This window comes from Motiliproteus sp. MSK22-1 (assembly GCF_001968815.1).
Lineage (GTDB): Bacteria > Pseudomonadota > Gammaproteobacteria > Pseudomonadales > Balneatricaceae > Motiliproteus.
The window spans coordinates 1-230,686 of sequence record NZ_MIEQ01000096.1; the positions used below are offsets into that span (position 1 = coordinate 1).

Genomic DNA, 230,686 nt, shown 5'->3' on the forward strand with positions numbered 1-230,686 from the left:
TACCCTTTCGGGGGGCCAGCAACAGATGCTGGCGATTGGCCGGGCGATGATGGGACAGCCGAAATTACTGTTACTGGATGAACCCTCGATGGGACTGTCACCGTTGCTGGTGGGGGAGATCTTTCGGGTGATTCAGGATCTGAACAGTCAGGGCGTGACGATTTTATTGGTGGAGCAAAATGCCCGGGCGGCGCTACAGATCGCGGATCGGGGCTATGTGCTGGAATCCGGGCGGGTGGCGATCTCGGCGCCGGCCAGAGAGCTGCTGGAAGATGAGTCGGTGCGTAAAGCCTATCTGGGTCATTAAAAGAGAGCCGTTAAAAGAGGGTCAGTAAGAGCAGGGACCTGGAAGCACAGTGTATCTATTGGGCATTTATTCCAGCTGATGCCGTCAATAGCTTCCTGTCGGCTGGCCGATGGCAGCTTCAATACAGCAAAAGAATAAAAGACCAGAGGAACCAAGCAATGTATGTAGAAACCATAATGACCTCTGAAGTACTGATGGTCGAAGAAGACACCAAGATGAGTCATTTGGCCGGATTGATGCAGGCCAAACGGATACGGCATATGCCGGTGGTGAACGGAGCCGGGGAGCTGCAAGGCATCCTGTCTCACCGGGATGTGCAAAAAGCCTCACCCTCAGATATCACCACCCTGTCGGCAGGGGAGGTGAACTACCTGCTGGCGAAACTGACGGCCAAGGACATCATGCATCGCAAAGTGATCAGTTGCGCGCCGGATACGCTGGTGGAAGATGCGGCCTGCCTGATGCGGGAGAAAACCATCGGTTGCTTGCCGGTGGTAAAAGACGGCAAGCTTGAGGGGATCATCACCAGTATCGATCTGCTGAATTTTTTTCTGGATATCACCGGTTGTCGTGAAGTCGGAGCGGCCCGGGTGGTGGTGCGACTGGAGGATCAAAAAGGGGTGCTGTCAAAGCTGCTGGCCTGTTTGGATGATCTGGGAGGCTATGTGGTGAGTGTGATGACACCGCAGCATCAGGAGCGTGATGATGCCGGTATACGTAACGCCATTATTCGTTATAAGGCCGACAATCCTCAGCAGATTAATGAGCAGTTAAAGGAGCGAGGCTATCAGTTGCTGAGCGAAGTGTTGCCTGATTTATAGAAGCCAGTCGTCATTTAATTATTGCCGAATGAGGAGCTTTCAGATTCTGATTTCACCTCCTTGGCAGACGGGCGGTATCGATAATTTCCGCCCGTACCTGAGATGTCTGTAAAGAAGGTCTTATGATCAGGCTTCAATAAGTTTTTTGCCGGGTCTTCTTCCGAGTCGTAAACCGCTCGCCAATGCCACTCCCAGCATGATGACAAGAACACCAATGAGTGTGCTGGTGGTCATCTGTTCTCCTAAAACGGGTATCGCTGCCATTGCTGCCAGTGCCGGCGTGAACGATCCAAGGGCCGCTGTTTTTTCAGCACCAAGTCTTCGAATTGCAATACCGTAGGTAATCCCCCCAATAATCCCTGCACCTACGCCTTGTATGAGTAAAAAAGGCCAGATTTCCTGCCAGGATACTGATGCAAGATTGGATTGTACGATGTCACCGGAAATCAACAACCCCAATCCTGATACTGACCCTGTGCAAAGCAGGGCTGTTGCTTCAAGTGCACCAATCCCCGAGATTCGAAGGGCTAATGTGTAAAAAGCCCATAACAGGCTTGCCGCTAAAAAGGCCAGATGACCACGCCAGTAGTTCTGCTCAAGATTCAGCAGCGCAGTTCCCAGTAATACGGTAACACCCAGCAGGATAACAGTGAGCCCCGCTAAACGACTCTGTGGCAGTGGTTCTTTATAGACTAAGACTGCTAAGCCGGTGACAAACAAGGGAGCGGTGCCCGGGACTAATGCTCCCGCATGCGCTGCGGGAGCATAACCGGTACCCAAAGAGATTAGATAAAAAAATGGCAATCCTCCCAGCATAATCATCAGACTATATCCGACGCCAATTTTTGTAAGCTTGTGTCGGCTTTTTATCAGTACTGGCAGAAACAATAATGCTGGTAGCCCGAAACGCATCACTGCAAGATCGGTAGGGGTCAGCAGCGACTGATTTTCTGCACGTAGGGATAATAGAAATCCGACCCAGATTAACAGGGTCGCGAGCATGGCTAGTGAGCCTGTTACATTGAAGGTGGGTTCACCGCGGTACTGATCCAAAGAACATCTCCAAAAATCATTTAAGCAATTTAGCAGGGAGAGCATTGTCTACCATGTTGCTGAGCTAATGCTTGCTGATATGGCTTTGAATTTATATAAAAATAGAGAATTATTGCTGGTTTCTTATAAATAGAGAAGTTTTGCGTCTTTTCTGGCTGAGTGGTTCTATCCGTTTCAGAAGCTGAGCTTTTGCTTACCAGTGTCGGTATCCACAGGTATCAATATGAAATCGGGTTCCAGAGTAAAGTCCAAGCCCCATATTATAGAGTTGGCCTTTTTCCCGGTATATTTTTAGCAGCATCTGATGGAGATGTTCTGGCTCAATCGGGGATGATGGAACCAGGTCCAAAGCGCAGAATATCAGGTGTTTACTTTTTTCAGCACCACCTGCCAGACGGTTGTATTCCTGGCTGCGTTCTCCCGACACGGGAATGAGATCCCCTACTACTGGAATAATTTCTGTCTCAAGCAGTTGCAGTGTTCGCCGCATGTTGCTCCAGTGTTTTCGGTCAGGCAGTGTGAATAAAGGGTACTGGTGGGACTGCCAGTCGGTACCCTGCAACAGAACCAGGTACAGCGGTAAACGTCCCTGAACGGAGCCTGCTAAAAAGTACCGATGAATTTCAACAACCTTGGCAGTGACTTTTTTTGCCAGCATCCAGTTTCGAAAGGCTTCTTTTGTTGGAATTGGGTATCCACCGATCTCAACAATCTGACGGCTGGAAGGGGTAGACTGATGGGAGCTTTCCCCATAACCGAGGTCGTTGAAAAGCAGCCCGAAAATTAGAATGAAATATCGCATAAGCTGTCTTCCAGTATAGTTGACGGAATGAGTCTGCCCGGTTCCCTATCTGATGAGTAAAATTTTGGTGTTTCGTCAGTTGCGAATCAGCCGGGAAAAAATGATGATTAAGGCTACTAATTTAGTGATAAGTTGTATTTAATAAATCGGTTATAAAAACAAGGGAAGAGAATAACCAATGAAATCATTAAAACTGATCGTCGGTGGTGTCATCGCTGCTACTGCTGCACTTAGTACTGTCGCGATGGCTGGTGATACTGTTGATTCAATCAAGAAAAAAGGTTATGTGCAATGTGGTGTTAACACTGCACTCACCGGATTTTCCGCACCCACTTCGGAGGGTAAATGGGAAGGTCTGGATGTCGAGCTTTGTCAGGCAATTGCGGCTGCGATCCTGGGCGATAAGACCAAAACCAAATACACCCCTTTAACGGCAGCACAGCGGTTTACTGCGTTACAGTCTAAAGAAGTTGATGTACTTACACGTAACACAACCTGGACACTATCAAGGGACACGAAAGTAGGTCTTAACTTTGTTGGGGTAAACTTTTACGACGGTCAGGGTTTTATGGTTGCCAAAGAGTCGGGTATCGACAGTGCTGAAGGCTTGGATGGAGCGACAGTTTGTATTGAACCTGGCACGACGACCGAATTAAACCTGGCCGATTACTTCCGTTCCAAAGGTATGTCTTTCGAGCCGGTTGTGATTGAAAGTGCTACCGAAGCTGTACAAACATTTTTCTCAGGACGTTGTGATGTATACACAACCGACGCTTCGGGGTTGGCATCCTATCGCCAGACCGCGTCTAATCCCGATGATTTTGTCGTTCTTCCGGATATCATTTCTAAAGAACCACTAGGGCCAGCCGTGCGTCATGGTGATGAGCAGTTTGCTGATATTGTTCGCTGGACTCATATCGCCATGTTGGAAGCAGAGGAGAAGGGGATTACATCTGCTAATGTTGACGCCGTCAGGAAAGACAGCAAGGACCCTTCCATTCAACGTATGCTGGGTACAACTGAAGGTATGGGTGAGGCGCTGGGGCTCAGTGAAGACTGGGCTTATAATATCATTAAGCAAGTTGGTAATTACGGTGAAAGTTATGACCGTAATGTGAAGGCTAAACTGGGTCTGGAGCGCGGTCTTAACGCGCTATGGACTAATGGTGGTCTGATGTACCCGGCCCCCATTCGTTAATATTGTATGATCGGAGCCCCGTTTATCGGGGCTTCCTTTTATCAGGGGACGGTTGAAATAGCGTCTGGAGATGGTTATTTTACTGCGCTGTCTTTTGTAAAGCTGATTGCTCCAGGGGCTTGCTCATAGGTTCCTTAGAACCCCTTTTTTATGTTCAGGTTTTTAAGTCAGAGATGTCCGTAACCTGATCAGTGATTCCTTCAACGAATACGCTCAGATAATAATTAGAGAGGTCGTTTAATGTCTGACCCATCAAATAACCGTAATAGGCTATCGGGGTTAATTTATAGTGAGAAAGTAAGGGGTATGGTTGCCCAGATACTCGTTACAGGAGGTATTGTTTTCCTCGCCTGGTATCTTATTTCCAATACATTTGAAAATCTGGATAACCAGGGGATTGCGACAGGTTATAGTTTTTTGTCGCTTGAATCTTCATTCGGAATCAGTGAGCACCTGATCTCCTTCAGCCCTTCTGATTCCTATGGTCGTGCCTTGATGGTAGGGTTACTGAATACAGTTAAGGTTTCCCTGTTAGGTATTATTTTCGCGACGATTATCGGTTTCTTTATTGGCATTTCACGAATGTCAAAAAACTGGATTCTGAGCCGTATTGCTGCAATTTACATAAATTTGTTTCGTAATATTCCGGTGCTACTGCAACTGATTTTCTGGTACGCCGTTATTAATAATGGCCTTCCCAATCCGAAGCGAGCCCTGGAAGTCTTACCGGATGTTTTTTTTAGTAACCGTGGTGTGTTGTTTCCAGTACCCGCTGATCATCCGGCGTACTTCTGGATGGGTGCTGCATTTGTTGCTGGGATTCTTGGCGCCTGGTTACTTCGACGCTGGGCGTTGAATCGTCAGGACAGAACAGGTCAGTTATTTCCCTACGTGCGGTCCGGGTTGGCGTTGGTGCTTGGTCTGGTTGTCATTACCTATTTTGTTTGTGGAGCCCCCACTGAATTGGATACGCCGGTACTGAAAGGCTTTAATTTCAAAGGCGGCGCCAAACTCTCTCCAGAGTTTTTGTCATTGCTGATCGGATTATCACTGTATACATCCACTTACATCGCCGACATTGTGCGTAGCGGTCTGCAATCGGTAGCTAAAGGACAACAGGAGGCATCTACAGATCTGGGTTTAAAACCGAGCCAGACTCTGATGCATGTGGTGTTGCCTCAAGCGTCCCGGGTCATGATTCCCCCATTGACCAGTCAGTATCTTAACCTGACCAAAAACAGTTCTTTAGCCGTAGCGGTCGGTTATCCGGATCTTGTGTCTTTGTCGAATACTACGATGAACCAGACCGGGCAGGCGATTGAGGCTATCTCTATATTCATGGCTGTCTATCTCGGGCTCAGTTTGACAATATCGCTTTTCATGAATTGGTATAACAAGAAAATGGCACTGGTGGAGCGATAGATATGAATAACGTAACTATGAAACCGCCTGGTCAGAGTGGTGCGCTCTACTGGATCAGGGAGAATCTGTTCAGCAGTAAACTGAATACGGTGATTTCTGCAATCTGCATTTATCTGTTGGTAAAATTTACCATAGCTGTAGTGGACTGGGGCATTCTAAATGCAGTGTTCGCAGCAGATTCTACTGCCTGCAAAGCGGCGAGTGGTGCCTGTTGGGGGATTATTTCCGAGAAGTATCAATTGATTGTTTTTGGTACTTATCCAAGGGATGAGCAATGGCGTCCGCTGGTCGCAATGGTGTGGTTCGTGGGCCTGATTGGCTGTAGCTTGCACCGCTCTTTCTGGAAGCTTTGGCTGATTCCATTATGGACTGGAAGTTTGATTGGTCTCGGCGTCCTGATGTGGGGGGGAGTGCTTGGTTTAAGCTACGTCGAAAACACCCAGTGGGGTGGTCTGCCACTGACATTATTGCTCGCTGTAGTGGGGACGGTTGCCGCTTTCCCGTTAGGTATTTTATTAGCTTTAGGGCGTCAATCAGAATTACCGTTGATTCGTATCTGGTGCGTTGCCTTTATCGAGCTGGTGCGAGGTGTTCCGCTGATTAGTGTGCTGTTTATGGCCTCGGTGATGTTCCCGCTATTCTTACCGGAGGGTGTGACCATTGATAAGTTGCTCAGGGCACAGGTGGGTATTATCTTATTTACGGCTGCTTATCTGGCAGAAGTATTCCGAGGTGGTTTGCAGGCTTTACCTAAGGGGCAGTACGAAGCTGCTTCGGCTATGGGGCTTACCTACTGGCAAACCATGCGGGTGGTTATTATGCCTCAGGCTCTGCGAATCGTTATTCCCCCCACGGTCAACAGTTTTATTTCGACCTTTAAAGACACCTCTCTGGTGTTGATAATCGGTCTGTTTGACCTTCTGGCTACCGCCAAAGTGGCGATTACCGACCCATCGTGGCGGGCCTTTTATGTGGAGGCATATATTTTTGTAGCGGCAATTTATTTTGTCTTTTGTTATTCGATGGCTTCTTATGCGAATAATCTGGAAACCGATCTACGTAAAGGCGAACAGCACTAAGGAACTTATTCAAAGGTTCCCCGAGGGATCTGTGATTCCCGGAGAACGTTGTTTGCAGGTTCCCAAACAGAACTGAATATAGGTGTAATTATGAGTTTAAACACTCAGGCATCAGCTGAAGATATACTTATTCATATAAACAATGTGAATAAATGGTACGGTGATTTTCACGTTTTAAAAGATATCAACCTGGACGTGAAGAAAGGTGAAAAAATTATTATCTGTGGACCCTCAGGCTCAGGTAAGTCGACGGCTATTCGTTGTATGAACCGCTTGGAAAAATACCAAAGTGGTGAAATTTTAATTGATGGCATCCTGTTGGATGACAATGTAAAGAACCTGGAAGCGGTGCGTAAAGAAGTTGCGATGGTCTTCCAGCATTTTAATCTGTTCCCCCACATGACGATTCTGGATAATCTGACCCTGGCGCCGCGTTTGGTGAATAAAATGCCGAGGAAAGACGCTGAGCAAATGGCAATGAGTTATCTGGAACGGGTCAAAATTCCACAGCAGGCGCATAAGTATCCGGGCCAACTGTCCGGAGGGCAACAGCAGCGCGTAGCGATTGCGAGGGCGCTTTGTTCCAATCCCCGGGTGATGTTATTTGATGAGCCGACCTCGGCACTGGACCCTGAGATGATCAAGGAAGTGCTGGACGTTATGGTTGAACTGGCAAATGAAGGGACCACGATGATTTGTGTCACTCACGAAATGGGTTTTGCGAAACAAGTCGCTGATCGGGTTATCTTTATGGATGATGGCCGTATTGTTGAAGAGAATACCCCCAATGAGTTTTTTGATAATCCGCAGAATGAACGTACTCAGCTGTTTCTCAGTCAGATTCTGGGGCATTAGTGCCCGATGATAAACAACTTCAGCCTGTTTGGCCCGGCTGAATTCTCTCGCAGGAAAGTCGTTAATTAACTGCTTTCCTGATCAATAATTTGCATAGTTTGCTTTTGTAAACGAAGAAAGCAAGCACTCGCAGAGTGCTGAAGGAGTGCGGCATTTATGAAGGACTTTAATACGTTTCCTCGCCGGGTTATCAGCCATGGACCTACACCGCTGGAATCAATGCCCCGGTTGTCTCAGGAGTTAGGTTGTAATCTTTTTGTTAAAAGAGATGATTGCACCGGCCTGGGAGGTGGCGGTAACAAAACCCGCAAGTTGGAATATTTGCTGGCAGCGGCCAGTGACGCTGGAGCCGATACGTTGGTGACCATTGGAGGGTTGCAATCAAATCATGCTCGCCAGACGGCAGCCGCAGCAGCGAAATTCGGCTTTGCCTGTGAGCTGGTGCTTGAAGACGTCGAAGGTACTCCTAAACAGGATTACTACAATAACGGTAATATCTTGCTGGATAAGCTGTTTGGCGCCAACATCCACTATCTGGAAGATCAGCAGGACTGCCTGGAATTTGCCGATCAATTAATGATTAGCCTGGCCGAAGCCGGAAAAAAGCCCTACCTTATTCCCGTGGGAGGTTCTAATGAGATAGGCAGTCTTGGCTATGTTCGTTGTGCCAATGAGGTGCTGGAACAGATTAGAGGGCAGGATATCAGGCTGGATCAGATCGTACTCGCTTCTGGTAGTGCTGGTACTCAGGCCGGTTTGCTGGCAGGGCTCATTGCAGCAGGCGCAGATATTCCGGTACTGGGTATTGCTGTAAGCCGTGATACGCAGGCGCAGCAAACGCTGGTTCAGTCATTACTGGAAAAGACTCTTGAGCATATGGAATTAGATCCAGAATTGGCTAAGGGACGAGTGGTTGCTGATGGCAGTTATTATGGTCAGGGTTATGGCATAACCACTCCGGAGACAATTGAAGCTGTTACCCTCTGTGCCCAATCCGAAGGTATTCTGTTGGATCCTGTTTATACCGGTAAAGGCATGGCAGGCCTGATTGATAAGTGTCGGAAGGGTATCTTTTCAGCAGGAAAGAATATTCTGTTTCTGCATACTGGAGGGAGTCAGGGACTCTTCGCCTATCGTGAAGTGTTTTAGGCCTGAAGTACTCTGGCTCTGAAGTACTCTAATTCTGAAGTACTCTAATTCTAAAGTACTCTAACTATAAAGTACTCTAACTCTAAAGTACTCCGGGTCTACTGAAGTGCTGTTTGTGAACCAACGCGCAAAAGTGAGAACTAACATGTATCTGGATAAGATTGCAACAGCACTGGTTAAGGCTGGACGTTCGAGGAAGTTTGGCCAGGGCTCTGTAAACCCGGTTATTCAGCGAGCATCGTCACTGGTATTTGATACGGTCAAAGACAAAAAGTTTGCTACTGTCAATCGCGCCAGGAACGAACTGTTTTATGGTCGTCGTGGTACCTTGACTCATTTTTCCCTGCAGGAGGCAATGGTTGAGCTGGAGGGTGGGGCGGGTTGTGCGCTTTATCCCTGCGGTGCAGCAGCCGTCTCCAATGCTATTCTTTCTTTTGTGGTTGCTGGTGATCATGTACTGATGTCAGGTGCTGCCTATGAACCGACCCAGGATTTCTGCAACATCATACTTAAGGATATGAATGTCAGTACCAGCTATTACGAACCGACGATTGGGGCCGGTATTGGCAAACTTGTCCAGGAAAACACAAAAGTGCTGTTTCTTGAGGCCCCCAGTTCCATAACGATGGAAGTGCCGGATATTCCGGCGATGGTCAAAGCCGTTCGTGCCATAAACCCAAATATTATCATCATGATCGACAATACCTGGGGGGCCGGTGTTTTGTTTAAAGCACTGGAACATGATATTGATATTTCAATTCAGGCAGGTACCAAATATATCGTCGGCCACTCTGATGCGATGTTGGGAACAGCCGTCTCCAATGAGCGTTGTTGGGATCGCTTGCAGGAACGATCCTACCTGATGGGGCAGATGGTTGATGCTGATACGGCATATGTAGCTGCTCGAGGTCTCAGAACCATGGGGATTCGACTTAAACAACATGAGGCAAGCAGTATCGCTATCGCTACATGGTTGAGTAAGCGTCCTGAAGTTGAACGGGTTAATCACCCGGCGTTACCCAGCTGTAAGGGGCATGAATTCTATCGTCGAGATTTCCATGGTTGTAATGGGCTGTTTGCTTTTATTTTGAAAAAGCGTCTGACCAATGATCAACTGGAGGAATATCTGAATAATTTTCAGCACTTCAGTATGGCTTATTCCTGGGGCGGCTATGAGTCCTTAATCCTGGCTAACCAACCTGAGCAGATTAACGCTATTCGCCCCTCTGGTGATGTGGATTTTGAAGGCACGCTGATTCGGGTCCATATTGGTCTTGAAAGCGTTGAAGACCTCATTGAGGATCTGGAAGCCGGCTTCGAACGAATTGCAGAATAATTACCCGAGAGTTTTTGCGGATAAACTGTCTCTTCAGCCCGGTTCCTTAGTTTTTATCCCCTTGAACCGGGTGGTAGTTTCATCAGACCAGTTGCATCCTGTCACTGGTTTTTTGTTCAGGAGTATGGCCCGAATTATGGCCTTTGTATCCTACGATAACCCTCTGAACTGCTGAATTGGTTGGTTTCGGTAAGTTGACTTGAAAAAATATGCACTGATTGAAAAAAATTGGAACTTACAGCTCTCCACTTCCACTCAGTATTGAGTCGGTGAAATGTCAGACTGCCTTATCAGTGCTGACCTGTTAACAATAATTTATATTCCTTGCAGTTTCCGTGTTGTCCCTTTCCCTGCTTACAGCGAATTACGATACTCGAGAGCGTTGATTTTATCGTATGAAAAGCGTTGGAACGAAACGAAGAATAAGGCCTTCTGTCATCTGCAGTTAGTACCCATTGAGTGGACACCCATTGAGTGGAAGCCACGGGGCTCGCTGCAGACTGAGATTTTTTTGGTCTCAGGTTTTAATAAGAATGACTGTAGGCAGCATAAAAAATCAGAATTAAGTTCTTGAATTTACAGAGGTTACAGTAATGATGTCGCATAATATGGGATTGGCTGACAGATTATTGCGAACAGCTTTAGGTACAGTGTTAGTTGTGGTCAGTTGGATGTTTTTAGATGTAGTGCCTGGCCCGTTACTGAGTAACTTCTGTTTATATTTTGGTTTGCTGAACATTCTGTCCAGCCTGATCTGTTGGTGTTTTATGTACAGTTTGGTTGGGATCTCCAGTCGAAAAGAACAATCAAATGAAGAGTAGACGACCGGGTTCCAGTAAAATCCAGTCAATACTCAACATTGAATCGGAAAAGTCTTTAAGACTGCGAATTTTTATCGGTTTCTCCACCGTTACAATGATGATTGGTTCATTGTTCATATATGAAGGCTATAACGCTTCAGTGGAGTTTGGCCGGCACATGGAGTTTACAAAAATACATGCTAACTCGGTGCATACGGTAGAGTATTTGAAAGGCATTCTGCCTGAGTTTCAAGGGCCCGCTAATGATTTCGATGTTGATGAATTAGAGCGATATTTACCGGATAACGCTTTAGCCGGGCAATTGCGTACGTCAGATCCGGCAATGGTAGTGCTGAACATAGGAAAATACCAATCCATATCCCTCAATAATATTTCCCCCGATCGGGCCTTGATATTGGCCAGACTGGTGAATGATCAAGTGCGGACTAGCCCGGACCCATTGCTGGGAACAGAACTGCCTGCCAGTCTACACGCTCAAAAAATACAGAGTCATCTGCTTTATCATGAAGGCAATGAATATCTATGGATGGTGATGGCTGCGGCTTCCGGAACGGTAACAACAGTACAAAAGCTCAGAGCTTCGGATATCGCCAGGGATACCGTGCTTATGCGGTTGTTTAGCCTGTCTGTAGTTGTTCTTTGGATCGGGTTCTGGGCATCGTTTGGCGTTGCCATCTTCGTTTCCAAGCATGTATCAAAAGCAAAAGCGGTACTGCATCACTCGGCTACCTACGATTATTTGATTGGTGTTCCCAACCAGAACTTCCTAAACGATATTCTTAGCTCATTAGAGACATTTGTCTCCTCTGACGAACCCAACTACAGTCTGATTGTTGTATCAGTTAATAATATTTATATGTTCGAACAGACCTATGGCTACGGGGTCAAGTGGGATCTGTTCCGGAAATTTTCGGCAAGACTGGAGCAGCATAAATCTGCAAACACATTTATTGGTCGTTACGATTCGAATATGTTTTATATTCTGGTTGTCAATCACTCTGATCAATGGGTTCAGTCGCTGGCAACTGCTATAACGAAACAGTTTCATGACCCTATCGTTAACGGGCCCGTGAGCTTCCTGCCGTCGCTGAGCCTCGGAATCTCTCACCTGTCAGTAGCAACTGTGTCCAAAAATGAGATTATTACACAGGCGGTCCATGCGGTTAAGTTTGCTAAAAATAACCGGCAGCTGATTACGACTTATACTGACGATCTGCACACGTTGTCTTTCCTTAAAATCAGACGCAGTGCCGAGCTGATGAAAGCACTTAAGGATGGGCAGTTTATATTGTTATATCAGCCCAAAATCTGCCTTGCCTCCGGGGTGGTTACCGGGGTGGAAGCCCTGGTCCGCTGGGATCACCCAATAGAGGGTCGGTTAAGTCCTCATGAATTTCTCGATTTAATTGAGACCAGCTGCATTGCTCATCTGTTTACTCAGTGCATTTTGAACACCGTGATTAAACAAATAGAAGCATGGACCGAAGCAGGCATTAAGATCCCCATCGCGGTTAACATCTCTCCCTATGATTTACAAAATTATGAAATTACCAATTTTCTAAAATCAAAGATTGCAGCCGGGTTACTGTCCACTGACTTGCTCGAGTTGGAGCTCACTGAGTCCGCAACAACTATCAATGCCTGCCACACTGCTGAAATGTTTAACGAGTTTGAATCCATGGGGATAAAAAGGTCAATTGATGATTTTGGAACGGGGATGAGCTCGCTTTCATACTTGAAGGAGATTCCCTTTAACACGGTCAAAATTGATAAAACGTTTGTTGAAAACCTGACCGATGATCCGATCAGTGAAGCGATTATTGAATCAGTTTTAATCATGGCTAAAAAGATCGGCTGGACGGTCGTTGCAGAAGGGATAGAAACTAAGGAAATTGCTGAACGGTTGAAAGTTATGGGTTGTCATATTGCTCAGGGATACTATTTTGCAGAACCGATGACTGCAGATAATATATCGAGCTTTATTGATAAAACCAGGCAAGTTGCCAATACAACCCCCTCCGTTATCGAGTCTACAGAAAACACATTGGACTTATTTACAGGTTCTTATGATTGACCCAATATGATTGTTTGCCTCATCGGACATTACGAGTGATTTTTAACCAGCTGGGATTCAGCAAATGGTGCGTAATAGCTCCCCTGATAGAAGTCGCATCCGTTCTCTCTAAGCCATTCTGCCTGTTCTTCGGTTTCTACACCTTCGGCAATTGTCGTCATTTCTAGTTGATGACAGACTGATATGATACTGGCGACGATGACGTTAAACTTCGGTTTGTCAGGTAATGATGCAATAAGAGTTCTGTCAATTTTAACACTGACCAAGGGAATCCGAATGAGGTCATTCAGAGATGAATGATCTGCGCCGAAGTCATCAATCGCCAAAGCAAAACCGGCCCGGTTAAGTTGTTCAATCCGGATCAGGTTTTCCTGTGTATGCCAGATTTGGCTATCACCGGTCAGTCTCAGTTTGATAACGACATTTTTCAGTCGGCCCTGCTCCAGGAGAGCTATAGCCTGATCGCAGAAGTTTGGTATTCTCAGTAGTAACGGCGAAAGTTTCAGTGATACATAGCCCTTATAGCCGTTGATATCCCATTGGGCAGCCTGTTTACACGCCTCTTTTAATACCCATTCACCGATCCATTGAATAGATTCTGATTGTTCTGCAATAGGGATAAATTCTGATGGGTAAAGTAAACCGCGCTCCGGGTGATTCCAACGTATCTGAGCTTCCATTTCAACGATCCTGTTGGTTTGGATATCGACGACTGGCTCGTAGTGGATAACAAACTGATCATCGCCACTGTTGATGGCTTTGCGTAGGCTTTCTTTGGCAAAAAAACTCAGTTGTTGCTGCAGGTCCCAGCTCTTGGAATAGAATTTGTACTGGTTTTTTCCTTTTTGCTTTGCATGATACATGGCCACATCGGCTTTTTTGACCAGCTCATCAATTGCGCCAGCGTCATCAGGATAGTTGGTGATCCCGATGCTGATACCGACCCGAAGATCTTTACCCATTATGTTTGCAGGTTTGGTTAATTGATCAATAATTGATTGGGCTCTGGAAGCAATCTGGTCTGGATGTTCTGCATTCTGCATGATAACGGTAAATTCGTCACCGCCCAGGCGGCAGACCAGATCCTCACCCCGAAAAATGGTCTCCAGACGTCGTGCAACTTCTATCAGCACACCGTCTCCGTGATCATGGCCGAGTGAGTCATTGATATTTTTGAAATCATCAAGATCCAGGAACATGACCACAAACCCGGTCCCTGTTCTGTCTGCCCTATGTTTGGCTTTTTGTAGCCCCCGATAAAACATAGGACGGTTGGCCAAGCCGGTTAGCTTGTCAAAATAGGCCAGATTGTTCAGTTTTCTTTCCAGCGCCTTTCTAGCACTGATGTCAGAAATAACTGCAAAGTACCAATCTTCTTTATAGGCCTGACAGACAAAATGATTAAACCGCAGGCTTATGTGTGTGTCAGGGCCGCGTGGAGCTGCCGCTTCCAAGGTGATATCTCTGTTCCAGGGATAGATAGGTATTGAGGACGTGTGCTGGTTAAAGGAATTTCTGTCTTCACCGGGTATGCCGATCATGCTGCATATCTGATCGAATGATTGATTGATGATCCTATCCGGGTCTATCCGCGTGATTGTCAGGAAGGCGTGGTTGGTATAGGTGGCCCGTAGCTCGGCATTGAAGAGAATTAATGCATCACCGGTCTCTTCGGTGACTTTTGCCAGTAACTGCACCTCCCTTGTTGCCTGTTCCAGATGGTCAGCCATATCGTTTACCGCAGTGGATATGTCGTGAATTTCTCCAATGGATTTGTCAGTATTGTTGCGAGCGCTTAACTCTCCCGCCTTAAGTCGGCCCAGTACTTGTTTTAGTGCTTGGATCTGCAAGCGTGGCTTTCGCATCGCAAATAGCATGGCAGCGAAGGTTATCAGGGTAAGAACTAAGCTGGTCAGGGCTGCATTGGCGTAGTAGTCGGTGATGAGTTGTTGATAATGTCGATCTGACAGTCCGATTGACAAACTCCCCCAGCGAAGTTCGCCCAGAACAATCTGATGGGTGTAGGTAAAAAGCTTCTTTTCGGTATTCCTTTCTGAGCTGTAGATGAGCTCATCAGTTGATTTAGCTGGCTGGTTTAAAGGTACAATGTCCTCCATTGCCCAAGTATTGGATTCTATGACCAGACGCCAGTTCTTTTCATAGGGGGTAATGATAACAAACTTGATATCTTCAGTTTTTCTCAGAATATTGATTGTACTGTCGACGATCGTCCCAAAATCTTCCCGGTACAAAGATTCCGAATTGGCGGCAATGGTGGTATCCACAAAATTGCGTCCCTGAAGCTCCACCATTCGTCTCAATTTGCTATCGTAGACCGGCAAGATCACCGTCAACGAAATAATGTTGAAGAATATCAGAACAGCAACAATACGAGTCCCTAAATAAGTACTGAGGCTTTTGGAATTAATCATCTAATTGACGCTCTTTGTTAAGCGCTTGTATTTGGCTACCAGTTTTCTGACATTTTCCATGTCGTGCCATGTTACTTGATTGACTCTTTCTGCTTTAAATAGCCTCAGTAATGTCATTCCATTGGGCAGTTCGTGGAATCTCAGACTGGCATCCTTCAGGTTTTCTTTTCTCCCGGCCGGGAAGTCCTTCAGGAAAGCATTAACTGTCAGTAGATAGGGGATAGATCTCATAAAGACATTAAGCCGTTTACCGATCTGGGGGTTCAACTCTTGCGCTACCTCGAGGGCACTTTCGGTCACCAGTGCCGCATCCGCTTTGCCGAAGAAAACGTCAACGATAGCCGGATGTGGAGATTCCTTGGGGGTAGTACTACGGAAAAACCCGGTTGATTGTCCAAACCCTGCCTCTAATAGAGCGACGTTAAGAACAATGTTTCCCAAGGTCACATTGCGGCTTGTGGTAAGGCGCTTGCCTTGCAGTGCTTTCCAGTCTCCTGGGGAAATATCTTTGCGGGTGACCAACAGCCAGCGTTGCTTAAGTCGGCCTCGTGTGACAATACTGGATATGGCATCGGGATCAATCAGCCCCTCTATCAACAGCACATCTGGCGCATTGGCAACAATGGCGTCTACCTGACCATTTTCAATGGCTTTTTTCATCATTGAAAAGCTGTCATATATCTTTACGTGGGCCTTTTCGTTGTAGCCACTAAGAATGTTGTCGTACAGGACTTTGAAAGTAATTTCCACATCGACCAGGGGAACATCGAAAGTATTTTCAAGAGCGGCAATTCTGACAATATTAGGCTTATTATCATTATTAGGCTTATTATCATTATTAGGCTGATTATCATTTCCATTGGCAGATGAGCAGAATATTAGCGTCAGGCCCAGCAGGATTCTCCAGCCAACAGATTTTTTTAGCGGGAGAATCATCGAGGATATACTCCGTTGTTCAGTAACTGTCCACCCAATACAAAGTCCAGGTTTGCCGTATACAGCAGTTGGTCGTGTTGTGCTCGGAAAAGATTACTCTTCATGATCGCTTCTTGAAGATGCGCTTCAATCATATCGTCGACAGGGACAGTATTTTGCTGATAGGCCATGACGGACAGCCGTCGATTATCGGCAGCGAAGTCCGCCCCTTTTGCGCCAATATCAGATAGTTTATTGGCTCGGTCTATCTCCAGAAGCAAGCTTTTGACCTGAGCGGCCAAACCTTGTTCCAACAACAACTTTTGTTCCTGTGATCGTGTATGTTTTGCTCGGGCTGCTGATTCTTTATGCCGACTGGAGAAACCATCAAATAAAGGCATATTCAGAGCGATGCCCAGGGTCCAGGAGTTACGGTTGGTACCATTAGTTACACCGCCATCGAATGAGCTTTCAAGGTAGTTGATGCTGGAGGTTAAGGCGATTTTAGGGGAAAAGCTGCTTCTGGCCTCTTCAATACCGGCTTCATTTACCTTTACCGCCAGGTGTAAAATTTCGTTGTCTGGATTGAATCTCATCGCATCGTTAATAGCCTGTTCCAGTGTTGTACTTTTGGCAGCGTGCTGCGGAAACTGCTTGGAGGCCAGAGTGAGTTCTGTATCCCAGTGGATTCCCATACTCTGGGACAGGGCCGCAAGTGTTGCTTTATGGCGGGCTGAAAATTCGGTATGAAAAGACTCGGCAACGGAGACCGCAATCTCTGTGCGAAGATAGTCAATTTTATTTGCTTTTAAAGAGCCCCCTTGATACAGGGCATAGGTCAAATCCCGTGTGACTTTCAACGAATTGAGATGTTCCCAAGCCAGGTCCCGGAGTTTTGCTGTCAAGATCCCTGCGTAGTAGTAGCGTCGGGTATCGTAAATGACTTGAAGGTCCGCTCGCCTGGCGCCGGCTTTAGCAATGTCTACGCCAAACCTTGCTTGCTTACGCAGGCTGTTGCGTTGCCCACCGGTGTATATTGGGTAGGTCAGGTTCAGCGATGCCGTGCCCAGGTCACGGCCAGCCAGTATCATTTGAGATTCGGGCACCCTGGTTGTCAAATTTCCTGCCGGTGTAGGAATCGCTGCCTGCAGACCCGGAAAAGAATAAGTAGTGTCTTCATCCTTTCGTTGCAGCTGAGCTTGGAGGCTGAGACTCGGCCAATAGGCGGAAAGTGCTTGTTGGTATTGTTCTTCAGCGATTGCGATCTCGTAGTGTGAGACCATGCGGATTCTGTTATTACGCAGGGCTGTGGTAATCGCTTGGTCTAAAGTCAGTCTTTTAAAATATTCAGCTGCGGCCTGGCTTGGCAGGGAGAATAGTAAACACAACAATGCAGCAAGTATCTGTGTTTTGGTCTTTCTCATTGTTAATCCCTGAACCCCTAAGTTTATTCGTCCTGAGAGCAAGCACCGTTAGATTCCTTTGAAATTTTGGCGGTGATGAGCCGGTATCCCTGTCTATAAATACGCTTTCATATACTCATTTGGATTCAATTTTTTGAATATACTGTAAAAAACTCAAGTAGTTCACCGCGGAACCTGAATCCAGTCATCGCTTGGGTAGTCTGTTCAGCGGAGCATCAGAGGAGTTTGCGTTGACCATTTCAGAGTAATCCTATGGTGAAATAACCTCCTGAAGGTCGCTGGAGCAAAGCTGTTTGAGTAGAACCCCTGACCACCGGATCGGATAGTGAAGCTTAATGCATATGAGATATTGTCTGTTCTGATACACTCCAGCCGCTGACAATATAAATGAGAGGAAGTGCTTCGTATAAGCCTTCACTGTCTATGTACATGGGTGGCCCTGGTTGCTTATAACGGTTTAGAATTTATCCGGGCGGAGAGTTACCTGAATTAGCGTTTCACGATTCAGTGGCCAGTGCTGGTAATATGTCTGGCTTTCCGCCGGCCTTTTATTGAGTGGGAGGGATGAAACCTTAGTTCCATCATTTTTTTAAAATAAAGATAAAAAGAGGGATAAGTATACTTTAGGGGGAGTAAATATTATTTTTTTCAGTCAGTTAGGTTGATTTAAACAGATAGTTTTTTTCAAAAAACCTGACAGTAATGAGGGCGGATTGAGCAACCAGGTATCAGCGTTAACGATTTTCGACAGACAACCAGAATGCCTGTCATCGTTGCCCTGATCTCTAATTGCTCTGAATGCCAGAGGCAGAGGGCCTGTTTATCGCTTTCCCTAAAACAGAGCCTGCTGGACTCAGGTTCCCAGCGCCAGCAGGCTTTGTTTGACTATTCTTCCCGTCTTTCTACCAGAGTGAGGATATTGTAGATAGCGACCGGGGTATGCTCCTGATTGATTACTTCCACGTCCCAGACTACGACCCCGTTGGGTTTTTCTTCTTCAGTTCGTCGATCTTTTTTGATTTTTTGTTTACAGGTCAGACGTACCTGAATGGTGTCGCCGATAGCAACGGGTTCTACAAAACGCAGATTTTCCATACCATAGTTTGCCAGGACCGGACCGGGAGAAGGTTCGACAAACATTCCAGCGGCAGCAGATATGACGAAATAACCATGGGCGACACGCTTACCAAAGAGGGAATCTTTTGCTGCCAGTTCATCAAAGTGGGCGTAGAAATGATCTCCTGAGACACAACCGAAATTGACGATATCAGCTTCTGTGACGGTTCTGCGGTGGGTGATAAGGGTCTCGCCGATCTGAAGATCTTCGAAGTGTTTTTTAAAGGGATGGACGGGATCTTTGATTTGCCGGGAGCCAGGATTGTACTCGTTAGTGATCGCCGTCAGTGTAGTCGGGTGGCCTTGTATGGCGGTCCGTTGCATGTAGTGTTTGATTGCACGAATTCCTCCCAGCTCTTCTCCACCTCCGGCCCGACCTGGTCCACCGTGTACTAATGTTGGTAAGGGGGAGCCATGGCCGGTAGATTCTTTAGCACAGTCGCTGTTAAGTACCAGCAGTCTGCCATGGTATGCAGCAGAACCCAGTACGATTTGTTTTGCTTCCTGATTGTCACTGGTAACCAGTGATCCAACCAGGCTGCCTCTGCCTAATTTGGCGATGCTGATCGCTTCGTCAGTATCCGTATACCCCATCAGTGTTGAAACGGGGCCGAAGGCCTCGATCGAATGAGGGGCATCAGTACTGAGTGGTTTATCACAATAGAGTAGAGTACTGGGGAAGTAGGCCCCTTTTTCTCTGTCGCCACCCACAATACTGAAGTCCGTTGTTCCCCCATGTACTAGCTCGCAGCAGCCTTTAAGTTGTTCCAAGGTTTGCCACACATCCTTCATCTGAGAACGACCTACCAGTGGGCCCATCCGGACGCCTTCCTGAGCCGGATCTCCTAATGTCATTTTTGACAATCTTGCTTTTAGTGCTTCTGAAACGGCTTCGATACGATTGTTTGGAACGATGGCACGGCGGATAGCGGTACATTTCTGACCCGCTTTAACCGACATTTCTTTAGCCACTTCTTTGATATAGAGGTCGAATTCCGGGGATCCCGGCTCCACCTGTCGGCCGAGGATGCTGCAATTCAGTGAGTCAGCTTCCATGGTAAAGGGAATTGAATGGGTAACAATATTGGGATGACTTCTGAGTTTTTGGCCAGTCGATGCAGAGCCTGTAAAGGTCACCACATCCTGTTCATTCAGGTGATCTAAAAGGTCACCGACACTGCCTGAAATTAACTGGATAGAGCCTTCCGGAAATAATCCGCTGGCAATGATCTCCCTGACAACAGCTTCAGTCAGGTAACTGGATACAGTGGCTGGTTTTACGATGACCGGCATCCCCGCCGCGAGGCTAGGTGCGATCTTTTCTAACATCCCCCAGCAAGGGAAGTTAAAAGCATTGATATGTACAGCGACTCCTTCTTTCGGGACCAGTATATGGCGGCCGATAAAACTGCCTTCAGCAGACAGTCGCTCGGCTTCTCCCTCGACCAGAAACGTTTCGTTGGGAAGTTCCCGCCGAACCAAACTAGAGTAGGTAAACAGCGTACTGATGCCGCCTTCAATATCAATCCAACTATCGATCCGGGTTGCTCCCGTCCATGAGGATATGCGGTAAAACTCTTCCTTTTTTGCCAGTAGATGCTGTGCCAGAGCTTTCAGTCGATTAGCCCTGTCATGAAAGGATAGCTTTCGCAATGCCGGGCCACCCTGTGAGCGGGCATGGGCCAGCGGTTGTGTAAAATCTATGCCACTGCTGGAAACCCAACCCACAGAATCGCCATTGACTGCATTAAATACTTCAACGCCCTGGTCCTGGCCATCAGTCCATTGGCCAGCAATATAGCTTTGTATTTTCATGGTGGGAAAGCCTCATCAGTGCTCTTGTTATTAAGTAGCTGTTATCAACCAGCTGTTATCCAGTACTGCTTTTAAGTCCGTATCTCGGCTGGTTTGCGTCAAGAAATAAAGGCTGTACAGAAAGCCACTTTACTTGCCTTTAAAGAATGCTGGTTGCTTACAAAGAGATACATAAAATTATATTTTTATTAAATTAATGTATCGCATGATATATGTCAATCTATAGAGGCTTAAACGATCCGGGTCTTAAACGAATAGAAGCTTGGGAACCTTCGAATAAGCTCGTCTGGGCTCAGAAAGCCCACGGAGCATACAATGAACTTATCCGCTGTCTCCTTAGAGGGCGTTTTACGATTTTTTGGTTTAACCCGACTGTCTGAAAAGACATACATGTCTTGTGATGTCGACCCTATTTAGTGACTGAACAAATCTTCGTGGTTGGTATGAAAAAGTCATTTCTACAACCTGCCCAGCTATTGCAGGCGCTTCCAGGCCAACTCGGATCGATAACGAACCCTGTTTGAGAGTATTTTGTTATGTCAGTAATCTGGGGTGCTAAAGGCTAATGCCAGGTTGTCTGGATATATGTCATCCTGCTCAGGTTTCTTAGCCACAGAACTTGAAGGTTAAATAATAATTCTGTTGATAAACTTGAGTAAGATATGGATTCCGAAAAAGGTTAATTTACCGCTATGCTTAATCATCTTTTTCATCTTTCGCCTGACAGCGAATCATCTTTACAACAACAGGTTAGAGAACAAATTTCGGCTGCAATACTGGATGGGCATATCCCGGTTGATACTCCATTGCCCTCAACTCGAAAGCTGGCTGAAATCTTGAGTGTTTCTCGAAATACAGTGATTTTGGCTTACCAACAACTGATGGATGATGGTTATCTGGTTTCCAGAGAACGAGCCGGTTTCTATGTCAATGAGGACATACTCAAAGGCAATATCCGTGATGACGTGAAAGTCTGCGCGCAGCCCAACGCTGCGCCTGATTGGAGCCAGCACCTTAAGTCGCGGCCAACCTTAAGGAAGTTAAATAAGGTACAGAACTGGCATGCCTATCCATATCCCTTCATCTACGGCCAGTTGGACCCGGGCATGTTTCCAACTAACCATTGGCGCGAATGCAGTCGCGATGCTGGTAGCGTGCAGGCTATCCGCGATTGGGCTTGTGATTCCTACGATGATGATGACCCGCTGCTTATCGAGCAGATACATTCTCGCATATTGCCGCGTCGGGGCGTCTGGGCAGATCCAGAAGAAATCCTGGTTACTGTCGGAGCCCAGCATGCACTGTATATGGTTTTGCGGTTGCTACTGAATCCCACTACGACCATGGGCCTGGAAGACCCAGGCTACCCTGATGTGAAGAGAATTGCTGATTGTACCGGGACTGCCACCAAAGCGTTGCGAGTGGATCAGGAGGGGTTGGTGGTGGATGTTCAACTGGATGATTGTGATGTGGTTTTTGCCACTCCAAGTCATCACTTTCCCACCACAGTCACGATGCCACTGGATCGTCGGGTTGCTCTTTTAGACAAGGCTGCGGAGAAAGACTTTCTTATTATTGAAGATGACTACGAATGCGAGACCAGCTTTGCAGAAAAGCCAACCCCGGCTCTTAAAAGCCTTGATCGTAGTGATCGAGTGATTTATCTGGCGAGTTTATCCAAGACGCTCGCTCCAGGACTCCGGCTCGGATACTTAGTTGCTCCTCGTGAACTGATTCAGGAAGTGCGAGAGTTTCGACGTATGATGATGAGACATCCGCCAATGAATAATCAGCGGGTCATCGGGTTATTTCTGTCCAGAGGTTACCATGACTCTCAGATTCGCAGTTTGGTACAACTTTATGAAGAACGCTGGAAAGTACTGGGAGATGCTCTTCAGGATTGTCTTCCAGAATCATCAAAACCACCTGTTTTTGGCGGTTCTTCCTATTGGGTGAAAGGGCCGGAAGGCCTGGATGCCCGGCAATTAAAAATTCGCGCATTGGAGCGGGGGGTCGTAATTGAGTCTGCCGACATCTATTTTCACAGCGAAACCCCGCCGCTTAATTATTTCAGATTAGGCTATTCCTCCATTGCCACCGAGCGTATACGACCCGGTATTGACCGACTTGCGCAGATCATTTCGGAGCTGACCTGATCAGCGTCGCAATTATCGTCTTTTTGACATATAGCAATGCTGATGACCTATGCTAATTAACGACCATATTCAAGACTTTTAATGTGCTGAGACCTCGGTATAATGCGCGCCCTGTATCCTTCATTGTCTCTGAAGGTGCGTCAAATATGCAGTATCCAATCCATGGGCTTGATCTAGGTGAATAGTTTTTTATTATCAGTCTGTTACGCTATTCGTTAAGCCTTGCGTCGCGAGCTTCCAAGCAAAAATTTTGAATTACATATAGGTTATTTGTGGTCGTTTTTAAGATCCTGAACAAGGTTACGGGAAAAAATTATGTTGGTTCCTGTCGCGGTGATATTTTTGAGCGCTGGGAACTGTATGCCAGAGCAGCAGATGCCGGGCTGGATTTTCCTCTTTATAAAGACATCAGAGAGCATGGAGAAAGCCAGTTTTCCATCACTGAGTTGGACTTTGTTGAAGACAGAGAAGAGCTAAAAGAGATTGAGCTCTTCCATACGATTGAGTTGTCGGCCCGTTCATTGCGTTCTTATAAGTTTGGTCTTAAAGATTCAGTGGTAAAACGCTGTACTAAGACACAGCTCGATAAAGCCTGGCAGAAAGAAATGTCGGAACAGGCTCGAGCAGAAGCTGAAAAAGCCGCTGAGGTCCGTTCTCAGTCAAGCAAATCAGCAAATGAGGTGTCGCCATTTTCATCATCACTGGCAAAACCGCTTGAGACAAAACCTGTCTCAGCTGATGCGAAAGAACACAACGCTCATGGAAACAATCGTACTAATATTGACGATTTGATGACCAGCAGAGCTTCTTCGTCGGTTTCAGCATCAGTACTGGCAGTGGCTCAAAAGCGCCATCAGAGCGCCGAAAAAGTTAAGTCGACATTCAGTCAAAAATTAGCATCAGGCAGTTTATCTGAGACAAAGGCCGAGACCGCATCCTCAGGAATTAAGACAAGCGCGAGCCATCCGTTATCGGCAGATTTGGCTAAAATGGTTTCTTTAGCGGACAGTCAAACAGCAAACTCTCGACCATTGGATAGCCGCTCCAAGTCTGTCGCTGGTTCTCAAGATGATGTTGCTGGTTCGCAAGGTGATACCACTGGTTCTCAAGATAATGTCACTGGGGCTCAAAACAGGGGCTTTGGTAATCAAAAAGCAGTTGTCAGTCAGCGAAGTCATGGTGGTGATCAGGCGTCGATTGACAATGATCAGCAAGAAAGAGAAAAGTCTGTTTTGGCTGATGGCATTAGTTTGCTGGTCCGTACTTTGGGAAGTGCGGAGCAGTTAAGTGGGTTACAGCAACAAACACAGCAACATGTGAATACGGTTGCTGAGGCTTTGACAGAATCCGCAAGGACGCTCAATCAGCTACAGATTCGGCAACAACATGCCGCTCTCAAAGCTCAGGAGGCCGCTCAAGCTGTTGAAGCTTCCCTGGCGGCTAATGAGGCTTTGACCGTTGCCCATCAACAAGCTCTGGATTGTTCAGATGCGGTACTATCTGTATTAAAGGAGAGTAGTAGCGCAGGGGAGAATCTGACCCTGCTGCAAAACGAACTCAAGGAACTGCTCGGGCGGTTGAAGGAGGATTCTCGCGCAACAACGGTGCCAGCGATTGCTTCTCGCAGGAATGCTGAAGAGAAAAAGAAAGTTGCTGGACAGTATGCTTCTTTTGGCGACAAGGCCAAGATGGGTTTTGGCAAAAGGGCTCCGGCAGAGCTTGCTCCAAGGGGGAAAGCGACAAAGCGAGCAGCTGGCGTTACTCCATCGGAGTCGAGCGGAGCGGTCCCAAATTATCCCCGTGTTGCTGAAAATACCGGGCATGACGAATCTGTTCTATCACAAAGAGAAGATTTGACTGCACGGAAAGATATTGAAAATGCTGAGCTGAGCTCCCGTGAGAAGATTATTGAGATTGAGTCTTCCAAGTTAGTTAACAGGCTGAAACAACTCGATACACTTATCCAAAAAGCGGAACCTGTTGCAGCGGATGTAAAGGCCAAACCTTTGCTGGTGAGAGCCAGTAGCGAGCAGATGACACCAGTCGTAGAGACGGACTTGACTGAGGACGTTCGGTCAACGCTATCCGGCAATAGGGTAGCTGATCGGCCGGTTGCAGATGATAAAGTCGAAGCTGTCGTGTCTTCAGTGGATCAGGAGGTTGTTGCTATGCCTCCTGCCCGGGCCTGGGTGGCACCAGAGGATAAGGGACAGCCCGAAGCCTGCTTGGTGAAAAAAGAAATGGGTGATGCCACGGTTATTCGCCGTCGCTCAAAACGGATAAAGCTCGCTTCAGCTCAATCCAACGCTGGAAGAGATTATCAGGAACGGCGCTATCCGAGTGTCAGTTCAATGAATATTTCCCCATCAAAAACTCAACGTCAGATACCGAGTCGCAAAAAACTCAGTATAAGAGGGCGTTAGAGCAGCTAGCTCGCCTGGGTCATTCATAGAATAACCCAGGCGGGGGCTTTCTATACTTTGAACTTTCCTACCTGACCGTGCATGTCTGCCGAAAGCCCATGCAACAAGCGTGACCGCTCCATTTCTTCCTCGGCATCATGCGCCATTTTGTCAGCAATGTCTTTGATGCGGCTGGTATTTTCTGCGACACCAGCGCTGACGGAACTCTGTTGTTCAGTCGCTACTGCTATCTGTGCAGCCATATCTCGAATATTATCAACCGAAGAGGTTATTTGAACTAAAGAGTTATACGCTTCGCTGGATTCGGTGACAGAGCTGTCGGCTATCTGCTGGCTTCCTTTCATGATATCCACGGCTCGCTTAGCTGACTCCTGCAGAGAAGTAATCATTTGCTGAATTTCTTCCGTGGACCTATGGGTTTTTTTGGACAGCCCCCTGACTTCATCAGCCACGACCGCAAACCCTCGTCCCTGATCTCCTGCTCGGGCCGCCTCGATAGCAGCATTTAATGCCAGCAGGTTGGTTTGCTCAGAAATGCTCTGAATTGTTGTTAAGATTGAATTGACCTGTTGCGCGTTACCGTTGAGCTGATCAATCACTTCGGCGGCAGAACTGACTTCAGTGGCAAGGTTACCGATAGTATCCCTGACCCGCATGACAACCCCTTTACCCTGCTCACTGAACTCGGTACTTTCACTGGCAGCCTGTGCAGCCTGCTGAGCATTGGAAGCAATTTCGTTAGTGGCAGATGACATCTGCTCGATACAGGTGGCAACTTGGGTTATCTGTTCGAGCTGTTCCCGGACTTCGCCTAAAGATATCTGTGCTCTTTCGGATGTCTCAATTGAAACTTCATTGAGCTTTCCCGACATTCCGACAACGTCGCCGATAATGGCTTGCAGCTTGATTACAAAGCAATTAAATGAAGAGGCCAACAGACCGACTTCATCCTTGGATTCCACATCCAGTCGTGCAGTTAAGTCTCCTTGCCCGTCAGAAATACTTTTTAGCATCTGGACCACTTTCTGAATGGGTCGGGTAATCAGATTTGCGAAAATTCCTCCGAAAAAGGTAATTGCTATCATTAACGCTGCAGAAATGATTACCGCTAATAAAGCCTGCTGATTGGCTGCTCCATAAACTTCACTCGTTGGGACTAAAGCAACAAATCGCCAGCCAAGGGATTCCGACTTGAAAACAACAGCAAAATAGGTACTACCTTCACGTTCTATGGTAAACAGGCCCTGTGTACCATTTTCGAGAGACTGGTACAGCGGAGAGTCTATATCGGCAACCTTTTTAAAATTATTGGCAGGTTTAAAAGGATCTACCAGAACGGTGTCATTGTCTTCAATCAGTAACACATAGCCCTGCTCACCAATCTTAATTTTCTGTACGATATCTGTCAGTTGTTTCACCGAGACATCCATCGACTGGACCCCGATAATTTTTCCTTTGGTGTTGGTCACTGTTCTTGCCGTACCTACATAGGTTGCGTCATCACCTTTCCAGTAATAAGCATCGGTGCGCACGGCTTTGCCCGGGTTGTTCATTGCTTTTTGGTACCAGGGACGAGTTCGAGGATCATAGGCGTCACTAAAACCCGTATCTGGCCATTGCACATAACCGCCGTCTTCACGGCCGCTATAAACATAAGCAAGACCAGGGTGAGATTTTCCGAACTGATCAAAAACCTGATACAGTTCGGCTTCTTTTCCACCTTTATCCTTGTGGCTGCTGAAGTTGCCGGGGCCGGCTACGAAATTACTTAAGGTAAAACTATCGTCATTGACCAGCGGATTATTGGAAAGATAAGTTACGTTATCGGCAATCGCTTTGAAGAATATGTTGAAGGCATTGTCTATTTGGGCAATTTCTCGTTGGCTGCTGAGTTCGAAGCTTTCTAATGCCAGCTGTCTGGCATTGATAACCGAATAACTGGAAATCACCAGAATAGGAATGGCGGCAGATATAGTGATAACCAAAAGTAGTTTTGTTCTTATATTCATTGATGGCCCCAATAGAACTCGTTGATTTAGGGATATTAAGTTCCATGGGGATACTGCAGACTGTAGAGTGGATATAAGGAAGACAGCACAGCTAACGACTGGTCCTTTTCAACTGGTCTGATCTTTCTTATTCGAAAGAGACAGCCGATGGCCATTCTAGAGCCCACTCCCTGGAGCTTGTTCAGAGCTTCCTTAGCAGAAAGTGTAGTGTATCTTTTCTAATATCTATTTGTATGTCCCGTCACAAAGAATCCTTATCATATTAGTACAGATGTCGTTAACAGGCCTGAATTCAGAGAAATTGAAAAACCAGGCCTGACTGATGACTGCGCAGAGAAGCGAAGTGCTCAGGCCCTGTGCAGTTATTCCACCGCAACCTTAATAGTAGGTTTGTGATTAATGGGGAAGTTCATGGAACGAGCTATAAAGCACATTTTATTGGCTTCATGGTGCAGTTCATAAGCTTTCTGACTATCCGATTGAGTGCTAACGGTAACCTGAGGATTCAGGGTTGCTGAGGAAAACTGTCCACTGCCGTCGGCATTCATCGTCATGGTTGCAACGGCAGGATCCTCGTAGGTTGTCACTACAATCTTGTTTACCGAACACAGATGCAGATACCAGAGCATGTGACAGGATGAAATAGATGCCAGTAGCATGTCCTCAGGGTTGTGCCTTGTGCTATCCCCTCTAAATGCCGGATCAGAGGATCCTGACAATGTTGGTTTACCTTCTATCCTAATATCGTAACTACGATCATAGCGTTTATAGTTTTGGGTTCCTGAGCCCTTATTTCCGGTCCAGGTTAGTAGGGATTTATAGTGATGCTTGGCCGCCACAGGGTATCTCCACAGGATAAATTCGATGCAGTCAGCCCATAATACGAAAAATACCTAAATAAAAGAATATATTAGAGTCTATGGGTTAGCTGGAATGGTAATAACTGGGGGGCTCCGATAGAGTTGTTTGCGGGCTCCCTAATTTTCTTCCCCAAACCAGGCTGCCATTTTTGCAGTTTCTGCATTGGCAAATTGAGAAATAAGCTGGCGCATCCAGATGTTGCCCGGGTCTCTGTCCTGACGGGAATGCCATAGCAGAGATATGGGGACCGGTTCAATTTCAAAGGACAGGGGCACAAGGACCAGTTCTTTAGCGCGGATTGCCCTGGCAACAACGGATTGGGGGGTGACACAGACCAGATTACTGTCTTTTAGAATCGGCGGGATCAGTGAGAAATAGTTGATGGTCATGGCTATGCGTCTTTTCAGCCCTTGTTGTGCCAGGATGTTGTCAACGATTCCCTGAGCTTCCCCGGATAAAGAAACCATCAGATGATCAGCCTGCAGGTATTGATCCAGAGGAAGGATCCCGTTTGAATCAAGAGAGTGTAATAAGGGGTGGTCAGTTCGAACGACACAAACCAGCCTGTTGCTAAACAGCCAGGAAGACCGTATCTGCTTATGGTGACCTTCATAGTAGTGAACTGCCAGATCTATTGAGGCATCCAGCAGCAGCTCTTCTGTATTGCGGTGAGTAGGGACAGAATGGATAGAAATATTAGGTGCCTGGGTTTCCATTACCCGCCGTAGGGGGAGCCATATCATATCGACCGGGTGTTCAGGAACTCCAACCCGAAAGACCCGCTCGGAGCTTGCTGGATCAAAACTGCTTTCAGAGGTTACCTGACGTATTTCAAGCAATGGGTTGCGTATATGCTGCCATAGATTTTCTGCATAAGGGGTTGGACGAATACCGCGTCCCTGTTTAACAAACAGCGGATCTTTCCATACCAGGCGCATACGTGCGACAGCATTGGAGACAGCGGGCTGGGTCATACCAATTCTGTTGGCCGCATTGGTGATCGATTGCTCGGTCATAATTGCATCAAAAACCACCAGAAGATTTAGATCTACATTTGACATGGATATGCCCAACTCATTCAGAATCAGTATGAATCTTATATAAACAATAAATTATACATATGATAAGAGTTTTCTTATCGTTGTTTCAACGAGGTTTCCAGAACGTTTCTGAAACCTGTTTTGACAATGGAGAAGATAATGAAAGCCTGGAAAGTAATTCCAAACGAAACCAAATTGGATCTTCAATCACAGGACGTTAGCTTAAGAGATCCTGCGGAAGGTGAGGTTCGTGTTCGCATTCACGCAACGTCTTTGAATAAGCGTGATCTGATGGTTGCCAACGGCACCTACCCAGGAGTAAAGGAAGGTGGTCTGGTGCCATTGTCTGATGGTGCAGGAGAAGTTGTTGCGTTGGGAGAAGGTGTTGATAGCCTTGAGCTGGGAGATCGCGTGGCAAACCTGTTCTGGCGTGATTGGATCGAAGGCCATTTGGCCGCTGACAGCATCGCCATGGGGGCCAGTGTTGATGGAGTTCTTTCAGAAGAAATTGTTTTGCCAGCCCACGCGTTGATCAAGATTCCGGATTTTCTGAGTTTTGAAGAGGCAGCGACTTTACCCTGTGCGGCTCTGACTGCCTGGAATGCCCTGATGGAGACCGGAAATCTTAAACCGGGCCAGACAGTTCTGACACTGGGAACCGGTGGTGTTTCTCTCTTTGCGCTGCAGTTTGCCAAAGCGGCGGGTGCTACTGTAATCATTACCTCCAGTCGTGATGAGAAACTGGCCCGTGCGAAGGCAATGGGCGCAGACATGGTGATCAACTACCGAATCACACCTGACTGGGCAGCAGAAGTTCAACGCCTGACCGATGGCAAGGGGGCTGACGTGGTTATTGAAACGGGAGGGCCAGGAACCCTAAACCAGTCCCTGGAAGCAGCAGCCTTCGGCGGTCAAGTGACCATGATCGGAGTTCAGGCCGGTGTTAGTGAAAACATCTCGCCTCTACCCATTTTATTTAAAAAGCTACGTTTGCAAGGAATTATGGTTGGCAATAAGAAAATGTTTGAGAATATGCTGGCTCAGATTATCAGACATAAGATCAGACCCATTGTTGATCAGGTATTTAGCTTTGAAGATACAGCCAAAGCGTTTAAGACAATGGAGGCTGCAAACCATTTTGGAAAGATTGCAATCCTGAGCTAGATTACATAATTATTGACAGGGGCCATGGAGCACTAAATAGTGATGGTTGGATTATCATTTACTGTGGCCCACCTCTTTTCTCGATTGTTTCTCACTTCAATCGTGACGTATTGTGACGCCGCTGGAAAGAGGTGGACCATCCCATTATGTTAAACTAAAAAAATTTACCATTGTGCAACTTTTCTTCGGATGTCACCTTTCAAAATAGCTGGCATCAGATTTTCTTCAATATTGTCTTCAGCCTTAATTTTCTTTATAAATTCAGCATAATCCTCACGCACTTTAGGAGATTGAACATAACGCCTTAACCCTTCACCTGGGTTATACAGCACTGAATGCATATCAGGTCTGCCATCTTCTCTTGGTTTACGGGGGAGCAGACTGTCAATATGTTTTTTGGCTTCGATACCATCATGTTCTTTACCCTTTGCATAAATACCTTCCATTTTAGAAAGAGAAAATTGTGCACTTTTATTTCCCTTCAAAAACGTTTCAACAGGTAATAATTTCTTATGTTTCTGTTCCTCATAGACAATATACTTTCCCATGCCAAGCATTTCTGACATTGATTGATCACCTGTGGTCAATACAGTATCTTCAGAGAAGTACGCATGTTTTTGAAAACTCTTTGCATCCAGGTTTCCAGTTTTTATCACTATATTAGGACCGTCACTCTTATCGTTTATAGAAGTGCTACCCAACTTTTTTCCGCTCATATCTTCAATGGTTAGATTATTACAACCAGTGGTTTCTAAAAACGTTTTCCATTCTGGGTTTTTTGCGTATTCATCAAAAAACCGTGAAATTTTTCCAGGAAATACAAATGTAAAGTCCGAATTGTCTTGTGGAGGTTTTAAATTATGAGCTTGAATTACATCTCTCATAAAGTTCATTTGTGCATTCGGACTTTGTGAATAACCAAAGAAATAGCTACCGGAAATAGGTCTTTCAGACTTGTCGAAATTATTATCAGATAAAAACATACCTACATTATTTCGACCTGCTCCTGAGCGTAAAATTTCTGTATTACTATCGATGACTTTGGCTTCTGAATTCATCCTTGAATACTCAGTGACACCCAAGAACGGTGTTTTTTCATCCAGCCCAAAAAATTTTCTTATGTGTCCCGGGTCAAACATAGAAGCATCTTCTGCTTTGTATTGGCTTCTGGCTGGAACCATAAGAATTAGATCAGGATTAAACGAATTAGCGTCTTCTTTTTTTATGATGCTAATATCCTTATACTGTTTTGATATTATACTCAAATCCAGTGAATCTTCAGAACCGTACTTTCTTATAACGACTGATACATTATCATTTCCAAGTTTCTTTGCTAGGGAAGCTGCCGTTTTCATACCCAAAGAAATATCGCCTCCACCACTAATGTTACCGATATTCACTAATACTTTTCTATTTTCTACAAAAGGTTTTTCTGGGAACCTGTTATCAAACTTTGGATCAATCTCGTTGATACTATCGGAGAAACCTACGACGCCAAGTAATATGTTTTCCTTTATGATTTTTTCATCTTTACTTAGCTTCCGGCCGTTTGGTACATCTTGATCGACCATGGATATCAATTTATTTATTAGCGAAAATTTATCTTTCTCCGGAATGTCACTTGAGTGTATTCTTGACAAAATATTTTCAGAAACAAGAAGTTTGGATACTGCTACCTTTTCCTCAAGGCCATGTATAGCTGGATAGTAGTTAAGGAAAGAAGCTATTTTTATATTAATATCCGGATGAGTACTGTTATCTGTAATAATTCGAAGCGAGTTTATGAAGTTTTCACGGTTAAATGTACTGTTTGATTTTGGATTCATATATTGAAATTGACCGGGCTTCTGTCCCGTTGAATCAAGACTAATATCAGGGGTAATTGATTTTTCTCTCAACGCTTTGTGTGAAGCTGTGACAGCATCGTATTGTGCTTTATCTTCGGCACGCACGACGCTTTCGGGAGGGGAGCCATTTCCACTGGGATTGTGACCGGAATTACGTTCGGCACGTCGTAAAACGGAAGTTTCATAATCTACATCGACCTGAACGTATACATGCTCATTTGAATCTATTAGGTGGGGAGTGGAAATACCTTCAATGATATATGTTTGACTGGCCGGTACCTTAACTTCTTTGTAAGGCCCTTCCGTATTCCTCATGCCTCGAGGATAGGGATCGCTATCAAGCTTTGCGTCTTCCCGATAGGTTGAAGGTATTGAGTACACATATTCTTCACCTTTCTTTACGGCATCCATCAGTTTTCCTAATTCTTCCTTGTTATAAGCATCGGGATGGCCATGAACAACCGGCCAGTCACTCACAGGTTTGCCTTTGTTTTCAGGGTGATTACTGAGTTCGGGAAATGATTTTAAAAAGTGATCGGTTTTAACTGTTGGTATTTCTTTGTCTGTTAATGCTTTAAGGGCAGTTGATAAGGTTGATTTTCCTGATGCAGATGGACCAGATAAAAAGACTATGCTTGGCTTACCTTCTTGTTTTTTCGCGTTTACAGTATCTTGCAAAATTTCCTTTAATTCTCCAATGCCAATAACTGTTTTTTCTTGCTCAGTTGATGTCTTAACTTGAGATTTTCCATCGATTTTTGGAGTGGACATTGTCGCCATGGCTTTAGTCGCACTTTTGGCTTGTTCAGGGGTATCACCATTGACGAAGCCTGCAGGAAATTTGAAATGTGAATACATCGCTTTCCAAAAATTATCATTGACAGGATTTTTTTTATCCCAAATTCTATTCATCAAGGAATCAACATCTTGGCGAGGTTCACCTAGAGTTTTTGATATATGACCCCTTAGGGCATTCGGACCAGTCGTCTCAAGCGTACTTTTATTTGGACGGTCAAAATAGCGGCTACCTCTAAACGTATTGCCTTTCATCTCGCTGTAGTTATCGCCAATTTCTTGAATGAGAGTGTTAAGCATTTTGCTATTAGGATGACTAGCGAGCAGTGCATTACCAATATAGGGAGTGCTGTTATCTTTTTCATCTGCTTTAGCTTCACCAATATCGACGAGCAAGAGATCAGGATGACATAGCAACTTTTTCTTATCTAGCGGCTTAATACATTCGAAATCCAGATCGACATAAACTCCAGCATATTCAGAGTCATTGAGTATTTCATAACGAGCAAGATCTGAAGCAGCGGGATAGGCACCACCACGACCTATCATTTCATGAGAGTAAGCCGCATAATTGACAAGTCTTATATTGCTGGTACTACTTAGATCTCGCACTTTTATATTCTTGAACTCACTTAATTTTTCAGACAAATCATCTAGAGTTTTAACATCACGTACCTTTGAATCTTTAGTATCCCATTGCCTTACCGTGTGATCTAAAATGGCCCTGTCTGCTAAACGAAATTTTTCATCATTGGGGCCTGTTACAGTCTCAAATGATTGAAGTGCCTTTTTTGCATTAATGCGATTTACCTTAGGTGCATCACCCAGTACTTTACTTTTCCAATCACTATAATCATCACCGTCTAATGCTTTATTAAGTTCTTTTATTGCTATTGCCTGATGGGATTCATCAGGCAAATGATTCATGCTTGTCTTTAACTGATTAAATAGTCCTCGAAGAACCATTTCTTGATTACTTGATTTTACATCCGATAATAGTTCATTAACCTCATTTTTTACTTCTTTATGACCAGCGTGTGTAGTAAGGTTTTTTGAATCAACCCAAAAATTGAGATTGAAATCCGGATTCTTCTTTGCCCAATCTTTTACATATTTTAACTGCTCCTCTTGTGGCTCAGAAGCCACCCAAATCATATTAATATTGTTAGGTATCTCTCGAAAGTCACTTTTCTTGTACTCTGTCTCAAAGCAATTCTGTGTTTTTACAGCTGGCGCTAAGTTCTGCATTCTTGCATGATTAATGGGGGTTGATTCTGACGATATATGCATAATGTCCTCTCTAGGAAACCTGTTGTTGAGTCTTGAAATCCCGGTGCTTCTCTTGTCTTGCGCCAATTACAGCCGAATTTGGCCAATATTTGATCGTTTTCTTCCGCTGTATGCCGTTTACCGGTCATGCCGGCGCACTCATTCTATCTATGCCGCACGTAGCATTTGGTCTTTTCCCTGTTTTATCTACTGATATTTAAAATAGTAATTATGCTAATTAAGTCGTTTATTTCTTTTTCTAGTTCCAATAGATTAGTCATTAAGATGAATTATTTTTGGATTAAGTCAGGATTGTTAACAACGATTCATGAACAGTTCAAAGTTCAACTGTCATTTGACATATAAAAGTAGGGTTGGACCAGGGATGGGCAGTCTTTTCGGATGATAATCTGTCAGTTCGGATTTACCAAAGCCCTTTAACTGGGCCAAATGAAGTACGGCGGTAATATGACCAATATTATTGGAATGAATCAGTTGTAGCGAGAATAAGACTGCTTTTTCAGCTTACTGTGGAATATATTTTGAGGTTGATGCATTTGGCCAGCATCCAAAGTTATTAGAGAAGATATAGCCAGATTACCTGAATGGGAGGCATTTAAAGAGAAAGAATTAGCTTAATCTAGCATCTCCGAATAATTTTAATCAAAAGCGCATATCGGTATCGATTTTTAAGTTAATGATATTAATCAGAGGGGCTTAAAAAGGTCAGAAAGTATAAAAATAAGGAAATATAAAGGTTTTGATAATTGGATTGAATGTTAGATTTCTTAGTGAAAGGGCGTGGTGTTAATCCAGCGCCCTTGAAAAATATCACTTATACAGCCAGCCTACTTAGGTTCCTTAGCTTGCTAAAGCCTGTTTGATATAAAGCTGGCGCAAGCGTTGTGTCAATGGACCCGGTTTACCGCTACCTATCGACGTACCGTCAAGGGAAATAACGGGCAGGACAAAGGTGGTCGCTGAAGTAATAAATGCTTCAGCAGCCGCTTTTGCTTCTGCAAGGGTAAAGGGGCGTTCTTCTACTTTTATGTCTGCTTCCTGTGCCAGTTGCAGGACTGAGCGTCGGGTAATTCCATGGAGAATTTCATTACCCAGATTACGAGTTACCAAAGTGCCATCTTTAGTGATGATATGGGCATTGTTGGAACTGCCTTCGGTGACAAAGCCATCTTCGTATAGCCAGGCTTCATCGGCTCCAGCAGCTATAGCAGCTTGCTTGGCCAGGGTCGGTGCCAGTAGACCAACGGTCTTGATATCACGTCGCTGCCAACGAATATCTTCTACTGAAATGACAGCTAGCCCCCGTTCTGCTGCCGGGTTATTAATCAGATTTTTTGCCTGTGTAAACATTACCAATGATGGTATGGCCTTATCCGGGAAGGCGAAGTCACGATCAGCCGCGCCTCGAGTCACCTGTAAGTAGAGGGCTCCCTCGATCAAACCGTTGCGCTTAATCAACTCTTCCTGAATGGCGACAATCTCTTTCGCAGAAGCAGGACTGGTCATCTCCAGCTCGTTCATTGAGCGCTGCAAGCGAGCCAGGTGTGCTTCGTTTTCAATCAACCGGCCCTCAAGGACGGTGGAGACTTCATAGACTCCGTCGGCAAAAAGAAAGCCTCGATCAAATACGGAAATCCTGGCATCTTCTTCGGGAAGAAAAGATCCGTTCACGTAAACTGTTCTGCTCATATTTCCCAATCCTTATCCCCAAAGTTCTTTTTGAGGTGCGGCAATTTCAACACCTTTGAACACCAGTCCGGGTTCACAGTCTCTGGCTAACAACAAAGGAGCGTCCAGATCGACCACCTTGCAGCCCTGAGCGACGACCATCGCAGGTGCCATGGCGAGTGATGACCCGAGCATACAGCCTGCCATAATATCAAAACCGAGATCTTCTGCTTCCTTTTTCATTGCCAGGGCTTCGGTCAACCCGCCTGTTTTATCCAGTTTTATATTGATCATGTCGTATTTTCCCACCAGCTTAGCAAGGGAATTACGGTCATGGCAGGATTCATCAGCGCAAATTGCGATGGGGCGCTCCAGCTCAGTAAGTATTTCATCGTTGTCGGCCGGGAAGGGCTGTTCGATCATCTCCACTCCCAGTTTAACCAGTACCGGTATCAGGGTTTGATAGATATCTTTACTCCAGGCCTCATTCGCATCGACGACAATACGGGCATCTGGTGAGCCTCTGCGAACGGCGGCTACCCGTTCAAGATCTCCTTTGCCGCCGAGTTTGAGTTTAAGAATCGGTTTATCGCTATGCTCTCGGGTATTGCTTTCCATGGCCTCTGGAGTGTCAAGAGAGATGGTGTAGACCGTGGTCGCAGGGCTCATTGTTACGCCAGCCAGCTCCCAGGCCCGCTTCCCTGATTTTTTTGCCTCCAGATCCCACAACGCCGCATCGACTGCATTACGGGCAGCTCCTGGAGCCATGGCTGTCTGTAGTTCTGTTCGGTTCATCCCGGATTCAAGTGCTGATTGAATTGATTGAATCTGTTCGGTAACAGAATCTACGGTTTCACCATAGCGAAGGTAAGGAACACATTCGCCTTGGGCATGGATACCATTCTCCTCTATCCGAACATTAAGTACGATCGCTTCGGTCCGTGATCCTCGAGAAATAGTAAAGGCACCTCTTATCGGCCAGGCTGCGGATGAGATAGATATCTTGCGGCTCATAATAGATTATCCACAATACGCGCAACACCAGTACGCACCGGATCCACCGTCGGCAGATCGAATTCCTGTTCTATTTTGCTGAGATATGCCATAGCCTCATCGTCACTGAGGTTGGAAGTATTAATGGCAATGCCGACGAATCTGGCGTCCTTATTGGTCAAGCTTGCGGCCCGGAGGTTTGCTTCCATACATTCTTTTATTGATGGTAAAGGAAAATCGGGCAGTCCTCGCATATGAGTCCGTGTTGGCTCATGGCAAAGAACAAGCGCATCTGCTTGCGAACCATGCAGCAGACCCAGAGATACACCGGCGAAAGACGCATGGTAGAGGGACCCTTGCCCTTCGATGATATCCCAGTGATCTTCTGTGTTTTCTGGTGCATGAAACTCAACCGAACCGGAGATAAAGTCTGCTGCAACAGCATCAATCGAGACCCCGTCACCGGTGATCAGAATACCTGTCTGGCCAGTTGCTCGAAAATCAGCATTGACTCCCCGCTGACGCAATTCCTTTTCGATTGCAAGGGTTGTGTACATTTTTCCGCAGGAGCAATCTGTTCCAACTGCCAGTAACCGTTTACCACAGCGAGCTGTGCCACTGGCAACAGGATAGCTTCTGGTTGGGTGGCGTACATCATGTATCTGACGGCCCAAGCGCTTAGCAGCTTCTGCCAGTTCAGGGATATCGGCAAGTTTATTATGCAGACCTGCAGCTAAATCCAGGCCTGATTCCATTGCTTCAATCAGGGCTTCCACCCAGCTGGAATCAATAACCCCACCACGATTGGCGACCCCGACAACCAGACTTTTTGCGCCTTGGGCTGCTGCTTCGTTCGGTGTCATGTCTGTTAACCCCAAGTCAGCATTACAACCCTCTAATCGCAATTGACCAACGCAGTTCTCCGGACGCCAGTCACGGATACCCTGTGCAACCTTTGCTGCCAGCGGGTCTGCGGCGTTCCCGAGAAAAAGAAGATAGGGCGTTTTGATACTCATAGGGTGACTCCTGAATGTTAGCCTTTCCGGGATATCTTTTATGTCTGTTCAGCTGCTGATTGAGGCAGGACATCAGATACCGAGCAATTTTGACAAATATCTTTTCGAAATAGTTACGAAATATAGACTCTAACAAGAATCAAAATAGGATATATTATGAATAAATTAGATTATTTAAGGAAAATATTCGATGGATAGGATTGATAGGAAAATTCTTACCGAATTACAGCAAGATTGTCGAATATCGATATCTGCCTTGTCTGATAAGGTGGGTTTGTCATCATCAGCATGCCACCGACGGGTGAAACTGCTGGAGACTGGCGGTCAAATTTCAGGGTATGTAGCGCGACTGGACCCTAAGGCTTTGGGTTATACGATTGAGATATTCGTTGAGATTACGCTTAATTCTCAGAGTGAAGATGCTCTGGAAATGTTTGAAGCGGCGGTAATGCAGACATCCGAAATATCAGAATGTCATCTTATGGCGGGGCAGGCCGATTATTTACTTCGTGTTATGGCGAAGAATGTGGCTGATTACGAACAGATACACCGGGCTGCGTTGTCCCGGCTACCGGGTGTCGCGCATATGCAATCAACCTTTACCCTTCGAACTGTCAGACCCTGGAAAGGTTATCCCGTATCTTGATCGTCGACGATCTGAAGTCCATTTATTTCAAATCCTTTTAGTCTTCTGAGTTGGTACCAGGCTGGCTCGTTGCCCCGTCAATGTTGGTTGACTTATGCATAAAAGCCCGTAAACAAGGGACTTTAAGCTGGAACCATAAATTGGGTTGGCGTTGGGTCTATGGTCTTTTCAGGGCGCTGGCCTATAGTCGATTCCAGAGAAAATAATAAAAAGGTAATCGAAATGCTCCCTGTATTCGTTATCCCATCCCCGGTACTTCTTAACTGTGGTTTTGTGATCGTCAATCATTTATCGAACCCGGCAATCTGAACAGTTGAGTCAATGGTGTTAATAGCGCCCGTTGGTATTGAATCAGTGCTCATGGCTGTTGGTCAGTGTTTATAGCTATCGCCATGTTCTTGTGAGTTGAATTCTCGCTTTTCCAGGTTCAGTAAAATCTTCATCAAATAATTCGCGCAATTTGTTTTGTGGAGATAGTGCTACGCCTGAAGAAAGGTCTTGATCAAATAATAGAAGTTGATACGGAAAGAGGTTACTCCGTGATGAGCGCAGAAAATAACAATCAATATGTTCGTTTCATCAATGTTAAAAAAAGTTATGACCAGAAAAACCTGGTGGTTAAGAACTTTAATCTGGATATCAAAAAAGGGGAGTTTGTAACTCTGCTTGGGCCATCGGGGTCTGGCAAAACAACCTGCCTGATGATGCTCGCGGGTTTCGAGGATGTTACCAGTGGCAGCATTCTTGTTAATGATCAGCCTGTCACTGATGTGGCTCCTTATCATCGGAATATCGGTATGGTGTTCCAGCATTATGCTCTCTTTCCTCATATGACTATTGGCGAGAACCTGGCGTATCCGTTAAGGGTCAGAAAGATGCCCGCCGCAGAGGTCGATCGAAAAGTGAAAGAGTCCCTGGCATTAGTCGAGTTGGCTGATTTTAGAAATCGTTATCCGGGACAACTATCCGGAGGCCAAAAGCAGCGGGTTGCCCTGGCTCGGTCACTGATCTTTGAACCCAGTATTGTTTTAATGGATGAGCCTCTGGGGGCACTGGATAAAAATCTTCGAGAGCAAATGCAGTTTGAAATCAAGCGTCTTCATGAGGATTTACAGTTTACCGCCATTTATGTGACTCATGATCAGACAGAAGCGTTAACAATGTCTGACCGGATTGCGGTTTTTAACAACGGCATAGTGCAGCAGTGTGCGGCTCCTGATGTTCTTTATGAACAACCGGCAAACTCCTTCGTAGCTGACTTCATTGGTGAAAATAACCATATCAAGGGCAGGGTAAAGTCTGTTGAGCAAGGCGTCGCGCAGATCCAGTTGACTGACGGTGTTGTGGCTAGCTCGGTTGATATGAATTGTCCACCGGTCGGTGACGAATGTGTTTTGGCGATCCGGCCAGAGAAGCTGTTTATAGCCAGTCATAAAAACCAACTCGATAACTGCATTGATGCCTTTTTTGTTACCCGGCTCTATGTCGGAGATTCTATCCGTTATTTCTTCAAGCTCAGTTGTGGTTCTGAACTGATGGTCAAGGCTCTTAATGACCATGAAGCACCTGAAATCCTTCCTGGAGCGCGGACGCAATTAACCTGGGGTACCCAGGTTGGCCTGGCGCTGGACTGCCCTGGCTAGTGGTTTGTTGTTGGTATTGCCAATAAGAGCCTTAAATAAGCATTTTAAATAAACACTTCAAATAAAAAAATAGTATTCAGTGTGATAAGAGCACTGATTTTTAATAAAAATCAATCTAATAAAAACCAATTTAATAAAAACGAAGCTAATAAAAAATAAATAAACACCAGATGGTTCTCAGTAACCATTAAATGTAGACCTAATGAGGAAAATAACAATGAAAAAACTCAAGAAAATGGGCGTGGCTATCGCATTATCAACGCTCATGGCACCCGCTTTAGCTGACCAAATGACCGTGGTGTCGTTCGGCGGCGCCTATGGGGCTGCTCAACAGAAGCATATGCTGGATCCTTTTATGAAGGAAACCGGTCACAAAATTCTGTTTGAAAACTATTCTGGTGGAATTGCTGAGATCAAAGCGCAGGTCGAAAGTGGCAATATTCTATGGGATGTTGTCGATGTGGAAGTGATTGACCTGGAAAGGGCCTGTTCTGAAGGTCTACTGGAGGTTTTCCCGCAGGACACTTTACCTGCCGGTGATAACGGGACTGCAGCTAAAGACGACTTTGGAGCTGAAGCCCTGGCCAACGAATGTGGTGTTGGCAATATTATCTGGACAATTCTGTTCTCCTATAACAACGAAACTATTCAGGGTGGCAAGCCCAGTCGGGTTGCTGATTTTTTTGATACTAAAACCTTTCCCGGTAAGCGGGCCTTACGCAAACGTCCTCAGGTGAATATGGAATGGGCACTGATTGCTGATGGGGTACCGGTTGATCAGGTTTATGACAAGCTGGCAACTGAAGAGGGACAGAAGCGTGCGTTTGCTAAGCTGGATACGATCAAGAAGGATCTGGTTTGGTTTGATAGCTGGTCTCAGGCGCCACAGTTGTTGAACGATGGTGGTGCCGTGATGGTGCAGTCAGCGAATGGACGAATTTTTGATGCGATTCAAAAAGATAATAAGCCTTTTGAAATGGTTTGGGATGCTCATGTCTATGATCTGGATGTCTGGGCTATCGTCAAAGGATCGAAGAAGAAAGCGCTGGCAGAAGAGTTTATTCGATTTGCCACCAGCTCAAAGCCTGAGGCCGGCATGCAGGATGTTGCTTACGGTCCTACACGTCAATCTTCCTATGCTTATGTTGATAAAAATGTGATTCCCAAGCTGCCATCTGCTCATCTGGATAAAGGTCTTAAAGCATCCGGCGAGTTCTGGGCAGATTACGGTGAATCCCTGGGTGAAAAGTTCAATGAGTGGCTTCTGCAATAGGACACTGTTGTCAGAGCCTGTCTGGTAAGTATCAACACGGGCATCTGCCGTTCTTGTCGAGCGGCAGAGCCTTTGGGCAGCCACTCTGTGAAAGCTTTGATCCAGGATTAAGTGGAATTCTCAGTCCTGGAAACCGATTATCAAACCTGAGGGACAGAAGCCATGTCTCAAATTGAACTTACCGCTGATCAGATGGTAAATACGGCCGGTGCTGGACAAGTAGCACCGGCTCAGAGTTCCGATCAAACGATACTGACAGCAGCAGAAGCCGCTCAAGCAAGAAAGAATGAACGTCGTCGCAAAACCGTTGCCTGTTTATTTGTTACGCCACTTCTGTTGTTTGTTCTCATCGCCTTTATTGCGCCAATTGGTACTATGTTGTATCGGAGTGTCTATCACCCGACAGTCTCGCAGCTTATACCCGATACGTTGCAAAGTCTGTCAGGATGGGATGACAGTACCGGTATTCGGCCTGAAGATGCAGTGCTGAATATATTCTCACTGGAATTACAGAGACTGGCCAAGGAGCGAAAAGCAGGAAAGCTGGCAGAGGAAATTAACCGCGCGCGTCCAGGAAGTTCGAGCCTGATTAAATCCACTGCTCGTAAGTTGAAAAAAATTGATCGCAACGAATTGGCGACCGGGGGGGCTGATCAATTATTAGCATTGAAACCGCAATGGCAGGAGGTTGAGCTTTGGAGGGTAATCAAACGTTCCGGGGCGCCTTTTACTGATAAATTCTATCTCACGGCTCTGGATCTGAGTCGGGATAAAGCCGGAGATATCGTTCCTCGTGATACTCGAATCTACCTGCAGCTATATTGGAAAAGTTTAAAAATAGCGCTGCTGATTACTGTACTGACTGCGATTATTGGCTTTCCTCTGTCCTATTATTTGGCCAATGCTCCGGCTAAAACTGCAAATACGCTGATGGTCTTTGTACTACTGCCATTCTGGACTTCTTTGTTGGTTAGAACGACTTCCTGGATAGCTCTGTTGCAGACTAACGGTGTGGTCAATTCATTCCTGCAGTGGACTCATATTATTACCGAGCCGATTGAAATGCTTTATACACAGTTTTCAACGGTGATCGCCATGACGCATATCTTGTTGCCTTTTATGATTCTGCCGCTCTATAGCGTCATGAAAGGGATAGATCCCAGCTACTTTCGGGCTGCTCTGTCATTGGGTGCAAAACCGATACCGGCCTTTATTCGTATCTATATGCCGATGACCCTTCCGGGGATCAGTGCCGGTGCGCTTCTGGTCTTTATCATATCCATTGGTTATTACATTACGCCTGCGTTGGTAGGGGGGACCGATGGCCAGATGATCAGCAACATTATTGCTTTTCATATGCAATCTTCCAACAACTGGGAGCTGGCTGCCGCTTTAGGATCTCTGCTCCTGGGGCTGATTATGCTGCTCTATTGGGTGTACGACCGAACGGTTGGTGTTAGCAATATCAAACTGGGGTAAGCCGATGAATTTTCCTAAATATTTTACAATCTGGCAAAAACTGGGAATGCATAGCCTGAGGCTGACTGCTTGGTTGGTGCTGGTTTTTCTGATGCTTCCTATTCTTGTAATTATACCGTTATCTTTTAATGCTGAACCCTACTTTACCTTTACTCAGGGTATGTTGGCGCTGGACCCGGATGCCTATTCTTTAAAATGGTACGAGGAGATCATCAATGACGATAAGTGGATTCTGGCAATTAAGAACAGCTTTTATATTGGTCTTTGCGCTACCGTTCTTGCCACCGTGTTAGGGACTCTGGCAGCGATAGGGCTCAGTAATCCGGTGATGCCGCTGCAGCGAATGATTATGGCGATGTTGTTATCGCCAATGATTGTACCGCTTATCATTACTGCAGCGGGGATGTATTTCTTTTACACCCAGCTAGGTCTTGCGGGAACCTATTTGGGCGTAATTATTGCTCATGCGGCATTGGGTACTCCCTTTGTCATAATAACGGTCAATGCTGCACTGTCCGGTTTCGACTACTCGCTTATGAGAGCCTCGCTGGGGCTGGGGGCGACTCCGATACAGACCTTCTTTAAGGTCATTATGCCGCTGATCAGACCTGGAGTGATCTCCGGTGCACTATTTGCCTTTGTGACCTCTTTTGATGAAGTGGTCGTCATCCTTTTTATGGCGGGGCCAGAGCAGCGGACGATTCCAAGACAGATGTTCTCAGGGCTGCGAGAACAGATTAATCCTACGATTCTGGCGGTTGCCGTGCTACTGGTGGTGATTTCGGCGCTGATGCTGATGACTATTGAGTATTTGCGAGCACGTGGTGAGCGTATTCGATCGGGTGAGATATAAAGACAGAACAAACCGTCGTCACATTTTTAAACTTTTAATTCATTACCTTATTAATCAATCGAGGGCCTTGTTGCCAGGAACTCCTGTGTCCCGGTTGCAGGCATCCAGACTGCAGATACAAATCGCTTGTCGGAGTTGTTCGAGCCTGCGGTTGATCATTTTAAATAGTTGCGAGTCATTAACAGTTCGATTTAACGGGAGTTTTAGAACATGGCCTATGAGTCAGTGAGAATCAAAAATCATATTAACGGTGAGTGGCTGGACGAGAGCAATGGTCAGTATGCACCATTGCGTAATCCTTCGACGGGACAGGTCATCGGAGAAGTCCCTCTGTCATCTCAACAGACCTCTTCAGCCGCTGTTGCCGCAGCGGCTGAGGCGTACCCGGGCTGGAGTGCGCTGCCGTTGCCAAAGAGAATGGATTACCTCTTTAAAATGTATCAGGCGATGAAGGATAACCAGGAAGATTTGGCGATATCCATTGCTGTCGATCAGGCTAAACATATTGCTGAGGCTCGAGGGGAGGTCGGGCGGGTAATCGAAATATTACAGATGGCCTGTACTATTCCGGCACTTATTCAGGGAGAAACGGTACAGGGGATTGCTAATAATATTAATGGTCGTCTGATCAAAGCCCCTCTTGGCGTATTCTGTGGTGTTGCTCCGTTTAATTTCCCGGCACTGGTGTTTGGCTGGTTTATTCCCTTCGCTATCGGTACCGGGAATACTTTCGTGTATAAGCCTTCTACTGAATCACCGCTGTTTATGCAGAAAATGATGCAGCTGTTAGTCGATATTGGTCTGCCTCAGGGGGTGGTTAACATTGTGCACGGCGATCGGCAGGTAGTAGAAGCCTGGTATGAGGATGAAAATGTTGCCGGAGTGTGCCTTGTCGGCTCCACTCCCACGGCTAAAGCCATCGCTGAAGGCTGTGGTAGGAGTGGCAAGAAAACAATGCTGTTGGGCGGTGCTAAAAACTTCCTGGTCGCCATGGAAGATGCCCCCATGGATCTGATGATTGAAAACATTCTGATGTCTGGGTACGGTTCGGCCGGACAGCGTTGCCTGGCGGTATCCAATATTGCGGTGGTAGCGGAAATTTATGACGAGTTTGTTGAGCGGTTGTTGGAAGCATCGAAGAACCTGACTCTGGGGGATGCCATGGACCCTGACGTATTTATGGGGCCGTTGATTTCCTCTCATGCCAAAGAAAAAGTAATGGAGTATATTCGTATTGGAGAAGAGTCCGGTGCTACTCTCGCGCTGGACGGGCGTAATCCAACCTTACCGGCAGCCAATCAAGAGGGCTATTTTGTCGGTCCAACCGTATTCACCGACGTGACACCCTGTATGCAGATAGCCCGGGAAGAGATCTTTGGTCCGGTTCTCAGTGTCATGAAAGTTGGTTGTATTGATGGTGCTCTTCGTATGATCCGTAATCATGAGATGGGAAATGGTGCCGTGATCTTTACTCAAAACAGCTATTATACAGAGAAGTTTATCAACGAAGCAGATGTAGGCATGATCGGGGTCAATGTAGGAATCTGCGCTCCACATCCCTATCTGCCCTTTGGCGGTATCAAAGGATCTTTGGTGGGTAATAATAAGGTTCAGGGTAAAGATGCCATTGATTTTTTCACGCAGAACAAGGTCGCAACAGTCCGTGTAGTGAATCCGAAAGGAAGCAATACGCAGGCTAAGCCAGCCGATAGCAATGTGCGAAGCTGTGTAGCCAGTTAGATCTTATCTGCATTCATATCAGGGACCCGTTTCGGGTCCTTATTTGCCTGGTCTGGTGAACGGTATGGTTTATCCAGGCCCTTGAATTCAAGTTTGTTTGTCAGTGCCAATGGGATTCGTTATCACGGCGCACGAACATCACCTTTTCTCCGTCCGCCATTAGCTGCCGGATCCGCCAGGGTTTTCCCAGCTCATCGATCTCTACCAGTCCGATACCGGCGCCATTAAGCAAGCGTCTTCCTGGAGGGCTGCCCTCAGGCTTTCGGGGAACAATGCGCATACGACGTCGTTTCGTCAGCCAGTTCAGGGGTGAAGCGGGGGCATAAAGCCAGCGGTTTAGATTATCCAGTATATTAAGCAGTCGATCAGGGAAGCTGTTTCTTAAGCCGCTGCTGCATATCTGCCATATGCAGGGGGAACGGTCTTTTCCTCTTAATTCAACGTCATAGACAAACGAGTAATGTACATCTCCTGAAAGTACGATGAAATTATGTGGCGTTTTGGGGTGTCGGAATACATTCAGTATTCCGTTTGCCGCTCCCGGATGGGCCATCCAGTTTTCGGCATCAACCATTAAGGACTTACCGAACCAGGTAAATATGCGTTGAATGGCTTCTATCAGCTTTACCCCAAAGATTGGTGCAGCTGATACCAGCAACACAGAAGGTTGTCCTCTGAGTTGGGTCTGTAAATCAGTAATCGCTTCCCAATCCAGCAATCCTGAGGGTTTATAAGCCGCAGATTCAGACCGCCATCGACGGGTGCGGGTGTCAAGTACAATCAGAGGAGGGCTGGTGGACCATTGATATCCCCATTCATCAAATCGCAGCAGTTGCTCAATCAGCCTGTCGTGGCTTTCACTTCCCGGTTCTTTCAGTGCATTATGAGTTTTTTCCTGTAACAGCTCGTCAAAAACCTCAGGTGCATTGCCCCAGCCTTGATTAATGAAATAGGCGAGTAAGCCATTACCTATTATTCGTTCGGAGAAAGGATGACCGTAAACAGTCTTTTCCCACTCAAGGTTGAGGTTCCAGTCATCTGAAAGGTCGTGATCATCAAAAATCATGGCTACGGGAATATGGGCGAAAAGTCGTCTTATGACGGAAAGTTGCCCTGCAAAATTATCGATAACCTCCTGCTCGGCCTGATAGTGGCGATGTTCTTCAGGAGAGAGGTTTTCAGGAGAATCCTTTGTGACCATCAGCCAGCTGGAAGGCGACCAGACCATCAAGTACATTACCAGATACTCTGCCAGGGAAATCAGGTGGTTATGGGCATTGTCGGCCGTAAAAGCGGGTTTTCTCACTCCACCAAACAAAACATTGAGCAAAGGACGATTATAGGGGGCATCTGGTAGTAGCTGCTCGCGTTGGTAGTAGCTGTTAGGATGCTGATATAAGGCCGCTGAGTCTGGAATCTCCTCAACTGACAGCTCTGAAAAGCTTTCGTTCGGTATACCTAACTGATCAATGACCTGATGAATCGCGCGCAACATCGGCCCAGCTACGTCATCTGCATAGATCTGATCTCCCGACATGATCAGCATTGATGGCCAGAGGGGGGGACTGGATTCTACAGATTGATCTTCAACAGATTCTTCATCGTTATTTGTTGTATCGGTATTGCTGCCGCCGACAAAATCACCGTCGATAAAAAAGTCAGCCAGTAACCGTTCTGCTTCAATCAGTCCATCACCTGAACTATGATGTGGTTTGCGACATGAGCCGTGTAGAACGCTCCCGACCCGGCTGGGTAAGCAGAACCCCGGAGAAGATCGACCTGAAAAGCAAAGATCAGAGGCCCAAAGATTCGAATCCTGCCAGCCCTTCTCCTGCTGGTCATGAAAATGAAGTTCCAGCTGATAATCTATCCAGCAATCTGTAGGCAAAGCCTCGGATAAGCGGACGTCGACAAGTAGGTAATGGAGGTTTCGGCCAGCCGATAAGCAGGTTACTTCCGGGCAGGGGGGGGCTAATTCGAAAGCTCTTGAAATGCCATCATTGGCGTCAAATGTCAGGCGAATATTCGCTGGTGCCCGGGTAGCCAGCCACAGGGTCACACGAGTGGGGGATAAACGGCGAAGAAGGGGACCGGCTAACACTGAAGGTACTGAATGAGTCTTCGGTTGCATAGAAATTAAGTTATACCCTCGTTAGTTATTGCCGAATGCCAGTGAATGATCAGAAAATGAGCTTGCTTTGTCTATATTCCGTGATGAAAAGTTCAGTGAACCGCTGATCTTAATTACCTTTCAACGATCCCTTCGGCTCGTGGTTGTGGTGTTGGCCAGGCGCTTGTAGAGCATCATCTGAGAATTTCGATTGAAGAGGGGTATCACCAGAGTAAGTATCGGCATTATTGCCGGGTTTGATGAGTTAAAGCAAAACCTCCGGGATCGGCTAAGTAGATTTATGGAGGTTGTTTCCCCCCGCAAGATGTTGATAAGCCAGTGATTTTATCCCATCAAAATTTTTTTAAATTTTTCCTCTTGAAAAAAACTGGAGTGAGCTTATTTAGCAAAATGCACCGGCAGGATGCTGATTTCAGATCCTGATTTGAGTGCGTCAATATCTTTATCTCATGTTGCTCATAGGAGAATATGTCATGAACAGTATTGATTTTTCACCACTTTATAGAAGTTCTGTTGGTTTTGACCGGCTTGCTTCCCTATTGGATCAGTCGCTCCAGCATAACCAGGCAAGTAGCGGTTATCCGCCCTATAACATTGAGTTGGTCGACGAGAATCGCTATACCATTACGTTGGCTGTGGCGGGGTTTGAAGAGAGAGATCTCGACCTTAATGTTGAGAAAGGCACCTTGACTGTAAAGGGTACAAAGCAGCCTGATGAGAAAGAGCATCAGTTTCTTTATCAGGGTATAGCCACTCGTGGGTTTGAGCGCAAATTTAATTTGGCTGACTACGTGGAGGTTAAGGGCGCCAGTCTGACCAACGGTATGTTGACTATCGATCTGGTTAAAGAAATTCCCGAGGCGATGAAACCTCGTCGAATTGATATAAAAACAGAAACTGCGGCCATTGAGCATAAAGCGCCCAACAAGGGGGCCAGCAAAGTTGCTTAATGATAGAGGAGGGCGGCTGATAATCAGCCGCCCCTGCATTGGCCAGATAAATAAAGTGGAGGATAAGTTATGGACCTTCAAAAACTGATTCCCTGGAACTGGTTTAAACACGAGCAACCTGGTGCTGAGGCATCAATTCCGGTAAAGCGCGATGATTACAGCTCAGAGTTCGGAAAAGATCCGTTTGAGGATATTCACCGGGAGTTTGACCGGTTGTATCAACGTCTGACTCAAGGTTGGCACTCGTCTTTGGCTGAGCATTGGCCACAGCCTCGGCGAGAGCTGCTCGGCGGTATCCATTCTACCTACCGACCGAAGCTGAATATTGAATCTCTGGAGGATCGTTATCAGGTTACTATTGATATGCCGGGGCTGGATGCTGACCACACTGATGTGGAGGTCACGGGTAATCTGCTGGTAGTCAAAGGACACAACAATGTTGAGCATGAAGACAAGCAATCGCATTTTTATCGGATAGAACGGGCGAGTGGTAGTTTTCAACGTGCTTTGACTCTTCCGGAAGACGCTGACTGTAATGGTATCAGTGCGCAGATAAAGAATGGTTTGATGACCGTCACCATTCCAAGAGTTGCCACAGCGGAATCTACATCGCGAAGAATACCTATCAGTCATTAGGCTCGTAACAGCGGACGGGCTGTCTGCCTGTCCGCATCCTTATCAGACTAAGTTTTTTGCTCGTGAGGACTCTTGAAAAAGTTAATAAGAGGGAATTAACCTGGATTAATCGATAAGAGATTTAGTGGTTTAAGCCCGAGTTACCGGCAGGGACCCGTTGCGCGGGTTAAGCATGTAGATCAAGTTCCTTTGAGTTTGGAGGACCCTGGATATGTGTGCTATTGACGATGCTGTTTATTTATTACAGGAAAAACTGTTGAGACAGCTTGATCCTGAAACTTTGCGAACACAGACAAGAGCAATGCAATGGCTGAATAAGTTATCGCCACAACCTGATGGCATTGAAAAACTGGCACTTTGCGGATTTTATTTGCAGCAAGCTTGCGGTTCGAAGGCTGTTGATCTGGTTGTTGAGGTGCTGCAGTCACAAGGAGTTTCAAGCGTAAACACGGGACGGGTTCTGGGGCTTATAACACAGCTAAATGAAGGCTATGGCTGTATCTCAGCGCGGTTAGAGGAAGCGATAGGACTGGCTGAACTGGAAGCTCTGGATCAGAAGGGAAATCTAAGCTCCATTCGTCAATTTTTGGAACAAAGCCGAATTTATCTGACACTTAGTCCAGCTTCATTGCGATGGTTTCAACAGGCGAAGTCAGCTGCGGGGTCAATATCATCTTTCATTCAGGGTCTGCCTGATGCCGCTTTACTTGGCATGGCGGGGGCCGGTATCAACAACGACGGTATAAACAATGCTGGTATGAACAGTGCAACCAGGCACTGACGAGCAAAGTTAATTCACTGGATATAAGCCGCTTTTTGCTGGGCTTCAATACTGCTTTACAGATACAGGAGGTCTTAATATGAATAATTTAATGTCTTATAAGTATATTACGGCACTGATTATGGCGTGGTTTCTGGTGTTAGCAGGAGGAGCTCAGGCGAAGGCACCACCGCCTGATGGCAGTCTGGCATCAATGGTGGATGAAGTGCTACCCGCTATTGTTAACATTTCCACCAGATCGACCGTATCAAGTCAGGCAAATCCGTTACTGAATGATCCGTTTTTTCGTCATTTCTTCAATGATCTGTTTAATGATCGGCGAGGTATACCCCAGCGCAAGAGTCAGTCGCTGGGTTCGGGGGTGATAATCAATGCCGATGAAGGCTGGGTGGTGACTAATCATCACGTAATCGACAATGCTGATGAAATTACCGTGACATTGCGAGATAAACGCAGGTTTGAAGCAGAATTGATAGGTTCTGACCCTGAAACGGATATCGCTGTTTTGCGGATTGATGCGGACGATCTCAAGGCTGTCGAAATTGGCGACTCGGAGCATCTTCGAGTGGGTGATTTCGTTGTCGCTATGGGTAACCCGTTCGGTCTTGGCCAAACAGTAACTTACGGTATTGTCAGTGCTTTGGGTCGCAGTGGACTGGGGATTGAAGGATTTGAAAACTTTATTCAGACCGATGCTTCAATTAATCCAGGTAACTCTGGAGGTGCATTGGTAACGACCGAAGGTGAGCTGATAGGGATCAACACCGCCATTATCGGCCCCAGTGGTGGAAACGTGGGTATTGGTTTTGCGGTTCCCACCAGCATGATGTCGGCAGTGGTGGATCAGATCGTCGACCATGGTGAAGTCAAGCGTGGGCAATTAGGAGTGCTGATACAAGATCTGACCCCTGATCTGGCTCAGGCTTTTAACCTGGAAGATCAGGGCGGTGTCCTGGTTGCTCAGGTGATGAAAGACTCTGCTGCGGAACGATCCGGCATCCAGGCTGGGGATGTAATCATTAAGGTGGGTGAGCGCTCAGTATCGAGTAGTTCTGAGTTACGGAACCTGATCGGCATGATGCGTATCGGAACAAAGGTGCGTATTGAGCTGCTGCGTGATGACCAACGAAAGACGCTCAGTGTCAAGCTGGGTAAGCGAGATAGTTCCACACTGACCGATGTGAAGAGCGACAGCGTGCGAGGTATGACTCTTGGAGAAATACCTGATGGTCACCCCCTTAAAGGGCAGGTTTCCGGTGTCGCTATCCTTCAAATGGACCCCGGCAGTCGAGCGTGGCAGTTAGGGCTCAGGGCGGGAGATATTATCCGTTCTATTGACCAGGAGGCGGTGGCCTCAGTGAAAGAGGTGACTAAACGCTTGAAAGCATCCGATCGGGTATTACTGCATATTGTCCGCAATAATGGTGCGTTGTATGTTGTACTGGATAAATAATTGCCATGTTGTGTTGATAAACAGCTGTTGCTTATAGAGTGTGATAAGACACGAGATTGAGGATACGCAAAAAAACCGGCCTGTTAGTCAGGCCGGTTTTTTTGGTGGATTAAATAGAAAAAAATCAGGCAACCAGTGTGTTGCTCATCAAACGTCCCAGTTTTTCAATTGCTGCTTTTTCTATTTGACGAATACGTTCGATGGAAACACCGTAGCGCTTGGATAGATCACTCAGGGTGGCCTTATTCTCACTTAGCCAGCGAGATTGAATAATGTCCAATTGTCGTTCGTTAAGTTGCGCCAGGGCAGCGCTCAGATTCTTGCTTGATTGTTCTGCATCATGATGATGTTCCAACAACAGGGCGGGGTTGCCTTCAGGATCATGAAGGTAGGTAGACGGAGTCGATGGATGACCTTCTTCCGTTTCCTGTGAATTATCATTGGTTTCAAAAGGTATATCGGGAATGTAAAGTCGCTGCTCCATTGTCTCAACATCTGATACAGCGACGCCAAGATTCCCGGCCAGATTTTCAGTTTCTTGCCTGGATAACCAATTCAGCGATTTTTTGGCCTGGCGCAAACTAAAAAACAATTTTCTCTGTGCCTTGGTTGTGGCTACTTTAACAATGCGCCAGTTGCGTAGCACGTATCCATAGATTTCAGCGCGAATCCAGTGCGTCGCGAAACTGGCCAGGCGCACACCCTTTTCCGGGTCAAATCGGCGTACTGCTTTCATCAATCCTATACTGCCTTCCTGAGCTACATCATTCATGGGTAGACCATACCCTATGTATGAACGGGCAATTTTAATCACCAGTCTCAGGTGCGAAAGTACAAGTTGATGAGCCGCAGTCAAGTCTTGCTGATCACGCAGGCGGCGTGCCATATCACGCTCTTCTTCTTCACTGACCATAGGGCAGGCATTGGCGAAGGACACAAGTGCATCAAAGTCTCCCAGAGTGTTGGGTAACCTGGAATCAAATAATGTCAGTGCCGAGTTCATTGTGGTGTCTCCTATCATCGCAATAAACAAATATGTCACAGTGAGTAGATACAGAACGGGCCTGGGAACCGAGAAATCTGGGAAATGCTGACAAGGGGAAGGGCGTCGCTTCATCAACACAGGAGTCAATGCATTCAAGCGATGCTTGGAAATTACGGCACGTGCCACTTACCCTCTGAAAAGCAATATGCATTACGTACTCGGTTGGGATACTTATCAGTAAGTCCCTTAGGCCTGCATTCAGCACCTGTTGGTTAGATGGTGTTTATTGGCATAGGTTCAAGAGGAATATTATTTTTTTTCGCAATTGTAGCTGTCTGGCAGTGTCCTGCGGGTTACAAACTGATACACCAAAGCACATGATTTTTGGTAGAATTCCCCGTTTTTCTACTCCGACAATTTTCTATGATCAGTCAATACCTTAAAAACCTGCAGCTGCGGGCTCGTTGGGCTCTTTGGTTTAGTGTTGCCAATGCTCTGCTGGCGACTTTAATTGGATTGCGTTACCTGAGTGTTGCCAATGTTACTTTAGAGCCTGAGGTATTAGCTTTTCTTTCTACATACTGGCTAGGGCATTTCAGCCTTCTGGCATTTGTTGCCTGGTTTCTGGTGATAATTCCGTTGGCGTTTATTATTACCGCTGCGGGTGTTTTTAAACTGTTGGCTGTCGTTATTGCCTCGCTGGCGACCACCGCTCTGGTGGTCGATACATTTGTATATATACAGTACCGTTTCCATATTAATAGTTTTATCTTTGATTTATTAATGAATGACCGTGATGGTCACGTATTCTCATTTTCTGTTGCCAGTTGGTTGATGGGAATTGCTATCGTAGCGGTTATCATCATGGTTCAACTGCTGTTTACCAAGCAGCTTTGGAAAATGGTCAACAGCTGTAGCAAAACACCGCTGCGTTGGATGTTTGCCAGTGTGTTTGTGTTTTCTTTTTTCGGTAGTCACTTCACCCATATCTGGGCCGACGCCAATGGTGTTCAGTCGATCACACGCTATGGTTTTGTTCCCCCGGTTGCGTTTCCAGCCACAGCCTATGGCTTTATGGAAAAGCAAGGATGGGTAAATCCAGAGGCTCGTCAACAAAAAGCTCTGTTTCTTCAGGATAAGGAAAAGCAGTCACTGCGTTATCCGATAGCGTCGCTATCATGCCAGCTGCCAGCTAAGCCGATGAATCTGCTACTTATCACCATTGATACCTGGCGAATGGATGCTATGAACCCGAAGGCAACGCCTAATCTGTTCCGTTTTTCAGAAAGAAGTACTGAATTCAAAAATCATTTCAGTGGGTCAAACGGCACTCGCACTGGTATTTTCAGTCTGTTTTATGGGCTTCCCGGACATTATTGGGAAACGATGAAAGGGAGCCGAATATCCCCTGTCCTTATGGATCAGCTGATGGCTGAGGGATACGATATGGGGATCTTTTCCAGCGCCCGACTGGATAACCCTCGTTTTCACGAAACTGTGTTTAATAACCTACAGGATCTGAGGTTGAGTTCTGAAGGTAGTAGCCCTCATGAGCGGGATGCTAACCTGACTGATGATTGGTTAAAGTGGGTCGATAACAGAGATCCAGAGACACCGTTTTTTGGTTTCCTGTTTTATGATGCTCCCCATGGAGTCTCCCATCCTCAGGACTATCCGAAGGTGTTTGATCCTGAATGGGAGACCGTTAATCAGATGCTGCTGAATGACGATTTTGATCCGATCCCTTATCTCAATCGCTACCTTAATTCGGTTCATTACACCGATAGTCAAATCGGTCGAGTACTGGAGCAATTGAGTGAAAAAGGAATGCTTGCTAATACTGTCGTAGCCATAACCGGAGATCATGGGGAAGAATTTAATGATAATGGTAAAGGTTACTGGGGACATAATGGCAACTTTAGCCGATATCAGACTCAGGTCCCTATGATCCTGTATTGGCCGGAGCTGTCTGCAAATAAAGTGACTCATATCACCAGTCATTATGATCTGGCCCCAACATTTTTATCAAGAATCCTGGGATGCAATTCACCAGCCTCAGATTACAGTATCGGCCAGGATCTACTGGTATCTGAAAACAGAAAGCCATGGTTATTGATGGGAAGTCACAACAAATATGCCATTGTGGAACCCAACCAGATTACTGAAATTGATCCTATCGGTAATTATCAGGTCTTTACCCCTGATTATGAGATGAAAGGGAACACTGAGCTGGACGCAGGTGTTATGTTTGAAGCCATGTCCGAGACCACCCGCTTTTTTAAGCGTTAGGACGTTTTCATGGCCTGTTGGCCCCGGAGCCTGGTGATGGATGGATTGCGACGGGTCAGAGATTAAGCTGCTGTCGATAGAAAGTGCATAACTCCGGTCATAATTATTTCAGCCGCCATTGCGGCCAATATTAATCCTGTGATCTTGCTAAGGATATTCAGGCCGTTTGTTCCCAGTAATTTTTCCAGTTTAGTTGCCAGATGGAGGAGGGTTAACAGAGCCAGCAGCGCCAAAATCATCCCTAGAATTCCGTAACCCAGATCCATTCCTTTCAATTCTGCGCCAAAGACTAAAATTGTACCGATTGTTGCTGGCCCGACTATGGTTGGAATAGCCAGGGGGACCACGGAAACATCATCACGAGCTTCGTTGGGAACATCGGCATGTGTGCGGACGCCATCTTTTACAAGACTGATTGCGGATAGAAAAAGCAACGTTCCTGCACCGATACGAAAGGAGTCCAGAGTTATTCCCAACAGGCCAAATAGTGGCATACCGAAGAAGAACAGAACCAGACTGATTAACGCCGCGGACAATACGGCTCGATTGGCGATGCTTCGCTTTGTCTTGACTGATTCGCCCTGCGTCAAGGATAAAAACATCGACACCACAAAGAATGGGGCAAACAGGAAAAAGAATTTTATCCAGGTTGAAAATAATAAGCTCATGATCATTTTACTTGACGGAAAAAGAGGGCGATCATATCACAGCTTATTAATCACGCAACGAAGGAATTCGCTGAAATGCGATGTCATGATTTGAGCCTGGCTCACCGGTAATTGTGATTTTGTTGCTCAGGTCCTGTCGTCAATATCAGAGCATGGCTGTTGTCATCGTTTTAATCTCTCTCCCCTGCTGCATTACGATCAACAAGCTGGGCCTGATCTCCGGTAACCCACCGAATAACGGCACCATCGGGATTGTCTTTTTGTACTCTGTCGCAGGCGCTCAGGCATTGACTGCACTGGGTGCAGGTGAATTTTGCTCTTTTAATGCTCCGGGTGTGCAATCGCATTGGACAGGCTTTATCACATTCTCGATCACAACCCTTGCACAGTGAGGCCCGGGATTTGTCGAAGCTGACAACCAGAGCTTTTTTATTACCCATCCACAGCAAACTCTGGAACACTCCAAGAGCACAGCCAAATTTGCAGAAGAGATGGCGAGCAAACATGAAGTCAATAGTGAACACCAGAGTTGCCAGGGTTAAAAATATTGATGACTTTAACCCCATTTGAAAATGGATCAGGTCATGAAACAGTAGCTTTGGCGGCAGCAGATATGTCAGTAAACTAAATGCCCAGACAAATGCCATGCTGATACTGAATACTGCGACAATCAGCCAGGGTAGCAGGCCATTGGTTTTTTTCGACGCTCGCTCCCAAAGAGTCACTCGGTTGAGATGCTTTAACATTAATTGATTAATCATCTCGACAACGGAAAAGTGGGGGCAGAGCCAGCCGCAGTAAACTCTCCCTAACCGCCAGACGATCAGAGCTGCGATGAGTATAAATAGTGTTACCGGAAGAAACGTGCGTAATAGCAGATTTGAAGCTATTTCTGTTGATTCACCTCCAAACCTTTGGAATGCTTCCATTCCCAGCGTCCAGTGCTGACCAAAGATGATAAAATTGCCAATAGTCAGATCGAGACGAAATATATCTAATGTTGGTGCCAATAAAAACAGCAGGAAGAAGCTGGTTCTGGTGATTAAGCGAGCATGGCTTCGAGCGAGCATCTGCGATGAATCCTGTTACTTCTATTCGGTACGGGTTTAGGACTTACGGGTACGGGTTTAGAATTATTGTATAGGCAATTACTCCAGTGGTAATTGTCTTGGGTTAATAGGATCTCAGGCTTAGCGGATTCTCAGGTAAATTTTCAATAGTGTTCTGCCTGGAGTCTACCAGAACAGCTACCTAAGTCCTTAATCCAGGTCAGATGCGGTAAAGTCAACGCAGAATTCACCACAGACTACCAGGCAATAGTGCAATGGTAGTCTGAAGTTTAACGGTACCTCGTTAATCGTTAAATTCGTTTATGGTTAAACGGTGATTGCGCTGTTGGTATGGTGCTTAATCTCCCTGGACGATTCCCTCTCGTCGTGAGTCCGCCCCGCCTTGTAACCCATCTCGCGTGGTTACAATACCGTGAAGACCGCTATTCAGTTCTCGAACATTGACCTTGTGCCCCTTACTTTCAAGCAGAGCTTTCAGTTCGGCTGCTGTGGTATCCTGCTCCAGGTCGGTACTTCCATTTCGATTGGTAAAGTTAGGTAAATCAATCGCTTGTTGGATATCCAGGTTCCAGTCCAGTACTCCTATAAGGGTTTTCGCTACATAATTGATTATCCGGCTTCCTCCGGGAGAACCAACCACCATTTTCAGTTTATTATCCTTGTCAAAGACCATGACGGGAGACATGGAGCTACGAGGTCGTTTGCCTCCCTCGACCCGGTTGGCGACAGGTTTGTCATCCCTTTCTTTATGAAATGAGAAGTCAGTCAGCTGATTATTAAGTAAAAAACCACGAACCATCAGCGTTGACCCAAAGGCCATTTCAATACTGGTGGTCATTGATACCGCATTGCCATCTGCATCTATGACTGAAATATGGGAAGTGGAGGGCTGTGAGAGAGTGGTACCTTCAATATATGCAGATGCTCGTGGTACATCTCCAGCAATAGCCTGGCCCATATCAGAGTCTTTTTTGATCAGGCTGGCCCGTTGCTTAAGATAAGCCCGATCCAGTAACCCGTTGACAGGCACCTTTACATAGTCGGAATCTGCCATGAATCGTCCTCTGTCAGCATACGCAAGCTTAGCCGCCTGAGTGAACAGGTGGACAGCTTCGTCGTCCAGCGGTTGGTAGCGGCTAAGTTCAAAGGGTTCTAACAGAGTCAGCATTTGTAACAGGGTTAACCCACCAGAGGTTGGCGGCCCCATTCCGCAAACTTTATACTGATGATAGGGTGCGCAGACCGGCGGGCGTTCCTTGGCTTCATAAGCACTCAGATCCGCTTCGGTTAACAGGCCTGAGTTATCGCGAGCGTTCCGTACGGCACTGACAATATCCTTGGCGATATCGCCCTTGTAGAATGCTTTGGGACCGAGGGCGGCAATTCTTTTAAAGGTATCAGCCAGTTCAGGATTAAGGCGCAAGTCGTCGGGCTGGAGAGGTTGGCCGTTTGGATAGAAGTAATTCCAGGCAGTATCGTAACGACCAAGGGCCGGGTTGGTCCTTTTTGAAATTAATTGATGTAATCGTTCGGAAACGTGAAATCCATTCTCAGAAAGCCTGATTGCTTCAGTAAACAGATCAGCCCAGGGGAGTTTTCCGTGTTTTTCATGGGCTTTGGCTAAGGCTGCCAGTACCCCGGGTACGCCAACCGAACGTCCTCCTGCCAATGCTTCCCACCAACTCACTGGTTTACCATCAGGACCAATAAACAGATCTCCGGTAGCTGCTGCTGGTGCTGTTTCTCGACCATCCCAGCTCGTCAGCTGATTTTTTGCCTTATTCCAGTGCAGAATAAAAGCTCCACCTCCAATACCGGATGACTGGGGCTCCACGAGTGTCAGCACCATCTGTACAGCGATAGTCGCGTCGATGGCACTTCCGCCTTGCTTAAGCACTCGATATCCTGCGGCAACAGCGTGTGGATTAGCAGCTGAAACCATATACTTTTTTGATGTCACGGCGGCTTTTAGATTAACTCCTGTTGCCGCTTCAGGGTCTCTTACCTCGCCAGTTGATTGTTGTGCGAAGCTGAATGTCGTTGAAAGGCCAAGCAGTACCAAGCCCATCAGTTGTTGCTTTATCTTCATCTGATTTCCTTTTCTTTGATCTGTAAAGGGTCAAGTGTTCAGTCTAGACCCTTAATCATATTTTCAGCTTTCCAGGTGAAAACATATTTCATTCTAAAAAGTCAAAAGTTTTTCTTTGTTATAAATCATGCCAATAAACGTCTTTAATAGGTTTTTATTATGGTAAAAAGAACTTCTTTGAGTAAAATATAAGAGAAATAGACTAAGCCATGATTAGTATGCTATAAGCCTGAATTTGATATTGATTAGCCACTTTGGATTTAGGTCAATATCGGTGAAGCGTCTGATAATAGGCTTAACCTGAACTAGGAAGCATGATGAAAAGAAGAAACATTCTAAAGGCCGCCGCGGCAGGTCTCGTAACAGCCCCTTTGGCAATGAGTGGGGCTAATGCCACTGCTGGATCGACTGTTCGTCTACGTATGCAAACATACTGGGGTACAGAGTCTGACGACATCCACAAGGCCTTTGTTGATGATGTAAAGACCGCATCAAACAAGACTCTTCGCGTTAAGCGCTTCCGTGGTAGTGAACTGGTTCCAAATGCTGACATGCTACAAGCTGTCAGTAAGGGTACTCTGGATATGTGTCAGGGGTATTCCGGGTACTGGCCGGGTCAGTTGGATATCGCGTCGATTGAGGCAGGGCTTCCGGGTGCCTGGACTAATTATGATGAAGCTCAGTACATTATGGAAACTCGTGGATTGGGTGATCTCGTCCGCGAAGCCTACGCAGAAAAGGGTGTACATTACCTTGGGCCTATTATGGGCGGTCCGTTTGACTTGTTGACAACCAAGCCTGTGAATAGTCTGGACGATCTTAAAAAAATGAAAATCCGTGCCACACCTAGTGTTGCCAAGGTGCTGGAGAAATTTGATATACCTACCGTTTATTTACCTGGTGGCGAACTGTATCTTGGACTCTCGACTGGCACGATTGACGGTGTTATCTATGCGGGAACAAACGAGTACAAGGCAATGAAGTTGTATGAATCTGCCAAATACTACACATTCCTGAATATGGTTAATCCTGGTTATGCCGATGATATGCTGATCAACAAAGCCAAATGGGAGTCTCTAACTCCTGAGCATCAGCGTATAATTGAGATGGCCTACGCCAAACATGCGCGTAAGATGCACACTTGGATGGTTAGCGGTTCAATCGATGCAGGCACCGAAGGTTTGTTTGAATTCAATACCCTGAACGCTGATGATTCTCAGCGGTTGCGTAATGCTGCGCGTGTGATCTGGGATGAAGAGGCTGCGAAATCTGAGCGCAACGCCAAAGCTATCAAAATCCTGGCTGATGCAGCGAAAGCGACAGGGAGAGGGTGATGAAAGGGATATCTCGCTTTCTTGCTCTACAAGACGGGATATCCGAATTCATAGGCAAGGCCGTCTCCTGGATGTGCCTTGCTATGATGGGTGTTCTTACCTTTGAGATCACCGCCCGATATCTATTTAACAGTCCAACCTCCTGGGCTCATGAAACGACCACTATGCTGTATGGTACATTCTGCATTCTGGCAGGGGTCTATACGCACCGGCATCATGGTCATGTCCGAAGCGAAGCTGTTTATCATCTGTTCTCTGTCCGAGGCAGAGCCGTACTGGATGTGATTACCGGATCCTTAGGTTTAGTCATCTTCGCTGTCTTTTTTGTGGTTGCCTTTGAATTTGCCGCAGATTCATGGCGAACCGGTGAGCTATCGTCAAAAAGTACCTGGGCACCCCCTATATATCCCTTCAAATCCGTTCTGCCTCTCGCAGTTGGCCTGATGTGGTTGCAAAGTCTGGCTCACTTGATTCGAGATGTACTGACCGTTTGCGGAAAAAATGTGCCTCAAGAGTCTTCCTGATCAGGTAGATGAGTGCTTGTTTCATAAGAAAATAAGCTTTAAGAAATCACAATATAAAGGGAGCTAACAGTGTTAGATCTTGATCCGTTGGTCGTAACAGCGGGCATGTTTGGCTGCATGCTGTTGCTACTAATTATTGGAGCCCCTTTGACTTGGGCTCTGCTCTCGGTAGGTGTGGGCGCTGCATACTTTTTGTGGGGACCTGCAGGACTGGAGCTGCTGGCTATCAGTACTTTTTCCTCCATGGATAATTTTTTGCTGGTAGCGCTCCCGATGTTTATCTTTATGGGGCTGATGTTAGAGCGTTCCGGAATTACCGATGCCTTGTTTGATATGATCAACAAGTTGATGGGGGGGGCACCCGGTGGGCTTGGAATGGGCACGGTGATTGTTTGTGCTCTGATCGCGGCCATGGCGGGTGTCTCTGGGGCAGCGACGGTGAGCCTGGGAATAATCGCCTTACCTGCGATGCTCAAACGCGGATATGACAAGAAGCTGGCTACTGGAACTATTATGGCTGGTGGTGCGCTGGGCTTTCTGATCCCGCCCAGTGTTCTGATGATTATCTATGCGTTTCTGGCCAGAGAATCGGTCGGTAAGTTGTTTGCTGCCGGTTTGATGCCAGGGTTGATGTTGGCCGGTATTTACATTCTTTATATTTATATTCGTGCAAAACTGAACCCTTCACTGGCTCCGCCCATTGCCGAGGAAGATCGTGTTGACTGGCGTGGAAAAGTGCTCTCTCTTAAGGCGCTTATTCTTCCGGGAACCCTTATCGCGACCGTGTTGTCGTTTATTATATTTGGTGTGACCTCACCCTCAGAGGCGTCGGCAGTTGGGGCTGTAGGCTCAATTATCTGTGCAGCTATCTTCCGTACACTCAATTGGAAAGTCCTGAAAGAGGTCTTAACAAGTACCACCAAGCTAATGGGAATGTTGCTTTGGATTACCCTTGCCGCAGTGTTCTTCAGTAAGGTTTACATTGGGTTAGGGGCTGGAATGGTTATCGAGGAATTTATCGAAGACACCGCTCTGTCGCCGTACTGGGTTATCGTGGCGATGCTGGCCTGCTACTTCCTGCTGGGTATGTTTCTTGATGATTTTGCTATCGTATTTATTACGGTACCGCTATTTGTTCCCATCGTTGATTCCCTGGGTTTTGATACTATTTGGTTCGCTGTGCTGTTTATTATCAGTATGCAGTCGGCTTATCTCACGCCACCCTTTGGCTACAATCTGTTTTATATGCGATCAGTAGCTCCTCCCAGTATCACCATTTATGATCTGTACAAAGCCGCAGTTCCTTTTGTCTTGTTGCAGATAGTGGGATTAGCTCTGGTTGTGATGTTTCCGCAGATTGCTCTCTGGTTACCAGAACTGATTTTTGGTAACTGATCCATTGCTCTAAACCTGTGATGCTCCTGCATTGATGAAATAACATTAAAACCTCTCACTCGAGAGGTTTTTTTTGCTTGTTCAATCAGCCATTGATTGATGCAGTGGATACCCTGAATAAATTGAGCGGATCAGGGTTGTTGATATTAGAAGAAGTTAACGTTAACGTCATTCGGAGTATTTCCGGGAGCTGAAAACGAATTTCAGAATATCAAGTGAGGATCAATAATGGGTGCAGATGTCTCTCAGTCCGAATACCAACCAGACTATGTTGCTGATTACATCATTATTGGTGCCGGTTCAGCAGGCTGCGTGTTAGCGAACCGATTGTCTGCAGACCCCGGTAAGCAGGTGTTATTGCTGGAAGCTGGCGGTAAGGATGATTATTTCTGGATACATATACCGGTAGGTTATCTCTATACCATTAATAATAAGCGTACTGATTGGTGTTATAGCACTGAACCGGATGAGGGGCTTAACGGGCGCAGTTTAGGCTACCCACGAGGTAAGGTTCTTGGAGGTTGCTCATCCATTAATGGCATGATTTATATGCGAGGGCAGTCCGCTGACTATGATCATTGGCAATCTCTGGGGAACGAAGGCTGGGGTTGGAACGACGTACTGCCTTATTTTAAAAAGTCAGAAGATCACGCTAATGGACCATCTGAGATGCATGGGGCCGGAGGAGAGTGGAGAGTGGAAAATCAACGACTCTCCTGGGAGATCCTGGATGCGTTTAAAGATGCGGCAGCTGAGACCGGGATACCCAATACTGATGATTTTAATACCGGTGATAATCTGGGGATGGGGTACTTTCAGGTTAACCAAAAAAAAGGAGTTCGTTGGTCCACTGCGCGTGGTTTTTTGCGGCCAATACTGGATCGCCCGAACCTCAAAGTTATTACGAGGGCTCATGCCAAAAAACTGCATATTGAAGGGAAGTCTGTGAAGGGAATTTATTTCCAGCATGAGGGTAAGGAATGCTATGGACGGGCAATAGGAGAGGTTCTTCTCAGTGCAGGAGCCGTCAGTTCACCGGTGCTTATGCAGCGCTCTGGTATAGGCAGCGAAGAGCTGCTGAAACAGCACGGCGTTGATCCAGTCCATGAATTGCCCGGTGTTGGAGAAAACCTGCAGGATCACCTTCAGGTTCGAGCCGCTTTTAAAGTGAAGAATACCAAAACGCTTAATGAACGCTCTAAAAGCCTATGGGGACGTCTGACCATGGGGCTTGAGTACTTCCTTCTTAAACGGGGGCCGCTCACTATGTCACCGAGTCAGTTGGGTGGTTTTGCAAAGAGTGATCCTGAGCGCGACAGTGCTAATCTGGAGTATCATATCCAGCCACTGAGCTGTGAAAAGCTTGGAGATGAACTCCATTCATTCCCTGCCTTTACGGCATCTGTCTGTAACTTAAGACCAAAGAGTCGCGGTTATGTGCACCTTCGGTCGGCTGATCCTTTTGATCCTCCGGTGATCAAACCAAACTACCTGTCAGACCCCGATGACCGTCAAGTAGCGGCGGATGCACTGAAGTTGACCCGTAAGATCTGTAAGGCGAATGCACTTGCTCCTTACCAACCCGAGGAGTTTAAACCGGGTGTTGAGATTGACTCCGATGAAGATCTGGCAAAAGCCGCTGGGGATATTGCGACAACTATCTTTCATCCGGTTGGGACCTGCAAAATGGGTAATGATCCAATGGCTGTTGTGGACGCTCGTCTCCGGGTGCATGGTTTGGAAGGAATTCGGGTAGTGGATGCGTCAATTATGCCAACGATCACCTCCGGCAACACTAATTCTCCGGTTATTATGATTGCGGAGAAAGCTGCCGACATGATTCTTGAAGACGCTAACTGATCTCTGCTGCAGAAAGTCTTGCCAGATCAGCAAGGCTTTCTGAGAACATAATGGACTTATTCGAAGATTCCCTAACGTAACCGTTGCGGCTTGCCCTGAAGGTAACCCTGTACCCCATCTATTTTCAGTGCGCGAAGACGTTTGAGCTGTGGCTCACGCTCAACCCGTTCGGCATAGGCCTTTATTTCCAGGCTATGTGCTACCGTTATCAGGCTGCTAACAAAGAATCGATCTTCTGGATTGGTATCGACTTCTTGAATCAATGAGCCGTCAATCTTTACATAGTCTGGTTGCAGGTTGTAAAGGTAGCTGAAACCTCGGGGATGAATGCCAAAGTTGTCGACCCCAAATCCCACCCCGGTGTTTTTTAGATGCTCTCTGAATTCCGTAACAATATCCAGATTATTCAAAACCGATGCTTCATTTAGTTCTAAGTTCAGGTTTTTAACCGGAGACACGACATCAAGTAACCAGGAACGAAACTCTTTGTTTCTCACTGATGCTGCACTCAAATTGACCGTCAGTGGCTGGCAGTTAGGTGTTTGTTGAAGGTATGAGAGAGTTTGATTAATCACTGCTCGATCCAGGTCAATAATCAAACCCAATTCTTTGACGATGCCGATAAACTCACCCGCTGCACAGGGCACCCCTGACTTGTCTAAAATCCGTGCCAGAATTTCTCTTTGCAACTCCAGGGTTCCTTCCTCGGAAACAAGTAGTTGATATTGCAGTAAAATCTCTTCATCACTGATAGCATCGGCAATTCGTTGATGCCAGTTTTCACTGGTTCGGGTATGCTCTTCTGAGAGTTTAAGCTTGCTGTAAACCTCTCCATTACGCTCGGCTTCCTGCAGTGCCAGTTGCGCGCGAGAGATTAACTGGCTGGAAGAGGATAGATCTGAACCCTGAGCAACTCCTATGCATATAGGTCCACGCTCATCTTCAGATTGAGATATCTGCTGATAGATCTGGCGGGTTTCTTCAACCAGATCATCCAGTTCCCTGCGTAACTTGTCTGTGTCTGTTCGATCAATCAACAGCATGAATTCGGCTCCCGTCATACGGCCGAGAATACTCTGTTCTGACTTTCTACTCATTTTTTCCAACATCGAAGCGACCTGCTTGATCAAACCGCTGGCCTTCTCTAATCCGAGTTCCTGATTAAGCTTGGCAAGGTTTCTTATGCGAACATAAAGCAGGGTGCAGGGACCAAAACTCTTACGGTGATCTAGTTGCTCGGAAAGTTGTGAGAGCAATGCACGTTGATTGGCAAGGCCGGTCAGGTTGTCCTGATAAGCGCTACGCTGCAGTTCTTCGATATTGACGCTTTGGCTATTGAACATGCGCTGAACCTGACGGACCATCAAATTCATTGCCTGGACAACACTGCCTAACTCACGGGTGGTCGGAATCTCGTCCTGCTCAACATACTTTTTCTGGGAAAGAGCCAGAGCCTGCTCCTCTACGCCTTTTAACGGACTCAGAAGGTGACGCATCAAAATGCTGATAGCTACAACGCAACCCAGTGATAGCATTACAAACCAAATCAGTGTGTCCTGAACTCCAAGCCATAGTTGCTGATATGCATAACCGGCACGGCTTTGGACAAAAACGGTTCCTACTTTTTGCCATTGATGAGTCACTTCACGGGTCATCTCCGGAGGAGAAAACTCCACCAGGCTTACAAACCAATCCGGTACATTTACGCCCGCCCGAGCCGGTATGTTTTTGCTGAATAGCGTTTGTCCCTCGTTATCAACAACATCAATGCGCTGATAAAAACCGCTGTCGAATATCGCATTGACAGTGGTTTCAATAGAGGCAGTATCCTTGTCAGCCATAAATTCAGACATATAGAGACCCAAATGCGTGGCCGTATCCTGCCCATGGGACTCCAGTTGGTTGAGCAACATATCTTCAGCACTGTCAGACATAATGTAGATTGTGCCGGACACCAGGCCAATCAGTACTGCAAATATTGCCGCGATCAGTTGGTTTACCAGTGACATTGATGACTCCTTGGATGTCTATTTGGCATTGACTTGCTGGTCTTTAATTCGAGATTGCAGTTTGACCCACAGTTTTAGTCGGTCTGATGTCCCCACCAGTTTTGTACGGGGCCCTTTTCTGGAAACCCAGATATTATCGCCATTAAAGCTATATACGTACTTTAAATCGCGTCTGTTGGGAGCCGGTTCTATTTCGCCAATCAGGTTGTCCAGCACAACAGGAACTGAATTTGGCGTTTTGTAATAAGTTAACACCATATGGGCCTGATTCAGGCTCAAGGATTTAACATACGCAATACTCATTTTTTTGATTGGAACGCCAAGCTCTTTCAAGGTGTAGTATTTTGCGATTGAGTAATCTTCACAATCGGCCCCGTTGGTAATCAGTAGTTCGACAGGGGTCGCCCAGTAGTCATTCTTCCCCCAATGATCAATATCATTAACAAATCGAGCTTGATTGAAAAACTTGTTGACTTCATACAGTTTGACATCTTCAGGCTCATTGGCGAGTCTGTCCAGCAGATTCTGCCAGGCTATCAAACGTTTTCTGGCATCCTCGCCGTATTTTTTCCCTAACTCATCAATATATGCCGCCGAAAGTCGAACACTATCGCGATTGTCCGCTACAAGTCTGTAGCTGAATAAGGCCGTGCTCAAAATCAGCAGGCACAGTGCCACTTTCCCCGCGCTGACCAGAAAAGGTTGGATGGATGGATGGCTAAACAGCGGTCGCAAGTAGTTTTTCCATTATTCAAAAGTACCTTTGAAACAGATCCTTCATCGTAATTCCATGGAACCCTCAGCACAATAATGGATAGTGCCATAGATCAACGTTAGGGTCTAAAAACATGAAAAAATTCAATTTATTGGAGAAGGCCGGCTGACTTTTACTCATCGGATGGGGGTTGAGCCAGAAAGCAGAATGGACTTGTTCACAGGTTCGCTAATGATTGTTCAAAATTACGGGATTCAGTATTCAGATTATCCTCATTTATCCAGCGGGAGGTTTTTTTTAAATTAAAACCTCACAAATATCCAAATCAAGAGAACTAACATGCAAAACAAGATCAAGACGTCTCTTCTTACCCTGATTACGGCTGCTTCACTTTCCGCACATTCTTATGGGATGGATAAACAGAGTGACTTTGTGATGATTCATTCGGCCTGGACCGGTGGCTGGCAGTGGCAACAGGTTAATTCAGCATTGTCGAAAAAGGGGCATACCTACAGTTCTCCGGATCTGCCTGGGCATGGTGCTGATAATACCCCAGCTGGCGCAATTGACCTGGATAGCTATGTTTCTTCTATGGTTAGCGTACTCGATGCTCGTCAATCAGCAAGCATTCTTGTGGGTCATAGCTTTGGTGGTGTCGTTGCTAGCCAAGTCGCAGAAGCTCGGCCTGAAAAGGTAAAAGCGATCGTTTATTTGTGTGCTTTTATGCTTCCTGATGGTTACTCGTTCATGGATGCAACGGCAGGCGTCAAGAACTCGGAAGTACTCAATAATCTAGTGTTTTCAGAAGATAAAACATCTGTATCGATTGCGGATGAAGCGCTTCACAGTGCCGTTGCTCATGAAGTACCTGTAGAGCTGTTTAATCAGGTAAAGCCGAATCTTGTAGCAGAGCCAACGGCTCCTCTTAGTGCAAAGTTGCAGTTAACCGCTGGCAATTATGGCAGCATACCTCGCTATTTCGTGCAGTGTGAGAATGATAATGCTCTCCCTGTAGAGCAACAGCAGTTCATGATTGAACAATCACCGGTAGAGTGGAGCTATAAGCTTGAATCAAGCCATATGCCTGTCTTCACGATGCCTGAGCGGGTGGCTGAAATCCTTGATGATGTTGCAAATCGGGAAGAAGTCAGAAAAGCAACTCTTACAGCTAATAATAACTGGATAAAAGCATTTAACACCAAGAACATTATTGCCGTCACCAATACTTACACTGAGAATGCAGTCTTAAATGCACGACCATTCGGTACTTATAGCGGCCGTGAGGAAATATCCCGTTTTTGGGAAAAAATGCTGGCAGATGGTGCCTCTGATTTTCGCTTAACTGAAAGCAGAGTATTTGTTCTTGATGATAAGCGAGCCACTTCCTATGGTTTATGGGAAATGAATAAAGGACAGGGAATTATTTATAAGTCGATCTGGAATCTTGATGCTGATGGTAAAGCAAAACTCAGTGAGGGTGATTTTGAGATGCTACGTTAGCTTGGTCTTTACCCTTCTTTAGAATGATGATCCGTTGAGATTTCCAAATAGTTTACCAACTAAATGGAAATCTCACTGGGAAAAGTGATACGAAAAAAATAATAGTTTATAATTTTCCGTTACCCTTCTATAAAAACCGGGATGAATTCTTTGTAATTATTAAGATTTAATCATTATATCCTGCCTTTTATAAACAATATTATGTTATTAGAACGATCCATAAGTTGGCATCTAAAGCCATTTTTTGGTGTTTTATGTCATATTATTTAGTCAAAACTATGTCTATTATTTCAGGGAAATTTATATACTTTTACATGATTATAATACTTACGCTAGTTGTTAACTCGTTATTTATAAAAATATACTTGTGTTTAAATACATAAATTATTTAACAGGGTGTTTTATTAAAAAAATTGTTCTTATAGTCTTGAGTGTTTTTAATAAATACCATGTTTTTGTAAAAGTTTTTTACCAAATAGTCAGAGGGAGTTCGCTTGAATAAATATTGCGTAGTATCGCTTACATCAATCATTTTATTAGCTTCATGTGTAGCTAACGCGGGAGGAAGAAAACACTCTTCGGATCTTATGTCCAGACATTTGTCTACGAAGAATATTGCCTTCGATGGAGCGTTGCTATCAGAGCAATGCCAAGGGGAAACGATAGATAATACTGGTTCCTCGGACGGGCCATCACTTGTTTTTAACGAATCAGCTTTACTGAGCAACGATTTTTCTTTAAGAAAAACGCTCCAGGCAATCATAGACTCAAACGACGCTGGTTCTGGTGGTGATACACCGGAAAAACTTGTGTCTACAATGCTTACTACTTTTGGTTTGTCACAACAAACCAACCCCCTTTCGGAGTTAACAGTACCGGTTGAGCGCAGAGATGGGGAGTTTGGTATAGATCCCGACAGTATGGTCTCTGCCATGACGCCCGTGGGAATCTTTAATCGATTCGATCTTGCTTCCAGTGATGGAGCATCATGTGGTGAGTATCGGGTTGTATACGCAAAGCCGCAACTATCGCAGAACCTCCCAGGTGGTCCATTTTTTATGATTTTTGAAGCAGGCTATCCAAACCCCTCTCCGGAAAAAGGACTTTTAGGTTGCCTGCCAATTGCTCAGTTTTGGGCTTCGTTGGAAGATTCTGCTCTTACCCAGCAAGAGCGTGTCAGTCGGCTGGAAGCCTTGTTTTATGATGGAATATCACAGGGTGGAGTTCGTTTGCCAGCCATTATTGATTTTGATCATTACAAAGCACCGTTTGGGCAAATTCGAATCAATACATTTATTAACTTTCACGATTGGCAACTGAGAGACTTCCGGACAGACAGGGTGTCGGGAAGAACCGTTTTAGTTGCGGACCCGGTGGATAATTCACCGTTGACAGAGTTCTTTGGTGGTCAGTTTTCCGGTATTGATGCCCAGGAGCAAACTCGGTTTGATAGGTTGAGCAATGAATTTCGTCAGGATTTTATAAATAATCAAGTCGTGAATCTCTCGCAGCCAGAAGTGAACGGGCTTACCGATGATACTGATATAGTTAATGCCATTGGTGCAAACATTGATAATCGTTTTGTTGAGTTTCAATCAACAGCATCCGGGCAATTTGTTGACAGCCCGCCAAATCAGACTGATGCTGACTTTCGTGCACTTATAGAGAGTCAAAGTAATTCAGCCCCGTTTACTGAGATACTTCTTAATCGAATGGAATCCCAAACATGTCAAGGGTGTCATCAAGGAGCGGTTTCTAAACAAGTAGCATCTAATGTAGTATGGCCAAGATCACTGGGTTTTACTCATATTGGCGAGTCTGGAAGACTTTCTCCTGCGTTGCGAAACTTTTTCTTGCCTGCTCGTAAGAGAGTGTTGAACGATTTTCTTTGCAATCCACCGACCGAACCAGAGTTTGCTTCTGAACTGGTCATTGAAGCAGAATCTGCTTCTACACAGAATACATTTTCCCCGTTTGAAGTACGGAATGAAGAAAGCGCTTCAGGTGGGCAGTATATCGTTTGGCCTGATATTAGTCCGGTACCAAGAAAGAACGAAGATTTGGAAACTAATAGAGGGAATGTTAAATATAAATTTACGCTATCACAGTCTTCAAACCTGAAATTTTCAATTCAAATGAGGTCAAGAAGCGAGCATTCAATACAACGTCCGGAAAATAATGATTCGTTCTTTTTCAGAGTCGACGGAGAACCCTGGCTGATTCAGAACAATGAAGCGCATCTGGATGACTGGGGGACAACCTTTGTCACGGTGCTTTCCAGTTTGCCTGCGGGATCTCACACGCTTTCTATTCTGTTAAGAGAGGATGGCACCGAGCTCGATTCGATCCGCTTAGTACCTGATGATGGTCTGATTAAGGCTGGAGAAACGGATCTTCCCGATACTGAATTTAAATCATCAATTATGATCGAAACGGAAGCTGCTGAGCTGCAACATTCATTTACACCATTTGAAGTAATATCGGATGAAGATGCTTCAGGAGGTAAATATATAGTTTGGCCTGATAGCGGTCAAAGAAGAAAGAATGATGATACGAATGAACTTGGCGGTAAACTTGACTATAAGTTCTCCTTATTGGAGCCTTCATCAGTTGATTTCTCAATTCAGATGAGAACAAAGAGCAATCAGTCATTTGATGGAAATGCGAATAATGATTCTTTTTTCTATAGACTTGATGGCGGTCCCTGGCAGATTCAGAATAATAATGGGCACAGTGATATATGGGCTTCAATCTTTGTCACTCGTTTCTTGGGTTTAACAGAAGGTGAGCACACCTTAAATATTTTAAGAAGAGAAGATGGAACTGAATTAGATGCACTAATTCTGACACCAGTAAAAGGTATGATTAAGATCGAATCGAACCTATAGAAGCAAGTACCTGTTGTCCTGGCTCGGCAAAGAAATGTCCGAGCTAAGGGCAATAATATATTCTTCAAAATAAAATTTTAGTATTAGGTGTTGATTATTCAGCTTTCATTATTTATCTGAGAAATGTGACGGGAACAAATAATCTGGCCAAGGCATGGAACTAAGGCTGAAGAAGAGTCACTAAATACTTACTTGGAATCAACAATTTTTATTATAGATGATTATTTTATAATCTTCGTTATTACATCCTCTAATAGAAGTTTTGACGCGAAATGTCGCTTTCATGCGTGATGGGTAATATATTAATGATTTACTAGCGACTATGATTTTCTTTAGGTGATAGATAGAGTTTTTAATACGCATGTTGTTTGTGTGTATTTAATAATTTGTCTTTATTTGGAAAATATTAGCTGCAAATATATAACTCCTAAGTTATTTTTGTGGCTTGAATGGAAGTAATTATATATGAAAAATCGCTTTCTTATTGTAAGCATGGCTTTATATGGCCAGGCAGCCTTAGCTGATATACCTGCAGCTTCTTTTAATTTAATTGGTAAGGATAGTGAGCTGTGTTTTCAGGCAACAGAAACAAAAAAACTGATTCAGAAAGCCTGCTCTGCAGAATCACTATTCTGGAGGGTTACAAAAAATCCTGATGAGAGCTATATTTTTCGGACGAATGTCAACGAGCAGGAGTATTGTTTAACAGCTTCAGGATTACATGGGGAGCCCGTGAGGTTGGGGGACTGTCAACTAGCCGCAAATTGGTTGATATCACCGCTACGTGACGGCTTCAAAATGGTGGAGCGGGATTCCGGGTTTTGTAACAACATTGCGGGTAACAGATTACTCCCAGATGCAACGTTAACACAATATGGATGTACCACTGGCGATAATGAAAAGCTGGACTTTAAGCTTGCCGGTCCTGCTGTGCTGGGGCAATGGGGCGAGAAAATAGACCTGGGCCTGATTCCGATTTCAGCAGCGGTATTGCCTACAGGAAAAGTGCTTTATTGGTCCGGCTCAAATCGAAATGGTTTTCATGGCAAGCCGATTACCTATACCGGTCTGTTTGATCCGGAGAATGAAGCACATACGGAAGAAACGGTGATGGATTCAAATCTATATGAGATGTTTTGTCCGGCTACCGTTATGGATAAAGACGGATCTGTGATCATTATTGGCGGTGGTGCACAGATCGTACAAGGCTCTGTTGGTATTGGCAGAAGGGAGTATGTAGCCAGTTACAATTTTCGGGATGAGGCTGTTGGAGCCTGGAAAAGAGAAAAAGACCTCAATGTACCACGCTGGTATAACAGTGCGATAATGCTGGGTGATGGCTCCATCTTTACTATTGGTGGTGCTGGGGACGGTCAGCCAATACATTCGAATATGGAAAAGAAGGGAGAAATCTGGGATCCGGAAACCCGTAGCTTTCGGTATCTGTCTCAGACCAGGGATGTCGGCTATCACAAAGACAAAAATGGCACCTATGGTAAAGCTCGGGGGGAGTATTATCGGAAACTGACTCTTACTCATGATGGCAGTATTTTGGAGTATGCGCCTTACAAGGACTTTATTCGTCATACGGTAGAAGGAGAGGGTAGTTCGACCCTGACTGGTAATGGGCGTGATGGGGGTCCAAGATTTATTCAGGGTGCGGCTAGTGCTCAGTACAGTTCTGATAAGCTTTTAATGATTGGTGGTAGCGCTGAGTTTGGCGAAGAAGATCAAAAGAAGGAGGATCAAAAGGTTAAAATTCCTGCCCTTGATTCGGTCTATGAGATAGATCTGGCGACAGGCGTTTCAGAGACTAAGGCCAGTATGCATCACAAAAGATATTACCCTAATTCAGTGGTGTTGCCTGATGGAAAAGTGCTGACAATAGGAGGATCACGGGATAATCATCTGTTTAATACGGTGAATGCGGTTCTTACTCCAGAAATGTATGACCCACAAACAGACCGATGGACTGAAATGGCTGATATGTCCATTCCTCGGAACTATCATTCCACTGCTGTTTTGCTTCCAGATGGTCGTGTTTGGGCTGGAGGAGGCGGTGCCTGCGGCAATTGTGAATTTAACTATCCTGATGCGCAAATTTTTAGCCCGCCTTATTTGTTTAAGGGAGAAAGGCCTGAAATAAATTTGACGCTGATAGAGAACAGGATTGGATATCAGCAGGATTTTAACCTGTTTTCTAATCAGGAGTTGAACTCAATGGTTTTGGTGCGCTTATCGTCGATAACTCATAGCTCAAATACGGATCAGCGTCGTATCGAACTGGATTATGAAGTGACGGCTAATAACGGCTACAAACTAACTACACCATCCAGCATACATATTGCGCCTCCAGGCTACTATATGTTATTTGGCCTTAATCAAAATGGGGTTCCATCCCATGCCAGGATAGTTCAGCTTGGTAGTGATTTGTAATTATCAAGATTCCAGATATTGATAATGAACCTCACTTTTTAGTGAGGTTCTATTCGATAAGGATTTAAGGGTAGAAAATAATCAGTGTTACTTAACCTGCTTGTTTGTCCATCGATCTTTTGCATTGGGGCATGATCATGGCTGTTACTCAGTCTTATACTCTGAAAATTGCTCAAGACGGCTTTTAATCAGGTCGATGCAGCGTCGGACCTTCAGCGGTACGTCTCCTCGGTAAGAATGGACACTGTTGATCAACCTTGCCGGGGTTCTGATCTGCGGTAGTATTCGGACGAGTTGGCCTGCTGCCAGTAGTTCGACTAAGTAGAGGTTGGGAAGAAGTGCAAACCCTTTGCCAGCCGTTGCCAGTTGAGCTGCTGTGACTGCGGTATTGACTCGGAATTTTGGTTTTAAGGCGATGTCGTAGACTTTTTTGTCATCCAGTAGCCTTTGTTGCCGACCTTGTTGCCAACTGGTTGCTATAAAAGGGTGTTCAGATAATTCCGACAGGTTTTTCGGTGAGGGATTGTTAGCCAGATAGCTGGGTGAGGCTACCAATATATTATGCTGTTCGCCCAATAAACGAGCCCTTAGGGTACTGTCTTCCAGGTCGCCAACCCGGATTGCGAGGTCGATGCCTTGATCCACGATGTTACTGGGGCGGTCATCTATCAAAATGCGAGGTTCCAGCCCCGGGAATTCATCGACCAGGTTGCCTATGGCCGGAATGATAATTGATGGAGCAAGAGCATGAGGGGCGGTGATGGAAAGGGGGCCCTTAGGTCGGCCTTCTCGTTCTTCTATCTCATCGACCGTCAAATCCAAAAGATTTTCCAATTGGCGACAGCGCTCAACAAACATCAGACCTGCCTGGGTGAGTACCAATCGCCGAGTTGTTCGAGTAAGCAGTTGTACTCCCAGTTCAGCTTCCAGCTGACTAACGTACTGACTAACACCTGATTTAGTGAGCCCTAGTACATCGGCTGCCTCTGTAAAGCTGCCTCGTCTTGAAACTTCAGAGAACACCAGCATTCGTTGTGGTAGTTTTTTTTGTTTATTTATCATGAACAATCATTTCATATTCTGGCTGTTTATAGCTCCATTGTATCTCAATAAACTTGTTTATATACCAACCGAGTAGCCAAAAGAAAAAAAGATAAAAGGCAGCTGGGAACAATTTTGCTGCTGAGGATGGCTGCCTATCTAGGCTGTGGATATTTTTACCCTAAAAACTGTAGTGAGAGGCAATAGTAATGACAACTGTGAGTTCAATGAGCAACGATAAGCCTGTTTTTTTATGTATTCATTCTGCCTGGATGGGTGGATGGTCATGGCAATATGTCACTGAGGCCCTCAGGGCCAAAGGATACGACAGTTTAACACCTGACTTGCCTGGCCACGGTGTCGATAAAACAAGAGCGGAAGTGCTTAGGCTATCGGACTACGTCCAGTGCATAACATCCATAATTGATAAGACTGAACGGCCTGTCATTCTTGTTGGTCACAGCTTTGGTGGAATCGTTGCCAGTCAAGTAGCTGAAGCCCGACCTGAAAAAGTACAGGCTCTGGTCTATCTCTGTGCATTTATGCTGCCGAGTGGCCTATCCTTTATGGATGCAATAGAGGGGGTTGATGATTCGTTAGTACTCGATAATCTGCGATTTTCTGATGATGGTTCATCAGTAACTATTGCAGAGGAGTTCATGCATCCTGCGGTCGCTCATGACGTCCCTGAAGAAAACTTTCTTGCAGTAAAACCGATGCTGGTTGCGGAGCCCACTCAGCCCTTGGCCGAATCTTTGGTTCTGACAGATAGAAATTTTGGCCAGATAAAGCGTTTTTACATCGAGTGTACGGAAGACCGAGCCATACCGCTGAGGCTTCAACGTCAGATGTGTGAAAACCTCTCTGTGGATCATGTTTATCAATTGGAATCAAGCCATGCTGCAGTATTCTCCAAACCGTCTGATATTGCTGCATCCTTAGAAGATATTGTCATCCGAAATGCATTCGGTGGCTGAGCCCGTTCATATATTTGTTCCTTCAGAAGATTGTATTGAAGGTGGGCGTTAACAGAGCGCCTAATTCGTTGATTTGTAGTATCACTATAAGCCTTAGAAGTGCTCCAGGGGGTCTTTGAATAAGTCTAAAAATTCAGATTTTTGAGATAGATCTGAGGCTTCCTGGTGCTGACTATATCGACTTTTATCAATTAATGTATTTAGAAATTTTTCTGAGAAGTTGGAACTTATTACGCCTTATTAACAATGTTGTTTTAAAGAAAATTCTACTAAGAGTCATGGCCATATTTTTTGTGAGAATATAGCTGATGTTGAATTTTATTAGGATAAATAAAAGTTTCATATTATTTGTTTTACAGAATTTAGAGCGATGACTAACAATGAGTATGAATAGTAAGAAGGATATACCTGCCAGCTATATTGATAAATCTAATAGCAAGGATGGGAAAAGCAACAATTCTTTACCATCTCATGAACCTGCCGTTATGGCAACGATATCTTTACATATGCTACGAGTTGGTTCTCAGCATGGTGTTGATATCGATGATATTCTTCAAGACCTGGCGTTGTCTAAAGAGCAGTTGGTCAAGCCGGGAGAGCGTATACCGCTATCTATTCATCTAAAAATTCAAAGCCAGGTAGTAAGTAAAAGCTTGTTGCCTGAAATAGGTCTGGAAATCGGTCGATTAATGCCGTCAGGTATATTGAATATCGTAGGTTATATTATGATGACCAGTGCCTCTTTGGGGGAAGCGTATAAAAACCTGGAAAATTATTGGGAACTTCTTGGAGGAATGGGAGATTTTAAGTTTATTGCCAAAAATGTTTCTGGAAATATGCATGCTGAAATTAGTGTTGGTGATTTTCATCCGATATCTAAAGAATGGATCGAGTGTATTACTTCTTATTGTATTACAGTCGGGCGTAAACTGACCGGAAAAGATTTTTTTCCTTTAAAAGTACATTGCTCCTATTCAGAGCCCGGTTATGAAGAGTGTTATCGCCAATTATTTGGTGACTGCGTTTTGTTTGATCAGAAACACAATAAGATAGTGTTGTCTGCTGAGGATGCGGATTTACCTATCATCCATCCAGACCCCGTGCTGCTGAATCTCCTCAAGCTCCAGGCAGAGTTAGAGCGGAAACAGATGTCAACGCTGAAAGAGCTGACCCGGAGTGTAAAAAATTTGATACTTCAGGGATCAAAAGAAGGGCGCACTGACGTTGAAGACATTGCCAAAAAGATGTGTATGAGCAAACGTTCACTTCAACGACTACTTGGATTGGAAGGAACGAGTTTTTCAATGATCCTCAAGCAGGTCAGGATGGAAAGGGCAATTCTGATGCTTCAACAACAGGACCTGAATATAACACAGATTGCATTTCAGCTTGGCTACTCTGAGCGAAGTGCCTTTGATCGAGCTTTTAAAAAATGGACAGGACTTGCACCAAGATCCTTCCGTAATCAAGTAATCTCCGGTTCTATTGCTGAAAGCGTTCGTCTGTGCTGGCCTGAATGCTCGAATGTGGCCGTCATGGATAATATCAAAGTTGGTTGATCCCTACAGGCAGCCGTTTCAGGGCTTGTCTTCTGAGGCCCAAGGGGCTTGTTCGCAGGTTTCCTGGTACAGATTGGCGGAGTTTGTCAAGAATATGTATTTATAGTCATATTATAAAACAAAGAAACTGTCTACTATTTGATCAATATTTAGATGCTGAAGATAAATCAGTATGAATGTAAAGGTTACCAAATTGTTGCGGAATTTTTTTATAAGATTTTTAAATTATAAATTTTTTATTAGAAAGGGGTAGTGGAGGGTAATTATGAGTGTGAATATTTTTCTTGTAGATTTTGTTTTTTTTCTGTTTTTATGGTTTGGGATAGCTAGATAAAATCAATTTATCGGTTTGTGATATTTTACTTTAAATATAAGGTTCTGCTGAGAGAGAGGAGAGGGCTTCCTAACGGAGCGGTTGGTACTTAATTTTTGCTGGAAATTAAGAAGGTGGCTCCTCGAACAGGACTCGAACCTGTGACCAATAGATTAACAGTCTACTGCTCTACCAACTGAGCTATCGAGGAATAACCAAACAAAGGACTTAGCTTCTGATCCTTCGACCTTTCTTTAAATATATGGTCGGGGTAGAGAGATTCGAACTCCCGACATCCTGCTCCCAAAGCAGGCGCGCTACCAGACTGCGCTATACCCCGATACAGATCGCGCTCTAAGTGCTATAGAGATGGCTCCTCGAACAGGACTCGAACCTGTGACCAATAGATTAACAGTCTACTGCTCTACCAACTGAGCTATCGAGGAATCACGATTAACTGTGGGCGCGAATATTAAAGCCCTTTTGGGGTTTGGTCAAGGACTTTGGCACATATTCGTTAAACTGGCTCAAATTTCTATTTGCTTTTGAAAACATCAGGTTGCAATAGCCATTGGTCAGAAGGAGTTGTGTTTGTGTCGATTTTTTTCAAGATTGTTAAGTGCTTAGGTTCCTTAGCCTAAATACCTGTGAATAGGTTTTTGGAACATCTGGCTTTCTGACCTGTATATAACAAGCGTCCCGACTAAGACCAATAGTCCGGCCGATTGATGATGTTGCCAACTCAAGGTGCTATCAATCAGAGTTGTTGAACAAGCAGTATTCAGGTTGTAGGGAGCAAGAGGGCTGTCAATCATCTTTGGATCCTCTTATATTGGCTCTTTTGTTACTGTCATTGGAGTCTTAGCAGTCATGCATTTGTTGCTTATCGACGGTCTGAATTTAATTCGTCGTATCCATGCCGCTGTTCCTGGCGAAGGCCATGAGGCTGTATCAGCGGCTGTTGACTCCTCTGTGCATTCGTTGAACAGGCTCTTTAAACAGTTTCAACCAAGTCATGCTGTCTGTTGTTTTGACGGCCCAGAGTTAAGCTGGCGTCATTTGGAATATCCTCAATATAAAGCGGGTCGTAAACCTATGCCTCAGGAACTACGCGATGCGATGCCAGGATTTAGGGAGCAGTTTTCACATATCGGTCTGGCAAGTTTAGCCTTGGCTACAGTAGAGGCTGATGACCTTGCCGCAACACTGGCAGTAAAAATGCTAAGTATCGGGGGGCGAGTAACATTAGTTTCTACAGATAAAGGTTTTGCCCAGCTTCTGATTCAGCCTGATGCCGATCAGCGGCTGTGTTTATGGGATGCATTTGGTCGCAGGCAGATTGATTCAGAGTCAGTACATGCGCGTTTTGGGGTGTACCCTGACAGAATTCTTGATTACTGGGCTTTGACGGGTGACAGTACCAACAATATAAAAGGCGTAGAAGGGGTCGGTCCGAAAACTGCTCTGCGACTTCTATCGGAGTGCGATTCACTAAACGGTATCTACCAGCACCTTGGTAGATTAAGTGATAAATTGGCGTCAAAATTAAAGGATAACCAAGAGCAAGCGATGCTTTGCCGCCGATTAGTGACTTTGGCGACGGATATGAAATTAGGGTGTAAACTGAGCGATTTTCGTTTCGTTCCGCCTGTGGCCTAGTTTTGTAAAGCTTTTGTTTCCAGCACTGTTGTTCCCGTAACTGCTGGCGTTCTTGTTGCAGCTGCGGTGCTCCCGGGATAAGGCATTTCAATTTTCATCTGAGGATAGCTGATTCAGATATTCAGAAGCCGTCTCTGTACTGTTATTTACGACCCCTAATGAGTTAGAATCGTTTCCTTTATGGATGGGTCGTAGCCACTGAAAAGAAGTTCTTGGAGCCTGATGGTTTTTAGCAGTAGGTTAGTGTTAAAAAACCAACAGGCTTCTTGCGTTTAGATTCTTAACACTGCATAGCTCGACTCTCTTCTGCAACTCTCGATAGGAAATTTCATGCTTTTCAATAAGCTTCCTGATGATCTGTTTCTGCCATTATCAGGTCAGAACCGGTTTATCTATCAAGCGGTATTGGTGGAGCTGGCAGATCTGTTCTTCGATGAAGACCTGATTGACCCTTTTGTTCCCAAAGATCTGGTGCGCTCTACGATTGAAGAAGCGGTGATTAAACATGGTATTCGTACCTGGGCATTAGAAGTCGAAGACGATGAAGGGGAGCTTGAGCAAGAGGCACCCCGATCAACGGCAGAGTATGCCAACCGAATCTATCGCCGGTTAGTAAAAACAGGTTGGTTGGACGAAGAACAGCAGCTGTACCGCACCTACGTGTTAATGGCCCCGTCTATCAGTTATCTATTACGGACCCTGGTGCAGGTCGCCACTTTTCAAAAGAAAAGTTACGGTGGCGCTGTTCTGAATGTTCTTAGCTCTGTAGAGGCCGCCGTAAAGGATCCTCAAGAGCGCGGCCTGACTTTGCAGGAAGCTGCTCGAGCAGCAGCGGAATTCAGTGCCCATTTAACTGATATGCTACTTGGGTTGCGGGAATTGCGACAAACCTTTGCGGCCAGCAACAATCCTCAAGAGATTGTCAGAGGTTTTTTTGAACAGTTCGTTGAAGCTATATTGGTTTCTGATTATAAAACCCTGAAAACTCATAATAATCCGTTTCGTTTTCGAAGGCAGTTACTGGGGCAGTTGAAAGAGTTGCAGTTTGACGAGCACAAGTTATCTCTGTTAATTCAACATTATCAAGAAGTTCTGGAACTGAGTAACGCCGAAGCTGAAGCGAAGGTTCACCAGCATATCTCTCGGATTATCAGAATCTTTGAATCGGTGGATCAGCGACTGGGAGCTATTGATGATTTCCGCTTCAGATTGGAAAAACGTGTGGCAGATACTGTTCGTTACATGGATAAAACCACTCCGGGAATGAGCGCTCGTTTGTCCCGTCTGATCTCCAAGCTGTCGCAAATAGAAGAAGCTAAACTGCCGATGGCGGATACGTTGGAAAGCTTTGCATTTTTGTCATCCAGAAGTGTTCGTAGTGCACCACGCCGGCGTACACCACCCACATTGAGAGTCATTCAACAAAAAGTGATTGACCCGGAAGTGTTGCTGATGCGCCAACGCTTTAAAGAATATAAAGAGCGTCGTCAAATCAATAGCCTCAAGTTAGATGCCTATATAGAAAGGCACCTTAATGGGGCTAATGAAATCAGTGCTGATCAATTTCAGATCGGTACGGTAGAAGATTACATCTGTTTTAGTTATGTCCGTCATATTGGTTCTTTGGGAAACAAAGCCAAGGACATTCATGGCAAATATCAACTTCAGTTTGAAAACCGTTATGTCAATATTTGTGACATGGTGGAATGTCGGAGTTTTGTACTCCGTCGAAATCCTGAATTTACTTCGGCTCAAGGCAATCAAATGAATAACTCTGAAGTCAAGGGACGTCAGCATGCTCGGTGATCTCAAAAAAATCCTCAGCCGTTTTGAACAGGTAGACGAAGAAGACTTCACAATAGCGGCTAACAAGTTGCTGGTGAATCAGTTTCTTTATGCAGACAAGCCCTCTCATCGGCCGCACTATTTTCTGATCTCTACCCATGTGGAGTATTTTACTAATCTCTTTGCTGCAATTGGTTGGTCTCTGACTCATCAGCCTGATGAGTCTTTTGTGGGAATTATTCCAAAAGGAGAAGAGCGATATCTGCGCTTACGCCTGGATGAGTCGCTATTCCTTTTATGTTTGCGTCAGCAGTATGAAGAGCGACTCGAAAATTTTGATATCGACGGCGGGAAAGCTTTCATACAGTCAGATAATTTGCTGCAACTTTATGAAAACCTTACGGCCAAAGAGATTCCTAATGAAACGCGATTTAAGGAGATTTTATCGCTGTTTAGCCGTCACGGTATCGTTGAGCGGGGTAAGGCGCCGGAAACAGATCCCAAGAACATCCCATTAATGATCAACCCGTCAATTCGTCAGGTGGTTGTTGAAGATTGGGTACGGCAGTTGGAAGAGCTCAGTGATGATTCGGATGCCGCAGAAAATGATGCTGTGACGGAAGCTGAGCTGGAAGTACAAGACAGTGAATCAGTTGATGTTAATGATCAGCATAAGACCGTTTCTGGAACGACCAGCGGGCCTGGCTTCTCAGGGGAGACATCATCGGCAGAAATTACGCAGGATACTGCGGATAACGATGTTGAGTTGGAAGATCAGTCTGATAAATCAAAAAATCAGGCCAGTAAGTTAACGGAGGTTGCTGATGAAGCTGCTGAATAAAATCGTACTGGTTAATTGGTACGTCCTGGGGGCGGTAGAGATCCCTATTCGCGGTAACGTCGCGATCGTTGGTCCCAACGGTTCCGGTAAATCATCTTTGCTGGATGCAATACAGACTGTGTTAGTAGGCGGCAATAAGCGTTTTCTCAGTTTTAACGCCAGTGCCGGACAGAAAAGTGAACGTAGCTTGAGGACCTATTGCCTGGGGTTCCTGGATGATCATACGGCGGGTCGCGCCAAGTCGAGAGAGGATTCACTGACCTATCTGGCGATGGAGTTTAAAGATCAGGAAACCGGTGAATGCGACACCATTGGCCTGGCCATCAGCGCTTCGCTGGCTTCGCCGGAAGAAGATGTGGAAGGCCGTTTTATTTTGCCAGACACTTCGGTAACTCTTGATGATTTTACTGTTCAGGAAAAAGGCGGACGAATCCCTCGCCCCTGGTTGGAAGTGCGGGAGTCGCTACGCAAGAAATGTCCGCAGATGGTACTGGAAAAACGAGCCAGCCGGTTTATTCGAGAGGTGATGGCGCAACTGAGTCACGAAAAATCCGTACCTATTGACGAAGACAAGTTTCTCAAAAGTTTCCGTAATGCGATCAAGTTTACTCCTATCGATAGCCCGACACGCTTTGTCCGTGAATATGTTCTGGACCATAAACTGGTTCAAGTTGGGGACTTTCGTAAATCGCTGGAAGAATACCGGGCGATGGAGCAAAAAACTCAGGAAGTCGCCAATCGTATTGATGAGCTGGAAAAGGTGCAGGAGCTCTGTCTTGGGGTTCGTCGCAATGCCAAAAATGCTGGTGAATATGAATGGGTTGTTCATGAAACCCGCTTCGAAGAGGCTGATCTTAAAAAGGAAAGTCTTGAAGAAAAGCTGGAACAGGATAAGGAAAAGGAAAAAGCACTACAAACTGAGTCCGATAAGTTGGAGCAGGATCTTAATCGTCTGATACAACAGTTGGCCGACACTCGAGCTCAGATGAATAATTCTGATCATGCTAACCGGATCAAAGAGCTTGAGCTGAAAATTGATGCCAAGCAACATGAAATGAGTGTGGTGAAGGATAAGTTGTCCGGCATCTATAACCTGCTTCGATCCACCGTTGCGTTTGCCAAGCATGAAACCCTGCTGCCAAACAGTTTTATGGATGTAGTAAAGGAAGGGGTTGAGCTTTGGCGTCAGGGGGAGAACCTGTTGGGAGCTGCCTGGCCAGAAGATCCCATGAAGGTGGATAACTGCATGGAGCAACTGAAGAAACAAATTGATGGAGTGCGGTTGGATGTCGCCCGTCACTTTGAAAGCTCAGTTATCGACCTCAGTACCATGCGTCAGCGTTTGGAAGGGCATCAGGGAGCAATTGAACAGTTAAAACAGGGGCGAGCGCCTCTGAAACGTAACACCCGTGAGCTGATGTCTTTGCTTGAAGAGTATGGTATTGAATCTGTGCCTCTTTGTGAGCTTACCGAGGTTAATGATGATCGCTGGCGTACTGCTATTGAGAGTTTCCTTGGTGCGCGACGAGAGGCACTGATCGTTGATCCCAGTCAGGTTAAGGATGCCATAACGCTTTACCGTCGTCGTGCCCGACACTTGAAAGGCTGCCGGATTGTTAACACCACTAAAAGCGATCACTGGCTGGATCGGGCCAAACCGGGTTCCCTGTCCCAATATGTGGACTGTGATAATAGTGACGCTCAAGCCTATATTAACCGTGCGCTGGGTGGCGTTATGGCTGTGGAGACTGAGGTGGAGCTTCTGAAGCATGAACGGGCGTTGACTTATGACTGTATGTTACAGACCGAAGGCGCAACGACCTCTATTCATGAACAGGCACCGATGATGGGGAGTCGTCACCGGGAAAAGCAGTTGTTGCAGCAGGATCAGGACTTCGAGCATTTGCAAGCAAGGTTTTCTGAGCAAGAGCGAGAGCATAAGGCGATTGACGGTCTTAAGGATTCCCTGATTAAACTGACGGCAGGATTAACAGGAGTTACCGAAAGTACCTATAGTCTGCACAACAGCAGAGAAATGATGACTGCGGAACTGGAAGGGTACAAACAGGCTATTCAGGATATTCGTAATCAGGATGATACGGGTGTTCAGAAACGTCTGAGTGAACTGGTGGAAGAGCAAAGTAATATCCAGTCAGAGCATCAGAAGCTGGTAGAACAGTTGAAGAAAATCAGCACCAGTTTAATCAAGCGGGAAGCGACACTGGAAGTGCTGGAGCAGGAGCTGGAAGAGCACTCTGCTCAACGGACAAAGTGCGAGGATAAACCTGATTTTGATGCTCAGGCTGCTCAGGAAAAACGAGATTATCTGGAAGAATCCTGTGGTGCTGAGCTTGAGAGGATCATTTTCGATGCAGCCCGTAAGAGTCAGAATGAGCTGACACTGGTTGAAAAAAAGAAAAACTCTGTTCGGGATGCCGTCGCTCAGTATAAGGCTAAGTACCATGGCTCGGGTATGAGTCATCAACAGCTGGATAATATCTCACCGGAATCGAGTCATGCCGAATTGGAAGGTTTTGTTGGCACTACCGTACAGGCTCTTAAAGACACGGAGTTAGCCCATTACACCAAAAAAGCAGAGCGAGCCCGCATTGAAGCGGAAACCGCTTTCCGCTCTGATTTTGTTGCTCATCTCAATGATCAGATTGACAAGATTAAGGAGCTTATTCGCGAGCTTAATAATCATCTCAAGCACCGACCTTTCCATCAGGAAATGTACAGTTTTACCATGACTCCGAATCCGGAGCTAAAGGATGTGCTATCTCTGGTAGAGACCTTCTCTAAAGCTGATCAGGCGAATGCCGGGGGATTATTTGATTCTGCGTTGGATACTAGTTCCCCCCACCGAGAGGCTTTGGAGCGTATTCACGAAGTGCTTAAGGATGAAGGAGAGGCCAGTATTCTTCAGGACTACCGTAATTTCTACAATTTTGAACTGGTGATCAAGGACCTGGATGGCAACATAAAGACCAACCTGTCTCAGCGAATCAAGACCGGTTCCGGTGGTGAGCATCAGGTACCATTTTATGTAGCCATTGCAGCAGGTCTCGGTGCTACCTACCGTTTGAAGAGAGCCCCTGATGGTCGTCCTGTCGGTGGATTCAGCTTGAGTATGTTTGATGAGGCGTTTAATAAACTGGATGCTGAAAATACCCAGACATCACTTGGATTTATGAGAGACCTGGGATTGCAGACATTAATCGCCGCTCCAGATGACAAATATTCGCTGATGGCATCGGTAATGGATACCATTATTAACGTTTGTCGTGATGGCAGTGTCGTTGATCTGGATGTGGAGTTTCCGATGCCGAAGGGTAAGGAGTTGCTGGAGTCGGATAACCCTTATCGGTTAGCGAAGGAATCCAACTCGGTAGTAGAGCATGATCGAGAGGAAGAGGTGGAAGCTGTCTGATCGGGTTGAATGACTAAGTTCTCCAGGAGTCTCAGAACAGTTCTGCAAGGGTCTCAGAATAGTTCCAATCCCGGAATAGTACTTCAAGAGCGCCGCGTCCCTATCTCTGGGGACGCGGCTATCATCTAAACTTAATGAGCAGCCGGAGGAGGGCTAAATTGCTCTAAAAAATCTGAACCATTGGCATAGCTTTTTTCCAGCATATCGTTAATTGATTGCTGCGCATCACGGGCGGTAGCAATTTCCTGCTCGGCCATGTCACACCACTTGGTATCAACCTCTTTGACAAATTCTAACTGCTGCTCCACTGCGCTTTTAACATCTTTAATTTCGGTCAAGGCCTTAAACTGTCTGATGTTTGCTTCGAAGAGGTAATTTAGATAGTTAGATTGCAGCTCAGCAAATTTCTGAACGGCTTTAGTATTGATATCGGTGATATCCAGTAGTGGTTGAAATAGCTTTTGCCAATCTTCAGGTTGTTGTTTCTCTTTCATGATCCTTTCCTTGTGAGTAGAGGGAATTCTCTAATATCACTTGTGTAATTAGTTGTTTGATGGGACGTATACCACATCAAGATCTTGATCATCTTCCGTGAAATACCGCTGGGTCAGCATTACCCTTGACTCCTTTTTTGGTTCATCATTATTTGCCGGTCAATACCGGTGCTTCCAGTGTAGAACACATTTTTTGACCTGCAACTTTGGCAGGGCTATTTTGACAAATATTTTTGATGGGATGGTTTTGCAGCTGTTCTAAGGGGAGGTCAATCGGCAAACTAGAACCAGATTCGTTGTTCTCTTTTTGTTATGGATCTAAATAACAGCATTCTATAACAGGTTTTGTCCAGATTTAGGCCTATTAACTTACCTGTCATTTGACAGATGGGAAGCAGGCAAATATCCTATGCAGCTATCTGTGTTTGGCTAACATGCTGTTGAGTGATGGAATTGATAACCATGGATTTTGGGTTGTACGGAGTGTTGCCGTCTGATCATCTTTTTGTCCCGTTTTTCTCTTCTTTGTTTTCAGCTCCAGCAGGATTGTGCCACTTCTGCTGTGAAACCGGCCGAGTCGAGCAAGGTTGCGTTGGATCAAGCTAAGCCCATAAGCAGTCATCAAATTGCTAATCATCTATATAGATAATGGATTATAGAAATATGTGTAAATTTAAAAACTTGTTAAGCTACTTCGTGCCTTCTTTGGCAGCGATATCCTGTGGTAACTTAATGAACTTCTCTCAAGCTTATGCGGATCTCTTTACGAAGTGATTTCTCATGAAAACTTCGGCTATAAACAAGATGGTACTTATTTCTTAATTTCCTGAAGGGTTGGAATGTCAGTTATCAAGCATCAAATGGCTATATTGGCGATAGCTAATTAGGGATGTGTTTTTTAAAATTCACTGAATTTAAATAGGACGAACAATGAAAAAGTTATTTATGCTATTAGCGTCGATTTCCCTTTTTTTGGGTACGGCTCATGCTCATGCTTTATGGACGCAAGATCAAACCGTTGAATGGGTTAGGGCTTATAGTGCTACGGACGAAGTGTCATTTGTTAAGTTATCAAGCTCTGCTGTGTGGGAAGGTTGTGAAAATACCAGAAATACAAGGATCTATAAGCTGAAAGGGGTGGGAAACAGAGCTTTTTCGATACTGCTTTCAGCAGCTGTTTCTAAACAACCAATAAGAGTTGATGTGATAGGTCATGAGGCTTGCGAAGATAAGTTTGCTTTAATTAGTGAGGTTCAAGCTGGTTCCGGAGGTTAAAACTGAAAAATCTATAGTTTTACAAAGTTGGTTGTAATAGGCAGTTGTTTTTAGCAATCTTAAACTATGGTTTTTTATACGCCTAAGATTCTTTCTGAAAGAATAATTCATGTTTTATATAGAAAGAAAGATAGAAAAATAGATTTATATTAGCTACCCTCTAGCTGCCGTTAAACATGGTGGCTTGATTGAATATCAATAGAGTATTACCAGAACTTAGAGAAGGAATTTATGAAAAAATTAGTTTTGACCTTGTCACTTATTTTCTCATCAAACGCGATGGCTCTTGATGTGAAAAATACCCTTCAGTACACAGGTGAAGGAGTGCCCAATCCGGCTTACAATCAGAAAGTAAAAAACATTATGATTTTCCAGCCGATGGCATCAACCTGGTGGTACGATCTGGATGGTACCTATCATGAAGATCCCAACACAGGTGAGGATGTGCTTTGGGAAGCTGGAGCCTGGCCACCTAACTGGAATACCTGGGATCCACAGCCCGCGCCATATGTTCTCAATAATGCGCTTAAAAATCCACTGAGTTCTGATCTTGGACAACCTTCCAGCTGGCTTCAAGGTGATCGTGTTCCAAATTCAGCAGACCCTGATCAAAAAGGCTATGTGTTTAGAGATAAGGAAACCTACCTCAAGCAGATGGACTTGATCAAAGGGTTGGATGTTGATGTTTGGGGAAATCGGAATGGAAGTACAGCAATTGCCGTTTTTCTGGTTCCAGACAATGAAGCCAACTTTGGGTATGGTGCCTACTGGAAACCTTCCGGGCAATTCAGAAGACCGTTGTCACTTTTTTCTGAGGTGAAATGGGCCGCATGGAAAAAAGGGATACAAGTCGCTCCTTTTATTTCACTTAATCGGTTTGACTTAATCGATGAGACTCCAAAAGAAATTGATACTATACTGCCTGACTTGAAAGCTATTGTTGACTCCATCAAAGCCTCTGCTGATGCAGTAAGTCTGAGAACGGAAGATGGCAGGCTTATTGTTCTTATTGAAGGATTACCCGGTAGGACTCATTTACATGATGAAGGAAACGAAGGATACCGAGATGCCATTATCAATTATATGAAATCAGAAACAGGGGTTTTGTGGATTGATAACTTAACAAATGTTTGTGATTCCAATACTGCGAATATATATCGCTCAGCAGCGACACATGATCCAATTCAAGAGGGGGAAAAGAATAGCTGCCCAGGACGTTATTTATGGCATTACACTCACCGTAACGGGAAGAATAGAAATGATTTATCTACGGTTCCTATGTATCTTCAGGAACGTTGGTTAAACATTACACCTCATGATCCAGAGATGTATCCGGTTATTATTTCTCAGTGGAACGAGTATTCGGAGTGGAAAATGTTTGAACCTAATTCATTTGATGGGGATAGTGAATATCAATACCTTCGATGGAGATTTCATCAGCAGCCATAGTATTGCAAAAAATCCGATAACGTCCTAACAGGTAGGAACAGCATTCCAGAAAGGTTTACTCAAGTATTCCTTTCTGGTTTCTTGTTTTTAAAGACAGTGATGGGAAAGAGGTGTCAGTTTTATGTCTATAAAATTCTGTCATTCTTTCTTTAGTTATCTGATGTAAGTGTTTTTGTAATATGCTTTAAAGCTAGAGTAAATGTTAGAAAGTGTAAGCCTGAATGGAAGAAATCACCCTGTAAACTTCTTTTCTTGATAAATCAAAGGCTAATTGTTTCGCCGTTAACTCACGCGGAGAATATACTTTTACAGTACTTATTAAGTTCTATTGTTTTTTAATAATGTAGAGAGCGGTTTATATACAGCACTGTATAGGTGCCCTGTGAGTCACTGTGAGTAATACCCCGACAGCAGATCATCAACCATTTTCTCGTAGGTTCCATCTTCCCTAAGCGATTTTAGTCCGGTATTAAATATCGCCATGAGTTCCAGGGATCGTTTCCCAGCTTTAGGAAATAACAAAAAACCAGGGCGACTGGAGAGTGGGCGGGGGTGGTATGTGACCTGATGTATAACATTAGGGGCAAATTTGGTTCTGAGTAGTTCGAGTCCAGTGACTACATTGATCGGAAATATATCTATTCGGCCTCTAAGCAAGCGTCTGAAGTTTTGCTCATCATCATTAACTATCTCAAATTTGACCTTGCCTGCTTTCCGCGCGGACTCCAGTGCATCAGACGTATAATAACCTCGAGACAGACCAATGCGAAAGCCGTTAAGGTCATTCACTTCTTTCCAGTCAAAGTCTGGTAGAAGACCCTTTACATAGAAGAAGTGGAGGCGGCTTTCCAGTAATTCATCGCTGTAATAGTGATCCTTGGCTCGTTCATCGCTGTATGACCACCAGCTGGTGGCATCATAATCAGCGTTTTGGGTCTGTACCAGCGCGCGTTTCCAGGGTAAGAAGTCAAACTCTACTTCGTGTCCCTGGCGTGCAAAAGCTTCGCTCACCACGTGGCTTGCAAATCCTTGATGCTTTGAAGAGCTTGAGCAATAAGGAATGAATTCACCGGTTGCTATACGAATGGTTTCACCTTGGGACAGTGAAGGTAACATGAGTGCGATCAGGAACAACAAAATTTTGTTCATCGTTTATCCACTCCATCTGGCTACCTCGTAAGTATAGCCAAATCTGTAGGTTGAGAATTTTGCGATGCGTTCAGGGTTGCAGCTAAAAAGAGGAGGTATTCGAGAATACAACAGGCTGTTGACCAGTCGTTTGGTCAGGAGGCGATCAACACTGTACCAGATAACTACAGTGCTATTCCCGCAAATCATTGTCTTAGAATTCCCCGCGCTGTTGGCGACAATAGGGTGTTCTGACAGACAGGTCAGGGCTTGGAAGGAGGAGTCTGCATCATGACTTATCTACAACCATCGCTCTCCGGGGGCGTTTAAAAGGATGAAACGATGGTCTGAGAGTTAGGAGTCTTTTCACCGAGGGCTCCGCTATTCTTAGTGATTCTCCTAATCAGCTCTCGATAGTCTGCTGCTCCACGACCATCTGGCGCAAACTCAAAAATAGTTTTCCCAAAAGAAGGGCATCGTGCAAACTGTTCGTCATACTTAATGGGTTCACAAACTTTGTCACCGTACATGCTTTTCAGTTTTTCATAAATGTGCAGGGGTTGGTCTACTCGTGTATCCAGGAATGTTGGAAGAACAAAATCCAGACTGACTTGCTTGTACTTCTGTATGGCATGAAGGCTTTTGGTAAACTCGGCAAGGCCGTGTAATGACATGACTTCCAGTGAAACAGGAGTGAGCACTTCTGTCGCGTAAAAAAGAACGTTTACGGTGAGCTGGTCCCAGCCCGGGGAAGTATCGATAATTATATAGTCGAACTTCTTGTCTAAGGGTTCCATTGCTTCTGATAAGGCCCATTCGGCACCGAAGCTCTTCTTATCAATAATTCGTTTAACCCCCGCCAGAGAGCGTCCGCCACCTAACAACCATAGATTATTTCGTGCTGGAATGATGGATTCTTCTGGAGCAAGCTCACCCGTTAACAGTTCGGTTAGCCCGACATGGGTTTTCTTTCCCAGAGCAAAAGAAGACTGCCCTTGAGTGTCAGTGTCAACAAGGAGTACTTTGTAGCCCGCCATAGCGAGCCCTGCACTTAAATTGACAGAGGTGGTTGTTTTACCCACACCTCCTTTGCTTAAGGACACACATATCTTTCTCGCCCCTTGCTGGTTATCGGCAAGGCCAGGAGATTCTGTCTCCTGAGGACTGGCGGTGGTGGGAGATACGTATATTGGAAACTTGTGACTGCACGCTTTACATCGAACCAGAATTCTTCTGTTTTCAGTGACTTTGCCTGTATCCATTCGGTGCCGGCGAGAACACTTTGGGCATACTATAATCGTCATGATGAGTCCTTCTCTAGCTCTTTCATGATGGCATTCAGGGCAATCTCTCCCAGGTGTTTGACCGAAATACGGGTTTTCGGCTTAGGAGAAACCTTTATACGAACTCTTCCGCTCGTTTCCCAGACTTGGATAGTGAGTTTGTCATTCTCCGTTTTCCATGCTGAATCTGCTTCAGAGCTTTCCATATCAGCATCGAAAGGGTCGTTTAGATCACTGAATATCAAGCAATTGAGCTGTTCTACTTCTGGAATCTCGTCATCACTCGTGTCGCTCAGCAGCGAGCTCATGACATCAATTTCCGTCTCCTTAGTCATATTTGAACAACTCTTTCCGGAGATTATCTAGCACTTCACTTATTTCTTTCTCGGTAGAAGTATCAATGTTTATCCAGTTAATGCCGCATATCCATTCCCCATCATCATCCAGTGAGTAATGGATAATCTTTCCTTCTAGCTTCGAGAACACCTGTTTGTCTAGTATAAGCCGACAATCAGGTACGGTATCTTCTGCAGCAATCGAGGTTTCTGGTTCAACCGATATGCGCACACCTCTGCTGCTTACATCGAGGAGAGGGTATTGAATGTTATTGATGATGACTGAAAAGTTCATTCCCTCCCGTACGGGCATACGATAGAGGCCCCGTCCAACTTCTGCGGAAGCGGGCTCACTCGGTATTTCCTCGATTTCTAAATATTCTCCATTTTTCCTATTCATAGAAGACCTCTAAGAACAAAATGGCTTGCTGGTGGTTGACAAAACGCCTGTTGGAGCACCTGTTAAACAGGAGTCACCGTAAGAATATCGTGGTCATCTCTCAAGTATAGACCTTGCCTGGATATCAGCTATAGCGTCCACAGTTGTATCTGAATGTATTCACTGAAACACTAAAGCAAGCTTTCGTCAACTATATGTATTTGCGGGATGTTACTGCCGATATAAGAGCTGATGTAGATCAAAACTCTTTGGTTATCAAGATAGTTGCTGTAGTGATAATAATTCTCCTTAGTGTCCGCTGAAAAACGACAGTCACAGGGTTTGCTTAAGTAATCTGCCTTTGCTTTTGGCCCCGGAATTTTTCTGGACAGTGTCTATTTACAAGGACTGAATACAAAAAATAATATTGCAAATGCAATATTATTTTTTTACTCTTAACTTGGAATCCAGCTAATAAACCCGATCCAAAGGATGATGATATGTCGGCACAGCTTTCAACTCCCCTGAGCGATTATCAGGAATACCCGCCTGAAGAAATGGCGCGGCGCGCAGAGCACTTTTACCAACAGATAAAACGTCGGCACAGTATCAGGGATTTTTCGGGACGTGCCGTTGAACGCAGAATTATTGAGAGCTGTATCCGCTCCGCTGCTACAGCTCCTAGTGGTGCTAATCATCAACCATGGCATTTTGTTGCTATTTCAGATCCGGCCGTTAAAAAGGAAATACGAGAGAAGGCTGAGTATGAAGAGCAGCAATTCTATGGCGGACGTGCCGGGGAGGAGTGGCTGGATGCGCTTAAGCCCCTGGGGACCAATGAACAAAAGCCTTTTTTGGAAACCGCTCCTTGGTTAATAGCTATCTTTGCCCAAACTGTCGGCACTGTCGATTCAACACCTGTAGAATCGACAATAGAAAGGGAGTTAAAAACTCGGAAAAATTATTATGTCAGAGAGTCTGTCGGTATTGCTACCGGTTTTCTGATCGATGCGTTGCATCATGCAGGGCTGGTGACTCTTACCCATACGCCTAAGCCGATGCTGTTTCTAAACGATATATGTCAGCGTGATAAGAGCGAGCGCCCCTATATCTTGATGGTTGTTGGCTATCCGGCTGAAGGTGCGACAATACCGATCCATGCAACCAAGAAGAAGCCGCTGGAAGATATTTCAACTTTTATCTAGGTTGCCGCCTGGAACAGCACCAACCAGATTTGGCCACTCTTCACCCAGATAATGACTGCTTAGCCCATTGGTAATGAAAGCGGTCTCCGACTGCATAAACAACGGCACCGGAAACAGTTATCGAGGGCCGCAAGTGCTCTTTTTACGCCAGCGGATCAGTTCTTTCTGGTCTGCGGGTAGAGAGCTACCTTGTTGTTGTCGGTCGTATGCCTGGTCCGCTAGCCATTGTTCAGCCCGGTCTTCGAGCAGGGACAGCATACGAAGAAATTCAGCGGTTTCTTCAGTGCTTAGTGCTTCTCCCAGCGTGGTCGCGCGTTGATCTATTTGTTCGCCTATTTTCGTATAAACCTTCTCGCCTTTTTCTGTCAGTACTAACAGTTTGACACGACGGTTGGTTAAGGATTCTTCAAATGTCAGATATCCCTGTTTATGCAGAGCTGATACAGCACGACTGACGGTGTATGAATCTATACGGGTTTGGTAGGCTATATCAGCTGAAGTGATGGGCATATAAGAGCCAACATTCAACAGAATTCGCAGTTCACGAGGGGCCAGGTTGCTACAACTGCGAATGGATAGATCCCTGTCCAGCATCAGAAGATTGCTGACAACTGCAATTCTGAAGGGGAGGTGCCGATACAGGTCCAGCGGATTGCTCAAGCGCTCTGTTAACCTGAAGACATGCTGACGTGGTGACTCTGTCATTTATAGGAAGCTTCCATTGTTTTGAGGGATCGGCAGAGATAGAGATTATGCCATACCCGCCTTCCGGTTTTTGAATTCTTGCTACAGGATGTCAGTTCAGCAGTGCTTCTGTATGTCAGTGTAATGGTATTGTCAGACTCTTTAGTGTGATTGCACTGTTAAGATTGATGTATTAGTTGATGCTGTACCTGATCACCTGTTTTTATCTTCAGAAGATCTGTGAGCCCTGATTTTATCTCCAGTACCGCTTGAACCTCATTGCCTGAGGGAATTAATTCCAGGGAATGAGGTTGAGTATTTTTTGCAACACGAATAATGTTCCCATCAGGACCAATAAAAATAATATCCAGAGCGATGTAGGTGTTTTTCATCCACATATTAACGTTGCGTGGAGGTTGATAGAGAAACAACATTCCCTGGTCAGCTGCGAGGTTTTTTCGATGCATGAGTCCAACAGATCGCTCCGCCTCGTTACCTGCAACCTCTATCTGGAAGTAATGGGAGTTTATTCCAGACTGGATAATAAGAGGGTTTTGATGGGTGAGAGTTTCCTGAGTTGTTTCCAGTGGCGAACCCGAAACCTGGAGTAATTGCAACGGCTGTGCTTCCGGGGTTTTGGTGTATTGAAAACCTAATACAGATAGCAGCACGAAAAGAAGCGATACTGATCCGAACCCTAAGAATGTCTTTTTCACATTTCAACCGTAACCAGATAATTGTCTCGGAATATTGTAACCCTGTTCCCTGAAGATATTCAGGTGCGGGTGTTTAGTTGGACCAGATTCAGCTGACTGATCAAGTTGCTTACCTAATTCAGCGCCTGGGCAATATCTTGCTGTAAATCTTCGATATCTTCTATTCCTACTGATAATCGCAGTATCGCGTCTGTGATGCCTATTGCTTCCCGTTGATCCTGACTCATTTTAAGGTGCGAGGTTGCTGCGGGGGAACAAATGGTGCTTTCTATCCCCCCAAGACTCAGGGCAGGACTAATTAGCTTTAACTTTTTTAGGAATATCTCTGGGCTGATATCCGCAGCTAATTCAAATGCCAGCATCCCTCCGAAACCATGCATCTGCGATTTCGCGATGGAGTGATACGGACTGGATTCCAATCCCGGATAAAATACTTTGGAAACTCCGCTAAGCGTTTCCAGATATTTGGCCAGTGATAATGCATTCGAGCATTGTCGCTCCACCCGAAGGGAGAGTGTTTTTAAGCTGCGCTCTAACAGTGAGCAGCTGTTTGAGTCCATGCTTCCACCAAAATTGACAGCAGTCTGGTGCAGCTGGGTAATATAAGATTGGTTGCTGGCGACCACTCCACAGCAGAGATCACTGTGACCGGCAAGATACTTGGTTCCACTGTGTAATACGATATCAACCCCCAGGTTTAATGGGTTCTGGTTGATCGGTGAAGCGAAGGTGTTATCAATAACCGTGGTTATTCCTTTCTTGATAGCTACACCGGTAATTCGTCTGATGTCTACTATTGTCAATAGGGGGTTGGTTGGAGATTCCAGATAAATTACCCGAGTATTCTTGTTGATGGCTTCTATAACTGCGTCTGCATGAGTAGCTGTTAGAGTGTAATCTATATTTTGTCGAGAGAACTCTTTTGCTACCAGATTAAAGGTGCCGCCGTACAGTTCATTCTGCAATACGATGTGGTCTCCACTTTTTAGTAATGAGAGCAGGGTGGTGGATATGGCAGCCATGCCTGAGGAGAAGACCATAGCGGCTTCTGCACCTTCCAGTGCCGCTAGTTTTGCCGCTACAGCCTCTTGATTAGGGGTGTTGAAATAGCGAGGGTAAGGCTGTTTCGGATTGTCCAGATAGTTATAAGCAGAAGAGGTAAATATTGGTGTGCTCAGTCCGCTGGTATTTGGATCCTGATATCCACCAGCATGAACACACAGGGTATTCTTTTTCATGGCTACAATTTCCCTTGTTTCTGTGGGCGTCAGTATGTTCATAAGGTTTGTGTAAATTCAACAGTCTTGAGCGAATATGATCAGAGTGTTGTGGAAGATTCCGGTAAATCATTGTTAAATTACAGGCAAAGAGCGCAAAATTTGAGTATCTGCTGTAATCAATACCCACAAATAAGTTAAGCTTGCCATGCGAGAAACGGCGTACCAGACTTTGTTGTTCTACGGCTTTGATTTGCGATGAGGTTGGTTGCGCATTATCAATATTGATTATTCGAGGAGTTCCCATGCAGGGGGTTTTAGCGGCGGTATTGGACGGGATTCAAGATGTTTGGGAGAGAATGCCGGGAGGAAGAATTTTTCAGGGCGTTGTTGGATTGGTATTGTTGTTTTTATTGATATCTATTCCCGTGGGAGGGTATTGGAGTATCACTCCCGACCAGTTTGATCCCGTTGAAGAAGCAAAGCTTGATGCAGAGCGAAAAGGGGAAACAGTAGCGGTTGGGTACACCACTGCATTTGCACTACACCGAGTGATTGATACCCTGTTGAGTAAGCCTGGAGGCTATATTCGTAATGATAAAGGGGCTCCGGGTATCTGGTTGGATAATATATCCAATTGGGAATATGGCGCTCTGGTTCAGAGCCGGGATCTAAGTCAGGCACTACGTAAGGACTTTAGTCGCTCCCAGTCCCAGTCTGTTGAGGTGCCAGCGCTAGCAGAAGCCGAGCCAAAGTTTAATTTTGATGCCAGTAGCTGGATTCTGCCTTCGTCTGAATCACAGTATAAGACGGGTTTGAAAGAACTTGGTAAATATCGATCCGCCTTGGGAGATCCTTCAGCGAAGAACTCTCAGTTTTTTACTCGGGCTGATAATTTAAATAACTGGTTGGGAAATGTTCAGACGCGTCTTGGTAGTTTTTCTCAGCGTTTGAGCGCCAGTGTCGGGCAACGTCGTATCAATACAGATTTGGCGGGCGAGCCAGATGCCAGCCAATCCACTGTTACCAGTGATGAGACTGAAGTACAAACAGCCTGGCTAGAGGTTGATGATGTTTTTTACGAGGCTCGGGGAGCCGCTTGGGCAATTTTGCATTTTCTCAAAGCCGTCGAGCAGGACTTTGGACCAGTATTGGATAAGAAGAATGCGCGTGTTAGTTTGCGACAAATTATCCGGGAGTTGGAGTCTACTCAGGATACTGTTTGGAGTCCTGCCATCATGAATGGCGGAGGTTTTGGACTTTTTGCCAATCACTCTCTGGTGATGGCGAATTATATATCCCGTGCGAATGCCGCGATTATCGATCTGCGGGAATTGCTGGATAAGGGGTAATAGCACCGTAAGTGCACTTTTGCCGCGAATAAGGGAGGTTTAGCACCTCCCTTTTTTTATGTAAGGGGTAGAAAAATTATCAACAAATCCTGTGTATAACTCTGTGAATTAAGCTTGTGTAAGAAGCGCTAGGCCGCAGAATGACAGGGGTTTTAACAGTTCGTTCATAAAACAAGCTCAAATAAAAATAAATCCTTTAATAACAATAAGATAAAATTTTCAATAGTGTCTCTATAGAAATTATCATTGAAATCCAGTGGAAATATAGGTAGCCCTGAGCAAGTTTTGTGTCTCTGTGTATAAGTTAAAAATTTGGCTAAATGTCAATAAGTTTTTGAGTGTTTTTTTACAGTCACTGATGGAATTTATGAATGACCTGCTAATGCTGAAGACCCCTTGTCATCTACAGATGGTTTAGCATGATCTTGCGGTTGACTGATGGGCCGCTCTTGCGGCCTTTGCTCAGAGGCGTTAGTCTTTTTTCTATGGTTAATTCAATACACTCAAACAGTCCTGTTGCTTTTCAGGAATCCAAGATGGACCGCCTTCGAGAGGTTCTGATGCCCGAGGGGCTGCAGTTAGTCCAATACCGCAAGGGTAAGGAGCAGGTGTTCTATGAAAATGACCAACTGCATACTTTCAGCCTTTATTTAAAAGGTGGGTTCGAGACCTATCGAACAGATATTCAAGCTCCGAAAGGTGGACCTGGGCGATTCTGCACAATGCCGGAAGACTCCTATTCTGCTTGGGAGGTCGGTAGTGAGCAGCAGTTTCTTCATCTCTATTTTGATGATGGTTTTTTAAAGCGTCTCGCATTGAAAACATTTGATATTGACCCTCGTCTGCTGTCATTACCACAACTGACGTTTGTGAAAGAAGGTTTTGTTGATGATCTTATCCGGCAAGGGCTGTTGGCTTTGGATTGGCATCTGCCGGAAAATAATTTGGCGTTAGAGCAGATTTGCCAAAACCTTCTGGTTGGTTTGATTGAACATTCGTGTAGCTACAAATCAAAGAGTTCGCCACTGACTTCCGGCTTATCTCCGATCGTACGTAAAAGGGTGGTGGAATTTGTTGAAACTCATTATTCCAGGCAGATTAAGCTTTCGGAGCTGGCTGGTTTGTCAGGGATGAGCGAGTACCACTTCTGTAGAATGTTTAAAGTGAGCATGGCAGAGACGCCGCAACAATTTATTACAAGGGTCAGGATTGAAAGGGCCAGGCAGTTGATTGCCGAGGGGGCTGGGTGTCGTATTGGGCAGCCGCCTGTGGGGTTGCTTGCCGAAGTGTCTCAAGCCTGTGGCTATTCAAATCAAAGCCACTTTGGCCGATTTTTTAAGAAACAAATGGGAGTGACGCCAGGACAGTATCTTCGCAGTTGCCAACCTTAGTGCCCTCTGCATTATGAGTGAAAGGGGCTGGTGTGAGTTAACAGCAGCTTGCTCTTTCGACTGGCTGAGCAAGGTTTTGGATGCCCTGGCTTACTGATGCCTTCAGTGTGCTTGTATTGTTATTTCGTTAACGTATACGCCCACACTGAAGGTTTTTAAGGTTTAAGTTGCCAGTCAGGTTCAAGTCACTAAAAGGTTAAGCCGCGAAAGAGAATCCATCCATCGACGCTGTCATAACCGCATGGGTGATAGAGGCCAATGAAGCCATAATGATGTCTTCACTGATTGCGACACCGCTGTAGCGTCTACCATTGAGATTGAGCTGTACATAGCAAATGGCCTTGGCACCAACTTCGTGACTTAGTGCGTGTTCACTGTATTCAACCAGTACTACTGGTTCGGACAATATATGGTTGAGGCCATCGACAAATGCTTCTACCGCACCATTGCCCGATCCTGTGATGGTGATAGGTTTGCCCTGCCAGAGTAACTCTGCTGTCAGTTGTTCTTTGTTGTGCTGGCGAGAAATCTGGTAGCTGGATATCTGGTGCGAATGCTCCTTTCCGGATTGCAAATACTGTTGTTGGAACAGTTCCCAGATTTCTTGTCCATTCAGTTCAGTCTCTGAGTTTTCAGTTTCTTTCTGTACGACAGCACTAAACTCTACCTGCAACCAGCGGGGTATCTGGACCTGATGCTCGCGTTCCAAAACGTAGGCGATGCCCCCCTTTCCTGATTGGCTGTTTATTCGTATGACTGCCTGATAGTCTCGGCCCAGATCGGCAGGATCAATAGGCAAATAGGCTACATCCCACCGGCTTCCTGGGGTGTATTGGGACAAGCACTTACGAATTGCATCCTGGTGACTGCCTGAGAAGGCAGTAAACACCAATTCTCCTGCATAGGGATGACGAGGGTGTACAGGGAGCTGAGTGCAGTCTTTTACGCACTCGACGATTCGATCCATATCGGCCAGATTTAACTCAGCGTCAACACCCTGGCTGTATAGATTCATGGCCATGGTTACGATATCCATATTCCCTGTGCGCTCTCCATTGCCCAAAAGAGTGCCTTCAATTCGGTCCGCTCCTGCCATTATGCCAAGCTCTGCAGAGGCGATGGCACAGCCTCGATCATTATGGGTATGAAGACTGATGATCAGTGCGTCACGATTAGATACGTGATCGATAAACCATTCAATCTGATCAGCAAATATATTCGGGGTCGACATCTCTACGGTGGCGGGTAAGTTAATAATGACCTTTTTTTCCGCTGTCGGTTTCCAAACAGCATTGACTGCATCAACGACCCCCACTGCATAGTCCAGTTCGGTACCAGTAAAGCTCTCTGGAGAGTATTGGAAAATCCACTCTGTTTCCGGGTAGCGATCTGCTTGTATTTTTACCAATTCAGCACCGTTTACGGCAATTTGCTTAATGCCCTCTCTGCTTTTGCCGAAAACCTGCTGGCGCTGGACTCTGGACGTTGAGTTATAAAGGTGAACAATGGCTTGCTTTACCCCCTTGAGAGATTCAAATGTCCTACTGATCAACTCTTCTCTTGCCTGGGTCAGCACCTGAATCGTAACATCGGCTGGGATCATCTCATCTTCAATTAAGCAGCGGACAAAATCATAGTCTGGTTGTGATGCCGCAGGAAAGCCGACTTCGATCTCCTTGAATCCCAGATCAAGCAACAATTTAAACATTTTGATTTTTTGAGTAACAGTCATTGGCTCTATTAGGGCCTGATTGCCGTCTCGAAGATCAACACTGCACCATTGTGGGGCCGTTGCAATAATTTGATCGGGCCAACGACGGTCAGTCTTATTGATTCGGGGGAAAGCTTGATATTTGGAAAAGTCAAAATGAGACATGGCACTGTACTCCGTTCCACCACTTCCGGGTGTCTTGTTTCAGCAGCTAACAGAGGTGTTATCACCCTGTTATCAAAGGACTGAATACGAATAAAAAGTTTTATCTTCGGGCTTGATATCGTGGCTAGAAGGTTTAGCTGCTGGGCACCACCGTGCTCATGGCCTAGCAGCTGCGGGATAGTCGCAGAAGGAGGGGGTAAAGCGTGATGTAATGGTTTGATTCAGTATCCATGGTGTAATTAAAACGACTCTTGAAGCTGATGAAGGCTTTGTTCATTGAATTAATCATTGCTGGAGTTAAGTGTACTGAAATGCGGGTAGTTGATGGCTGCAAAAAAGCAGTCTATCCCGAGTGTGCGTGAAGTTATTAGCTTATTTTTTTGTTATATGTAGCTTATAGCTGCATATATTGAGTGATAGTGAGCGTTACCTATATGCCAGCAGCTGCTTGCTGATTGCATGTTGTAAGGGGGAGGGGGTAATGATGGCCCTGATGAAGGGCCTTGGGACACGGGTATGTTTCTGGAGGCAGGTTTAACGCTTGAGAGGGAACAAATGAGGGAGGCGGGAGGCCAGCATCATATCCCCGCTAACTTTCAATTTGCCAAACATGAGCGCCTTCATGCCATCCAGTTCACCATTGGATAGTTTCTTAAGTGTGTCAAACTTCATTTTCATAGTCACAGAAGGGGATTCATGGATACCTTCCCCTAGCGTGCATTGGCCATTATTGATGTCAAAATGGAAGTGTTCACCTTCTTTCAGCTGGTACTGAAATACGGCTGTTAGATCAGTAGATGCTGATGGCTTGAACCGGCTTTCAAGATTTTCAAACAGTGCTCGTATTTGACTCATTTTAATACTCCAGAGAAACTGTGTTTGTTTAATGGGGCTGCCAGTGTTCAAAGGGCTACTGGCTACTAGGGTTAACAGGGCCACTAAATGGTTCTGTGTAAAGCCCCTTCAGATAGTGCCTCAGTCTTTTGGTTTTTGTGTGTTAACGCAATGGCCAAACTGAGCAACATTAGTGTTAAAAAAGCTCAGTTGATCGTGGAAAGACGGGTACAGGGTTTGGTGGGGTGTTTTTTTGTCTCCGGCCCCGGTCGTGGCCGGAGACAAAAAAATATGGGTGATATTTCTCTGCAACTCAGATAGTGAGGTAAGGGGCAGAGATTGTCAGTCTGCTAAATTTAAAGGGCAGTCAGCTACAGTCAGGCAATTTCGGCCATTGTTTTTCGACTGATAGAGAGCTTTATCGGCCAGCTGAAGCCAGTCTTCATAGCTTTCCATATGGCTGTCCGCTTCTGCAACACCCAGACTGATGGTGAATTTTATTTCATCTGCTTCGTAGCTGACGAGCCCTTCTTCTATGCGTCTTCTCAATCGTTCCGAAAAGTAGCGGGCTTGTGCTGCATCGGTATTAAGCAGAATGACCGCAAACTCCTCTCCACCATAACGGCCAACGACGTCAGTGGTACGAGCGACCTTTCTTACCCATCGGGAAACTTCCCGTATTACTTCATCACCAGCCTGATGCCCGTAGGTGTCATTGATTTTCTTAAAGTGATCAATGTCGAACATAACCAGAGAGGAAACCGCTCCGGTTCGTTTAAAGCGAGAAAACTCCTTATCGAGTTGTTCTTCCCAGTAGCCCCTGTTGAATAGTTGAGTGAGCCGATCGGTGCGGCTCAGATGCTCAAGTTCGGCGTTTACTTCTCGTAACTGGAGTTTGTTGATAGCGACGTCTGTTACGTCGTAAACAATCATGCAGACATGTTCGACCTCCCCGGTGGGGGCTGGCAAGGGAATGATAGTCATGTTTTGATACATAACAGGGCTCATACCCGTAAGTGGTCGGTTATTGTCAAATTCGAATACGTAAGGGCGCTGCTCCCAAGTGGTAAAAGCACGGTTATTAAGTTTTATTACCGTTTCAATTTTCCGCCTGAGCCAAACTTCCGGTAAGCAATCAAACAGACTGAAGAGAGACTGGTCTCTGACGTCTCCGGATCTCAAACCGCTGTGGTTTTCCATAAAACTGTTCCACAGTTTGACCTGGTAGTTTCGGTCCAATACTACCAACCCGGCATCGATGGACTGAAGCATTTCCATCTGCCAGTGAAACTCCGATATTTCTATTTCGATAGTGCTTGAGGTCATAGAAGGTTAACCAATATAAGCTGTGCGATTATGTAGCATCTGGATACTGTTTTCGCTGAATAGCAGCATCAGTGTACATTGGATGTCATGGTCTTCAATTCTATAGTCAAATTCTATTGCCAATGTCTTCTTCCACTGATGGGCTCCGTGGGCAAGAAGCTTATCAATATTGTCCTGGCTGTCCAGCACCGTTGGATGGCCACGACTAAAACGCAGATCCAGCTGTTCTTCGAATCCTTTTAAACTGGCTGAAATCAGAACGTTAGCCATATCCATGATAACTTCTATACGATCTTCCTCAGGGTTATAGTCATCATGGCCCATCATCTTTGCCAGTTCAGAAATGTTTCCATCATGGATCATTAAAAATGCTTCACCACTGATTCTTGAGCCAATGAAACCTTGGCAAACAGCAGACATTTCTTCACTATTTCCTATAGCGGCTACTGCCATTTGCAGCTCACTGGATTCGACTTCGTTGACCAACGGTATTGGCAGGACGACGAAGACTTCCAGAATATCGGCCAACAGACTGGCGGCACGTCCCATCGCCACATTGGATATTTCTCCGATGCGATCAAGGGGATCGATATCTGAATCAGAGAGCCGTTCTTCGATATTGGCTTCTTCGGTTTCTTCATCCAGAGGATAACCGATATCCGGCAGCAGCTCTGTCAACGTTTCTTTGCTACAGGGCTTTTTGATGAAATCTCGAGCGCCTAGCGCTAAGACTCTTTTTTGAGCTTCGGCCTGAATGTCCCCGGATACCACAACGATATCGAACATTCTGTTTTCTTTATTAAGAGTTTCCAGAACCTCGTACCCATCCATCACAGGCATGGTAAGGTCTAAAAACATCAGGTCAAATTGACCTTTACGGATCGCTTCTACTGCTTCCTGGCCATTAGATGCGTATGTGATCGCAGCATTAAGACCTTCTGGAAGAGAGCGCGCCAGTACTTTTCGTGCTAAGCCCGAATCATCGCAAATCAGTACTTGAGTGGCCATTGGTACCTTTTATGTCTGTTGTTGTCCTATTTATAGTTTTTTTACTGCTGTATGTCGTTTTCTTTCAATCAATTACATGTATAGCCAAAGCGCAAATTTTGTAATTTCGCAAGCGTCCGGAGGCTTTTTTACCATTCTATTGTTATTCGACAATGAATACTATTGGTTCCAGACATTTGATCTAATTTGGTGAAAAACATAGGATTTATCAGTAACCCCGGCGTAACGCTTATGATCTATTTGTTGACTGCTTTGCTACCTTCTTGCGGCTGTGGCTCTGGAGTGAGTTGCTGATCCATGCTGACCACATGATCCTCCAGCATGGATAGCTCTTTTTTAGTCCGTTCCAGCTCCTGTTTGGCTTCTTCTGCTTCTGGAAGGGTTTCTACTAGATCAAGGTAATGGGATTCGATGAAATCTTTTTCACGAATGGTTCGCGCCAGAGACCTTTCCAGTTCCTGTATCTGTTCCAGTTTTTCGTCTTGCGCCCCTTCATGATCTGCCTGAGCATCCTGTAATTGAGCCTCAGCGTATTGATCGTCAAAATACATTTCTGAAGCAGGAGTTTCGACCTCTGGTGTGGAATTTTCAGTCGGGGAGAGGGAAGGCTGATTGTCAGCGGCAACTTTTTGCTGCAGCTCTTCAATAAGAGCCTGCTGCGTTTCGTAGACCATTTTGTGCTCTTCGGCTTGTCTGGCCAGTTGCTGATTCTGTTCTTTGAGCTGTTTGTGTCGTTGAATCAGCTTACGCACTTTGGTCACATCGGGGGCTTTTTCAGCGAGTTTGCCATCCAGAGTTTCAAGTTTCTGTTTGTTGGCTTCGAAATCTGCTTTCAGCTGAGCTATCAGTTCGTTGGAGTGTTTGGTCTGGCGGACTAAGGTTTCCATCTTGTCGTTGAAGGCGGGATCACTTTTTTCTGTTGGTGTCAGTGATTCACTCGATGGGTCTTTTTTAATTGTCTGTAACAGTGCGCTGAGTTGATTTTTAACACTATCTTTCAGCTCGGAAATGACCTTTGTTTTCTTCTCTAACCCAGAGCGGAGGTCAGCAACTATTCCTCGTTCTTCTTCCAGACCCTCGGCACTGCTCAAGCGAGCTTCATCTTCTTCGGTCAGTTCCTCCTGGTCGTCATCAGTATCGAGGGTGACGTCTTTTGCATTTTTGCCACGTAGCAAATAATAGATAACACCCGCACAAGCGACAGTAATCAGAACTGTTATTACGATAAAACCCAGCAATTTAGCTGACACGGCGGTATTCCTGTTTCTAGTTATTATTTTTGAACTTTGCACCCATCAAACATTTCAGATGGAAAAATAGACAAACGTTTTATTTGTGCACCTATATAGCATCCCATAATAGTGACTACTGCGCAAAATGTGGCATACTCGGACGGTGAGTTTTATAAAACTGAGTTGTTTTGAGCAAAACTACAGTCTGTTGTTTTTTTGAGGACGTTTTGGACGTCAACCAGTGGCTCGGCTTTAAATGATTGCTGGTGCTGACTTGTTCAGAAACTGGGGTGCTTAAATGTTTAGTTGAAGTGCCGATAAGTAGTGTAAATAATAATAAAAGAACGGTCTTGGGTATGGTCGCTGATTTATCCGTTAGATTGGTTTCCCCATATGATGAAAGAAGAATGCTTTTTGTAAGTTCTGATCTTTTTGACCGTGCCTTGAGTAAGCCCGAAGGAGAGCTTTGATTGCGTATATTGATCGTCGATGACAGTCGTGCCATGCAGACCATCGTGCGCCGGGGGTTAGAAAAAGCCGGCTATCAGGATATGGAGATTCGGTTAGCTAATGATGGAATAGAAGCGCTTGATATTATTCGCGTATGGGAGCCGAATCTGGTGCTGTCTGATTGGCATATGCCGGGCATGACCGGTATGGAGCTATTGACTGAGCTTAATCGTCAGATGTTATCTATCAATGTCGGTTTTGTGACTACGGAAACGTCAAATAGCCGAATCAATCAGGCAATGAGCGCTGGAGCAAAGTTTTTTGTTCATAAGCCCTTTGATCTTGAAACTCTTCATAAGGCGATTGTCCCGTTTATTCCGAGCCAATCGGGACCACCGTCCAAGGAACAAGATGAAACTGAAGAGCAAGGCTCAAAACGGGATGCTATGGATATTGTGCTTCCCAATGCTTCTGCATATTCAAAAGTTGTCAATGGATTTACGAATCAGGAGATTTTTGTTGAGTCGATTGAACCTATTCCAATGTATGAAGATAATTTCCCCTATTTATTGGGGCTGTTTTCAGATGAAGCCCAGCAAGTTGTGAGAGCGGTATGCATTCTTGATATTCAATCAGCTTCAGTTATCGGTGGAGCGCTATTAGGCATGGATGGTGAATCTGTTCGTCGAATCATTGCCAGTAAATCCTTACCTAAAGAACTGATTGGCGCCTGTCAGCGAATGTATCGGGTTACCAGCGCTATTATGCGCAATCAATCGACGGGTCATGATCTTCATATGCTTAGCGCTAATCTGGTGACTCAGTCATTTCCAAAGCTGGAGCTGTTGTTTCAAAAGCCGGCCAGTCAGCGAGTAGATTTTGAAGTCGCGGTGTCTGGGTATGGGCAGGGTAACGTTACTATTGTTGCATCCTGACTAAACGTTGTGGTTAACGGGTCATTCGTTTAGCTGGGTGAAAGAGACCAGCATTATGAAACGGTCAGAAGAGAAACTTACTGTTTTTTACGATGGTTCATGTCCTCGCTGTATCAGAGACCGGGAACGTTACAGCGCCTTGGCGGGGAAGAGTCGTTCCGATATATGCTGGCTGGATATCAATGGCCGTGATGAGGAGCTTCAGAAGCTGGGAATTGACCCCAAGCGTGCATTGCTTGAATTGCATGTTCAGGCGCCGGGAGAACGAATTTATTCGGAGCTGGATGCATATATTCTGCTAATGAATCGAGTTCCTGTGCTAAAGGGGCTTGCCTGGTTTGTTGGTTTACCTGTCGTTCAACCTATTCTCTCCAGATTATATCGTTGGTCTGTTGTCAGGCGGCTCAAAAAGCAAGGGCGCTTGGAGTAGGTCGTGCCAATGATTTGGTCCTCATGTACTTTGTTTGGTATGAAAGGCCAGTCTGTCTGTCTGATTGCTTGGTTATGGCGTTGAAGTGGTGATAAGGTCTGACTTTTCTGCAGCATCGATAGTGGTTTTAAAAGAACCGCTGCGGACCTTTCTTGGTTGTAATAACCTTGGTCGTGGTCGTGCACTTGGTTGGCTTTCTATCATTGGAACAAAACTACATATGGGCTGAGTGTCATGCAGCAGCCATAGCCGGTTATTTCGCGAGTGAACTTTCCATTGATCTGGTTTCTCGATCAAAGCCAGCAAAACCCCTGTGGGGTCAGAACTTAAGGGAATCGAGGGTAATTGCTGAGCGTTCTGTTCTCTTATTTCAAACCGTAGTTGCTGAAATTGCTTGTTAGCTAATAGCCTGCAGCAATCATGCAGCACCCAAAACTCCGGCGGTTGAATGACAGGTTCCAGTGGGCCAAGAAATGATGGCGATATAATTGCCTGTTCTTTTGCAAAGAACTTGCGAATATTTACATCTGTGACAGTTCGGAAAAAACTATTGTCTCGGGCATTTCCTTGAAAATCAATGGATTCCAGACTCTTTACAATGTACTCCAGATTGAATTGGCCCGCCTTAATAAAATTCCATGCTGGTTCTACACTCTGTCTTGAGCCGATACTGTATTTTACCGCATCCTTGCCGTTACGGACCTGCTGATTAAGCAGAGTGATGATCAGGTGATTGGATTGAAAATCTATCAGCGTATCCGGTTTCTCTACAAAACAATAGGAGGACTCTCGGCGACAGAAGTTAATCCATTGCTCTCTGGTGTCAAGGCTGGGTATGATTCTTATGATCATCGGTCGCTAGGTATCTGTTTCGTCGTCTGTCTATGTTGCTGATATGTTGATAAAAGCCTGTATGGCATGAAAACATCCATATCATGCATAGTCGATTGATGTGCAGTGGCGCAACTCGAATTACACATTCAGCAGAATTGAAAACCACCGGCTAAGACGGTATTTCAACGTAGAGCTAATAGCAACAGGAAATGAAGATGAAACTGATAAATCGGACAGCTGTTTCTGTGTTACCCAAACAGCCCTACGTGGACTGGGTAAATCAGCTGGATAGCAGCCTCACGGGTCTTGACCGGCCGATGACCTTGCTGGACCAGCTTAAAGAGGGTCGTATCTATTTGCTGGCCGAAAGGGAAAGAGTGGAAGAAGTGCAGGTTCTGCTTGAGGATGGCTGGATGAATATCTTCAAGAATGAGCTGGGAGCCTGGGACGAGTTTGAAGATGACTGGCCCAAGCCTTTAACTCGTGAGTTATTTGATTGTTGGTTTGAAGTTGCGGCTCAGGTACTGGTTTTTGATTTACACTCAGAGCCTCTGATGGTTGCTGAGCTGGATGATTGTTAGGGCTCGAACTGTTATGTCTGGAGCGATCATTCATTCTTCCTTGAGATTTGGTCCCAAAATAGACCCACAGGTGCCATAGGTTTTTGTTGCACTTCATGATACAAAGGTCGAATAACTGTGTGTGATTAACTAAGTGCCTTTAATTAATGTGCCTTCCTGAGGCTGGTATCCTTTGAAGAAACAGGGACTGATAAGTTCCTGATTTGGAACACCGATGACAACTAATTTGAACCCCTCTGCAAACCTGACTAACTTTCCGGAATCTTTGCCTGATAGTCCTGACAGGCGTCAACAACATATTTTAACCAAGTTGGATGTGCACCCAATCCGGGAGACCTTGTATAACGAGTTGCATAACCGGCCCTTTCATTTATTGAATAGTCCGGCCCAGCTGACACACATTGCTGTTCAGCATGAAGGGAAATTGAGAGAGGATGAGCATCTTTTTCTCAGTGCTTTGTGTGATCGCTATCAGATCTGCGCGCCAGCCCGGACGATGCCCTGTTATCATCAGGATTTTGGTCTTTTCAGCCTTCGCTGGGAAAGACATCTGGAGTTCTCGACCTACACCTTTATCCACGAATCTCCGTTAAGCGGTCAGCCATTCGAGAAAAATGCCATCGATTATGTACCTGCTCAGTGGTTGGAGCAGTTGCCGGGAAAAGTAGTGGCGGCACTGCATCTGGTGGTGGAAAAGCGACACCACCAGGAAGAACCCGATGTCATGGTTGTGCGGGACTATTTCGACAACCTGCGTATGGTTGGCAGTCAGCCCGCAGAAGGTGGTGCCAAAGTATGGACTACATTCCGACTGCATGATGATGGTTTTGGGCGATTTCTGGTATACGATCGGGGTTTAACCGATTCTCAGTTGGGTCGGCTGGTTCAGCGTCTACTTGAGTTGGAAACTTATCGATTAATGGCAACGCTGGGGTTGCCTACTGCTCAGGAAATTAATGCAGATCTGAATGGTCTTGAAAATCAGCTTAAGGATCTTACGGCGCAAATTGCAGCGTTGGAGGAAGGCGTCAGTGACAGGGATTTGTTGGCAGAAGTATCCTCGATGGCTGCCAGAGTGGAAGCCTTTCGAGCGCAAAGCAATTACCGATTTGCGGCGACAGCAGCGTACTACAATGTGGTGCTGCAAAGAATGGAAGTGCTCAAGGAAAAGGAGGTGGCCGGGCATTTGACGATCAGTGAATTTTTAACTCGTCGTTTGACGCCGGCTGTTAGAACATGCCAGACGGTTTCCTCTCGTCTGGAGGATATTTCCCGTCGGGTGACGCGGGCGAGCGAGTTGTTGCGTACTCGTGTGGAGATGGTTGTTCAGGAGCAGAACCAGCTGTTGCTTAGCTCAATGAACAAGCGTGCCAATGTTCAACTGAGGATGCAACAAACGGTAGAAGGGCTGTCAGTTGCTGCAATTAGTTATTACAGTATTGGTTTGGTCAAATACACCGTGGATTCTTTGAAAGGCCTTGGTGTCAAATTTGACAAGGATCTGGTTATGGGCGCTGCGGTTCCTGTAGTCATCTTTTCTGTTTTTATGGGTACCAGATACATCCATAAGCGTCTGTTCAAGGATGTTGATCACTAAATTTATAGGTTTTGGGCTTAGAGCCTGTCTGAACTTTTAGAAAAGAGATTAATAATTATGCAAGCGGTCATTGAAAAAAAGTTGAATAATGGTTTGTCCATAGAACAGCTTAGCATTGTCAACGAGAGTCATATGCATGCAGGTCCTGCAACAGACAGTCATTTTAAGTTAACAGTGGTGTCGGAAGATTTTGCAGGGAAACGTCCAGTCGCAAGACATCAGGTGATTTATGGACTGTTAGCAGATGAGCTTGCCGGTCCGGTTCATGCTTTGGTCCTGCACCTTTTTACCCCAGAGGAGTGGGAAGCTAAAAACCAGGTTGTACCTGATTCTCCAAAATGCAGTGGTAATCGTTGAAACATTGCCTTTTGTTTCTATGTTTCTCAAATAGATCAAGCCAGTTTAATTTCCTCTGAATCGGCAGGAGTGCAGCCGTTTTGATCGACTGGTTGCATCAAGCTTATGGTTCGGGGCTATTCTTCTAATTAAGTACTCAGGCAAAGAGGTCTCGTTTGAATACACCGGAGCCGATTCGCTACGACTGGCAGTATATTTTCCAGACCGCACGAGAGCACCGTCGTGAGCTGATTATCGCAAATCTGATTGCTGTAATGGCTACCTTGGCAGCGGTGCCTGTTCCTCTTTTAATGCCCTTGTTGGTCGATGAAGTGTTACTCGGTAATCCAGATGTTGTTGTGAACAGTCTCAACAGCTGGACACCGGAGAGCTGGCACGGGCCCTGGTTATATGTTTTTGCTGTCTTTTTGTTAACGGTGATATTGAGGTTACTGTCTCTGGTTATGAATGTATGGCAGGGACGTCAGTTCACAGTGATCTCAAAGGATATTATTTTCCGTATTCGAAGGGGGATGTTGCAGCGGTTGCAACGGATTTCCATGTCTGAGTACGAAACCTTGGGCAGTGGCTCAGTGACATCCCATTTTGTTACTGATTTGGATACTGTGGATCGTTTTGTCGGTGAATCTGTCAGTAAACTACTGGTCGCAGCGTTCAGTATTCTGGGTACGGCCATAGTCTTATTATGGCTGCATTGGCCATTGGCGCTTTTTATTTTGTTGATGAACCCATTGGTTATCTACATTACAACGATTATCGGTAAGCAGGTAAAACGACTCAAAAATGAGGAAAACAGTGCTTTTGAGATCTTTCAGGGTGCTCTGACTGAAACCTTAGAGGCCATTCAGCAAATCCGGTCCTGTAACCGCGAGAAGTATTACTTGTCCAAGCTGATCGGCAGTGCCAAAGAAGTGCAAATTCGTTCTGCTTCTTTTCAATGGCGATCCGATGCTGCCAATCGTCTGAGTTTTATGGTTTTTCTGGTAGGTTTCGATTTATTTAGAGCCATATCCATGATGATGGTGCTGCTGTCTGATCTCAGTGTTGGTCAGATGATCGCTGTTTTCGGTTACCTCTGGTTTATGATGGCTCCGGTTCAGGAGTTGTTAGGGATGCAATACGCTTTTTATGCTGCTGATGGAGCACTTGGCCGAATAAATCGATTGTTGGATTTGCATGAAGAGCCTCATTATCCTTGTCTTGAAAATCCCTTTGAAGGTAAGCGCACAGTAGCCGTACGAATGGAAGCAGTGCATTTTGCTTATAAGCCTGAGCAAAGCATTCTGAATGGTATCAGTATCGATATTGCTGCAGGGGAGAAAATTGCACTTGTTGGTGCCAGTGGCGGGGGAAAATCGACACTGGTTCAGGTTTTGCTGGGATTGTATCCAGCACAACAAGGAAAAATCAGTTTTGACGGTGTGCCCGTTGATAGAATTGGTCTGGAAGTTGTCCGGGAAAATGTTGCTACTGTGCTACAGCATCCAGCACTTTTTAACGGCACCATTCGTAGCAATTTGACGTTGGGGCGGGAGTATTCAGAAGAACAGCTATGGAGGGCATTGGAAGTGGCCCAGTTAAGACGCTTTGTCGAATGCGCGCCTCAGGGACTGGATACCCGAGTCGGGCGACAGGGGGTGCGTCTGTCTGGAGGGCAGCGTCAGCGTCTGGCTGTTGCTCGCATGATTCTCAGTGAGCCCAAAGTGGTGATTCTGGATGAAGCCACCTCAGCTTTGGATACTGAGACAGAAGCTGCTTTGCACCGGGCGCTCAATAACTTTCTGTCAGATCGCACCACAATTATCGTTGCCCACCGGCTAAGCGCTGTGAAACAAGCAGATCATGTTTACGTTTTTGAAGATGGGCAAGTTATTGAACAGGGAAGTCATCAGGATCTTCTCGCGGAAAACGGGCTCTATGCCAAACTGTATGGTGAATGGCAGCACTGATAGATGTGATCAATCGCATTGATGATTTTGGGAGCTTTTCTTGACTAAACGAACTCGTTGGTACTGGCATCAGGGAAACACTTCAGAATTACTGATTGATGGGCAGCAGTACTTTTCAGTCATGCTGGATGCTATCGAATGTGCGAAAGCTTCTGTACTGCTGGAATTTTATTTTGTCAGTTCAGGTGAGGTTATGGATCGTTTCATAGCCGCAATGAGTAATGCAGCTTCTCGCGGTGTATGCGTCAGAATGCTGATTGATGCTGTTGGCTCTCGAGGACTGTCGTTGAAAGACAGAAAAAGACTCTTTGAAGCCGGGGTTGGGTTGAGGATCTACAATCCCATTAAACTGCGTAAATGGAATCGGAATTTTGCCAGAGACCATCGTAAGTTGCTCTTAGTCGATGGGCGTGTTGCATTTATTGGTGGGACTGGTCTGGCCGATGAATTTCTTGCTGACACAAAGGCGGCTCTTCCCTGGCATGAATTTATGTTAAAGGTGGAAGGGCCTGTTCTACAGGACTGGCTTCGTCTATTTCAGGAGAACTGGTTCCATTGCACTGGAGAAGCGTTATCGATCAGTACTATTCCTGACCTCTCTGAGTTTTCCCGGGCTGATGGTGATACTGCGCTGGAGCCTGAACCCAGTGGCGAAGCAGAGATGAAAGTTGCGACCACCGAGGGCGTTCATCAGCAGGAGATCAAGGTTGATTTTCGCCGTCAGATAAATGCTGCGCACACCCGAGTGTGGTTGGTCACTGCCTACTTCCTCCCTTCCTGGTCGATACGTCGGGCATTGCAAAATGCCGCCCAGCGAGGCGTTGATGTCAGGTTGCTGTTACCAGGACCGCTGATCGATCATTCGGGGATCTATCACGCAGCTCGTCGTTATTATAAGCGTCTGCTGGTTGCTGGTGTAAGAATCTACGAATACCAACCAAGATTTATTCATGCAAAGTTGGGGGTGTGCGATAATTGGGTATCAATAGGTTCATGTAACCTTGATCACTGGAATCTTCGTTGGAACCTTGAGGCGAATCAGGAAGTCATAGACACTAAGCTAACTGATCAAGTGTGCAGTGCTATTCTTAGCGATTTAGAGCAGAGTGATGAAATTACTCTGGAATACTGGCAACAACGCCCATGGTACCAGCGTAGCTGGGGATTTGTATGGGGTTATATCAACTCTCTTTTACTGAGGTTGGTTTAGGAATTGATAGAGTTTTGGCTCATCGAAGATGGGTTTGGGGCGTGTCAGTAATGAACAGCCTGGCTCAGCAAGCTCTTGATTTTATGGAGAATCTTAATGAATAAATTAACAGGTATAGCGGTGATTCTGCTATTGCTTACCGGTTGTGCCTCTTCGTTAGATGGTAAGACGTATTCTAGGGACCAGGCTCGACGAGTCCAGACGGTCCAGTTTGGTACCATCGAGGCGATCATGGATGTGGTTATCGAAGGTGAACGGGGTGGCGTGAGTAAAGTTGCCGGTGGGATTGTCGGTGGAATTGCAGGAAGCGGTATGGGAGGCGGTAAAGGGAAAGAGCTTACTACTGTTCTAGGTGTTATTGCTGGTGCGGTTGCAGGTGGAGCGATTGAGGAAAAGGCCACTCGTGCCAACGCTTGGGATATCACCGTACGAATGGACCGTGGAAGGCTTGTGTCTATCGTGCAGGAACGCTCTGATGCCGATCAGTTTAGAGTAGGGGATCGTGTGCGCATACTCAAAATTGATGGTGTTACACGGGTATCACCCTGGACGGGTGCTGACCATGATGTGGATGCAGAAATCACCATGTAATCAAATTACCAGCCTGATTTATAGCGCTGCTGTTATGAGGCGGTACTCTGCCCAAACAGCATGAACGCGGATCGTTTCTGTCCGCGTCCATGCTGTTTTGATCTACCTGTTTTTTTTCCTATCCTTGGTGACAGTTTTTTCTTCCGGTAGCCGAAAATGTAAATAAAGGTCTGTGATCAGATCAGGAATTTCTTCGCAGAATTGTTGGCAAAGCTTCTTGTCTTTTCGCATTGCTTCAAATTCGGGTTCATCAAATAGTTCTGATGCCATCATAATCGGGAGCATCATTTCCGCTACTTGTTCTTCATTGTGATCGAACCATTCGGATTCCCGCAGAAATACTCCTTCCATAAACCCTTGAGCCCATACAGTTAACGACTCTTCCTCATCTTCCAAGGTCAGATCACAGGGCAGCTCTGGCGCTTCTTCATTATTTAATTCATCGCAAAGTGCCAAGTATTCACGATTCAGTAAGCTTTGAATACGTTGTTGTTGAGCTTCATCGGCATAACCGGGCGCTCCATCAAAAACCACATCAAGCCATTCTTCTTCAGGAACCGAGACCGGTGAGACTGCTAATGCTGTCAGTAATCCGTGAAGGCCTAAATAGTCGAGAGAGTCCTCTGATACTGCCGGAGAAAAGATAAAACTTTCGAGCTCATCGATTTCAGATTCATCCAAAGGAGTTTTATCGACATTGTGTATCATAGGAAGAGCGCTCTTGGATTGACTAATGCAATGACTATAGAAAAAGAATGAGTTGTTAATCTCAGAGTACCCTGAGGGTAATCAGTTCGTTAATAACTGATCAACAACAACCACGCTGTAAATGGGAGCATTGTATACCCTGATTTGCTCACAGAACAGATGATTTATCGCTAATCAATGATGACAGTCTGGCTAGGATCATTGATAATGCTCCGCCATGTTAGAACAAGCCTTGCAGCGACTACGAACCACTTTTGGTTACGATGGTTTTCGCCCCCCTCAAGATCAAGTCATCAGTGCTCTTTTAACAGGGCAGGATGCGCTGGTTCTAATGCCCACTGGTGGTGGAAAATCACTCTGCTATCAGTTGCCTGCTCTGTTGCTGCAGGGAACCGGGCTGGTGGTCTCGCCGCTTATCGCTCTGATGCAGGATCAGGTTCAGGCACTGTTACAACTGGGTATTCGAGCGGCATATCTCAATTCGACGCTAAACCCGGAGCAGTTACGTCAAACTGAAGATCAGCTTCGTAATGGTGAGCTTGATTTATTGTATATTGCTCCAGAAAGGTTACTCCAGCCGCGAACACTGGGTTTGCTGGAAAGCTGTTCAATTTCGCTGTTTGCAATAGATGAAGCGCATTGTGTTTCCCAGTGGGGGCACGATTTTCGGCCGGAATACCTGCAGCTTTCAGTGCTTCATGAGCGTTTTCCTCAGGTTCCCCGAATTGCTTTGACCGCAACAGCTGACCAGCGCACGCGACAGGAAATTATTCAGCGCCTGGCGCTTGAGCAAGCAGCAGTATATACCCGAGGTTTTGATCGGCCTAACATCCGCTATCATATAGGTCCTAAGCAAAATGCCCGTCAGCAGCTTCTGAAGTTTTTGAAGCGAGATCATCAGGGAGATGCTGGTATCGTCTACTGCCTGTCTCGCAAGAAGGTAGACGAAACTGCCAGCTGGCTGTGCCAACAAGGATGGAATGCCTTGCCATACCACGCCGGACTGCCAGCAGAGCTCAGAGCCCATAACCAGCATCGTTTTCTCACCGAAGAGTCAGTCATTATCGTCGCTACAATTGCATTTGGGATGGGTATAGACAAGCCAAATGTGCGCTTTGTCGCTCACTTGGATCTGCCTAAAAGCATTGAGGCCTATTATCAGGAGACCGGTCGAGCGGGCAGGGATGGCGAGCCTGCTGATGCCTGGATGGTCTATGGATTGCAAGACGTCATATTCCTGCGTCAGATGCTTGAAAGTTCCGATGCTGCTGATCTGCAGAAGCAGATTGAGCGACAGCGTTTGGAAGCGATGCTGGGACTGTGCGAAATAACCAGCTGTCGGCGCCAATCCTTACTGAGCTATTTTGGCGAGCAGGAGCATGATGCCTGTGGTAACTGTGACACCTGTTTGAGTCCCGTTGATACCTGGGATGGCACGGAGGCTGCGCGGAAAGCGCTTTCAACGGTTTATCGGACCGGACAGCGATTTGGGGTGGGTCATGTGATCGAGGTGTTACTGGGTAAAGTAAACGATAAAATTGAGCAATACCAGCATCAGCAGCTCAGTACCTTCGGGATTGGCCAGGAGCTATCACAAAAGGAGTGGCGCTCACTTTTTCGTCAGCTTGTTGCTCGCGGGTTGCTTGAAGTAGACATGGATGGTTATGGGGTCTTAAAACTGGCCGAATCCTGTCGTCCCATTCTCAAGGGTGAGCAGAAATTACAGCTTCGAAGAGATCCTGTTGAGCCTGCGGCAACAAAGCGGAAATTGCGGGTCTCTTCCCAGCAACGTTTCCGTGGTGAGGATTTACAGCTATGGGAAGACTTGCGTAAGTTGAGACGATCTTTGGCTGATGAACAGGATGTGCCGCCTTATGTGATTTTTCACGACGCAACATTAATGGAGATGGTGGAAAACCGTCCAACCAGTATGACATCCCTTAGTCAAATCAGCGGAATAGGGCGTCGGAAGCTGGAGCTTTACGGAAATGCGTTTGTTGAGTTGCTAAGTCAGTCGGAGACTCCGCCTGAAGTAAGTTCTGTTCATTTGCGCTCAGAATGCGTAACTCTGGCAAAAGCAGGGATGAGTGTTGAGCAGGTTGCCAGGCAGAGGCAAATCAGTAAGGAGCAGGCTTACAGTTACCTGGCGTCAGCAATCAAGGATGATGAAGTTTGTTTTGATGAAGTGATCGAGTTGGATGGCAAGGGGTATGGGTCTATTGAGCAGGCGATACTGGCCCCTGAGTCTGATAAAGCATTATCGCTACAGTCGTTACACGACTTGTTGGATGGGGCATACCCGTTAGGGTTGTTGCGCTGTATGAAAGTCGAGCTAAAACGACAAGGTCGATTATAGCGTTAATCATGAATCACTTTTGTGATCATTGCTTCTCCAGCAGGGCTCTAAATGATCAACGGCCTATCTGACCCGGAAAGTCCCTTGCTGTATCTGTTGTTGAATGGCCGCAAATTTATTGATCCCCGATTTATAGTATTGAGAGGTCTGAAATTGGTGGTTCTAAGTATGCCAGGGTCCCCAGGTCCTGATTCCATATGATTGAAGATTTTTTGGTTCGGAATGAGTTGGGCTCATGGATTGATTTATTCCATTGGGGGGATTCTGAGCTCTGGATCTTGTTTGGTAGTGGGTTTATTGCCTCGACATTGCTGCCAGGGGGATCTGAGCTGTACCTGGGCTTTCTTATCGCGAAAGGAGAACATCCATTCTGGCTTCCTGTTATGGTGGCTACGGCCGGTAATACTCTGGGCGGTTTGTTGACCTGGGGGATGGGGTATGGCGTGAGTCATTATTTTCCATTAAAGCAACTGAGCCCTCGGCAGAGTCAGGCCCGAAACTGGCTTCAGTCTCGTGGCTATCCCGCCTTGTTATTGTCCTGGTTGCCGGTGATTGGTGATCCATTGTGTATGCTGAGTGGGTGGCTGAAAATGAATTTCTGGTGCTGCGCGCTGTTGATTCTGGTCGGAAAGGCTTCTCGTTATTTTCTGGTATCTGTCGGAGTAAGCCTGTACTAAAGACCGGAGAATAGGTTTCTTTGAGCTGAACGCTTCAAATGTCATCTTGGCCGCACAGCAATCTGCAAAAAGTGCAGTGGGCTTGTTTTGCAGTTTTTCTGATACTGTTTGCCAAAACCTGTTTTTATACCTGTTTTGTGAAAAGTCGCTTCTGATTGCCGGTGCTGGTATAAGTAAGTCTCTATATTGATTGATCCTTTGTTTGATTTTGTGGGAAGGAGTGATGCCAAAGACCCAGTTTACTTGGTGTTTTTCTATCTTGATGATGAGATTGGTATTATTGGCCAGTCTTGTCGGCATAGCGCGAGTCAGTAGCGCTGAAAGCAGCATTGTTACCCTCGGGACTGGAGGCTTTACGGGGGTATATTACCCGGCAGGAGGTGCTATCTGTCGCTTGGTTAATAATGAACGATCTCTGCATGGCATACGCTGTTCCGTCGAAAGTACCGGAGGCTCGGTGGATAATCTGCAACGAGTCCGGGACGGGGATCTTGATCTTGGAATCGCACAGTCGGATTGGATACATCATGCCTATCAGGGGAGTGATTTGTTTAAATCAGCAGGCCCCGATACTGAGTTGCGAGCTTTGTTTTATCTTTATCCTGAATACTTCACCATGATTGCACGTGCTGACAGTGGTATTAAAAGCTTCGACCAGCTTTTGGGTAAAAGAGTCAATGTTGGCGCCAGAGGATCCGGCCAACGGGCAACACTGGATGTGTTGATGCGTCTTTATCAATGGGATAATTCAGTTTTCTCAGAGGCACTGGAGCTTGATCCGGCAGAGCAGGCCAGTGCGCTCTGTAATAATCGTATCGATGTCATGATTTACACCCTGGGGCACCCAAGTGGGGCAACCAAGGAAGTAACCCGGGAATGTGAAAGTCGGTTAATCGCTCTTACCGGCAAGCCCCTTAAAGAGTTGATTGCTAAAAATTCGTTTTATCACCGGGCGATTATTCCCGGAGGATTGTATCGGGGTAATAGGGAAGCGACCCCAACTCTCGGTGTTATGGCTACATTTTTTACAACGTCTGAAATGAGCGATGATACCGTCTATTCACTGGTTAAGTCGGTATTTGAAAATTTCCAACGTTTTCGGGAGCTGCATCCGGTCTTTGCTGATCTAGATAAGGAGGCAATGGTTGCTGGTAAGTTTTCCATTCCTGTTCATCCTGGTGCTTTGCGTTACTACAGAGAATCAGGTCTGCTAAAGGAGCCGTGAATGGTCTGTTAATCTTTTGTTACCGGGTTTGCTGGTAAATCCAGAATAAAACATGCGCCTTTTCTTGTTTCTTGCTGACAGTAAATTTCACCTTGCAGTAGCTGGGTTACCAGGTTAAACGCTATGTGCATCCCTAATCCACTGCAGCCCTGGTTTCTCTTGGTGGTAACAAATGGCTCGAATAGTTTTCGTTCAAACCCGAATGGGATACCAGAGCCGTTGTCACGGTAACAAAGCCTGATGGAGTCACCTTTGCGGGTAACGTCTATATCGATAACCCCTTTATCGGTACCTTCGAATCCGTGGATAAGAGAGTTGAATATAAGATTGGTAATAATTTGATAGTAACAGCCCGGATAGCTGTCCATCATTAGGTCATCAGGACAGTTTATATTGATCAGATGCCGGGTTTTTTTTAGTTTTGGTTTTAAAGAAAGCAGTATTTCCTGAAGGTAGTCTTTTAGATTAAATGATCGGCGTTGCTCGCTGGATTGGTCTACGGAAACTAATTTAAATGCACTGATCAACTGGGCTGCCCGCTCAAGATTCTGCTCTATCAGTTGACTGCTTTCTAAGGCAAGCTCGATGATCTGACGGTCCGCATCTCGTTCTGCAGCTAGGGTTGTGAGTCTTTCGATCAGGCTTTCTTGGCTGGATTGTCGCTGTTCAACCGGGTATTGATTGTCCTGTTCTGTCGAATGGGTTGTTGCGTTATCAGTTTTCATACTGTCTAGATGGTCGCGCGCTTTTTTCTCCAAAAAGGAGGCGGCAGTAAAACCAATACCGATAGGGGTGTTTATCTCATGGGCAACGCCTGCAACGAGACCGCCCAAGGCAGCCATTTTCTCTGATTCGATCAGCCGTTCCTGTGTTTTTCTTAGCTTATTCAGGGTTGCTCGAAGATCAGTGTTTGCTTTTTCCAGTTCCTCCGTTCGCTGTGTTACCCGTTGCTCCAATTCTGCATTCAGTTTAGCCAGGGCCTGTTCGGCTTCTTCACGGAGTTGAATGTCCTCCAGCATTGATTCTCGCATTTCATTCATGGCATGAATAACCTGATGAAGTTCATCGTCTTCGGCGGGTCTTTTACGATGAATTTTAAGAGGTGTCTCCAGTCTGTCTAATTTGAGGCGCCGGGCGTATTTCGCCATTGTTCCAAGGTGTTGGGTGACCAGTCGGTGAAAAATAAACAGAATGAAAATAGACACCAGAAAGGTCTTTATGCCTTGCGTGGTGAGAATAACAAGTACCCGATCTTCCAGTCGTTTATAGATTTGTTCGAGGCTGATGGTGAGTCTGAAAGTCCCCAGGGGATATATTTTTCCTTCATCGGTTAGTTGCTGCAGGGGGTAGCTGTGGTGAACTGTTCGTTGGTTTTCCGGTGGTTCGCCAGCAGAGAAGTGTTCGCCAAACGGAGTGTCTAACTCCAGATATATCACATCGGGAAGCTGCTTAAGTCCTTCAAGCTGGACTTGAATCTGTTCAGGGTTAATTTCCCATAGGCTGCTGGTTAAGCTGTCCAGTGAGCTGGCTTCAATCTGTTGGACGCGTTCATCTATGGCGGAGAGTTCGTATCGATAATCCAGATAGAGTTGAGTTGCTGTGGCAATCAGAGTAATTGCAGAGCTGCATAGCACAATCGCGGTCAATAAGCGCACGCCAAGAGGGTTTTGTTGTCTGTAGCTATTCAGAGTTTTAAATAGATTCATCGCAGAGTTTTAAATAATTCATCGGTGCTTATTTTGTCATGACGTTGGTGTTTGTCAGATGAGCTGATATTAACTGATCCTAGCGGGAAAATCGTCAGCACCAGGTTGTTTGTTCGAGCGTTCATCTTGCTGGCTTGAGGTTGGTTGTGGCCTGTGATGCTCAGTTATAGCTCCAAAAACCCCTGAAATCGCGGTTATTAAGACGGTTGGCACGATGGGAGGTAACATTGGCGCGAATGGCGTCTGTGAAGAGGCGGCGACTTATATATCCTTCAAACACTAAAATTGAAATTGAATCAAGGCAACTAAAAAATTATTGGCCATAAAAAATATTTCTGAGTTTTGTAGTTAACGGGCTACTTGGTTTTTTGAGACAGCCCTGAAAAACCATGAGTAATATTTTCAGGTTGGTAGGTTTAATCCGATGCACTTGTTACTGCAAATAATCATAAAAACAACAAAGACTATTATGTCGACGAGGATTGATCATGTTTAGCAGAATACTGGTTCCGATAGATCTTGAAGAACCTGCTTTTTCTGATGGTGCTTTACGTCTTGCAATGAAAGATGTGCATGATTCAGCTGCAGAGTTGCATTTGCTGACGATTGTACCTGGTTGTAACACTCCTTTAGTGACTTCATATTTTCATCAGGCGGCAATTAAAAAAGCCACAAGCAATGCCATTGTTGAGTTGAAGCGGTTTGCTGACAGCCGCATTCCTGATTCCGTGCCGGTTTCTCTCAGCGTCCAGGACGGAGCGCCAGCAGAGCAGATTTTAAAGAAGGCCCGGGATATGGAGGCTGATCTGATCATCATGGCGGCCCATAACCGAGGAGGAATTGATGGTGATGAAATGGGGTCAACTTCCTCCAAGGTTGTAGCAAAAGCCCGTTGCTCCGTTGTGGTTTTACGCGCTGACTCAGCTGATAGTTGCTTTGATTATCGAGCGACAGAGCAGGCGTTGAATATGGGGGTGTCTTGAGGCCTCCTGGCATGAAAATGAAACTATCCGTCATGTATTTGAAAGAAACGTTCTCCAATTTTGGAGATGATCCTGAACACGCTCAGAAAACCGCGGTAATAAATTAACTGCTAACGCCAGGGAAAGAGAAACATCGATGTTTGACACTCGTATTAATAATAAAGATAAACTGCTGGAGCAGTTGTCGGAACTCTTCTCCAATAAACTCACAGAGCCTATGCTCAGCGCTGTTAATGCCTTCGCCTTTCAATATTTCCGCGTTTCTCCCGTCGAGGAGTTACTGGAGAGGCGTCTTGAGAATCTTTATGGGGCAACTCTATCCGCTTGGCGTTTTATTCAGGAGCATCCTTCCGGGCAACCAAAAGTCCGAGTTTATAATCCTGATTTTGAACAGCATGGGTGGCATTGTAATCACACCGTTATCGAGATTCTTCAAGGTGACATGCCTTTTCTGGTGGATTCTATTCGAATGGAACTGGCTCGCCAGGAGGTAGCAATTCACGCCATCCATAATGCGGTGCTGCAGGTTGAGCGTGACAGCGGTGATCAGCTCAATCAGCTGGTCGATGTCGGTGCGAAAAACCCTAAGGCACAAGCAGAATCCGTTGTCTATCTGGAAGTGGATCGTCATAACGATCAGGATGAGCTGAAATCAATTCGCCAAGGGCTGCTGGATGTACTGACCGATGTTCGCCTGGCTGTGGAAGATTATCAGCCAATGTGTGAACGGGTCCAGGCTCTTGCAGAAGAGCTGGGACAGGTTTCTTCAATCGAGTCGGCTGATATTAAAGAATCACAGGCATTTCTGAAGTGGCTGCTGCAAGATCATTTTACTTTCCTCGGATACGATGAGCTGAAATTACAGGGGAGTGGTAATTCACTGAAAGTCAGTCGGGTTGTCGGCAGTGAAATGGGGACTCTTAAGGGCTATATCCAGCAGGGACGTAAAAAAGATTTTGATGAGTTGAGGCCGGCCGAGCGTCAATTTGTGCTGACTCCAACACCGGTCATGTTTGCTAAAGATAGCTTTCGCTCACAGGTACACCGGCCTGCATACCGAGATATGGTGGTAGTTAAGCGCTTTGATAAAACAGGAAAAGTCATAGGAGAGTGTCGTTTCTACGGGCTCTATACCTCGACAGTCTTCAGCGAGCAACCTGCTGGTATTCCTCTGGTGCGGAAAAAACTGTCGAGGACACTCAAGCGCGCTGGTTTTGATACAAGGGGTCATAGTGGTAAAGATCTCCTTCAGGTGCTGCATGATTTGCCTCGTGAAGAGCTTTTCCTGTCGAATGCCAATGAATTGTTTGAAACTGCGATGGGGATATTTAATCTGCAGGAGCGCCGTAAGGTACGGTTGTTCATCCGAAAAGACCCCTGTGGCAAGTTTTACTCCTGCCTCTATTATGTTCCACGAGATATCTACAGTACCCAGCTGCGTCAGCAGGTGGAGGGACTGTTGCGAGAGCAGCTCGAAGCCCATGATGCAGAATTCAATACACTGTTCTCTGAGTCGGTCTTAGCGCGGACACACTTTTTATTGCAGGTTGATCCGGGCCGTGAAATTGATATTGATGTTAAAGCTATTGAAGCACAGGTTATTGATGCTTCGCGCTCCTGGAATGATGATCTGCACAATGCGCTGATTGAGTCCTGCGGTGAAGAGCTTGGTAACCGCTATGCCAACCGTTATCGAGGTGGATTTTCATCAGCCTACAAAGAGCACTTTTCTCCCGGTAATGGTGTATACGATATTCAGCGTATTGAAGAAATAAACCAGGAGCAGAACTTTGCTTTAAGCTTTTACCGGGTTTTAGAACAATCAAGTGAGCTGCTTCGTTTTAAACTTTTTGTTGCCGGCGATTCCCTGGTGCTTTCTGATGTCATTCCGATTCTGGAAAACCTTGGAATGAAAGTCGTTGGTGAGCACCCCTACGAGGTTCGCCGACGGGATGGTCAAAGTTTTTGGATGCATGACTTCACGTTGATTTATCACAGCACTGAGCCGGTGGATCTGCAGGAAGTAAAGCAGCTGTTCCAGGACTCTTTTGCTGCTATATGGCAGGGTCGGGCAGAAAATGATGAATTCAACCGTCTGGTTATCGGGGCGAAGCTGAGCTGGCGTGAAGTGGCGATGCTCCGCGCCTATGCGCGATATATTCGTCAGATTCGCTTTGGTTTCAGTCAGCCCTACATTGCCGATACCTTAGCGCGTCATTTGCAGGTAAGTCGCTTGTTAGTAGCGTTATTTAGAGCGCGTTTTGATCCCCAGCGTCGCAGCAGTGATAAGGTTGAAGCGTTAAGCGAGCGAATTAAGGGCAGCATTGTTGATGCACTGGAAAAGGTGGATAACCTCAATGATGATAAAATTCTGCGCCGTTTCCTGGAGCTTATGGGAGCGACTCTTCGAACCAACTATTTTCAGGTAGATGGGCAGGGCTCCGCCAAAGATTATTTCTCCTTTAAACTTGATCCAAAAGCAATTAGCGATATACCGTCCCCCAGACCCATGTTTGAAGTTTTTGTTTACTCTCCGCGTGTTGAGGGTGTGCACTTGCGAGCGGGTAAAGTAGCCCGGGGAGGACTGCGGTGGTCTGATCGTCTGGAAGACTATCGAACAGAAGTTCTTGGATTGGTTAAAGCCCAGCAGGTCAAAAATGCAGTTATCGTTCCTGTCGGGGCTAAGGGTGGTTTTGTCGCCAAATGCCTTCCTGAGGAGGGCGGGCGTGAAGAGATTCAGGCTGAAGGCATTGCCTGCTACCAGACATTTATTCGAGGCTTGCTGGACATAACCGATAACCTGGTTTCAGGGGAGCTTCAACCTCCTGCAGATGTCGTTCGTCATGACGAAGACGACCCTTACCTGGTGGTTGCGGCTGATAAGGGTACAGCCACATTCTCAGATATCGCTAACAGTATTGCCGAAGAGTATGGTTTCTGGTTGGGTGATGCTTTCGCCTCCGGCGGTAGCCAGGGCTATGACCATAAGGGAATGGGAATAACTGCCAAAGGTGCCTGGGAGTCTGTTAAACGTCATTTCCGAGAGCAAGGGTTAAATACCCAGGAAGAGACTTTTAGTGTTGTTGCCATCGGCGATATGGCGGGTGATGTTTTTGGCAACGGTATGCTGTTATCTGACCAGATTCTGTTGACCGCAGCTTTTAACCATCTGCACATATTTGTTGATCCCACACCGGATCAGACTACAAGTTTTGCAGAACGCCAGCGTTTGTTTGAATTACCCCGTTCATCCTGGAGTGATTACAAGAAGGGGCTGATCTCCAAGGGTGGCGGGGTATTCTCACGCCAGGCCAAATCGGTGCCTATTACGGCAGAAATGAAACGTAGTTTCAATATTTCCGCAGATAACCTGACTCCTAATGATCTGATATCTGCCTTGTTGAAAGCTCCGGTAGATCTGATCTGGAACGGTGGTATTGGAACCTACGTCAAAGCAAGCCATGAAACCCATGCTGAGGTGGGTGATAAGGCCAACGACAGCTTGCGAGTTAATGGTCGTGATCTTCGTTGCAAGGTGCTGGGGGAAGGCGGAAATCTTGGCTTTACCCAGTTAGGACGAATGGAATTTTGTTTGAATGGCGGCGCAGCAAATACTGATTTTATTGACAATGCTGGTGGGGTAGATTGCTCTGACCATGAAGTTAACATCAAGGTGTTGCTGAATGAAGTCGTTGCTCAGGGTGATATGACTCTGAAGCAGCGTAACGCCCTGTTAAAGCAAATGACCGATGAGATCTCTACACTGGTGTTGAAGCATAACTATAGCCAGGTTCAGGCGATCAGTATTGCTCAAAATCATGCTCTGCAAGCGATGGACGAGTACATTCGTCTGATTGATCGATTGGAATCGGAAGGAAAGCTTGATCGCGAGTTAGAGTATATTCCCTCTGAAGAGCAGCTATTGCAGCGAAAAAATGATGGTAAAGGTCTGACACGACCAGAGCTTTCTGTACTGATTTCGTATGCCAAGGCTGAGATGAAAGAGGCGCTGATCGACTCCTGGGTAACGGAGGATCCTTTCCTCGCCCAGGAAATAGAAAACGCCTTCCCGCAATGTTTGGTTGAACGTTTTCCCGAGCAGATAGGGGAGCATCGTTTGCGTCGGGAGATTATCGCAACTCAAATCGCCAACAATCTGGTGAACCGGATGGGCATGACCTATGTTCATAGCTTGCGACAGTCTACTGGAGCTGGTTATGGGCAGATTGCAGCCGCTTATGTTACCGCCAGAGAAGTATTCGGTGTTGATCGGCTTTGGGCAGAAATTGAGGCTCTGGATTATCAGGTTCCTTTTGATATTCAGGCAGCAATGATGGCTGAGTTGATTCGTTTACAGCGTCGGGCGAGTCACTGGTTTTTAAGAAATTACCGCCATGATCTAAGGGTTGCCAGTTGTATTGAGCAGTTCCGTCCTGGCGTTGAGGCGATTAGTCTCTCAATCTCTAAGCTGCTGAAGGGCGGCCCAAGGGATAGTTGGAGTGAAAAGTTTCAGCAATGGGCAGCGGCCGGTGTTCCCGAGTCATTGGCTGAGCTTATCGCCGCCGCAGACAGTCTTTATTCGTTGCTTGGCGTCATTCAGGTAGCGGAAGAGACTGGACAGGCGTTGGATGAGGTTGCTGAAATCTATTTCCAGTTGGGTGATCGTTTGGAGTTGCATTGGTTTGACCTTCAGGTGCGGGAATTTAATGCCCGTAATCATTGGCAAGCGCTTGCTCGTGATAGTTTCCGCGATGATCTTAATACCCAGCAGCGGGCTTTGACTACAAGTGCTTTAAGGTTTAAGCAGATGCAAGAACTGGAGTGCTCTCCCGTCGAACTCTGGTTGGAGCAGCATCTTCCATTTATTCGGCGCTGGGAGTCGATGCTGGCTGACCTGCGCAACACAAAGGTTCATGACTGTGCCATTTTCTCAGTGGCTATTCGAGAATTGATGGAATTGGCACAGGCTAGCCTCAGTGTCGGTAACCAGAGTGCTATTGAGCAAAGTACTGCTAACCAAAGCATTACAAACCAGGAAGTAGGTATTCCAGATGTTGCAAATCAGAGTGAAGCTGAATGCTCTGACAGCAGCCTGAGTTTGGATGCTGTTACCTAGGTGTATCCTTGGATTCGTTGATGAGCAGCGGATCCATTTTTTGAATTATTGATTTTTATCTACGGAGAACAAAATGTCTAAAGTGGCGCATTTTCGTCATTTTCAAACAGTTCGTTATAACCATGCTGTCGAATGTAAGGCTGGCAATAGCTGGTGGGTAACTCGTCAGGAGATCGGTTTTGATGGTAAGGCATTGCCTTTTGGGCGAGTGGTGTTTTTTGCTCGGACGGCAGAAGAGGCAGAGGCCTGGGTCGAGAGTCAGCAGATCGAAAATACTCCGAGTGTTGATAGTCTGGCGCTGAGTGCCTGATTGAAAACCTTGAAGATTATTATGCTTTAGTGAAACCCAGGGAGGGTGTTATGGATAAGCAAATACCGCTAGGAAAGGGGATCGATGAGGACCCTGATGAAGGCTTGGTATATATCCTTTCGGATAATTAAGTCTAAGATTAGTGATCATTTGATCAACAGCTAGTGCTGAGTCAGGGATGCGCTGTTATCGGGAGACTGATGACGTTGTTGCGAATCCGCTGACTAAGTCGTCCGTGATGTTTTCGTTTACAGGGCGACCGCCATGGAATATTTGGCTGGTTGAGGCAGATTGACAATGCTGCCTAATTGTCGACAGCATCTGCTGGAATATGGCAGACGGCAAGCTCTCCGGGGGCGCAGTGTTCCTCTGGCTGCAGCGTTCCTCCTAAGCTGAGGCACAAGCTTTCAACCAGCCCGAAACGGTACTGACGCCATTGTTGACTATCTTCAAGTTCGGCCTGAGTTGCAGCAGTGCCGGGTGTTAGTGTCTTAATGCAGGTTTCCAGCTGCGATGTTTCAGCAGAATACTCCAGCTTAACTACGATATCAGTCTGGTTATTGGTCTGAGCATACTCCATCAGTGCAATCCATAGCTGTAATACCCCTTGAGCTGGAAGTCTGAGTCTTGAAGGGGTTTCAGCCTGCAAGCGATAGTCTAATAACCAGCCCTGACGTCTGGCCTGGGGAATGAAGACTTGTATCAACTGGTCAAGAAGCTGTTTTATATCGGTGACTTGCAGTTTCGTTAGCAGGGAAAAATCATTTCTGAGTAATAGTAGAGTGCTTTGCAGGCGGTGCTGATTAGCATTGAGCGCCGATATCAGATCCTGGGCCATTGGCGTAAGATCCAGATGTTCTAAACGCTGGCTCTGAAGAAGGGTGTCTTCGGTTAACGGCAGTAAAGAGTCACCTAATCGTTGCATTATCTGCGTATCGAGTGATCGGGTTACATTGTCAGTGGTCTCGTTTTTTCGGGCTGTTTCTATATCTCGGAAGGAGCGCAATGCAACGACGACAGAGGTGAGAAGGCGTGATGCCGATAGCTCTGCCTTGCTTAGATAATCGTTAATGTCGTAGTCCACAATGACTTCTGTTTCCGGGGCAAAGCCTGGATGGCCTGTTCTCAGAATTATACGAATGTCATGATTTCCAAGAGTGTTGCGCACATAGTCGACAAGTCGCAGGCCTTCATCATCAGACTCCATCACGACGTCCAGAAGGATTAGCGCGATATCAGAACTGGTATTGAGGATCTCCCTCGCTTCCTGGCCATTAAGAGCGCTGATTAACTCGATGGAGCGGTTTTCAAACTGGTAACCGCGAAAAATCATTCGGGTTATTCCATGAATACCTTCTTCATCGTCGACGACCAGTATACGCCAGGGAGTTTTATTAGTAGTCGGTCTCATGAAGGTCCGTCGCTTTAGTCAGAACTGTTATTGTTTTGGACGAGCATCTGTCGAAGTAACTGCTCTCAACAGGGTGTTTCTACAATCATTCTTTTCAGAATATCGTTTTTTGAAATATAGTTTCTTAAATAGTACCAGACGATATTCTAACTGCTTGTTTCCATTAACTCAGCCAATTTTTTGGCTTTTTCAAAGGCCCCCCAGCGTTGGTAAAGCTGTTGTGATTCATCAATAAAATAACGCCCCACTCTAGTTTGTCCACGGTTATACCAGAAGCGTCCGTATTGTTCATTGGCGATGGCCTGATGTTGGAGGAATCCTTGGTTTTCAGCGCCACCGATAGCCTCCTCGAATAACGACATGGCGGATTCGGGGTGTTGCTGAAGCTCTGCTTCAAGAGCCCCCAACAGGGCTTGGCGGTGAGCGAAGTTCTGCGGGCAGTGGCGGGACCAGAGTTCCATACGGGTTCGGGTGTGTTGTATTTTCCTCAAAATATGTTGCTGGGTTTTGCGATTTGCCTTGCGACATATTTCCAAGCGTATAAGAGCAATGAAAAAAAGGGCTTCAGTTGTGGCGAAATGGCCCCCCAGCTGCTGTTCAATCAGGTTCTCTTTAGCGACTAAGCCGGGCCATTTATCCGTTTGCTCCAATAGGTAACTGACTACTAATTCACTAAGTGTTTGCCAACTGCTGTTAAAGGGTGCAGGTGCTTTATGCTGCTGAAGATCTAAACAGGTCTCTGCTGCTGTGCTGTCAAAGTTATGGCCTGTTAATTGGCTTGTCAGATAGATTGCGGAATATTTAAAACTGGCAATCAAATGAGGGTTGTTAATCTGTTGCAGTAGTTGCATCAGGTTATGGCAGCGTTTTTGGAGGTTCTTCAGGGAATGTCCTAACATCCACTGGTTGTTGGTCGCTACCAGTATGGCCTGGCCCGCAGTAGGCCAATCGCCAGACTCAAGTCCCAGCTCCTGACTGCTTTCCAACAAAGACAAACTGTCTTTTAAATGTGATGTCCAATGTACGACTTTGGCGCCATTGATAAAGCGGGATTTAGCGGCGATTGTTCTATTTTCCCCAGGCTCAAGCAGGCGCAGGCTTTGGTGGGCAACTCGTTGACTCAAATGACTGTCGCCATAGAGCCAGCTGGCCAGGTAAGCATACCCGGCCAAAGCCAGTGGAAGTTGCGGACTTCTGCCTCCGGTGAGTGAAAGCAGAGTCATTTCCGCTAGCGCAGATGCAGATAAGGATGACTCCCCATTACGTTCAGCAACCTGACTGAGCAGCTGTAGTAATTCCATTTGAACTCGATCATCCGAAGACATTTCTGCCAGATTTTCAATGACCTTCATGATTGAGCTGGATTCAAAGAGTTTGTTAATGCGATGAAGTTGTTGCCTTAGATAGCGTTGATCCTGACCAACGCTATGGATAGGAGATTTCAGGTTTGCGGAAATGACCTCCATTGCCTGAGAATGGCGGTCCTGAAGCAGATATTGATCTGCTTGCAGGAGTGCCAGTCGCGCCTTGTCGGTTGTATTAGTGAGGTGTTGAGGTAATTGTTTGTAGAGCTTTTCTGCATTCAGATATTCTCCACACAGGTATTCCGATTGCGCTTGTAGCAGATGCAACTCTACACAGAGTTGATATTCGTTCTGCCAGTCTTGCGGTTGCAGCAGCAGAGCAGCCTGGCCTAAAAAACCACAAGCGGGCTTAAACGCAGAAGCCTCTTTGGCTTTCAGGGCCGCTTTGAAATTCAGCTGGATCAGTTCGATCCGGCGCTGATCAGATTCCAGCAGATCTCTGGCCAGGTTCAGGTGGTTGACCAGATCATAGATCCCCGCACCTCGCTCCGTTCTGCTGTACTGACGGAGCAATATCTGGCCGATACTGAGGTGGATTTTCTGTTTTTCTTCATTATTGATTCTTTGGTATGCACTTTGGCGGATATGATCATGTAAAAATCGATAACAGTTTGGGGGGCTTCCGGGTTGCTCTGGTTGGCTGATAATAAGCCCGCCTTGTAATGCGGGCCATAAGTGAATCACAACCCTGGCAAGTGGTTGACCTGACGCCTTTGATACGGTCGATAAATCGAAACTATTGCCGATTGCCGCACCCCAGGTAAGTATCTGCTGGGTGATTGCCGGCAGTTTTGCGATTTGAAACGCTACCAGTTCTTGCACATCAGCAGACAAAGTCTGGTTTTCAAAAGCATGTTGCTGCCAGCTCCAGCACTGTTTTTCGCGATCAAAGTAAATCCAGCGGTTTTTGTGGAGCTGCTGCAGGTACTGTCGGATAAAGAATGGGTTTCCCTGGGTCTTTCTATGCAGCCAGCCTGCCAGAGCAACGGGCTCTGAACCATCCTGATGAAACACATCCGCCAGTAATTGCCGAGTGTGCTCGACAGTCAGGGGAGGAAGCTTGAGCAAGGTACATTGTTTGGCTTGCTTTAAGAGCGGGAGTTCTAATGCAAGAGGGTGAGTCGCTTCCAGTTCGTCGTCTCGATATGCAGCCATCAATAACAACGGATGTTTATCCTGTCTGTTAAGCAAGGATTTAAGCAGGTTTAAGGACCCGCCATCTATCCATTGCAGGTTATCCAGGAAGAGAACTATTGGGTGGTCATCGTTACTGATCAGTATCTTCTGGAAAGCATTTGCAATTCTTTGTTCCAGTTCCGCGGGTGGAGGCGATGGTTTTTGTTTTGTGCCGGGCTTCTGTCGGGCATTAAGTATCAGTTCCAAGTCTGTCACCAGGCTGGATAAAAGCCAGAGATCTTGGCTCAGTTGTTGGGACAACTTGCGTTTCCAGCGCTTCAGGTCGCTTTTGGGGCCTGCCAGCTTTTGGTGGAGTAACTGTTGAATAGCCTGAATAAAGGCGGAATAGGGCCTTTGTCGTTGCAGAGGGTCAAACTGACCTCGAATAAAATTGCCTTCGAGTTTGATCAATTGCAAACGAAGCTGATTAACTAAGGAGGATTTTCCGACACCAGAAGCCCCCGAAATCAGTGTTAATTGGTTGACGCCCTGACGGCTTTGATTCAGTGCTTCTCGCAGCTGCATTATAGCCTCTTCGCGACCATAGAGTTTTTGAGGAAATATCAGTTGGTCGGGCGTGTCATCATTGTCTATTGCGTTAATGGCTGCTTCGCGGCTCATTGGAGCGGCTAACTCCGCTGAGTCCTCTGGCTCAGATAATCGCAAGGTTTCCAATTTCTCGATGTTCTGTTGGCAGCTAAGCAGACTGGTATAGAGGCCATGGCTGCTTTGATAGCGATCATCGGCTGATTTGCTGAGTAATCGATACACTAAGCGGCGCAGTTGCTTTGGTGCAGCATCAAGGGGTGGCAGTGGGGCGGTCATATGTGCATGCAATAACGCACCTGCCTCGTTTGCTGTGTAAGGCGGCTTGCCACAGAGCATTTCGTAGAAGATACACCCTAATGTATAGAAATCGGCTCGAAAATCGACCTCGACAGGAATAAGTCCGCTTTTTTCCGGTGCCAGGTAGCGCAGTCGCTCAAGAGGTTTTATGGGTACCAGCGGATTTGGGTCTATCAAAGAAAGCTGAGGTTCACTGCCTGCAAGCTCAACAGCAATGTGATTTGGGCATAAATCATGGGCGAGACTGCCCTGTTGGTGCAGTTTTTCCAGCGCTGCGGTTAATTGCAGTGCCGGAGAAAAGAACGCTTTCAGTGTCAGTCCGCCGCCAGGTATCAAGCCTGCCAGGGTTCGGGGATGATTCTGCTCATCAGCCAATATTGATTTTGGTTTAATCTGTTCGCGATACTGGCTGGGTGGCATGCCGACCCAGCGTTTGAATGCCTTCTGAAAAGCAGACTGATTTGAGAAGCCAAGCAAAAAAGAAAGTTCTCCAAAGCTGACACTGCCTTTTTGTATCTGTTGAAGAGCCTGTTCTTTGCGGGTTTGATCGTAGAGCTCCTGGAAGCTGGTATTCAGCTTACCAAGTTTACGTTGCAGCGTTCTTAAACTTAGATTGAGGCTGGCAGCGATTTTTTCCCTGCGAATGCCTCCTTGGCCATCGGTCAGTCCATGCCTGATAAGGCTTTTTATCTGGGCAACAAGAGCCCCTTCCCGACCTGAAACGCTGAGGAGGTTATCTGCAAATTCCAGATGCAGTCGATGCATCTCCTCATTTGCATCCAGGCAGGGAAATTTCAAATAGCTACTGGGGATAAGCAGGCGATTGTGATCCCCGTTATAAGTGACTTCTGACGCAAAAAATCGTTCGTAGGCCTGGGTATCAGCGGGTGGGGGGTAGATTAGTTCAATCTTCAGTGCAGGGATCTGCTTACCGCTGATCCAACGGGGCCAGCTTAGCAAACAGGCCATAAACCATTCTGCGGTTTTTCGTTCTTCGCTGTGTTCCAGCTCCAGGGTCAGCTCCGTGCCTGCCGCGCTTTGTTCCATTTGTAAATGTATGCCTTCAAACAATAGAGGCAAATAGTCAATCAGGACTTGATAAGAGGCGCGGAGATCCACCGCCGTGGTCATCAGAAAACCGATGGAGCCGAGCATGCGCGGTTGAGTGGCTTCACCAATCCGTAACGCTATGCGGTCATTTTCGCTGCGATGCCCTAGTTCCTCCAGCAGTCGGCAAAAAGCACTGGTTGGAATTCGTGCTCCAGGTTTGTCTTTTTCTATGTTCTCTAACTGGGCAGCAGCCAACAGGGCGTGAAGATCCTGATGATTGTGCTGGGCTATCTGCAGAACAGGGTCCAGTAGTTTGGCGGATGCAGTGGCTGTCGGCATCTGATTTCCGGTTGAGGGCTGTATATTTGTGTTTATATTCAGAGTGCTAATTGTATAGCAATCAAACCTTTTGGACTCAAGGTATAGAGCTGACTGTTTAGCAGCGGACTCTGTAGCGGCTATCTGGGCTGAAGTATATCAGTGCTTTAAAGATGACTGAGGCGTCTGTTATTATTTTTCCAACTTTAAGTTATTGGGATTGCATGGCTTGTTAAGACAATATTTATTGATCAGGTATTTCATCCGTTGCTGTGTAACGGATTTCTGTAAACAGAAAGGAGGATTGATAACGCTTTTTACGTTTATTTTCTTCGTGATTCCTGTCGCAAGCTATGGGGAAACGTTGAGAGTAGGGGTGCCGAGCACTGACCAGGCCCCCTTTATCTGGCGTGATCAAAAGAATCAGTTTGCTGGCATATATCCAGACATCGTTCGTTTGATTGGAAAAAGAATGGGGATGGATATGCACTTTGTCCCTCTTTCTCAAGCGCGTTTGGTTAAGCATTTCAGCATTGGTGAAATTGATTTGGAAGTGGGAGTCTCTCCTCGCCGTCAGCTTAGGGATTCTGTCGCTGATTTATCGCTGTTTAGTGAACCTTTCCTGACGGTTAATGAGGTCATCATTTACCGACCTGCGTTGTCGTTCCCGGTGTTTATCCTTAAAGATTTGGCAGGAAAGCGTATTGCGACTGTCCGGGGGGCAGCCGTGCCGGACTATATTAAACGAGATGATTTGTCTAACGAGCTACAGATTGCTCAACGAGTCCATCGGGGCTGGAATGATATTGGACTGATGAAAGAAGCGTTAGCCATACATTATCAGCGTACGCTAAAGCTTAACTATCAAATTTCACTGCCTTATGAATCTAACCCTGTTTCATTTCGGCTTCATCGGGACCAGATCGACTGGCTCGAAGTGATGAACAATACCATTAGGGATCTTAAAGACGAAGGGGCCATAGAAGAGCTGATCTGTAAATATTTATGTGGAAAGAACTAAGGTTCTTTTTTTTCTGGTGGAAAGACTAAGGTTCTTTTTTCTGATAGCAGAGCGTGCTTGCCAGCGTTGTTTATATCACCGGAGCAAGCCTTTTTACTGGAGACGTGATTCAATTACGCGTAAAATACCCACCCTTAAAATTCGGCTACGCTATTCTTGATTGACGGAAACGCCATGCAATCCCTACCTAAAAAAGACAAAACCAACGTCAACAAACTACAAAAACGGTTACGCCGGGATGTAGGGCGGGCTATTGAAGATTTTGCCATGATCGAAGAGGGGGATAAGGTCATGGCCTGCCTGTCAGGCGGAAAAGACTCCTATGCGATGCTGGATATTTTGCTCAATTTGCAAAAGAGTGCTCCTATCAGCTTTGAGGTCGTTGCAGTTAATCTTGATCAGAAGCAGCCTGGTTTTCCAGAGCATATTCTGCCTGAATACCTTAGCTCCATTGATGTCCCTTTTCACGTGGTCGAGCGCGACACCTATTCCGTTGTTAAAGAAGTCGTTCCAGAAGGCAAGACGACTTGTGGTTTGTGCTCACGGATGCGTCGTGGAACACTCTATCGTTTTGCTCAGGATATTGGGGCAACCAAAATTGCCCTTGGCCATCATCGCGATGATATCCTTGAAACCCTGTTCCTGAACATGTTTTATGGTGGCAAGCTCAAAACGATGCCGCCTAAATTAAAGAGTGATGATGGCAACAATATTGTCATTCGCCCATTGGCCTATGCCCGGGAAAAAGATATTGAAGCTTACGCAAAGCTGAAGGAATTTCCGATCATTCCCTGTAATCTCTGTGGCTCTCAGGAAAATCTGCAGCGTCAGGTCATCAAAGAAATGCTGCAGGATTGGGATAAGCGTTTTCCCGGTCGAATTGAAGTGATGTTTCGCAGTCTGAAAAATGTAGTTCCGTCTCACTTAGCCGATACAGAACTGTTTGATTTTAAGTCTCTATCGCTTGATTCAGCAGTGGCCTCTCAATCCAAAGAAGCTTTGTCCGAGCATCAGAAAACTAATAGGGATCAGTCCAGAGTTGGCTTGTTTGATGCTGGTGTCCAGACATCTGATGTGGATGAGCAAGGGCCGGTTTCTGAGCCTCGGCTATTGGACATTCTCGAGCTTTAGTCCATGCTCTTCAGATAGAGTATTAAGTTTGCTTGGTTGATTTATTTTCAGAGAGCGGATCTGGTTTTCTTACTGATGTTTACGGGGGCGCCTGTCTGGGCGCCTGAGGGGTAGCAGAAAGCACTGTCAACCCGGCACTTGAATAGACTCCTGGCAATCACTTATCTACAGGGTATATCTAAAATGAAACATCTGGTTGTACTTGCCTGTCATCTTGCGCTGGTTGTTGGCTGTCAGGCTCAGGCGGTCAATCCCGAGCAACCTGCACCGTCAGTCGGAGCACAACAATTTGACTCCAGTGGCCTTGTTCTTAAACGCTTTGATGAGATGGATAAATCTAATGCAAGGGTAGAGCAGCGTATAACGCTGGTTCAGGAGCAGGTGATTAAGCTGAATCAGCAAATGCAGGGGTTACATCAGCGTAACTTACAGTTGCTCCAGGCTTTACAGCAGATGCAATTATCAATGACACAACTGACTGCCGGGTCGAAGTCTGCACAATCCAGTATGCCCGCAGAATTGTCGTCATCAGATGGGACTCTGAAGCCTGACGAGCAGGCGCTTTCATCTGCGACGAAACTGGAAGCGCTGATTAGTCGTTTAGAACAGTTTGCTGCCGATCAGGAAGCAGGGGGCAGCACAGGGAAATCCAAGGTTACGGAAGAGTTCAAACTCTCTTCAACAGAGTTGGATGCTGGAGGTTTTAGGCTGGTTTCTGCTTATACACCCAAAGGACAGTGGGTTATTTTCAAGTATGACGAACAAACAGGTCTGACGTGGAATGCACAGGATGGTGGTTGGATGGAAGTTGGGGAGCTTGAACCCTTACCTGCTTCAGTGTATCAGGTAGTACTCAGGCCTGCGTCTGGTGATGTAAAAGGGTATGTTGCTGCACGGATAGACCGCGAAACTGGCCGCAGTTGGTGGTTGAGAGGTAATGTCTGGGAGTCTTTTGAATAATCCCTTTGCAGCCTCTTTTTGAATGGTTCCTTAAGATACTATTGAATGGGCTTTATATGGCCTAGTCATGCTTTTTTGAAACTCTCTGTTTTATTGAGGATTTCTGTTTGGTTGGAGCTTTCTGCTTTGTTGATGCAGCGGTGCTTTATCGGAGTGGTTGCGAATTAAATGGTTCTGAGCCCGCTGAGATAAAGCTTTCGTGCAGTTGGAAAATATAGTTGCAAAAGACTGTCGAAGAGGTCGTTGGAAAAGATGGCAGCAATCTGAGGTTTGATGCGTTGAAGACTTCAGAAATAAGTAGGGATCAGTGATCCCCAGTCCCTTCGGCGTTGATGATTGCAGCCATCTATTGTTGCACAGTGCCAGTACTGACCAGTAGCTATATTAATTAATGGCCGTGTTCTTTGGCTTTCATCGGTTTGTGCTTGCTCATATCGCTGTGACTATGACTCATCTGCATACCTGGCATTGGCTTCTTTACAGGTACTTCCAGATGCTTCTTGCTGCCATCTGAAAAATTGAGCATAAGCATAACTGTTTCATCTTCTTTTACCGGCTGATTAAGACCGATAAACATGACATGGTAGCTGCCAGGTTTTAGCTCCAGTTCGCCATTGGCTGGTATGCTCATATCATCAACCTTTCGCATTTTCATCACACCGTCCTGCTTCAAAGCGGTGTGCAGTTCAGTGCTGCGGGCGATGTCAGATGTAGCACTGATTAATTTAACCGATTCATTCTCAGTGTTCTTAATCGTCATGAACGCCGCTGTATTGGGGGCTCCCGGAGGTGTCGCGCGAACATAGGCGTTGTCAATATGAATGTCTGCGATTGCGGGAGCTGTTGCCAATGCAAAGGCAAGGGGAATCAGTTTCTTCATTGATAGGTCCTTTTTGGTGAAGTGTTAACTAATTTTTTATCTATGCAGGTATACATCTACGGCTGGAGGAATAGCCCCGCAGCCTTGCTAAAGTATTCTGGTGGAGCAGTCTGTTTGAGCTTTACATCAGGGCTTTAACTGCCTCGGCAAGTTCATTTGGAGAGCTGTTATGGTACATGAGGTTTGCCAGCCCCCCCTGTTTGTTGATGATATAAACACGGGCGCTGTGATCAACAGAATATTTTAACTCTGAATCTGGTAGCGGAACTTTTTGATAGAAAGCGCCGTACTGGCTTACCACCTGATCGATCGCTGATTTTTCTCCAGAGATTCCCAATATCTGTGGGTGGAAGTATTTGACGTATTCGTCCAACCTTTTTGGAGTGTCACGCTCTGGATCTACACTGATGAACATTGGCTGGACTTGTTTCAACTGGTCATCTTCAAGATAGTTCAAAGCCGCAGCCACATTGGCTAACCCTGTGGGGCAAACATCGGGGCAATAAGTGAAGCCAAACATCATTACCACGATTTCATCGCGGTAATCTTTTAATGACACAGGGCCATTGACTCCGGTCAGTGTAAAATCACCGCCAAGGCCGGGGTAAGCACTTTCTGCTTGCTGAGGTTTTAAGGTCAGTACGGCGATCGCGGCAGCAATGACCAGTACCGCGACTGTCAAAATGATCCGCTCTAGATTGCCCAGCTTGCTGAATACGCTGTTGTTTTTTGACATGAAATCAAAACCTCGAGTTAAAATCTTCGGCTTGGATGGTGGCCTGATTCGGGTGCTATCTGTCTTGTATCTGGTGAAGGTGTTTAACTAACGGGCTTCAAAATCAAATGTGCCGCCAGTGACTTTTTGTCCTTCATGGACTCGAACCGTTGCTCTCCAGGTCATAAGATCGGTTGTGCAGACGGGAAGCCTGCCTTCTGTACGATAGCTACCGTCTGTTTGCTGATTCAGCTTGTAGGTGTTTTGGCCCATAAACATGTCTCGGCCCTGTAGCTCTACTTCGACTTTGTCAGTTTCAAAGCCTTTGAGTTCTACTCTAAGATTAATCGGATGGCTTGAATCGAGGGCAGGGGAGTCGATGGCAAAGATAATTTCCAGCTGATCCCTGCTGGCAACACAAGGACCTGTGCGTATATCGCAAGGTGCGGCATTGGGAAGGATGTCAACAGCTAAGCTTTGCGCCTGTAGTAAGGTTCTACCCAGCCACCCCAGGTAGCCGAGTAAGACAGTCAGTAGCAATACCCAGATTACTAGGGACGGTCTGATTTTGTTGGCACTGGTTGCCATTACCTCGGTTGAGTCTGTCATCGTCTTTGAGTTATTACTTTATGTGTTGCTGATGAAAAGTGTTCTAGTCAATCAATTCGTGATCGGTTCGAAAAGGGTGGGCCTCATAAGTGCCTAGAATGCGTACATCCTTAGCGAAAAAGTCCAGTTCCTGTAACGCGAGTTGCAAAGAGCGTTGATCCGGGTGGCCTGCGGCATCCAGATGAAAACGGCTTTCTTTCAGAGTACCGCCGGTCATGTAGCTCTCCAGCTTTACCAGGTTGACATTGTTGGTTGCGAACCCGCCAAGCGCCTTGTAAAGCCCTGCAGGTATATTACGCACTTGAAACATTATGGAGGTTATAAAGTGCGTACCTCTTTGGTAAGCGGGCATCGACCGGGTGTTGCTGAGAATGAGAAACCGGGTCGTATTCCCATCTCTATCCTGTATGTTGTCCTGTAATATTTCCAAATCATAGAGTTCCGCAGCCAGGCTTGAGGCTATGGCCGCGTGAGTTGGGTCCTGCAGTTGGCTGACTTCCAGTGCCGCCCCGGCTGTATCCAATTTGGCTACCGGCTCAAGCCCCCAGGATTTAACTCTATCGTCACACTGGGCTAAGGCCTGAGGGTGGGAACCTACTGTTTTCAGGTCCGCGATACGAGCGCCTTTGACTCCGAGCAGGCAGTGGTTAACCGGTTCAAAGTGCTCACCCACAATATGTAAACGAGTCTTGGGCATCTGTCGGTAAATTTCTTCTACCCGGCCGGCGGTGGAATTCTCCAAGGGAATCATTGCTAATTTGGCTTCGCCTTGCTCCACTTTATGCATAGCTTCAATAAAGGAATTGCATGCTAAAGCGGTTAGTCCCGGATAGACTCTGCGGCAGGAAAGATGGGAATAAGCCCCTTCATGGCCTTGATAAGCAATAATATCGTTATACATATGCCCTAAGAAAATCTCCAGTGCGAAAGGATCAGATCATGAAAAAGCCGTATATTAGCGGTTCTTGTCTGTATATACAGCCTTAAGATCAATTCAGCGTTATTATTTTACTCAGTATTTACAGCCCCTCTATATAATCAGTAGAAGGGGCTGTTTTGTTGCCACCGAATGGTAGCGAGGTGTGTCAGCTATAGCTATCAGCTGCGTTGTTCTCGACGGGGCTTTACATGCGGCTTGCTTTTGCCGCGATGAGGGCGGGAAGGGCGACGACTATTTTTGGTTTTATCCAGGAATTCAATATTCGTATTCTTACCGCAAATTTGTACTGTCTTCAGCTTTGCAAGCAAGTCGTCCGGCATGCCTTCAGGTAGTTCAATGGTGCTGTAACTATCATGGAGTTTAATATGGCCGATAAAGCGACTGTTGATATCTGCTTCATTAGCGATGGCTCCGACGATATGTTTTACTTCAACACTGTCGTTTCTGCCGACTTCCAGCTTGTAGCGATCCCAGGTTTCACTGTTACTGCGACTCGATCGATCATCGCGGTCGCGTCTGCCTTCCCGGCCGTCTTTACGATCTTCCCGGAAGGATGATTTGCGGGGCTCCGGGTCTGCGGGCATCTGCAACGGCTTCTCTTTTTGAGCCAGGTACAGCAAGGCCCCTGCCAATTCCGCCGGACTTAAGCTTAGCTCTTCAGATAGTTGATCACTGAGCTCTTGATAAAAGTGTAGTTTTTCTTCAGAGAAAACCTGTTGGATCTGATCGCGGAAGGCTGTTACCCGTTTCTTGGTGACGATATCTCTGCTGGGTAAATCCATTTCGGTGATCTTTTGCTTTGTCGCTTTTTCGATAGCAAATAATAGGCGACGCTCGCGGTGAGCTACAAAAAGAATGGCCTTACCCTTACGGCCAGCACGACCTGTTCGACCAATACGATGCACGTATGCTTCAGTGTCGTAAGGAATATCATAGTTAATGACCAGATCTATACGGTCCACATCTAATCCGCGAGCGGCGACATCAGTTGCGATTAATATATCCAGTTTGCCTGACTTAAGACGGCTGACAGTACGCTCTCGCAAGGTTTGATTCATATCGCCGTTAAGGGCAGATGCCGCGTAGCCACGGGCTTCAAGCTTTTCTGCTAACTCTACCGTCGCAGTTTTCGTGCGGGCAAAGACGATTACGCCATCATATTCTTCAGTTTCCAGAATACGAGAAAGGGCGTCGATCTTGTTGACTCCGGCAACCTTCCAGAAAATTTGTTCAATATTTTCTACAGTAGAAGTCTTGGCAGCAATCTTGACCTCTTTGGGGTCATTCATGTAGCGCTTGGTAATACGTTTGATCTGCTGAGGCATTGTTGCAGAAAACAGCGCAGTTTGGCGGCTTTCTGGCGTTTCAGCCATGATGGTTTCAACATCATCAATAAAGCCCATGCGTAACATTTCATCCGCTTCATCAAGCACCAGCGCATTTAAGGCAGACAGATCAAGCGTCTTACGGTTAATGTGGTCCAGCACTCGGCCGGGGGTACCAACTACGACCTGAGGACCGCGTCTCAGTTGCTTAAGCTGCAGACTGTAGTTCTGGCCACCGTAAATTGGCAGGACATGAAATTGTTTCATATGGCGTGCATAGGCCTGGAATGCCTCAGCTACCTGAATGGCCAGTTCTCGCGTGGGTGTCAAAACCAGCAATTGTGGCTTGCTCTGCTTCAGATCAAGCCGGTTTAACAATGGCAGGGCAAAGGCAGCGGTTTTCCCGGTGCCGGTTTGAGCCATACCCAGTACGTCTGTTCCGTCAAGCAGCAGCGGAATACATTCAGCCTGAATGGGAGAAGGAGTTTCGTAGCCTTCATCTTTGAGTGCTTTGAGAATAGACGGGTTCAGATTGAGGTCGCTGAAAGCGACGGTGGTATCGGACATGTAAAAAACCTAGGGAGGGATATAGAAAAGGCATCTATTATACGGTTTTTTTAACCATGATGTTGGATTGTTTTCGCACTAATTTTAATTATTATGGATTTAAGTTCTGATCGGCTTGCAGCAGGGGACAAGTTGGCTTGCTACAGGTTCAGAGTACTGAGAATAAAACCGAAATAAATGTCGCTCTAATAGATTGATTTTTATGTGTTTTATATATTCTGATCCAGATCTCATATCAGCTTGATCTGGACCAGGTTGGTGATGGCCGGACTCGACCTGGGGTTTGGATTCTATTCTGACTGGGGCAGTAGAGACATCCCGTATAGGAATACATCAGAACGGCGGTCTCCAAAGCGAGCGATATTTGGTAAACGTGCCCAGAGAGTTCCACCAAAGGCCTCTGTAAGCATTTGACTGGCTGCGTTTCGCTCCATAATCCAGGCTACCAGATTTTCAAAACCATACCTCCTGCCGAGTATGATGGATGCCTGGCACAGGCGATATCCTAAGCCTTTTGAATGGTATTCCTTTTTAACATAAACAGATATTTCTCCCGTTTGACGACAGGCTTGTGTTCCCCAGCTAAAAGCAGTGACACTGACCCATCCAAGAACCCGGTTCTTTCTTTCCAGAACATAAACCGGTTGGTTATCATTGCTCCAGTAATTCAGCATCATTGTTATTTCATCAAGGGTCATGGGTCTGGTAAAAGGTGAATTTGCCCCTGTTTCCGCGGTTTCATTTAAGATTTCAAGCAGAATTTCGGTATCTTCAGGTTCAAACTTGCGTAATCCTTTGGGTAATTGGTCTAGGTGTTTTTTATCGTTATTCATATTTAATCCCCTCAATGGCAATTGCAAATTCATGCGGCAATGGCGATTTTTAAGTGGCTACGAACTCGTGAAAGACGTGAACGAATGGTCCCAATGGGCACATCAAAAATATCGGCTACATCCTCATAGCTTTTGTTCTGTTCCAAAATAAGCGTTAACAGGTACTGCATTTCTTCAGAGAGCGCGTCGAATGCATTCAGAATACAATCCAGCATTCGCTGAACTTCGGTAATTCGTTCAGGGCAGGCGCCGTTGGCAGGAATTGAATAGACTTGCTCATCCAACTCCTGGAACAGAGGTCTTTTGAAATAACTTCTGTTGTTGTTCCTGACTAAATTATGGGCGATACCGAATAACCAGGTTTCCGGGCGAGCTCCTCCTCTGAAGCTGTTTTTGTTTTTTATGGCCTCGAGATAGGTCTGTTGCAGAATATCGTCAATATCTTCCTCTGCGCAGCTGTGCTTTTTGATGAAGTTACGTAATCGGTCCTGTTGTTCCTTTGCCAGATTGCCGATGTCGAGTGTTACTTCGGCTGTATCCACGTCTTGCATGCCTGCTACCAGCGATTCCATATAGCTACTCCATCGTTATTGCTGCGATAGTTACTGTTTTAGATGTTATTTAGTTATGTCATATCGCTATAGCAGGGTCCGTGCCATATTGGTTTTGTTTGTTAAGCTGTTGAATTAAAATGATATTTTGTAATTTGTTAAGGTGCTTTCATGCAACATGTTGCGTAAAGGTATTGATACCATGTGCAAGTTTTTGCGTGATTGTGAGCTGCCCTCCTGATATCTGAACGTTCTGGAGCCCACAGAGAATACAATTGACTTGAATTCACCGGTTCCTTAGTTGGTATTGCTTGCTGGTAACCGAAAAACGGTGCTGTTCAGGAACTAGTCGAATTAACTTGCCACTCACCTGTATATGCGAGGGACTGTGGACTAGAGAAAGCGATCAGTCCGGGATAAAGCCAACAATAAAAATCACGGTGAGGATATTATGATAAAAGGGACTGATAGCAGCACAACGCAACACCAGGAAGTAACTAATCCCATCAGAACATCCGGTGACATCAGCACGGCAGAAGCGCCGGTGTCTCGACAGTCAACCGGAGTCGCCCCGACTCAGCATCGGGGGAGTTCTCTGGAGCGGAGCGGAGCAGAAACTCAGCAGAAGCTGCAGCTAAGTACACCTCTGTTGGGGGATGTGCCGGGGCGCAGGCCGATCACAGAAGATATGAAGCAGGTATTCAGCGGACTTAATTATCGTCTTGAGGCTGATTTAGGCAAGGCTCGTTTTCGTGCTCAGGATCGATCTTTAGGTAAAAATGCGCGTTCAAGTGCAAAGACTGAAGTTAAAAAGCTGGATAAAGCCCTTCAAACCTTAACACAACAAATCAAACCTATTGTCGACAAATCCGGACCAGCGCCAGGAACTCTATCGGTAACTGATACGGCGAAAATGTCTTTAGGGTTCGAAAAAATAACAGCGCAATTACCCCGTGGAGGTCTCAGTAATTTAACCAAGTTGCTTGGGCAGCATCTAAAAAGTGACTGGATGCAAATGGAGAATGAAAAACAAAAGAGTAGCTTGCTTAAAGAAGTTGCTCCTCTATTTGAACCGGGAGCGGGAAAAGTTCGAGTGGTTTCGGCTTCGGTGAACGGCGGAGGGGGGCTGCTGGAAGTACCAGGAACAGGAGCAACTGTTGGCCCCTATGCCGACTTGACACTGAGTGCATCCCACTCGAAATTTGTTGGTCCTGATGATGAGGGGCTTTGTTTTGAAGACAAAGGGAAGAGTGTGGGGGGTGGGGTCAGTGCTGGAGTAAAGGCAAAAGCTGTCGAAGGAATGGAGCTAAATGCGGGTGCTGGAATCAAGGGGCAATACACCAGAAATGACTTCGTAGAATTTAACGACGCCAAAGACTACGTGAACAAACAAGGGCATAAGCAGGTCTACGCAGATCGAACCGGGCATGCTGATCAGTCGAAATCCGGCCGGTTTAGTCGTTTCTTTAGAAGCAAGCTTCCTAACCAACCAGGCTCTGAACTCAAGCATCTCAAATCAGAGCAACAAAAAGCAGCGAACAGTCAGCATCGTTTGAATAGCTTATTAGCAAGCGAGTTAGGTATCAATGCAAAAGTCAGCGCTCCTCCTCCTGAGCGCAGTAAACCGTTGCAAGGGCATTATCATACCTTTGCCTGGCAAGGGAATATCGGCGCAAAGGCCTCCAATATCGCGGCTGCTCATACCGGGGTAAATGCCGGTGGTTCCGTTGGAGTAAGTCATAAAGGGGCTGTCACCAACTTGTATGAATTTGTTCCGTCACCGATTAGTGAGGTTATTACCAGTAATGCTGCCCGCCTTAATGAGCTTCCGTCGAATTTGACCCGTCATGCGAAGCAGGTGATGAATGGTAGTAATGATCCCCAGAAAGCAACGGATACATTGAAATCCCTGGGAAATGATGTAGGAAAATATTACGAGACTGTGCAGCGTTATGACGATCTCAAGTCTGATAAATCGAGCAGAGGAAGCAAGAAAGAAAGAAAGAATAATATTGCCGAGTTGCGGGCGCAGAAACATTCGCTGGAGAACAAATGGGGGGCTATTGGTCGACATCAGTTTTTGCAGGTCGCATCTGCTTCTCATGCTCATCTGGCAAATATTGCGATGCCAGCGGGAGCTGAACACTCTCAGGATACGACAGATACCGTCAAGCAAACGGCTGCCAGGGTACAGTTCCCCGAGATCAAACATTCCAAGCAGCGTCTGGATAAAATAGCGTCGTTTCAACAATTGGTTTATTTGAAGATAACCGATAATAAAACCAGCCTTGATATCTCGGTCGGACCTTTTTCAGGGCGGTTGGATATTTTGCAGCGTGACCGTGTACATCCAAGTCGAGTCAGAGAGGGGAGTTATCGTGATATTTCGTTGACAGGCACAGTTTCGGGTTCAGTACAGGGATTAACTAATAAAGCCGTGTTTACAGCAAAGCTAAAGGAGGCTGCGGCTAAGCAGGGGGTAGAGTTGCCGGGAGACTTGAATATTGCGCCGGATGTGGGGGGGAGTGCTTCTGTTTCCAAAATGGTTCGGTACTTTAAACCCAAGTACACGCAAGAACCTGGCTATGAAGGGGATAAAGGATTCAGACGCCAGTTTGTTCGAGACACCACGACTAAATCTGTATCAGCTGGTGTGGGTCTTTCTGGCACAGTAGCGCCGGGAGCGCATGCTGGTGGAAAAATTTCAATCAGTCAGGACACTACCCATGTAAAAGGAGAAACTCTGGGTACGGATGATTTGAGCTATACGATGACCCGGTTCAACCGAATGTACCGAAATGCCGGTAAAACGCCGGATAATGAAGAATGGAAAAGGTTCCAGCAAGACCATAAAACTGAGTACGGAAAGATATTTGAGCATTTGGGTGATAGTAAACGAGGGGTTTACAAAGAAGCACAGCATTTCCTGAATGAGTTAATTAACCTGAAAGATCTCTCCCCGGAAAAAAAGGAAGAGGCGAAAAGCTTTAAGCAGGAATTTAATCAGGCGATGAGTGATTACCGTGCCGATCCGGGAGACGGGGCTCGTTATGAAAAAGCCAATCAGTTTTTAAATCGCTTTCTGGAGAAGCAGACAGAACCCTGGTGGGAAGCTCATACCGGTACCTGGAAAGATCTCAAGTTTGATCAAGGTCCGGACTCTGGCCTGGATCGCCGGACGCGTCTGATAAAAAACATGGGTATTCACAGTCGGGCAAATCAGCAGTCCAGGGTATTCGCTCAGCAAACGCGAGAAAATGAGTCCCAAGCGCCAGCAGCGAGATCTACCGGTCCCAGAACACTGGCTAATGAACCCAGTGCACTGAGACAGCCCGTCCATAGAAATGGACACAGGTCTTCTGAATCTAGGGTTTCAGGCAATGAAGCTAGCGCATCGAGCCAATCTGTTCAAAGCCCGGAGCGCACGTCTTCTGAAAATAGGGTTTCAGGTCAGTCCCAGGGGGGGCGATCTGACCACCAGGATCAGCCGACTGAATTAAGTAGGCAGTCTTCCGTTTCTTCTGTAGGTTCGCAGGCGCCTGAAGTACAAACCGCGCCTGTACCCGGGAATACTCAAACGGTGGAGGTCGAAGTTCATCGAGACCCTGTTCCCGATGACGAAACAGTTATCACTTCAGATAAAGCAACAGAGCGTCCTGCTCCGGAGCCTAGAGTTGCTCAACCGGTAGCGAATACCAATTCTGCGCCACCGGAACCGCAAGAAAAGTTAACACAGACCACTGATGTAACCTGGGTTTAACTGAAGAGAATATATTTCGCCACACATCAAAGTGTAATAACTATGGGAACATCTTAAGGTGGCTATTAATGCTCTAAACAGTTGCCTTAAGTGCCTTCTTTTTCCATATGTTTCAATGGTTGTCAGAGAGGATATAAAACGTGATTAATAGTCAGGATAAGGTTAATAGACTTCTTGCGGGTCTGGATAGTTTAGTGGGGGATACATTTAAATTGGAAAATGGTGTTTGTGCCCTGTGTGATAATGATGGTCGTGAAGCTATTGTCATTGAATCACCTGACAACGGAGAAATGCTGATTCTTCATAGTGAGGTCACTAATATAGTGGGGGAGAAGAATGCCAGTTTCTATAAAAGTATACTTGAAAAGAATTTTTCGATAGGTGAAATGAAAGGCTGCTGGCTAGCCGTTGATAATGATGCTGTGCGGCTATGTACTCAAAGAACCATAAGTGACATGGATGAAATCAGGTTCCGCAACTTAGTTTCTGGCTTTATTAATCTGGGTCTGGAATGGCGTCAAAAATTTCAGATGCTGTCCAGGGAATCGATGAATAATAAGCCCAATACCGTTTCTTCAGGCAATAGAGCTGCTCAAGCACGAGGTTTATCATCTAAGGTTTTCTAAGCGATCGTCAATTGATTTATTTATAGGGAACCTGGGTAAGTTTATCGCCACTTAGATTGAAATAAATATGAAAATGGAGAGTATTTATGTCGATTGATGCTATTGGTAGACAGTTGGATCGGAATGTAGCGACTGCTCAGCGTTCTTTAAAGGACGTTTATGATGGAGTTGATGGTGCCACCGTTGAGGATTGGAACGCGCTCATTGAAGCAAAGGGGGCGGCGGGCATAGCAGGTAAGGTTCGGGATACTGAGTTTCAACTAAAGTTTGGACTTGCAAAAAGTATTCTGAATGAGATTCGCTAGTCCCTCTGATATAGAGCCGTTGGATAAGCTCTACGAATGGTTAAGCGGTGTTAATCCCAGATTAACAAACGAACCCTCAGCTTTTGTTATGGAGCTAGGGGGATTAACGCTTAGTCTTTTGCGACTCTCTGAAGGAATACGTTGTACGGGCTATCTTGGATGTGATTCGGGCAATAGTGCTTGTGTAGAAAGGGCGTTGCGCATAGCCGCCTACAGCATAGGTACCTACGAAGGGGGAATTGCTGTTGATCCTTCAAACAAGCAGCTATGCCTGATACGTCTGATTGATGGAGAGACGGAGCAAGATCGGGTGGTGGCTGTCCTTGAGGATTTAGCGAATCAAACTGATGTCTGGAAACAACTGATAAGTACCGCTGAAGGAGGTTCTAGAGGGATTCGCCGTCCTGTTTCACCGGCTCTATCATCCCGAGAAGCGCATTTTGTTGCAAAAACGGAGCTTGGCATTACCCGTAAGGACCTTCATTTATGAGTAATCGAATATCTCTATTGATTATATTGCTTAATGTGCTGCCGATGACTTGTATTGACGCTTTTGCAGCGGTGCCAAATCACTGGAATGAAGCTTCTTACGCATATGATGGAAATAACGCCCCTGTAAAAGTTGTGTTAACGGATTTTGCCGATTCATTTAACGTTCGGTTAGATATGTCGTCCTCGTTGAAGGGAATTGTTGAAGCGAAAATAAGATCTGAAAGTGCGACTACTTTTATTGAGCGGTTGGCGCTGGAATATCAGTTTCAATGGTTTGTGTACGGTGGTGTTTTACATATCAGCCCACTTCGAGATCAACAGGTGGTACGCATCGAAGTTTCTGAAGATGCGGTGGGTGATTTAAAGCAAGCCTTAACCGAGATAGGGCTGTTGGACCCGCGTTTTGGTTGGGGAGAGTTACTTGATGAAGGGGTTGTTTTAGTTTCTGGTCCCAAAAAATATGTCCAGTTGGTACGTAAATTGAGCAAAAAGAAACTAAAGCCTGACGATAAAAGTGAAATCATGGTGTTTCCGCTTAACTATGCGTCAGTTTCAGATCGAACAATAAACTATCGGGATTCTGAAGTTGTGATTCCAGGCGTTGCCACGGTTTTGTCGGGACTGCTTTCAAAAAGGGGCAGAGAAGTACCTTCAGGAAGCTCTGCCTCAAAAGGCTCCAGCAAGTCGACGGGGCTTTCCCCTCAGGTTGTGGTGGGAGCGGGTGCCCCTTCATACCCTCCACCGTTACCGATATCAAATCTGGGTGGGCGTACTTCCGATAAGATTGGTGCAGATGTTCGAAACAACATACTTCTGATCCGAGACAATATTGAAAAGCGATCCATGTATGAGGGACTGATCAAGAGACTCGATGTTCCTAGAAAGTTAGTGGAAATCAGTGCAATCATTCTCGATATTGATAGAGTAAAACTGGCAGAGTTAGGAGCTCAATGGCAGCTTACGACTCACGGGGTCACCGGGGGAGTTAATACCAAAGGAACTAACCCGTTTTTATCTCCGGGAACAGCGGCCACAATCTTTATTAACGATCCTGGCCATTTCTTAGCTGATCTAAGAGCATTGGAAGGAGATGGAGAAGCTTCAATTGTAGCCAATCCGACCGTTCTTACGTTGGAAAATCAGCCTGCTGTCGTTGACCTGAGCGAAACGGTCTACCTGACAGCAACGGGTGAGCGCGTTGTAAATATCCAGTCGGTAACTGCCGGGATTAGTCTTCAAGTGGTGCCCCGTACCATTCAGCAGGATAATAAAGAACAGATCCAATTGGTTGTTGATATTGAGGATGGGCAGTTAGTCCGACCTGCGGGAAGTGACTTAAGTGTTCGTAAAAGCACTATAAGCACTCAAGCTGTAGTCAGCACGGGAAGGGCGCTGATATTAGGTGGATTTCATGTCAAAAAAAGCAACAAGAGTTCTAACAAAGTACCCCTGCTTGGAGATATTCCTATTATCGGTAATGCGTTTTCTTACCAGGAAAGCAGTGCCAGTAGTCGAGAGCGACTGTTTATTCTGAGTCCTCGGATTATCGATATTGAACAGCAGGCGGATCCGACCGCCTATGTGGAAAAGCAGAACAGAAGCAGGGTTCGGCAAGCGGTAAAATCGGTAGAAGACAGGCAGTTAAGGGCTGCCAGGCCCAATTTGATCGATATCGAAGGAGCTCTTAAGGATATGGTCAATGGGCAGATCCCCCTGTCACTGACTGCTGCTGGTACTCCACCCTCAAATATTCTTGCGCGACTCTGTGTAAATGCAGAACAGCCTGTCGATTTCAGCTATGGCCAATGGTTTAGGGGAGATAACTTTAATGTTGCCGTCGGGCAGGTTGTTAATAAGGGCCATCAGACAATAAGATTTGATGAATCAGGATGTGGAACAAAAAATGTGCTGGCTGTTTCTGCATGGCCAAAAACAGTCTTACGGCCAGGTGATGATGCTGAAGTATTTGTCGTCATGTTACCGGATAAAGGCCCTGTTCGTGCGACACTGCGCAGTGCGCCTTAGGGACGTCGATTCTTAGGGAAACAGAAGATAATCATTTACGGGTTAATCCTTGAATATCTTATTTCCGTTTGTGGGTTCCCAAGTGGAGCCGGTCAGATGATCCGGCTTTATTTGCTGTCCTGAGTTGTTGGTTTATGGATACGGTATGAGTAAGGAATAAATCGATGAAAGTGAAGTTGTTTTGCATTTCAACAATCTGTTTTTTGGTGGGCTGCTCAGGGAATTTACAAAACGATGGTTGTGTGACGGCTATCTGTAAACGTCCTGTCAGTGATCAGAGCTATTTAACCGTTTGGATCTCAGAGAACATGAGAACATACTCGAATGATAGCGCTGTTGATTATACCAGAGTGAAGGTAGGGGAGTAATCCTTGAGTGAAGTTACCAATGATTTGGATTTTTTCTTTTCCAGTACAATCGATGGAGGGAATATAAGCTGGTCTCCTTGCGAGCATGTTTATTTGTCAGTTAAAGAGGAGGAAAAAACAGGAGTAGGTTTGGCGCTTTATATCAAAAGTAAAGCACAGGATACCAATTTAGTAGAATCATTGCTAAAAATAAAATTTGAAGAAGTTTCGAAATATAGAGATTGTTATATCTGTATGGCTCCTGATTATAGTGTTGTAATATGGATGACTCTTAATAATTATGAGATGAGCATTTCAACACTAGAGTATTCCAGTCATAAATTATTGGATTTTTTTAAATCTGCAGAAAGTAAGTTTTTTTAGCACTGCTTGTTTCTTCATTCCTTATATAAAATAAGAAATATAAATCACTAATGTTTTTGTCATGGTGGTACTGGTTTTTATATTTTTATTTTAGTCATGTTTTTATCATTCTCAGTCGGTTGTTAATATAAAATAAAAAATAAAGTTTATGTTTTTTTATGGAACTGCATACTGTGATTTTCCACTTAATTAATGAAGCAATTGCTTTAAAACCAAACTTAATAGAGGAAAATATTATGGCAGCTGGTGGAGCTTCAATTGCCGCAATGGCGGCTCAAAATGCAGCGAACGATGCTAACAATGCGATGTTGACCACGATGAAAGGTGAGTCTGATCGTCGAGAAGCGACTAATCGGGCTATGACCGAGATAAATAAAGATCAATCTCAAACGGCTAATAAGTCGATGGAGGCCGGCGGTAAGATTTTGAGTGAAATGCGTTTCAGCTAAGTCTTAGCAACTTTTATTAAAAACAGTAGACCTGTCTGGGAACGTTTTTGGAGCTCAGGGAAAGTAAATACGGGCTGCTACTAATAATGTTTGGAGGTTTCTTTATGGCTGTTCCAGGAATGGGCATGATGATGATGATGCAGATGATGCAACAAATGCAGAGTCAGAATCAGATGCAACAACATCAAAATCAGAACCAGGGTAATGAGAATACCAATAACAGGCAAGACCGCGAAATTGACCAATTGAATGATCGTTTGGATCGACTACAGAACCAGAATGGTGGTGGCCGACCCATGGGTTACGATTGCGGCAATAGCGGCGGTGGCTTTGCTCATGGTGCTGGTGCTGGTGGGCACGGTGGGCAGCAGACTGTCCATCACATAATGCATTTTTAGCTGAGAAGCTAAGTAGGAGCCAGGTGGGATTACACTTGCCTGGCTCCGGTCAAGGTTTTGTAAAAGGAAGGTTATTATGGCTGAAATGGTGACTGGAGCGAAGCTTATAACGGACGCAATGGCCTCCTCAACATCGTCCGGAAGTTCTGTTACCTCGGTAAAAGAGGTTGGGTCAGCTGATGCCGCTTTTTTTAGTGCGGCTTTGAATGAGCCCCGTAAAGATCCTGGCGTTGGGGCTGCGGATCGTATTATAGGGCAATTAACGGGAGGCTCGGGGAAGCTCCAGGAGCTTGAACGAGTCGCTATGAGGGACCTGAAAATAGCAGCTAAGGCAAATTCTTCTGGTGATCTGATTAACGCTGCTCGATCCGTTTCTTCATTCTATCTGGAGAGTATGCTTGCGGCCAAGGTCGTAGGAAAAGGCGTTCAAGCGATCGAAAAATTAACAAATTTGCAATAACCGAGTGGGGCAGTTGAAGATGTTTCGATTGAGTACTGCCCTGGTGGTTATGGTTGTTTTGCTGATTCAGGGTTGCAGTGACCAGATGGAGCTGCATCGGGCACTGTTGGAGCAGGATGCTAACGAGGTAATAGCAGAGCTAGCGGACAAACAGGTCTCAGCAGAGAAGAAAGCGGAGAAACTCGGTATTACTGTCCTGGTCTCTCGTGAAGACATGGCTCGATCTGTTCGTATTCTGCAGGCAGCCGGCTTACCTCGTCAGTCACAATCAAGTTTTGGTGAAGTCTTTAAAAAAGAGGGTGTTATATCAACACCTATGGAAGAAAGGGCACGTTACTTATACGCATTGTCCCAAGAGCTTGAAAATACACTAAGCCAAATAGACGGAGTCATTAAGGCCAGGGTTCACGTTGTACTGCCTGAACGAGTTGCTCCCGGTGAAGCCATCACGCCATCGTCCGCAGCGGTATTTATAAAATACCGAGAATGGTTAGACCCGGATGTCATTCTGCCTCGCGTAGAGCGGATGGTTGCCAAGAGTATCCCCGGCTTAACCGGCAATGAAGATGAAAAGCTAGCGGTTGTTTTTGTCCCTGGAAAAAGCTACGAAGTGAAAGCACCAATGGTACAGGTCGGGCCATTTCTAGTCGCTGAAAGCAGTGCGGGCTTATTAGAGAGCATACTCATTTTCTCTCTATTGCTGGTTGTTTTCTTCGGCATACTTGTAGTGTTCTGGTACAAGCCTGAGCTAAGAACGAATATCACCACAAAAATGCAACAAAAGATGGCGATTGCAGCAGAGCAGCAAGCAGCGAAAAATACAGCTAAGCAGCAACAAACGGCAACAGAAGCCAAGGTGTCGCCCAAATCATGATTACTCATCCAAATTCCTGGGTTCAATTCTGGTACTGTCCCTGGCTTAGCTGTGATTCGAGTTGGGGCAACCGGTACCCGCTATTAAAAGCGATAGAGATGGATAAGGTCTTTAGTCGCGTTCATTGTTCAGAGCTGCTTGCAAATACCGGCACTGTATACCGAGAGCCGCCTGTTAAAAATGATGTGCTGATGACGTTGGTTGCCATGACGGAAAAACAACGTCACCTTTCATTGGCCTTAGCTGGTGAAATTGTTGTTTCGGGTAGTGCGGGTGTTCATCTGGACAATGAACATCTTACATGGTGTAAACGTATTGGTGGCGGACTCAGGTCAGGAGGATGGATTTCTGATCAACAGGTACTGAAAGACCTTCCATTGGGTCTTTTTCTTCTGTATCAGTGGGCTAATAGTCAGGACTTATGGGATCGGGCGCGATGGCTTTCTGATTACCAACTGGGGATTTACTGCGAGCAAGTTCCCTATCAAAAAGTTTCCGTGAAGCAATTGACAACCCTTTGGGGGGCTGTCGTCTGGCAGGCAACCCGATAACAAAAACACTGGAGATGGCGTTAAATACAATGGGTTTTATAGCTAAAAAACTGGAACTCTCTCCCGATACTAATATCGTTAATGAGCCGCTGATAAAGCAGACATGGCTGCAAGATTCTGCTTCAGCCAAGGAGTTACTTCGTCTTGCTGAAAAAGAGTTTATGAATGCTATGAGCGAAGCGAGGTTGCAGTGTGATTCGATATCAGAATCGGCCCGCAGTAAGGCACAAGAAGGTGTTTGGGAGCAAGCTAATGAACTGCTGGCAAAATGGGAAGAGGACCACAGCAGGCTATGCAATGCCATAGAACCCATGGCTAGTGATTTGGTAATGCAATCGCTGAAGAAAATTTTTGGACATTTGTCTGAACCAGACAAGGTGGGGGCTCTTGTACACCAGTTGGCCAGCGAAGTGCGTGAAAAGAAACCTGGTGTTTTAAGGGTACACCCAAGCCGAGAATCGATAGTTATTGAAGAATTAAAAAATAAATCTATCGGTTACTGGAAAGTTGAGACTAATCAAAGTGTTAATGAAGATGAATTAATTCTTAATGACGAAAATGGTCAGTATAGCGTTTCTATTTCATTATCAATGCAACGACTCAGTCGATTGTGCTCCTAGGTTAAAACCTGGCCTGCTACCTTTCGATTCAATCAAAAAATCCCCTGCGAAACAGTGTGTCTGCAATCGTTGCCTTGACCTTTAATTACTCTGAAAGCCAAAGGCTGAACGGGTCTGTTCATAGGTTGCTTAGAGTCATTCCCTCCTAAAAATAACGACTGCGGTGGAACTGGTAAAGATAACCAACGACTTAATACGAACTGTTTTACAGATCACTGACTTATACCATTGGAGATAGTCCTAATGCCGGTAAATTTTAATCATGCTGCACAGAACCACTATGCGACACAGGCAGAGATGCAGGCTGCTAACAACGTTCCCAGACCACCAGCCTTCACCTCTGTTGGCAAGATAGACGACAATCTAAACAAGCTGGCCAGTCAGTTGACATTTAAGTTCCAACCCGGAGAAGAACGAAAGGGGGCGGAAACATTTTTGAACAAATCTGACAATATTCAAAGTTTTACTGCCATCTTGCGCGATTCATCGAGCAGTTCTGAATTTTCCAAAGCCTTGTCGTATAAAGGAATAGATGGAAAAGTTCTCCATATTGGCTTGAACGAGCCCACTCATATGAGTCTGACCAGTGCTATGGATCCAACTCTGGCTGATATGCTGGCTCAAAAAGGAGGGAGCGGCGCTAAGATTCCGCTTGGTCTTAATGGCGCTGAGGATAGTATCCAAGTCGGTAAGCTGCAACTCCTGGCACCTGAAACACCACAGCGATAAGTATGAATACTCGCTAACAAACCTGGCCTTGTATAGGTCTTCGGGTATTGACCCGGTCTCACATCAGTAATGTAGGAATGAAGGTAGTGATCAGACATCCTTTAGGCAGTGTTCAGGTATTTCCAGACAGACAGGGTGGACATATCAATAATGAACATATGCGCCATGAAAGTCCGCCTCCATCCTATGAAGAAGCTGTTTCGGGTTCCAATACAGAGCAGGCTCCGCCTCCTTATTATCGAACTGAAGCTCATGGTAGCTATAAGCTCCATAAAGAAACGGAAGACCTTGTCAAGGCTCACGACAAACTAGCATCAGATGATGCGATTCGGACTGATTTCAGTTCTGTTTTCGATAAAAATGTGACCATTTCCGGTGCCTATAACTATAATCCGAAAGCGGTAATTGAGGAGGCCTATACACAAAGTGCTACCTGTAGGCGACTTACTAATCATGCATTCAGTCGTGAAGATAATCCCAAAATCAGTATCACATCCGAAGGGGTCTTTTCACCATCTGCAAATCTGGCGGAAAAAACAGTGCGTCTTCCCGGAGATAAAAGCTGGGTAAAAAATCATGCTTACCTGTCGACGCAAGGAATGCGCGATATGTCTTTGGAGCGTGGTGTTATACATGAAGTGGTTCATGCATTGACTGGATTAGGGGACCCTGATCCAGATTATGCAGATGACTGCCCCGGCCCGGTAAGTCACTATACTAACCTGATTTTAAAGGAAATGGGGCGCAATGAGCCTTTCAGGGTTTCTTATGCAATACCCGATAGATAATGTGCCCCGTCCGATTTTTGCACTAAACGCCCTAAGGGCAGGTTGCCGTTGCGTATAAGTAAAAGAGCATATCAAGAAAAATGCATATAGTGGAAAACTGCCGTTTATTTTGTTGTCCTTTCTATTGTTGAAAAAAGTCAGTAAAGAAACCATGGAATGGGCATGGAGTTCAGCAGGGTCAGCAATTACTCTAAACCTGGTGGTGTCTTCTGGTGGGTGTTGATCACTGTTCTGGGGAACCTAACAGCTTGCAGGCAAGATGTCGTATCGCCGATCATTTTGTACATGACTTGTCTAGTTGAAACTTAAGCTCATGGTTCTCCTGTATGAGCTTAATCCTTGTTTACCGAAACTTCATATTATTCATGACTTCACTGGAAGATTGAAGATTAGCTTCAAAGCTTTTTTTCTGGTCTTCGGACATCTCTCGTAATATTTGGCTCAATTCCTGGGCCGACGTTTGCTGCTGTTGCAGCATCTTGTTTAGTTCATTCTCATGATTATTCATACTCTTTTCATCAAAGGGGCTGTTTTCAGTTGCAGAAGAGGCTATCTGTTGCACCAGTTTGGGAAGGTTGTAAAGGTTTCCTCCTGAATGTTCAAGTGTCACTCCCGGTCGTTGAGTCGCTGGCTGCTGTGCTTGCTTATAACCAGGTCCAGAAGTGAGAGAGTGGCTGACTCCCTCTGTTGGGGCCAACGGGCTGGTAGTAAGTGATTTGATATCTGAGACCATAAGGTTTTACCTCGCTGTATTTACATACCGGTTTTTAAGGAGCCTGTGGTTACGCCGATGAAGTTTTCTGCGGTTTACAGAGCGGCTAGACTAATGATTCTGGAAATTCGATAACTTCGCTGTCAGCAAAGTCTTCTGAGTCTTCTTCCTCCAGTTCTCTGATAATTCTATAAATTTCCGCTACTGGTTTAAGCGTCTCCCGGGGTATAAAGTCTCCTTCTTCCTGCCGATAGAGTGTTCGGGCCAACCAGACATAGCGGATTACCGGAATCCTCAGTTCCATGGCTTCTTTGATTACCGCTTTTGCATCATCATCTTGTGCGCATCTGATTATCTGCGGCAAGGGGGTATCCTCGGTTCGATAATACAAAGCGACAGCGTAGTGGGTGGGATTGACGACGACAGCATCTGCATCTTTGAGTGGTTTCGGTGGCGCGGGAGTTTCGTTCGCCAACTGAGTTGCGATGGATTTTCTCTGACCTTTTAGCTGCGGATCACCTTCCTGATCTTTAAACTCTCTTTTGACTTCGTCTTTGGTCATGCGAAGTTGTTTTAAATGAAAATACTTCTTTAAGGCAAAGTCTGCTGCGGATAGAACAAGAAGAATTAGCAGGCAGGTTCTCTCTATCGTCGCAAAAATGCCGGCATATAAACGCCAAAAGGAATCAAGATCTACGGTTGGAATCAATAATAATGTTGATATTGACGATTTGATTGTTAAGAAGATTACCAGGGTAATTAAGCCTGATTTAATAATATTTGTGAGTAGTTCGATCAGCTTAGGTGGTGCAAACATCTGCTTGAGTGCAGAAACAGGATTAAGCCTGGAGAATTCAATTTTTAGTGCCTCTGGTGCAACAAGAAAACCAAACTGTAACCAACTACCAATCAGCTTCATGACCACTGCCGGACAGACACTGAGAATAGCCAGGATAAAAAATACCTCAAAGGTATTGCTGAGAACTTCTCCGAATGCATCTTCAAAAGGGACTGATATTCGCAGCACCGGAAACAGAACCATTGATTGCAGAGAGTTCATTCCATAGTCGGCCATAGCCAGTACTGTTTCAAAGAGAGCGGCGCAAATCAGCAGTTTGGGAATGTCAGGGCTTTGTCCAACCTGACCTTTTTTTCTGGCATCCAGTAGTTTCTTTGGTGTGGGCTGTTCGGTTTTTTCACTCATTTAGAACCCAGCAGATAGATCAGGGTCTTAGCCAGTTCTGAATACTGATTAAGCTCCCCTCCGGCGGCATCCCACAGGAACGGTAGATAGATAACCAACAGTGCCAGCCCGACGATGCTTTTGGCTGGCATGGCTAGTATGAATACCTGCAACTGCGGGCTGTAGAGGCTGACCATTGCTAATAGAAAATCAATAAATAACAACATACCCACCAGTGGTGCAGAATAGAGAACAAGGTGTCTGAACATTTGCGCAATAACTTCCAGCCATACTTCGACACCATTAACGGCAGGAAGTGGTATCCAGGCAGTAGGAGGCCAGAGTTGATAGCTGGTCCAAATAACCTCGAGCAAAGCGGGAATACCACCAGTGACGATCAACAGCATGATAATTGTTTGCTGTAACATACCTCCGATAATGGATTCGGTCCCTAAACCGGGATTCAGTTGTCCACCGGTTAACGCACCTCGTTGATTGTCCAATAAAGAGCCTACCGATTCGAAGAGCCAGAAGGGAAGCGCAAGCATTGTGCCTAGAAACAGGCCTAAGGCCGCTTCTTTTAACACGATTAATATAACTGTCAGCCCCGAGATTGGGTCAGCACTGATGCTACTCTGGACATAGGGGAGAGTGGCCAGGGAAATGGCTATGGCTATAGCGTTACGTAAGCCACCCTTTAATTGGCGAGTATTAAATACCGGGACCAATATCATACAAGGCAACAGGCGGGACATGGATATTCCGATGGCCAGAAACCAGCTCGTTAACGATTCAATTGTGCTGGGTAGCACTGCTAATGACCTGCTTGAGGAATGAGTTCATAGGCAAGAGTTGTCAGCTGAATTAACTCTACACCGATCCAGCGTCCGGTCATGGCAAGGGTTGCCCCTACCGCAACAAGTTTAATGGCGAACGGGAGAGCTTGATCTTGCAGCTGCATCAGTGCCTGAATCAGAGAAATAACCACACCGACAATAACTGCTACAGCCAATGGAGGAGCAGAAAGTACCACCACCAGTAGCATCGCTTGTTGAAATATTGATAGAGCTTCTGGCATAGGTCACCTATATATAGCTGAATATCAGTCCGTCCAGAAGCCGTGTCCAACCATCGACCATCACGAAAAGTAATATTTTTAATGGTAGTGATACGGTCATAGGGGCGACCATCTGCATACCCAGTGCCAGTAATATATTGCTTACGATCAGGTCGATAACAATAAAGGGAATGTATATCAAAAAGCCTATTTCAAACCCCGCCTGCATTTCGGAAATAACAAATGCCGGAATCGCAATTAGAGGATTGTCCGCCAGGGCATCATCTTTCATCTCTTCCGGCCATAGCTTTTTCGCATTGGCTACAAAGCGATCGCTGATGCCTGCATGAGTATTGGAGGACATGAATTCAGTCAACGGTTCAGCAACGGTGGTTAAGCTTTCCTGGACTTTCTCAAAAGAACTTAAATCAATGGCCTGTTCTTTTATCTGAGCACTCATGTCTTTAAACACCGGGGCCATAACAAAAAGAGTGGCTGCCAAAGCGATGCCGTAAACTGCCATGTTGGGGGGGACCTGCTGGACACCGATTGCGTTTCTGGCAATGATTAAAACCATTGCGATCTTTAGAAATGCCGTTGTGATCATGAGCAGTATTGGAATGAGTGCAAGCCCGCCAAGAAACAGGGCAAACATCATCGGATCGACATTACCAAAACTCATTAATTTAGCTCTACTGAGGTAATCTGCAGACCCAGTCGACCTTCGATATCCACCAATTCACCACGGGCAACCGTTTGTCCTTCGTAGCGTAAAAGAGCTTGTCCTGGAGTGGTTCCTGCAACGGTAAGCAGGGAGCCTACCGCCAGTTTTTGCAGGTCGGCAACGGTCAGGGAAAGCTGTCCGGATTCAACTGTCAGGTTGAGAGGCAGGCTACCAAAAGCTTTTTGCATTCCAAGCTGGTTGGCCTCTCCGGGCGTTTCTTCATGGTTTAGCCTATCCCTTGCATGGCTCGAATTTTCTTCAGCGTCGACCCGGTAACTTTGTTGTTGAGAAGGTTCGTCATAGCTGTTTTGTGAAGAATCGCCGTCATATTCTGAAGATTCCCGTGCTAAACGAGACTCTATATCCTCATCGGTTGGGTTGATGTCGTAATCATTCAGAATATCATTCATGGTAACATCCTCTATTGAGGTAACTTTATAAAGACTTTGGTGATCAATACCGGCCCAATCCAGCATGATGCGCAGCTTTCCGATCTCAAACAGGCCTTTTCCTGTGGTGGAAAACAGAGCCGTTTGGGGGACAACAACATCGCCGGGCTGTAATTGCTGACAAGACTGATAGGGCAACGAAAGCTGCCCGAGCAGCAGTGGTAGTTTGACGACAAAATGGTCAGGTAAATTGGATCTGACAGGTTTCCAGTTACCTTTGGTTAACAGGTTATTGAGGGTCGTCGCAGGGATAACAGCAGCACCGTTAGCCCTCAGTGTCCCTGTCTGAACTTCCCAGTCGATAATGATGCCGCTGTTGAGCTCCTGCAGTGAGTGGCTGGCCTCGTCGTGCTGTGGTTTGATGGGGATCAACTCACCTAGCATAGTGCTGATTTCCGGGGCTAACTGCTTTGAAGCCAGGGTCCAGTAGAGTTCAGGTGTGTCTTCCGTAAGATCAGGGCAGCCATCGGGTGTGATTAAAGGGGTATCTGTCAGTAGCCGCAGTAACTTGGAAGGTTCACTGATTCCGATCGCTCCTGATGAGCTTAAAAGCGGGGTGACCCTGGGTAACAAGTTGCTTGAGGGACGATGCGAAAATGTTATTGATCCTGGCTGAGGGTTTCCGCTAAATTCTAATCGATGACCGGCTCCCAGACGCTTTCGAACGTTTGCCTCGATTGCGCTAACCCTTCGCAGCTCAATCATCTGCCCAGCCATCTTCATTATGTTCGGCTTCGATTTGGCCTTTTGTTTCAATGTGAAGTATGACCGGATCACCCAGGGAATCTGTAAGCCGGTCCGTTAATCGATTTCGAGCTTTATTAAGAGCCGTGATGCTTTCCGCTGTTTTTGCACCGAGTCGTAACGACCATCCGATGTCAGCACTGTATCTGGCTCCCAGTAGTATTTCCCCCAGTTTAGGCATGAACAGTGTTACCTTCGTCAGGTTGCCATTCATGGGAGGTAAGGCTGATATGATCTTTTCGATAAACTCTGACCATTGAACGGGTTGTAGCTGAAACTTAAAACCTGCCGGGTATTCTGATTTGTCACTGAGCGGAGGTGCCTGGAATGTCGCAGTGAAGATAGCTGAATTCTGGGCGATCTGATCATCTTCCGCCCCCGTTTTGGGTTTGTAAGCCTTTTCAATCAACCTGGGTGATGGTTCCCTGCTTAGTTGGCTATCTTGACTGCTGGATACTTTATTGCTCATAGTGTTAGGGACTCTACGTAATCCTGCATAAAGGCAAGTCGCTGAACGGCTACATCAGCACGATTGCGAGTGTGGCGAGAGCTTTCGACTTCAGTTGTCTGCTGATTTCGTTGCTGTTGCAGTTGAAGGCACTTTTCCTGCTCGTTTTCCACTTGCTTCGTTAAACGACGTTCAGCTGCAGCCCAGGATTGAAGGTCTTTAATATTCATTCGAGTTTTGAGGTTGTTCTGAAGAATTTCCTCTCGTTCTGTTTTGATATCCTGATGCAGCTTGACTAAGGCCATCTGAGCCATTTTTTCCTGATCAATGGTGCTGTCTAGTTGCTGTTTTGCTTTACGTAGTTCTCTATCGGATCTATCCAGTCGGTGCTGTCTTAACGGGGCTAATATCGACAGCTGTTTACGCAGGTTCTCATGACTGGGATCACAGACTTCGGGCATTTCGATTATTCTATGCTTAGGCCGCTTCATAATTGAGTACCTCCGCCATTTGACTTAATGAATCTTCAAGATCGGTTGGGTCCCGTTGACCCTGTTGTAAAAAATGCATCAGGTGTGGGTGTAGCGCGACTGCCTGATCGGTGAGTGGGTCATTACCGGGTTGGTATTCCCCTAACTTGATTAGCATTTCAACATCTTTATAGGCAGATAAAAGCTGACGGAAGCGTGTTGCCAGCTGTGTGTGTCCCGTGGTTACCACATTTACCATCGTTCGACTAAGGCTGCTTTGTACATCTATCGCAGGATAGTGGCCTTGTTCTGCAAGTTTGCGAGCCAGAATGATATGTCCGTCCAATAATGACCGCGCTTCATCTGCAATCGGGTCGCTCATGGAATCCTGTTCGATCAGCAGGGTATATACAGCGGTAATCACTCCGGTTTCACTTCTTCCTGCGCGCTCTATCAGCCGTGGGAGTAGGGTATAAACCGATGGCGGAAATCCGCCCCGTCCGGGGGGCTCTCCGGCGGCAAGGCCTATTTCCCGTTGGGCGCGTGCCAGCCGAGTCAGAGAATCTATTAGCAGGATGACTCGCTTTCCTGATTCTCTAAAGCCTTCTGCGATGGCTGTTGCGGTAAATGCTGCTCGGGCTCGCTCCATGCTGCTGCGGTCTGATGTAGCGCAGACCAGAACTGATTTACTCCTGAGTTCATCGTCCAGTTCATGATCCAAAAACTCTCTCAGTTCTCTCCCTCGCTCTCCTATAAGTCCAAACACGATGGCGTCGCAGTCTGCACCTCTGGCGAGTTCTGCTATCAGCGTTGTTTTTCCACAACCGGCCCCGGCAAATACACCGACTCGTTGTCCCTCTCCAAGGGTAATCATTGAATCAATTGCTTTGACCCCGGTCTCAATCGGGTCTGTAATACGAGGGCGCTCTGTTGGCGGGATTCCATCCCGGATAACCGGGACTGCATTGGGATTGGTGGGATCAGTGGTGAAGGCTCCGGTGCCACCGGACAAGGGGCGGCCGAACCCATCCAATACCTGGCCAAAGAGATTATCTGAAACGCAAATCTGATGTGGGTGGTAGAGAGGGTATATTTTTGCCCCTGCGGCAATTCCTTCTAACCCTCCAAGTGCAGCAACCATGGTCGCTGTCTTGTTAAAGCCGACGACTTCCGCCAGAACATAATCTTTTTCGTTCAGTGCGATTTTGCAGATATCGCCGACGCGAGAATAGGGCAGGGAGCACTCAATCATGGTTCCCTGCACTTCACTGACAACACCAGTAATGGATACTGGCTGAAAATTATCTATTGCACGACTAAGATCGGCGTACCAGTGTTCAATTCGTTCTTGTTGTTCGGTAATCACCAGGTCACCTCTATATTCTGCTTTCCTCCAAATTCAATACGATTTGAACTGATGCTCAGTAAACGAACCCCATCGAGTTCATCTCCAACAAACAACCGCTGTCCTTTGCTGGTCACAATGTGACTCATGGAACCGGATGTTATCTGGACGATACGAAAGGGCAGCTCATGGGTTTTAATGGATACGGCGTCAATGACGGTGGTAGAGGTGTTATGTTCCTTATTAAAGCGCCTCAGCATTCGCTGGATACGCTCTTTTGAGGGCTTATCAACCTCGCCTTGTAAACTCACAGTGGTCCCTGAAATATGGACACTAACCTCTGTTATTTCCCGCTGCTGCAGCATTCCATCCAGTACAGTTTTGACCTGAGCTGTACCTTCCAGGTAGTTTCGAACCCGCAATCCCGGGTTAGTTATTTTTTCCAGTTTCTGAAGCTGTGAAGTGTCTTTTGCGACACTCAGTGCCCAGGCACTGGTTGTGACGATTGCCGCGACTAATGCTGCCAGTCCGAGCATCATCGGACGTCGTTTTTTTTCATCACTTTTTGTAAGTGATGCTGTTGTGTAAAGGGTTGGTATTTCTGCCGACTCAGGTTGGGGGGTAAAAGGACCGGAGGCTGGAGAGTGGCTGGGCCGAGCTGGTAAAGCATAAGCAGCTTCACTCAGTTCTTGTCCCTGCATCTCCTCCCAGGCTAATTCGGCACTACAGATTGTGAGCCACACTCCGGCCAGCTGGAAAGGGGAATTCGTTGCAACCATCTGGGTTTCGTCTAGCAGATGCCCGTCACGATCTTTTACAGATCCCTGCAGATCCTTGAAAAGCCAGTTTTCTCCTTCTTGAAAAAGAGTCAGATGAGTGCTTTTGACTCCAGGGTCGAAGAGTGACAGGTCGCAATCTTCAGAGGCACCGATCAGCCATTGATTGCCAATGAGTGGTAGTGATGCACTCTGATGTAACCCTGTCAGCACTCTCAGTTCAAACATGTTTCGCCCCCCTAAATCAGCCAGTTTCATCTAAGTGGTACTGTGGCGTTTGGGGTTCCATCTCAATGCGTCCTAATACCTCAACTTGAGTTGTCGACATGAGTTCCGAGAAGGAAAATACCGGTACATGGTGAAAGTCTTCTTCAAGCAGGCTGCGTAAAAACCGTCGTAAGTCCTGAGCAACGATAAGGACCGGGGCGGGTTGTACAAAGGCACTGAAAGCAGAACGGAGTTGTGCCATCAGGGATTCACTGGCATCAGTATCAAGTGCTAAAAAGGCACCATTCTGAGTTTCTCTGACGGCATCTCGTAAGATCTCTTCTGTTTCCGGCGATAATAACCAGGCTTTGAGTCCCTCATCACCACCGTGCTGGTAGCAAATCTGTGCCCGTAAGGCTATTCGCACGAAATCTGTTAGTATGGCCGGATCCCTTTCATGCTGTGCATGCTCGATAAGTGCTTCCGCTATAGGTCGAAAAGTCCGAATCGAAACCCGTTCTGATGCCAAGCGCTGTAATACATTTGACAGTCGTGTAAGGGGCAGGACCCGTTGAAGTTCTTGAGCCAGTTCTGACTGATCTTTTTCTATGGATACCGTAAGAAACTTGGTTTCCTGTAAACCTATAAATTGCGGACCGGTGGCAAATAAAAGCCGTTCTAATCGTTCTACAATGTATTCTATTGCCGTTTTATTTTCGTTAACCGTTTCTGTATCACCGGCTGTATCTGCTGGGGCGGCTGGCTCTGGATGAGCTATAGCGGGATCAAATTTATTCGGGTTTTTATTGGTAGCGTCTGCTTGGGCCTCAGCTAGCCAAACCCATTCTTCTTCACCCCATTCTGCTCTTCCTGGAATTTGGGAATCAGCTTCTGATAAGGTTACAGAATGTGCTGGAACAACCCGATGATTTGGGTGATAGCTAACTCGAAGGTGCGGAACTTCGTGGACGCAAAATCTAAATTCTCCTTTCACAAGCTTTTCACTGTATTCGATAAAAAACCAAGGTAGTGTCAAGCCGTATTGTGCTACTAATTGGTTGCGCTTTCGTCTGATATCTTGAATTAATGCTTCAGTTTCCGGATGGTTTTCAGCACTTTTATCAAATTGTAAAAGGTAAGGTCGGGAGGGTAAAAAGGTTCGAAGATCTTCAGCGCCATTATCTTCGGGTTCAATATGTTCAACGTTTTTCTCTTTTTCTGCTTTTTCCGCGTCAGTTTTTAAACGCCATATCCTGAAGCTCCCGATTGCAGCAGTGACAGCACTGAGGGTAATGAAAACAGCCGTTGGCATGCCCGGGACAACGGCAAATCCAAGCATTGCAATTGCTGCGACAAGCCAGGCTTTGGGTTGACTAAGAAGCTGCTCACTAATTTCTCGTCCCACGTTGGCATCTTCCGGACTCCCGCTTGAGGATACACGGGTAATCATCAAGCCAGCTGTAATTGAGATCAACAATGCCGGGATTTGCGCGATCAGGCCATCACCAATGGTCAATACAGAATATACATGGGTAGCCTCTGAAGCGTCCATCTCAAGCTGAAAGACACCAATGGATATGCCACCAAGAAGATTGACAATTACGATGATCAGTCCGGCAATGGCATCACCTTTAACGAACTTCATGGCGCCATCCATCGCACCGAAGAGTTGGCTTTCCTTGCCGAGCAGTTCTCGTCTCATGACGGCGGTGAGTGGATCAATAACACCGGCTCTTAAATCAGCGTCAATGGACATCTGTTTACCGGGCATTGCATCCAGGGTGAAACGTGCCGAAACTTCGGCTACCCGTTCTGAGCCTTTTGCAATCACCAGAAACTGTGCAATGGTGATAATGAGAAATATGACTAATCCGACCGCAAGATTGCCACCGACTACAAAATTCCCGAAAGCTTCTACAATGTGACCGGCATCCTGTTCAAGCAGAATTAGGCGAGTCGTTGAAATAGACAGGGAAAGCCGGAATAGGGTGGTTAACAGCAGGATTGTTGGAAATGTAGAAAAAGCGAGTGGTCCTGGGAGATACATGACCAAAACGACGAGTAGCGATGAAATACAAATATTAACGGCAATCAGTGAATCAACAAGAACGGTGGGTAAGGGCAGTATCAGCATGAATACGGTGGAGACAACCATCAATGCAATGGCAACTTCGGTATGCTTGGCTGCTGATTCCGCTACTCGGGTAGTCCAGTTAATAACTACTTCCATAGTGCTGACCCGTGGTGTCCCAAACTGGCATTTTTAACAGGACTGGGTATCTCCTTAGCGGTCTCGTCATCCATGTAACGAAGCATTGATGTAATAGCAGAGCTGCGATGCTTCGTGTCTGCCCACAATGCGATGGGTAATCGTTTAATTACCGGTAGTAGAGCATTCATAAAAAGTAATCGGTCTGGTCGTTTTTGACCGACGGTGTCTTCATTGAGTCTTCTCAGTTCTCCTATGTAAAGCTGGCTTGTTGTCATGGCAATGATGCGACGCGTTAATTCAAGAGGAGTCATCTGTTGGAGCATGACTTTTTTTCTCATACGCTCAAGTAGATGCCTGGATTCCGTCACGACTCCGGCAAGTTTTTGGGACATGCCCAAATCACTGACAAGTGCTTGTAATTGAGGGGTGCTGTTAATGGAAGGTTGTGCAGATTTGAGATCATCTGCGAGAGCTCGTTGCATGGTACGTAAACCCGCCATCAGGCCATCTTCACCGAGAAGGTCTACCAGGCTTGCACATAAATTGGATAGAGATCGCTTTTTGATAATTGATTTGTAATAAACGTTTCTTAATTGCTGCAAAAGGGATGGGTCTTGGGTGTATTTTATTAACGCTTTCGCGGTATTGAGCCCACCATTGATTTGAGGGCCGTATTCCCTGATTAGATTCTTTTCACATTCGACCATTCGTTGTTTATCGTCTGGCCGCCCCTCTTGAGATGCCAGCTTCTGGCCATGTTGAAGAACCAATGCTGCACGGGCCGGATCCCCATTACAGATATCGAGTAACGCTTTTGTTCCTCCCCCGCGTGCCAGTTCCTGCTGGGCGCGTTTTGACAGTGCATCAATGGCTTGTGGTCTGCTACCATCAAGCAATTGCATCCACTTCTTGGCTTCTTCTACTCTCCGGTTACTGTTACTACTTATTCTTTCTTTCAGTGACTTGCCTTGCTCGGCTTTGCTACTGAATTGCATTGCTAATTCTTCTGATGCGTCGGTAAATGACGGGAGACTGGGAGCGTTAGTCTGGCTGATTTGATTCGGTACGTTCAGGGGAATAGCGCCGCGCCCGATCTGGGTTGAATGAGAATCCTGAATTGAATGACTGGACATAAAAAAGTCTCTGGCGTTAACTCTGTTCTCCTGAGTGGTTTAACCTCGGTGAGAGTTCATCCAAAGATTGGATTTTTGTATGTCTGTAATGGCTGGTCTCTATCCTGTCATTGTTTCCCCTCGGCTCGTATTCGGCCAAGGGCCATTCGCGATCTGAAGGTCAGTACGCAAAAATTCATTCAAAATGGTTATTTTGATGGTATGCCCAGTTGCTTCATACGGTGGTAGAGCGTTCGCTTGGGTATATCCAATTCGCTGGCGACCTCATCCAAACGGCCATTATGGTGCTGCATGACTTCTGTTATTAGTATGCGTTCAAGTTCATGCATGCTGTGACGCAGTGACCGTTTATCAGCGTTGCTAACTCTGTTTGTGGCAGATAAGTTTTTGGCAGATAAATAGGGGATAAGCGAAATTCCCAGTACAAATCGACTGGCAGCCCCTTTGAGTTCGCGAATATTACCCGGCCAGCTATGAGACAGTAATTGTTGGTACAGTTCCGGCGTGTATGCGGGGACCTTACGCTGGAGCTGTTCGGATGCGTCCTCCACAAATTGGCGAAACATATGGGCTATACTCTCTGGACGAGATCGTAATGTGGGTAACTGTATTGTTATGGTGCTTAACCGAAAGTGAAGATCTTGACGAAACAGCTTTTTTTCGACCAGCTCTGCCAATGGAGTTTTTGTTGAAACAATAATTCTTACGTTCACCGGTACAAATGCAGTTGAGCCTAACCTTTCAACCCCTCTTGATTCGACCACACGTAATAGTTTGGCTTGTAAGCTGATTGGCATACTGTCTATTTCATCAAGGTAAAGAGTTCCTTCATTGGCCGTTTCGATATATCCGGCGCGAGAGTGTTGTGCACCAGTATATGCGCCTGCAGTGACGCCAAACAGTTCGCTTTCCGCTAATGTCTCTGGTAACGCCGCACAGTTTACTGCAACAAATGAACCTTGACGACGAGAGATACGATGTATAGTCCTGGCCAGATAATCTTTGCCAACACCTGTCTCACCTTCTATGACTACATCGATTGGTAATGGTGATACTTTATCTATGAGCTGGCGTAAATCTGTATCTTTTCTAAGATCTTTGTGTTTATCGAGCTGTGTTCTGTCCATGAGTACTCTGATTTATTGACCTAAAAATCTGTTGAATAAAGTCCATACAAACAACAGGTTGACATCACCAGGTTTAAGGAACCGGTGAATAAATCCATCAAATTTAATATGGTTTCCAGAATGGAATGGATGCATGAAAGGCAGCGCACCGGAATGACGAACCCTTTCCAAGCTTTCGTTGATAGCCGTAACATTTGCAAGTTGCTGTTTATGCGGGCTGATTTGTAGATATCTCACATCAAGGATTTCAACTGGATACACTGATTTGATTATAGATAGTCATTTCGATTTAGTCTTTGTTCATTTGAATGAATATCAACGGACCGGATAATAGGTTCCTTAGCTTTAAGAAAAGATATTTCAGCGAACGGGTATGTCGCATATCCTTAAAAAAGCGTCTCATTTTAGCTAGTATTGATAGAGTGCCTATTATCATCGAGTCCAGGATATCTTATCAATATGCCAGTTAGGCTATAAAATCCGGTATATGCCCTAAAAGACTATACTGCATAGTCGAAATAGCTATTACCTGTCAGTTTGGCATATCCACTTATTTTTGCTGATTTTCTGGAATAGCTATTGTTGATTTGTTTTTTAGGTTTTAGACAGGAAGGTTTTTAATCTAAAACTGTTTTTAGTTAAAGAATATAATCCTGATTTTTTATTAATTACAGTAATTATTGGCGGAAGAGATTGTCTGGAAACTGAGGGCAATTACCGGAGATGATGCTATTAAGCTGGCAAGGTCTTCAGAATAAACTGGACGTAACCTCTTCCTGATTTCATCAGCAGGCTGATGCCTTATCGTGCTTTGTCACAAAATCTTGAATTGGTTTTAACGGGATGAAGCTGGGTGATGATGCTGCCGGCCAGTAACTACCGGCTGACCGTATAAGGCTTGGTCTTGGGAAGAAGGGATGATACAGGGTAGGTTTTGTTAAAATGGCTGGGTATCTTGCTGATAAATAAAACGAAAACAGGACAGTTGAGTTATCGATCGATCGGTTTATCGAGAATAATATGGCTGTTCATTCGCGTTACTATATCCATGGTTCCAATAAAATTAATGGCATCATATAACTCCTTGATTGTCGCTGATTCCAACAGGACAAACGCATCAATGTGACCGGCAGCGATCCAGATTTTTTTTGTTGCTGTAAGATTTTTCAATCGTTGTTTGAGATCTTTGGAAGAACCTGACAATAAGCTCACAGTAGCCATTGCTTGTACGCAAGTGGGATTAATGTTCCCTACTTTAAGTGTATAGCCGGTAATAATTCCATGGCGTTCGAGTTTCTCAATTCGATGGCGAACAGCAGTACGAGACAGGTGTAGTTCTCGAGCTAACACGGCAACCGGTAACCGGGCGTCATCAGAAAGCAACGATAGCAATTTCTGGTCTTTATGATCTAATGTGTTTGAATTCATAGTGTTGTAGATCCTACTATTGAGTCCAATATATCCCCTGCAGACAGTCGAAGATTCGGTGAGGCACATTACAGACCAAATACAATCCTGTCTGACAATCACTGTTATGTTGCCTCTGGTGCCGTCCTGATTTTTTGTCCTGACCTCCTTAAAGCCTGATTTTTTCTGACTTCCTCTGAGGTTGGATATATCTACTCGCTGAACCCTTACGAGAAATAGGACCGCTCTGGCTTTATACCCACTGAACCTCCTCCTGCCTTAATTTCTCTGGCGTAGGTGGTCTTTGGTTCAGGATAGTTCCACTTTTTCACTGCATTCGTTGAGAGCCCGGGTTGAGACTTTATCAGGGTGATTTGCTATCAGCTTTTATCAATGTATGTTTTAAGTGGTGATACTTTATATTATCAGTTGTTATGACGATATTTCCATGAGGAATAAGAAAGGAGGTCATATGAGTTCTTTGGTTGCTGGGTATCAACATGAAGAGCGGATATGGAGAGTCTTTGGTTTTTAAAAATGTTCCGGGTTTGTACAGATTTACTTCGTGCAAATAGTTGCATACAAGAGTTTTGGTTTATGCGAGTTATTGCACAAACAAATATAAGCTCACAATCAATATGACGATTAATCTATATATTTCAACGGAATATATTTTTTTGGATGCTTGGCACAACTCCTGCTTAGTAAGGAAAAGAAAGAAACTAGGGAGGTGCTAAGGATGCTACCAGCAAACTCTTCAGTTCTGTAAAAGCTTTTCAGGTCAGTTCAGCTAAGAGTACTGAAGAACGTTCTCTGGGAGCAGGATAGCTTGCTTGCATAGCGCTGTCTTCCTGGCTCTGGCCTTTCTAGAGCCCGCTGAGAACGCAATGAGCTTATTTACAGAAGGCATCCTTACGGCAACTTTTCTGCGACGAAACGGAGTCTCTCAATGAAAACAATAAGCATTGATCTGTTAGCCAACCGGCTTATGGAGAAATTTCAGGATAGTTCCTTCCAGCTCAACGGTACTATTTTACTTATCGCTTTAGCAACGTCGTTTGCGGCATACGATAGTATTCGCGATGGCGACCGTTTTAGGGGCCGTTCGGGATCTGCTTCGTTTATTGAAGATGATCACTGGAGCGAGAGCAGGTATCAAAAATCAAGTGACTGGCAGACTTTTACAGAGACTGTTCGGCTAAATCATAAGGCGTGGTATCCGCAAGCAAATGACGTCATTGATTTTAAAAACAATACTATAGAGATAGGTAACAGCGTTTCATCAATCGATTCGATAACCTTTGAGGCCATCACTGGATCTGATAGTTCACAGGCAACAACTGAAATGACGACTGTGCGCCCGAGTAAGTTTTACTACAAAGTACTGGATTCAAGGTCCTACGAGCCGCAAAGAGAAGGCAAACTTAATTCAAAGGAAGTGAATACTGCAAATTCAAGCCAGTCATCTGAGATGTCAAAGTATGAGTACTACATCTCCTATTATGCAAGTATTCGGGGACTTCAACCTGAACTGATTTCAGCCGTGGTTTATGCGGAGAGCTACTTCGATTCTACAGCTATCTCGCCAGGTGGCGCATTGGGGCTTATGCAACTAATACCTGAGAGCGGAGGACGGGATGCTATGCGTTTGTCTGGTAGAGGTGATCGTATTCCAACTGATACTGAACTATTGGATCCAAAACTGAATATCGATCTGGGTACGGCTTATTTTAAACATTTAATCAAACGCTATGAGTTTGTGGAAAACCAGAAAGCAAAAGAGTATCTGGCGCTTGCTGCCTACAATTGGGGGATGGGTAATGTAAAAAACAAGCTTAGTCTGACAGCTGACATGAGTGCGAAAAATGTACTCCTCCAGTTGCAAATGGTCGCCCCCAAACAAACACAGGATTACATTAATCGTATTCGGTTAAGGGTCGATAACCTTCTGGCAAATAATGGCTGACCTAATAGTGCAGCACTACCTGGCTTGTACACCTAACAGCTTCATGCGGTGATAAAGTGTTCGCTTAGGAATTTCCAATTCATTGGTAGCGCTGTCCAGGCATCCGCCGTGGCGATCCAGAACGTTTATAATTAGTGTTCGTTCAAATTCGCGAAGGCTATGGGATAAAGACCATTTTTCATTTTTAGATGGTGTTGGCTGATCAAGCAGGGGAGGCAGTCCCAGGACCAGTCGATCTGCTGCGCCTCTGAGTTCTCTTATATTTCCCGGCCAGTCATGGGACAGCAACTGCTGGTAGAGTTTGCTGGAACAATGAGGAGGAATCAATTGCAGCCGTTCTGCTGCTTCAGCAACAAACTGCCGAAACAACGATATGATCTCTTTGGGTCGTGAACGAAGCGAAGGGAGTTTGGCTGTTATTGTGCTGAGTCTGAAGTGTAGATCCTGGCGAAACTTGCCCTCGTTAACCAGGGATTCAAGAGGAGGTTTGGTTGATACGATGATACGGACGTCAACAGGGATAAATTGTGTTGACCCAAGACGTTCGACGCCTCTTGCTTCTACCATACGTAGCAATTTAGCCTGTAGTGTTAAGGGAGTACTGTCGATTTCATCCAGATAAAGGGTGCCCTTGTCCGCCGCTTCTATGTATCCTGCCCTGGAATGTTGGGCGCCGGTATAAGCGCCGGCAGTGACTCCAAAAAATTCACTCTCTGCCAGCGTTTCGGGTACAGCAGCACAATTTACTGCGATAAATTTTCCCTTTCGCTTCGAAAGGCGATGAATCGTCCTGGCTAAAGTATCTTTTCCAGACCCTGTTTCTCCTTCCACAACCACATCAATGGGAAGTGGTGAAATTGTCTCTATAAGCTTGCGCAAGTCTGAGTTATGTCGTCCATTCCTGTAGCTGCCGTATTCTTCATGGGTTGTTATATTTTTGTCTGACATGACATCCTCCTTAATACTGCTTGCGATAACATCAAAATACCGACTAGAAGAGAGTAGTGACCAATAACTCCTCTAATGGGACTCATTTTATGCATGACCTTCTGTGTTCGGGAATCGTGGCCAGCTCAGAACCATCGCTGTCCCATTAAGAGAGCTGTCTTCAATGCTGAATTTTCCCTGATGGCGGAGCATTACCCTGTTAACAATAGCCAGGCCCAGTCCGTAACCCTTTTGCCCTGCTTTGTTTAGCCGATTAAATGGCCGAGTAAGATCCGTTCTGAATGCAGCAGGAATACCCGGGCCATCATCTTCCACGTAAATGATTACCTGTTGCTCCTGATAAAAGCTGCGCACCCTTACTAAGCTGACTGCGTATCGCCCTGCATTTTCCAATAGGTTGCGAAGTGCAATTTGAATCCAGCGGGGGTGACAATATACTTGTAAATCTGGCTCTATCTGAAATTCAACTTTCTTGTCGGAATGGAATAACCTGAACTCCTCGACTTCAGATTGGATCAGAGATCCCAGCATGGACACACTGAAGTTTGCGGATACACTCTCGTGCTGAAGCCGGTTATAGGTCAACAGTCGGTCAATGAGCAATTCGAGTTCATCGACATCTTTTATTAATCTTTGTGAAAACTGACTAACTTTCTTTGGGTCTGGTTCCGGTCCCAATAAATCTGCAGCAAATCTCAATCGGGCAATCGGGGTGCGGAGTTCATGAGGAATGGCGTTGTAGATAAAGTTCTGATCTTCGCGTATATGGGATAGCCTGGAAGACATGCAATTTAATGTCTTTCCCAGCTCGACCAAGGGGGTTGGACCGTGCTCGGCGGCCCTGGCATCGAGATTTCCGTGGGCAAGTTTCTGACAGATCTGATGCAGGTGTCTGACATAGCTCATTGGCGAGATTAACACTGCAATCACCGCGACCATTGTAAAAGATACGGTAATAGCCAATTGTATCAAGGCAACGATATTTTCTTTTTCCTCCCATTCCGTTTGAATCTGAATCTCTCTTTCAAGCAACTGATCAGGTCTTTTTCGATAGTCTACTATCAGCTCATCGACCGGAGTTGTCATAAGGTAACTATGGTTGTAACCATCCATATCAGACAAATCCAATCGTCCTTGAATACGAAGTTCCATTCGCTGCTTGGGAGTAATATCAAGATCTGCGCTATTAAAAGTGCGCAGGTCGTAGCCCAGCCCTGATCCTAAGCTAGGTAGCCACCTCAGAAGGTAGGTACTCAAAGGCTCTTTTCGAAATCCTTGTTTCCAGCTGTCAATAATCAGGTAATGGAGGATAGCGAGGCGTTGCTTTTCCTTACGCTTTTCTTCCTGGCTGACTACTTGCTCGAAACTGTTGAGCTGAGAATTACCGTAGAACTCAGCGTTTACACTTCCGATGGAAACTCCTATCACCAAGGCGATAAAGAGGCGAATTATAAAGGACATGCGTATACAGGCTCCTGCTATAGTCGACAGATGAAGGAGTCTGAAAGCCCCTTATCGGCCGTTCTTGAGCGATCACACAACTATGAGCATTTATCCATTAAAAATATATGGATATTTGGTAACTCTTTCGTCAGGAATTGTCAGGAAGGAAAAGGTAACCGTTACAACGAACTGTTTTTATGTACTTATATGGAGGCCGTGTATCTTCCAGTTTACGTCTTAGCACTGATATCCGCATGTCCAGAGAGCGGTCTGTGCCGTTATACTCCCGTTGGCGAATAGCGCTAAAAAGTTCATCACGACTCAATACCTGTCCTGGTCTGCTCATCAAATGAAAGAGCAGCTCAAACTCACTACTGCTGAGAGGAACCTGCTTTCCGGCTAATGTGAGTTCTCGTTTTTGAGTATATAAGTGTAACTCTCCTATCGTTATGACAATCGGTGAATCGTTATTCCGTGGTCGTTCGTAGCGACGTAATTGTGCATTAATATGAGCTAGCAACAGGTGAGGTCTGACGGGTTTTGTCAGAAAGCTGTCAGCACCATAGTTTAAAGCGGTGACTTCCGTTAACTCCTCGTCCTGAGCAGTTAATATGAGAATGGGTCCTTGAAAATGAGGGCGCACTTTTTTACAGAGAGTTAAGCCGTCAGTATCAGGTAGTGTCAAGTCGAGAATTAGCAGGTCTGGAGAAAAGGTATCAAGTGTATTGTCTAATAACAGGCCTTTATCTATGTGAGCCACGTCAAAGTTCTCGCTACGCAGGTATTCAACAATCATAGCTCCCAGCGAGAGATCATCTTCCACTAGCAATATCTTCACACATGCTCCTCATAAGGCAGCCTGCCCGGAAAAAACAATTGGACAAAGGTAGACATATCTAGCACCAATAGTTCCATGAAATTATAGAATTATAGCCAGTGTTGCAATAGAAATTAAAGCGACTGTTTGAAAAGTAACCAAAGACGGCAGGGAGCTATTTCGGTTTGATGATCTTTGGATATTCTATGTCAGCTGATTTATAGCTGCTATTTGGCATCGATTTTTACATTTTCAGATTAGGGAACTTCTTACCTTGATCGGCCACTTAAAGAGGAGGAATTAGAAAAAACATCCCTGTAAGCTCGTTCCTGATATGACTTCTTAACGACAATATATGACTTCTTACAAAGAAGGTTGGCTACTGAGTCGGAGAAAAATAATGGGTTATAAAAGGGATAGTAAATGGATTGGTCAAAAATAAAGAGAGCATATGGGTATTGAGTTGGTGCTGGATGAGTTAGCTTATTTGTGGGGGATTCCTTTGTCATTGGAGAAAGGAGCGATCCAGATTATCGGTAAAGATGGAAGTGAGTGGTTTCTAGAGTGCCCGGATGACTCCGGATTGTTAACCATACACACCAGTTTAGGACTACGACCTGAGACAGTGAAAGAGTATCAGTATTGGCTCAGTCTAAATACCAACCGATCAAAACTAAGTTTCTCCTGGGTAGGGTTACAGAAAGGTATTGTTTGTCTGGGTGTGTCCCTGCCTTCTGAATTTTTAGATGCAACACTGCTAAGCAATTTGTTTGATAACCTGTACGAACTTAGAGAGAATCTTATACAGCATTGATGTATTGATAAGTTATTAAAAAATCAAGAAATAAGGTGACGGAAATTAAACATAAACGGTAAAAATATGGGGTCATACTTTGAGTAATTTATCTTCAATAAACTTTAACCATATTAATACTAATCGTCAAAATACTCAGTCGCTTTCTCATTTGAATTTTTTATCATCCCGGCCCCGTGCCCCGATATTTTATCAAAAAACGGCGAGTAATTTTTTTAATCCAACAACGTTTTCCTTTAAAGACTGTATAAAACAAGTAAAAAATAAAGTCAGCTCTTTAGTATCGAAAAAATCACTCATAACGCATCACCCTGGAGATCAAAAAAAAACAATGCCAGGGAAGTCAGTCGGCTTAATTTCACCTTCACCTCGAGTACTTCACTCCTCTTTAGTCAAGGCATCAATACAGAAGCCAGTGGGTCAATCTGTATCGCGGGATGCTGTGATTTTTAACAAGTACGGTACCAATAATTCTAGTCTTAACAGGCTCGGTCGAGTAAAAGCTAAAGAAGGGGAGTGTCGGAATAAATTGACTGGATTTATGACGAGACTTGAAGAAGCAAAAAGTACTGTCCGTGAAGCAAGATCAAAGGCCTCTGTTGCAAAATTGTCCGGAGATAATTATCAAAAATATGTTCTGGCTAACAGAGCACTGCAAAAATCCATATCTGAGTTGAAGAGGATAAATACAGATATGGTTAAAGCTCATATAGATATACGGAATGCCAGTAATCAACACCAAACCCCTTTGTTAAAAAAATATGCAGACATTTCAAATGAAGTGATGGCAATGGTTAGTGAGGATATATCCTATCTTAGTAAAGAATCTGACTCCATAGTTAAATCAATGCGTGATACGCGTAACAAAATTGCGTTGAATGATCTGATTAAAAGAGGAGAAAATGGAAATGAGGTCGACAGGCTGTTGGCTAATGTGGCGGAAGAAAGTCTGATTGATAGTCGAGTGGAAGACGCAGGTAAATCCAGCTATGAAAGTTTGGAGAGCAGGATGCGTAGCCTCACGGACAAGCCTAAAGAATCTGAACTGTGGAGAAGGCTTCGGGAGTTGAGGAGTTAATAATTTTATCCAAGGGAAAATAAATAGTAACCATAGGATCTGTCAAAAAGTAATGCAAACTGATAGGGGCCTCCCAAATGACTAATATCGCTATAAGGACTTTTCCTATGCGTAATGAGGATCTTCGAAGGGATTCGTCGTTGCGGAAGTTGGTGGAGACTATCTCTCCTCTTCCTGTCGATCTGGTTATCCAAGGGGAAACGGGTTGTGGTAAAGACACCCTGGCAAAAACGATTCACCGGCTTTCGAAAAGAAAAGGCTCATTTATTGCTGTCAACTGTGCAGCAGTGCCAGAAACGCTGGCTGAAAGTGAGCTGTTTGGTGTCTCGGTCGGCGCTTATACTGGAGCCCATACGTCACGGGCGGGCTATATAGAGGTAGCCAATGAAGGAACGCTTTATCTGGATGAAATAGATAGTATGCCCCTGTCTTTACAAGCGAAACTCTTACGAGTGGTGGAGACAAGGAGTGTTGAGCGTTTAGGCAGTACCGACTCCAGGCAACTGGATGTTCGTATTATTATTTCAACCAAGGATCCACTTGAAAAGCTGGTTAAAGCAGGTCGCTTTCGGGAGGATCTGCACTTTCGTTTTAGTACGGTAACGATAAATCTTCTTGCCCTGCGACTGCGCCGAGAAGTAATTATTCACATGTTCAGCGAGTTTGTTTCAGCGGCTGCGAAACGATTGAATGTAAGAAGACCAATCTGTTCAACTGAGATATATCAGAAGCTGTTATCACACCACTGGCCGGGAAACATTCGAGAGCTGAAAGCCGCTGCTGACCGGTACGTTTTGGGTGTTTGCCCTTTGGGTCATACAATTAAACCTCGCGTTCATGGTCGATCACTAAGGCATAATCTTCATGAAATAGAGCGGCTATTAATTGAAGAATCTCTTCATCGTAATAAAGGTTGTATTGAGAGAACAACCAGTGAATTAGATGTACCTAAAAGAACATTATATCACCGTATGAAACAATTAGGTGTAACGCCAAGGAAGGTTACTGGCTAACAACTTTATTAGTCGTACAAACTAAAATACTCTAAGCATTGATGTTCAACTACTTCTAGTATATCGAGTGTTAACTTTAATTAGATGATAGCTTTGATTAGACGATAGATTTATTTAGATAATGAGTGGTAATAATTTTTTCTTGGTTTCTAGCATATCATCAAAAATATTCTGAAGTTGATCTGTATTACTGATTTTTCTAGGTAATGATGTTCCTAAGTAAATTATATCTTCATACAAACCAATCCATGAACAATTAAGTAATGATCTGTTCATGTTTAATACAAGTATACTTTCCAAATTTACTGTTTTGTCTTGGTCTTTTATTAATGTTGTGTGAATAGTAAATATCTTGCTGCTACCTGAACAACTAAAGACCCAATCAGAACCGTTGATATCTGTTATTTTTACTGTTCCCTGATTGATTGGTAATAATATTCCCCATTGTTGACACAACTCCAAAAGTGCAGTATTTGCATCCATATAAACTTCCTAATAGTTGATGTTTAAAATTTTAATTATTGAATTCGGTGTAAATTAAAAATTATTCTCCTGCCTCAATTTGTTTGTGTTTTTTATGAATTCCAAGAGAAACAGTTTTTAGAATCTACTGGGTACCTGCTTATTATCGATGTTGTCTTTAGGTTGTTAAAATCTTTGATTTTTTTGTGGTTTGGTAATGAAATAGGTTCCATGATTTGTTTTTATGCTTTATTTTAGAGTCGAATATTTATAAATTAAGGTTACTGATTGTAATTAAATTGTTCCCTATTCTTTTATTTATCCTCTTGATTTTTGATCCTATAGGGTAGTTGGTGAATGATCAATATGGGAACTTAAGTTTACCGATTACCACAAAGTTATTATCAGTGTTTGAGGACGCTTAGCTCTATAGACTGTCAGCTTTACTGACTGTAGCCATAAATGTAACCGTAGCAGGAAGGATAGTCATAATTAAAATCAGCTATTTGGATAAAAATTGAAGCTGTTGGGGCGTTGAGATGATGTGACTATCCAGGAGAATAATTGTGAGCGTTAATATAAAGAAACAGGAGCTTCTTTCCAAATTATCTGAGTTTTTGAGAACCCCGCTCAAGTGGGAAGGCAATGTATGTTCTCTTCAGGAAAGCAGTGGTGAAGAGCTGGTTGTTATAGAAATACCGGATGCAGGTGATAACATAATTCTTCATTGTCTGATTGATAATATGGCAAATAAAAACGATTCCTTAAGCCTGAGCAGAATTTTAAATCTGAATTATGACTTGGAATTGATGAAAGGATGTTGGTTGGCAGCAAATGAAACTGAACTGAGGCTGTTTTTCCTGGAGGAGCTAGAGCTTACAAATTTTGAAAGATTCAATAATATGGTGATGAATTTTGTCAGTATTTCCAAGAGTGTCAGAAGTAAACTGAGAAGCTTTGATATTGTTAATATAAACCGATTCGTTTACTAAGGAGTTTATGAGCAAGCGTCTTAAACCCTCAGGAGTTTGTTGATGAGTATACAGAGCATTCCTTTCACGCTAACCCATCCATCAAGCCGATTGTTGGTTAGCGTTGACTGCCAGATTACCAGATTGCTTGTACAATCTGCGAGGTCAGGTCGGATGTTTTCTCACTCTGGATATTCGTTATCGGCACCTGGTTCGACCATTAATATAGACAATCAGATAACTCAGAAAATCACGGCTTTGGGGCTTGATCCTCAGGAAGATTATCCAAACTCGATAGCCATATAAACTCATATACTGAGGGCTGCTGACCTGTGCGAGAGTATAAGTGGTTGAGTCCGCTACAGGTTTTCTGACTCCGCTACAGGTTCTCTGATGGCGAGGTCAGGTTTGGTACCGGTTTTGAGTCAGAATTTGTTTTTTTCGCTCCAAATAAACGTTCTCCAAGTACCAGCATGCAAGGTGTCAGCAGTAGTGTCAGCAAAGTTGCAAAGCTAAGGCCTCCTGCGATAGCGCTTGCCAGTTGCGTCCACCACTGAGTCGAAGGGGCTCCTAAATCAATCTGCCTGTTAATCAGGTCTATGTTTAAAGCAAAGACCATCGGTACCAGGCCCAGTACGGTAGTAATTGCAGTTAGCAGCACAGGACGTAACCTTAGAGCCCCCGTCCTTAGCGCCGCTTCCATTACCTCATCGCCATCATTACGGAATCGATTGTAAGTATCAATCAGGACGATATTATTGTTCACAACAATGCCAGCCAGGGCAATGATTCCAATACCGACCATTACTATGCCGAAGGGTTGCCCGGTAATCATTAGGCCAATTAGTACGCCCGCTGTGGAGAACAAAATAGCGCTGAGTATCAGTAAACTTTGATAAATGCTGTTGAATTGCGTTACCAGAATCAACAGCATGACAAATAGTGCAATGGTAAAGGCCGTGATCAGGAACTGTCCGGTTTCCTTCTGATCAGCATCTTCGCCTTTAAAATTCAACTTAATTCCTTCGGGGATGGTCATTGCTTTGAGTGCTGTTTGTAGTTCAAGAAGTTTGTCGTTGACTAAAAGGCCTTCCTCGACATCCGATTGGATGGTAATGACTCTGCGACCGTCTACCCGATTTAAAGATCCGGTTTTAGGGGCAGGGACCAATTCCATGAAGTTGCTTATAGCGACCATTCCTTTATTCGTCTTAACCCGCAGTTGATCTAACTGATCAAGTTTACGTTCGTTGATCGGGAAGCGTACTCTGATATCGACTTCATCATCGGTGTAATCAGGTCGGTATTCTGTAACTTTGATACCGGCTGTTAGCATTTGTACTGCGTTACCCAGCAAGGCTATGTCAGCTCCGTACCGGGCAGCTTCTTCACGATTAACCTCTAGTCGCCATTCTATTCCGGGTAACGAGCGGTTGTCTTCCGAGTCTGCGAAACCTTTTAATTCCACCATCAGGTCGCGGATTTCCTGGGCGAGTTGATTGATTTGGTCACCGTCACGGCCACTAATCTGCAGTTGTATTGGTTTTCCACCGGAGGGGCCTGAGTCCTCTTTTCTGAACTCCAGATAAACTCCGGGAATTCCGTTTGTCAGTACTCGCATTTCATTGAGAATATCTTTGGCCCGGCGACGTTCATGCCAGTCTATGAATTGGAACTGGATCACGCCGATCACATCTTCGGCAGTATTGTTGCTGGCCTGGCTAAAGGAACGTGCGTAAGTAGCCCTGAGCTCGTCCATTCCCGCAATACGATTCTCGACCTGTTGCAGCAAGCGATCCTTCTCGTGAATTGATAGATCTCCTCTGGCGTGAACGTGAATCTGTGCTGTTTCGGGTTCGACATCAGGAAAGAATTCTACGCCATGACCAAAAAGACTGTAGGCATAATAGGTGCCTGCAATAATAGCAAGGGTGAATAATAACGTCTTAGCCGGGTGCCTGATTAAGCGTTCCAGGAGCCAAAGATAGGCCAAACTGCCGCGTCCGGTTTTTTTGATTGGCAGGGAGTCGTTCTCAGGGGAGGAATCAGTCAACACCGGATCATTGATTGGGGCAAGGGTGCCTAAGTTACGTTTGCGGTTAAGCAGGCGTCCAACTACGGGTAAAAAAATTAAAGCCATACTTAGCGACGCTAAAAGGCAAATGGTAACGGTTATCGGTAGGAACTTCATAAATTCACCAACAACCCCCGGCCAGAATACCAACGGCATAAAAACAGCCAGCGTGGTTGCGGTAGAGGCTATTACCGGCCACGCCATGCGTTGGGCTGCATGGCTGAATGCTTCTTTTGCCGGAAGCCCTTCGTTTAGGCGCCGATCAGCCAGCTCGACAACGACGATAGCACCGTCCACGAGCATACCGACGACGAGTATCAGGCTGAATAGAACGACAACATTCAGGGTCATGCCGAGCGCATAAATACATAGTAAGCCGGTCAGAAAGGAGCCGGGAATAGCCAGCCCAACCAACAATGAAGAGCGAAATCCCAGTGCCGCGATTATAATGACCATGACCAGTACTATGGCGCTCAGTATATTGTTGAGCAGGTCCTTGAGCATGTTGCGAATCTGTTCAGACTTGTCAAGAATGTAAGTAAACCGTAACTCCTTTGGCAGTTGTTGCTTGGCTGCTGAGACAATCGTGCGAACCTGTTCAATGGTGTCGATTATATTGGCACCAGTGCGTTTGGAGATTTCAAGGGCGATGGCGGGCTGGCCATCCACGCGAGCAAAGCCTTCCGGATCCTTAAAAGTGCTTCTTAATGTGGCGACATCAGCGAAGGTAATAACGGTACTGCCGTGAATCTTAACCGGGAGATTGAGCATATCATCCAGCTCTTCAATAACACCGGGGACCTTCAGGACTAATCGTCCTGAGCCGGTATCCATTGCTCCCGCTGCTACCAGTTGATTATTACGACCGACGATGTCAAAAATAGTCTGGTAGTCGATGTTATAACTTTCCAAAACCAGTGGATCAACCAATACTTCCAGTACCTCTTCCCGATCACCGCCTATGTCTACCTTCAGGACGTTAGGCAGTGCTTCAATCTCATCTTCGAGATTCCGGGCTATCTGAACTAACTGCCGTTCTCCCACGGGGCCGGAAAGACTTAACGTCATAACAGGGAAAAGGCCTACATTGACTTCGTGGACGCTGGGTTCATCGGTGCTCTCAGGTAACTCAGACTTGGCAATATCCACTTTTTCACGAACGTCCAGTAGAGCTTGTTTGGCATCGAAACCGGCATCAAACTCAAGCGTGACGGAAGCATGGCCTTCGTTTGCCACAGAGCGCATCTCTTTGATGCCTTCAATGTTACGTAACTCTTTCTCCATTGGACGGACCAACAGGCGTTCGGCGTCCTCGGGAGCAATGCCTTCATGACTGATGGAGACATAAATAATGGGTATGGCTATATCCGGGTCTGATTCCTTCGGTATCGTAATAAATGCGAAGATGCCAGCAACTAATAAAAAGAAGAGAACCAGCAGTACAGTGCGACTGCGGTCCAGAGCCGCGTCAATTAAAGTGCCCATCATCTAGCCTTGTTGGTGATTGCTGGTATTGTTCGCGGATTGAATCGGATCAATTGAATCCGTTATCTGTACCGTTTCCCCCTGCTGATAAAAGCCTTGTCCCAGAGTAATAATGGTTACTTCCTCCGGTAGACCGGAAACCCATACGCCGTCATCCTCTGAACGAATGATCTTAACCGGTAATATTGATACTTTTTGATCCGTATTCAGAATCTTAACAACCAATTCTCCAGAGCTGTTGAGGTTCAGCAATGACGCTGATATGTGGTGCCCCCGGACTCTTTCAACGGGTACAACCAAACTGACGCTGAGGCCTATCCAGCGCTCGTTAAGGGGTTTAGGTGTTTCAACTTCAATACGATAGCTTCTGGTTTCAGTTTCAGCAGTGGTTGAAATATATGTCAGTGTTCCGGTCACTTCTCTGCCGGTGATGAGTCGGCCATTAACTTGCTGTCCCAATACCAACTTGGACAGACTGCGCTGAGGGATCTGAGCGGTCAGTAGTACTTTACTATCATCGACGACGGTAGCGACTTGATCTGCTCGATCAACAAAATCCCCGAGTTCCAATGGGCGTTGATCTAATACGCCATCAAATGGAGCGAGTATTTGGGTGTTCTTCAGTTCCACGCGAATTTGTTCAAGTTCTGCTTCGGCCGCAGCGACCAGTGCTTTTTCCTGGATAATATGAGTTTTAGCTTTAAGTCCTTTTGACTGCAGGGACAGGCTGGCGGCTAAATCGCTTTTGCGTTGTAGCAGTAAAGCTTTTGCCTGAGCTAATCGTGCATTTCGATCATCAACAGACAGTTGAACCAATAGTTGCCCCGCCTTTACACGTTCGCCCCGTTGAGTGGGTAGTTTAACCACTCGGCCCGAGGTTTCCGCTCTTAGGGCTGCTGTACGGTATGGGTCCACTTGGCCCTGGAGTGTTAATTGACGAGCGATTTCTGTAGCAGTCAATGTTTCAACCTGAACCCGTACTTTGTTTTCTTCAGCTTTGGTCGCTTGAGATTCTCCTTCTCCAGCACTTAGGCTGGTTCTGAAGCTTCCGGTTAGCATCCAGAGTGCTGCTACAGAAAAAATAGCCAAAGCCAGGAGGCTTGAACGTTTCATCTCAAAATCCTATCTTCATCCACTCGTAACGACGAGGGTTAGTTGTGATTTACCGGTGCTAGCGGTTTAGTGCAGCCAGTGATCCCTGCGATCATGTAGTCACAAGTCCAGTTGATCATCTGCTGGGTATCCATTGGTTGATCTGACCAACAATAATTGGCGCTATTCCAGATCAACATCATTGTTCCCCGGAAGGTTGCTTCCAGGCCAAACATCAGCTCTTCGAGTGGGCGCTGGGGAAACTCTTTTGCTTCCATGCCTCGTTTCATCAGTTCAGACATGGTTTCTATGAATTCCTTTTCAGAGTTGATGTACCGGGCCTTTGTCTCTTCCTTTAAGCGCTCTTTAAAATCCTGTCGTTCACAATAGAAGCTGACCCTGGCTGGTGCCGGGTGAGTGAGATAATGATTAAACGAAATCATTATAATTTCTCTAAGCGTTGCTGTTGGACTGAGGTTGTTGTCCAACTGACGAATCTTTTCCTGGAGCTGTTGATAAAAATCCAGGCAGAGTCTTGCATAGAGCTCTTCTTTGCTGGAAAAGTGCTTGTAAAGAGTGCCCTTGGCAATATCGGCTTCTCGGGCTATTTGCTCAACAGTAACCAGTTCCCAGCAGTCGGTGGAAAAAAGACGTGTACTGGCTGTGAGAATTTCCTGCTCGCGGCGTATGAAATCTCTCTCTCTTCGACTTATCGCATTCATAATTAAATTTTGTACGTTTGTGACTGGTGGTCATAGTATGACTGCCGGTCATGCCATGCAATAGATAAATGTCATTTATTTACCATTTGGTTGATATTTTTCAGCGCTATGAGAAATGGAGAGGGATAGTTTGGTTAATTGGATATAAGAATGGATGACTTATATCATTGCCTGCTGTGGTCTGGCTGTTGAGTAGAAAATGGTGAGAAAAACAACCGTAATTTAGCTATACGAGGCTGCTTGGCAGCGTATAGAATGCACTACGAACCTGAAAAAAATATAGAGTGTTTTCTGTAGCCTATAGCGAATCAAAGGGACAGAAACGTTAAAGGTTCTCGATTCCATGCAGCGGAGGAAGCTAAAGCATGTCTGATAATGAGCATCCATTTGCCCAATATGTTCGTATCCTTGGCAAAGGAAAAAATGGTTCTAGATCGCTGACGACGGTTGAGTCCAAAGAAGCGATGACCATGATTCTTGAAGGGCAGGTAAGGCCGGAGCAGCTGGGTGCATTTTTAATGCTTTTGCGGGTGAAAGAAGAAAGCCCTGAAGAGCTGTGTGGTTTTGTGCAGGCTGTACGTGAGCAAATGACTGTACCAGATGATCTGCGGGTTGAGTTGGATTGGTCAACTTATGCAGGTAAAAGAAATCGACTGCCATGGTTCTTTCTCAGTGCTTTGGCTTTGGCCAGTGATGGGGTAAGCATATTAATGCACGGCGCCCGTGGTCATACAACAGGTCGAGTTTATATCGAGGACCTTTTGCATTTGTTCGGTTTAAAGGCCGCGAAGAACTGGTTAGACGCTGAATTGGAGCTAAAGCACTGTAATTTGGCGTATGTTTCCATTGATATGCTAAATCCTGAGTTGTCTGAGATTATTAATTTGCGGCCAATTCTGGGATTAAGATCTCCGGTTCATACGCTGTGTCGTTTGCTTAACCCTTTAGATGCACCATATCGGATTGATGGTGTTTTTCATCCGGCTTACGCGCCAATGCACCAGAAAACTGCCAAGTTACTTGGTCAAAATAATAGTGTGACAGTGAAGGGCGACGGCGGTGAAGCGGAAATAAAACCTGACAGCGACTGCTCGCTGCAATGGGTCCGCAATGGGGAGTACGTTGATGATATATGGCCTCGGCGTTTTCAGCAAAGGCTGGTTAAGGATAAGCAGATAGACACCCGTGACTTGCTTCGGCTGTGGCGTGGAGAAATTGACCATGAGTATGGCACCGGGGCCTTGTTGGAAACTTTAGCGGTGAGTTTGAAATTAATAGGCCGTGTAGAGCAGTCTGATGCAGCGAATAAAATGGCACTTGATATATGGGAAGCCAGAGATAAAACGCTCTATTAAATCAGGATGTTGCTTTTCACAGAAAAAGTTTAAGGTCATATCCAATCGCTATTGATATCAGAAGATATGACCTTTACCTATCCTAAATCACAATTGTCCTGGTTTGTTTGATCATTGCTGGATTAGCGAGCGGGTGTTGCTGATGACAAAACCATTTCCTTGCATTTATCCTCCAATGTAAAAGTAGCCTCGTATGTATCGAATAGTCTCTGAAAATGAGCGTTTTGTATTAATAGACAAAAGCCCGGATGTCGGATTTCACACTGAAAGTGGTTTGTTAGGCGTTGCTGAGCAACTGAAATCCGATTTGGAATTGAATTCGCTTTATCCTGTTCATCGATTGGACAAGATGACATCTGGGTTGTTGGTTTTTGCGAAAGATCTTGAAGCTGCACGGCGTTTGAATGAGCTGTTTCGTGAGCGCCAGGTGGATAAGTTTTATCTGGCCTTGAGTGATCGAAAGCCCAAGAAGAAGCAAGGGCTTATAAAAGGGCAAATGACTAAGGGGCGCAGAGGGAGCTGGAAGTTGGTCAATGGCGCTCATAATCCGGCGCGGACTCAGTTCGTATGCTGTTCAGTCAGCCCTGGCCTGCGATTGTTTTTACTCAAGCCTTTAACTGGAAAAACACACCAGTTAAGAGTTGCAATGAAAAGCCTGGGGGCTCCCATAGTAGGAGATAAGCGTTATGGGGGAGGGGGTGATGAGATAGATAGGGGCTATCTTCATGCCTATGCAATAGGGTTTAAGTGGGACGCTGAGGAGTTTCGCTTTATCTGCCCGCCTGAAGAAGGGAGGCTTTTTCTGAATAAGGCATTTGATCAAGCCTTGCTCGCATATCAGGATCCCTGGTCGTTGAGCTGGCCATAGTCGTATAGGGAAAAGCCTCAGCAAGGTAGTTCCCTGGAAAGAATATGATTGGAAAGAAAGTGGTTGAAAATAGTACAGTAAGAGTTTTTCAGCTGGATTCATCCAGAATGGTGAATGATAAAAATGTAGTAAACAAGCCGAGAGTAACGATAAATGAGGGCAGGGGGAAACTCACCATTAAGAAACCAGCGGCGATCCAGATGTTTCTGACAATTTTCTTCTTTTCTCGATAGCGTTTACTTAGGGTTCTATGACCAGATCTTGTAGGTTGTTCTTGCGGATACCGCTGCGTCGCTTCTTGCTGATAAAAGAGCTGCGGAAAATAGAGCGAAAAAACAAACCTGATTTCAGAGATCATATTGGATGAACCTTCTGTGTACTCAAGTATTACTATAGCTGATTGAGTATATGCTGCTTGACAGCCCTGTTGAGTTTTTATGCTGGCCAGTCTGGTGTATTGGATTACAGACTGAAGCTTTAGAAATCTATTTAGTCAGGTCAGAGTTATGCACTCCGTAGCATATAAGCTTTTATTATCCATATTTGTATTCTTCGTCTGTGCCCGTGCTGCTGCTGAAGAAGATGGCAGACTTCGGTGGCTTAGTGAGCACTATGCGCCCTATAACTATGTTGATGATAAGGGGCAGCCACAGGGTATAACGGTCGATGTACTAAAAGCTCTATGGAACAAGCTGGAGGTGCCTGAGAGACTGCGAAAAATTGAGTTCATGCCTTGGGCAAGAGGGTATGCAGTGGTTCAGCGGGCTCCTGACACTGTTCTCTTTTCGACTACATATACACCCGCGAGAGAGAAAATTTTTAATTTTGTCGGCCCGGTAGTTGAAAACAAGATAGTGATACTGTCCAGAAAACAGGATCGGTTACAGATAGCTTCTGATCCGGATTTGAAGGGGTTGATAATTGGTGTCGTTCGAGAAGATATTGGCGAGCAAATAATTATTGAGAAAGGGGTTGATCGATCATCAATCGTGGCCAGTAATTTGGCCTCAAATCTAGTGCAGTTGCTCAACCGTAAAAGGGTTGATGCGATTGCATACAGTTATGATGTTGCTGTCTGGAATATGCTGAAACTGGGGATTGATCCTCGTGAATTTGAAATATCATACCTGTTGCTGGGAGGGGAGATGGGGTTTGCTTTCCATAAAAATACCAACCCCATCTTATTGCAGCGTTTCCAGAAAGCACTTGATGATTTGAAAATAGACGGCACGGTTGAGCAGATTCGTCGTACCTATCTGGAATCTTCTCGCTGATATCACCCGCGCCACTGCTATATTGAGCCACTGCTGTCATTGAATAGTTAAGTGGGCTGCGGTTTGTTCTGGCTGTCCCTGAATATACTGACTATCCCTGAATATACGCAGCACAGCAGCCTATCTTGCTCCTTTTCCAAAGAAAACGACTTCGCAAGTCTGGATAAGGATGATGGTATCCAGTAGCAGGGTGTAGTTCTTGATGTAGTAAAGGTCATACTGCAATTTCTCAAGAGCATCTTCTTCACTGCTACCATAGGAATAACATATCTGTGCCCAGCCGGTTAAGCCGGGCTTAACTTGATGTCGATCACCGTAATATGGGATGGATTTTGACAGGCCTTCGACAAATTCAGGGCGTTCTGGTCTGGGGCCGATAAAACTCATGTCCCCTCGCAGGATGTTGAATAATTGGGGGAGTTCATCAATTCTGTATTTGCGGATAAAAGCACCCACAGCCGTAACCCTGTTGTCGTTTTGCATTGCCCAAACAACACCGCTTTTCTCCGCATCCTCACGCATGCTTCTAAATTTGTATATCTTGAATGGTTCGCTGTCTCTCCCTACCCGTATCTGGTGGTAGAGCACCGACGAATTCGGTCCGCCCTCCAGCTTAATCAGTAAGGCTGTGATCAGCATCACCGGCCAGGTTACGAACAGGAAGGCGAGGGCAACCAGCATATCAAACAAGCGCTTTACACCGCGGGACAGGTACCCTGTTTTACGATATCCGTCACCGTAAATGACCCAGCTCGGATACATCATCTTAAGAGGGATTTTGCCGGATTCCCGCTCAACAAAGGTTGCCAGCTCTATAATATTAACTCCGGCAAGGCGGCAGCGGTAAAGCGCATCCATTGGCAGACGGCCTCTGCGTTGGTCGGCAGCAACGACTATTTCATCAATCTGATAGCGACTTGTATATTCGTCAAGCTTATCCAGATCGACGGACACTAAATGCCTGTCGGCGATAGTGGTGGTGTTATCGTCCATGCCGACGTAACCCATAATGCGAAAACCACGGCGATCACAATCGCGTCTCATCTTATTGTGGATAATGCTGGCGCTCTCTCCTGCTCCCAGTACCAGGATGCGTTTTTTTAGCAGGCTTGTCTGGTCTATTCTAATGAAGAGATACCGAAGTCCACAGACTATAAAGAAAGACAATAACAGCGCCAAGCCTATGGCTTTGGGTTCGATATTCAAATAAGGGACAAAGTAGAACAGTAGTGCCTGAGCGATCGTTGCTAAGACAAAACTGAAGAAAATTCGGGCTAAAAGTTCAGTTGGTTCGCCTCGCAGGCGGGCATGGTAAAGCCCCATTGCGGCCATGCAGACGAAAACAACCATAACGAAAGTAAGGCATTCGAGGCATAAGAAATGATCAAAGAATCCGGCACTGTAGCTGCTGTTTGAATAGATGATGCCAACAAAAAGGCAGGACATCATTGCCAGGGTTTCTATAAGTGCCAGAACAACATAGGGCTTACGCACAGAGAGTCGGTTAAAGCGTACTGTCGACATTATTGTAGAACCTAATCCTTATTTCATCTATTGAAACGTTAAACAACCGTTTTCAACCGAACATTATACGCCGACTGACTGGATAATTTGACATTTTATGCAGTGAGAGCATGAGCACAATAGCATTAGTTGAAATTATTTTCATGGCACATACTAACGGCTGCAATTGGATTTGCTTAAGTTACAATTTAGGATAGTTTATCTTGTTTTTCTGGCAAAGGGGGGAGTATTCCATTTTTTTGAAAATCAATCCCTTGATAGCGGATCTGTTGCTCTGATGATCTATTGCTTACTATTGTAAATATGGTTGGAGTTGTAAATCGAGCTGGACCCCGTAACCATAGTCCTGCAGTTTATCACCGCGGGTTTGCTGTAGATTCAATGAACGGTTTTCAAACAATGTTATGATAGTTTTTGGTTGAGTAGCCCATTGGATCATGATGCGGCTTCAGGGAGGGGAAGTATTTGGCGATGAGTTCTAGTGAAGAGCGTTCAATGGTACCTGTATTAGCGGGTGGTGGAAGTCGTCTCTCTGCCCATATTGGTGTACTGACAGCTCTGCAAGAATTGGATATTGAGTTTTCAGATCTGGTCGGTGTTTCAGGGGGCAGTATTGTCGGGGCTCTGTACGCCTGCGGGTGGCCGCTGTCTGAAATCAGGGAGATTGCTGAAGCGACTGACTTTGGCCAGTTTCTCGACCAGTCATTGTTCAGTCTGCTAAGGACAGGGGGGCTTTCGACCGGAGACCGGTTTGAACAGTGGATCGACGATAAGCTCAAGGGGGCACGTTTTTGTGATCTTAAGCAACGCTTCCATGTGGTGGCGACCGATGTGAGGTCAGGGTTGCCGGTTATCTTTGATGTAGATCGAACTCCTGAACTTAAAGTATCCCAAGCGGTTCGATTTTCGATGTCGATACCTATTCTGTTCAGCTTTAAAGAATTTAAAGATCATCTAATGGTTGATGGCAGTATCTTGTCAGAAGATGCTTTGCAACGAGACTGGGCTGGTGATGGTTCTACCGTGGTGGTTTTCCGGTTACGAAGTCTCCAATCCGCTGAAAAAGTCAAACGTTTGCCGTTATTTCCGCTCAAAAGCTACCTTGCGTTACTTATCAGGACATTTATGACAACAATGTCGCGGGAGTATATTAATGAGAGTTTTTGGCATTCTACTGTTGTCATCCATACCGGCAGTGTTTCTCCTATCGAATTTAAGCTATCTCCCGAACAAAAAAATGAGCTGTACCAGGCGGGGTATGATACTGCTCGCAGAATTGTGCCGATGAAGTTAGCGCGCGTGTCTGCGAGAATGGGTACAATTGAAAAAATTGCTTCTCTTGATACGGAGTAGTTTTCAGTGTTTCTGTCGATCAGCCATGCATTCAACAGATCGCATATGCCATTCTTGCCGTTAGGGGTGTTTGGCTCGGGTGTGGGCATGGTCTGGACGTCGTCTTATGTATTAATATCTGAATCCACCAATCTCTTGTATCGGTTATATTTATCAGGCTGCGAAAAGAATGGGTTATCTGGCCGTTGTAACAGGGAAATTTAAAATGTATCAGAGGAATAAAAAGACAGTGAATCGCTTCCGTGTGTCTGGTCCAAACCGCCTTTCTCGTTACTTTACCGGTACCGCAATCGGTGGTCTGTTGCTAGGGCTTGTGTCGGGTTGCGATATTCAGAAAACAGACGCTGAATATATTACAGAAGTTAAAAATTTACTGGCACAATCACAGGATCGTGAAGCTTTGATTGAGCTGAAAAACGCATTGCAATCCAATCCCGAAAACGCTGAAGCGCGTTACTTGCTGGCCAAGGTCTATCTGAGAAGTCAGGTTGGCGCTGGGGCTGAAAAAGAACTTGCTAAAGCGATTGAGTTTGGTTATTCGGCAGATGAGCTGGCGGATGAGCTGACCCTGGCATTTTTTTACCAGCATAAGTATGGGGAATTGTTGAAGCAAACCCGGCGGCTTAACATCGAAGCAAGTCCTGAAGAACCGATGATTCGGTTTTATCGTGGTCTTTCCAGTCTTTATCTGCTCAATACTCCAGATGCGTATATCAGCTTTGAGAAGGCTCACAAGAGTGCTCCTCAGTCAGCCTATGGCAAACTGGCTAAGGCCTATCTGCAGACCTATAAAGAAAAAGATCCGGCTCAAGGTCTGGCGTCAGTGTCAGCATTGCTAAACGACACGCCGGATATTGCCGAGGGGCATGTGTTGGCAATGAAACTGTACGAGGCCAGGAAATCATACCCTGAGGCAATTTCGCATCTGGAAAAGATCGTTGCGATTGAGCCTAAGCGTCTTTCTTTGTACGTGGATGCCGCCAAATTGTATTTGGCCAATGAAGATCGAGAGCAGGCGGAGAAATATATAGATAGGGTGCTGAAGTCGGCACCGACGCATCAGCAATCCTTGTTATTGAAAGCAGGTCTGTTCATTGATAAGAAGGATTGGAAAGGAGCTAAACTCTATGCTGATAAGGCACTTTCTGTTGGGCGAGACAGTAGTCAGGCGAAGTTGCTTTCAGGAATCGCGGAATTTTATCTCAGGAACTGGGAGACCAGTCATACTAATTTGTCTGCGGTCGTTGATAAATTGCCCGACAACCACGTGGCTCGGCGGATGTTAGCCTTCGTAAACTATGAATTGGGATACTACTCGGACCCTCAATCTGTTTTTGATCTTGTCGGTGGAGCCCAGAAGGGAGACGAGAAAATTCTTGCGGACCTGGGTAATAAGCTGGTCAATTCCGGGAAAGTGGATGATGCATTTGAAATGTATGAGAGAGCAGCGGAAATTGCTCCGGAAGATGCTTTAGCCCATGCAGCAGTGGGGATGCTTAAGCTGCACCAGAATGATCGCTCTGGTTCTTCAGATCTAAGCGCCGCTTTGAAAATCAGGCCGAGTTCCTTTGCTGCACGTTCAGCACTGGTGAAATTCCATTTGTTGGAAAAAGATTTTGATTCAGCATTCAAACTGGCCGATGAGACTATCACTCAAGATCCGGAAAAAGCTGAAGGATACATCCTCCTTGCCGCAATACATTCAACTGCCAACCATTATGATGATGCTGAAAAAGTGCTGGATAGCGGGCTCGAAAAAGTTACGGACGTAACTGCGATACGGATGGCAAAGGCCAAGCTTTATTTTGATCGGGGTCGTGTTGATGAGGCTGTAAAACTGGTTCGAGACGTAATTGATAAGGATCCGCAGTACTACCCTGCCTTCAGTGTATATTATGAGCTGCTTAAAAAAACCGGAGATACAGAACCAGCCTTTCAGTTAGTAAATAAAGCAGTAAATGAGGGGGCTGAGGATACTCTAAAGCTTATGTTGTCCCAGATTTATTCAGATCGGGGGGCGTTGGAAAAAGCAAGGAGTACACTGCTGACTATTGGCCAGGAATCATCCCGTTATATTGATGCTATTGTCAGGCTGGGGAATCTGGAAATGTCGGCGGGTAATTATCCGGCAGCGTTTGATTATTATCTGGCCTGGTCCGACAAAGAGCCTGATGAAATTCGCGCTTATCAAGCTCAAATAGGTGTTTTGGTAAAACAGGGGAAGTTTAAAGCGGCGTTGGAGGTGATTGACAAAGGACTAAAGGCTCTTCCGACCAATCAGTGGCTGCAAATAAATGAAGTGCGTTTTTTGTTTGCGGATGGTCGGCAGGAACTGGCCAAGCGAAAAAAGTCCAAGTTCGTTGCTAAGTATGGCGCCAATGCAGAGTTGGCGTTGATTGAAGGGAAGGATTATGCGACGCGGGGAGACTGGAAAAATGCGGCTAAGCACCTGAAAATAGCATCCGATCTACAGGCTGATCCTTTAACTGCAATACTTTATTATGAGGCGCTGACCCAACAGGGGCTGAATAAAGCAGCTGACGAGTTTTTGAATCAGTGGTCGTCAAAGCAACCGGCGGATCTAGCCTTGCAGATGTATGCTGCCAGTCAGGCACTGAAAAGCAAACAGTATTCAATGGCCATTACACTGTATAAGTCCATGCTTGCTAAGAATCCCGAAAATATTGTTGTATTGAATAACCTTGCCTCAGCGTTAGCTAAGGATAACCAGCTTAGTGATGCATTGGAGTATGCTGAACGTGCATATCAGCTGAATCCCAATATTGCTGCAGTCGTAGATACCTACGGTTATCTGACATTGCTAAATAAGGATTATAGTCGGGCGCAAGTATTGCTTGAGAAGGCTTATGATGCATTGCCTGATGATCCTGAGATCGCTTATCACTACGCGTTGTCTTTAAAGGAAAATAAGCAAGAACAAAGAGCCAGGGCTGTGCTGGAGCCGGTGCTGGATAAAGAGTTCTCAGAGAAGGCCAAGGCTCAGGCCCTGCTGCAATCGCTCCTTTAAACAGGTTTTGGGTCTTTGGATAGGTTTTTCGGATCCTATGTTGGTAAGGCCCCTGGTGTCGTTCAGGGTGTTTTTCTGAAATGGTATGTGACGGCCAAAATTATTATTCGAAAGGTGTCAGTTTTTTTTACAAATGCTATTTGGTGGTTTTTTTAATCTGCTTTAAGCTGTTGAAATTAATTAATATTTTAAAGTTGGCATTCGGATTGCTTAGTAAGGTTAACGAAACAACCTAAATAATCTTTGTAGAAGGGATTAAAAAATGAAAAATTTTACCAAGAGCGCGTTAGCTGCTTCAGTACTGCTGTTTAGTACTGGTGCTGTCGCTAACGACATGTTTATCGACTTGGGCGATAACGCCTACGATACAGCGGCAATTTTCTCACTGGGAGATGCAAACACTAGTACTGGCTTGTTTAACGAGTTTGGTTTTAGTGGGTTGCTTGCAACTTCTGTTTATGATTTCACTGATGGTTCTGTATTCGGTAGCTTCTTTGATACTAATATTCCAGGCGAGCTGGCTGGGCTTGGTATTCCAGCTGCTGGCACGGCTCTTGACGGAGTTACACCTGTTGCGCTAACAACGCCAACTGATGGTCAGCAGGATATTGATGCACTTAACCCATTGGCTCCACCAAATATCGGCTCTGATAGTGAAGGTTTTGGTCTGAGCTGGAACCTGAACGTACTGTATCACTTTGATGGTATGTTGACTGCTACTGGTCCTGTATACACAGGCGGTACTTTTGAAGTGTTCTTTGATGATGATCTGGCTGTTGGTGGTGCTATTGCAGATGGTACCAAGGTGTTGGGTGGTTCATTAACAGGTTCCAGCATTGTTGGTCCTAACCTTGATCTGTTCTTCGACATTGATTTCGCGTTAGATGATTTCCTTTGGATTGATGCGGGTGGCGGTAACTTCCTTGATGCGCATGATGAGCTTGCTGCGGGTAACACACCTGTACTGGAGCTGGATACTAACGTAGATCCTCCAATTCCTACTGCTGATCAATTGCTGCTTGTTGGTACAAATGCAATTCGTCAGTCCAACCTTGATGGTTCTATCACTGCAAGCGTTCCTGAGCCAGGTTCTTTAGCGCTGCTGGGATTGGGTCTTCTTGGTCTGGGTGCTGCAGCTCGTCGCAAGGCTGCCTAGTATAGTATTCTCGAAGAATTAGGTTGAATCGTAAAAGGGAGCGCATATGCGCTCCCTTTTTTTGTGTGAGTTTTTTTGTCTAAAAAGAAACGATGCGTGGAAAGAAATTGCTGGTGGGATGTCTGATGTATCTGGTTCGGGTCAGCCCAGTATTTTTTTGGCGATTCGAAAAGATATCTGTTGTAACGGATGTTTGTTGCCCCACCACCGGTGAGTGATCTTGCTTTTATTCAGATAACCGTCGAAATGTAATCCATAGGGTGCTGATAGTACGGACCCTCTTCCTAACAGAATCTTAAGTGCGTTGATTCCTGCTATACCTGCGCATAGATCAACAGCCATTGGCATTGAAGGTCCTTTGTGTGCGTCAAAGTCTGCGGTGCTTTTATCGACCAGGTAGTGTCGCTGCCACATGGTGGGGGCTAAACCAATGAGAAATCTGATCAATTGATCTTTTTCGCTCAGTCCGTCGAGTCTGAAGTAATCCTCAAATGACATTTTTCCAGGTATAAATGCCAGGAATGCACAACCCATCCCAAGTGGGGCTGCGGTTATTGCGGGAATTTTTTTTTCTTCACATTTTTTAAAAACCAGTTTTCTTGCCTCTAGTGCAAAAAAGTCCAGAGCGTCCACATATAGATCGACGCCTTCTAAGAACTGGTCAACATTTTGGGAATCTATGCCTTCCGGAAACTCCTGAATATTGAGCTCGGGATTTATATCCAGAGCTCTTTCTTTCATCACATCAAGCTTTGGTCGATCAAGTGTGCTCATAGAAGCACCCTGTTGTCGGTTAAAGTTGTGTACTTCAAATGTATCAAAGTCCGAAATGTTAAATCCGCCGATTCCTAATCTTGACAGTGTTATTAAGTGGGCTCCGCCAACGCCTCCCAAACCGGCAATGGCAATGCGTTTTTGACGAAGGGTGTTCTGCTCGTCTAAGGTAACCCATCCAATATTTCGTGAAACTGCCGCATCATAGTTGTACATTTAACAACCCTGTTTTTATTGAGTGGTATCGAGTTCTAAAATCTAAACCCGTTCTTGCCAGGCGTTTAATTCAATTCACATACAGTCGTGTTTTCAAAGGCATATCTGCATCAATATACTGGTGTAGAATACAGTATAGTTTGAAGCGATGTCTGCTGTTAGAGCTGTTATTAATCAAGGGTTGTTCTTTTTGGAAAAATGGCGCCCGAGGTAAAGAGAGTATCGGATGAAGAAGATAAGCGTATCGTTGTGTCTTGCTTTGATTTTTGTGTTTGGGATGGAGCCGCGGCCTAGTGCAGCAGCGCTTGCTGATACGATTGAGCAGATAAAGCCTGCAGTTGTCGGTGTGGGTACCTTTCAGCCGACACGGCGACCTCGGAGTAAGTTATTAGGCACCGGTTTTGCCGTATCAGGTCGTTATGTCCTGACTAACTATCATGTTGCCGGAGTCGATCTGGATAAGGAAAACAGGGAGCATCTGATTGTTTTTGTAGGTACTGGCGCTAAGCCCAAGCGTCTGAAGGCTAAGTTAGTTAAATCAGACAAGGTGCATGACCTGGCTGTACTTGAGGTTGATTTCCCCATTCCGTCTGTACGGCTTTCCGATACTAGAGTTCAACGGGAGGGTACCGAGGTTGCGTTTACCGGGTTTCCTATAGGTGCAGTGCTAGGGCTTTATCCGGTCACCCATCGAGGTTTGATTTCAAGTGTTACTCCAATCGCAATACCTTCTTCTGCTTCTAAGCTATTGAGTGCTAATAAGATTAAACGACTGAGAAATCCAACTCTGGTGTATCAGCTGGATGCGACCGCGTACCCGGGAAACAGTGGCAGTCCTCTATTTTTACCTGAAACTGGAGAGGTCATTGGAATTCTCAATATGGTGCATGTGAAGACAACCAAAGAAGATGTGTTAAGTAAGCCAAGCGGTATTAGTTTTGCGATTCCAATAAAGCATGCTGTTGAACTGATCAGAAGTTTACCTTGATTTATAACCCTTTAGAGCGTTCAGTCGTCTTCAGGGCGCAATCTATAGTGGGATTCTTTGGTGTATACTTGCGCCTCTTGTGTTATTCACGGATGCATAGTCACAAACTATGAGTATTTCAATCAGCTATTTATTTAGTGCGCTTTTGTTTTCGATTGTTCTTGTATTGTCTCTCGTTACCTGGCGTGGTCGCCTACACGGCGTTTGGCTTGTTCAGGCGCTGCTGATCAGTGTGCTCTGGTCGGTTTTTCATAGCCTAAACAGTGTTTTTGATGGAGAAGGCCTGGGTGGGCTTTTTATAGGGGATAATCTCGGCAGTTCGCTGATGGATAAAGGGCCCAGTCTCCAGGCTTTTGTTGATATCCTGCGTAACTTTAGCTGGACGTTGCTGCTGCTGAAACTATATAGCCTGCAGCAAGGGGTGGAAAAGGCCAACTTCTGGGGGCTGCGATCCCTGCATTGCCTGGTTGCCGGAGGATTGATTTTGGTTTTCGCAAACCTTATTCAATTCTCAACAGTTCCCTGGCGGCATTGGATACCGGTTAATATTGTCCATTTCGGTCCTTTTGTGCTGGTGATTTTCACACTTTATTTACTTGAACAATGGTACCGCAATATCCCGAGAGAACAGCGTTGGGCGGTCAAGTTTCTGGCTGTAGGGCTTGCTGTTACCTTTGGCTATGACTTTATTCTTTTTTCAGAGGCCTTGTTATACGGCAGGATTGATCCCACTTTATGGGCCGCCCGTGGCTGGGTTTCGTCTCTGATGGTTCCTTTGATAGCGGTTTCTGTATATCGAGCAAAGGGATTAGATGAATCAGTCAGGCTTTCTCATCGAGCAGCCTATTATTCTACAGGCTTGCTGTTGGCAGGAACCTATCTGTTAGTGATGGCGTTAGTTGGGTATTACCTTCGCTGGTTTGGTGGTAGCTGGGGGAGTGCTGTCCAGGTTGTGTTTCTGGTATTGTCCTTTTCCTCTTTGGCGTTGCTTGTCGGGTCCGGCAAGTTGCGAGCTATGATTGCTGTCTGGATTAGTAAGCATTTTTTTGCATATAAGTATGACTACCGAGAAGAGTGGGTCAGAGCCAATCGTCGGTTTGCTGTAGCATCAACCAAGGACGATTATTATGGTGAGTTGTTACAGGCGATTACCGCTCCTATGGATTCCAGGGGAGGGGCGCTTTGGGCCCGGCATGGAGAAGAATTTATTCTGCGCTCGGAGTGGAATTGTGAGCGTTTTCCTGCGCTTTCTTATCAAGGCGACAGTGAGTTATTGCTGTTTTTACAGCAAACGGGTTGGGTTATAGAGTTGGAAGAATATCGTCGTGATCCGTCTCATTATAACAATATAGAACTCCCTGAATGGCTCTTTAACTCTCCGACATTGTGGCTGGTGCTTCCATTAATACATCAAGATGAGGTACAGGGGCTGGTTGGGTTGGGATACCCGCGTGCCGCGCGAGTACTGGATTGGGAAGATCGAGACCTGCTTAAGGCGTTGGGCGGGCAGTTGGCCACTTTACTGGCATTGCAATCAGCAAACGATGCCTTAACGGAATCTCGTCAGTTCGAAGCCTTCAATCGACTTTCGGCATTTGTGGTCCATGATCTTAAGAACGTCATTGCTCAATTGTCGTTGGTTGTCACGAATGCTGAACGCCATAAACATAACCCGGAATTTGTTGATGATGCTCTGGACACGCTGGCAAACGCCGTCTCACGAATGAATCGTCTGTTGAGTCAGTTGCGTCAGGAGAGTCAATTGAATAGCCATTCTGAAGTGGTTCAGGTTGCTGCTGTAGCAAAAGCGGTCGAAGTTAATCAGAAGGAGCAGCGGCCATCCCTTGTGCTTGAAAAGATGGATACCGAAGCCAAAGTTCAAGTGGAGAAAGAGCGTTTAATTTCCGTGTTGGGTCATCTGGTTCAAAATGCTCAGGAAGCAACGGATGAGTCTGGTTCGGTGAAAATGTCCATTGATGTTGATGATGATTGGTTGAGCTTTGTGGTTGAGGATACCGGTGTGGGTATGGATGAAGAATTTATACGAAACCGGCTGTTCAAGCCCTTTGATACAACAAAGGGGCGTGCGGGGATGGGAATTGGTGTCTATGAAGCCCAGCAATCGGTCAAAAGCTGGAGAGGACATATTAGTGTTACAAGTAGTGTTGGTGAAGGTACTATTTTCAGGGTAACCTTACCGTTGTATCGTACTGGCTAGAATAAACAAGGAAGCGATGGTGGCAACAGACGTATCGGCAAAAAAAGCAGCAAACAAGGTACGGAATAAAAAGGAAAACGAAGTGGGTGATAGTGCAAAAACAGTAAAAAAAGCAGAACGAAAAACCCTGTTGATCGTAGAAGATGATCGCGGTTTACAAAAACAGCTCAGATGGTGTTTTGAGCAGTATGATCTCGTCTTTGCTGAAGATCATGAGTCTGCAATAACTCAATTACGTCGATTTGAACCATCTGTGGTTACGCTTGATTTGGGGTTGCCACCAGATCCTGCAAATGCATCCGTTGGTTTGGGCGTTTTACAGGAAATACTGAAGCTGGCCCCCCGAACCAAGGTTATTGTCGTTACTGGAAATGATGATAAAGCGAATGCCATTAAGGCTGTTGACCTTGGCGCTTATGATTATTACCAGAAGCCAATAGATCCAGATGTGCTTGGCCTGGTGGTTGAACGGGCTTTTAAGCTGGGAGAGCTTGAAGAGGAAAATCGAAAGCTTGCAGCACTGCGTCATGCTACCCCGCTTGAGGGGTTGGTGGCTGCCTCTGATGAAATGCTGGATATTTGCCGTACTATTGAAAAAATTGCCCCTGCGGATATCGGTACTTTATTACTTGGCGAAAGTGGCACCGGTAAGGAAGTTCTTGCTCGTGCAATTCACCAGTTAAGCAATCGGTCTGAAGGTAAGTTTGTGGCAATAAATTGCGCATCTATACCAGATAATCTGTTGGAAAGTGAGTTATTTGGTTATGAGAAAGGAGCGTTCACTGGTGCCGTTAAGCAGACACCGGGAAAGATAGAGACCGCTCACAAGGGAACCCTTTTTCTGGATGAAATAGGGGATATGCCGATGCCGCTGCAAGCAAAAATGTTGCGTTTTTTACAGGAAAAAACAATTGAACGCATTGGTGGGCGGGAAGAAATTGGCGTTGATGTCCGCATTATCAGTGCAACTCACCAGAACCTGGAGCAATTGATTCAACAGGCTCTCTTTCGTGAAGATCTTTTTTACCGTTTGAGTGAATTTACTATCAATATTCCGCCTTTAAGAGATCGGGGTGGAGATGCCATTGTTATTGCAAGAGCCTTTTTAACCAAGTATGCAGAACAGTTTTCCAAGAGTGTTCGGGGTTACTCGGAGGATGCTGTCAGCGCAATTGGTGGATTCAATTGGCCTGGTAATATTCGTGAACTTGAGAACCGGGTAAAAAGGGCCGTTGTTATGGCTGATAACGGTCTGGTATCTGCTAAAGACCTGGATCTGAAAGTGCCGGAAACCGAAGTTGATCAGTTCCCGTTCAATCTTAAAGAAGCGCGCGAGCAAATGGAGCGATCACTGATTATCCGGGCAATTAACCACACCCAAAATAATATTACCAAAGCGTCTGAGTTGCTTGGGGTTACCAGGCCGACACTTTATGCGTTGATGAGCAAACACAATATTCAATCGATTGAAGAGGCGTAAAGAAGGGTATGTTAACGTCCTCGGTACGGAGTGTCATGTCGGAAAAGCACTGTTGGGTGGCGTACTCTCTTGCTGTGCTTCTGCCGGTTTTCCTGTTTATCAGTAATTCGGCAATGATGTTGGATCTTTGGAAGTACAGCTTTGATGACGGGACCTATTCCCATGCTTTTCTGATGCCGCCGGTTTTTCTCTATCTGATCTATGAGGCCCATGCCAGAGGGAGGCTACGTTTTAACGATGGACTGCCACTTGCTGTTTTAGCGGCATTTATATTGGTGACCTTGTTGTATCTTGCAGCCTATAGCGCTCAAATTGCGATACTGTATAGAGTTCTCTTTCCGCTATCAGTGCTATTGGCGATGTTTTTACTCTTCAGGCCAAGCATTGCTGTGGCGATGCCGGTTGTTGTGATCTGGTTTGTGTTTCCCATATGGGGAGTGCTCACTGCGCCGTTACAGGGTATGTCGGTATCTGCCGTCAATTTCTTGATGTCATTTTCCAGTATACCTACTTACGTTGAAGGAAATTTTGTTCAAATTCCCTCGGGATTATTTGAGATTGCAGGAGGTTGTAGTGGGTTACGTTACTTTATTGTCTCGCTGTTGCTGTGCATGCTTTTTGTTTATCTCAATATTTCCAACTGGCGCAAAGCGCTGATATTTATAGCCGTGGCGTTGCTGGGAGCCTTGGTGATCAACTGGATAAGGATAGTGATTCTTATCTATGTTGGTCATTTTACTGAAATGCAAAGCAGTCTAATGGAGGACCATAATCAACTTGGCTGGTATTTATACGTTCCTTATCTGATTGCATTGATGGCGTTTGGAGGACGTCTTAGGGATGAGCTTCCGAAAGAGGAGGCTGAGCAGCATGAGAAGTCTGAACAGGAAACTGGTCGGGTCACCCGGGATAATCCTGCTATATCAGGCTCAAAAGTTCCTGTTTTAAATCTGTCGGTATTGATCTTTTTCGGTGTCGTTCTGTCCAGTACAACAGTAGCGACTGTTGCTTCCTGGAAAGGGAGTTCTACTGCTTTGCAAAGCCCGTTGAAGGAATCAGCAAGCTTGATCGGATGGGAGCCCGGCGACGCTGAGGACCTGGTTCCTGCTGTTCAGGATTTTTCGAGTGTTGCTGGTTTTAGTCGATTGGTTTCCGACAATCGTTTGCTTTACCGAAAATACCTCTTTTCGGGAGAAGATGAAGCATTAAAGGCCACTTATTATCTTCATCAGGCGATGCCCGAAGAAGGTTGGAGGCAAGTGAGTCGTGACTCGGATGAATTGGCAAATTACCTCGTGGCAAGGGATGGATTTCGTCAAAATGCCGTTGCTGCCTATTGGTATCAGTACGGAGAGTTGACAACGCCCAGTCGCCAGCATTTAAGGTTGGAGCGACTGAAGTCCTTCTATACTCTGAACAGATCAACTGCACTACACTGGCTATGGCTTCCTTGTGAGCAGGAATGTGAGGCAGAGCTTGAAACAATCAAGCAGCAGGTCAAGGCGTTGCAATAAGGGGCTACGATAAAAGGTAATAGTTTTTATTGATAGTATTGATGGCCTTTCTTTGGTCATCAATATCTGAAGCCGTTCCAATCAGACTACTTGTCCTGTTGGAATCTTGTTTCTGCTGTGCATGGTGATCTCGCTGTGCTTTCTTAGGTTTATTGTTCATTTTTTTGTATATCAGCCTCTTTTCTTTAATAGTAAAGAGGCTGATTCTGTTGCGTCAGATCTCTGTGCTCACCCTGTCTACCGGAGCCCTATTTTCAGCGTCAGATAAACTGCGATAATGACTACCCAGCAATAGCCCATACAGGAGAACACGGTATCGCGGCTGTAATATCGGTAAAAGTCGGGCATTAGCTTAAACAGTCTTATATGAGAGGCAATGCTCATTCCCATAAAGATGAACAGTAAGAGCGTATAGGTTCGGCTAAGAAAAAAAGCCGTGATCATAAAACCGATCATAGAGTAGAAAAGAGTCTTGTTTATCAAGAGTTCTTCGGTGCACTCTTTGCTCACGGGTTGAGCAGCAATGAGTTCTTTTCTGTCTTCTGAATAGGTTGGTTTTTGAGACTTCAAAAAAATGTAACTGACAAAAACTGTCAGGATGAGGGCGCCTCCCCAGAGAGAATATCCGGGAATACCCAGCTCGCCAGCAATCAGGACGTAGGAGTTATGGGCTGTTTTGCCGTGCCAGTCAATAAAGTTCCCCATGCCAACGCCAAACACGGGGTTATGTATTAGCATCTGAATGCCATCATACCAGGCATCAAGGCGGCCCTGAGAGGAGGAGTCTGCGGCAGATATTCCTCTAAAGCTAGAAAGCAACGTAGCAAGTGCTGGTGCTATTACAACGGAAATAAGCACCATTTTCGCGCTGCCATAGGATATCAGGAAATAAAGTCCAACCAGGGACAGCGCCCCAAGTAAAGTGCCGCGGGAGTCTGTCAGGTAAATGCCGTAGCAGATAGCCGTGAATACTGCCAGCATTAGCAACTTTTTGATCATTCCTCCCGTATGAAAAAAGTAAACCACGAAGGGGATGTTCATCACCAGGAACATTCCAAGATCGTTAGGGTCGCTAAAAAATCCCAGATAAGTAATTCGTCCATCACCAACCGATTGTGAATCACCGGCCCAACCGTATCCAAAGAAATTCAATTGCTGACTATGGCCGTTATGGACCATAAACATTGAGGCCGCCAGGCATATCCACATCAGCAGGATCTGGCGCTGAATTGTCGTGATGGCTGTACTGAATAAAAACAGGGGAATAATTGAGCTGACCAGTAATCTTTCAGACTGATTTATCCCCTGCATTCCCCATCCATTTAGAAACGCTGAGACACTGATAAACGGTAGTAGTGCCAGCAGCATCCAATGCTGCGGGTACAGTTTGATGGGGCGTTGGGCAATAAGGACGATTAAAAAACAAATAATTGCGCACACTTTTATTAGAATCCATTCGGCACTTTCCTGCCAGAATTCATGAGGTCGAATAAGAACTAACGCGGTATATAAGAAGAGAAAGAAAAATGCGACTGCAGAATCCTTTTCTTCAACTTGTGGAGTGTTAATGACCATCAGTAATTATCCATGTTCTATTATGTTGCTTAGTGCTTATATGCAACGTAGTTTGTTTAGTTCAATGAGCATTGCAGCCTGGTCATTGTGTTAAGTTAAAAGCACCTTAGACTGACTGCTTTCTGATTGTGCCAATCGATCGTTTGATGTCTCTGATTTGTTCCATTCCCTGTGCTGTATAGTAGCGTAAAGCTCCTGAGCTGGAGCGCGGGAAGGCCGTAAGGTTTATGATCGGCGTTTGTTTGCTCGCCCAGGATTTTTTATAGCTAATTTCACCACCGCGCATAAAGTCGTAGGAGTGGTATTCATCAGCCGCTGTCAATAAGACGGCTATGTGAGCAAGAATACCTGGAGAACCGCTGCAAGATGTATCAATGCCCGATTGGTAATAGTAGATTTGGCCCTGGCAATAGAAACAATAAATAGCAGCGACAGCTGTTTTATGCTCGTTTGCTTTACTTATTATGAGTATTTTCGCGCCTTCGCCAGGAGCAATCAAGTCGAAATAGCGCCGATGAAACTGGTAAAAAAGATCATTGACAAAGGCCCCTTTTTTACCGTTTGCCTTCCAGCGTATTTCATGCAGGCGTTGCAGAATCGGCCAGGCACTATCGAACTCGTCTGGTTGACTAAATGTATCGATTTGGTAGCTATTGTCCAGAAACCGGTTCAGCAATCTTAAGGCTTTCTTTGAAAGGTTGCTTGAGGGCAGGGTTTTTAGCGTCGTCTTGACATCTTGGCCTAACGGGACCTGATATCGTACACCATTTCTTTTGGTCTGAACGTAACAATGGGTAGCAGACCAAAGCTTATGTAGTAAAGACGTTTCTTCAATTTGATCCAATTGCACCTGTTTGATGCTATTTAGCGTCTGGCTTTGATGTTTGGCTAGCGTTTGAATTACTTCTTGCTGTAGGCCGGCAGTCACAATAATGTCGACAAACTCGGAACAGATTTCAGTTTCTTCCGGCTCTCCCTTTCCCATTAGATATAGCGAGATTGTACCTGCTTCTTTACGCGAGTAATAAGGAACAATCGCAACCAGCTGCTGCTCTGTATAGACGCAGTATATATGCAGCTTCCAGTTTGTTTCCTTGAATGTATTCCACCAACTGTGAAGCCACTCCCAGCTGTTGCATAACTCCGGTTTCGAAGAGAGTTTATGCAGTTCACACCAGGTTTTTTCCAGTGCGGTAAACTGATGGTCATCGGTGATGACACGAATTTCCATGGGTAATGAGGCACCTTAAGACGACGAAGTAATGATCATCTGATATTCAACAAATCTGTATGGCTTGCAAAGCTTTTATGAAGCTGCGTAACGTTCAAATATTTCAATGTATGAGTTGATCATATGATCCAGAGAAAATTTCTTTGATACCCGCTCGTAGCCCTCGTTTCCCATCTGTTTTCTTAAGTTGGGGGAGGCAATCAGCTCTCTCAGTGCATTTGCCAGTGCTTCAGCGTTTGAGGGAGGGATCAGTATGCCCGTTTTTCCGTTGTCTATAATATCAACGATCCCTCCTACCTGAGTGGCCACTACGGGCTTCGCCATTGCGCCAGCCTCAATAAACACCAACCCAAATGCTTCTTCCAACGAGGGTTGAACAAATATATCTGCAGCTTCCATCCATTCAGGTGCATTATCGATTTGTCCCAGAAAGTTGACCTGTTTGGATAGATTTAGCCTGCTGGCCATTTCTTCTAGATTTTTTCTCTCTGCCGGACTGCCATCGCCAGCAATATAGAGAACCAGTTCCGGGTGGTCTGGGAGCAGCATGGCCAGCGCTTCCAGCGTGAATTGATGCCCTTTGATTTCACCCAGATGCCCGAGACTGAATATCATTAATTTCGAAGGGTCTATATCCAGTCGCTTTCGCTGTTTTTCTATTGAAGACAGTGTGGGTGGTTGGTCGATACGAGTACCCCCATGAACCACTGAGCTGTTATTGGTTGAAACTTTAAGCTTCTCTCTAAGCAATCTCATCCGGTCATTGGAAACGGATACAAAATGACTAAGACTAAGTTTAATAAGACTGTTTACAGTGGATGGTTCGTAACGGGCCATGTCTGAGCGATGAAAGGTGCCAATGGTTTTTACCCCGCATATTCGACCGGCCAGACCTGCGTAAAGCTGACTGAATTCGCAATGGGCATGGATGATATCGATATTGGATTGTCTGATCAGCGCTATCAGTTTAAATACCAGTGACCAATTGATGCCTTTCCGACGATTTATAACTACGATGCCAGGGAGTTCAACCCAATCTGCCGGTTGTGAAAAGCAGACTGGAGTTACTGTAATACCACTTTGGCGCAATCCTTCGACCGTATCTGAAAACCTTACTGTGCGGCCGCCTTTTTCAAGGCTCTGAACAACTTCCATTACGTTCATTTTTTATGAATTCCCTCACTGTTCGCGCTATATATAAATGATTTGACAGAAAAAGCTGTTTTATCAACAGCGACAGACTTATCATGCAACATTTGATTTTCCAATATGTCAGTATACAGAATTAAGCGCCCCTAGAAATGAGAAAACCAACATCTGTAGCTCATGTTGTCGCCAGCCTTAAGGTTGGCGGTGCTGAACGTTTTGTAATAGATCTTTGTCGTTCACAGGCAAAAAAAGGGCTGCAACCTATTATTGTTTCCCTGGGGGCTGCTGATGATCTTTTAGTGGCTGAAGCGGCTACCCAGAACATACCCGTGACCATTATAACGGGTAGCAGATCTACCAAGCAGTTAAGGATGTTTCTTACCCTGAAAAAATGCCAGATATTGCATGTCCATTCTCCCCATTCGCTGAAGTTTATGTCCTTCGTATTGCCGTTACTCAGGAAGAAAAAAATTGTCTATACCCGACATGGAGCCGCGCCATTAAAAGCCAATCACTGGGTTCGTTTACATAAGCATGCAGCGCGTTTTATAAACGCTATTGCCTTTGTTTCAAAGGAAGGGGCTGATGCATTTCACTCAACGCATGATTGGCGGAATGTTCCCAGTCTGGTTATAGATAACGGTGTTAGCATTGATCAAATGCGACCGGAGCCCCTTAACTCTGAGATGGGTGTTCTGCGGCTGGGTTCTGTTGGAAGGATGGTTCCCTTAAAAAATCAAATAGGGCTGCTGCATGCCATAGCGCTTTTGGACAAGCAAACAAGATCAGGGATCGAAGTGCATTTTTTTGGCGATGGTGATTGTTTATCAGACCTAAAGGAATACCATTCATCCAACCTCAACGACATCAATGTCGTTTTTCACGGAATGATTAAAGACCGTGATAAAATTTATAACTCTTTCGATGCTTTGGTCGTGACTTCGGAAACAGAAGGGCTGTCGTTAGCTATTATTGAAGCTATGGTTTACCAACGGGCTATTATTGCAACCGATGTTGGTGGCAATCCTCGTCTGGTTGAAAATGATGTAACCGGGTGGCTAATACCCTACAACGACCCAAACGTCCTTAGCGGCTGTATTCGGCGTTTGATGGAAAGTCCTCAACTTCTTGCAAAATTGGCACAGGCCTCCCGTACAAAAGTGTTGGCTGAATTCTCGATTGATGCTGCAGCGATGAAATATGAAGAACTCTACAAACTCTAGGTCTCAAAAATTCTGGAGATTATTTTTTTTAGCTACGTTTGGTTTTGTCGTTGCAATTACCTTACTGCCGTTCTGGCCCGAAACGTCGCTGTTCTCGATTTTGGGGTACGTGCTTCTCTTTGCACCTCGCTGGTGGGTTCTGGCAATTCCTCTTTTCCTTATTCTGGGCTATCGATCTTACTCACGCTGGCAACGATATGCCTTGTTACCGTTATTTGTCCTCTGTATTAATTTTCTTGATGTGCAATGGTTGCCTAGTTATTCAATTGATGAAACCGACACACTTGATATAAAGGTGATGTCCGTTAACGTTGGTAACTCTGGTGACAAGCAAAGTCTTCGGCGACTTATAGAAGAAAACGAACCTTATGTTGTCTTTCTGCAGGAGGCTCGTAAGGCGTCCATGGAGCAGATTTTTGACGATAGCTGGATAACAGATTGCGCGGGTTCTCTCTGTATCGCCAGTAAGTTTGCAATCCAGCGAGTGGACGCCTTGAGTCGAAGGAGCTTAGGAGGTTGGGGGGCATTTGCAACCAAATATAATGCCGATATTTTCGGAGAAAAAGTGCAGCTGATTAATGTTCATCTGGATACACCGAGGGCTGTATTAGAAGGCCTGATTCATATGGATGTGGATATTTCTAACGCCGATGACAATTCCCTGAGTAGGAATGTACAGGCCAGTTTAGTGAGCAGCTGGGTGGAAGACAGGTTGCCAGCGATTATCGCCGGTGATTTCAATATGCCCGATAACGAAAACATCTATCAGCGCTACCTTGGTAAGCTCAACAATGTATTAGACTATTCAGACATAGGGTTGCGCTATACCAAATATACCAAGTGGCACGGTATAAGAATCGACCATATACTATTCAGTGATTACTTCACAGCAAAACGGGCTGATGTGCTTGATGATTTTGGAGGAGATCACCGGCCTGTTCTTGCCGTCCTTGGTCAACCAATATGAGATAGATTGTTTTGAAACAAGCAATTTTTAAATCAGTGACTCTGCTACGAATCGTACTGATATGGACGTTTTCAGCTTTCGTCTTTGGGGGGGTAGGGGCATCAGCTCAGTCTCAGGCGGCTGATACCCCATCAGAGTCATACTCATCTATTCGGATAACGATTCAGGAAGCGGTATTCAGCGGAATTTATCATCTTCTTATCCCACCTAATACTCTGAAGGCCGATTCAAGCGTACAGATAAAGCTTAGTGATATCGATGTTGAGGTTGAGCTGGTGCCAGCTCTTTTGTGGCCAGATTCCTCCCATAGGAGTCAGGACCAGAGCCGTTATATTAGAGTGTTAAGTGTCAGGTTTTTGAAGCCGCCGGTGGTGCCAAAGACTTATACATTGTTTTGGTCAGACGGTGCCGATAGCGGCAACAGAGTATCAAGTCATTCAGTTTGGGCTAACGATCAGGATGGGCCTGTAGGTCTTTTACGGGAAGTTGAGGGCTGGTCCAAAAGCAGTATGCTTCTTCATCCTCTGGATGACAGTGCTGATACTGATCAGTATCTCAGTGCGCAAAAAAAGCATGCGCTATTTGTTACTGATGAACAACTCATGAGAGAAAAGAAGTACCCTCCTCAAAGGGCCAGCCAATGGCTCTATGATCGCCCTCAGGCCCTTTATCAGCTGTATATCATGAGTGGTGAGTCGCAATGGAAAGACCTTGCCGATCGCGATTCCGAACTTTACCTTCAGTATGTTGATACGGATGGCTTTTTTTCCCTGAAAAAAGGAGATGTAAAATATCTGAACAGTCGAGGGATCCTATACCGGTTTATGCTTAATGGAGATCCTGATAGCAAAGCTGCGCTAAAGCGCATGTTTTCTGCCTCGTTAAGGTGGGAGCCTGTTTATGACATGGGGCGTGGCTTTTGGACTGAGCGTAACCAGGCCGCTGCACTAAATACCGCTCTTTCGTATTGGGAGCTGACGAATAGTTCGGAGGCTCTGAAAAGAATTGAACAGATCGTTGATGCAACCTATGCAATGACGTTTCAGCCAGTTTCCAATTGGCCTGTCATCGGCTGTCCTCAGCATGCGTTTAGGGCGCATGAGGGAAAAGGGGACGATTCGGCGGTCTGCTCACCCTGGATGATGGCGCTTCTGGCTGATGGTCTGTGGCGTTATTATCAGTTGACGGGGGATACTAAATCAGCCGATTTGATCAAAAGTTTCGGAGAATTCGTGCTGAATCACGGAGTTTACTTCGGTAAAGGGCATGCGCAGATTACAGGGAAGGTAATACCCCGCTATTTGGCTGCTTTGGACAGCCCTCATCTGGTCGAAGAGAATCAGTGGAGTGACATCCGTCATGGTTGTGATATAGCCGCATTATTGGGTAAATCGGTATATATTAAATCTGAGAGGAATGAGTCAGATGTACTGCTCAGACAGCTGTTTAGCGTATTTGCAGAACGCTGTATCAAGGCAAGTAATAAAGCTAATACCAAGTCCTATTCTGTAATTATGCCGCCACGCAGGTTTGGTTGGCGATATTCCACGTCTAGCGATTTACCCTGGCTTGTTGATATGTTGCTTGAGTAATTGATTTAATGAATTACTCAAAAAAACTATATACTTGAGTTCTATCAGGTTTGATTTTTAGAGAAAATTGAAATATCCGGATTGGTCGCTGTTCTGTTGGCAGTTTTAAGCTAACCGGGAAAGGTTCTGCCTGTAAGAATTCTGTTGAATAAAATGACTGCTTTTGAAGGGGCTGGCAGTGGAGAAAAACACCTCGGTAGTAATACCCTACTATAATAATACAGATTACATCGAAAAGGCCATTCAGTCTGTGCTGGAGCAGACTGTGCCAGCAAGAGAAATTTTGATTGTAAATGATGGATCTACGGCTGAGTCCAGGGCATTCCTGGAGCAGTTTTCCCCAGTGGCGATACTGATTGATCACCCGGAAAATCGCGGAATAGCCCATGCCAGAAACACTGGTGTTGAGCATGCTTCTGGTGACTACGTGGCTTTTCTGGATGCGGATGATATGTGGTGTCCAGAAAAACTGGAGCTACAAGAAACATTAATGAAAAACAATGATTCTTTGTCAGCGTGCCATTGTGGTACGGCAATATTCAAGGACGAGTTTGTTGCGATTGAGCAGTGTATAGATAAACCTATACATTTAACGCTTGAAGATTGCCTAATTGATTCTCATGTCGTTCCATCAAGCTTTTTGATTAAGCGCGAGGCATTTTTGCAGTCGGGTGGCTTTGACCCAGCTGTTCGTGCGGAAGACTATGATTTCTTTTTGACGTTGATTTCAAACGGAAATTCCATTCAGTTTATACCAGGCCCGTTAGTATGGTTTCGGCGAGCGGGGCATGGTAACGAATCGGCCAAGTGGCAGTATATTTTCTTTGGCCGAATGCAGGTATTAAAAAAGCACTGGCGAACAATCAATAGGGCTGGTGGTTACCTGGCTCTTTTGCGCCACTTACAGAGAACCTTCCAGCTATCTCGTTGGCGCTCTCCAAAACCATTGAGCTATCTGTTTGCGTTTTTATCGATAATATTACCGGAAATACCCGAAGGCACAGAACACAAATCATGAAGATATATAAATTTCGAGTTTGCTTTGTTACCGGTTATTTGTTGTCAGTAATCATTTTCCACTGAAACGCTGGTGATAGTTTATTTTCAGCGTGCTTCGAGAACTTAGTCTAAACCGATAAAATTTTAGGTGAGGAATATTATGATTCTGGGATACACAACAGGTGTTTTCGATTTGTTTCACATTGGTCACGTTAACTTATTGCGAAATGCCAAAGCAATGTGTGACAAGTTGGTTGTAGGAGTGACAACCGATGAGCTTGTTAGTTACAAGAACAAAAAGGCAGTTATTTCCTTTGAAGAACGGATGGAAGTTGTAAGAGCCTGTCGTTATGTGGATGCTGTTATTCCTCAAGAGGATATGGACAAATTTGCTCAATGGGAAAAGGTCAAGTTTGATCTTGTCTTTGTAGGAGACGATTGGTTCAAGACAGAAAAGTGGCAAACGATAGATAATAAATTTAAGGAAGTGGGTGTCAGGGTTGTGTACTTTCCCTACTCGAAAGGAACGTCTTCTACATTGATAAACAATGTACTTCTTGATCTTCGCAGCGATAAAAAGTAATTCATAGCCTGGATTTACCTCCGACAAGGATACTTATGTGTGGAATATTAGCCTGTATCGGGTCTGTAAATAATAGCGTTACCTCCGAACAGTTCTCAAAAGCGTTGGCTTTGTTGTCTCATCGCGGACCCGATGATGCTGGCTATGACGAGTTTTGTGGTAACAAGCTTGGCCATACTCGCTTAAGTATTCAGGATTTATCAGATGTTGCGCATCAGCCGATGTATTCCGATAAGCATGATGTGGCGGTTATATTTAATGGTGAAATTTATAACTTCAAAGAAATCCGTCTGGAATTGGAGTCGCTGGGCGTAACCTTTAATACCCAGTCTGATACAGAGGTACTGCTAAAAGCCTATGTGGAATATGGGATAGGTTGCCTTAGCCGGTTTATAGGTATGTTTTCCATTATTCTGGTCGATAGCAGGCCAGGCAGCATGTGCACCTATGTGGTCAGGGATCGATTAGGGATCAAGCCGCTTTACTATTTTCACAAGGATGGCGGGTTTATCTTTTCATCTGAAGTGAAATCAATTCTATCGTTGGCAAAACAAAAGTTTAAACTGAACAAACGTAGTGTTTCTTCCTATTTATCCTTTCGTTATTCGATTCTTGATGAAACTTTTTTTGAAGGTATTGAGTGCCTGAAGCCAGGAACTTATATTCGTATAGATGAGAAGGGCTATAAAGAGCAAGCATACTGGAGTCTGGCTGACCAGGTTGTTGGTAATCCGCAAGATAAAGGGGAACAGTATTATCTTGATCGGCTGGATGAGCTGCTAACATCATCAATAAAGTATCGAATGATATCAGATGTGCCTTTCGGCGCATATCTGTCTGGAGGTGTTGATTCAAGCCTGGTGACAGCCTTGATGTCTTCGGAATCTGATGAACCAATCAAGACCTATACCATTGGCTTCAATGAGAGTGGCTACAACGAGTTTGAATATGCCGATATTGTTGCCCGGCAATATCAAACCAAACACAAGCAAATTGTTCTTAACAGCGATGGCTATTTTGACACCCTGAGCACGCTGATTAAGTACAAGGATGCTCCTTTATCTGTTCCAAACGAAGTGCCTCTTTATCTGATGAGTAAAGAACTAAAAAAAGATATTACCGTGGTACTTTCCGGAGAGGGGGCTGACGAAATTTTCGGAGGTTATGGGCGAATATTTCGTTCGGCAGATGACTACAGAAATCAAAAAGCTCTTCATTCTGACGAGCAAACGGCTGAAAAATATAATAAAAAATACAATGGGCAACTGTTTGAAAAGGAGGTTGATCACTTCTTTTATAACTACAGCTATACCAAGCCAGAAGTAAAATCTCAGTTGTTGTCCAAGAACTTTGACTGGCAATCAATAGACGCGCAACTTATCCAAAGATTTGCAGATAGTTTTGATGAAATCAATTCGGAAGACTATCTTACTAAGATGATGTACACCTTCGAAACGATCCATCTACAGGGTTTGTTGTATCGCGTTGATACCACCACAATGGCTGCCTCCGTAGAAGCGAGGGTGCCATTTGTTGATCATCGATTAGTTGAGTTTGCGTTCAGTATTCCGAATAAGTACAAGCTTAAGTGGAATGCTGAGTTAGATGAAGAGCTTGCAAAAGCAAAAATTTCAGATGATGTTTCTGAACTTCATGATACACCGAAGTACATACTTAAGAAGGTTTCAGAAAAATATCTACCTGACCAAGTACTGTACAGAAAGAAGATGGGTTTTCCTGTTCCTCTGGACAAGTGGTTGGGAGGTAGTTTTGCCGATACCGCCAGAAAAGTTTTGTCAGATAACGAGAATGCAGCAGCGGAAGTTATTGATGTTGAGTTTGTTTTAACGCTGCTGGAAGACCCCAATCTGTCTAATGATCATGCCTTGGCGATGAAAATCTGGATGGTGCTGAACTTGTTTTTGTTTTGTAGCCAGTATAAAACTCAGCTTATACGTTAGGTTTTTCAGTTCCTGGCGAGGTAATGTATGCGCTTATCAAGCCTCACAGATAAGAAAGACAATAATTTTAGCTTAGTACTTGCTGTATTAGTTTAATTTTGATGGCTTTATTCATAATTCAGAAAGATTATTATATAAGGCATCAGAGAAGGGAGTGCTACCTTGTGATACGGGAGCATGAAACAGATTTTTTAGTTTTTCGTATTTGTTAATGTAATCGCTAGAAGGGCCGTTTTCTTTTAATTCCACTAGCTGTGATATCAGAGCTGGCCAGGATAGGGCATAAGGCTCCAGGGTCACTTCTTTATAGGGATAATACAGGTCTCGTTCTTTCTCTAAATAGTCTTTGAGATCAAAGGGAGCGAACAGTATTGGTTTCCCAGATAGCAGGAAGTCAAAGTATGCTCCAGAGTAATCAGTAATCATGCAGTCGTATTCAGTAATCGTGTCGAATATGTCACCACTGTAATCGAAAACAATGGTGTCAGAGTTCTTTATCATATTTGCAAGCTTTTCTGGAGGAGTGTTTACCGGGTGCATCCGCAGCACCAGTTTAATATTATGATCGGCTAAGGTTTTTTCAAAAAGTTGGAAATCAAAGTTGTATGCTGTAAACAGGTCACAGGCGCTGCCCATTCCGCCTCGGAAGGTTGGCATATATATGCACTTATAGGGTTGTGTGGTCGTGGCCTGCATATCCGTTGAAAAAAAAACATCATTCCGTGGAAAGCCTGTCACTAGAGTTCTTGACTGGTCGACTCTAAATGCCTTTGAAAGTGTTGCCTGCGTCTCGATGCTGGTTGCAAGTAAATAGTCATTTCTACGCTTGTTATATGGTGATAAAAAATCGATGGCGAGGCCTTTCATATTCTTTTTTTTCGCATGATCGCCAAAAACATCGTACATTATTTTTTTCAGTGGCAGGCCATGCCATAAATTTACAACCTTAGTTTTTGGACCAATACAGGGAGCATGAAGGTCATCCTGTAGTGCTTGACATACGAAGGCGTAATTCGAACGCAGTTGAAACCAGATACCGGGAGCACTCAGTGCATAGTAAGACTCGTAACCCTGTGTTCTGACGGCCTTAACAATATTTTTGTCTTTACTGATCCATATTGCTCGTTGAGTCTTCTTAGAATTACTTACATATTCGAAAAAGGCTTTCGAGTTATCACTATAACGCTCTCCAAACCAGGCTCCAAATACCCAAACCTGAGGGTGCTTGGGAAGAAGTATTGCTACTCCGTAAATGAAAAAATCGGTGATCAAGCTGATTATTAATCGCAACTTATCCATTTGTATGTGATCCGTTCAAGATTTAAGCAAAGTTTATAGCGTTAGCGTTTAACCTCGTTGAGTGACGACAATGATCAGATTATCTAAGACTTTTAATCTCAAGTATTGCCTTTTTATCGGCCATGAAGAGCAGTCCTATGAAGGTAATCCCTCCAATAAGTATCTGAAGAAGCAGGTTTTCTACGTTGACTTCGTCAAAAACCGCTTTAGTAGCAAACACAACTGCCAGCATTGCTGTCCCAACGAGCAAGGGTGAAGTGAATACTGCAACGAATTCTTTCAACTTTATCTGCAAGGAGTGAATGTTTCTCCAGGCATTGATTAAATAAACGACGGGGAACCCAAAACACCAAGCAAGAGCGAGTCCTACGGCCCCATATTGGACTCCTATCAAAATGGCAACAAACATTACACTAATCATAATTGATGTATTTATTAATAGGTGACGTACCTTCTTTTGACTCTTGAGAGCAGGGTTAAACAATTCATCACTGAATCTAAGAGGCATTATGATTAGAATTAGTGTGGTTGGTATTATCGCAGAAATCCACTTTTCTCCAAGAATGATGGGAATTATCAAATCGACGACGGAGGCTAACCCCCAGAAGATAGGAATGGTGATCAATAGACTCAGGCGTTGGGCTTTAAGTACATAGTGCGCAATCTGGGTCGGCTTATCTTGAATCTTCGAGAATGCAGGGAATGCGACCTGTTTGATGAGAGGGAGTATTTTCTTCTGTGGCATTAAGGCGAACTGTAACCCAATTGCAAAAAGGCCGATTTCTTCGGCAGTCAGTTGAGAGCCCGCGATAGCAATATCCATATGCAAGAAGACGTACATCAGCATTGATAAAGCGCCAAGAGCCCCGCCGAATTTAATCAACTCGACACTTTTTGCCAACTTGAATGAAGGTCTGCAAGGTATGGGTTGGACATAAAGCGTAGCAAGGGTGGCTAACGTAATCGATATAATCTCACCGTATATTAACGACCAAAACCCAAGCCCGTACATCGCCATAGCCAGTGTTGAGATGGCGGCAACAATATTGGCAACAGCAGCGATCAGGGATACGGCTTTAAAGCGCATTTTTTTCGCCAGAAGAGCCGCTGGAATGGTGTTAAAAGCTAATATCAAAAAGCACCAGGCATTAACTCGGAGGATATCTGCTACCTGATCAGATTCGTAATAGGCAGCAACAAGATCAGCGGTTAAATACTGTAATGCAAAAATTGAAAAATGCGTTATTAGTATGGTACCAAATAGGCTGCTTAACGTGCTGTTATCTAAAGACTTTGATTGAATGATAGCGGGACCAAACAGCTGGGAAACAATTAGAGTCAAAAAGCCAAAATAGATGTCGGCCATTGAAACCAAGCCGTAGTCTTCCGGGGTCAATAGACGAATGACCCAGAATGTAATGACCCACCGGACTAACTGAGTGAGAATTTTTCCCAGCGTAACCCATTTCAAGGAGTGCAGGACTTGGTGCTTGAGACTGGCTTCTTCTGTCATAGTTCAACAACTCAAAATTGCGATTTTAAAGACTATAGGCCTTGGGGTTATCCTGGATTCCTCAGTTGGCGAGCTTTCGTTTGTTCTTTTGTAAATAATGCAGTAAGAAATCTGGTGTCCAGTTGTAAAAGAGGCATCTCAATAATATTGGCAGTGAAGATTGTTCTTTATAAGCTCGTTGGTAAGTTTTTGCAGCTAAACTGAAATCCCCTGTGTAAATGTATGACTGAGCATACCTGATATGGAGTTGATTCTTTATCAATCTCCAATTGGGTTGGCGGCCCTCTTTTTCTGCTAAGGGGGCTATTTTATCCAGGCACACGATTTCCGCATCATGCATTTTTTGGTCGTTTAACGAATAGTTATCACCATGGAAAATGTGCGTGCATAAATATTCCTCCACGAGGTCTACTTGGCAATGCAAAGCCAGTTTTAACCATAAGTGCCAATCGTCAACGCCCATCAGGTTCCGGTCGTCATCAAATCCGCAGACCTCTTTCAGTACTGACTTACGTGCTATGGCGGAACAACAGGTGATCATGTTTTGCTGGATGAGTCGGTCAAATACCTCACCTCGGAACTTTCTTTTGAAGCTTGGCTTGGAAACTTTGTTTAGATTGGTGAATTCGATAAGAGCACCACAATAAACCAACCCCACGTCAGGGTTTTCAAATAAGGGTAGCTGCTTTTCCAATTTGTCAGGATGCCAAAGGTCATCCTGATCACAAAATGCGATGAATTCACCCTCAGCGTGCTGAATTCCAAAATTTCTGGCACAGGCTACACCACCATTTTCTTTATGATGAGTTTTTACCCGTTCATCTTTTTCCTTGAAGGAGTCAATTAAATCAGCGGAAGTGTCCGAAGAGCCGTCATTGACCAGTATCAGTTCAAAGTCAGTAAAGCTCTGATCAAGAATGGTTGTGATGGTTTTTGCGAGATACTCTGCACCGTTATAGACGGGCACAACGACCGATACCGTGGGGCTTGACACTGTTACTCCTTGTTTTTACCAGATCAACCTTGACGGGGACCTTTGCGGGAAGTCTATTATGATTGTTTAGTACCAGTTATGGCTAGTCAGATTATTATAAAAATGTTCACAGCAAGACGACTACCGGGTTTTAATTCGTTGATTGGTTCGAAAGTTTTTCACTGGAACGCTTGAATTCATTGAACAAGGTTAATGGTGGTAGCTGGGCATTTATTGAGTGATAGTTGTGAGGGGATATTCTCTACTGTGTGTCTGCGGGCCGATTCATGCTATCTTCACAGCGCTAATTCTATGAATTGTTTAAAATATATCTTAAGTTATCAATATGATTGCATACTCTTCTGTGCTTAGACGGGCTTTGATGCCCCTGTATGAGGCTATAAAAGGTAAACAGCTGCTTCATTATCTTTCCCAGTATGAAGGGCATCTTCAGTGGACCCCTGAGCAATTGGAGTCGTATCAGTGGGAGCAGTTGCAAAAACTGCTGGAACACAGTTTCAGTTCTACTGCTTATTATCAACGGGTCTGGACTGAGTTGGGGATCAGGGATGCCCGTGATATTGCATCCATGGATGACTTTCGCAGATTACCGTTATTGACTAAAGATGATGTTAATAAGCACTATTCTGATCTCCTATCGTCTCGATTCAGTGGCAATATCCGCAAATCTACAGGTGGATCTACCGGCGTACCTTTTAGCTTTGAGCTGAATGTTGACAGTAACACCCGCCGTGAGGCTGTAATGTGGAGAGGTTACGGTTGGTTGGGAGCGGGTCTGGGGACCAAAACACTTTACCTGTGGGGGGCTGATGTAGGAGAGGTTAACCGGGCTAAGGCGTTAAAAACGAATCTGTATCATCGTTTTTACAATCGTAAAATGCTGAATTCCTTTGCTATGACCCAGAGCAACATGGGTAGCTATGTTGATCAGATTAACCAGTTCAGGCCAGAGGCTATTGTCTCTTATGTGAATCCGCTGTATGAGCTGGCACGCTATATAAATGAAGAAGGGTTGTCTGTTACTGCACCGGGTACCATTCTAACCGGGGCTGAGCCGTTGCACGATTTCCAGCGTTCTGAAATTGAGCAGGCATTTAATTGCCAAGTATTTGATACCTATGGCTGTCGCGAATTCATGTTGGTTGCGGCTGAGTGCAGGGAATTTGGGAAGCTGCATATTAATAGTGATCATTTGGTTGTTGAAACGCTTAATAATGAAGGGGCTGCTGTTGTCGGTGAAAGTGGAGATTTGGTTGTAACTGATCTTTTTAACTATGGTATGCCTTTGATCAGGTACCAGAACGGTGACAATGCCACCTTAGTCGACAAGCCCTGTTGTTGCGAAAATCCGTTGCCGATCATGGAGAGTATTGATGGCCGTAAGCTGGATGTAATCAAAACACCCTCTGGAGGAATGATACCTGGCGAGCTGTTCCCTCATCTTTTTAAGGAGTTTTCGGGAATCAGAAAGTTTCAGGTCCAGCAACTAAAGCTAACAGAATTAAAGATCAAGATTGTAGTCGGTCAGGATTATGATCAAGACGATCAACGAAAAATAGAACAAGAGATAAATAAATACAGCCTCGGTGAGTTGGCGTTGAAATTTGAGTTGGTTGATGAAATACCTTTAACAGCCAGTGGTAAACACAGAGTAACAGTTTGTGAGGTCTGATAGACATTTATGCGTGGTAAAAGTGCTAATCTGGAACAGACTGGTATTGATCGAAACATTGAGAGCAGTGAAAGGGTGACTTCTGAGGTGTCAAAAGAGCCTCAAGAGAAGGAATCCCTGGTCATTTTAACAAACTTATTTCCTTTGCCCTGGGAACCGAACAGAGCCACATTTAATCGCCAGCAGTTTCAGTTATTGGAAGACAGCTACGACCTGGCTATTTTAATTCCAGTGGCATTTGCTGATTGGTTTAAGCACCGAAAGGAAATTCGGCAAACAGCATCCAGGCGCTATATTCCTTATTGGTATATTCCAAAAACAGGCCGACGCTTTTACAGTCTGTTTATGTTTCTGTCTGTTCTGATGCATTCAGGAGGATGGCTTTTTCGGCGTAAGCCCAAGGTGATTTTATCTAGCTGGGCGTATCCTGAAGGGGTAGCTGGGGCATGGCTAAGTCGACTTCTAGGCGCGCGGTTCTATCTGAAAGTGCATGGTTCAGACATTAATCTGCATGGTCAAATTCCTTCACGTGCCCGGCAAATAGTAGCGGCCGCCAAGCATGCATCAGGTGTTGTCACCGTTTCAAAGGCACTGGCAAAGCAGCTCTGCGGAATGGGGGTTGACGAACAAAAAGTACAGACAATTTATAATGGCGTAGATCATGATAAATTTGGACTGGAGGTAAACTCAAGTGAAGAGGATCCCCCTTATATACTGTTTGTCGGTAACCTGAAGAAAGAAAAGGGTGTTGTGGAGCTGCTTGAAGGGTTTGCCGGGATTGCAGAACAGTATCCCGCATTACGCTTGGTTTATGCGGGTGAAGGAGTGATGGCGAGTGAGTTGCTTCAAGGGGCGAAAGAGAAAAGTCTTGGGGACCGTGTCGAGTTACTGGGAACAGTCGATCATAGCCAGCTTCCAGCCTTGATGGCGAAAGCCAAAGCGGTGGCATTGCCTAGTTACAATGAAGGGGTGCCCAATGTTGTCCTTGAAGCGATGGCTTGTGGTATTCCGGTGCTTGCTACGAAAGTAGGTGGGATACCTGAGGTCATGGTTGAGGGGGTGACCGGTGTGCTTGTCAGGGAGCGGGATGCCGTAGAAGTAGAAAGAGGGTTATCAGAGCTACTGGATCAGGCCTGGGATCGTCAAAAGATTTGTGCTAATGCGTCCCGGTTTTCCTGGTCGGTTAATAGAGAACAGTTGCTCGCCTTGCTCAGACGGTAGTTTTTATTCAGTACAGGGCTGCATTTGCAGAGCTTGTGTTTGCGGGGGCGGGCGCAATCGATGCACATTCAGGTAACCAGCGATTAAAGCCAGTATGTTTTTAGAGGGCTATTGGTCATAAGGTTTCTATGTTGACGTTTTTCGACAGTTGGCCAGCAGGTTTTCGTCGGATCATAGTCTGAAATATCAATTTTTCTGCCCTTGGGGATTTTCCTATCAATATCAGGTTGATAAGATGTACCAGCTGCTGCATACGGCTAGCAAGTTGACATGTATTTGAGTCCACATTAATTGCGGCCAGACGGAACCAGCACTGTGATATTCAACAAAATCAAGTTTTTTCTTCTCAATCAGGTACTGCCTGATCGCATGCTGTTGGTCAAAGGCAGATCTTCAAGTCGAAGTATCTATCTGACTTTTGATGATGGTCCTTGTCCTGGTATTACTCCTCTCTTGTTGGAGACCTTGCAAAAGCATGATGTAAAAGGGACCTTTTTCGTTATCGGTAAGAATGCTGAACGTAATCCTGACATCCTGCTGGATATCTGCAATAACGGACACTCTATCGGTAATCATTCATACAATCATCACCGATTCTCTTTGCAAACGCTGGAAGAGCAAAAGCAAGAATTACAGAAAACTAATGAAATAGTTAAATCAATCACCGGTGCGTCCTGTAACATCTTTCGCGCACCTCAAGGGCGGTGGAATTTGAGATTGTTATGGTCTAATGCACTATCGAAAATCACCTCTGCTCACTGGAGTCTGGATTCATTAGATTATTTGAAAGAACCTGCTACTCTCATTGTTCAGCGTTTGCGTGAGAAGCCTGTGAAAAATGGTGATATTCTGCTGTTTCATGATGACAATAAGGTCTGTATTGAGGTGTTGGATGTGCTTATACCGGTATGGAAGTCTGAGGGCTTTGAGTTTAAGGTGCTGTAAATACATATTATGAATATCTTATTCCATCACAGGACCAGGGGTCGCGGTGCCGAAGGCGTTCATATTCGTGGTGTCGTTAAAGGACTACGAGAACTTGGGCATAGAGTTTCAATTCTTTCGCTTCCAGGAGCAGATCCTGAAGAGGAAACGGGCGAACGTGCGGTTAATGCCGATAAGAAAAAGGCTGAAACAGACAGCGCTTCAGGTAAAAGCTCGACCAGCACTGTTCGCTGGCTGACAGATTTAACCAGGCACGTCCCTGAGTTTGCGTTCGAGTTATTTGAGCTGGCATACAATCTGGTGGCCTGGTTTCGGATCCGAAAGGCGGTCGCATCAACTGATACCACATTGATATATGAGCGCTACTCTCTGTTTATGTTTATCACGGTTTGGTGGGGCAAGCGAAAAGGCATCCCTGTCATTCTTGAGGTGAATGACTCAGCTTTAGTGCATCGAGTCAGGCCGCTGTCATTTAGAGCTATTGCTATTCGTATAGAGCGATGGATCTTCACAAACGCCACGGGTCTTGTTTTTATCTCAACACACTTTCGAGAAGTCGCCCAGCAAGGGCACGGGACAATAGCCCCCTGTGTCGTCTCACCGAATGCTGCCGATCTGGACAAATTTGTTATAGACGAGCAGGCAGCAAAAGCGCTGCGAGTTCAGTTGGGTATCGATGATAAAGTTGTACTGGGATATGTTGGTGCTTTTGTGCACTGGCATGGAATTGATTGGTTTGTTGATTTAATTGCTGACCGTCTTAAAGAGTACCCGAATCTGGTGTTATTACTTGTTGGCGATGGAGTTTGTTTTAATTCTATTCGCGAGCGAGTTGCCGAGGCTGGTGCTGAATCTCAGATAATTCTGCCGGGTCGAGTTGAGCACTCAGAGGTAGCGACCTATCTGTCTGCGATGGATTTTGGAATCTTGCCTGACTCTAACGATTATGGCTCACCTATGAAGTTGTTTGAATTTATGGCCATGGCAAAAGGTATGGTTGTTCCCGATTTTTCACCTATCAGTGAGGTCGTTAAAGACAATTGTACCAGCTGGCTTTTTAAGGCGAATGATCGTGAAGGCTGTGTGGAGCGAGTGTTACAACTGGTTGGCGATTCTTCACAGCAAATCGAAGTGGGCAATAATGCGCGGGCTTATATCGAAAGAGAACGGCAATGGCGTCATAATGCCGAACAAATTTTGACGATGGTGCCGAATGAGACTTCTTAAATCGGATTTACGACGGAAAAGACAGATATTTGCTGAAGATGGAGCTGAGGTCAGCGCCTTTAGAATATTTCTTTCTGATGGTACTTCTGCAAATGTATTGTACAGGCTGATGCGCTGGGCATCTCTGAAAGGACTTTTTCCCCTTGCTTATCTGTTCCAGTATCTCAATAAAGTACTGAATGGCTGTGTTATTGGCACGGGAGCCCAGTTTGAAGAAGGGTTTGTCATAATGCACCCGGTTGGGATTGTTATAAATTCCAAAGTGAAGGGAGGGGAAAATATTACCCTGGAAAGTGGTGTTGTTATCGGTGACGAAAAAGGAAAGTCTCCATGTTTATCCAATAATATTTTTGTTGGCGCCGGAGCCAAAATACTTGGGGCGCTGGTCGTCGAGGATGGAGTAAAAGTCGGTGCAAATGCTGTGCTGACAAAAAATGCTCCTGCTGGTTCTACAATGCTGGGCATTCCGGCCAAAGTCTATGTCAGGGATGAGGGCAATGCTAATCAAATACCTGCTGATAATGCAGGCGGTCAACCCAAGGAATATAAATCTGGAGTCGTGATTTAGATGGAGCTGTTATTCTGGTTAGCTGTTGGCCTGATACTGTATACCTATTTTATATACCCTATCCTGTTATTTGTCTTTAGTGGTTTGAATCAGGCCCTGAGTGACACTCGGTATCTATGGCGTCGACACCAACGAAGATCTATTCGTTTGGAGGAATTGCCTGCAGTATCAGTTGTTATAGCTGCCTACAATGAAGAAAGTTGTATTGAACAGAGGATTTTAAATCTATTGGCCTTGGATTATCCCAAGGATAAGTTGACTATTTATGTGGGCTCTGACGGAAGTAGTGATAGAACAGCTGATATTCTTAGGAGTCTCGAAATTAGTGCCCTGAACGCCCAGATATTTGAAGTCAACCGTGGCAAGATGAGTGTCTTAAACGACCTGATGGCATTGGTTGAGGATGATATTGTTATTTTGTCTGATGCTAATACCCACTTCGAGAAAGATGCTGTCAGCAATCTTGTTCGTCATTTTGAGAGCCCGGATGTTGGCGCAGTCTGTGGTGAGCTGCACCTGGTGGACCCGGCTTCAGGAGAAAACAAAGACAGTATCTACTGGCGTTATGAGCAGGTGTTGAAATTTCATGAATCCCGTTTGGGGGCGTTATTGGGAGCCAATGGAGCGATTTATGCGATCCGTAAGTCGTTGTTCCAGCCCCTGCCAGCGAATACCATTGTTGATGATTACCAAATAGTGATGAATGTCGCGCGGCAAAACTATCGTACTTTGTATGATCCTGAAGCTGTAGCTATTGAAGAGGTCGCTCCTGATCTTTCCTCTGAGGAAGGGAGAAGGGTGCGGATAGGTCTTGGCAATTACCAGGCATTGTTCTCCATGCACTGGGCGTTGAATCCCTTGCTTGGTTGGAGATTTTTTACTTATATCAGTCACAAAGTATGCCGCTGGTTCGTTCCCCATTTAATGATAGTCGCGCTATTGGTCAATATGGTGTTAATTACTGATCCCTTATACCTTGTTCTTTTTTTGACTCAGGTTGCTTTTTATATCCTGGCCTTTCGAGGGATCAGGGCTAATAAGGAAAATAAGCCGGTGGCTACTCCGATTGCATTAATGTCTTTTTTCGTATCTATGAATTTTGCACTTCTGTGCGGGTTCTATCGATATTTTGGCTCCAACGTTCAAGGTTCATGGCAAAGGACAACCCGATAATGTATTCCCTTATTTTCACTCTAATTGTCATTGCATTAGTAGCATTGTTCTTCGTCATTCTGAAAAAGAAGAATATGCTGGAATGGCTCCCTCAGTATATTGCTCAGCGATTGACTAAAAAGCCTGAACCAGAAGGTCCTGTCCACATTATTTTTTGCTTTGTTGATCATTATGAGCCGCAGTGGGGGCGGGTGACAGATATCGAAGTTGAGCGCGCGAGGGTTGATAGATGGTGTGAAGACTATCCCAAACTGGCTGCTAAGCACACTGATTCGGATGGTGTTCATCCCCAGCATACTTTTTTTTATCCTGAAGAAGAGTATCGTAAGGAGCATTTGGATAAGCTGGCGAAGCTGTGTGCTGATGGTTATGGTGAAATTGAGGTTCACTTGCATCACCATGATGATACGTCAGAGAACCTTCGGGCGACACTGACTCGATTCTGCAATACCTTACACGAAACTCATGGGGCCTTAAGCCGATATCCTGACACAGGAGAATTAGCTTACGGCTTTATTCATGGGAACTGGACGTTGGATAACTCGGGTCCGGATGGAAAGCTGTGTGGTGTTAATGATGAACTGATCATCCTGAAAGATACGGGATGCTATGCCGATTTCACCTACCCGTCGGCACCCCATCCAACCCAGCCTAAGACTATCAATAGTATTTACTACGCTAAGGATGATGCTGATCGACCGAAGTCCCATAACACCGGCCGCCAGTCCAGAGTAGGGAGTGCCCCCTGGGGTGATATATTGATGGTTAATGGACCACTGATGCTTAACTGGAAAAAACTGAAGAAAGGTATTTTTCCTCAAATTGAGAACTCAGATATTAGAATGGTCATGGAACCGACAAAGGACAGGGTTGATCTCTGGGTCAAAGCCGATATTCATGTTCAGGGCCGACCTGAGTGGAAATTCATCAAGCTTCATACTCATGGTACCCAGGAACGGGATATGGATACACTTTTAGGTCAACCCGTTGATGAAATGTTCAGTTATTTGGAAAGTGCGTACAACGATGGAGAGAAGTACATGCTGCACTACGTGAATACAAGGGAAGTGTTCAATATTATCAGAGCTGCAGAAGAAGGGAGATCAGGGAATCCTAATGAATATAGGGATTACGTGCTACCAAAACCTAGCTTTATCGTAAACTCCTAATGAGAATTTCTGCCGTTAAGCGGTACTTACTAAAAGGCTCGGGCTTGAGTCCATTGTTTTGGCGTAAGCGGACCAAAGGACTTTATTGCTTTAACTTTCATCGTATTGGCGATTGGCGCCAGACTGAGTTTGATCCCTGTGTTTATTCTTGCACCGGGGAAGACCTGGCGAAGTATGTTGAGTTTATCAAGTGTAACTTTCGGGTGATTTCTTTAGATGATCTAAAGGAAATATTAGCTAAAGATCTGCCGATAGTTGAGCCTTTAGCCCTACTGACGTTTGATGATGGTTATCGTGATAATTACGAAGTAGCCTATCCCGTTTTGAAAAAAGCATCGGTGCCGGCCACTTTTTTTATTACTACAAGTTTAGTTGAATCTCACGTTGTTCCCTGGTGGGACGAGATTGCCTGGCATGTTAAGCAATGCGCAGGTCTTGATATTAAGCTAAGCAGCTGGGATAGCTCCATCCAAATCTCGCCAGGAATTGCTGAAGGCACCTTTTCCAGCAAAGGGCAGATAAGAGCAGTTTTGCAAAAGGTGAAAGCGGGGCAGGCTTCTGTTGATAGCCAGCTGGATGAATTGCGGGCGCTAACCGGGAAGTCGATAAAGGAAGAGGGTGGGGAGTCCATGTTTATGAGTTGGTCCCAGATAAGGGCCATGGTAGATACGGGAATGACTGTTGGTGCCCATTCGCATTCTCATCAGGTTTTTACCGGCCTGAGCGAAGATGAGCTTAAATTTGAGCTTTCTCATTCCAAGCAGCTGTTGGAATCGAATCTTGATATGGAAATATCAGCACTTTCTTATCCTGTCGGGGCTGTTTCGACCTACAGTTCAAGTATGTTTGCGGAAATAGAACAACAAGGCTATCAGCTGGCGTTCTCATTTAATGCTCATACTAATATCAATCTACAGAAGAACCGCTTTCAGCTGGGCAGGATACCTGTGGACTCAGCGTTTGATCAGCGAGCATTTATGGAAAGCTGCTTATTGGCAAGTAAGCTATAGTTTGACGTACTTTGACGTTCTGGACATTAAAAATATGTAATGTTAAATATCAAAGGTGCGTGAAGATCAAATATTCCTCAAAGTCCCAGTAGTCTCCCTACCTTATAGAGGGTTGCGCCTTTGATTCCGCCTATTTTTGCACCACTTTCGCTGAGCGACTTGGCGAGGAATCGCCTGGTACTGTTTAGTCGTCCGACTCTGATAAAAATGTCTGAATGTTTAAAGACCAGCTTTATATGACATCTTAGTGTTCGGTAGCCGAAAGAGGATATATTTCCGTGATCTGATCGCCTTACCCTGATAAGAGGCTCGGGTACAAAGCCAAGCAAATAATCATTTTTTGTCAGCAGTATACTAAAATCATAATCTGATGAGTTGGTAAAGCTGGTATCAAAGAAGCCTAATTCTTCTATAACTGATTTTTTAATAAGCAGGCTTGGTGGAGTCATATGACTTCCCTGCAATAAATCTGTTACTTTGAGGGGAGAGGGTTTGTTGCAGTAGGTATTCAGTGTGCCAGTTTTGTCGAATGTTAACACGCCTGTATGACAACCTATCCACTCAGGGTGGCTGTTAAGGGCCTCGATCTGAAGCTCTAGTTTATTCGGTTCCCAAATATCGTCAGCATCCTGAAATGCAATCCAGGGATATTTGGCATAACCGAGGGCAATATTTCTGGCCGAAGCAACCCCCTGTCCTTTGTCAAGATGTATTATTTCTGCAACAGACTTATATTGTTCAAGATATTGAATAGAGCGGGGGTGAGAACCGTCATTTACGATAATTATCTGTTTAGCACGGCAGGTTTGATTAAGAATTGAGTTTATACACTCGTCAAAAAAATCGTCGGCATTGTAATAAGGAATAACTACAGAAATTTCATAGTTATTGAGCTTATCGTCAGTCATGCTAACTCCCTAAAATCAGCAGGGACTACATGAGGGAATGCTTTGAATTCCCTCAAATATTTCCTCAGTGTTGTGCTTTATAAACGGTAGTTACTCTTTTTTTGTAATCGGTCGGGCAGCAGGGCGAACTGGCGCTGATTTGTCACCGAGCGCTGCATTTAGTTTACGATTGAATTTTTTGTCAATCACCTTCAGCATCTGTATTTTCTCTTCCAGCGATTCATTGAAATAGCTGTTGAGGAGGTCTATCTTTTCCTGCAATGGCTCTAAATCGGGCAGTGCTAGTGAAGCCGCCGGTATCGTTGCCTGAGGAGAAAGGGATGCTGCTGGATGGCCTGACTGAGGGACGACCGGCATACGTAGGGTTGTATCTGGTCCCATCTCTTCCGCCAGCTCTTCCGCAACCATATCAACGACTTCCCGAGTGACGGTTGAGGTCTCTTCAAGAAAACAAAACAACAGCAGGCGGTCACAGAATATATTTATCCGACGGGGAATACCCCCGGTATTTGCGTGTATAGCATCAAAGGCCAGGTCTGAGAATTTCGGATTTTGTGCCCAGCCAGCTACTGATAACCTCCAGAGGATATACTCCCTGACTTCCTTTTCTCCAAGTGCTTTAAGGTGACAGGAGGCAATAATACGTTGCCGGAACTGTTCCATGCTGGGGTCTTGAATAATTGCTCTTAATTCAGGTTGTCCCAACAAAAAGCTTTGCAGCAAGGGGGCGTCGGTAAGCTGAAAGTTTGATAGCATTCGCAACTCTTCGATAGAAGCAGCCGGCAGATTCTGAGCTTCATCAACAACCAGCAGTACTCTTTTTTTGGCTTGATGCGCAGACCTTAGAAATCCTTCAAATTGCTGGAGCAGGATTGCCTTGGGCTTGTTTTCAGCAGGGAGCCCAAATGAAGCACAAATCATTCTGAGCAGGTCGTCTGATTCCAGTTTGGTTGTAACAAGCTGCGCTGCTATAACGTTGTCACGGTTAACGGTTTTAAGCAGGTTCCGCATTAGTGTCGTTTTACCGGTACCTACCTCTCCGGTCACTACGATAAAGCCTTCTCCCTGCCCAAGACCGTACTGGAGATAGGAGAGGGCACGTTTATGTCCTTTACTTGAGAAGAAAAAATCAGGGTCAGGGCTAAGCTGAAATGGCTTGGCTATGAGGCCGAAATAGGACTCGTACATTCTTTGTTATCCAAATACTAGAAATTGCGGATCAAGCCGATACCAACACTTTGTTCAGAAAACTCACGACTCGAATCATCTGAGGAGCGGTCGCTGGCATTCAAGGCGATATTGACAGTTGTTTTGGAACCGAGAGCTTTACTAAGGTTCAATGATAATCCGTTAACTGTGTCTTTGGCTAATCCATCTGGTTCCAATTCGGACCAATTGTAGCTGACTGAAGCGCGAGATCTTGAATTTAGCTGGATTGCCCAACTAAGATTTATGCCGATGTCTTGCTCTGCAGGCGCGCTTCCGGTCTGAAACTCTCTATCGGTGCTGAAAAAACCAAGGCTGTAAGTACTTTTCCCTTTAGAAACAACGACATTAGCGGTCAATTTTTTCTGAATAAAGCGATCATTGATAAGTGATGTGGTCGGCACATTAACGGCGAATGCCAGCTGGTCTTCAGTTAATATCGGATTATTCTCCCGAACCAGCGTACAGTTGCTGCCATCTGAGTTACAGATAAGAGATCCCACCTGGATGTTGCTGAGCAGAGATTGGCGGACGCTGGTGATGCCTTCGGTGTAATTAACAGTCCAGGTGCTATGGCGCTTTCGGTGGAAGAAGCTGAGACCGTAGTCATTGGCGGACTGTAGTTTGCTGTTATATGATGCGCTGAGGTTGGTTCGTGGGCTCGGTGCCCAGTCTACGGAAAGCCCCCAAAAGTCGCCTGCGCTTGCTGTTGAGTCGGTTGGATCGTCCAGGTGGTTGTCAACGTATCCATAGGTGAGTGTTGTATCCAATTGCGCGCTATGGCGATAACCTACAGAAATATCAATGTTCTCACTTTCGTTGTCAGATGTCTGATCAAGATCTGAGCGCTGAGAATCCAGGTTAATTCCCCAGTGAATTTTTTGAGAACTCGAGTGAGTTTCTGTGAAGACTTTAAAGTCCAGTCCGCTTGTATCCGAGGTCGCCGTACTGCCGCTTGTTGCCGGCTCGTCAAAATTAACCTCACTATAGGTTAGTCTGACACCCGCTGTCATATCTTCGGAAATGCGATGTTGCCAGTAAGGGCTTAATTCAAATGTCGTGGTGTCGGTATAGCTGCCGGAGCTGTTAACGCTGCCTCCATTGGAGGCATTTCTGTTAGATGTGAGTTGCTGCGACGCAGAAGCCCTCACATCAAGAAACAGGTGATCGTCAATGAGTTCAGAATTTGCAGCGGCATTGAGCAAATGATTGGTAGCATCGTCACCCTGGCTGGAAGAGTAGTCAACATACTGCAGGTTGTAGCTGACATTTACATCCAGGTGACTCCCTTGCTTGGTCAGTGTAAATCCTGGTAACACCTGAGTAATGAAGCTGCTTTCTTCATCTGTAGCTGTCAGATCAAGGTTGCTTGTGTAATCTTCTTTCAGCTCCAGTGAAGGAGTGAACTTCCAGTCATCACCGTTGGCAAACGGAGCGACTGTGATGAGCATTGTAGCGGTAGCTATTGGTCGTAGGGCTAGCGACAGTCTACTTGCTGTTGGCGTAGTAGTAGCCATAGTATTCCTTTCTGCTCTTTTTCGACTTATTAAGCACGAGTCCGACCGTGGTGTTCTTATCCAGCAAACTCAGGGCTCTTTCAAGTTGTCCATGGGTCGTCTTTTCTTCCTCAACGACAACAACCGTCTGTCCTATTAATTGAGAAAGTACGCTTGTTTCACTTGCTCCTAAAATGGGAGCTGTATCAAATACCACTATTCTGTCGTTATATCTGGTGGCCAGCTCTTTCATGAAAGAGATCATCTTTTCACTGGCCAGCAGTTCAGTCGAGTGGTGAGAGCGGCTGCCTGCTGTAACCAGCTTGAGATTATTAATATTAGTGTCATTAATAATCTCCCGTACATTGGCCGTTCCTTTGAGGTAATCGAGCAGCCCCGTCCGCTCCTCAATTCCCAGGCGCTCGCAAACGTTGGGATTAATCACATCTGCATCAACCAGCAATACTTTACGGTCCTGCTCCAAAGCAAAGCTGATGGCCAGGTTTATCGCCGTGAAGGTTTTACCCTCTCCCGGGAAAGAGCTGGAGACCATGATAAGGTTGTTATTTTCTCGCAATGGTGCGTTTTCGCCGAATGCATTATTAAGCAATGGTCGCTTAATATAGCGATATTCTTCCTTGATCTGAGTAAAGTGTTCACTCGGCGTAATAATGCCCAGGTCCGCAAGCCTGCTTAGATCGACGCGGATCTGCTCGGTTTTTAAGGCTTCATCCAGAGGAGATGGAGCTGAATCTGCCAGGCTACCAGTGTTATCAGAAGCAGTGTTATCAGGACCAATATTATCAGAACTACCGGAAGGGGCTTCCGTGTTGTCCAAACCTTCGCTTACAGGCTGGTCCTGTTGTGGCGCAGGTATGATAGTTGCTGTCTGCTGTGACTGGCCCTGACTGTTTTGATCGGGGGGGCTCAGTGCCTCTGCCTGTTTAAGCTGTATGCCTGCAGCCGTATGGGAATGGCTCTGATCAGCGGATTCCCTAGCCAGAGCTTGTTTTGATTCAGCCTGGCGTTTATCTACTTCTAACTGACGCTGCTTCTCAAGAGCTCGTTCAATCGTGTTTTTCATAATCTAAAACAAACTCTTAAGCTTTGAAATTACCGGGTTAATGTAAGGGGCCACCTTATCTGAAAAATCCGGGATATGGTTTATTATTCTTTCATTCAATTCCGGATTGAGCTGAATTCCTATTATCGCACCATACATGCCAATCAGTCCGATTCCTACGACAACAAAGAATAATCCATTCCGTCGAGTTGCACGTATAACTTCCATTGAGTGAAGTTTGGTAACAGAGCCAAGTACCGGTACGCCAGTCACTACGCTCAGTTGTCGGGTATCAAAAAACACAGGTCTGATTTGACCTATTAAGAATACCAGTCCAATACCCAAGCCCAAACCAGCAGCAAGTATGGCGGAATGGAACAGAATTCTATTGGGTCCCGTTGCAACTGAAGGGACACGCGGTGGGTCTATGACTCGGAACTGGAATGAGTCAGCACTGACCTCGGCATTTTGTGACAGTTGTACCGATTCTTTTCTGTTTAGAAGTTCGTTGTACTTTTCCAGGGTGATTTCGTAACCTCTGTTCAGCGCAGTAAGCTCGGCTTCCACTTCAGGAATAGTGTGGATTTTTTGCTGTAGTTCAGAAAGTCGATTTCGGTGACTTTCGGCTCGTACGCCCAGAGATCGCATGGCTGCTTCAGCTTCAGCAGTAGCAAACTTGAGTTCTCGATAGATGTCTGTCTGGTTCACCCCGGTTGATTTCATTTCTGCTAGCAATTCTTCAAGCTCGGTGTCGCGTTTTTCTCTCAGATCTTTAAGT

Annotated in this window: 185 protein-coding genes and 3 tRNA genes (1 of these 188 cut by a window edge); 103 read left to right on the forward strand and 85 right to left on the reverse strand. The window is 45.5% G+C overall.

What is annotated here, in order from left to right; translation table 11 throughout:
* Both BGP75_RS23765 and BGP75_RS23770 read left to right on the forward strand, forming a co-directional pair.
* Window positions 1-307, forward strand: a 307-nt coding sequence (locus BGP75_RS23765; RefSeq protein WP_143821170.1) for an ATP-binding cassette domain-containing protein, incomplete at its 5' end; no start/stop codon positions are given.
* 158 nt (window positions 308-465) lie between these two features.
* Entirely contained in the window at window positions 466-1,128 is a 663-nt protein-coding gene (locus BGP75_RS23770) for a CBS and ACT domain-containing protein (RefSeq protein WP_076721410.1), read from the forward strand.
* A 126-nt stretch (window positions 1,129-1,254) separates the two neighbouring features.
* Here BGP75_RS23770 and BGP75_RS23775 read toward each other — a convergent pair whose 3' ends face one another.
* Together BGP75_RS23775 and BGP75_RS23780 are read right to left on the reverse strand one after the other, a co-directional pair.
* Window positions 1,255-2,181, reverse strand: coding sequence for a DMT family transporter (locus BGP75_RS23775; protein ID WP_158070168.1), 927 nt, complete (start codon window positions 2,179-2,181; stop codon window positions 1,255-1,257).
* Window positions 2,182-2,374: 193 nt separating this feature from the next.
* Window positions 2,375-2,983, reverse strand: coding sequence for a D-Ala-D-Ala carboxypeptidase family metallohydrolase (locus tag BGP75_RS23780; protein ID WP_076721411.1), 609 nt, complete (start codon window positions 2,981-2,983; stop codon window positions 2,375-2,377).
* 178 nt (window positions 2,984-3,161) lie between these two features.
* On the opposite strand from BGP75_RS23780, the gene BGP75_RS23785 reads away from it, so the two are divergent.
* The 8 genes from BGP75_RS23785 (at window position 3,162) to BGP75_RS23825 (ending at window position 12,917) form a co-directional block, all read left to right on the forward strand.
* A complete protein-coding gene (locus tag BGP75_RS23785; protein WP_076721412.1) occupies window positions 3,162-4,181 on the forward strand; it encodes an amino acid ABC transporter substrate-binding protein in 1,020 nt (339 codons plus the stop codon).
* Between the two features lie 240 nt (window positions 4,182-4,421).
* Window positions 4,422-5,603 (forward strand): amino acid ABC transporter permease, encoded by a 1,182-nt coding sequence (locus tag BGP75_RS23790; RefSeq protein WP_076721413.1) that lies wholly within the window; start codon window positions 4,422-4,424, stop codon window positions 5,601-5,603.
* Between the two features lie 2 nt (window positions 5,604-5,605).
* Window positions 5,606-6,682, forward strand: coding sequence for an amino acid ABC transporter permease (locus tag BGP75_RS23795; protein ID WP_076721414.1), 1,077 nt, complete (start codon window positions 5,606-5,608; stop codon window positions 6,680-6,682).
* 90 nt (window positions 6,683-6,772) lie between these two features.
* Window positions 6,773-7,537: an amino acid ABC transporter ATP-binding protein gene (locus BGP75_RS23800; RefSeq protein WP_076721818.1), complete on the forward strand. Its 765-nt coding sequence runs from the start codon at window positions 6,773-6,775 to the stop codon at window positions 7,535-7,537.
* 156 nt (window positions 7,538-7,693) lie between these two features.
* Entirely contained in the window at window positions 7,694-8,686 is a 993-nt protein-coding gene (locus tag BGP75_RS23805; RefSeq protein WP_076721415.1) for a D-cysteine desulfhydrase, read from the forward strand.
* A gap of 145 nt (window positions 8,687-8,831) precedes the next feature.
* Window positions 8,832-10,022 carry a cystathionine beta-lyase gene (gene metC / locus BGP75_RS23810; RefSeq protein ID WP_076721416.1) on the forward strand — a complete coding sequence of 397 codons (1,191 nt, stop codon included), beginning with the start codon at window positions 8,832-8,834 and terminating at the stop codon, window positions 10,020-10,022.
* A 608-nt stretch (window positions 10,023-10,630) separates the two neighbouring features.
* Entirely contained in the window at window positions 10,631-10,843 is a 213-nt protein-coding gene (locus BGP75_RS27850; protein WP_369832161.1) for a DUF2892 domain-containing protein, read from the forward strand.
* On the forward strand, window positions 10,833-12,917 hold the full coding sequence (locus BGP75_RS23825) for a bifunctional diguanylate cyclase/phosphodiesterase (RefSeq protein ID WP_076721419.1): 2,085 nt from the start codon (window positions 10,833-10,835) through the stop codon (window positions 12,915-12,917). Before BGP75_RS27850 ends, BGP75_RS23825 begins: the two co-directional genes overlap by 11 nt.
* 29 nt (window positions 12,918-12,946) lie before the next feature.
* Here the strand turns inward: BGP75_RS23825 and BGP75_RS23830 are convergent, their stop codons facing one another.
* The 4 genes from BGP75_RS23830 to paaZ form a co-directional block, all read right to left on the reverse strand.
* Entirely contained in the window at window positions 12,947-15,349 is a 2,403-nt protein-coding gene (locus BGP75_RS23830) for an EAL domain-containing protein (protein ID WP_076721420.1), read from the reverse strand.
* The gene (locus BGP75_RS23835; RefSeq protein WP_076721421.1) at window positions 15,350-16,285 is read right to left on the reverse strand and encodes a phosphate/phosphite/phosphonate ABC transporter substrate-binding protein; all 936 of its coding nucleotides are present in this window, start codon (window positions 16,283-16,285) and stop codon (window positions 15,350-15,352) included.
* Window positions 16,282-17,688 (reverse strand): TolC family protein, encoded by a 1,407-nt coding sequence (locus BGP75_RS23840; protein ID WP_076721422.1) that lies wholly within the window; start codon window positions 17,686-17,688, stop codon window positions 16,282-16,284. Before BGP75_RS23840 ends, BGP75_RS23835 begins: the two co-directional genes overlap by 4 nt.
* Window positions 17,689-18,573: 885 nt before the next feature.
* Entirely contained in the window at window positions 18,574-20,619 is a 2,046-nt protein-coding gene (gene paaZ, locus BGP75_RS23845; protein WP_076721423.1) for a phenylacetic acid degradation bifunctional protein PaaZ, read from the reverse strand.
* 692 nt (window positions 20,620-21,311) lie between these two features.
* On the opposite strand from paaZ, the gene BGP75_RS23850 reads away from it, so the two are divergent.
* Together BGP75_RS23850 and BGP75_RS23855 are read left to right on the forward strand one after the other, a co-directional pair.
* Window positions 21,312-22,775 carry a PLP-dependent aminotransferase family protein gene (locus BGP75_RS23850; protein WP_076721424.1) on the forward strand — a complete coding sequence of 488 codons (1,464 nt, stop codon included), beginning with the start codon at window positions 21,312-21,314 and terminating at the stop codon, window positions 22,773-22,775.
* A gap of 272 nt (window positions 22,776-23,047) precedes the next feature.
* Window positions 23,048-25,198, forward strand: coding sequence for a GIY-YIG nuclease family protein (locus BGP75_RS23855; protein WP_076721425.1), 2,151 nt, complete (start codon window positions 23,048-23,050; stop codon window positions 25,196-25,198).
* A gap of 50 nt (window positions 25,199-25,248) precedes the next feature.
* On the opposite strand, the gene BGP75_RS23860 is transcribed toward BGP75_RS23855, so the two are convergent.
* The 3 genes from BGP75_RS23860 to BGP75_RS23870 all read right to left on the reverse strand — a co-directional run bounded on the left by BGP75_RS23860 (window position 25,249) and on the right by BGP75_RS23870 (window position 29,129).
* Window positions 25,249-27,207 carry a methyl-accepting chemotaxis protein gene (locus BGP75_RS23860; RefSeq protein ID WP_076721426.1) on the reverse strand — a complete coding sequence of 653 codons (1,959 nt, stop codon included), beginning with the start codon at window positions 27,205-27,207 and terminating at the stop codon, window positions 25,249-25,251.
* 362 nt (window positions 27,208-27,569) lie between these two features.
* On the reverse strand, window positions 27,570-28,046 hold the full coding sequence (locus tag BGP75_RS23865; RefSeq protein ID WP_076721427.1) for an OsmC family protein: 477 nt from the start codon (window positions 28,044-28,046) through the stop codon (window positions 27,570-27,572).
* A 138-nt stretch (window positions 28,047-28,184) separates the two neighbouring features.
* A complete protein-coding gene (locus tag BGP75_RS23870) occupies window positions 28,185-29,129 on the reverse strand; it encodes a LysR family transcriptional regulator (RefSeq protein WP_076721428.1) in 945 nt (314 codons plus the stop codon).
* Window positions 29,130-29,267: 138 nt separating this feature from the next.
* On the opposite strand from BGP75_RS23870, the gene BGP75_RS23875 reads away from it, so the two are divergent.
* On the forward strand, window positions 29,268-30,272 hold the full coding sequence (locus tag BGP75_RS23875; RefSeq protein ID WP_076721429.1) for an NAD(P)-dependent alcohol dehydrogenase: 1,005 nt from the start codon (window positions 29,268-29,270) through the stop codon (window positions 30,270-30,272).
* A 164-nt stretch (window positions 30,273-30,436) separates the two neighbouring features.
* Here BGP75_RS23875 and BGP75_RS23880 read toward each other — a convergent pair whose 3' ends face one another.
* The 4 genes from BGP75_RS23880 to dgcN form a co-directional block, all read right to left on the reverse strand.
* Complete coding sequence (locus tag BGP75_RS23880; protein WP_083705021.1) at window positions 30,437-34,204, reverse strand: TcdA/TcdB catalytic glycosyltransferase domain-containing protein; 3,768 nt, start codon at window positions 34,202-34,204, stop codon at window positions 30,437-30,439.
* An 840-nt stretch (window positions 34,205-35,044) separates the two neighbouring features.
* Complete coding sequence (locus BGP75_RS23885) at window positions 35,045-35,893, reverse strand: D-amino-acid transaminase (RefSeq protein ID WP_076721431.1); 849 nt, start codon at window positions 35,891-35,893, stop codon at window positions 35,045-35,047.
* Between the two features lie 12 nt (window positions 35,894-35,905).
* On the reverse strand, window positions 35,906-36,886 hold the full coding sequence (gene dgcA / locus BGP75_RS23890; RefSeq protein ID WP_076721432.1) for an N-acetyl-D-Glu racemase DgcA: 981 nt from the start codon (window positions 36,884-36,886) through the stop codon (window positions 35,906-35,908).
* Complete coding sequence (dgcN, locus tag BGP75_RS23895; protein ID WP_076721433.1) at window positions 36,883-37,881, reverse strand: N-acetyltransferase DgcN; 999 nt, start codon at window positions 37,879-37,881, stop codon at window positions 36,883-36,885. The genes dgcA and dgcN overlap by 4 nt, the downstream gene beginning before the upstream one ends.
* A 190-nt stretch (window positions 37,882-38,071) precedes the next feature.
* On the opposite strand from dgcN, the gene BGP75_RS23900 reads away from it, so the two are divergent.
* The 6 genes from BGP75_RS23900 (at window position 38,072) to BGP75_RS23925 (ending at window position 45,515) form a co-directional block, all read left to right on the forward strand.
* Entirely contained in the window at window positions 38,072-38,527 is a 456-nt protein-coding gene (locus BGP75_RS23900) for an Lrp/AsnC family transcriptional regulator (protein WP_076721434.1), read from the forward strand.
* 542 nt (window positions 38,528-39,069) lie between these two features.
* Entirely contained in the window at window positions 39,070-40,170 is a 1,101-nt protein-coding gene (locus BGP75_RS23905) for an ABC transporter ATP-binding protein (protein WP_076721819.1), read from the forward strand.
* A gap of 217 nt (window positions 40,171-40,387) precedes the next feature.
* A complete protein-coding gene (locus tag BGP75_RS23910; protein ID WP_198939530.1) occupies window positions 40,388-41,443 on the forward strand; it encodes an ABC transporter substrate-binding protein in 1,056 nt (351 codons plus the stop codon).
* 162 nt (window positions 41,444-41,605) lie between these two features.
* Window positions 41,606-42,922: an ABC transporter permease gene (locus BGP75_RS23915; protein ID WP_198939531.1), complete on the forward strand. Its 1,317-nt coding sequence runs from the start codon at window positions 41,606-41,608 to the stop codon at window positions 42,920-42,922.
* Window positions 42,923-42,926: 4 nt separating this feature from the next.
* Entirely contained in the window at window positions 42,927-43,775 is an 849-nt protein-coding gene (locus BGP75_RS23920; RefSeq protein WP_076721436.1) for an ABC transporter permease, read from the forward strand.
* Window positions 43,776-43,985: 210 nt separating this feature from the next.
* Window positions 43,986-45,515, forward strand: coding sequence for an aldehyde dehydrogenase family protein (locus BGP75_RS23925; RefSeq protein ID WP_076721437.1), 1,530 nt, complete (start codon window positions 43,986-43,988; stop codon window positions 45,513-45,515).
* 100 nt (window positions 45,516-45,615) lie between these two features.
* On the opposite strand, the gene BGP75_RS23930 is transcribed toward BGP75_RS23925, so the two are convergent.
* The gene (locus tag BGP75_RS23930; protein ID WP_076721438.1) at window positions 45,616-47,646 is read right to left on the reverse strand and encodes a hypothetical protein; all 2,031 of its coding nucleotides are present in this window, start codon (window positions 47,644-47,646) and stop codon (window positions 45,616-45,618) included.
* Window positions 47,647-48,119: 473 nt separating this feature from the next.
* Here BGP75_RS23930 and BGP75_RS23935 point away from each other — a divergent pair, with 473 nt between their 5' ends.
* The 4 genes from BGP75_RS23935 to BGP75_RS23950 all read left to right on the forward strand — a co-directional run bounded on the left by BGP75_RS23935 (window position 48,120) and on the right by BGP75_RS23950 (window position 51,466).
* Complete coding sequence (locus BGP75_RS23935; protein ID WP_076721439.1) at window positions 48,120-48,596, forward strand: Hsp20 family protein; 477 nt, start codon at window positions 48,120-48,122, stop codon at window positions 48,594-48,596.
* 69 nt (window positions 48,597-48,665) lie between these two features.
* A complete protein-coding gene (locus tag BGP75_RS23940; RefSeq protein WP_076721440.1) occupies window positions 48,666-49,232 on the forward strand; it encodes an Hsp20/alpha crystallin family protein in 567 nt (188 codons plus the stop codon).
* A gap of 211 nt (window positions 49,233-49,443) precedes the next feature.
* On the forward strand, window positions 49,444-50,013 hold the full coding sequence (locus BGP75_RS23945) for a hypothetical protein (RefSeq protein WP_076721441.1): 570 nt from the start codon (window positions 49,444-49,446) through the stop codon (window positions 50,011-50,013).
* A gap of 79 nt (window positions 50,014-50,092) precedes the next feature.
* Complete coding sequence (locus tag BGP75_RS23950; RefSeq protein WP_198939532.1) at window positions 50,093-51,466, forward strand: DegQ family serine endoprotease; 1,374 nt, start codon at window positions 50,093-50,095, stop codon at window positions 51,464-51,466.
* A gap of 124 nt (window positions 51,467-51,590) precedes the next feature.
* On the opposite strand, the gene rpoH is transcribed toward BGP75_RS23950, so the two are convergent.
* Window positions 51,591-52,469, reverse strand: coding sequence for an RNA polymerase sigma factor RpoH (gene rpoH, locus BGP75_RS23955; RefSeq protein ID WP_076721442.1), 879 nt, complete (start codon window positions 52,467-52,469; stop codon window positions 51,591-51,593).
* A 405-nt stretch (window positions 52,470-52,874) separates the two neighbouring features.
* Between rpoH and BGP75_RS23960 the strand changes: the two genes are divergently transcribed.
* The gene (locus BGP75_RS23960) at window positions 52,875-54,740 is read left to right on the forward strand and encodes a DUF3413 domain-containing protein (protein ID WP_076721443.1); all 1,866 of its coding nucleotides are present in this window, start codon (window positions 52,875-52,877) and stop codon (window positions 54,738-54,740) included.
* A gap of 62 nt (window positions 54,741-54,802) precedes the next feature.
* Here the strand turns inward: BGP75_RS23960 and BGP75_RS23965 are convergent, their stop codons facing one another.
* The 3 genes from BGP75_RS23965 to ggt form a co-directional block, all read right to left on the reverse strand.
* Complete coding sequence (locus BGP75_RS23965) at window positions 54,803-55,408, reverse strand: MarC family protein (RefSeq protein WP_076721444.1); 606 nt, start codon at window positions 55,406-55,408, stop codon at window positions 54,803-54,805.
* 170 nt (window positions 55,409-55,578) lie between these two features.
* Entirely contained in the window at window positions 55,579-56,478 is a 900-nt protein-coding gene (locus BGP75_RS23970; RefSeq protein ID WP_076721445.1) for a 4Fe-4S binding protein, read from the reverse strand.
* Between the two features lie 337 nt (window positions 56,479-56,815).
* A complete protein-coding gene (gene ggt / locus BGP75_RS23975) occupies window positions 56,816-58,567 on the reverse strand; it encodes a gamma-glutamyltransferase (protein WP_076721446.1) in 1,752 nt (583 codons plus the stop codon).
* A 317-nt stretch (window positions 58,568-58,884) separates the two neighbouring features.
* Between ggt and dctP the strand changes: the two genes are divergently transcribed.
* The 4 genes from dctP to BGP75_RS23995 all read left to right on the forward strand — a co-directional run bounded on the left by dctP (window position 58,885) and on the right by BGP75_RS23995 (window position 63,680).
* Window positions 58,885-59,901 carry a TRAP transporter substrate-binding protein DctP gene (gene dctP, locus BGP75_RS23980; protein ID WP_076721447.1) on the forward strand — a complete coding sequence of 339 codons (1,017 nt, stop codon included), beginning with the start codon at window positions 58,885-58,887 and terminating at the stop codon, window positions 59,899-59,901.
* Window positions 59,901-60,425 carry a TRAP transporter small permease subunit gene (locus BGP75_RS23985; RefSeq protein WP_076721448.1) on the forward strand — a complete coding sequence of 175 codons (525 nt, stop codon included), beginning with the start codon at window positions 59,901-59,903 and terminating at the stop codon, window positions 60,423-60,425. Before dctP ends, BGP75_RS23985 begins: the two co-directional genes overlap by 1 nt.
* A 69-nt stretch (window positions 60,426-60,494) precedes the next feature.
* Window positions 60,495-61,820, forward strand: coding sequence for a TRAP transporter large permease subunit (locus BGP75_RS23990; protein ID WP_083705022.1), 1,326 nt, complete (start codon window positions 60,495-60,497; stop codon window positions 61,818-61,820).
* A gap of 228 nt (window positions 61,821-62,048) precedes the next feature.
* A complete protein-coding gene (locus BGP75_RS23995) occupies window positions 62,049-63,680 on the forward strand; it encodes a GMC family oxidoreductase (RefSeq protein WP_076721449.1) in 1,632 nt (543 codons plus the stop codon).
* Between the two features lie 71 nt (window positions 63,681-63,751).
* Here the strand turns inward: BGP75_RS23995 and BGP75_RS24000 are convergent, their stop codons facing one another.
* Both BGP75_RS24000 and BGP75_RS24005 read right to left on the reverse strand, forming a co-directional pair.
* Complete coding sequence (locus BGP75_RS24000; protein WP_076721450.1) at window positions 63,752-65,689, reverse strand: EAL domain-containing protein; 1,938 nt, start codon at window positions 65,687-65,689, stop codon at window positions 63,752-63,754.
* An 18-nt stretch (window positions 65,690-65,707) separates the two neighbouring features.
* Entirely contained in the window at window positions 65,708-66,424 is a 717-nt protein-coding gene (locus BGP75_RS24005; protein ID WP_233153018.1) for a transglutaminase-like cysteine peptidase, read from the reverse strand.
* 319 nt (window positions 66,425-66,743) lie between these two features.
* Here BGP75_RS24005 and BGP75_RS24010 point away from each other — a divergent pair, with 319 nt between their 5' ends.
* From BGP75_RS24010 to BGP75_RS24020, 3 genes are all read left to right on the forward strand, one after another.
* Window positions 66,744-67,904, forward strand: coding sequence for an alpha/beta fold hydrolase (locus tag BGP75_RS24010; RefSeq protein ID WP_076721451.1), 1,161 nt, complete (start codon window positions 66,744-66,746; stop codon window positions 67,902-67,904).
* Between the two features lie 494 nt (window positions 67,905-68,398).
* Entirely contained in the window at window positions 68,399-70,792 is a 2,394-nt protein-coding gene (locus BGP75_RS24015) for a hypothetical protein (protein WP_143821171.1), read from the forward strand.
* Window positions 70,793-71,257: 465 nt separating this feature from the next.
* Complete coding sequence (locus BGP75_RS24020; protein ID WP_076721453.1) at window positions 71,258-73,228, forward strand: galactose oxidase-like domain-containing protein; 1,971 nt, start codon at window positions 71,258-71,260, stop codon at window positions 73,226-73,228.
* A 144-nt stretch (window positions 73,229-73,372) separates the two neighbouring features.
* On the opposite strand, the gene BGP75_RS24025 is transcribed toward BGP75_RS24020, so the two are convergent.
* The gene (locus BGP75_RS24025; RefSeq protein WP_083705023.1) at window positions 73,373-74,290 is read right to left on the reverse strand and encodes a LysR family transcriptional regulator; all 918 of its coding nucleotides are present in this window, start codon (window positions 74,288-74,290) and stop codon (window positions 73,373-73,375) included.
* A 188-nt stretch (window positions 74,291-74,478) separates the two neighbouring features.
* On the opposite strand from BGP75_RS24025, the gene BGP75_RS24030 reads away from it, so the two are divergent.
* A complete protein-coding gene (locus BGP75_RS24030; protein ID WP_083705024.1) occupies window positions 74,479-75,246 on the forward strand; it encodes an alpha/beta fold hydrolase in 768 nt (255 codons plus the stop codon).
* Between the two features lie 380 nt (window positions 75,247-75,626).
* Window positions 75,627-76,805, forward strand: coding sequence for an AraC family transcriptional regulator (locus BGP75_RS24035; RefSeq protein ID WP_076721454.1), 1,179 nt, complete (start codon window positions 75,627-75,629; stop codon window positions 76,803-76,805).
* A gap of 448 nt (window positions 76,806-77,253) precedes the next feature.
* Here the strand turns inward: BGP75_RS24035 and BGP75_RS24040 are convergent.
* From BGP75_RS24040 to BGP75_RS24050, 3 genes are all read right to left on the reverse strand, one after another.
* Window positions 77,254-77,329, reverse strand: a tRNA-Asn gene (locus BGP75_RS24040).
* Window positions 77,330-77,381: 52 nt separating this feature from the next.
* Window positions 77,382-77,458: transfer RNA gene (locus tag BGP75_RS24045), tRNA-Pro, on the reverse strand.
* Window positions 77,459-77,488: 30 nt separating this feature from the next.
* Window positions 77,489-77,564 (reverse strand) — tRNA-Asn (locus BGP75_RS24050).
* A gap of 424 nt (window positions 77,565-77,988) precedes the next feature.
* Between BGP75_RS24050 and xni the strand changes: the two genes are divergently transcribed.
* From xni to BGP75_RS24070, 4 genes are all read left to right on the forward strand, one after another.
* Window positions 77,989-78,777, forward strand: a complete 789-nt coding sequence (xni, locus tag BGP75_RS24055) for a flap endonuclease Xni (protein WP_076721455.1) — start codon at window positions 77,989-77,991, stop codon at window positions 78,775-78,777.
* Window positions 78,778-79,107: 330 nt separating this feature from the next.
* Window positions 79,108-80,583: a Wadjet anti-phage system protein JetA family protein gene (locus BGP75_RS24060; RefSeq protein WP_076721456.1), complete on the forward strand. Its 1,476-nt coding sequence runs from the start codon at window positions 79,108-79,110 to the stop codon at window positions 80,581-80,583.
* Window positions 80,573-81,403: a DUF4194 domain-containing protein gene (locus BGP75_RS24065; protein ID WP_076721457.1), complete on the forward strand. Its 831-nt coding sequence runs from the start codon at window positions 80,573-80,575 to the stop codon at window positions 81,401-81,403. Before BGP75_RS24060 ends, BGP75_RS24065 begins: the two co-directional genes overlap by 11 nt.
* Window positions 81,387-84,833, forward strand: coding sequence for an SbcC/MukB-like Walker B domain-containing protein (locus tag BGP75_RS24070; RefSeq protein ID WP_076721458.1), 3,447 nt, complete (start codon window positions 81,387-81,389; stop codon window positions 84,831-84,833). Before BGP75_RS24065 ends, BGP75_RS24070 begins: the two co-directional genes overlap by 17 nt.
* Window positions 84,834-84,964: 131 nt before the next feature.
* Here BGP75_RS24070 and BGP75_RS24075 read toward each other — a convergent pair whose 3' ends face one another.
* On the reverse strand, window positions 84,965-85,327 hold the full coding sequence (locus BGP75_RS24075; RefSeq protein WP_076721459.1) for a phasin family protein: 363 nt from the start codon (window positions 85,325-85,327) through the stop codon (window positions 84,965-84,967).
* A gap of 930 nt (window positions 85,328-86,257) precedes the next feature.
* Between BGP75_RS24075 and BGP75_RS24080 the strand changes: the two genes are divergently transcribed.
* Both BGP75_RS24080 and BGP75_RS24085 read left to right on the forward strand, forming a co-directional pair.
* Window positions 86,258-86,602 carry a hypothetical protein gene (locus tag BGP75_RS24080; RefSeq protein WP_076721460.1) on the forward strand — a complete coding sequence of 115 codons (345 nt, stop codon included), beginning with the start codon at window positions 86,258-86,260 and terminating at the stop codon, window positions 86,600-86,602.
* Window positions 86,603-86,833: 231 nt separating this feature from the next.
* A complete protein-coding gene (locus BGP75_RS24085; protein WP_076721461.1) occupies window positions 86,834-88,051 on the forward strand; it encodes a hypothetical protein in 1,218 nt (405 codons plus the stop codon).
* Window positions 88,052-88,438: 387 nt separating this feature from the next.
* On the opposite strand, the gene BGP75_RS24090 is transcribed toward BGP75_RS24085, so the two are convergent.
* The 4 genes from BGP75_RS24090 to BGP75_RS24105 form a co-directional block, all read right to left on the reverse strand.
* Entirely contained in the window at window positions 88,439-89,200 is a 762-nt protein-coding gene (locus BGP75_RS24090) for an ABC transporter substrate-binding protein (protein WP_076721462.1), read from the reverse strand.
* Between the two features lie 305 nt (window positions 89,201-89,505).
* Window positions 89,506-90,483, reverse strand: coding sequence for an AAA family ATPase (locus tag BGP75_RS24095; protein ID WP_076721463.1), 978 nt, complete (start codon window positions 90,481-90,483; stop codon window positions 89,506-89,508).
* Complete coding sequence (locus BGP75_RS24100; RefSeq protein WP_076721464.1) at window positions 90,480-90,797, reverse strand: hypothetical protein; 318 nt, start codon at window positions 90,795-90,797, stop codon at window positions 90,480-90,482. The genes BGP75_RS24095 and BGP75_RS24100 overlap by 4 nt, the downstream gene beginning before the upstream one ends.
* Window positions 90,790-91,197: a hypothetical protein gene (locus BGP75_RS24105; protein ID WP_076721465.1), complete on the reverse strand. Its 408-nt coding sequence runs from the start codon at window positions 91,195-91,197 to the stop codon at window positions 90,790-90,792. Before BGP75_RS24105 ends, BGP75_RS24100 begins: the two co-directional genes overlap by 8 nt.
* A gap of 479 nt (window positions 91,198-91,676) precedes the next feature.
* On the opposite strand from BGP75_RS24105, the gene BGP75_RS24110 reads away from it, so the two are divergent.
* Window positions 91,677-92,381: a nitroreductase family protein gene (locus tag BGP75_RS24110; RefSeq protein ID WP_076721466.1), complete on the forward strand. Its 705-nt coding sequence runs from the start codon at window positions 91,677-91,679 to the stop codon at window positions 92,379-92,381.
* Between the two features lie 117 nt (window positions 92,382-92,498).
* Here BGP75_RS24110 and BGP75_RS24115 read toward each other — a convergent pair whose 3' ends face one another.
* From BGP75_RS24115 to BGP75_RS24125, 3 genes are all read right to left on the reverse strand, one after another.
* Entirely contained in the window at window positions 92,499-93,086 is a 588-nt protein-coding gene (locus tag BGP75_RS24115) for a MarR family winged helix-turn-helix transcriptional regulator (RefSeq protein WP_076721467.1), read from the reverse strand.
* Between the two features lie 158 nt (window positions 93,087-93,244).
* Window positions 93,245-93,781, reverse strand: a complete 537-nt coding sequence (locus BGP75_RS24120) for a DUF192 domain-containing protein (protein WP_083705025.1) — start codon at window positions 93,779-93,781, stop codon at window positions 93,245-93,247.
* 113 nt (window positions 93,782-93,894) lie between these two features.
* A complete protein-coding gene (locus tag BGP75_RS24125) occupies window positions 93,895-95,019 on the reverse strand; it encodes a PLP-dependent aspartate aminotransferase family protein (RefSeq protein ID WP_076721468.1) in 1,125 nt (374 codons plus the stop codon).
* Window positions 95,020-95,303: 284 nt separating this feature from the next.
* On the opposite strand from BGP75_RS24125, the gene BGP75_RS24130 reads away from it, so the two are divergent.
* Window positions 95,304-96,350 (forward strand): DUF2333 family protein, encoded by a 1,047-nt coding sequence (locus BGP75_RS24130; RefSeq protein ID WP_083705026.1) that lies wholly within the window; start codon window positions 95,304-95,306, stop codon window positions 96,348-96,350.
* 536 nt (window positions 96,351-96,886) lie between these two features.
* A complete protein-coding gene (locus BGP75_RS24135) occupies window positions 96,887-97,741 on the forward strand; it encodes a helix-turn-helix transcriptional regulator (RefSeq protein ID WP_158070169.1) in 855 nt (284 codons plus the stop codon).
* Between the two features lie 196 nt (window positions 97,742-97,937).
* Here BGP75_RS24135 and leuA read toward each other — a convergent pair whose 3' ends face one another.
* From leuA to BGP75_RS24165, 5 genes are all read right to left on the reverse strand, one after another.
* A complete protein-coding gene (leuA, locus tag BGP75_RS24140; RefSeq protein WP_076721469.1) occupies window positions 97,938-99,617 on the reverse strand; it encodes a 2-isopropylmalate synthase in 1,680 nt (559 codons plus the stop codon).
* Between the two features lie 534 nt (window positions 99,618-100,151).
* A complete protein-coding gene (locus tag BGP75_RS24145) occupies window positions 100,152-100,472 on the reverse strand; it encodes an SCP2 sterol-binding domain-containing protein (protein WP_076721470.1) in 321 nt (106 codons plus the stop codon).
* A 321-nt stretch (window positions 100,473-100,793) separates the two neighbouring features.
* Entirely contained in the window at window positions 100,794-101,777 is a 984-nt protein-coding gene (locus BGP75_RS24155) for a sensor domain-containing diguanylate cyclase (protein ID WP_076721472.1), read from the reverse strand.
* 6 nt (window positions 101,778-101,783) lie between these two features.
* Window positions 101,784-102,785, reverse strand: a complete 1,002-nt coding sequence (locus tag BGP75_RS24160) for a response regulator (RefSeq protein ID WP_076721473.1) — start codon at window positions 102,783-102,785, stop codon at window positions 101,784-101,786.
* Between the two features lie 236 nt (window positions 102,786-103,021).
* Window positions 103,022-104,035 (reverse strand): hypothetical protein, encoded by a 1,014-nt coding sequence (locus tag BGP75_RS24165; protein WP_076721474.1) that lies wholly within the window; start codon window positions 104,033-104,035, stop codon window positions 103,022-103,024.
* Between the two features lie 452 nt (window positions 104,036-104,487).
* Between BGP75_RS24165 and BGP75_RS24175 the strand changes: the two genes are divergently transcribed.
* Both BGP75_RS24175 and BGP75_RS24180 read left to right on the forward strand, forming a co-directional pair.
* Window positions 104,488-105,402: a response regulator gene (locus BGP75_RS24175; RefSeq protein WP_076721476.1), complete on the forward strand. Its 915-nt coding sequence runs from the start codon at window positions 104,488-104,490 to the stop codon at window positions 105,400-105,402.
* 55 nt (window positions 105,403-105,457) lie between these two features.
* The gene (locus tag BGP75_RS24180; RefSeq protein WP_076721477.1) at window positions 105,458-105,832 is read left to right on the forward strand and encodes a thiol-disulfide oxidoreductase DCC family protein; all 375 of its coding nucleotides are present in this window, start codon (window positions 105,458-105,460) and stop codon (window positions 105,830-105,832) included.
* Between the two features lie 72 nt (window positions 105,833-105,904).
* Here BGP75_RS24180 and BGP75_RS24185 read toward each other — a convergent pair whose 3' ends face one another.
* Window positions 105,905-106,684 (reverse strand): hypothetical protein, encoded by a 780-nt coding sequence (locus BGP75_RS24185; protein WP_076721478.1) that lies wholly within the window; start codon window positions 106,682-106,684, stop codon window positions 105,905-105,907.
* A gap of 197 nt (window positions 106,685-106,881) precedes the next feature.
* Between BGP75_RS24185 and BGP75_RS24190 the strand changes: the two genes are divergently transcribed.
* From BGP75_RS24190 to BGP75_RS24215, 6 genes are all read left to right on the forward strand, one after another.
* On the forward strand, window positions 106,882-107,247 hold the full coding sequence (locus BGP75_RS24190; RefSeq protein WP_076721479.1) for a hypothetical protein: 366 nt from the start codon (window positions 106,882-106,884) through the stop codon (window positions 107,245-107,247).
* A gap of 214 nt (window positions 107,248-107,461) precedes the next feature.
* Window positions 107,462-108,844, forward strand: coding sequence for a DUF3422 family protein (locus BGP75_RS24195; RefSeq protein WP_083705028.1), 1,383 nt, complete (start codon window positions 107,462-107,464; stop codon window positions 108,842-108,844).
* A gap of 57 nt (window positions 108,845-108,901) precedes the next feature.
* Window positions 108,902-109,201 carry a BolA family transcriptional regulator gene (locus tag BGP75_RS24200; protein ID WP_076721480.1) on the forward strand — a complete coding sequence of 100 codons (300 nt, stop codon included), beginning with the start codon at window positions 108,902-108,904 and terminating at the stop codon, window positions 109,199-109,201.
* Between the two features lie 155 nt (window positions 109,202-109,356).
* Window positions 109,357-111,150: an ABC transporter ATP-binding protein gene (locus tag BGP75_RS24205; protein WP_076721481.1), complete on the forward strand. Its 1,794-nt coding sequence runs from the start codon at window positions 109,357-109,359 to the stop codon at window positions 111,148-111,150.
* A 40-nt stretch (window positions 111,151-111,190) separates the two neighbouring features.
* A complete protein-coding gene (locus tag BGP75_RS24210; RefSeq protein ID WP_076721482.1) occupies window positions 111,191-112,360 on the forward strand; it encodes a phosphatidylserine/phosphatidylglycerophosphate/cardiolipin synthase family protein in 1,170 nt (389 codons plus the stop codon).
* 96 nt (window positions 112,361-112,456) lie between these two features.
* The gene (locus tag BGP75_RS24215) at window positions 112,457-112,951 is read left to right on the forward strand and encodes a glycine zipper 2TM domain-containing protein (RefSeq protein WP_076721483.1); all 495 of its coding nucleotides are present in this window, start codon (window positions 112,457-112,459) and stop codon (window positions 112,949-112,951) included.
* Between the two features lie 102 nt (window positions 112,952-113,053).
* Here BGP75_RS24215 and BGP75_RS24220 read toward each other — a convergent pair whose 3' ends face one another.
* On the reverse strand, window positions 113,054-113,659 hold the full coding sequence (locus tag BGP75_RS24220; RefSeq protein WP_076721484.1) for a YecA family protein: 606 nt from the start codon (window positions 113,657-113,659) through the stop codon (window positions 113,054-113,056).
* A 217-nt stretch (window positions 113,660-113,876) separates the two neighbouring features.
* Between BGP75_RS24220 and recQ the strand changes: the two genes are divergently transcribed.
* From recQ to BGP75_RS24235, 3 genes are all read left to right on the forward strand, one after another.
* Window positions 113,877-116,015, forward strand: a complete 2,139-nt coding sequence (gene recQ / locus BGP75_RS24225) for a DNA helicase RecQ (protein ID WP_076721485.1) — start codon at window positions 113,877-113,879, stop codon at window positions 116,013-116,015.
* A 197-nt stretch (window positions 116,016-116,212) separates the two neighbouring features.
* The gene (locus BGP75_RS24230; RefSeq protein ID WP_076721486.1) at window positions 116,213-116,692 is read left to right on the forward strand and encodes a YqaA family protein; all 480 of its coding nucleotides are present in this window, start codon (window positions 116,213-116,215) and stop codon (window positions 116,690-116,692) included.
* 262 nt (window positions 116,693-116,954) lie between these two features.
* Complete coding sequence (locus tag BGP75_RS24235; protein ID WP_076721830.1) at window positions 116,955-117,917, forward strand: TAXI family TRAP transporter solute-binding subunit; 963 nt, start codon at window positions 116,955-116,957, stop codon at window positions 117,915-117,917.
* Between the two features lie 8 nt (window positions 117,918-117,925).
* On the opposite strand, the gene BGP75_RS24240 is transcribed toward BGP75_RS24235, so the two are convergent.
* Window positions 117,926-119,623 carry an ATP-binding protein gene (locus BGP75_RS24240; RefSeq protein WP_076721487.1) on the reverse strand — a complete coding sequence of 566 codons (1,698 nt, stop codon included), beginning with the start codon at window positions 119,621-119,623 and terminating at the stop codon, window positions 117,926-117,928.
* A gap of 488 nt (window positions 119,624-120,111) precedes the next feature.
* On the opposite strand from BGP75_RS24240, the gene BGP75_RS24245 reads away from it, so the two are divergent.
* From BGP75_RS24245 to BGP75_RS24255, 3 genes are all read left to right on the forward strand, one after another.
* A complete protein-coding gene (locus BGP75_RS24245; protein ID WP_076721488.1) occupies window positions 120,112-120,606 on the forward strand; it encodes a universal stress protein in 495 nt (164 codons plus the stop codon).
* A 136-nt stretch (window positions 120,607-120,742) separates the two neighbouring features.
* Window positions 120,743-125,722 carry an NAD-glutamate dehydrogenase gene (locus BGP75_RS24250; protein WP_076721489.1) on the forward strand — a complete coding sequence of 1,660 codons (4,980 nt, stop codon included), beginning with the start codon at window positions 120,743-120,745 and terminating at the stop codon, window positions 125,720-125,722.
* Between the two features lie 73 nt (window positions 125,723-125,795).
* Complete coding sequence (locus BGP75_RS24255; protein ID WP_076721490.1) at window positions 125,796-126,032, forward strand: hypothetical protein; 237 nt, start codon at window positions 125,796-125,798, stop codon at window positions 126,030-126,032.
* Between the two features lie 304 nt (window positions 126,033-126,336).
* Here the strand turns inward: BGP75_RS24255 and BGP75_RS24260 are convergent, their stop codons facing one another.
* Window positions 126,337-127,443 (reverse strand): response regulator, encoded by a 1,107-nt coding sequence (locus BGP75_RS24260; RefSeq protein WP_076721491.1) that lies wholly within the window; start codon window positions 127,441-127,443, stop codon window positions 126,337-126,339.
* Window positions 127,444-127,589: 146 nt separating this feature from the next.
* A complete protein-coding gene (locus tag BGP75_RS24265; protein WP_076721492.1) occupies window positions 127,590-132,218 on the reverse strand; it encodes an AAA family ATPase in 4,629 nt (1,542 codons plus the stop codon).
* A 283-nt stretch (window positions 132,219-132,501) separates the two neighbouring features.
* Between BGP75_RS24265 and BGP75_RS24270 the strand changes: the two genes are divergently transcribed.
* The 3 genes from BGP75_RS24270 to BGP75_RS24280 all read left to right on the forward strand — a co-directional run bounded on the left by BGP75_RS24270 (window position 132,502) and on the right by BGP75_RS24280 (window position 135,309).
* Window positions 132,502-133,218, forward strand: a complete 717-nt coding sequence (locus tag BGP75_RS24270; RefSeq protein WP_233153019.1) for an ABC transporter substrate-binding protein — start codon at window positions 132,502-132,504, stop codon at window positions 133,216-133,218.
* Window positions 133,219-133,392: 174 nt separating this feature from the next.
* Complete coding sequence (ttcA, locus tag BGP75_RS24275; RefSeq protein ID WP_083705030.1) at window positions 133,393-134,349, forward strand: tRNA 2-thiocytidine(32) synthetase TtcA; 957 nt, start codon at window positions 133,393-133,395, stop codon at window positions 134,347-134,349.
* Between the two features lie 183 nt (window positions 134,350-134,532).
* Window positions 134,533-135,309, forward strand: a complete 777-nt coding sequence (locus tag BGP75_RS24280; RefSeq protein ID WP_076721494.1) for a hypothetical protein — start codon at window positions 134,533-134,535, stop codon at window positions 135,307-135,309.
* 388 nt (window positions 135,310-135,697) lie between these two features.
* On the opposite strand, the gene BGP75_RS24285 is transcribed toward BGP75_RS24280, so the two are convergent.
* The 7 genes from BGP75_RS24285 to BGP75_RS24315 form a co-directional block, all read right to left on the reverse strand.
* Window positions 135,698-136,189: a copper chaperone PCu(A)C gene (locus tag BGP75_RS24285; protein ID WP_076721495.1), complete on the reverse strand. Its 492-nt coding sequence runs from the start codon at window positions 136,187-136,189 to the stop codon at window positions 135,698-135,700.
* Window positions 136,190-136,310: 121 nt separating this feature from the next.
* A complete protein-coding gene (locus BGP75_RS24290) occupies window positions 136,311-136,925 on the reverse strand; it encodes an SCO family protein (protein WP_076721496.1) in 615 nt (204 codons plus the stop codon).
* Between the two features lie 87 nt (window positions 136,926-137,012).
* Window positions 137,013-137,513, reverse strand: a complete 501-nt coding sequence (locus BGP75_RS24295) for a hypothetical protein (protein ID WP_076721497.1) — start codon at window positions 137,511-137,513, stop codon at window positions 137,013-137,015.
* A gap of 43 nt (window positions 137,514-137,556) precedes the next feature.
* Window positions 137,557-138,414 (reverse strand): prephenate dehydratase, encoded by an 858-nt coding sequence (locus BGP75_RS24300; RefSeq protein ID WP_076721498.1) that lies wholly within the window; start codon window positions 138,412-138,414, stop codon window positions 137,557-137,559.
* A gap of 197 nt (window positions 138,415-138,611) precedes the next feature.
* Window positions 138,612-140,345 carry a DEAD/DEAH box helicase gene (locus BGP75_RS24305; protein ID WP_076721499.1) on the reverse strand — a complete coding sequence of 578 codons (1,734 nt, stop codon included), beginning with the start codon at window positions 140,343-140,345 and terminating at the stop codon, window positions 138,612-138,614.
* A 290-nt stretch (window positions 140,346-140,635) separates the two neighbouring features.
* A complete protein-coding gene (locus BGP75_RS24310) occupies window positions 140,636-141,178 on the reverse strand; it encodes a GNAT family N-acetyltransferase (RefSeq protein WP_076721500.1) in 543 nt (180 codons plus the stop codon).
* 29 nt (window positions 141,179-141,207) lie between these two features.
* A complete protein-coding gene (locus tag BGP75_RS24315; protein WP_076721501.1) occupies window positions 141,208-141,750 on the reverse strand; it encodes an RNA polymerase sigma factor in 543 nt (180 codons plus the stop codon).
* Between the two features lie 430 nt (window positions 141,751-142,180).
* Between BGP75_RS24315 and BGP75_RS24320 the strand changes: the two genes are divergently transcribed.
* The 14 genes from BGP75_RS24320 to BGP75_RS24390 all read left to right on the forward strand — a co-directional run bounded on the left by BGP75_RS24320 (window position 142,181) and on the right by BGP75_RS24390 (window position 154,537).
* Window positions 142,181-145,489, forward strand: coding sequence for a hypothetical protein (locus BGP75_RS24320; protein WP_076721502.1), 3,309 nt, complete (start codon window positions 142,181-142,183; stop codon window positions 145,487-145,489).
* Window positions 145,490-145,629: 140 nt separating this feature from the next.
* Window positions 145,630-146,115 carry a type III secretion system chaperone gene (locus tag BGP75_RS24325; protein WP_076721503.1) on the forward strand — a complete coding sequence of 162 codons (486 nt, stop codon included), beginning with the start codon at window positions 145,630-145,632 and terminating at the stop codon, window positions 146,113-146,115.
* 86 nt (window positions 146,116-146,201) lie between these two features.
* A complete protein-coding gene (locus BGP75_RS24330; protein WP_076721504.1) occupies window positions 146,202-146,420 on the forward strand; it encodes a hypothetical protein in 219 nt (72 codons plus the stop codon).
* Complete coding sequence (locus BGP75_RS26895) at window positions 146,407-146,910, forward strand: type III secretion system chaperone (RefSeq protein ID WP_143821172.1); 504 nt, start codon at window positions 146,407-146,409, stop codon at window positions 146,908-146,910. Before BGP75_RS24330 ends, BGP75_RS26895 begins: the two co-directional genes overlap by 14 nt.
* Entirely contained in the window at window positions 146,907-148,937 is a 2,031-nt protein-coding gene (gene sctC, locus BGP75_RS24340; RefSeq protein ID WP_076721506.1) for a type III secretion system outer membrane ring subunit SctC, read from the forward strand. Before BGP75_RS26895 ends, sctC begins: the two co-directional genes overlap by 4 nt.
* 371 nt (window positions 148,938-149,308) lie before the next feature.
* Entirely contained in the window at window positions 149,309-149,668 is a 360-nt protein-coding gene (locus BGP75_RS24350; protein WP_076721508.1) for a hypothetical protein, read from the forward strand.
* A 158-nt stretch (window positions 149,669-149,826) separates the two neighbouring features.
* Entirely contained in the window at window positions 149,827-150,117 is a 291-nt protein-coding gene (locus BGP75_RS24355; protein WP_143821173.1) for a hypothetical protein, read from the forward strand.
* 104 nt (window positions 150,118-150,221) lie between these two features.
* The gene (locus BGP75_RS24360) at window positions 150,222-150,515 is read left to right on the forward strand and encodes a hypothetical protein (RefSeq protein ID WP_143821174.1); all 294 of its coding nucleotides are present in this window, start codon (window positions 150,222-150,224) and stop codon (window positions 150,513-150,515) included.
* A gap of 76 nt (window positions 150,516-150,591) precedes the next feature.
* A complete protein-coding gene (locus BGP75_RS24365) occupies window positions 150,592-150,975 on the forward strand; it encodes an EscI/YscI/HrpB family type III secretion system inner rod protein (RefSeq protein ID WP_083705031.1) in 384 nt (127 codons plus the stop codon).
* 19 nt (window positions 150,976-150,994) lie between these two features.
* Window positions 150,995-151,849, forward strand: a complete 855-nt coding sequence (sctJ, locus tag BGP75_RS24370) for a type III secretion system inner membrane ring lipoprotein SctJ (RefSeq protein ID WP_076721511.1) — start codon at window positions 150,995-150,997, stop codon at window positions 151,847-151,849.
* Window positions 151,846-152,400 carry a hypothetical protein gene (locus tag BGP75_RS24375; RefSeq protein ID WP_076721512.1) on the forward strand — a complete coding sequence of 185 codons (555 nt, stop codon included), beginning with the start codon at window positions 151,846-151,848 and terminating at the stop codon, window positions 152,398-152,400. The genes sctJ and BGP75_RS24375 overlap by 4 nt, the downstream gene beginning before the upstream one ends.
* Window positions 152,401-152,429: 29 nt before the next feature.
* A complete protein-coding gene (gene sctL, locus BGP75_RS24380) occupies window positions 152,430-153,020 on the forward strand; it encodes a type III secretion system stator protein SctL (RefSeq protein ID WP_076721513.1) in 591 nt (196 codons plus the stop codon).
* A gap of 243 nt (window positions 153,021-153,263) precedes the next feature.
* Window positions 153,264-153,749, forward strand: coding sequence for a hypothetical protein (locus tag BGP75_RS24385; protein ID WP_076721514.1), 486 nt, complete (start codon window positions 153,264-153,266; stop codon window positions 153,747-153,749).
* Between the two features lie 77 nt (window positions 153,750-153,826).
* On the forward strand, window positions 153,827-154,537 hold the full coding sequence (locus tag BGP75_RS24390; protein ID WP_083705033.1) for a PipA/GogA/GtgA family type III secretion system effector: 711 nt from the start codon (window positions 153,827-153,829) through the stop codon (window positions 154,535-154,537).
* Between the two features lie 343 nt (window positions 154,538-154,880).
* On the opposite strand, the gene BGP75_RS24395 is transcribed toward BGP75_RS24390, so the two are convergent.
* The 15 genes from BGP75_RS24395 to BGP75_RS24465 form a co-directional block, all read right to left on the reverse strand.
* Window positions 154,881-155,270 carry a hypothetical protein gene (locus BGP75_RS24395; protein WP_076721516.1) on the reverse strand — a complete coding sequence of 130 codons (390 nt, stop codon included), beginning with the start codon at window positions 155,268-155,270 and terminating at the stop codon, window positions 154,881-154,883.
* A gap of 85 nt (window positions 155,271-155,355) precedes the next feature.
* A complete protein-coding gene (sctU, locus tag BGP75_RS24400; protein WP_076721517.1) occupies window positions 155,356-156,453 on the reverse strand; it encodes a type III secretion system export apparatus subunit SctU in 1,098 nt (365 codons plus the stop codon).
* On the reverse strand, window positions 156,450-157,244 hold the full coding sequence (gene sctT / locus BGP75_RS24405; protein WP_143821175.1) for a type III secretion system export apparatus subunit SctT: 795 nt from the start codon (window positions 157,242-157,244) through the stop codon (window positions 156,450-156,452). The genes sctU and sctT overlap by 4 nt, the downstream gene beginning before the upstream one ends.
* A 2-nt stretch (window positions 157,245-157,246) precedes the next feature.
* Window positions 157,247-157,510 carry a type III secretion system export apparatus subunit SctS gene (gene sctS, locus BGP75_RS24410; RefSeq protein WP_076721518.1) on the reverse strand — a complete coding sequence of 88 codons (264 nt, stop codon included), beginning with the start codon at window positions 157,508-157,510 and terminating at the stop codon, window positions 157,247-157,249.
* A gap of 7 nt (window positions 157,511-157,517) precedes the next feature.
* Window positions 157,518-158,171, reverse strand: a complete 654-nt coding sequence (gene sctR / locus BGP75_RS24415; protein ID WP_076721519.1) for a type III secretion system export apparatus subunit SctR — start codon at window positions 158,169-158,171, stop codon at window positions 157,518-157,520.
* Window positions 158,171-159,367: a FliM/FliN family flagellar motor switch protein gene (locus BGP75_RS24420; RefSeq protein ID WP_158070171.1), complete on the reverse strand. Its 1,197-nt coding sequence runs from the start codon at window positions 159,365-159,367 to the stop codon at window positions 158,171-158,173. Before BGP75_RS24420 ends, sctR begins: the two co-directional genes overlap by 1 nt.
* Entirely contained in the window at window positions 159,360-159,875 is a 516-nt protein-coding gene (locus BGP75_RS24425; protein WP_076721521.1) for a type III secretion system HrpP C-terminal domain-containing protein, read from the reverse strand. The genes BGP75_RS24420 and BGP75_RS24425 overlap by 8 nt, the downstream gene beginning before the upstream one ends.
* Window positions 159,872-160,345 (reverse strand): hypothetical protein, encoded by a 474-nt coding sequence (locus BGP75_RS24430; RefSeq protein WP_076721522.1) that lies wholly within the window; start codon window positions 160,343-160,345, stop codon window positions 159,872-159,874. Before BGP75_RS24430 ends, BGP75_RS24425 begins: the two co-directional genes overlap by 4 nt.
* A complete protein-coding gene (locus BGP75_RS24435) occupies window positions 160,332-161,690 on the reverse strand; it encodes a FliI/YscN family ATPase (protein ID WP_304441986.1) in 1,359 nt (452 codons plus the stop codon). Before BGP75_RS24435 ends, BGP75_RS24430 begins: the two co-directional genes overlap by 14 nt.
* A complete protein-coding gene (locus BGP75_RS24440; protein ID WP_158070172.1) occupies window positions 161,687-162,673 on the reverse strand; it encodes an FHA domain-containing protein in 987 nt (328 codons plus the stop codon). The genes BGP75_RS24435 and BGP75_RS24440 overlap by 4 nt, the downstream gene beginning before the upstream one ends.
* Before the next feature lie 16 nt (window positions 162,674-162,689).
* Window positions 162,690-164,882, reverse strand: coding sequence for a type III secretion system export apparatus subunit SctV (gene sctV, locus BGP75_RS24445; RefSeq protein WP_076721525.1), 2,193 nt, complete (start codon window positions 164,880-164,882; stop codon window positions 162,690-162,692).
* Window positions 164,873-165,997, reverse strand: a complete 1,125-nt coding sequence (sctW, locus tag BGP75_RS24450; protein ID WP_076721526.1) for a type III secretion system gatekeeper subunit SctW — start codon at window positions 165,995-165,997, stop codon at window positions 164,873-164,875. The genes sctV and sctW overlap by 10 nt, the downstream gene beginning before the upstream one ends.
* A gap of 188 nt (window positions 165,998-166,185) precedes the next feature.
* Entirely contained in the window at window positions 166,186-167,124 is a 939-nt protein-coding gene (locus tag BGP75_RS24455) for a sigma 54-interacting transcriptional regulator (RefSeq protein ID WP_083705034.1), read from the reverse strand.
* Window positions 167,125-167,788: 664 nt separating this feature from the next.
* Window positions 167,789-167,929, reverse strand: coding sequence for a hexameric tyrosine-coordinated heme protein (locus BGP75_RS27855; protein ID WP_083705078.1), 141 nt, complete (start codon window positions 167,927-167,929; stop codon window positions 167,789-167,791).
* Window positions 167,930-168,114: 185 nt separating this feature from the next.
* Window positions 168,115-168,552 carry an Lrp/AsnC family transcriptional regulator gene (locus BGP75_RS24465; RefSeq protein ID WP_076721527.1) on the reverse strand — a complete coding sequence of 146 codons (438 nt, stop codon included), beginning with the start codon at window positions 168,550-168,552 and terminating at the stop codon, window positions 168,115-168,117.
* A 928-nt stretch (window positions 168,553-169,480) separates the two neighbouring features.
* Here BGP75_RS24465 and BGP75_RS24470 point away from each other — a divergent pair.
* Window positions 169,481-170,497 carry a transglycosylase SLT domain-containing protein gene (locus BGP75_RS24470; protein WP_076721528.1) on the forward strand — a complete coding sequence of 339 codons (1,017 nt, stop codon included), beginning with the start codon at window positions 169,481-169,483 and terminating at the stop codon, window positions 170,495-170,497.
* Window positions 170,498-170,512: 15 nt separating this feature from the next.
* Here BGP75_RS24470 and BGP75_RS24475 read toward each other — a convergent pair whose 3' ends face one another.
* The 3 genes from BGP75_RS24475 to BGP75_RS24485 all read right to left on the reverse strand — a co-directional run bounded on the left by BGP75_RS24475 (window position 170,513) and on the right by BGP75_RS24485 (window position 173,726).
* On the reverse strand, window positions 170,513-171,445 hold the full coding sequence (locus BGP75_RS24475) for a sigma 54-interacting transcriptional regulator (protein WP_083705036.1): 933 nt from the start codon (window positions 171,443-171,445) through the stop codon (window positions 170,513-170,515).
* Window positions 171,446-171,532: 87 nt separating this feature from the next.
* Window positions 171,533-172,906 (reverse strand): ATP-binding protein, encoded by a 1,374-nt coding sequence (locus BGP75_RS24480; RefSeq protein ID WP_076721530.1) that lies wholly within the window; start codon window positions 172,904-172,906, stop codon window positions 171,533-171,535.
* A gap of 130 nt (window positions 172,907-173,036) precedes the next feature.
* Window positions 173,037-173,726, reverse strand: coding sequence for a response regulator transcription factor (locus tag BGP75_RS24485; RefSeq protein WP_076721531.1), 690 nt, complete (start codon window positions 173,724-173,726; stop codon window positions 173,037-173,039).
* A 430-nt stretch (window positions 173,727-174,156) separates the two neighbouring features.
* On the opposite strand from BGP75_RS24485, the gene BGP75_RS24490 reads away from it, so the two are divergent.
* From BGP75_RS24490 to BGP75_RS24500, 3 genes are all read left to right on the forward strand, one after another.
* Window positions 174,157-174,519: a type III secretion system chaperone gene (locus BGP75_RS24490; protein WP_076721532.1), complete on the forward strand. Its 363-nt coding sequence runs from the start codon at window positions 174,157-174,159 to the stop codon at window positions 174,517-174,519.
* 79 nt (window positions 174,520-174,598) lie between these two features.
* The gene (locus tag BGP75_RS24495) at window positions 174,599-175,597 is read left to right on the forward strand and encodes a hypothetical protein (RefSeq protein ID WP_143821176.1); all 999 of its coding nucleotides are present in this window, start codon (window positions 174,599-174,601) and stop codon (window positions 175,595-175,597) included.
* Window positions 175,598-175,674: 77 nt separating this feature from the next.
* Window positions 175,675-176,610, forward strand: coding sequence for a sigma 54-interacting transcriptional regulator (locus BGP75_RS24500; RefSeq protein WP_076721534.1), 936 nt, complete (start codon window positions 175,675-175,677; stop codon window positions 176,608-176,610).
* Between the two features lie 114 nt (window positions 176,611-176,724).
* On the opposite strand, the gene BGP75_RS24505 is transcribed toward BGP75_RS24500, so the two are convergent.
* Window positions 176,725-177,093, reverse strand: coding sequence for a hypothetical protein (locus BGP75_RS24505; RefSeq protein ID WP_076721535.1), 369 nt, complete (start codon window positions 177,091-177,093; stop codon window positions 176,725-176,727).
* A gap of 545 nt (window positions 177,094-177,638) precedes the next feature.
* Here BGP75_RS24505 and BGP75_RS24510 point away from each other — a divergent pair.
* Together BGP75_RS24510 and BGP75_RS26900 are read left to right on the forward strand one after the other, a co-directional pair.
* Window positions 177,639-178,064, forward strand: coding sequence for a type III secretion system chaperone (locus BGP75_RS24510; protein WP_076721536.1), 426 nt, complete (start codon window positions 177,639-177,641; stop codon window positions 178,062-178,064).
* A gap of 42 nt (window positions 178,065-178,106) precedes the next feature.
* Window positions 178,107-178,349 carry a hypothetical protein gene (locus tag BGP75_RS26900; RefSeq protein ID WP_143821177.1) on the forward strand — a complete coding sequence of 81 codons (243 nt, stop codon included), beginning with the start codon at window positions 178,107-178,109 and terminating at the stop codon, window positions 178,347-178,349.
* Window positions 178,350-178,422: 73 nt separating this feature from the next.
* Here BGP75_RS26900 and BGP75_RS24515 read toward each other — a convergent pair whose 3' ends face one another.
* Genes BGP75_RS24515 through BGP75_RS24525 form a run of 3 tightly spaced genes read right to left on the reverse strand, consistent with a single transcriptional unit; the run spans window position 178,423 to window position 183,416 of the window.
* Entirely contained in the window at window positions 178,423-181,602 is a 3,180-nt protein-coding gene (locus BGP75_RS24515; RefSeq protein WP_076721833.1) for an efflux RND transporter permease subunit, read from the reverse strand.
* Window positions 181,603-181,605: 3 nt separating this feature from the next.
* Complete coding sequence (locus BGP75_RS24520; RefSeq protein ID WP_076721537.1) at window positions 181,606-182,715, reverse strand: efflux RND transporter periplasmic adaptor subunit; 1,110 nt, start codon at window positions 182,713-182,715, stop codon at window positions 181,606-181,608.
* 38 nt (window positions 182,716-182,753) lie between these two features.
* On the reverse strand, window positions 182,754-183,416 hold the full coding sequence (locus BGP75_RS24525) for a TetR/AcrR family transcriptional regulator (protein ID WP_076721538.1): 663 nt from the start codon (window positions 183,414-183,416) through the stop codon (window positions 182,754-182,756).
* A gap of 365 nt (window positions 183,417-183,781) precedes the next feature.
* Between BGP75_RS24525 and BGP75_RS24530 the strand changes: the two genes are divergently transcribed.
* Together BGP75_RS24530 and BGP75_RS24535 are read left to right on the forward strand one after the other, a co-directional pair.
* The gene (locus tag BGP75_RS24530; RefSeq protein ID WP_076721539.1) at window positions 183,782-184,771 is read left to right on the forward strand and encodes a glycosyl transferase family protein; all 990 of its coding nucleotides are present in this window, start codon (window positions 183,782-183,784) and stop codon (window positions 184,769-184,771) included.
* Between the two features lie 193 nt (window positions 184,772-184,964).
* Entirely contained in the window at window positions 184,965-185,639 is a 675-nt protein-coding gene (locus BGP75_RS24535) for a TIGR01621 family pseudouridine synthase (RefSeq protein WP_076721540.1), read from the forward strand.
* Window positions 185,640-185,727: 88 nt separating this feature from the next.
* Here the strand turns inward: BGP75_RS24535 and BGP75_RS26905 are convergent, their stop codons facing one another.
* Entirely contained in the window at window positions 185,728-185,997 is a 270-nt protein-coding gene (locus BGP75_RS26905) for a hypothetical protein (RefSeq protein ID WP_143821178.1), read from the reverse strand.
* Between the two features lie 148 nt (window positions 185,998-186,145).
* Here BGP75_RS26905 and BGP75_RS24545 point away from each other — a divergent pair, with 148 nt between their 5' ends.
* Window positions 186,146-186,913, forward strand: a complete 768-nt coding sequence (locus BGP75_RS24545; protein ID WP_076721542.1) for an ABC transporter substrate-binding protein — start codon at window positions 186,146-186,148, stop codon at window positions 186,911-186,913.
* Window positions 186,914-187,033: 120 nt separating this feature from the next.
* Here BGP75_RS24545 and BGP75_RS24550 read toward each other — a convergent pair whose 3' ends face one another.
* Window positions 187,034-188,437, reverse strand: coding sequence for a TIGR03013 family XrtA/PEP-CTERM system glycosyltransferase (locus BGP75_RS24550; protein ID WP_076721543.1), 1,404 nt, complete (start codon window positions 188,435-188,437; stop codon window positions 187,034-187,036).
* Window positions 188,438-188,908: 471 nt separating this feature from the next.
* On the opposite strand from BGP75_RS24550, the gene BGP75_RS24555 reads away from it, so the two are divergent.
* The 3 genes from BGP75_RS24555 (at window position 188,909) to BGP75_RS27300 (ending at window position 193,974) form a co-directional block, all read left to right on the forward strand.
* Entirely contained in the window at window positions 188,909-189,790 is an 882-nt protein-coding gene (locus tag BGP75_RS24555; RefSeq protein ID WP_076721544.1) for a patatin-like phospholipase family protein, read from the forward strand.
* A 205-nt stretch (window positions 189,791-189,995) separates the two neighbouring features.
* Window positions 189,996-192,818, forward strand: a complete 2,823-nt coding sequence (gene prsT, locus BGP75_RS24560) for an XrtA/PEP-CTERM system TPR-repeat protein PrsT (protein WP_158070173.1) — start codon at window positions 189,996-189,998, stop codon at window positions 192,816-192,818.
* 262 nt (window positions 192,819-193,080) lie between these two features.
* Window positions 193,081-193,974 (forward strand): PEP-CTERM sorting domain-containing protein, encoded by an 894-nt coding sequence (locus BGP75_RS27300; RefSeq protein ID WP_076721546.1) that lies wholly within the window; start codon window positions 193,081-193,083, stop codon window positions 193,972-193,974.
* Window positions 193,975-194,115: 141 nt separating this feature from the next.
* Here BGP75_RS27300 and BGP75_RS24570 read toward each other — a convergent pair whose 3' ends face one another.
* A complete protein-coding gene (locus BGP75_RS24570; protein ID WP_076721547.1) occupies window positions 194,116-194,964 on the reverse strand; it encodes a ThiF family adenylyltransferase in 849 nt (282 codons plus the stop codon).
* Window positions 194,965-195,190: 226 nt separating this feature from the next.
* Here BGP75_RS24570 and BGP75_RS24575 point away from each other — a divergent pair, with 226 nt between their 5' ends.
* From BGP75_RS24575 to xrt, 4 genes are all read left to right on the forward strand, one after another.
* Window positions 195,191-195,952 (forward strand): serine protease, encoded by a 762-nt coding sequence (locus tag BGP75_RS24575; RefSeq protein WP_076721548.1) that lies wholly within the window; start codon window positions 195,191-195,193, stop codon window positions 195,950-195,952.
* Window positions 195,953-196,061: 109 nt separating this feature from the next.
* A complete protein-coding gene (gene prsK / locus BGP75_RS24580; protein WP_076721549.1) occupies window positions 196,062-198,170 on the forward strand; it encodes an XrtA/PEP-CTERM system histidine kinase PrsK in 2,109 nt (702 codons plus the stop codon).
* Window positions 198,171-198,186: 16 nt separating this feature from the next.
* Window positions 198,187-199,650 (forward strand): PEP-CTERM-box response regulator transcription factor, encoded by a 1,464-nt coding sequence (gene prsR, locus BGP75_RS24585; protein WP_083705038.1) that lies wholly within the window; start codon window positions 198,187-198,189, stop codon window positions 199,648-199,650.
* 35 nt (window positions 199,651-199,685) lie between these two features.
* The gene (gene xrt, locus BGP75_RS24590) at window positions 199,686-201,164 is read left to right on the forward strand and encodes an exosortase (RefSeq protein ID WP_076721550.1); all 1,479 of its coding nucleotides are present in this window, start codon (window positions 199,686-199,688) and stop codon (window positions 201,162-201,164) included.
* A gap of 237 nt (window positions 201,165-201,401) precedes the next feature.
* Here the strand turns inward: xrt and BGP75_RS24595 are convergent, their stop codons facing one another.
* From BGP75_RS24595 to BGP75_RS24605, 3 genes are all read right to left on the reverse strand, one after another.
* Window positions 201,402-202,739, reverse strand: coding sequence for an O-antigen ligase (locus BGP75_RS24595; RefSeq protein ID WP_076721551.1), 1,338 nt, complete (start codon window positions 202,737-202,739; stop codon window positions 201,402-201,404).
* 106 nt (window positions 202,740-202,845) lie between these two features.
* A complete protein-coding gene (locus BGP75_RS24600) occupies window positions 202,846-203,970 on the reverse strand; it encodes a GNAT family N-acetyltransferase (protein ID WP_076721552.1) in 1,125 nt (374 codons plus the stop codon).
* A gap of 75 nt (window positions 203,971-204,045) precedes the next feature.
* Window positions 204,046-205,134, reverse strand: a complete 1,089-nt coding sequence (locus BGP75_RS24605; protein WP_076721553.1) for a glycosyltransferase family 4 protein — start codon at window positions 205,132-205,134, stop codon at window positions 204,046-204,048.
* Window positions 205,135-205,271: 137 nt separating this feature from the next.
* Between BGP75_RS24605 and BGP75_RS24610 the strand changes: the two genes are divergently transcribed.
* The 6 genes from BGP75_RS24610 to asnB all read left to right on the forward strand — a co-directional run bounded on the left by BGP75_RS24610 (window position 205,272) and on the right by asnB (window position 212,444).
* On the forward strand, window positions 205,272-206,342 hold the full coding sequence (locus BGP75_RS24610; protein ID WP_076721554.1) for a glycosyltransferase family 4 protein: 1,071 nt from the start codon (window positions 205,272-205,274) through the stop codon (window positions 206,340-206,342).
* Window positions 206,320-207,309 carry an endonuclease/exonuclease/phosphatase family protein gene (locus BGP75_RS24615; protein WP_076721555.1) on the forward strand — a complete coding sequence of 330 codons (990 nt, stop codon included), beginning with the start codon at window positions 206,320-206,322 and terminating at the stop codon, window positions 207,307-207,309. The genes BGP75_RS24610 and BGP75_RS24615 overlap by 23 nt, the downstream gene beginning before the upstream one ends.
* Window positions 207,310-207,320: 11 nt before the next feature.
* Window positions 207,321-208,901, forward strand: coding sequence for a hypothetical protein (locus BGP75_RS24620; protein WP_076721556.1), 1,581 nt, complete (start codon window positions 207,321-207,323; stop codon window positions 208,899-208,901).
* A 178-nt stretch (window positions 208,902-209,079) separates the two neighbouring features.
* Window positions 209,080-209,919, forward strand: coding sequence for a glycosyltransferase family 2 protein (locus BGP75_RS24625; protein WP_076721557.1), 840 nt, complete (start codon window positions 209,080-209,082; stop codon window positions 209,917-209,919).
* 141 nt (window positions 209,920-210,060) lie between these two features.
* Window positions 210,061-210,483 (forward strand): adenylyltransferase/cytidyltransferase family protein, encoded by a 423-nt coding sequence (locus BGP75_RS24630; RefSeq protein WP_076721558.1) that lies wholly within the window; start codon window positions 210,061-210,063, stop codon window positions 210,481-210,483.
* 35 nt (window positions 210,484-210,518) lie between these two features.
* Window positions 210,519-212,444 (forward strand): asparagine synthase (glutamine-hydrolyzing), encoded by a 1,926-nt coding sequence (asnB, locus tag BGP75_RS24635; protein ID WP_076721559.1) that lies wholly within the window; start codon window positions 210,519-210,521, stop codon window positions 212,442-212,444.
* Between the two features lie 111 nt (window positions 212,445-212,555).
* On the opposite strand, the gene BGP75_RS24640 is transcribed toward asnB, so the two are convergent.
* From BGP75_RS24640 to BGP75_RS24650, 3 genes are all read right to left on the reverse strand, one after another.
* Window positions 212,556-213,743 (reverse strand): CDP-glycerol glycerophosphotransferase family protein, encoded by a 1,188-nt coding sequence (locus tag BGP75_RS24640; RefSeq protein ID WP_076721560.1) that lies wholly within the window; start codon window positions 213,741-213,743, stop codon window positions 212,556-212,558.
* A gap of 79 nt (window positions 213,744-213,822) precedes the next feature.
* The gene (locus BGP75_RS24645) at window positions 213,823-215,256 is read right to left on the reverse strand and encodes a lipopolysaccharide biosynthesis protein (protein WP_076721561.1); all 1,434 of its coding nucleotides are present in this window, start codon (window positions 215,254-215,256) and stop codon (window positions 213,823-213,825) included.
* A gap of 61 nt (window positions 215,257-215,317) precedes the next feature.
* On the reverse strand, window positions 215,318-216,250 hold the full coding sequence (locus tag BGP75_RS24650) for a glycosyltransferase (RefSeq protein WP_076721562.1): 933 nt from the start codon (window positions 216,248-216,250) through the stop codon (window positions 215,318-215,320).
* Window positions 216,251-216,575: 325 nt separating this feature from the next.
* On the opposite strand from BGP75_RS24650, the gene BGP75_RS24655 reads away from it, so the two are divergent.
* The 8 genes from BGP75_RS24655 (at window position 216,576) to BGP75_RS24690 (ending at window position 225,235) form a co-directional block, all read left to right on the forward strand.
* Window positions 216,576-217,922: a phenylacetate--CoA ligase family protein gene (locus BGP75_RS24655; protein ID WP_076721563.1), complete on the forward strand. Its 1,347-nt coding sequence runs from the start codon at window positions 216,576-216,578 to the stop codon at window positions 217,920-217,922.
* A 9-nt stretch (window positions 217,923-217,931) separates the two neighbouring features.
* Entirely contained in the window at window positions 217,932-219,143 is a 1,212-nt protein-coding gene (locus BGP75_RS24660; protein ID WP_083705041.1) for a glycosyltransferase, read from the forward strand.
* A 315-nt stretch (window positions 219,144-219,458) separates the two neighbouring features.
* Entirely contained in the window at window positions 219,459-220,088 is a 630-nt protein-coding gene (locus BGP75_RS24665; RefSeq protein WP_083705042.1) for a polysaccharide deacetylase family protein, read from the forward strand.
* Between the two features lie 9 nt (window positions 220,089-220,097).
* A complete protein-coding gene (locus tag BGP75_RS24670; protein ID WP_076721564.1) occupies window positions 220,098-221,315 on the forward strand; it encodes a glycosyltransferase family 4 protein in 1,218 nt (405 codons plus the stop codon).
* Window positions 221,302-221,883 carry a serine O-acetyltransferase gene (locus BGP75_RS24675; RefSeq protein ID WP_143821179.1) on the forward strand — a complete coding sequence of 194 codons (582 nt, stop codon included), beginning with the start codon at window positions 221,302-221,304 and terminating at the stop codon, window positions 221,881-221,883. The genes BGP75_RS24670 and BGP75_RS24675 overlap by 14 nt, the downstream gene beginning before the upstream one ends.
* Window positions 221,884-223,056, forward strand: coding sequence for a glycosyltransferase family 2 protein (locus BGP75_RS24680; protein ID WP_076721565.1), 1,173 nt, complete (start codon window positions 221,884-221,886; stop codon window positions 223,054-223,056).
* Window positions 223,056-224,225 (forward strand): hypothetical protein, encoded by a 1,170-nt coding sequence (locus BGP75_RS24685; protein ID WP_076721566.1) that lies wholly within the window; start codon window positions 223,056-223,058, stop codon window positions 224,223-224,225. Before BGP75_RS24680 ends, BGP75_RS24685 begins: the two co-directional genes overlap by 1 nt.
* Window positions 224,226-224,269: 44 nt before the next feature.
* Window positions 224,270-225,235, forward strand: a complete 966-nt coding sequence (locus BGP75_RS24690) for a polysaccharide deacetylase family protein (protein ID WP_233153020.1) — start codon at window positions 224,270-224,272, stop codon at window positions 225,233-225,235.
* Window positions 225,236-225,312: 77 nt separating this feature from the next.
* Here the strand turns inward: BGP75_RS24690 and BGP75_RS24695 are convergent, their stop codons facing one another.
* The 5 genes from BGP75_RS24695 to BGP75_RS24715 all read right to left on the reverse strand — a co-directional run.
* On the reverse strand, window positions 225,313-226,143 hold the full coding sequence (locus tag BGP75_RS24695; protein ID WP_076721568.1) for a glycosyltransferase family A protein: 831 nt from the start codon (window positions 226,141-226,143) through the stop codon (window positions 225,313-225,315).
* 90 nt (window positions 226,144-226,233) lie between these two features.
* Entirely contained in the window at window positions 226,234-227,331 is a 1,098-nt protein-coding gene (locus BGP75_RS24700) for an XrtA/PEP-CTERM system-associated ATPase (RefSeq protein WP_076721569.1), read from the reverse strand.
* Window positions 227,332-227,348: 17 nt separating this feature from the next.
* Entirely contained in the window at window positions 227,349-228,866 is a 1,518-nt protein-coding gene (locus BGP75_RS24705) for a TIGR03016 family PEP-CTERM system-associated outer membrane protein (protein ID WP_083705043.1), read from the reverse strand.
* Entirely contained in the window at window positions 228,838-229,929 is a 1,092-nt protein-coding gene (locus BGP75_RS24710; RefSeq protein ID WP_083705044.1) for an XrtA-associated tyrosine autokinase, read from the reverse strand. The genes BGP75_RS24705 and BGP75_RS24710 overlap by 29 nt, the downstream gene beginning before the upstream one ends.
* 3 nt (window positions 229,930-229,932) lie before the next feature.
* Window positions 229,933-230,686: the final stretch of an XrtA system polysaccharide chain length determinant gene (locus BGP75_RS24715; RefSeq protein ID WP_076721571.1), read on the reverse strand. The gene runs 893 nt beyond the window's last position; 754 of the gene's 1,647 nt are visible here — the last part of the coding sequence; its start codon lies off the right edge, out of view; the stop codon is at window positions 229,933-229,935.

What these genes read in the sequence shown, in the direction of transcription:
- BGP75_RS24330 (WP_076721504.1), top strand. Translation starts at nt 146,202, where the DNA reads ATGTCGATTGATGCTATTGGTAGACAGTTGGATCGGAATGTAGCGACT.
- BGP75_RS24035 (WP_076721454.1), top strand. Translation starts at nt 75,627, where the DNA reads ATGAGTATGAATAGTAAGAAGGATATACCTGCCAGCTATATTGATAAA.
- BGP75_RS24440 (WP_158070172.1), bottom strand. Translation starts at nt 162,673, where the DNA reads ATGTTTGAACTGAGAGTGCTGACAGGGTTACATCAGAGTGCATCACTA.
- BGP75_RS24365 (WP_083705031.1), top strand. Translation starts at nt 150,592, where the DNA reads ATGGCTGAAATGGTGACTGGAGCGAAGCTTATAACGGACGCAATGGCC.
- ggt (WP_076721446.1), bottom strand. Translation starts at nt 58,567, where the DNA reads ATGAAGATAAAGCAACAACTGATGGGCTTGGTACTGCTTGGCCTTTCA.
- BGP75_RS24595 (WP_076721551.1), bottom strand. Translation starts at nt 202,739, where the DNA reads ATGGTCATTAACACTCCACAAGTTGAAGAAAAGGATTCTGCAGTCGCA.
- BGP75_RS23800 (WP_076721818.1), top strand. Translation starts at nt 6,773, where the DNA reads ATGAGTTTAAACACTCAGGCATCAGCTGAAGATATACTTATTCATATA.
- BGP75_RS23935 (WP_076721439.1), top strand. Translation starts at nt 48,120, where the DNA reads ATGAACAGTATTGATTTTTCACCACTTTATAGAAGTTCTGTTGGTTTT.
- BGP75_RS24105 (WP_076721465.1), bottom strand. Translation starts at nt 91,197, where the DNA reads ATGAATAGGAAAAATGGAGAATATTTAGAAATCGAGGAAATACCGAGT.
- BGP75_RS24160 (WP_076721473.1), bottom strand. Translation starts at nt 102,785, where the DNA reads ATGGCCACTCAAGTACTGATTTGCGATGATTCGGGCTTAGCACGAAAA.
- BGP75_RS24255 (WP_076721490.1), top strand. Translation starts at nt 125,796, where the DNA reads ATGTCTAAAGTGGCGCATTTTCGTCATTTTCAAACAGTTCGTTATAAC.
- dgcN (WP_076721433.1), bottom strand. Translation starts at nt 37,881, where the DNA reads ATGAGTATCAAAACGCCCTATCTTCTTTTTCTCGGGAACGCCGCAGAC.
- BGP75_RS23780 (WP_076721411.1), bottom strand. Translation starts at nt 2,983, where the DNA reads ATGCGATATTTCATTCTAATTTTCGGGCTGCTTTTCAACGACCTCGGT.
- prsK (WP_076721549.1), top strand. Translation starts at nt 196,062, where the DNA reads ATGAGTATTTCAATCAGCTATTTATTTAGTGCGCTTTTGTTTTCGATT.
- BGP75_RS24010 (WP_076721451.1), top strand. Translation starts at nt 66,744, where the DNA reads ATGCAAAACAAGATCAAGACGTCTCTTCTTACCCTGATTACGGCTGCT.
- BGP75_RS23950 (WP_198939532.1), top strand. Translation starts at nt 50,093, where the DNA reads ATGAATAATTTAATGTCTTATAAGTATATTACGGCACTGATTATGGCG.
- BGP75_RS24090 (WP_076721462.1), bottom strand. Translation starts at nt 89,200, where the DNA reads ATGAACAAAATTTTGTTGTTCCTGATCGCACTCATGTTACCTTCACTG.
- BGP75_RS24610 (WP_076721554.1), top strand. Translation starts at nt 205,272, where the DNA reads ATGAGAAAACCAACATCTGTAGCTCATGTTGTCGCCAGCCTTAAGGTT.
- sctS (WP_076721518.1), bottom strand. Translation starts at nt 157,510, where the DNA reads ATGCCAGAAGCTCTATCAATATTTCAACAAGCGATGCTACTGGTGGTG.
- BGP75_RS24125 (WP_076721468.1), bottom strand. Translation starts at nt 95,019, where the DNA reads ATGAAAAAGAATACCCTGTGTGTTCATGCTGGTGGATATCAGGATCCA.
- BGP75_RS23910 (WP_198939530.1), top strand. Translation starts at nt 40,388, where the DNA reads ATGAAAAAACTCAAGAAAATGGGCGTGGCTATCGCATTATCAACGCTC.
- sctR (WP_076721519.1), bottom strand. Translation starts at nt 158,171, where the DNA reads ATGAGTTTTGGTAATGTCGATCCGATGATGTTTGCCCTGTTTCTTGGC.
- BGP75_RS24220 (WP_076721484.1), bottom strand. Translation starts at nt 113,659, where the DNA reads ATGATACACAATGTCGATAAAACTCCTTTGGATGAATCTGAAATCGAT.
- BGP75_RS24135 (WP_158070169.1), top strand. Translation starts at nt 96,887, where the DNA reads ATGGACCGCCTTCGAGAGGTTCTGATGCCCGAGGGGCTGCAGTTAGTC.
- BGP75_RS23840 (WP_076721422.1), bottom strand. Translation starts at nt 17,688, where the DNA reads ATGAGAAAGACCAAAACACAGATACTTGCTGCATTGTTGTGTTTACTA.
- BGP75_RS24675 (WP_143821179.1), top strand. Translation starts at nt 221,302, where the DNA reads ATGAGACTTCTTAAATCGGATTTACGACGGAAAAGACAGATATTTGCT.
- BGP75_RS23880 (WP_083705021.1), bottom strand. Translation starts at nt 34,204, where the DNA reads ATGCATATATCGTCAGAATCAACCCCCATTAATCATGCAAGAATGCAG.
- BGP75_RS23850 (WP_076721424.1), top strand. Translation starts at nt 21,312, where the DNA reads ATGCTTAATCATCTTTTTCATCTTTCGCCTGACAGCGAATCATCTTTA.
- BGP75_RS24095 (WP_076721463.1), bottom strand. Translation starts at nt 90,483, where the DNA reads ATGACGATTATAGTATGCCCAAAGTGTTCTCGCCGGCACCGAATGGAT.
- sctL (WP_076721513.1), top strand. Translation starts at nt 152,430, where the DNA reads ATGGGTTTTATAGCTAAAAAACTGGAACTCTCTCCCGATACTAATATC.
- BGP75_RS27850 (WP_369832161.1), top strand. Translation starts at nt 10,631, where the DNA reads ATGGGATTGGCTGACAGATTATTGCGAACAGCTTTAGGTACAGTGTTA.
- BGP75_RS23785 (WP_076721412.1), top strand. Translation starts at nt 3,162, where the DNA reads ATGAAATCATTAAAACTGATCGTCGGTGGTGTCATCGCTGCTACTGCT.
- BGP75_RS24385 (WP_076721514.1), top strand. Translation starts at nt 153,264, where the DNA reads ATGCCGGTAAATTTTAATCATGCTGCACAGAACCACTATGCGACACAG.
- BGP75_RS24000 (WP_076721450.1), bottom strand. Translation starts at nt 65,689, where the DNA reads ATGTCACTGGTAAACCAACTGATCGCGGCAATATTTGCAGTACTGATT.
- BGP75_RS24490 (WP_076721532.1), top strand. Translation starts at nt 174,157, where the DNA reads ATGGGTATTGAGTTGGTGCTGGATGAGTTAGCTTATTTGTGGGGGATT.
- BGP75_RS24360 (WP_143821174.1), top strand. Translation starts at nt 150,222, where the DNA reads ATGGCTGTTCCAGGAATGGGCATGATGATGATGATGCAGATGATGCAA.
- BGP75_RS23870 (WP_076721428.1), bottom strand. Translation starts at nt 29,129, where the DNA reads ATGTCAAATGTAGATCTAAATCTTCTGGTGGTTTTTGATGCAATTATG.
- BGP75_RS24660 (WP_083705041.1), top strand. Translation starts at nt 217,932, where the DNA reads ATGCGTGGTAAAAGTGCTAATCTGGAACAGACTGGTATTGATCGAAAC.
- metC (WP_076721416.1), top strand. Translation starts at nt 8,832, where the DNA reads ATGTATCTGGATAAGATTGCAACAGCACTGGTTAAGGCTGGACGTTCG.
- BGP75_RS24465 (WP_076721527.1), bottom strand. Translation starts at nt 168,552, where the DNA reads ATGAATTCAAACACATTAGATCATAAAGACCAGAAATTGCTATCGTTG.
- BGP75_RS23945 (WP_076721441.1), top strand. Translation starts at nt 49,444, where the DNA reads ATGTGTGCTATTGACGATGCTGTTTATTTATTACAGGAAAAACTGTTG.
- BGP75_RS24545 (WP_076721542.1), top strand. Translation starts at nt 186,146, where the DNA reads ATGCACTCCGTAGCATATAAGCTTTTATTATCCATATTTGTATTCTTC.
- sctU (WP_076721517.1), bottom strand. Translation starts at nt 156,453, where the DNA reads ATGAGTGAAAAAACCGAACAGCCCACACCAAAGAAACTACTGGATGCC.
- BGP75_RS24200 (WP_076721480.1), top strand. Translation starts at nt 108,902, where the DNA reads ATGCAAGCGGTCATTGAAAAAAAGTTGAATAATGGTTTGTCCATAGAA.
- BGP75_RS23900 (WP_076721434.1), top strand. Translation starts at nt 38,072, where the DNA reads ATGGATAGGATTGATAGGAAAATTCTTACCGAATTACAGCAAGATTGT.
- BGP75_RS24430 (WP_076721522.1), bottom strand. Translation starts at nt 160,345, where the DNA reads ATGAAGCGGCCTAAGCATAGAATAATCGAAATGCCCGAAGTCTGTGAT.
- BGP75_RS24260 (WP_076721491.1), bottom strand. Translation starts at nt 127,443, where the DNA reads ATGAGACCGACTACTAATAAAACTCCCTGGCGTATACTGGTCGTCGAC.
- BGP75_RS23925 (WP_076721437.1), top strand. Translation starts at nt 43,986, where the DNA reads ATGGCCTATGAGTCAGTGAGAATCAAAAATCATATTAACGGTGAGTGG.
- BGP75_RS23860 (WP_076721426.1), bottom strand. Translation starts at nt 27,207, where the DNA reads ATGAATATAAGAACAAAACTACTTTTGGTTATCACTATATCTGCCGCC.
- BGP75_RS23790 (WP_076721413.1), top strand. Translation starts at nt 4,422, where the DNA reads ATGTCTGACCCATCAAATAACCGTAATAGGCTATCGGGGTTAATTTAT.
- BGP75_RS24290 (WP_076721496.1), bottom strand. Translation starts at nt 136,925, where the DNA reads ATGTCAAAAAACAACAGCGTATTCAGCAAGCTGGGCAATCTAGAGCGG.
- BGP75_RS24280 (WP_076721494.1), top strand. Translation starts at nt 134,533, where the DNA reads ATGAAACATCTGGTTGTACTTGCCTGTCATCTTGCGCTGGTTGTTGGC.
- BGP75_RS24080 (WP_076721460.1), top strand. Translation starts at nt 86,258, where the DNA reads ATGAAAAAGTTATTTATGCTATTAGCGTCGATTTCCCTTTTTTTGGGT.
- BGP75_RS24395 (WP_076721516.1), bottom strand. Translation starts at nt 155,270, where the DNA reads ATGGTCTCAGATATCAAATCACTTACTACCAGCCCGTTGGCCCCAACA.
- BGP75_RS24240 (WP_076721487.1), bottom strand. Translation starts at nt 119,623, where the DNA reads ATGAATCTATTTAAAACTCTGAATAGCTACAGACAACAAAACCCTCTT.
- BGP75_RS24300 (WP_076721498.1), bottom strand. Translation starts at nt 138,414, where the DNA reads ATGTATAACGATATTATTGCTTATCAAGGCCATGAAGGGGCTTATTCC.
- BGP75_RS24475 (WP_083705036.1), bottom strand. Translation starts at nt 171,445, where the DNA reads ATGTCAGACAAAAATATAACAACCCATGAAGAATACGGCAGCTACAGG.
- BGP75_RS24110 (WP_076721466.1), top strand. Translation starts at nt 91,677, where the DNA reads ATGTCGGCACAGCTTTCAACTCCCCTGAGCGATTATCAGGAATACCCG.
- BGP75_RS24265 (WP_076721492.1), bottom strand. Translation starts at nt 132,218, where the DNA reads ATGCCGACAGCCACTGCATCCGCCAAACTACTGGACCCTGTTCTGCAG.
- recQ (WP_076721485.1), top strand. Translation starts at nt 113,877, where the DNA reads ATGTTAGAACAAGCCTTGCAGCGACTACGAACCACTTTTGGTTACGAT.
- BGP75_RS24030 (WP_083705024.1), top strand. Translation starts at nt 74,479, where the DNA reads ATGACAACTGTGAGTTCAATGAGCAACGATAAGCCTGTTTTTTTATGT.
- BGP75_RS24600 (WP_076721552.1), bottom strand. Translation starts at nt 203,970, where the DNA reads ATGGAAATTCGTGTCATCACCGATGACCATCAGTTTACCGCACTGGAA.
- BGP75_RS23920 (WP_076721436.1), top strand. Translation starts at nt 42,927, where the DNA reads ATGAATTTTCCTAAATATTTTACAATCTGGCAAAAACTGGGAATGCAT.
- BGP75_RS24250 (WP_076721489.1), top strand. Translation starts at nt 120,743, where the DNA reads ATGTTTGACACTCGTATTAATAATAAAGATAAACTGCTGGAGCAGTTG.
- BGP75_RS23805 (WP_076721415.1), top strand. Translation starts at nt 7,694, where the DNA reads ATGAAGGACTTTAATACGTTTCCTCGCCGGGTTATCAGCCATGGACCT.
- BGP75_RS26895 (WP_143821172.1), top strand. Translation starts at nt 146,407, where the DNA reads ATGAGATTCGCTAGTCCCTCTGATATAGAGCCGTTGGATAAGCTCTAC.
- BGP75_RS24615 (WP_076721555.1), top strand. Translation starts at nt 206,320, where the DNA reads ATGAAGAACTCTACAAACTCTAGGTCTCAAAAATTCTGGAGATTATTT.
- BGP75_RS23940 (WP_076721440.1), top strand. Translation starts at nt 48,666, where the DNA reads ATGGACCTTCAAAAACTGATTCCCTGGAACTGGTTTAAACACGAGCAA.
- BGP75_RS24070 (WP_076721458.1), top strand. Translation starts at nt 81,387, where the DNA reads ATGAAGCTGCTGAATAAAATCGTACTGGTTAATTGGTACGTCCTGGGG.
- BGP75_RS24685 (WP_076721566.1), top strand. Translation starts at nt 223,056, where the DNA reads ATGTATTCCCTTATTTTCACTCTAATTGTCATTGCATTAGTAGCATTG.
- BGP75_RS24605 (WP_076721553.1), bottom strand. Translation starts at nt 205,134, where the DNA reads ATGAACGTAATGGAAGTTGTTCAGAGCCTTGAAAAAGGCGGCCGCACA.
- BGP75_RS24100 (WP_076721464.1), bottom strand. Translation starts at nt 90,797, where the DNA reads ATGACTAAGGAGACGGAAATTGATGTCATGAGCTCGCTGCTGAGCGAC.
- BGP75_RS24115 (WP_076721467.1), bottom strand. Translation starts at nt 93,086, where the DNA reads ATGACAGAGTCACCACGTCAGCATGTCTTCAGGTTAACAGAGCGCTTG.
- BGP75_RS24480 (WP_076721530.1), bottom strand. Translation starts at nt 172,906, where the DNA reads ATGTCCTTTATAATTCGCCTCTTTATCGCCTTGGTGATAGGAGTTTCC.
- BGP75_RS24145 (WP_076721470.1), bottom strand. Translation starts at nt 100,472, where the DNA reads ATGAGTCAAATACGAGCACTGTTTGAAAATCTTGAAAGCCGGTTCAAG.
- paaZ (WP_076721423.1), bottom strand. Translation starts at nt 20,619, where the DNA reads ATGAAAATACAAAGCTATATTGCTGGCCAATGGACTGATGGCCAGGAC.
- dctP (WP_076721447.1), top strand. Translation starts at nt 58,885, where the DNA reads ATGAAAAGAAGAAACATTCTAAAGGCCGCCGCGGCAGGTCTCGTAACA.
- prsT (WP_158070173.1), top strand. Translation starts at nt 189,996, where the DNA reads ATGTATCAGAGGAATAAAAAGACAGTGAATCGCTTCCGTGTGTCTGGT.
- BGP75_RS24515 (WP_076721833.1), bottom strand. Translation starts at nt 181,602, where the DNA reads ATGGGCACTTTAATTGACGCGGCTCTGGACCGCAGTCGCACTGTACTG.
- BGP75_RS24525 (WP_076721538.1), bottom strand. Translation starts at nt 183,416, where the DNA reads ATGAATGCGATAAGTCGAAGAGAGAGAGATTTCATACGCCGCGAGCAG.
- BGP75_RS24305 (WP_076721499.1), bottom strand. Translation starts at nt 140,345, where the DNA reads ATGTCCGATACCACCGTCGCTTTCAGCGACCTCAATCTGAACCCGTCT.
- BGP75_RS24130 (WP_083705026.1), top strand. Translation starts at nt 95,304, where the DNA reads ATGCAGGGGGTTTTAGCGGCGGTATTGGACGGGATTCAAGATGTTTGG.
- BGP75_RS24285 (WP_076721495.1), bottom strand. Translation starts at nt 136,189, where the DNA reads ATGAAGAAACTGATTCCCCTTGCCTTTGCATTGGCAACAGCTCCCGCA.
- BGP75_RS23830 (WP_076721420.1), bottom strand. Translation starts at nt 15,349, where the DNA reads ATGATTAATTCCAAAAGCCTCAGTACTTATTTAGGGACTCGTATTGTT.
- BGP75_RS24530 (WP_076721539.1), top strand. Translation starts at nt 183,782, where the DNA reads ATGTCTGATAATGAGCATCCATTTGCCCAATATGTTCGTATCCTTGGC.
- BGP75_RS24680 (WP_076721565.1), top strand. Translation starts at nt 221,884, where the DNA reads ATGGAGCTGTTATTCTGGTTAGCTGTTGGCCTGATACTGTATACCTAT.
- BGP75_RS24235 (WP_076721830.1), top strand. Translation starts at nt 116,955, where the DNA reads ATGATGAGATTGGTATTATTGGCCAGTCTTGTCGGCATAGCGCGAGTC.
- BGP75_RS24060 (WP_076721456.1), top strand. Translation starts at nt 79,108, where the DNA reads ATGCTTTTCAATAAGCTTCCTGATGATCTGTTTCTGCCATTATCAGGT.
- BGP75_RS24075 (WP_076721459.1), bottom strand. Translation starts at nt 85,327, where the DNA reads ATGAAAGAGAAACAACAACCTGAAGATTGGCAAAAGCTATTTCAACCA.
- BGP75_RS24470 (WP_076721528.1), top strand. Translation starts at nt 169,481, where the DNA reads ATGAAAACAATAAGCATTGATCTGTTAGCCAACCGGCTTATGGAGAAA.
- BGP75_RS23885 (WP_076721431.1), bottom strand. Translation starts at nt 35,893, where the DNA reads ATGAGCAGAACAGTTTACGTGAACGGATCTTTTCTTCCCGAAGAAGAT.
- BGP75_RS23970 (WP_076721445.1), bottom strand. Translation starts at nt 56,478, where the DNA reads ATGCTCGCTCGAAGCCATGCTCGCTTAATCACCAGAACCAGCTTCTTC.
- BGP75_RS24320 (WP_076721502.1), top strand. Translation starts at nt 142,181, where the DNA reads ATGATAAAAGGGACTGATAGCAGCACAACGCAACACCAGGAAGTAACT.
- BGP75_RS24425 (WP_076721521.1), bottom strand. Translation starts at nt 159,875, where the DNA reads ATGAGCAATAAAGTATCCAGCAGTCAAGATAGCCAACTAAGCAGGGAA.
- BGP75_RS24455 (WP_083705034.1), bottom strand. Translation starts at nt 167,124, where the DNA reads ATGGACAGAACACAGCTCGATAAACACAAAGATCTTAGAAAAGATACA.
- xrt (WP_076721550.1), top strand. Translation starts at nt 199,686, where the DNA reads ATGTCGGAAAAGCACTGTTGGGTGGCGTACTCTCTTGCTGTGCTTCTG.
- BGP75_RS24310 (WP_076721500.1), bottom strand. Translation starts at nt 141,178, where the DNA reads ATGAATAACGATAAAAAACACCTAGACCAATTACCCAAAGGATTACGC.
- BGP75_RS24230 (WP_076721486.1), top strand. Translation starts at nt 116,213, where the DNA reads ATGATTGAAGATTTTTTGGTTCGGAATGAGTTGGGCTCATGGATTGAT.
- BGP75_RS27300 (WP_076721546.1), top strand. Translation starts at nt 193,081, where the DNA reads ATGAAAAATTTTACCAAGAGCGCGTTAGCTGCTTCAGTACTGCTGTTT.
- asnB (WP_076721559.1), top strand. Translation starts at nt 210,519, where the DNA reads ATGTGTGGAATATTAGCCTGTATCGGGTCTGTAAATAATAGCGTTACC.
- BGP75_RS24195 (WP_083705028.1), top strand. Translation starts at nt 107,462, where the DNA reads ATGACAACTAATTTGAACCCCTCTGCAAACCTGACTAACTTTCCGGAA.
- BGP75_RS24180 (WP_076721477.1), top strand. Translation starts at nt 105,458, where the DNA reads ATGAAACGGTCAGAAGAGAAACTTACTGTTTTTTACGATGGTTCATGT.
- BGP75_RS24575 (WP_076721548.1), top strand. Translation starts at nt 195,191, where the DNA reads ATGAAGAAGATAAGCGTATCGTTGTGTCTTGCTTTGATTTTTGTGTTT.
- BGP75_RS24085 (WP_076721461.1), top strand. Translation starts at nt 86,834, where the DNA reads ATGAAAAAATTAGTTTTGACCTTGTCACTTATTTTCTCATCAAACGCG.
- xni (WP_076721455.1), top strand. Translation starts at nt 77,989, where the DNA reads ATGCATTTGTTGCTTATCGACGGTCTGAATTTAATTCGTCGTATCCAT.
- dgcA (WP_076721432.1), bottom strand. Translation starts at nt 36,886, where the DNA reads ATGAGCCGCAAGATATCTATCTCATCCGCAGCCTGGCCGATAAGAGGT.
- BGP75_RS26900 (WP_143821177.1), top strand. Translation starts at nt 178,107, where the DNA reads ATGAGTATACAGAGCATTCCTTTCACGCTAACCCATCCATCAAGCCGA.
- sctJ (WP_076721511.1), top strand. Translation starts at nt 150,995, where the DNA reads ATGTTTCGATTGAGTACTGCCCTGGTGGTTATGGTTGTTTTGCTGATT.
- BGP75_RS23915 (WP_198939531.1), top strand. Translation starts at nt 41,606, where the DNA reads ATGTCTCAAATTGAACTTACCGCTGATCAGATGGTAAATACGGCCGGT.
- BGP75_RS24505 (WP_076721535.1), bottom strand. Translation starts at nt 177,093, where the DNA reads ATGGATGCAAATACTGCACTTTTGGAGTTGTGTCAACAATGGGGAATA.
- BGP75_RS24375 (WP_076721512.1), top strand. Translation starts at nt 151,846, where the DNA reads ATGATTACTCATCCAAATTCCTGGGTTCAATTCTGGTACTGTCCCTGG.
- BGP75_RS24555 (WP_076721544.1), top strand. Translation starts at nt 188,909, where the DNA reads ATGAGTTCTAGTGAAGAGCGTTCAATGGTACCTGTATTAGCGGGTGGT.
- BGP75_RS24500 (WP_076721534.1), top strand. Translation starts at nt 175,675, where the DNA reads ATGACTAATATCGCTATAAGGACTTTTCCTATGCGTAATGAGGATCTT.
- BGP75_RS23770 (WP_076721410.1), top strand. Translation starts at nt 466, where the DNA reads ATGTATGTAGAAACCATAATGACCTCTGAAGTACTGATGGTCGAAGAA.
- BGP75_RS24645 (WP_076721561.1), bottom strand. Translation starts at nt 215,256, where the DNA reads ATGACAGAAGAAGCCAGTCTCAAGCACCAAGTCCTGCACTCCTTGAAA.
- BGP75_RS24420 (WP_158070171.1), bottom strand. Translation starts at nt 159,367, where the DNA reads ATGATTGAGCTGCGAAGGGTTAGCGCAATCGAGGCAAACGTTCGAAAG.
- sctW (WP_076721526.1), bottom strand. Translation starts at nt 165,997, where the DNA reads ATGTCCAGTCATTCAATTCAGGATTCTCATTCAACCCAGATCGGGCGC.
- BGP75_RS24025 (WP_083705023.1), bottom strand. Translation starts at nt 74,290, where the DNA reads ATGATAAATAAACAAAAAAAACTACCACAACGAATGCTGGTGTTCTCT.
- BGP75_RS24185 (WP_076721478.1), bottom strand. Translation starts at nt 106,684, where the DNA reads ATGATCATAAGAATCATACCCAGCCTTGACACCAGAGAGCAATGGATT.
- BGP75_RS24695 (WP_076721568.1), bottom strand. Translation starts at nt 226,143, where the DNA reads ATGACTGACGATAAGCTCAATAACTATGAAATTTCTGTAGTTATTCCT.
- BGP75_RS23930 (WP_076721438.1), bottom strand. Translation starts at nt 47,646, where the DNA reads ATGCAACCGAAGACTCATTCAGTACCTTCAGTGTTAGCCGGTCCCCTT.
- BGP75_RS23825 (WP_076721419.1), top strand. Translation starts at nt 10,833, where the DNA reads ATGAAGAGTAGACGACCGGGTTCCAGTAAAATCCAGTCAATACTCAAC.
- BGP75_RS24705 (WP_083705043.1), bottom strand. Translation starts at nt 228,866, where the DNA reads ATGGCTACTACTACGCCAACAGCAAGTAGACTGTCGCTAGCCCTACGA.
- BGP75_RS24215 (WP_076721483.1), top strand. Translation starts at nt 112,457, where the DNA reads ATGAATAAATTAACAGGTATAGCGGTGATTCTGCTATTGCTTACCGGT.
- BGP75_RS23960 (WP_076721443.1), top strand. Translation starts at nt 52,875, where the DNA reads ATGATCAGTCAATACCTTAAAAACCTGCAGCTGCGGGCTCGTTGGGCT.
- BGP75_RS24190 (WP_076721479.1), top strand. Translation starts at nt 106,882, where the DNA reads ATGAAACTGATAAATCGGACAGCTGTTTCTGTGTTACCCAAACAGCCC.
- BGP75_RS24535 (WP_076721540.1), top strand. Translation starts at nt 184,965, where the DNA reads ATGTATCGAATAGTCTCTGAAAATGAGCGTTTTGTATTAATAGACAAA.
- BGP75_RS23995 (WP_076721449.1), top strand. Translation starts at nt 62,049, where the DNA reads ATGGGTGCAGATGTCTCTCAGTCCGAATACCAACCAGACTATGTTGCT.
- BGP75_RS24315 (WP_076721501.1), bottom strand. Translation starts at nt 141,750, where the DNA reads ATGGAATCGCTGGTAGCAGGCATGCAAGACGTGGATACAGCCGAAGTA.
- BGP75_RS24065 (WP_076721457.1), top strand. Translation starts at nt 80,573, where the DNA reads ATGCTCGGTGATCTCAAAAAAATCCTCAGCCGTTTTGAACAGGTAGAC.
- BGP75_RS23795 (WP_076721414.1), top strand. Translation starts at nt 5,606, where the DNA reads ATGAATAACGTAACTATGAAACCGCCTGGTCAGAGTGGTGCGCTCTAC.
- BGP75_RS23835 (WP_076721421.1), bottom strand. Translation starts at nt 16,285, where the DNA reads ATGATTCTCCCGCTAAAAAAATCTGTTGGCTGGAGAATCCTGCTGGGC.
- BGP75_RS23985 (WP_076721448.1), top strand. Translation starts at nt 59,901, where the DNA reads ATGAAAGGGATATCTCGCTTTCTTGCTCTACAAGACGGGATATCCGAA.
- BGP75_RS23875 (WP_076721429.1), top strand. Translation starts at nt 29,268, where the DNA reads ATGAAAGCCTGGAAAGTAATTCCAAACGAAACCAAATTGGATCTTCAA.
- BGP75_RS24655 (WP_076721563.1), top strand. Translation starts at nt 216,576, where the DNA reads ATGATTGCATACTCTTCTGTGCTTAGACGGGCTTTGATGCCCCTGTAT.
- BGP75_RS24295 (WP_076721497.1), bottom strand. Translation starts at nt 137,513, where the DNA reads ATGACAGACTCAACCGAGGTAATGGCAACCAGTGCCAACAAAATCAGA.
- BGP75_RS24245 (WP_076721488.1), top strand. Translation starts at nt 120,112, where the DNA reads ATGTTTAGCAGAATACTGGTTCCGATAGATCTTGAAGAACCTGCTTTT.
- BGP75_RS24020 (WP_076721453.1), top strand. Translation starts at nt 71,258, where the DNA reads ATGAAAAATCGCTTTCTTATTGTAAGCATGGCTTTATATGGCCAGGCA.
- rpoH (WP_076721442.1), bottom strand. Translation starts at nt 52,469, where the DNA reads ATGAACTCGGCACTGACATTATTTGATTCCAGGTTACCCAACACTCTG.
- sctC (WP_076721506.1), top strand. Translation starts at nt 146,907, where the DNA reads ATGAGTAATCGAATATCTCTATTGATTATATTGCTTAATGTGCTGCCG.
- prsR (WP_083705038.1), top strand. Translation starts at nt 198,187, where the DNA reads ATGGTGGCAACAGACGTATCGGCAAAAAAAGCAGCAAACAAGGTACGG.
- BGP75_RS24630 (WP_076721558.1), top strand. Translation starts at nt 210,061, where the DNA reads ATGATTCTGGGATACACAACAGGTGTTTTCGATTTGTTTCACATTGGT.
- BGP75_RS24355 (WP_143821173.1), top strand. Translation starts at nt 149,827, where the DNA reads ATGGAACTGCATACTGTGATTTTCCACTTAATTAATGAAGCAATTGCT.
- BGP75_RS24710 (WP_083705044.1), bottom strand. Translation starts at nt 229,929, where the DNA reads ATGAAAAACACGATTGAACGAGCTCTTGAGAAGCAGCGTCAGTTAGAA.
- BGP75_RS24700 (WP_076721569.1), bottom strand. Translation starts at nt 227,331, where the DNA reads ATGTACGAGTCCTATTTCGGCCTCATAGCCAAGCCATTTCAGCTTAGC.
- BGP75_RS24520 (WP_076721537.1), bottom strand. Translation starts at nt 182,715, where the DNA reads ATGAAACGTTCAAGCCTCCTGGCTTTGGCTATTTTTTCTGTAGCAGCA.
- BGP75_RS24570 (WP_076721547.1), bottom strand. Translation starts at nt 194,964, where the DNA reads ATGTACAACTATGATGCGGCAGTTTCACGAAATATTGGATGGGTTACC.
- BGP75_RS24155 (WP_076721472.1), bottom strand. Translation starts at nt 101,777, where the DNA reads ATGACCTCAAGCACTATCGAAATAGAAATATCGGAGTTTCACTGGCAG.
- ttcA (WP_083705030.1), top strand. Translation starts at nt 133,393, where the DNA reads ATGCAATCCCTACCTAAAAAAGACAAAACCAACGTCAACAAACTACAA.
- BGP75_RS26905 (WP_143821178.1), bottom strand. Translation starts at nt 185,997, where the DNA reads ATGATCTCTGAAATCAGGTTTGTTTTTTCGCTCTATTTTCCGCAGCTC.
- BGP75_RS24640 (WP_076721560.1), bottom strand. Translation starts at nt 213,743, where the DNA reads ATGGATAAGTTGCGATTAATAATCAGCTTGATCACCGATTTTTTCATT.
- BGP75_RS23965 (WP_076721444.1), bottom strand. Translation starts at nt 55,408, where the DNA reads ATGAGCTTATTATTTTCAACCTGGATAAAATTCTTTTTCCTGTTTGCC.
- BGP75_RS24390 (WP_083705033.1), top strand. Translation starts at nt 153,827, where the DNA reads ATGAAGGTAGTGATCAGACATCCTTTAGGCAGTGTTCAGGTATTTCCA.
- BGP75_RS24550 (WP_076721543.1), bottom strand. Translation starts at nt 188,437, where the DNA reads ATGTCGACAGTACGCTTTAACCGACTCTCTGTGCGTAAGCCCTATGTT.
- leuA (WP_076721469.1), bottom strand. Translation starts at nt 99,617, where the DNA reads ATGTCTCATTTTGACTTTTCCAAATATCAAGCTTTCCCCCGAATCAAT.
- BGP75_RS23905 (WP_076721819.1), top strand. Translation starts at nt 39,070, where the DNA reads ATGAGCGCAGAAAATAACAATCAATATGTTCGTTTCATCAATGTTAAA.
- sctV (WP_076721525.1), bottom strand. Translation starts at nt 164,882, where the DNA reads ATGGAAGTAGTTATTAACTGGACTACCCGAGTAGCGGAATCAGCAGCC.
- BGP75_RS24670 (WP_076721564.1), top strand. Translation starts at nt 220,098, where the DNA reads ATGAATATCTTATTCCATCACAGGACCAGGGGTCGCGGTGCCGAAGGC.